Below are 207,157 nucleotides of genomic sequence, written 5' to 3' on the forward strand. Positions count from 1 at the left end.
CGCTGTGCTTGCCCTTGATGATTTTATCCAGCACAGGCGTCACTTCGGTATATAGAAATGTCGGCATGGTACTACCGGAACGGGCAAGATGGCTATGAGTGCGCCTCCAGGCGTCCTGAAGAACAGCCAAAGGCTGCAATTCGCTGCGGCCTTCCATGGCCAGCAACAAATGGGCCATATCACGGCGAGTGAGGGTAAAAGACTCCATCTGCTTTCCTCCCTTTATTGCATTTCAAGTTCATTCGAACTCATCATACGCCCTTAAACTAGGCTTGTAAAGTGAAGCAATGAGCCGTGCGGGTACTATTATGCCTTATTTTTCGTGTAAATTAGAGGTAGGTGACCTGCTACGATTCCATATGAACCTTGTATATTTTCTTTTAAGTTCTTAAAATAAGTTCAAGTGAACTCAAAATAGAGTTCCTTAAAAAATTGAACGAAAAAGGGATGAGTGAAAATTATATGGGTATAGGTGTCAGTCTATTTTTGTTTGCGGTGTTGATTTTATTTAGTGCTTTCTTCGTGGCTACCGAGTTTGCGATTATTAAAATCCGTTCCAGCCGGGTAGATCAGCTGGTGGTGGAGAACCGTAAAAACGCACTGGCGCTACAAAAAGTCGTCAATAATCTGGACGGCTACCTGTCTGCCTGTCAGCTTGGTATTACGATTACAGCGTTAGGACTCGGTTGGCTCGGTGAACCAACTGTAGTCAAACTGCTGGAGCCTCTCTTTCAACAGCTCAACATCAATGGGGAGTTTTCACATATCCTGGCCTTTATTATTTCATTTGTCATTGTAACTTACCTGCACGTGGTGATCGGCGAACTGGCTCCCAAAACATTGGCGATCCGCAAAGCGGAAGCTGTCAGCCTGTTAACCTCTCCAGTCATCGTGTGGTTTAATCGGATTATGTATCCGTTTATTTGGCTCCTTAACGGCTCGGCCAATCGCCTGGTTCGTCTGTTCGGTCTTCAACCGGCTACTGAGCATGAAGAAGCGCACTCTCAGGAAGAAATTCAGATCATTTTGTCCGAAAGCGTGGAAAGTGGTAAGATCAATAACACCGAATATGGCTACGTAAATCGTATCTTCGCTTTTGACGAGACCGTTGCCAAAGAAATTATGGTGCCACGTACAGATATGGTATGCTTGTTTACGAATCGCTCGCTCAAAGAAAACATGCAGACTATTCACGAAGAACAGTATACCCGTTTTCCGGTAGCGACAGACAGCAAGGATCAGATCATTGGTATGATTAATACCAAGCAGCTATTCCTTGAGTATGATCGCAATCCCGAGCTTGTTTTCGATAGCCTGATTCAACCGATCTTGACCGTTCCGGAAGTTATTCCCGTCAACACGCTGTTGAAACGTATGCAGAAGGAGCAGGTTCATATCGCTCTCCTGGTCGATGAATATGGTGGAACCTCTGGTCTGATTACCATTGAGGACATTCTGGAGGAGATTGTTGGCGAAATTCGGGATGAATTTGATAAGGATGAACGGAAGGAAATCGAGAAACTGACGGAGAACAGTTATTTGATGGATGGTAAAGTGATGCTTTCCGATCTGAGTGATCTGACGGGCTTGACATTGGACGATGAAGACGTGGATACTGTCGGAGGGTGGGTGTATAGCCGGGTTCCGGAACCGAGACAGGGCAAGGAATTCATAGAAGATGATGTGAAATTTATCATTCGTGAAATGGGTAAAAATCGTATTCGTCGGGTGGAAATTATTTTACACCACAAATCCCCGATCTCGGAAATGGAGTCGGACACTTCTTCCCAGGAGTGAACTTTGTGATCTGAGCGACCAGCATACTGCACTTGGCACTTGCGTTCACTCCTACTGAAATGACATATTTTTAGGGCAAACGACTCAGGTTGTTTGCCCTACATGCGTGTAAGGAGGAGCTAGTAAATTGGATATTTTATCATCTATTATTATGGGTATTATTGAAGGGCTGACAGAGTTTTTGCCAGTCTCTTCGACGGGTCACATGATCCTTACGGCTGATCTTCTAGGGTTGAACACCGAGAATGATACGGTCAAAACATTTGAGGTTATCGTACAATTAGGTGCTGTGATGGCGGTCGTTGTATTATACTGGCGCAGATTCCTCAGCCTGTTTGATTTCAGACGCAAAATCTCATCCCAGCCACGTCTAAACCTGTTACATATTATTTTAGCCATGATCCCTGCGGGAGTAATTGGTGTACTGTTCCGTGATGTGATCAAGCAATACTTGTTTGGTCCTGAAACGGTTTTGTACAGTTTGGTCATCGGGGGCTTGCTCATGATTGCGGCTGAAAAATTCCATCCGCCTATTAGATCACATACGTTGGATGAGATCACGTACAAACAAGCATTTACCATCGGTGTGTTCCAAGTCCTAGCTCTGTGGCCAGGCTTCTCTCGTTCAGGCTCAACTATGTCTGGGGGCCTATTCGCACGTGTAAGCCATACGGCAGCCGCAGAATTTACATTCCTCGTATCTGTTCCGGTCATGCTGGGTGCATCGGGGATTGATATGATTAAAAGTATGGATCATCTGTCTATGAGTGATTTCCCGGTGTTCGCAGCCGGCTTTATTACTGCCTTTATCGTCGGGATGCTGGCAATCAAAACGTTCCTCGGTCTGCTCAAACGCTTGAGCTTGACTACGTTTGCCATCTATCGTTTCGTGTTGGCGGCTGTGTTCTTTTTCATTATTTTGTAATCATTGTTTGGTATCCTATAACCAAAAAGGGATATCCAAGTGGCCTTAAGGTCAGCCTTGGATATCCCTTTTGCTATTTTGCGGGCTTGGGTAGATCGTCCTGATCTACCTACCATGCGTACTGATTACTGTTTGGATTCCAGCGTAGTCAGGTATTCCGAAACTTGAGCTGGCGTTTTGGCGTATTTGCTGTGCAAATGAGCAATTTTCTCGCCATTACGGAACACGAGCAGGCTCGGAATGCCGCGTACTTGATTTTCTTCAGCAATCGGCTGAAACTTCTCGGCATCAAGCGCAAAGAAACGCTTATCCGCGTTCTCCTTCATAATGCCGTCCATAAATTTATCCAGCGTCTTGCAATCTGGACACCAGCTGGTATCAAATTTCACGACGGTTAGACCGTCACCGTTAATTAAATCCTGATATTGTTGCTCAGATTCGATACGTTCCATTCGCTGTTCCCTCCTAGAGTGAATTGATAATATCTTCACATTCACATATGAATGATAAATCAGGCTTATTCCTATATTGTAATGATTCTTTTATATATTGCAACTGGAATGAGTACATGTTTGAGCATGTACTTATTCTATTTTTGCTCGGATCAGCGGTATTGCGCATCATAACGATTGGCTCGGCTGATATGCTGTAGCGTCTCTCGCTCGTACTCAGTTAGCGGCGCAATGTCGGCAGCGGAAATATTATGCTCCAATTGCCCCAAAGAGCTTGCACCCGGGATCACAGCAGCAACAGCCGGATGAGACAGGCTATAACGGATCGCTGTCTGCTCCATACTACGGTCCGCCCCTGCAAATGCTTTTAATTGCTTACGCACGTCCAGCAGCTCTGCTTCTTCGTAGTCTAGGTATCCCTTCGCTGCCTTTTCTTCCCCCTTGTCGGCCAATACGCCGCTCGCCACGGGTCCACGTGCAATCACACTAATTCCCCGCTTCTGAAGCAAAGACAGTACTTCTTCCTCTGCACGCCGGTCCAGCAAGCTATACTGATTCATAACACTAACGATATTCGAGCGTTCCACATATTCACGGATGACATGCGGGCGAATGGAGGAAATACCATAGTAACGGATGACACCTTCCTGCTGTAGTTGCTCGAAAGCCTCAATGGTTTCATCGATCGGATCGTCAATCGTCCCTCCGTGCAACTGATACAGATCGATATAGTCCGTTCCCAGGCGGCGCAGACTTTCTTTCACGGCTGACAGGATATATTTCTTCGACGGGTCCCATCCCCAGCCCTCCTGCCCCGGTATACGCCGATTGCCGACCTTGGTCGCCAGGATGACATCCTGGCGCCGTCCACGGATGGCTGCCCCCACAATTTCTTCATTGCGTCCATGCTGGTACAAATCGGCCGTATCCAACAGATTCACGCCCCTGTCTAACGCTTCATGGATCAAGTAAACAGCTTGCTGCTCCTCCGTACCGACCGACATACATCCCAAGCCAATCTCACCTACCAGCAAATCCGAAGCCCCCAAGCGGTTTTTTTTCATCGTTGTCTCCCCTCACTTCAATGACGTATAACTTTAAATTTTTAACATTTCTCTATTATACGAAAAATACATACAAAAAAAACAACCCCAAAGACATAGAGACTCCACGCTCTCCAATCCTTTGAAGTTGTTGTATGAAATTCGTATTCCCTTAAAAGCTATCCGAACAGCCATTGAATGGCCTTAGGAAACTGACGCTGAAAACAATCTACACGATGCACCGCATCTTGATCAAGCTCAAGCAGCACATCTTTTGTGTCAAGTCCCTGTGCCAGGAGCACCTCGTGTGCCTGAAGGGTCAGCGGAACCATGTCTTTTTGTACATTCGTCTTCCCTTCCCCTTCACGGGTCCCGACAGAGATATATATCCGGCGTGTCCCGGCCATTACAGTAGCAAATGATGCAGATTGCATATAATCGATCATACCGGGAAACCAATATGAGCCCGAGATCGAACCAATGCGTCCAAATATGTGCGTATACTGGAAGGCCGCATACATGGAAATCAGTCCACCCAACGAAGCACCGATCAGCCCCGTATGCTCCAGCCCAGTTTGCACTGGATATTTTGCCTCGACATAGGGCATTACTTTTGTAACCACAAACGCCAGATAGGCATCTCCGCCACCGCCAAAAGCAGGTCTTCCCTCTACTAAAGCAGCTGCCTTCCAAGGCGTATAATCGTCCAGCCGATTCACGGGCTGAATGCCCACCAGTATCACACGGGGCAGCTCTCCCGTAGAAAAACCTCTTTCCAGTTCATCCAACCCGCTTAGAAATAAAGAGCTGCCATCCTGCACATACAGCACAGGATACAGCTCATTAGGATTCACAGATACGGGAGGTGTATAGATGTGTAGAAGATACCCATCTAATGAAATTTCATCTACATGACCTTTCATCTTACGCAGTCCCCCATGATGTGAATGTATGCATTACAGTGCAGCATCTATTTCCTTGATCATTTCAGATACGGATTCCAGACCATTACCTGACAGGTACCAGTAGTTAGGATCAAGGTATACAATATGTCCATTTTTATATGCATTGGTTTTCTTCACCAGTTCATTCTCAATGGTTTGTTTACCTGTAACCTGTTCCTTGCCTTCCTCGACCACCACAGCCCCACGGTCAACGACAAAAATATAATCTGGATTTTTTTGCTGTACATATTCAAAGGAAACCTTTTGTCCATGCGTGGATACTTTAATGTCAGGATCTACAGGAGTTACGCCAAAAGCATCATGAATGATACCGAAGCGGGATTGTGAGCCATATGCGCTCAGGCTTCCTTCGTTCGTCAGTACGATCAAGCCTTTAGCCTTGCTCGCTACCGCCTTGTCATGTACAGCCTTAATGGAGCTATCAATCGCAGCCAGTTCCTGTTTGGCAGCATCCTCTTTATCGAAGATTTGACCCAAGGTTTCAACGTTTTTCTTAAAGGAATTGATATAATCCTTGGTGTCTACAGCCATCGAAATAGTCGGTGCAATCTTGCTCAACTCTTTATATGCATCAGCTTGTCTGCCGCCGATAATGATCAGTTCAGGAGAGAGATCACTGATTTTCTCATAATCCGGCTCAAACAGCGTACCCGCACTTGCATATTTGGAATCTTTATATTTGCTCAAATACGTAGGAAGATCCTGCTGCGCTACCGCCGCAACGTCTACTCCTAGCTTATCCAACGTATCTAATGAACCAAAATCAAAAACAACAACATTTTTCGGATTGACTTTAACTTGGACTGGATTCTCATCGAGTGCGTGTTTGACCGAGACGGTTTTGGATTCCGTTGTTGCAGTCGATGAGCCATCGCCAGTCGCTTCTTGTGTTGCCGGAGCCGCTTTGCCACAGGCCGATACGATCAGTACCAGTGCAAGCATTAGCGTTAAAAACATCAAATTTTTCTTCATTTTACATTCCCCCTAAGTGAAGTACACACAAATTTTATGATCACCGATCTGTTGAATCGGAATATCCATATCGTACAAATCTTTTAATACCTGACTATCTATCATCTCGTCAGCCGTTCCTTGCTTTAGCAATCTGCCATTCTTCATCCCGACAATATGGTCCGAATAACAGGAAGCAAAGTTAATATCGTGAAGCACCACCAGAATCGTTTTGCCCAGATCATCCACTAAATTGCGTAGCGTCTTCATAATCTGAACCGAATGCTTCATATCCAAATTGTTCAGCGGCTCATCCAGCAGGATGTATTCCGTGTCCTGTGCCAGAATCATAGCAATAAAAGCCCGTTGCCGCTGTCCTCCACTGAGCAAATCAATATGCTTGTCCTTCATATCCTCCAATCCCATGTAAGCCATAGACTCCTCCACCATTTTGCGATCCTCGCTGTTCAATCTGCCCTTGGAATACGGAAAACGGCCGAAGCTGACCAGCTCCTTCACGGTTAAGCGGATGTTGACATCATTAGTCTGTTTTAAAATGGATATCTTTCGGGCCAGCTCCTCACTTTTCGTCAGGTTCAAGGCCTGCCCGTCAATCAGGATTTCTCCCTCATCACTGTCAGTTAGGCGACTAATCATCGACAACAAGGTGCTTTTTCCAGCGCCGTTAGGTCCAATAAAGGAGGTAATGGTGCCTTTAGGTATAGTGACGGATACCTGCTCCACCACATTTTTATTCCCGTAGCGTTTGGTTACGTTTTTGACTTCTACCATGATTTATTTTCCCGCAGCAAAAGGTACAGGAAGTACACCCCCCCGATAAAGTTAATAATGACGCTGACTGTTGTCGACAAGTCGAATACTCTCTCTGCCAGCAGTTGGCATCCTGCCAATGCGATGACACTAACACAGATGGAGGCCGGGATGATATAACGGTGCTGATACGTCTTCATCACCTGATAAGCCACATTGGCCACAATTAATCCGAGAAATGTGATCGGTCCAACAAGTGCCGTAGATATGGAGATGAGAATCGCTACAATAATCAGCAATCTTTTGATGATATAACTGTAAGGAAGCCCTAAATTAATCGCATGCTCCCGTCCGAGCGACAGCACGTCCAGGTACTTAATGAATCTCCACGCATAAGCAAATACGAGCACGAGCACGAATACAGAAAGCCATAACAGTTCGGTGTTTACATTACTAAAGCTGGCAAAGCTCTTGTCCTGAATTTTCGCAAATTCGTTCGGATCAATCAGCACCTCCATAAAGGTAGACAGGCTGTTGAACAGTGTCCCAAACACCAGACCGATCAGTAAAAGCACATAAATTCCCCGTCCATCTTTGCGGAAAATTAACTTATATAGCAATCCCGCGAACAGCACCATCATCCCCACCGACAGCAAAAAGTTTAATTCTTTGCTGGTCGAAATCAGCGGGACGGAACCAAATGCAAAAATTATTGTCGTCTGAATCAGCATATACAGTGAATCCAGCCCGATAATACCCGGGGTCAAAATCTTGTTATTCGTGACCGTTTGGAAAATAACAGTCGCAAAAGCAATGGAGCCACCGGTCAGAATGAAGGCTGCGACCTTTTTCAATCGTCGTGGCAACGCGTAATGCCAGGTGTGCGGAAGATCTATAAACACAAAAGCAGCAATCAACACAAGCGCGGCAGCGGCTAATATTCCGATTTTTAATTTAGGATTCATAAGCCCTTCTCCTCAGCAGCAAATACAAGAACAACGCGCTTCCGATCACACCAACCGTTAGCCCTACCGAAATTTCATATGGGTAAATGATCACCCGTCCCAAAATATCGCAAAACAGCACAAAAATGGCACCCAAGATCGCTGTATGTGCTAGGCTTTTTTTCAGATTATCCCCCATGTACATACTGACCAGATTGGGTACAACCAGCCCCAAAAAGGGAATCGTCCCGACGGTTAAGATAACAACAGAGGACACCAAAGCCACGATCACCAAACCAACATTGACAGTGCGCTTGTAATGTACGCCCAAATTGGCTGCAAAATCCTCACCCATGCCTGCAATTGTAAAACGGTTCGCATATATGTACGCCAACGCGACCAAAGGAACACTGAGATACAGCATCTCGTAGCGACCACTCATAATGAGAGAAAAATCCCCCTGCATCCACGAAGAAATGCCCTGAATCAGATTGTATTTGTAAGCAAAAAAAGTCGTCACCGAATTTAAAATGCCTCCAAACATCAAACCGACAAGCGGGATAAATACCGGGTCCTTAAAACGGATTTTATCCAGTATCTTCATGAAAATCAGGGTTCCCCCTAGAGCAAATCCAAAAGCCGTCAGCATCTTCGTCCAAAATCCTGCCGCTCCAAACACCATAATAGCCATCAGCACACCTAATCGTGCCGCATCCATCGTGCCTGCGGTGGTCGGCGAAACAAACCGATTCCGAGTAAGCTGCTGCATGATGAGCCCGCAGATACTCATACTCGCCCCTGCGATAATGATGCTGACCAAACGTGGGAATCTGCTAATCAGGAGTACCTGCGCTTGATCGTTGGATAAGTGGAACAAATCAAGTGGAGTTACATCATGCACACCGATAAACACCGAGGCGAAGGCCAGTACGATAAAAGCCAGTATTAAATAGCGCAATTTCATTTCTAACTAAGGGAGCCTGTCCAATAACCTGTACCAAGCTTCGGCCCTGTCCTCCCCTCCAATAATGATAATCATTATCAAAACAACTAGGATAAATTATATCAGTGATATTGTATCTGTCAAATTTTTTGCAATGAATAAGCCATGTCAAAAAAGGTGTTAGCAAAACCTGAATAGTCTGAAGAGTGAATGAGCAAATAAGAGCAATATCCTGTAAAATAGGGATGGAAGATTTAGGATTACCCGTTTCTCATTTTTACTGTAAGCAATTCTTGGAATTCGAGATTCATTAACTTGATGAATTAAAAAAATAGGAGGAGAATGATGAATCACATATTAATTGTCGAGGATGATATCGCCTTGAGTAACGGTATTGTTCTTGCCCTCAAAGAACCTAACAACGTATTTGTGCAAACGTATGACATAGCTGCTGCAAAAGAGCAATTGAACGTCACTACCTTTGACCTAGTGATTCTTGATATAAACTTGCCGGATGGGAATGGACTCGATCTTTTAACCCATTTACGAAAAAAAACAATGATTCCCGTCATCGTTCTGACAGCAAATGATATGGAAACAGATATTGTCACTGGTCTTGAGCTGGGTGCTGACGACTACATCACCAAGCCTTTCAGTCTGATGGTACTGAGAGCAAGGGTTGGTGTTCAGCTAAAGAAATCCAGATACTCGCTTGCGGACTCCATTCAGCTAGACAATTTTTCTTTTTCATTCGAGAGAATGGAATTTATTAAGAATGGTACACCTATTGAACTAAGTAAAACGGAGCAAAAATTGTTGCGCATCCTAATCAACAATCGAGGAAATACCGTTTCGCGTGATCATTTGGTAGACAGCATCTGGACAGATGGCGCTGAGTATGTAGGCGAAAATGCGTTGTCAGTCACCATAAAAAGGCTACGTGACAAGCTGGAGGATCATCCTTCCTCTCCTCTGTACATTAAGACTGTGTACGGTATTGGCTACACTTGGGCGGTGAAATGAATGACGATGCTGGATTATGCGTGTTTTGGAATTGCTATTACTGCTTTTTTCATTGCCGGCCTTACCATCTTTCTCTATCGTAAGAACGTACATAAAACAATGAAAACTATGGATCTTATGATTGAAGCTGCAATTAGTGGAGAGTTTTCAGAGCATGTTTTTGACGAATCCGTCATATCAGCAGTAGAGGCCAAGCTTGCGCAATTTCTTTCCATTTGCTCCGTTTCCTCGAAAAATTTGTTAGCAGAAAAAAATAAAATAAACGAGCTTATTTCTGATATCTCGCATCAAACGAAAACACCTATTGCTAATATCCTCCTCTACTCACAACTGCTCAGTGAATATGATTTGCCACCGGAAGGTTCCACTTGTGTAAAAGCTTTATCCACACAAGCCGAAAAGCTTCATTTCCTGATCCATTCCTTAGTAAAAACATCACGGCTTGAAACAGGGATTATCAAATTGTCGGCAAGGCAGGAGTCAGTTCAAAGGCTACTAACTACTGCACTGGAGCAAATTATGCCGAAGGCAAACGCTAAAGGGATTTCGATTACTATGGAGAGTAAAGAAATTCAGGCTTCTTTTGATTTAAAATGGACGGTTGAGGCAATCTCTATAATATTTTGGATAACGCCGTCAAATATACAGAAATGAGCGGGAATATATTTATTAAAGTGAGTGCTTATGATTTATTCTGTCGGATTGATATTACTGATAATGGCATTGGGATTGCAGAAGAAGAACACAGCAAGATTTTCAAGCGTTTCTATCGGTCACAAACTGTAATCTCGCAAGAAGGTGTCGGGATTGGACTATTTTTAACAAGAGAAATTGTTTCAGCTGGGGGCGGATACATCAAACTATGGTCACGCCGCGGCAGTGGTTCCACCTTCTCGATTTTTCTCCCCATAGACAAGTAATTCTTACAACACTGTTAGATTTCAGAAAGATTGTAGAAAGATTCATATGGTAAAGTCTGTATTGCGAAGTATGGTGATACAGACTATTTTTCATGGAGGAGAAATGAATGACTCTGTTAAAAACTCAGGAATTGAAGAAGTATTATGGTAACGGGGATACTGCTGTTCATGCCCTAGATGGGGTGAACCTGGAGGTGGAAAGCGGAGAATTTGTGGCCATTGTCGGTACGTCCGGGAGCGGCAAATCTACCCTTCTCCATATGCTGGGTGGACTCGATCGTCCGACAAGTGGAAACGTTACGATTGACGGTAAAGATATTTTCACATTAAAAGATGAAGAATTGACTATATTTCGCAGACGAAAAATTGGCTTCGTGTTTCAAAATTACAACCTGGTACCTGTTTTAAATGTCTACGAAAATATTGTGCTTCCGATTGAACTGGATGGTAAAGAACCGGACAAAACCCACATAGATAAAATTGTACATACCTTGGGTCTGGACCAAAAGTTGAATAACCTGCCCAACAATCTATCGGGGGGCCAGCAGCAGCGCGTAGCTATCGCCAGAGCATTGGCAGCAAAACCTGCAATTGTTTTAGCAGACGAACCCACCGGGAACCTGGACAGTAAAACCAGTCTGGATGTGATGGGATTGATCAAAGTATCCAGCCAGCAGTTCCGCCAAACGATAGTGATGATCACGCACAACGAGGAAATTGCGCAAATGGCAGACCGGATCATTCGAATTGAGGACGGTAAAATGGTCGGCGGTGAAGGCAAATGATCAAGGTAAAGAACAAAAAAGCAATCCGCAAGCTGGCAGATAAGAGCTTCAAAGTAAACAAAGCCCGTAACCTCATTGCTATTGTTGCTATAGCACTAACCTCATTGCTATTTACAACACTGTTCACTATGGGGATTGGCGCTGGGGAAAGCTTACAACGGGCGACCATGCGTCAGGCAGGTGGAGATGGGCATGCCGTACTTAAATATATAACGGATGACGAATTTAATCATGTCAAGAATCATCCGTTGATCAAGGAAATAGCTTATAACCGTATATTAAGCGACGAAGTTAAAAACGATAAATTTCTAAAACGTCACACAGAGTTCTGGTATTACAATGATGTAGGGATGAAGCTCGGTTTTATTGAGCTTAAAGAGGGGCACAAGCCTGTCGCAGAAAATGAAGTGATCGCAGACTCCAAGACGTTACAGCTATTGGGTGTTCCTTTGGAGATTGGAGCACCTTTGAGGCTAAAGCTTGACATACGAGGTGAAGAAGTGCAGCGTGATTTTATCCTCTCCGGCTGGTGGAAAAGCGATCCTGTGTTTAACACAGGACAAATATTCGCCTCCAGATCCTATGTCGATGCTCATGCAAAGGAATTACAAAGCACCTATAAAAAAAATCATTTCTATACAGGAACCATTAGTGCATATATGATGTTCGACAATAGCTTTGATTCGCGAGGAAAGCTCAATAAAGTGATTACCGAAAGTGGATATTCGCTTGACGAAGATGCACCGAACTATATCGCGAGTAATGTAAATTGGGCATACATCTCAACCAATTTTAGTCTAGATACAGAGACCATCATAGCGTTAACTTCTGCCCTGTTACTGATCATGTTTACCGGTTATTTGATCATATATAATATATTCCAAATATCAGTGATGCGAGATATCCGTTTTTACGGTCTCTTAAAGACGATCGGTACAAGCCGCAAGCAAATACGCCGGATTATTCGTAGACAAGCACTGATTCTATCAGCGCTAGGAATCCCGATTGGATTAATAGCAGGTTTTTTTATCGGTAAATCACTCGTGCCTTTTATTATAAATATGAGTGTATATAACGGTACTGAGATATCGGTATCCCCTAACCCTTGGATTTTTGTCGGATCTGCTCTGTTCGCGCTCATTACTGTAATGATCAGCACTTTCAAGCCAGGCAGAATTGCGGCAGCTGTCTCGCCAGTTGAGGCAGTAAGATACACAGACGGAAATACCAAGGGCGGCCGTAAGCTGAAAAAATCCACTGAAGGCGCTAAAATGATCCACATGGCTCGCTCCAACTTGGGGCGCAATAAAAAACGCACCGTGTTGGTAGTCATCAGTCTTTCGTTAAGCCTTGTACTTCTTAACACGGCCTTCACCCTGTCTCAGAGCATTGATATGGATAAGTTTGTATCCAAATTCAATGACACTGACTTTCTCATTGCTCATGCTGAATATTTTCATCGCCCCTATTTTAGCGGCCCTAAAAATGGAACCTCCGAGAGTTTTATTCAGGCTGTACAGACACAGCCCGGCTTTGAAGAGGGCGGTCGCTTGTACGGCGGCAGATTAGTGCTTACTGTCGAGAATGGAAAATACACCAATGAGGACGATGAGACAGATTCTCGCGGCAACTTCATCGCGGCAGTATATGGGCTGGAAGATTTACCACTGCACCGGTTGCGATTACTAGACGGTGAGCTTGATTTTGAGAAGCTGGCTTCCGGTAAGTATATATTGGAAGGGGTAGATTTAGATGACCATGACATCCCCCAGATGGAAAAGGCTCTGTATAAGGTGGGTGAAAAGGTCACGCTTCACAGTTATATGGGAGCAGCAGAAGCTCCGCTGGATAAAGAGTATACTACGCATGCATTCACAGTACTTGGTCATGTTGCAATTAAATATAGTACCAATTCTGATCGCCGTTCAAGTAAGTATAACTTCTATCTTCCGGCGAATATTTACAAGCCGCTTGCGGAGCAGCCTGCTGTGATGAGCTACGCCTTTAATGTATCCCCTGATCAGGAAGATGCCATGGAGAGCTTTTTAAAAAGTTACACCGAAACTACAGAGCCAGTAATGAACTACGCATCCAAGTTTACTTCAATGAATGAGTTTTCAGGTATGCAAAACACCATCATGATGATCGGAGGCACACTCAGTCTGATTATCGGCCTGATTGGTATCCTCAACTTTGTAAACGCAATTCTGACGAGTATATTGACACGGCGTCAGGAGTTTGCCATGCTGCAAAGTATCGGCATGACCAAAAAGCAATTGCGGGGTATGCTGATTTATGAAGGGCTATATTATGTTCTCGGCACCGCCCTATCCTCCATTTTATTAGGGATCATATTCTCTATTTCAATTGTGAAACCCCTAAGCAGTATGATGTGGTTTTTGAGCTATCACTTTATAATCTGGCCACTTCTAGCCTTATTGCCTGTACTGTTATTGCTGGGGATATTTATTCCAGTAGCAGTCTATTCTATGAATAACAAACAAAGTATTGTGGAGCGACTTCGAGAATCAGAGTAGTTGCACCTAAAAATAAGCAAGCAAAATACCCATGAGCGTCAAAAAGATGACTCCTGATCACATTCAGAGGTCATCTTTTTATGCCTAGAAAGGTCTTTTTCACAGAACATGACGACTCCACTCTTCCCGTAAAAGCCCCATTCGGATCGAATCATAATACTTTCCATTATAATATCTGAATTTGCGTAGTCTGGCTTCCAGGGTCATGCCCAGCTTCTCTCCACCCTTCATCATCCGATGGTTTCCTGACCAGGTTGTAAAACCTACTCTTACTAAAGGCAATGTATTAAACAAATGGTCGATCCACAATCGAAGTGCTCTCGTACCATAGCCCCCGCTCCAATACCCCGAATCATAGATACCTATCCCCATTTCAAGCCATTGCGAAGGCTGATGCTCCCAATAGTAGCTCACAGATCCAATGACCTTGCCTTCCACTTCAATGAGCCAAAAGTCATCTTGCCCGATTCGCTTTTCCTTCTCTTTTAAATAATCATCAAAAGAAAGCGTCTTATGTTCATAGTAAGGTGCATCCCATCGCTTCCATTCCGGTGCTTCTTCCTTATAAGTTAACGTCCATAGCGCATGTAGGTCTTGTTCTGTAACAGGCCTAATCGTTAAATCCCTATCCGTATACATCGCGCACACCCCTTTAAATCATAAAATGCTCATTTCTATGTTAGGTTATATGATCCCTTATTGTATCTGCTTTTGCATTATTTCGAATTCAATTTTTGTCCATCAAGAAACTGTATTGTAGCAAGATCGCAATTCATGTTGACAAACAATCAAAAATAATATATCTTAATATCAAGATAATGAATATAAAGAAAAATTTACGACGACGGTTTATTTTGCTTTGAAAAACCTAATCATATAAAAACCAAGGAGGGTAAATAATATGAAACTGTTAGGATTGCATCACGTTTCGGCGATTACAGCGGCAGCGGCTAAAAATGTTGATTTTTATACTCAGGTATTGGGGCTTCGGTTGATCAAGAAAACGGTGAACCAGGACGATGTTAGTGTGTATCACCTCTTTTACGGAGATGAGCGTGGAACCGCGGGTACGGAAGTCACTTTCTTTGAAATTCCACATGCGGGACAAACGCGTACAGGCAATAACAGTATTTCAGCGCTCTCTCTGCGTGTACCGAACGACAAGGCGTTGAATTATTGGAAAAACCGCTTCGAGCAGCTGGATGTGAAGCATGGCGAAATTATAGATCAAGCAGGACGCTTGGCGCTTTCGTTCGAGGATTTTGAAGGACAACGCTTCTTCCTCGTTTCAGATGAGCATGACAACGGAGTGCGCGGCGGCACGCCTTGGGAGAAAAGCCCTGTCCCAGCAGAATACGGCATTGTTGGACTTGGACCGGTTCATCTGACTATTCCCAAAGCGGAAAATACCATTCTTATTCTTGAACAAGTGATGGGCTTCCGCAAAAAAGGCTCCTACCCTTCCCCTGTTGCCGGACAACCAGATGTAGTTATCTACGAAACAGGTGAAGGCGGTACAGGAACTGAAGTCCATCTGGAAGAGCGCAACGATCTGCCACAAGAGCGACCAGGACGCGGCAGTGTGCATCACGTCGCTTTCCGTGTTGAAACCGAGGAAGAGCTCAAACAGTGGGTAGACCGTATTGGGCAGCTGCAAATTTCCAACTCTGGTTTTGTAGATCGCTTTTATTTCCGTTCCTTGTACTTCCGTGAGCCAAATGGCATTCTGTTTGAATTGGCTACCGATGGACCCGGCTTTGACACCGACGAGGAATTGGAGTTTTTGGGCGAATCTCTGTCACTGCCTCCATTTTTGGAGTCGCGCCGTGCATCGATTGAAGCCAATCTCAAACCACTCAACACCAAACATGAATAAAGTTATATTGGCTCTAAAATGACACAAAGCCGGGACTTCTACATCATGTAGAGGTTCCCGGCTTTTTTCGTGTAATTGCTCTGTTTTCATTTAAAAAAGCATCTCATCTACAAGCTTTCCAGCTTTGAGAGGCAAGCGAAATGCCCTTTTTGGCTGTACTTACAGCTTTTTATCATCCACACTGTTCAGCCATGCTTCAATTTCTCCGATCACAGAGGCGATGCAGCCTTCTTGGAACGGCGAGATCAGTCCAGCCAGCTCAACTAATCCGGTAAAGGATCGGCTTCCTCCGGCACGACACAGCTTCAAATAATCTTCCCACGCTGCCGCTCGGTCTTCGCCCATACGCTTCCAGAACTGGAATGCACATAATTGTGCCAGCGTATAGTCAATATAATAGAACGGAGATTGAAAAATATGTCCCTGCTTGTGCCAGAATCCACCCTTTTCGAGGTATTCGTTGCCTTCATAATCCAGATGCGGTTTATACTTGCGTTCAATGGAACGCCATGCACTTTTACGTTCGGCCGGGGTCCAATCCGGGTGTTCATATACGGCATGCTGGAATTCGTCTACGGCTACGCCGTAAGGCACGAACAGCAACGATGAAGATAGATGTTCAAAGTGATATTTGTCCGTGTCTTCCTCAAAGAACAGCTTCATCCAAGGCCATGCGAAAAACTCCATACTCATCGAATGGATTTCAGCCGCCTCCATGGTTGGCCAATGGTACTCGGGAATTTCAAAATGTCGGCTTTCATAGACCTGGAAGGCATGACCTGCTTCATGTGTCAATACGTCGATATCACCGGATGTCCCATTGAAATTGGAGAAAATAAATGGCGTGCCATATTCGCTCAAAAATGTACAGTAGCCTCCGCTTTGCTTACCCTTTTTGCTGATTAAATCCATCAGTCCACGCTCAACCATAAAACTGAAAAATTCATGTGTTTCCGGTGAAAGCTCCTCATACATACGTGCTCCATTACGAAGAATCCAGTCCGGATCGCCTTTGGGCGTAGGATTTCCTGACAAGAAGTTGAAGCCCTCGTCGTAATAGCGAAGCTGATCTACTCCGATCCGCTCGCGTTGGCGCTCTTTCAGCTTGGTTGCCACAGGAACGATGTGCTTCAGCACCTGCTCGCGGAAATTGGCTACCATCTCTGCATTGTAATCTGTACGTCCCAAGCGGGCATAGCCCAATTCTACGAAATTGTTATAGCCCAGCTTGTGCGCCATGCGTGTGCGTACCTTCACCAATTCATCATAAATCCGGTCCAGCTCGTCCTCATGCTCACTCATAAATTGATATTTGGCCTCGGAGGCCTGTTTGCGGGTCTCGCGATTGGTTGCCATTTCAAAAGGCAGGAGCTGAGACAATGTGCGTTCTTCCCCCTCGAACGGGATCTTCGCTGAGGCAATCAATTGAGCATATTCCGAGGTCAGCTTATTTTCCTGCTGTAAATCCTCAATGATATCCGGGTGGAACGACTTGAGCGCTACCTCGGCAATACTGAAAAGCTGGCTGCCCCATTGGCTCTCCAACTCGGCTCTAAATGGAGAATCTACCAATGCACGGTAGTAATCGGTTACATACTCCTGAATAACCGGCATGAAATCATCAGCGTACTCTTGCTCTGCTTTGTAAAACGCATCTTCCGTATCAATGGAGTGCCGAACTTCCACCAATTGCAATTGCGTTTCCACATTACTGCGCAGCTTGTTAATCGCATGAATAACTTCATTTTGACGTTCTACACTGTCCGCTTCACGAAACTGCTGCAACAGCGTTTTAAACCGCTGTTCAATTTCAGGTTGCTCTGGCCGACTGTAAGCCATTTCGCTGAATAATGTCATTGCTTCATTTCCCCCTTTAATGTAATAAATCTGATGCCTATTATACAGTACGATTAGACCAAACTGGAAGCTGAAATACCAAAATAATACAACCTCAAAAGCCGCAATACCATGTATTGCGGCTTTTGAGCCTAGGCTAACTCCATATATCATAGATGTCGTTATCTAAAGTAACCTCAATATATATACAGTCTGGTGGAGATTTATAAGTCTCCTTCATATGGCAGCCCTTCATGCTTTATTGATTTTGCAAACGATGTGCCACATGCAGGGTCGGACCGACAAATTCATTTAACTTGAAACCACCTTCAATGGCCTGTGTAATGAATTTCTTGGCCTGATCCACAGCTTCACGCACAGTCAGCCCTTGTGCCAAACCAGCCGTTACCGCAGCCGAAGTGGTACAGCCTGCACCGTGGGTAAAGTTGGTTTGTACAACATCCGCTTCAAACCAGTCAAAAGTGATTCCGTCATACAGCAGATCCATCGCTTTACCAGCGCGAATTTTGCCACGGTCCTTGATCAGTACATGCTTAGCACCACGCTCGTGGATAATAGCAGCCGCTTCCTGCATCTGCTCCAGTGTCGTGATCGGTCCATTCTTCGCCAGCTGCGAAGCCTCGAACAAGTTCGGTGTTACCAGGTCAGCGCCAGGAATCAACAATTCCAGCATGGCCTCTGTATTTTCCGGTTGAAGCACTTCATCCGTGCCTTTGCAGACCATAACCGGGTCAATCACAATCCGTTTCAGATCATGCTTTTTCAAGTAGCTGGCCACCAGTTCGATGATATCTACGGAACCCAGCATACCGGTCTTCATTGCATCAAAACCGATACCTTCCAATACAGTACGCAGCTGCGCCTCAACCACGTCCAACGCAACAGGATATACAAGATGGTTCCAGGTTTTAGGTTCCATCGCAACTACGGTAGTCAATACAGTCATGCCATATACGCCAAGCTCCTGGAAGGTTTTCAGGTCCGCCTGAATACCTGCTCCGCCGCTTGTGTCGGAGCCGGCTATCGTTAGTGTTTTGGGAATCGTCATTAGTACATGCTCTCCTTCACTTTCTGTGCTGCATTTATCCTAATCCTGCATGCGAAACTTGTCAACGCGCAAAACGGTCCTTTCCATACGAAAAGTCACAAGAACCAGCAACAGCTAAAAAACGAGAATATCCCCCTTTGAAATGAGAACATCCTCGTAAGTACGTGTTATATGAAGAATTTGAATGAATTTTAGAATTATAAATACCCACCAGCACTGTGATCATAGGCATGGTTTTTTTCGTTTGCCCGTACGCCGAGGCAAAGACTCTGATACAACTGCTGCTGTTCCGGGGTAGCAAAATTTCGATGCTGCTCAAATAAAGCCATACAACCAATGATATGTTCGGTATAGCTGTTATCGACAGACAATTGCAGGCAATGCAGTGTTTGTCCCAAGCCCTTGGGGTAATCGCCTTTTCGAAAATAATATTCCGCATACACCTTGCAAAAAGAAGCAAAACGAAATGCATTAAAGTGCTTGCGATAATGTGTGTCCCATTGCTCCGGTGCAAGCTCCCAGAATCTCTTGAGTTGCTGGTTGAACAGCTCCAGCTCGGCATCTACGAAATAGCCAAACCGGTTCGCCGATTCGAGCAACGTATTCAGGCCTTCCAGTGTCTCATCCGGATGCTCGCGCAGGTAAGTAATATATTCATAGATTGCAGAAGTGTTGCCCATTTTGATTTCAATACAAAGTCGGTTGCCCTGTGCATATACACGATGCAGGTTGACCACTTTCCAACCTTCCTCGTCCAAACCCTCAAACCAGCTCAAATCTGCGTAACCTTCAATCCATTGCTTGGATTCCTCATATCTACCCTGAAACTCATAGCAGCTGGCCTTAAGCAGATGCCCTTGAGCATAGTAATAAACGAGCGGCTTAATCAGCTCCAGGTGCTCATCTCCAAAGCGGTTCCGATTGCGATACAATGCCTGCGCCAACTCTCTTAGCTCGTCCGCATACATTTCCATCTCGGACCATTGCATTTTTAAAGCAAACACTTGAGATAGCATATGTAAGCCTTCCAGTGCATAAATTTCCGGTAGACGACTACGGTACAAATGGAATTGTACAGCAGCCTTCAAGTTCCGTTGGTTATCCTTAATCTGAATCTGGAATATGCGAAAATAGCTAATCGCCAACCGTTCGGAGTGGGTATACTTCTCACTCTCAATGACACAATCATACAAAAGCATGGAGGCTTCATGTCGGCCATCCTCAAACATCGCTTCTGCAGTCTCAAAAATAGCCGGAACATTCGATAAATCGTCCATCAAATAACCAAGCACACTGCGTATACAGTCCAGCTTGTTCAACTCTGAGCAACGAAGAAGAAACGGACGCAGCCTTCTCCAGTGTGGCAAGGAATGAATAAAACACTCATCTACATACATCTCGAACAAAGATCCTTCTTCCAATCCCATCGCCTCAGTAATCAGATCAAGCTGATTAACTGAAATAGGTCGTGGTGGGTTTCGGTTAAGTATACCGCTAAGTGTACCCGGATTTACCTTAGAAGCATCTGCAAAACATTGCATTGAAATGCCTTCACTTTGAATATACTTTTCTATCTCTGCGCGGATCGTGGTGTTTTTTTCCAAAGGGACACCCCCTCAAACGAATGATGGTGACTTTTTCATTACCTTTTAAACCAAAATTTGTTTAATCAAAGTATATGTCTAATTATACGAGAGGTCAATAACTTTAAACACGACTCAGGACATATAAAATCACGAGTTTCGTACGATTTTAAATCTGTTTTATGAAAAAAGACCGTCCTCTGAGAGACAGTCTTTTTCTATTATTTTGATGCTGTGGACTTAGAGGACAATAACTTGCAAAATATTTTAAAATTGACGAAAATCAAGAGCAAACTTAGCGTATCCTTCTGCCGTCAGTCCTTCATAGAGCAATTCAGAATAAGCATGGGCAACATTCGTTGCTTGCGGCGAGGTTAGGAAGGTCACATGTGGACGACCCGACCATGGGGCGAGGGACCAATGACCGTCGGCCTTTGGCGTCAACGTCTTCATATGCCGCACATACTCAGTCAGCACATGTCGGTTCTCATCCGGGGAAGCCAGTATAATTCGCTCTCCACCCGGATTAACCAGCGCAGAGGAGAATGCGCGATAGTTATTCGTAACAACCAGATAACTCCGCTGCATATCCATTGGTTCCCCTTCAAAAGACATATGAACGATTCTGTGCGCTTCTAGGTCCTTTAATTCCCCGCCAGCATCATATCTGGCTGGCTGTGTTACATCAATCTGATACGTGATGCCATCGATGATATCGAAATTAAAGCTTGGAAAATCAGAATTAATCAGCTCTTGCTCCTCCTTTGCCGAAGGGTCAATTTGCCTGAATTGACCGGCCGACCACTCAAGCCATTCCCGAATTTCTGCCCCGCTCAGTCGAACGACATGCAGCGTATTCGGAAAATTGTACAGGTCAGCGATATGCTTGATCGCCAGCGTCCCTGCGGGAATATCGGTATAATACGCCGGACCATATCTGCCACCTGTTTTAAAAGGAGCTGCTGCCGACAGAACGGGCAACCCTTCATACTCGCCCCCTTGTAGCTGCTGTTTCACATACCAAATTTGCGCATCATTCACGAGCTGAACCGAAGCATCATCCATCACCTGGGCAAAAAAGCTGTTCACTGCTACTGTCGTTTGACCTACAGGTGCACGGATGTAATCTAGGGTTCCCGCATGTTCAGCTGCTACCGCCTGCTGGATAGCAGTATCGGGTTGGACGAGGGCTTCCTTGCGTATCGGGTCATACACCGGGCGTACCTCGGCAGCAGATGCAGTCACTTGCCACTTCCCTCCCATAAGGGCCAGATCCAGATCAATAATACCCAGATGATCTCCCCAGAAGCCCGGCTCTACTGCTGGAATGCCATGGATGGTGCCCTGCTCTGTATCCACACCTGTCATACCTAAGAACGAAGGGCCGGGAAATACTTTATGGGCATGACCAAACACAATGGCATCGATCCCTTCCACCCTGCTCAGATGCAGCACCGCATTTTCCATATTGGGAATTTCGGGAGTATCCTCAAAACCCGCATGGGGCATCGCAATGATGAGATCGGCTCCCGCCGCCTGCATTTCCGGAATAAACCGTCTGGCGGTTTCCAGCATATCTTTGACGATAAGTTTCCCTTCCAACCACGCCTTGTCCCATTGCATAATTTGCGGAGGCACAAAGCCGATGACCCCCACCTTCAGCAGATGCTTACGGCCTGCTTCATCCTCAACCGTCTTATCCAGCAATAGATAAGGCGTGAAGTAGTTTTGTTCTTCCTCTCCCGCTATATAAATGTTGGCATTCACATAAGGAAACTGTGCTCCTTGAAGGCAAGTCTGCAAATATTCCAACCCATAGTTAAATTCATGATTACCAATACTGCCTGCCTCATACCCCAGCAGATTCATGGCTTTATAGGCGGGATGCACCTCGCTTGGGTCCTGTTGGAGCCGCTGTACAGCATAATCTCCCATCGGATTTCCCTGAATCACATCTCCGTTATCCAGCAGCAGGTGATTGGGCACCTCTGCCCGAGCCGTGTGAATCAGACTAGCGGTTTGCGCCAGACCGTAATGCAGCGTTTCCTGATCTGTATAATAATCATAATTCCACAAGCTGACATGCAGATCGGTTGTAACCATAATGCGGAATTTCGCCCTCACAGCACCTGCATTTTCCTGCTCTGTCTTATCATTAATGTCCAAATTATCCAATCTTGTTCTCTCCCTCAGCTTCGGTCATAGAGCTTGAACAAGTCTAACAGAGCACTGTTAAGAGAATGTTAAAAGATGCAATTCGTATAAATACCGCTTATGGTCTCTAGCAAATGATAAATTTTACATCATTTTTACCAAAGTCAGGAGTGGTTTTTACCCTAGCTGCAGGACTAGCTGTTAAGATTTGGTTTGTCACTGAATTTACAGGTTTTTTAAATTTTCGTTATTACGATGTTTAGGGGGAAATTATTTTGTTCAAAAAAGCACTGACCTTGTGCATGACCTTCACACTGGCAGCGGGTTTAGCCGCTTGTGGCTCAAATGCAAGCAATAACAACAGCGCCTCCACTCCGGGTACAGATGGCTCTAAAAACGAAAGCACAGCCTATGTCCCTAAGGAGCTAAAGGTACAATTCGTTCCTTCTCAGAATGCAGATACCCTCGAAGCCAAGGCAAAACCGCTCGAAAAGCTGCTGGGGGACAAGCTCGGAATCCCGGTAAAAGTAACCGTATCTCCTGATTACAATACGATTGTGGAAGCCATGTCTTCCAAACAGGTCGATGTAGGATTCCTTCCGCCGAACGCTTATGTACTGGCACACGATAACCGTAAAGCGGCCGACTTGCTCCTGCAAGCTCAACGATATGGCATTGAAGATGCTACAGGCAAGGACACGACTGAAAAAGTAAACTTTTATAAAGCAATGATCGTGGTGAAAAAGGATTCTCCGATTCAAAGTCTGGCTGATCTGAAAGGCAAGAAGGTTGGCTGGCAAAATGTAACCTCCTCCGCAGGCTATGTGTACCCCGCAGCAGAGCTGAAAAAAGCTGGCGTGGACCCGGACACAGATGTGCAGGGTGTGACGATCAAAGGCCACGACGCTGCTATTCTGGCGCTGCTGAACGGTCAGGTTGATGCTGTCGCTGTTTTCCAGGATGCACGTAACACAGTGAAGAAGGAAATCCCGGACGTATTTGAAAAGACACGTGTCATTCATTACACAGCTAAAATTCCAAATGACACCGTCAGCGTACGTTCCGATATGGATCAAACGTGGAGAGACAAAATCGCCCAAGCCTTTATGGACATTGCCAACGATCCTGAAGGCGGCGAAATCATTAAAGAAATTTACACCCATGTAGGTTATGAGAAGGGCGACGATAAAAACTTCGATTCTGTGCGTGAATACGCCGAAGCCGTCGGCCAAGCGGTAAAGTAACAGCTACGAAACAGGCTTTACGAATGACAGGGCAGCACCGTCCATGTATTCATGGCGGTGTTGTTTTCATTCCACCCCATCGGGGAGAAAGTTGGGAGCATATGATTGAATTTCGAAACGTATCGAAAACATACCCGAACGGCACCAAAGGGTTGAATAATATTAATTTGACGATTCAAGAGGGAGAGATGGTTGTCATAGTCGGCTTATCTGGTGCAGGTAAGTCCACCCTGCTGCGTTCCATTAACCGACTGCATGACATTACGTCCGGCGACATCGTTGTAGGTGGCAGGTCTGTCACGTCTGCTGGAAGCAGCGAGCTGCGGCGCATTCGCCGTGATATCGGCATGATCTTTCAAAGCTTCAATCTGGTTAAGCGTTCGACGGTGCTTCGCAACGTACTTTCGGGCCGCGTCGGTTATCATTCGACGCTGCGGACCATTCTTGGTCTCTTCCCGAAGGAAGACATCGAACTGGCACTAACGGCGCTGGAACGCGTAAATATCCGCGAAAAAGCCTACAGCCGAGCCGATGAGCTGTCCGGTGGCCAACAGCAGCGTGTATCCATCGCACGTGCTCTGGCGCAGGAGGCTAAAATCATTCTGGCGGACGAGCCTGTCGCGTCGCTTGATCCGCTGACCACCCGCCAGGTGATGGACGATCTCCAGCGAATCAACCGGGAAATGCAGATTACGACCATTGTCAATCTGCATTTCATTGATCTGGCGCGCGAATATGCAACACGGATCATCGGCTTACGCGCGGGAGAGGTCGTCTTTGACGGCACACCGGAGGAGGCTACGGATGAAGCCTTTGCGGAGATCTACGGCCGGGCCATCAAGCATGATGAACTGCTGGGAGTGGGATCATGAAGCCCGACTCTACTGCCCAGCCGCTCTCTTCGACGCAACCGTCACCATCTGCCGGACCGCCCCAGCCAGGCAAGCCGTCCGCAGGGCCACCTTTGCCAGGACGCTATAAGCGTTACGCTACCTGGATGATTTTTATCGTAGTGCTGGTAGCCTGCTCCATTCATACGGATGCCACGCCTTACCAATTGATCGTTGGCTTACCGGAGATGGGCAAATTGCTGGAAGAAATGTTTCCTCCTGATTGGAGTTACCTGCCTATCATCTGGAAACCGATGCTGGAAACGATCCAGATCGCTATTGTCGGCACGACACTGGGAGCCATATTGGCAATCCCTGTCGCGTTGCTGTGCGCCTATAATGTGATGCCGCGCAAGCTGATCTCGCTGCCGATGCGCACGATCCTGAACCTGGTACGGACGATTCCCGATTTGCTGTTTGCCTCGATCTTTGTGGCCGTATTCGGCATCGGACCGTTTGCAGGGATGCTCGCCCTGCTGTTCTTCTCCTTCGGGATCATCGCCAAGCTGACCTTTGAGGCGATTGAAGCCATTGATCCAGGGCCACTGGAGGCCATGACCGCTGTTGGTGCGAGCCGCATTCAAGTCATCGCCTTTGGTGTGGTTCCGCAGGCACTGCCTTATTTTGTGTCGTATTTGCTATACACCTTTGAGGTTAATGTGCGCGCAGCTTCTGTTCTGGGGCTCGTCGGCGCTGGCGGCATCGGTCTGCTGCTTGACCGTTCCCTTGGGCTGTTCCGATATGACCGGGCAAGCATTATTATTCTACTGACCCTCGTCATCGTCCTTGCGATTGATTACGGCAGTAACCTGCTACGGAGGAAATTATTATGAATGATCCTACGCTTCGCAGACCTATTGGCTCCCGCCTGCGCTTTTGGGCGTTAGCTATTCTGCTAATTATCATTTACATTTGGGCTTTTCGCGGGATGCAGTTTGAAGGATTACAAGGGACGGCCAAAAGCGTCTCTGTCGCAATATTGGACGGCTTTCTTCATCCCGACTGGTCATTTGTCTACATCCCTGAGGGGGAGGACTTGCTGCGTGGGTTGCTGGATACACTGGTCATTTCAGTGCTCGGAACCTTCGTATCCGCATTTGTCTGTCTTCCGTTTGCCTTTTGGGCATCGAGCAATATGACCCGTCTACGCCCCTTATCAGGCAGCGGGAAGTTTGTACTTAGTGTCATTCGGGTATTTCCCGAAATGATCGTCGCCATTCTATTCATTAAAGCCGTAGGTCCCGGCTCGTTTGCAGGTGTGCTTGCCCTCGGCATTCACTCCATCGGCATGCTGGCCAAGCTTTTCTCAGAAACGATTGAAAGTGTCGATCACGGGCCGCAGGAAGCTTTGATCGCATGCGGTGCCAACCGTTGGCAGGTCATTTTCTTCGCTGTGCTGCCACAGGTGATTCCACAGTTTCTTTCCTATTCGCTCTATCGTTTTGAAATTAACATCCGGTCCGCAACCACGCTCGGCCTGGTTGGTGCAGGTGGTATTGGGACTCCGCTGCTGTTTGCACTCCAAATGCGCAACTGGAACCGTGTAGGCATCATTTTACTCGGCATTGTAGTCTTAATCATTTTGACGGATCTGGTATCTGGCTGGCTGCGCAAACGGGTTGTATAATTAAACATCTCTATCCCAACAAAAGCCTCTCCTGTGTAAAAGGGAAATGCTATGCTCCCATTGACTCGGAAGAGGCTTTTGCTGTTCAACAACCCCCACCTAGTTCATCTAGGACCCGCCGGACTTCCTCTGCCGTATTGTAAAAATGCGGAGCCACACGAATAACATCCTTTCGTGCTGACACAATCATATTTCGGCTCCGCAAGCGCCTCTCTACCGCCGACACATCGGCTACTTCAACAGCGAGCAGACTTGGTATAGTGCCTCCTCCATCAGGTATACGTATGTGTAACCCTTTGCTGCATCCATATTCAACAGAAAAGTCCAACAGCTCATTCATATAGGTCTGAATGTTCGTAACCCCAATTTCCAGCAGTAGCTTTAAGGCTGCATTGGCGGCAAAAATGCTAATGAAGGAAGGTAATCCTGTCTCAAAGCGCCGGGCTCCTGCCGCCGGAACCGGATGAGCAATATCAAACCGGGAGGCTGACTCCTGTCCAAGCCAGCCCGTAAGACGGGGCTTGAAGCGTTCTATTCGCTCCTTACTTATATAAAGAAAAGCCACTCCCGGTATCCCCAGCATATATTTGCGTGCTCCCGCGACCAGCATATCTATGCCCATCGCCTTTACGTCTATCGGAATCATTCCTGCAGACTGATAGGCATCGACGAATAGTAACGCCTGATTTCGATGAGCTATATGTGCAATGGATTTGAGATCCTGCTGAAATCCGTTGGTATAATTCACATGGGATACCATAATGAGCGCAGTATTCTCCGTAACATGCTCCTCATACTGCTCTAGGGTCACTTCTCCCTCCGTAGAAGGGATACAGCAAATATGATCACGGAACATCTCCTGTGCCTGCCAGATGTGGCCCACCGTCGGAAAGTCGGTGTCTGCATACACAATCCCTTCTTTTCCCGGTACATAAGGAAGGGCAGTGGCCACGCCAGCAATTGCCTCAGAAGCTGAAGACAGCACCGCAATTTCGTCAGGCTCCGCCCCGATGAGCTTGGCAAAATGTCCTCTTGCCTCCTCCAACCGTGCCATAGATAGGTCGCCGTTATGACCGTGTTGCAGCAAGCTTCGATGATATTCCTCAATGGCAGCGGAAACCGGTCTCGATATCGCCCCCTGGGAACAGCTTCCTACATGGATATGTGAGGACAGCACCGGAAACAACTGACGGTAGGACTGAAACGGATGTTTCATATTTCCCTTCGCTCCTCCTGGGCACACCAACGTGCCTTGATATGATCATTTTATTATCCATATAAGCCACCTTAGAACAAGGGCCTCTCTTCCCATCTTCTCGCCGTTAACAGACGATAGACACAAAGAGAGGCCCTGTTGGATCATATACACAATTATTAATTAATGCACGCGTTTGCGTCCAAACCAGCTTTTAAGCACCAAGGTTGCCAAAGCAAGTAGCAGCAACAACGAGGCCACCGCAAAAGATGCCGAGAACTGATACTCGTTATACAAAATCTCCACATGCAGCGGAAGTGTATTCGTCTCGCCCCGAATATGTCCCGAGACGACGGACACTGCACCAAACTCGCCCATGGCTCTCGCATTACACAGAATAATGCCGTACAGCAAACCCCATTTGATATTCGGCAGCGTCACTTTCCAGAAAATGCGCCAGCCGCGTGCGCCCAGTGTGACCGCCGCTTCCTCCTCCTGCTGCCCCTGATCTTCCATCAGCGGAATAAGCTCGCGCGCCACAAAAGGAAATGTAATGAACAGCGTTGCCAAAATAATGCCTGGCAAAGCAAATATAATTTTAATATCATGCTCGTCCAGCCACGGCCCAAGCCAGCCCTGTGCGCCAAACACTAATACATACATCAGTCCTCCGACGACAGGCGAGATCGCAAAGGGTAAATCAATCAAGGTGACCAGCACACCTTTACCGCGAAAATGAAATTTTGTGATCAGCCAGGCGGCCGCTACACCAAATACCGTATTCAGCGGAACCGTTATCGCTGCCACCAGCAGCGTCAAACGCAATGCGGACATGGCATCCGGGTCCCGTAGCGCTTCAACGTATACGCTCCATCCCTGCTTGAGTGCTTCGGTAAGCACGACGATTAGCGGCAATACCAACACCCAGAGCAAAGCTAAAAAAGCAGCACCAATGAGCGTCCACTTGACCCAAGGGGCTTCGGTTGTAACCCTATTGGGCGGTGCGGATGAAGGCACTGGTGCAGAAGCAAGCTCCTGCCCAGTTATCGCTTGTGACATGATGTATCCCTCCTTGAACACGGGGTTAATGCGCAGACCTCTGCTGTCTGCATGCTAACGTTAGACAGTTGCGTTAGACTGCACGGCGCCGTGACCAGCGCTGAAAACTGTTAATCACGAATAACAGTACGAACGAAATGACCAACAGCATCAATGCCACCGCCGTAGCCCCTGCGTAGTCATTTTGCTCCAGCTTGGACATAATGAGCAGCGGAGCAATCTCGGTCTTCATCGGCATATTGCCAGAAATGAAGACGACAGATCCGTACTCGCCAATGCCGCGGGCAAAGGCAAGCGCAAAACCCGTCAGCAGCGGGGGTACCAGCTCCGGCACAATAACGCTGCGGAAGGTACGCCATCTGCCCGCTCCCAGCGTAGCAGCCACCTCTTCCTCATCCTTGTCCAGCTCCTCCAGCACCGGCTGAACTGTCCGTACGACGAACGGAATGCCAATAAACATCAACGCGAGCGTAATCCCTGTCTGTGAGTATGCCATTTTCCACCCAAGCGGTTCGAACAGTGAGCCGATCCAGCCGTTCTGTGCATATAGAGCGGTCAACGCAACCCCTGCCACCGCCGTGGGCAATGCAAAGGGCAGATCGATGACCGCATCAAACATTCGTTTCCCTGGAAACTCATAACGCACCAGTACCCAGGCGATCAATAAACCGAGAAACAGATCGATCAGCGCCGCGGCTGCGGCACACAAAAAGCTCACCTTGTAGGAAGCCAGCACTCTGGCATCCGTCGCCACGTCCCAAAATTTCTCCCACGTCAGCCCGGTTGAATTCAGGAGCAGTGCTGATAATGGCACCAGCACCACCAGACTGAGATACAGCACACTATAACCCATCGTTAACCCGAAACCGGGAAGTACGCGTTTTCGGGTGGCTTGCATTTGACTCATGTTCTGTCCATCCCTCTCTGCATCCTTTGACTATGGCACTCGCGCCAACTGATCCTCTCGCCTTTACACTTCACTTATGTTATGAACTACCAGGTACATAAATCTGGTCAAAAATCCCCTTGTCGCTAAAATGCTTTTGCTGTGTCTCTTTCCATGTTCCGAATACATCCTTCAAGGTTACAAGCTCCAGATTAGGAAATTGATCCTTGAACTTTGCCGTCACACTTTCTAATGTTGGGCGATAATAATTTTCAGCAGCAATGGTCTGCCCTTCTTCACTGTACAAATATTTCAGGTATGCGTCCGCCACCTCGCGTGTACCTTTTTTATCTACCACTTTATCGACCACCGCTACCGGAGGTTCAGCCAAAATACTGATCGACGGATATACGATATCGAATTTATCCGCACCTAGCTCCTTCACAGACAGCAGTGCTTCATTTTCCCAAGCGATCAGCACATCGCCAATTCCACGCTCTACGAAAGTCGTCGTCGCTCCACGCGCTCCGCTATCCAATACCGGCACATGCTTATACAGCTCCTGTACAAACTGCTGGGCTTTGGCTTCATCGTTGTTGTTCTTTTTGAGCGCATAGGCCCAGGCTGCAAGATAGTTCCAGCGGGCTCCACCCGAGGTTTTAGGGTTCGGTGTAATGACCTGTACATCGCCGCGGACTAGATCATCCCAGTCCTTGATCCCCTTCGGGTTCCCTTTACGTACCAATAACACGATGGTTGAGGTGTATGGGGAACTGTTATGCTCATATTTACTTTGCCATCCTTCTTTAACAAGCCCTTTCTCCTGTAACGCATCAATATCATAGCCCAGGGCCAATGTAACCACGTCTGCATCCAGCCCGTCCTGCACAGAGCGGCTTTGCTTGCCAGATCCCCCGTGGGATTGCTTGATTGTAACCTTCTGTCCTTTCTCCTTCTCCCAATGGGCGGCAAACGCTTTATTATATGCCTCATACAACTCACGGGTCGGATCATAAGAAACATTGAGCAACTCCACGTCCTTGGAGCCGGAAGCAGAGCTACCATCCGCTTGCGTCCCTTCCTTGCTTGCCCCGCAAGCACTTAGCACCATCGTTAAAACCAAAGATAGTCCGAGAATAAGTCCAGTTTTATAATTCCTCTTCATCAAGACACCCCTCATTCTATGTAATTTGTAAATACCCATTCATTTACGCCTGTTATTTACAGACATAATCAAAAAAAAGGGCGGAGAATTCCCTGATGCAGCCCTGATAGGTCAAACCTGTCGCTTGGACAGTGTCTGCCTGCTGTTCCTAGAGGTTCTCCGCCAGAATGGCGAGGTTATACTTTAATACTTTAATTCCTACCTGTTTAATGAGTTATATGGATATAATACGAGAGTTTATGAGGGATGTCAAACCTTTTTTTGGAATGGGATGATCTATAAATTGCTTTCTTCAAGGGGGGACAGTCAGAAACATGGTATACGTTTCCGACCGCCTAGAGGGCATGGGCACACGTGGAATACGACTTAGTTGGCTACCGTTTCAAGATTAATTGAAAAGACTCCAAAATGCTTCGGATTGTCCGTAGCTCTTCTCAGCCACAGCTCACCCGATCCCACCATAACTCCCTGATAATTAACAAACAACTCATCTGTCTTTTGGTTCACTAGCGCTTCACGAATCGCGTCCGTAAAAATCTGATCATATTTAGCCAGAAAATCTTTTTTGTTCGGAATCGTTAGCGACTTTTCACTATCATTGACACGCAGAGGGTACAAAATAAAATTGGCTACCTTCTCCTTATCATTGTCGGCAACAGCCTTCTGCAACGCTTTGAATGTGTTCAAAAATGCTTTAGGATCTTGAATACCTGCTACCTCAAAAGGATTTTGAGATGTATTGGAGGCTGCCGGAGCAGAAGATGTATCCTTTGAAGGAGCTGGGACGGAAGGAGCTGACTTTTTCGCATCAGTACCGCTGTTTTCTGCACTCTCGCTCTCTTTAGCTGCTTTGTCATTTTGTGCTGAATCGCTCTGATTGCCTCCAGCACTGTTCTCGATCATGCTTGTACTGCTTCCAGTATCACTCGGTTCAGCATTATTATCCTGGCCGCAGCCAGTAAGAGCTACAAATGTAAGTGTAAGTAAAATGGCTGTAAGTGACAGCCTCCGTGACATTTTGTGATTATCGGATTCATGTTTTTTGGGCACAACGGGTCATCCTTTCTGCTTTCTACTCTGACCTATTCTGTTCATTAAGTCTTCAACCGTTCTATTGTAACATAAGTAGACTAATGACCGCATGTCGTGCCCATTCTGGAAGGAGCTTACAGTGTAATATATGCGAAGGTTTTGATGTCTCCTCGTGATCCGTCGTCCGTACTTACTTTCAAAATCAGCTCTTTCAAGGAGCCATTTGCAGCCTCATTCTGCCCCTCTGGCTTGATAAACAGCAGATCGTGGCGTTCTCCCGGCTGTAACGTTCGGCTAGAAAAGCCGCTCGTTGTGCCTTGCAAGTCTGATCCATTCGAACTGTTGAGCTTGTATCGTACGGGTTGCCTTCCTGTATTCTTGATACTGATATACAGTTTGCGCCCCTCTTCAAATCTAAATTCTGTTTGTCCTTGTCCTCCAAATTGCATTCTTTGGTCATGTACGATACGCTTCGCTGCTTCCCCTTGCTTATTCTGCATGCTAAGCGGAGCTGTCTGGTGCGTGGCACCCGTCGTTGATGTAGTATAGGTGTTCGTCGAAACGCTCATATTGGCCAAAGCGACATAGCCTACGATCACCCCCGCCACACCCATCCAAACCCATTTTTCCACCATTTCATGTCCCTCCTTCACAAAATATACTGAAGCTATGCTGTATGAAGTCAGTTGTCACCGTCAGGAAAACAGGCTGGACGCCGCATGCTTTAATACTCTTCCAGCCTCAGGCGTGCATTGGTACTGGTAAAAGGTTCCGGCTGTGTAGGCAATGGAATGCTTTCCCCTTATTTCCTCATAGGAGTGCGTGGACAGCAAAAAAGGATTCAATTGCTGTAACAATTTCTCGAACAAAACATCCTTGTCGGCGACTCCATTGTCATCCTCAGTTACCCAGTTATGTACGCCTAGCATAAATGTATCTGCCCGTTCCATAGCATAATCAATCAGTCTTTCATAAGCTGTCCCACGAACATCGCTGTATAATCGGAACATGTCTCTCCTCCTCTGTGCTGTCCTGCACCCTAACAATAAAAAAAGCCAAACTCATATCTATTATGAGTCTGGCTGTCATATTTTTCAAACTCGTTCATAGGAATCCATACGGTGGCTCTCTATCTAGATCATCCATATTAGTAGATTACACGTTCAACGTGTTACGGGACTTTTTCTTATCCAGCACACTATACACCACAAAGATAATTAAATAAGCCGCAATCAGCAAAGTGGAAAATAGATACATTGTTTTATAAGAGGTTAATCCGGCAATCATCCCTAGAATCAAAGAACCGCCACCAATCCCCAAATCGAAAAAATTATAAAAGGAGCCTACAGCGTCCTCTCGCTCATCTTCTCCGACTACACTGATAGCCCAAGCCTGTAAAGCTGGAAAAATAGCACCAAAACTCAAACCATACAGCACAGCAGCAACCAAAAATTGTAGCTCGGTCCGTGATGAAGCCACCATAACGATGGCGACGATAAGCACAATTCCTGCGGGGATCAAGATATAAGCTGGACCTTTAGTATCAAAAATCCTACCGGACACCAGCCGAACGAGGAAGCTTGCCATTGCCACCGTAAAGAAGAACCAGGCCGCATTTGTAAAACCCTGCTCCTTGGCAAATAAGGCCACGAAAGACATCACTCCCCCTGCCACCACGCCAATTAGCAGCACAAGACCAGATTGCAGCAGCACTCTTTTTTCAAATAATTTAAAGGGAACCTTCTTTTTGTCCTTTGCTGTATCTGCCGTCGTGGGGTTCGCAGAACGGCGACGAACCAATATGCTCATCACAAGCGACAGCAGCAAAATTATAGCTCCCGTGGAAAATAGCCCGCTAAAACCTGCCGCATGAAGCATCCATATGCCGAGCAGGGGGCCGACTGAAATCGCTATGGTTTCACCTACGCCAAAGTAGCCCATTCCTTCCCCCATACGATGAGGAGGCAAATCATCTGATGCTGAGGTAGCATACAATGTGCTCGCAATACCGAATCCAAAACCATGTACTAGCCGAAAGACTAACAGCAATACCAAACTGGTGGAAAGCATGTAGCTTCCTGTTGCCAGCATACAAATCACAACTCCAATAATCAGTACATATTTCTTGTCCAAAAGCTGGATCAGTGTGCCGGAGAATGGACGAATCAATATAGCTGAGCACATAAACACGCCTGTCACCAAGCCAATCTGTGACGGACTGCCGCCAAGACTTTCCACAAACAGTGGCAACGTGGGCATAAGCATTTCAAATGCCATAAATAATAGAGCGTTGGATATCATCAAAAATATAAAATTTCTGGACCAAAAGGTTTCTTTCATAGACACAACTCTCTTCCCCCAATACAATCATATTTACTTTAAAGGCTTAGATGATCAGACCTGAACCAAGCCGTGCCAGTAAATATCCCAGGAGCTTTCCAGACGCGGATCAAAACCAGCGGTGCCGTTGTACACCAGTTCTACCAGCATCCCTTCAATCAAATTCATATAGGCTATAGTGGCAGATTGAACTGGAACACGAAGCTTAACCGACGTTTCGGCTGCCAGCCGCTCATATACCAAGCTGGTTTTGTGCTGTACATAGCGTGTAACCAAAGCCTGAACCTGGTTTTCCAGCGCAGATGGAATCAGAAATCCGACATACAGAATCAAACGCAGATTCATGGCACTCTCATAGCGTTCTTTGAATTCAATAATCAATCCTCGTAGTACAGCTTCAAGTGATTGTTCAGCTTGAGCTTGAAAATAACGATCCAGCTCCAAAATCTCTTGGTCTACCGCATCCGCAAATATGTCTAAGAACAAATCGTCTTTGCTTTTAAAATGAGCATAAATAGACTGCTTTTTGATTCCTACCTCATCAGCAATCAATTGTAGGGAGGCGGCATCGTATCCCTTTCTCGCAAATTGCTTTAGGCTTGCTGTTTTAATTTTCTGTAGTGTCATGTGTTCCCTCCAATATCCTTACGAACGGTCGTCAGTTTATAAATTTAGTATAGTTCCCTCACTAGAAATTGACAACCGCTTTTTTAATTCCACCGCTCAGTTGCCTGAGCTAAGAACAAAAAAAGCCGGAAGCCCTCTAATGTAAGGGCTCCGACTCTATAACTGTTGATCTGCTAACGCCTTATACTATACAGCTACAGCTTACTCTGTCACCGTTCCATAGATCAGCACAGGTGCTTCCGCGTGATCCGCAATACGGATATTTGCGTAGATTTTCTCCAGCACTTGATCTACGTCTTCACGGTTGGCATGGATAGTAACCAGCGAATCGCCTTTTTGAACTGCATCGCCGACTTTTTTGTTCAGCATCAAGCCGACAGCCAAATCAATCTCGGATTCTTTGGTCGCACGACCTGCTCCCAGCAGCATCGCAGCGGTACCGATTTCGTCTGCCATAATTTCAGCTACCACACCGTCCTGCTTTGCAGGTACTTCAATAAGATACTGCGCCTGTGGCAAGCGTTCTGGATGATCCACTACAGAAGCGTCGCCGCCCTGATTTGCAATAAACTCTTTGAATTTCTCCAGTGCTTTGCCGTTACGAATGACCTCTTTGAGCTTCTCTTCGGCGTTTTCGAGGGAGTCTGCTTTCCCGGCCAAAAATACCATCTGACTGCCCAAAGCCATACACAGCTCTTCCAGATCTTTGGGTCCTTCGCCGCGCAGCGTATCGATCGCTTCTTTAACTTCCAGCGAGTTCCCGATGGCCAGCCCCAACGGTTGGCTCATGTCGGAAATAACCGCCATAGTCTTGCGACCCACATTGTTCCCGATGCTTACCATGGCATGTGCCAGTTCTTTGGCATCTTCTACTGTTTTCATGAATGCCCCCGCACCTGTCTTGACATCCAGTACGATGGCATCAGAGCCGGCAGCGATTTTCTTACTCATAATCGAGCTGGCAATCAGCGGAATCGAATTTACCGTTGCTGTAACATCACGCAAAGCATACAATTTTTTATCCGCAGGGGTCAGGTTGCCACTTTGTCCGACAACCGCAATTTTGCTGCGATTCACCAAATCTACGAATTCATCCTTAGTGATCTCTACGTGAAAGCCTGCAATGGCCTCCAGCTTGTCGATCGTTCCGCCCGTGTGCCCAAGGCCGCGACCTGACATTTTCGCTACTGGAATGTCTAAGGCTGCTACAAGCGGAGCCAGTACCAGTGTGGTCGTATCACCCACACCACCAGTGGAGTGCTTATCTACCTTTACACCTTCAATTGCGGACAAATCAATCGTATCTCCTGAATGAACCATTGCCATGGTCAAATCAGCACGTTCCCGTTCGTTCATATCTTTGAAGAAAATAGACATCGCCAATGCACTGACCTGATAATCAGGAATTTCACCCTGAGTATAGCCTTGGATAATAAAGTTAATTTCCTCAGTGCTCAGTTCTTTTCCGTCACGTTTTTTTTCAATCAAGTCTACCATTCTCATATGTCATTTCTCCTCACTGTGCGTATGATCGTTTACAGGGATACTGCTGTATCCAGTGCAACTTCCATCATTTCTTTAAACGTGGTTTGCCGTTCCTCTGCCGTCGTTTCTTCACCTGTCAGCAAATGATCACTTACCGTCAGAATGGTCAGTGCGTTTACCCCAAACTTGGCTGCCAGCGTGTATAAAGCCGAAGTCTCCATCTCCACACCCAGCACGCCGTATTCCATCAGCTTTTGTACCACTGATTTGTCATCACGGTAGAAGCTGTCTGAGCTGAATACGTTGCCGACATGCATGCTCAAGCCTTTGGCAACACCGCGATCATAAGCGCCCTTTAAGAGAGGGAAGCTGGCAATCGGTGAGAAATCATAGCCGCCAAAGATATGGCGGTTCATGCCGGAATCTGTACAGGATGCCTGTGCCAAAATGACGTCACGAACGTGCACATGCTCCTTCATTCCGCCGCAAGTACCCACACGGAACAAGTTTTTCACACCATACTCGCTAATCAGTTCGTTGACATAAATACTGATGGAAGGCAGCCCCATCCCGGTTCCCTGTACAGACAGACGTTTGCCTTGGTACGTTCCCGTGAATCCGAGCATTCCGCGTACCTCGTTGTAGCAGGTCACGTCCTCCAGATACGTTTCAGCGATAAATTTCGCCCGTAGCGGGTCTCCTGGTAGCAAAATCGTTTCTGCAATTTCTCCAGGTTTGGCTCCAATGTGTACACTCATGTTTTTATTCCTCCGTCCCATTTGTCCATGCTCATATTGTTACTCATATCGTTACTAATCATCCTACCTGCACTCTTGCTAGGGTCCTGGATTACTGAAGCTCTGCCAAAAAGCTAGTTCCGTGTTCAGGCAGTTTTACACCAAAGTTATCCGCTACGGTCGCCCCAATATCCGCAAACGTCTTGCGAACCGCCAGTTCTTTGCCTCCAGCTGCAAAACGAGGGGAATATACCAGCAAAGGCACATATTCGCGGGTATGATCCGTTCCGCGATAGGTTGGGTCATTCCCATGGTCTGCGGTGATGATCAGCAGATCGTCATCAGTCATTTTGGCAAATACCTCGGGCAGACGGGCATCGTAATCGTCCAAGGCTTGACCGTATCCCTGCGGATCACGGCGGTGCCCGTATACAGCATCAAAGTCCACCAAATTCAAAAAGCTTAATCCGGTGAATTCTTCATCCAGCGTAGCCACCAGCTTATCCATGCCGTCCATGTTGGACACTGTGCGCACTGCTTTCGTTACACCCTCGCCGTCATAAATGTCAGAGATTTTACCCAAGGCGATTACATCCAGACCTGCATCCTTCAGCTCGTTCATTGTGGTACGACCAAATGGCTTGAGCGCATAGTCATGTCGATTGGAGGTACGAGAGAAGTTCCCTGCTTCACCTACGAACGGACGGGCAATAATGCGACCCAGCATGTACGGATCTTCCAGCGTGATTTTACGACAGAACTCACAAATCTCATAGAGCTCCTTCAAAGGTACAACTTCCTCGTGTGCCGCAATTTGCAACACTGAATCTGCTGAGGTATAGATGATGAGTGCACCTGTTTTGACGTGTTCTTCGCCCAGTTCGTCAATGATTTCCGTGCCACTGGCTGGCTTGTTGCCAATAACTTTACGACCTGTATGCTCCTCAATGCGCTGGATCAGCTCATCTGGAAACCCATCCGGGAATACACGGAAAGGAACTGCAATATTCAACCCCATGATTTCCCAATGACCTGTCATTGTGTCCTTGCCGTTGGAGGCTTCCTGCATTTTGGTGTAATATGCGAGTGGCTTATCGGCCACCGGTACCCCTTCTATGGAACGAATGTTGGACAGACCGAGCTTACCCATATTCGGCATGTTCAGACCGCCGCGTTCGCGCGCAATATGACCGAGTGTATCTACATCATAATCATCAAACTGGGCAGCATCCGGTGCTTCGCCGATACCAACCGAGTCCATAACGACCAAGTGAATCCGTTTAAATTTAGACATCATAAAAATCCTTTCCTGATTCGCTGTTTTTTTTACAAAAACAACCCTGCAATCGTTGCCGACAGCACGCTAACCAGCGTCGCTCCGTACAACAGCTTCAGACCAAAACGGGCCACTACATTTCCCTGTTTTTCATGCAGACCCTTCACAGCCCCAGAAATGATACCAATGGATGAGAAGTTTGCAAAAGATACGAGGAATACCGATACGATTCCGACCGTACGCTCGGACAAGCCTGTTTGTTTGGTCAGATCCAGCATGGCCACAAATTCGTTGGATACGAGCTTAGTAGCCATAATGCTGCCCGCCTGCACTGCCTCATTCCACGGAATCCCCATAACAAAGGCGAACGGCGCAAACACATAGCCAAGCAGCGCCTGAAAGCTGATCCCAAACAACCAGGAGAAAATACCGTTAACCATGGCAATCAGCGCCACAAAACCGATCAGCATCGCAGCTACCGTAATAGCAACCTTGAAACCGTCCATAATATATTCCCCGAGCATTTCGAAGAAGGACTGCTTCTCTTCCTCTTGAACCTCCAGTAAATCGTCTTCCTTCTCAATCTTGTATGGATTAATAATGGAAGCGATAATAAAGCCGCCAAACAGGTTCAGCACCAATGCGGTAACCACATATTTGGGGTTCAACATTTGCATGTAGGCTCCCACAATCGACATGGACACCGTAGACATCGCAGATGCACACAATGTATACAGCCGATGTTTTGGCAGCAGACCAATTTGCTTCTTAACGGAAATAAATACCTCGGATTGACCCAAGATAGCCGAAGCTACAGCGTTGTAGGATTCCAGTTTACCCATTCCGTTTACTTTGCTCAAGACAAGCCCGATATATTTAATAATAAAAGGAAGCACTTTTACATATTGTAAAATCCCGATCAGTGCGGATATGAACACGATTGGCAGCAGTACACCAATAAAGAACGGTGCTGCTCCTTCATTCGCAATTCCGCCAAAAACGAAGTTAATCCCTTCCATAGCATAACCAATCAGACTATTAAAACCTTTTGCAAAACCTTTGACTAGAATTTCACCAATCTCTGTATTCAGCAATACGAAAGCAAGCGCTGCTTGCAGAACAACCATAACTATCAGCGGACGATACCTGATTTTACGCTTGTCACTGCTGGCAACGTAAGTAAGTGCAAATACAACGAGCAATCCCACCAAAGCGATTACATATTTCATTTCAATTCCCCCTCATTACATTAAGCGCTTACATTGCCCATAAAAAGAATGCGCCCCAAAGAGGCATTCTTTTTTTTATTTCCCCAGATCCGCAGGTCGAAAGGCACCCGGCAGTAATTGATCCACCGTCCACTCTTCCGTATTGCCATGAAGGTTTGTCAGATAAATTTTGGTATCTTGATGAGCAAATTCCGAAATGACCTGACGACAGGCCCCACATGGAGACACAGGTCCTTCCGTATCAGCTGCTACCGCAATCGAATCAATTTTTCGGCAGCCTTCGGATACCATTTTGAAAATCGCTGTCCGCTCTGCACAATTACATAAGCCGTAGGAGGCGTTTTCCACATTGCATCCGTGATAAATCGTGCCATCGCTCCCAAGAACCGCAGCACCCACTTGAAAATTCGAATACGGAACATATGCCTGATTACGCGCCTCAAGCGCTTTCTGAATCAATTGATCCTTCATCGCGAATCCCTCCATGACTTTAAAATAAACTTAGTAGGAAGATGTTGATTGCTCGCCCTCGATGATTTTCACACCGGAACTTGCACCGATCCGACTTGCGCCAGCTTCTACTAATTTTTGTACGTCCTCCAGGCTGCGTACGCCGCCAGAAGCTTTAACACCAATATCAGGTCCTACTGTTTTGCGCATCAACGCTACGTCTTCCACAGTAGCTCCACCTGTAGAGAAACCCGTCGAAGTTTTCACAAAATTTGCTCCGGCTTTGACGGACAGCTCACACGCCAGTACCTTCTCTTCGTCTGTCAGCAGGCAGGTTTCAATAATTACTTTTACCAGTGTACCCGCAGCCGCTTCCACAACCGCACGGATATCCTGCTCGACAAGCTGTACATCGCGCGCCTTCAAAGCGCCTATCTTAATTACCATATCAATTTCAGTTGCACCGTTAGCAATAGCATCTTTGGTTTCAAACGCTTTCGTTGCCGATGTATTGGCTCCCAGTGGAAATCCGATAACCGTACAGATAGCCACGCCTGTGCCTGCAAGCTGTTCGGCTGCATAAGCTACCCACGCCGGATTCACACATACGGAAGCAAACTGGTATTTTTTTGCCTCAGCAGTCAGTTTTGTAATTTCATCCTTCGTCGCATCTGCACGCAACAATGTATGGTCGATTAATGCTGCAATGTTCATATCTAAAGGCTCCTTCATTTAATAAATAGTGTGAAGAAAATGAATCGATTATTTCTCTGTGATGAGATCATCATAGCACGGCTCTGAACATATGTAAAACACATTTTGAAATTATGTTCACGCTTGTACACAGGCCGTTCACCTACAATTCATGTTACCCTGTAGGCACACTCCGTAACCATGTTTAATTGAATTGAGCTCCACAGGTTCTATTGCAAAAGTGCTTGTGCTGTAAACTGATCCGTCACCAAGATATTCGCATACTTGCCACGCAGTGATGCCCGAATGGCCTCTACTTTGCGCTGGCCTCCAGCTACAAGGATGGACTTCTCCTTCTTTCGCAGCTCAGGTAAATCAATTCCAACGGTGCGGCTGTTGATTTCCTGACTGCATATGTTGCCCTCATCGTCAAAAAAGCGCGAGCAAATATCGCCCTTGCCGATTTTTTGCAGCAGCTTCTGCTCTTCATGGTTAAAATAGCCTAATCGGAACAGCAGCGCATCCTCCTTGACCGTCCCCACCGTAAACACCGCAATGTTCGCCTGCTTGCCAAGTTCAATGATACGCTGGATATGCCGATCCTCCTCGACCATTTTCTTAACAGCTTGACTGTCGAAAATTACAGGCAGCGGCAAATACCGAGCTATGGTGTTAAAGGCTTCTGCGAACAAATTTACGGTTTCCACGGCATAAGTGTTGACATGTGAATGGCTTACGCCTCCTTTGAGCTGAACTACCTCAACTCCCTTGACCTGCTTTTGCTGGAGATGAAGCGCCACCGCATGCATGGTTGTTCCCCATGTCACTCCAATAATATCAGCATCCTGTACCGTTTCATGCAAATAATCGGCTGCTTTTTTGCTAATATGCTTCTTGATCTCCTGATATTCATTTAATGGCGAATAACAGACCAGCACGGTATCCAGCCCGTATTTCTTTTTCACCTGCTCTCCGAGCGCGTCCATATCCTCCATAGGGTCCACAATACTGATCCGCACGTATCCCTGTTCCTTGGCAGCCTGAAGTAACCGCGATACCGTAGGCCGCGAAACTCCGAGTCTGACCGCAATATCCTGCTGGCTATAGTCGTTCAGATAGTATAATCTGGCTGCCTCGATACTTAACCGCTGCTTTTCATGATCCATTCTACCTCAACCCGCTTATCTTAAAATGTAGTGCATCGGACACGACCTCAGCTCCAAACATTATATATGAAGGGAAATTCGAAGCCACGCCTTGTCCGGTTGGTTGTTATTTTGGAAGATTTAACTGCTCGTTTGTGATATTCTGTGATTAACTAAAACCATTTTACCGCATCCTCCACTTTATCGTTCCATCTGTCAAAACGCAATAGTTAACCCAATTTACCGCTAGTTCACAACTTGTGATGGACTTATCTGAATATGTAAGGAGAATTGCTATGTCTGAATATATTGTGTGCAGTCTGGCGGACAAGAAGTTCGCGTTAAACTTTCTGGAAGTCGAAGAAGTCATGAATGCCAAAAAAGGGACACCGCTCCCCTTTTCCGAGGCGTGGCATGAAGGAATGGTGACCATTCGTGGCGATGTATTTACAATCCTTAACCTACGCAAGAAACTGTTTCTCCCCGCATCAAGCGACTCCTCCGAGGACAAAATGATTTTGCTCAGTCGTGCGAAGATTGCCCTGCTTGTCGATCAGGTGGAGGATACGGCATCTGCTGAAGACAGTCAGCTACAAAGCAATGAGGAAGAATGGCAACGCGAATTGTTTCCTACTGTGATGGAGCATCGGGGTACTCTCATTCCGGTGATCGATATGAACGCTTTTCTCGCATCCACCAAGACGAACTAAAAAAATACTCCCGAACCTTGAGTCAGCTTGCACTCATCGTTCGGGAGTATTTTCCGTTATTGGAGTCCCTGCCCCTCTTTCATATGAACCAACGTGTTTAGCTGCTCCAGCAGCGTATTTCCGCCAGTTAGCGATATCGTACCAATCTTCTCGCAGATTTTTTCCATGAATTCCAGCTCTTTGAGACGATAGAGGGTGGAGTTTTCGTCCATCAGCTTGGCCGTATTGAGCAAACTACGAGTGGATGCCGTCTCTTCACGTCGTGTGATGAGGTTGGCTTGTGCCTTCTTCTCTGCCAATAGCACCGTATTCAGAATATCCTTGATATCCCCCGGCAAAATAATATCCTTCACCCCTGCGGATGTAAAAGTAACCCCATATTCACCGCTCTGCTCATTCAGTCGTGTCAAGACATATTCCGCGATCTCCTGCTTCATTTTCAGCAAATCATCCAGCTTCATTGTGCCCACGTATTCACGCAGCAGCAGTTGAAGCATAATGTATATTTGTTCCTCGTATGCTCTGAATTCCAACGCCCGTAGCGGCTCAATGATCCGGTACTGACAGACGAAGTTAAGACGCAGCGTGATTTTGTCTTCAGTCATGATTTCCTGCCCCATCAGGTCCATCTGCTGCTGTCGCATATCTAATGTTTTGATCTCTGTATTCACCGTGGACAACCAGAAATAATATTTGCCTGGTTTCAGTTCACCTTGCAGCACATTATCGTAATACAAAAAGCCCAATTCATGACTGGCCACCTGAAGGGCTTTCCAGAAGCCCGGTGTCTTGGACAAGAATGCTTGCCCCAAAGCCTTATCAATGGCAGGCTGCCGGGTATCTGCACGAACAAAACGATGCTCCTTGAGCATGTTCCAAAATGCATATTTCCCGGCTGTCAGCAGCTCTACAAACCGATTATCCTCATAATGCAGCACATATTCATGATCCTCTACATCGATGACAGTCAATTGCTCCAGCAATAGAGGATCTGTCAAAAACAAACGAATATCATGATCTGGTACAAAAAATGATTCGGCTACATTCAAAATTTCAACAGCTTCCTGCTGAAATGTCTTCAATAGGTAGGTACCTGGGAGCAACAACTTGTGGTAGCTTCCTTTTTTGAACAACAGTCCGCGCTCATCGGCTTTAATCGTTATCTTCTTAAACATCGTATCACTCCTAGTATTTAAAATCCTCAACTTAAAAATAGGCTTCTTCGTATGTATGGCGGCTTCGCTTCTTCGCACGTTGAGTCAAAACACATTTTTAAAATGAGGATTTTTTATTTTTATTTGTTGTAGCAGGGGTAGGACCCTTGCAGAGCATCCCTCCGTGTGAAAGGCGGGGCCAAGCTTAAGGAAAAAGAAAGGAGCCGCCTGTTCCCGTGTTTCGGGGATGGAATTCACCAGCCCAACATCGACTGTGAATCTGTATTCCCGTAGCCTCGGGTCCTGTCGGCGCTTGCTCTCTCCGGTATCCGCTGACCGCATAGCCATCGCTCCGGCATCTGTCATCAAGACCAGACATGGGATGCTCTTATCGGGGTCTTTTCATTGTTTTATTCGTCCATTCGAATACTCTACCAAAAGTCGCTTGGAAGGCGATTGGGAATCGAACCCTAATTGTTGGTGGATACATCAGATTTACAGGATACCTGATCCGATTAGGGCAGGCACTGCGGGACCTTTGGAAATCCTCGCCTCGGTAATATCTTCCTGCATCAGCCTTTATCATTATTGCGCACCCTTGCACTCACGAACATGGCGAAAGTATTACGACCCCATAAAAAACAAAAAAAGACACGGAGGAAGCATATGTGCTTCCCTCGTGTCGTTCTCTCACCATTCACCTTACAGCTCTTTGTGACATTTGACCATGATAAATTTGAATGGAGGTTTGCTTTCCATATTTTTATGTGGCTCAACAATTTCCGAAATTTCTGTTAATCCATATTTTCCGAATTCTTGTTCTATCGAGTCAGCATCATAAAAAAACATGTTTACCCCTTCCATGATCTCGAAATAGTCTTTACCTAGCTGCTTTCCCTTTCCAAACATCGGAGCTTTCTTTGAAATAGTAGTAAAAACCATATATCCATTTGGCTTTAGCTGATGATAGCAATCCTTAATAAATTTCTCTCTCTCACTTTTATTCAATAAGTGAATAAGCGCATAACAAAATATGCCGTCATAAAGCTTGTTATCAAAAGGCATATCCATTACGGAGCCATGAAAAATACTAATATTGAGCCCTTTCTGTCTTGCCAAATCAATCGCTGTTTTTGAAATCTCAATACCTGTAACATGTATTCCGTTGTCCATAAAAACCTTGGCATTTCTACCATATCCAATACCAGGTATCAATATATTCTTAACGTTCTTTTCAATGAAAAAGTCCTTGGTCAGAATTGCTGAGTCTGAAGGTTCAAAGCCCCACATCATTTGATTTTCTATAAAACTGGATTCCCAAAATTCTGTCATACCTTTATCTCCTCTATAATTATCATATCCATAATTTCGAATTTATTCAGGAGCAAGCCCGGGCTGGGACGTGTCCAACGCCTCGGTCGCGGAAATTTCGGAAACCCCTGTCGTTGTAGAGGCCGTCGGGTGGGTATAGCTGAATGAAGGGGTCTCGTATTGCAATCCCGCCTTTTCATAGGTGAACCAATAGCTGACGGCCTTTCCAATGGTGAGGTCTTTAACCCGCTGCTCCCAAACACCGGCGTTGTTGGTCATCCGGTAGTTGAGCTGTTGCCCACCTGCTAAAGTATAATGCACGTCAACATAGGCTGAGGCTGTTTTAGGGGTAAATTGAATCAGTGCTTCACGATCGCTGACAAAGCGGGCCCGTACGGTGTAATCTTCCGTTTCTCCGCCACCCTCATTGCCGCCAGATGCTGCCTCCGTAGTTACCGATACAGCACGACTTGCCGCAGACAGGTTACCGGCTGCATCACGAGCCTTGACGGTAAAGCTATAAGCGGTCGCTGCATTCAGTCCTGTAATTAAAGCGGAAGTGCCGTTTATCTCAGCCGCCTGAGTCCCGTCCTTATACACGATATACCCCGTTACGCCAACATTATCTGTAGCTGCCTCCCACTCCAGCGTAACCGCCGAAGCCGTTTTGGCCGTAGCTCGCACATTGGCCGGGCTGGTTGGGGCCTCTATATCAGGTTGTGGATTGCCGCCCCCGTTTCCATTTCCGATATTAAAGCTGTTCGGCTGCACGGTAATACTATGTCCATCTGAAAAGGTTACTATTTTCTCTTGGTTGGTAAAGTTGTAGGCCACATAGGTTTTTACACCGTTCTTATGAAATACGGCATAAATAGGTGAATTGGCAGTGACGCTACGGTCGATGTTGCCAACAGCATCCAAGTTATAAATCCAGTGGTAGGCATTCGCCTTGGAATTCCCAGCTTCCGGTGTCATCGCCGCTACGCGTGCACTGAATTTGGCCTTGGCATCGGACGGGTCCGAAATCGCTCTGTACATATACACGATATCTTCCCACGGGCTGAAATTCCCCCCGCTTTTTTGCAGCAGATTGCTAAAATTTTTAGCCGCATATTCCGGATATTGTGTCAGATACAAGGAAGCAGAAGTAATCGGCAGCCAGTTGATGCCATGCACCTCTGCGGGGTTATTGGTCCACCATGTAGCATTCCCGACCGTTTTACCACCCCAGATCATACTTGCCGTCGCACTTTGCATCCCTGAAGGGGTGTTTGTACCTTGTACATCAAACCAGTATTCGTTAATCGCATTCATTTCCGTTGTATATAGATAGATACCCAGATCACGAGTTTGCGTATTTCCCGTCGCCTCGCCCCATAAAATCAGACCGGCCCAAGCATTCATCGCTTCCGAGGAGGATTCATTGTTGTTGCCGTCGCCAAATTTGGCATGACCGGAAGCCCAGGTGTGACCGGCATAGGGATCAAAATTACGTAAATACGGAAATTTCGAATCAGACCTGTCGGCATTGGCAATGTCGCGAATGAGCAGCTGCACCATCTGCCCCCATTGTGAATTGGATGCCCAGCTCTTGTCCACCCGTGCAATTTCGGCCGCAGCCTTAATAAAGTATCCATAATGGAAATGATGGTCGTTTAATTCTACCGCACTGCCAAAGCTGTCGGGATAACCGATTAATGTCCCCCAATTGCTATTGTACACAAATAGGTTTGAGCTTTTCAGGTTTCCTGAGCTGTCGCTGGCCTTAAACCAGTCCTGTAGCCGACTTTTAATCTCATTGCGGAACTGGGTCGCTGCTGCAGTATTGCCCACCTGGTCAGCAATTGGCGCCAAGGCTGCTAGCTTGCCCAAACGTTTTCCAGTCCAGTATGTGTCACCATCGCCAGAATAGACTTCCGCTTTCGCTTCGTCTATATAACTATTCAGCTTATTTTTATCATAAGACCCCAAATCGGGCAAAGAAGGGAGCACGCCTGTAAACTTCATCTTCGTTTGAAAAGAAGCCCCTTCCGCTGTTTTCATCAGACCACGTACAGAATTGTACGTATAGCCCAGCAGGGACTGTGATGAGTTTTTCCACTGATGTGGATATAAGGCAAAAATAGTACCCGCTTGTGTACCTTGCTTCGCGGTTGTTGTAACGGTAAAGTTGGTTGTTACTTCGGAAGAAGCTTCGTTGTAGCTGTACTGTGCTTTGGAGTTTGTAACAAAAGAATAGGCATATTGCTGAAATTTGTCCAAGGTCGCCGTTGTATTGCCAGGCAAAGCCGCCACTGTAAAATAGTTTTTCCCGTTCAATTGATTGATCAGAGTACTCGTTCCGAGACCGGACCAGGTGCTGCCGGAAGGACCAAACAGACCATAGTGTGAGCCATTGATGGTAATGCCAAGCACAGGAGAACTAGCTGAGCCAGACCAGACCTTGGGTACCTCATTGAACGAGAGCTTGGGATTACCGCCGCCAAACTCGAAAAAAACATAGGGGGAGCCATGCCCATAGGTAGCACTCATTTTGTTGCTGCCGCTTTGAAGTAAGGATCTGACAAACCAGTCACTGAAGTCATCTACCTTGGCATTCGGAAATGAAGCGCTTTCAGAATGACCAATGGTAAAATCATTCACATCATCCATCCAGCCTGCAATGTATCCCGGATTCACCGTAATTTTTCCGCTTGGGTTAAAGATGCGCAGACCGTTTTGCTGATTTTTCAAGGCAAGTGGATGCGGATATTGAGCCTCGGAGTAGGGCACCCAGGCCAGACTGCTCCACCAGTCGTTGGTAGGCATTGGGCTAGTTACATTCGCTGTCTTATAAATTTCGTTTTGCGGTGTAGCTGCTCCGGCAGGTAGTGTGGTTGAATAGGAGCCTGTGCCTTGTGTGACCTCACCCGAAAAGGCTTTAGTAGAAACCGGTGCAGCTAAACATATCAGACTGGCACTTAACAAGCATAATATCATTTTTTTCACAACCAACATCCTCCTTTGAATTCTCTTATCCCTTTCCCTGCAAGGCTTTTCCCTTTTCTTCCAAGCTGAATTCAACTTCATTGTGCTTGATCTCTATTTCCAGGTCAATCCTTATATTTCTAAAATCTAACTAAACGAGGCGAAAGTCTCTAAAAATACACAAGAAACCAGGACGAAAAACCCAAAAATTATGTCATTTTGTATTAAGTAATTATGTCATTTTGATTTCACCCCATAAGACGTTCACCTTATGAGTTATTCACCCCATTAACCATTCACCCTAATAAACGTTTAGTATATAAAAAAAGAATCCTCCAGGCCTTTTTAGCCCTTCAGATCCTCTGTTCTTTTGAATTTATAAGTTTTTGAGTCTTTGAGTTTGAGTTTTTAAGTATTTAAGTTCTTTTGCCCTTCCCATGCCCCACACTATTTCGAAAAATGAGTGACTTTGCGGTGGGATTCTTACCTTTAAATCTCTTATACAATCGAAGAATCCCACTGCAACAGCGATCGGAAGATCAACCCCTTCGCGGAGCCTCCTTCTCCACCCGAAACAACTCACTCATTTTCCTCGCCCAAAATACCCTTCTATTTTCCAGTCCACGCCAACCTGTGTTACGCTCAAATCCTGCAAGGCCACTGCATCGCTCATCGCAGACACGCCCTCTCCCCCGAGAAAGCCCGGGGCTGCGCGCCCTCCAACCAGCTTCGGCGCCATATACAGCACCAGCTTGTCTGCCAGGCCTTGCTGCACGAACGAAGCGTTCACCTCGGCCCCACCTTCCACGAATACGGACGAGACCTCCTCCGCCCCCAGAATGTCCAGCATTTGCGGAAGGTTGACCCGCTCACTGTTTTCATCCTGTGTCGGATAAACCTTTATACCGAGCTGTTCCAGCTGGCTTCGCTTGCCTTCATCATAAGCCCGCCCTGTGAATATCCAGGTCGGCGCCTCTCCATCTGTAATGACACGAGCATCCAATGGAATTCGAAGCTTACTATCCAGAATGATACGAATCGGATTCCGTCCTTCTGGTAGACGAGTCGTAAGCTGAGGATTATCATGAATCACGGTCTGTACACCGACCAGGATGCCTACATGCTCGTGACGAAGACGATGCACATCCTCCCGTGCAGCCTCAGATGTGATCCACTTGCTTTCAGAGGTTCGAGTTGCAATTTTACCGTCCAGCGTTACTGCCGATTTGATTGTAATAAAAGGTCGCTTGCTCACGATATATTGATTGAACACTTCATTCATGCGGATCGATTCCTGCTCACATACGCCGACAATGACCTCAATGCCCGCATCTTTCAAAATCTGTACCCCTCTGCCTGAAACCAGCGGGTTCGGGTCCAGTGCTGCAATGACCACCCGACGAACGCCTGCCTTCACAATCGCTTCCGCGCATGGGCCTGTCCGGCCGTGATGAGAACACGGCTCCAGCGTTACGTAGATCGTCGCTCCCTGAGCGTGTTCCCCCGCCATACGCAAGGCATGAATCTCGGCATGTGGCTCACCAGGCTTCAAATGAGCGCCGATCCCAACGATACGGCCATTGTTGACAATGACTGATCCGACGAGCGGATTCGGTTCTGTTTGCCCTTTGGCACTTCTGGCATTTTCCAGTGCCAGGCGCATATATTTTTCGTGAGTGTTCATAGAACCTCCCTGAGATCGGAATCCCGCAAATGGCCGGATCGTTCTACTTTTGTATTCAAGTACCGTTCATTATATTGTGACACATCGCCCCAGAGCGGCATACGTCCCGCCACATTCATACCCGACTTTTTCAAGGCATCCAGCTTTTTAGGGTTATTTGTAATCAGAGTTACTGGTTTTTGTCTCAGGTGTTGAAGCACACTAATGGCATCTGCATAATTGCGTGTATCATCTTCAAAACCCAACTGATGGTTGGCTTCGACGGTATCCATGCCTTCTTCTTGCAGAATATATGCCATGGCTTTACTAAACAAACCGATTCCGCGACCTTCATGATTTGCCAGATAGAACAATGCACCTGTTCCATGTTCCACAATCATTTTCATCGACTGGTGGAGTTGAAATCCGCAATCACAACGCTTGCTACCAAAAATATCTCCAGTATGGCAAATACTATGCATGCGAACTAATGCATTTTCGGACTGTTGGAGATCCCCGTACACCAATACACTTGATTGTTGTCCCTCCGCCAAGTTCAGTGTGGACAATCGCTTCACAATCATCTCAGCATTGGCATTCAGTAAGTTCTGGCGATCTTCCTCGTCCCGTACAGGCAGCCAGCAATACCATTGAAAAACAACCGTCTCCCCTTCCAAATTAACTGGCAGCTTGATCGGTCCTACCAAAATCGTCGAAGATTGCTCTCCACGAACGGTTTGAATTTTATCGTTAAGTAGCGTAGCTACATCTTTAATGTTCATCTCTCTGCACCATCCTTTATATAAACTCTATATATGAAATGCCTCGCATTTCTCAGGCTAATCGTTGTTGTCGGGGTTGTATATCATTTAACTATGTGTAAGAAATGTTCATGAAACGAGGACTCCATGATCAGTTGACGCTCCTGAAGCTCGGTGACAGCCTGCCGTCGTCCATCTTCGAAAGCCTTCAGGTCTTCTGCGGTATATACCTGCTGGCGTAAACGAAGAAGCTCACTGGCCAGCACATCGGCATCCTTTAAAGCAGCGTTCAAACCAAAAGCTCCCGTAGGTGTCATGGTATGCGCCGCATCTCCAATCAGGACCAGTCCATTCTGTGCCCATGTGTCACTACGGCTGCTGAAAATATCCAACGTTACGAAGTCCTTCCATGAACGAATGTGATCATGCACACTATGCTCTAAATCTGGAAAAGCCTCCGTAAACAGCTGTATAAATGGTTCAAAAGATTGCTTAAACAGGGTGGAAAAGCTCCCCTCCTCCACATTCCAGCCAATTTGGATATAACCCTCAGCCTGCGAGAATAAAGCCAACTGACCTCCGTTGACCAGGGCTAGACGAGTGACGGGCTCCCACCCGGCAGGTGCCGTGATTTTGGCCCATAGCAGATCATAGCCGTGGCGAATGTTCGTCACAGGCATCTGCGCCAGCTTGCGCACAGTCGAATAGCGTCCGTCTGCCCCCACAATCAAAGAACTGTGAATTGTAATCTCATGACCGTTCTTATCGCGGGCGGTCAAGCCCGTGTACCCCTGCTCGCTGTCACCCTTCAACGCAGTCACAGTTGTACCTGCCAGGTAACGGAAAGACTCGTAGGTGGACGCCTGCTTGAGCAGAGCTTCCAAAAATCGAGGTTGTGGAATATGCACCCCTACATTACGATGGATTGAAGCTGGCTCAACCGTCTTGACCTGCTGCTGATGCTGCCAATATTCGATTCTTGTGGAGGCGAGAATATGATCCTCATGAATTTGTTCGAGCAGTTTATGTTTGCGGATCACTTCCTGACCCTCATCGTTTAAAATTTCGCCGCGGAAAGCCTTTCCGGGCACGCTCTGCCGCTCAACCAATATCGTTGAAACACCCTGCTCCGCCAGTAGACAGGATAACAAAGTCCCTGCGGGTCCCCCTCCAACTACGCACACTTCACATTCTAGCTTCATCCGACTTCCCCCTGCACCCAAACCATAACCTCAACGATTCGTCCGTATCTGTTCAGTTAATTACATCATTAATCATATCAAATTAAGTTTAAATTTTAAGTATTCACATATTAAGCTCCGTATCAAATCTAACAAGTTACTTTATGTAACAAAGTATATTTATATCATTCCATTTCGTCAAGTAATAAATTTATGTAAAGTAAAATCATTTACTTTTAACAGTGAATCGTTAATAATAGGAGCATGAGGTGATCACATGAATATTCCGCAGATGTGCCCACGGTTTGAAAAGGCTATGGAGCTACTGAGCAAGCGTTGGACGGTGTTGATCGTATTTCAACTAACGAATGGTCCGCAACGTTTCGTCGCTATTGAGAATTCAATTCCTAACTTAAGTGGAAAGGTCCTTTCGGACCGTTTGAAAGAGCTGGAGGAAGAAGGAATCATTCAACGTATGGTTTATCCTGAAAAGCCTGTGCGGATTGAATACTCCCTTACGGATAAGGGACGCGATTTAGCTCCTTTATTTGACCATATTGGTACTTGGGCTACACGCTGGATTGAGGTTTTACCAGCACTTGAACAGCAATGATCTATATGGGCTACAGCTATTTTTCCTAGACTAACATGATCCACACACACAGACTGCTAACATGCCAAAGAACGCCTTCGCTCTAGGTACAATTCGTACTCATCGTGCAAGGCGTTCTATTTTTTATATGACGGAGTGTTAAAGGTCCATCTAAGATCGCATCCAAGATTTAAACATTTCCCTCACTGCTGCGTTGCATTTCCTCACGGATGGATTGCACCCGTTTTTTCCCCCAGTCATACATCATCTCCACAATCGGTAAAATCGTCATCCCCAGCTCAGTCATCGAATACTCCACCTTTGGAGGCACTTCGGGATACACTTCCCGGTGTACAATACCGTCCTCCATCAACTCCCGTAGCTGGTTGGTCAGCACTTTATGCGACAGCTTCGGAAACAACCTTTGCAGGTCACTGAACCGGTGCGGCCCTTCCACACCCAGATGCCATAAAATAACGACCTTCCATTTCCCGCTCAGCACAGATAGCGTTAATTCCTTTTCGCAGTTGTAGTCTCCGTTTACAATTTTCTCCCGTATTTCTTCTCTCAGCGTATCAGACATATATCAATTAACTCCTTCTAAATCATCATGATCTTCCACATGAATAGTAACCTGCAGGTAACCTCCGTACTTGAAAGTGCATTCTTCACAGCCCGACGAAGCCACCCTACAATAGTAAATAACGTTACACATTCAAGGAGGAATAGAGTATGAGTAAAAAAGCTCTTTTTATTATACCCCCAGAGCGCTTTAATGAGGATGAATTGTTTAAACCAAAAGAAGCGCTGGAGCAAGCAGGTGTTACTGTAACATTAGCCAGTACAAAAACAGGCGAAATCATGGGTGACTACAACGGTAACGCGACGGCTGATCTTGTCTTTACAGACGCTGTGCCGGCTGAGTATGATGTAGTATCTGTAATCGGCGGATCAGGAACAAATGATCATCTGTGGAATAACGCGGATCTCCAAGCTCTGCTGAAACAAGCTCATGAGCAAAAGACTTTAGTGGCTGGCATCTGCGCAGGCTCTGTAGCTGTGGCTCAAACCGGCCTGCTCTCTGGCAGAACGGCTACATGCTACCCCGTGGATGTGCAAAAGGATCAGCTCCAATCGCATCAAGCCGACTATGTCGCTCAGCATGTCGTCGCTCATAGCGATATTATTACAGCCGACGGCCCAGATGGTGCACAGGAGTTTGGTAAAGCACTCGTTCAAGCTCTGCAATAAGCATATTCTCGAAGTTCCAGATGGCACTTTAAGCAGCACTCCAACAAGCCGCATCACGTCCTTTCTATTGTATGGGACCTGATGTGGCTTCTTTGTGTCATTTTCATGCTTAAGTGATTAATTTAATTGTATGGTCCTGGATTTTCGTGTTAGCTTTAAAGAATCGACGTTTAGTATAGGAGGCTTATATGCCGTGTTTATGAAAGGCAAAATCCATTTACATCAGGTAACGTCCGAATCGTTGCGACTGGGCGCCTTACTATCATTAGTAGGGGGCTTTTTGGACACATATACCTTTGTTGGAAGAGGCGGTGTTTTCGCCAACGCACAGACAGGCAATATCGTCCTGCTGGCTGTCAAAGTCATTCAGGGGCACTGGGTTCAGGCATTATCCTATATCCCGCCTCTGATCGCCTTTTCACTGGGGGTTTTTGTTGCTGAAGGGATTAAACGCAAATCAACCCACCGTTTAACTCCAGACTGGACCCGCGCAATTCTTTTACTGGAAATCGCGATTTTTTTCATCGTGGGATTGATTCCGCAAGGAGTTCCCAATACAGTAGTAGTGGTGATCGTCTCATTCGTCGCTTCCGTGCAAATGACTTCCTTCCGCAAGCTCATTGATGTGCCGTACACCTCCACGGTCAGCACCGGTAACCTTCGATCAGCTATCGAGGCTGTGTATGTCGCTGTAACGACCAAGGACACGAACGCTGCCATTCGAGCGATGCGTTATGGTGTCATCCTGGCTGCCTTCTTGGTAGGAGCCTTGCTGGGGGGATTTCTGACTTTGACGATTGGGGATAAAGCCGTTTGGGGCGCTGTTGTTGCACTTATTTTTTCTTTTATTTTATTTACAGAAGAGGAAAAGTGGAAGCTACCGCTGCGTCACTAATCCTCCATTATATTAGCCCTGAATGAACTGCCGCTGGGCCGTTTCAAAGAAATTCAAGAGGTTCTCGCGGGACGAAAATGCTGCCTGAGCAGATTGGTTGCTACCGCCCCCCTTGCCCTGAAACGCGCCCAGATTCTCTTTCAAAAACGCTCCGCAGCTAACGGATTGGCTACCATTATGTGCCAGAATGATTTTGTTTTCGGCTGTTGTGGCAAATAAAACAAGCAAATCATGCTCAGCTGTCAGCTTGGCAGCCAATTGCTGCATCTCCTGAATGGATTTTTGTTCAAATACATGAGCAAGAACATGCCCCTGTACAGCAGACAGCAGCTCTTTCGCCTGGTACGATGCATTTTCCTCTTGTAGAAACTCCACTTGCGCCTTGAGTTGCTTATGCTCCTGCTCCCACTTTTCGAATCGAGTCAAAATATCCTTTCGCCCAGTATTGAACTTCGTAGATAACACGTCCAAAATCCGAGCACTCTCATTAAAGTCTTGGAGTGCGCGAGCACCACATTTGAAATGGATTCTCGCCATCCCTTTTTGCTTTTCCCATTTCAAGCATTTAATCATTCCAATTTCCCCGGTTTGAGCCACATGTGTACCGCCGCAAGCATTATATTCAATGCCTTCGATCTCAACAATCCGAATATTTTCTGTTACTTTAGGCATTTTCACAAGCGGAATGTCCTTCAATTGCTCATGGGTTACAAAATAACTTTTTATGCTGCGGTTATTGTAGATTTGCCGATTTGCTTCCTGCTCGATTGCCAATAGCTGTGCGGATGTTATATCAGAACAGTTGACATCAATTGTGGCGTACTCTTGTCCCAAATGAAAGCTTTCTGTACGCGCACCCAACAGTTCCAGACAAATCGCTGACAGCAAATGCTGCCCGCTATGCTGCTGCATATGATCAAATCTGCGCTCCCAATCCAATTGGCAGGCCACTTTCTCCTCCTCCGGCAAACGTTCTACCTGATGCCAAATGTCCCTATCCTCAAGAACCACATCTAATACACGGATGCCCTGAATCGTTCCTGTATCACATGGCTGACCTCCGCCATGCGGATAAAAGGCCGTTTCCTTGAGCATAACAAAAAATGCTTGGTCTCTTTCCATGCTCTGTGTAATATGAGTGTCCCACTCCGTAAGATTTGGAGCGGTGTAATATAATTTTGTCGCCATGTCAGGTCCCTCACTTTTGGGTATCTTTGTCTCGTGCGATATTCACTTATTATCAAGCACTTCACTGTAAATATCAATGTAGTGAATAGCTTAAACTACTGCACGGACAACCTCCATATAGTGAAAAATCTGCATGACGATTAACAAAATTTAGCTTGAAATTCATTTTTGAATCGATTAAGATTAGTCGGCTAACTAATTTGTCGACTGGAACACAATGTAAGAAGAAAGGAGAACCTTATGGATTTTGATTTACGGGATTTGCCCACTCGTGAAGCGCTGCAAGAATTTTCTATGCGTATCCCAGAGATTGATGTAAGAGCGACAGAAGCGATGCTATTTTTTATGCGCGTATCCTCCAGTCTTTTTAAAGTGAGCTTTGAAGGCTTTGAGAAGTTTGGTATATCTCACGGAAAATTTTCAATATTAATTCTCCTGTATCGCAACATTCAAACAGGGTTGCTGGCTACAGAGCTTGCGGAGAAAGTAGGGGTTAGCAAGCCTACCGTTACCGGTCTGCTTGACCGTCTGGAACGCGATGGGCTTATTATGAGATCCGTTCACCCTTCCGACCGCCGTATGAGTATTGTTAAACTGACCGAACAAGGAACAGAAATGATGGAGAGACTGCTGCCTGTACATTTTACATGCACTTCCACACTGATGAGCCATCTATCCAACGATGAAAAAGAACTGCTCCTGACATTACTGAAAAAAATAGAAAGCGGCATCCCTCAAGCAAAAGAGATATATGAAGCAGCAAAGCCAGAGTAAGTTTTAATTTTTGCATTTTAGTTAGCCAGCTAACATCTAAATTATTAAATAATAGAATAAATAAAATGTACATAATCAGGATATTTATTCGAGTCTAGGTTGAATCCATTTTATGAACTTAGGAGCATATTACCCATGAATCGCACACAAGTCACCAGCCTTATCATCCCTGTCATTTCTATTGCCTGTCTGATCGGCGGGGGGTTCCTGCTTCAGACTAACGGACAAGATCAAGTCACTGCTTCGCGATCCATTAAAGGCACAACGCTCAATGCTGATAGCATTCATGTATCTTTTGAACAAGTAGGCGGCAAAGTCCTAAACATCCCGGTAACAGAAGAAACGAAAGTGAAAAAAGGAACTGTCCTTATGGCTTTGGATTCCAAAGATGTGGATTTGCAAATTGAGCAGCTGCGGACACAAATCGCGCAGTTCAATACACAGATCAGCCAACAGCAACAATCCATCCAATTAGGGTACACACGAGCAACAACTCAGGAAAAACAAGCACAGCTGGATATCGCGCAAGCTCAAGTCACTGAGAGCAAAAGCCAAGCGGCACTGCTGCGGGCACAGGCAGCTGAGCGTCAAGCCACTGCTGCGGAACAACAGGTCAATAATGGTGCTCGGGATGAAGATGTTCAGCAGCAACGAATTGCCGTAGCTTCTGCCACCAAAAACGTTCAGACGGCTCAGACTAACTATAAACGTAATAAAGCACTTTATGATGCAGGAAGTGCATCCAAAGCAGTGTTGGATGATGCTGAATCCTCATTGACTTTAGCGACAAATCAGTTGAGCCAGCAAAAGGAATCTCTTCAAAAGCTGCTCCATGGCGCTACTCCTGAAGAACGTATGCAGGCCAGTGAACAGACCACACAAGCAGCGGTTGCGGTAAAACAAGCCGAGGAGGAAATCCGTGGTGCCCAATTGTCCGTCGATCGTTCCAGAACCCAACTGGAAACCATTCAGCAAAGCCGTCAACAGTTGGCAGATCAGAAGTTGGCTATCGACCTTTTAAAGCAACAAAAAGACACACAGGAAGTTCAGCTTAAAACATTGCTGCTCAAAAAAGAGCGACTGGTATTAAAGGCACCACAGGATGGCAAGGTTACTTCGATTAGTACAAAAGTCGGGGAAAATGTCGCGCAAGGAGCGCCTGTGATTACCCTGGAAACCAACGATTTATATTACGATCTGTATGTCAATGAGGAACAAGCGGGTAAATTCAAGGCCAATCAAGAAGTTAAAACCCGAGTATCTGCTCTCAACAAGGACTTGAAAGGTACCGTACGTTATGTGACCGCTGCGCCGCAATTCGCTAATGTAAAGATGTCCCGTGAAAAAGGTGAGGCAGACACCGCCACATTCCAAGTACGTGTATATGTAACAAGAGAAGCCGCTTTGCTACCAGGCATGACAGTTGAGGTGAATACGAATGAAATCACTTCGTGATGAATGGACGTATCTGGTTCACTCCAAGTATCCGATCATAGCTATCATCTTCCCTCTGATTGCAGTGCTGGGGTACTCCCTGCTGCTCCCAAGCAGCCAAATTAACGATGCTAACGTGGTAGTAGTGGATCAGGACAACACAGCCTACAGCCGTGAGTTGATCCAGAAGATAGATGCTTCTCCATATATGAACGTAGCAGAGATTGTTTCGTTTACGGACAATCCTGAGCAGTATTTTTATCACGAAAAATATTTAGCCGTTATTTCCCTGCCGCACGGTTTAGAGGATAATCACCATCGTTCCCTTTCCAGTCGCGTGGGTCTCATTCTTGATAATACCAACGTTCAATCTATTACTTCCATTCGTACAGCTATGCAGGAAATTAGCGTTTCTGAGAATATGGAACTGTCTGTTCCAGCTATGTTGAAAACGGGGATGAACGCCGAACAGGCTCAGGGAGCTCTCAATGGTATTGCCTTGGAGGTGCGTTCCCTGTTTAACCCAACCAATGATTATCAGAATACGACGATACTTGCATTCACTTGTATGTTCTCTTTTATGATACTCAATATCAATAGCTTACCTATCGTCGCCAGACTAAGGGTTTCCAAGAGACTGGCTGCCGAACTGCAAAATCCGTTCAACATCCTACTGCGTATTCTTCCTTATACGCTGTTTTCGACGGCTGGCTTAATCTTCTCTCTCGGGATGCTTAAAATGTTTGGGGGAGGTCGTTTCGAAGCCAATCCGATCCTCTTCATGATTCCGGTTGTCCTGTATGTATTCGGTACCGTATGCTTCAATGTTCTGGTTGCATGGGGCGCTGCACATCCGGGGATTGCCATTGGCAGAATGGTGATGGTGCTCATGCCTGCTTTTGTACTATCGGGGGCCGTTCTTTCCAGATCACTGTTTCCACCTTTAGCGATTCAAATCGGTGATTTCTTTCCCTTCGTATGGATGTACAAATTCCTCCGCACCATGGGACTGCGCGGTGCATCTTTTCAGGAGATGCTTCCGGAACTCGGATCTATGTTACTATATGTCGGTGTACTCTCCATGCTGGTGATCGCCAGAGCACTGTGGGAAAAACAGAAGCTGACCAAGCAGACTGCAGGCGCTGCTCCTGAAAAGGGATCGCCACATCCAGTTATTCCAGCAAGCTCAACTGGCGGCGGGTTATCTATGCAAGGGGCACCATCAGCACCTATGCACGAGCCTATAAAAAGGATAGAGTCTCGTCTGTAAAATAAAAAGGGTTAAGTGTCGTCTAACGAGCCTTAACCCTTTTTCATTAACATGAAGATCTTCTATTTCAAAAATGCCAAACAAACACCGCCCTTTTAAGGAAGTATGCCTGAGTTCGCCCTTCCTAAGCCGTGTACTGGTTTATTCACCGGTCTCCGCAAATTTGCGAATACGAGCCCCGACTTCATCCCGTACACGCTGGAATACGCTCCATTTCTCTTCTTCTGTTCCTTGTGCTTTAGCCGGATCATCAAATCCCCAATGTTCGCGGCGCACGTACGGAGGTGTAGTAGGACATTTATCGGCAGCATCTCCGCATAAGGTCACAACTAAATCCGCACTATTCAGCAAAACAGAATCAATAATATCTGAAGTTTGACCGGAAATATCCATCCCAACTTCATTCATCGCTTGCACCGCTTTAGGGTTGAGGCCGTGTGCTTCAATGCCCGCACTGTATACATTCCAACGGTCTCCCAAGTATTGTTTAGCCCAGCCTTCTGCCATTTGACTGCGGCAAGAATTACCAGTGCACAAAAAATAAATTGTCTTCTTATCCATCATCAGCGTCTCCTTCAATTGTCCATTATGAAATGATTAACCACAGATATAAGCCCAGTAGGGTAATAAAAAGTGTAGGAATAGTTAAGACGATGCCTGTTTTAAAATAAGTCCCCCATGAAATTTTCACGTTTTTCGAACGAAGCACATGCAACCACAATAAGGTGGCTAACGAACCAATTGGGGTTATCTTCGGTCCGAGATCCGACCCTATAACGTTAGCATAAATCAGTGCCTCTTTGACTATACCAGTTGTATGGGTGGCATCAATGGCAAGCGCATTAATCATGACCGTAGGCAAGTTATTCATACCCGACGAGATAATCGCCGCAATAAATCCCATGACCATGGTGGCCACAAACATACCTTGATCAGCAGCCGCTTGAATCACATGGGACAGCAGATCCGTCAAACCGGCATTACGCACACCATACACCACCACATACATTCCGATAGAGAAAAACACGATGGCCCATGGAGCGCCCTTGATGACTTCTTTCATGGGTACCACAGGGCTTCTTCTAGCCATCAGCAAGAAAAAGATGGCAATGATACCGGCCACCACCGAGACGGGAATGTCTAAAAATTCGCTTGCAAAGTAGCCAACCAACAATATTGTGAGAACAACCCAGGACATACGGAACATCTTTGGATCTTTTATCGCATTTGCAGGCGTGATTAACTGTGTCGTATCAAACGTTTTAGGAATTCTTTTGCGAAAAAAGAGATACAGTACCACGATACTAGCCAATAAGGAAAACAGATTAGGTACAATCATACGACTCGCATATTCCATAAAACTGATTCCAAAAAAGTCGGCTGACACAATATTAACGAGGTTGCTGACTACAAGCGGAAGCGACGTCGTATCTGCAATAAATCCGCTCGCAATGATAAAAGGAAATACCATTTTCTCATCCAATTTCAGTGCCCGAACCATCGCCAGTACAATTGGTGTCAAAATTAAGGCCGCACCGTCATTGGCAAAAAAGGCAGCAACTACGGCACCCAGCAGACTCACATAGACAAACATCCGGGTTCCGCTTCCACGGGCTATCCGTGCCATGTGAAGTGCTGCCCATTCGAAGAAGCCGATTTTATCAAGGACTAACGAAATCAGAATAATGGCGACAAAAGCTAGTGTGGCATTCCAGACAATTTGAGTAACTTCCCAAACATCATGCAAATCCACTACACCTACCAGCAAGGCGAGTATGGCACCGCCGCAGGCAGACCATCCAATGGACAGATGTTTAGGCTGCCAGATCACCAATACTAAAGTAACTAAGAATATAATGCATGCCAACAAAATCAATGTTCTAAACCTCCATTACATTACCTTATAAACATATACTTATATTAAAAACACCACAAAGAGATAAACGGAACAGGCTTTAGGATGAACAAGCTGAGGAATCCGGTCCACAAGATGCGATCGGTTCCTCTTTATTTAGCGATTTCAAAATATGCTTGGAGCCTGGCATGCTCTCAAGAACAGCTTGTATATGCGGTTTGTCGTCTACGTTTAAGGAATAGTATACCCACTGACTTCGTCGTTCTTCTTTTACAATTCCTTGCGACTTTAATTTTCTCAAATGTTGGCTAATTGCTGGCTGCGACATATTAAAGATATCTACAAATTCGCAAACACACCATTCTCTTTCTCTTAGCAGGGATAACATGATCAATCGGGTTTTATCCCCCAATAGCTTTAAATGATCGGCTATACAACCTAGTTGATCCAATGTATGACCTCCTTCCAATTAAATATAATAATATGCTTATATACTAATAAATCTTAACTTTAATATCAAGAACGAAGATACTTATTCATTTCACCAATTGCATAATCCAGTCTTTTATGTCCACGATTCGCAGTGTTTTGGGCCGTGTATTCGTCCCAGAAATTATTAACGGGACAAGGGAATCTTTTTCATGCAGCGATCCATGAGCTCCCCCACCGATGTGGGTAGGAGAACTTTCGCTGACGAGTTCATATCCCGGTTGGACCGTGACAACAACGTATCTTCCTTCATGGGAATTCATTGCTCCATACAGCCTCGCCAAAACATCTGGATATTTTCCATATTTGATCCGGTTATTATTTACCGTAATATCCACAAGGTCCTCTTCGCCCGATAATGTCCATGATTGTCCATATTCATCCATGTATTTTCCACCGGGACGATAAGAAAACAGGCTACCATTTCTCCCCTTTGTAACCTGGATATTATTTTTACCATCTTTCATAGCGATAATGTCGAGCTTGCTCTCCTTTTTTAAAGACTTCACCACATCGGATAGCTCTACGTTATAGTTAATTGCATAAATATAAGCCATCCGTTCATTAGCGGCAATCACGATTTGGTCATCGTTTCTTACGGGTTGAGTTAATTTCGCAATCCGGTAATGGCTCAAAAGAGGCCTTATATCAATAGTGGCTGCCTGTCGATCATCATACACAGCGCTTTGCGCACTGTCACCCATGACAATCCATATCGCATTGTTTACAGCCTCTTCCCACGAACCGTAGGCGTTCAACACAGTTTGCAGCGCTTGATCTGCTTTTTCAATTCCCTTCAGTTGAGTCGGGCCTTTTCTATGCACTGCATTATCATTCTCAGGAAAATATGTGATGGTTACATCTGGGAGTTTTTTCTGGCTTATTAGAAAAGCGGTATCTTTTGCGGAAAACTCATCATTCATTCCGAACTTTTTCCACAAAGGAGTATTCCAGCTATTTTTCGGATTCAATTGTGCCAGAGCTGCATAGGATAGCCATTTAGGGCCTGTGACTATCATTTGTTCTGGCACCCTGTTGCTATTCGCTAGGAAATCAGGCACTTTTAAGGCATGTTTCGTTTTGCCTCTAAAAACAATGGCGTTGATTGATGCGGATTCTTTTCCTTTATCGGCTAACTCTTCATGGATCGTTTTCGTTTTTTTGTTCAGTTGAACTTGATTTAATTGATAAATAGCATCATTAAATACTTGCAGTTGATCTATCTTTAGAGCTTCTTTGGCACCATTGCCGTAGAGAATCATGCGTTTCTTTTGATCACTGTACCAAACGAGTCCAGGCACATGATGTTGGTCTGCATACGTTCCCGTTAATAATGTGCTGTCGATGGTCACAGACATTGTGGGAAATGAGCTGACTACCTGCGGGAAATATTGCCCTTGATGAAGGAGAAATCGCATTGCGGGGGCACGGCCTTCTTGAATCGCTTCTTGCAAAGGCTTATCCATTAAAGAATCAATCAAGATTACAATGACAGGTTTTTTGCCCATTTGATTTGCTGTGTGATGTGGGTTCACGCTCTGTTGCTTTAGCTTTTGACTGGAGTCCGCTCTACAGCCCAAGATCAACAACAATAAACTTAACATTAGTACAACGGTAACTTTATTTTTCATGCTCATGTGTGTGTCCCCTTCTTAGAAAAACAGTGCCCTTGATCCTCTTATTTTTTCATATACAAAAAAAATTATTCCTACATTGGATCTTCGGGAAAAGAGAGAACTCCTGCATTCAAAGTTACAACTCCATGAATTTTTTGAATCTAATAAGCCAAATTTAAGATCAAAATCATTCAGGGAGAGAGCATAGCAATGACCACAACAAACATACACGAATATTCCATGCACTATATAGATTCCGGAGAAGGAACGGCCATCCTATTCATTCACCCTCCGGTACTTACAAGCTCAAATTTCACATACCAAATCCAAGGGCTATCGCCCTATTTTCGTACTATAGCTTTTGATATCAGAGGACACGGTAACAGTCAGACTTCCGAACAAACGGTTACTTACCCTCTCATCGCCCAGGATATTAAGCATTTGATGGACCGATTGAGCTTGGATAAAGTATTTTTGTGTGGATATTCTACCGGAGGTTCAATAGTACTTGAATTTCTCCTGACTTATCCAGATCGGGCATGGGGGGGCATTGTTATCAGCGGAATGTCGGAGGTAAACGAATGGCGACTAAGAAACAAAATTTCTTTAGGCATTGCGCTATCCAAAATCGGCGCAGTCGGTACGATTGCGCTTTCTAATGCTTGGTCACAAACGAAACAATTATCTTTGTTCCGCAAGTTACTCAACGACGCGAAGCAGGGAAACCCTAGGAATGTCGAACAATATTATCGTTACAGCTTGAAGTATAACTGTACCTCACGGCTAGGGGAAATCCATCTTCCTGTTCTGCTCGTTTATGGTGAAGAGGATAAACACTTTCATCCATATGCCAACATATTGCATCAGCATTTACCGAAGAGTGAGCTTGTTTTCATTAAAAAAGCCGATCACCGCCTTCCTACGAAGGCCGCTGGAACATTGAATGAACTGATCAAGCAGTTCATAGATCGCTTCAGCCTTTAAGGCACATCCTACAGGAAAAGTCGCATACACATCTACATCCCACTCCTGATCTTATATCTTTGTCTGTATATGGCCTTGCATATGAGTTGCTCATCAAAGTAAAAAAAATTATATAATATTTTATACAATGTAAATATACAAATTATGCTAAAGTCATATATAGTTTAGGTTGGATAGGTATGTAAGTTCTGCTTCTAAATCTAAAGGGGTGTAAAAATGAAATGCTAAAGCGTATTCAAAATCTTTTCTTTATCCCTAACTACCCACTATTCATGATCTGTATGTTATTGCAAGGTATGGCTATTTCCATAAGCGCACCTTTTTTAGCTGTATATTTTACAAGTACACTAGGCGTATCGGTGGGAACCTTTGGTGTGTTTACAGCGGTGACTTTGATTTGTGGTATATGGATCAGCTCCCTTATTGCCAAACGCTCCGATACCGGATTGGATCGCAAACAAATTTTAGTGATTTGTACGTTATTTAATGCTGTCGCCTTTGCAGGATATCTTGTAATCCAAAACTTTTATGTACTTTTTATTTATATGACGGTCTTTACAGCGATTGGCGCCCCTGGGATGCCGCAGTTATTTGCCAGTGCACGTGAAGCGGTAGATCGCAGTAAATCTGCGGATCATGCCTTTGCGAATTCAACGCTTCGTTCTATGTTTTCTCTTGGCTTTATTACCGGGCCGCTCTTGGGTTCCTTCTTGATTGCACATACGGGCTTTAAAGGTATTTTTGTTGGTACGACCTCTATTTTTGTACTTATTGCCGTTCTTCTATTCTTTTTTATCAAGCAGCGTCCTGTTCAGGCTAAAAATAAGGATCAACTTTCACTTCATCACATTACATTACATAAAAATATGAAAATCCTGATCCCTTTTGTAGTTCTTACTCTGCTTTATACGTCTCACTGGATGAATAGTTTAAATATTTCCTTGTTCATCATTCACAATTTAAAAGGTGACACGAATGACGTTGCCCTCGTATCCAGTATTTGCGCAATCTTAGAAATACCCCTGATGCTCATGCTGGGCGTACTAGCAGCCAAATACTCCAACCGTTTGCTTATATTTTTAGGGGCTTTAACAGGCGTTGTCTATTACCTCCTCGTTCTTATGTCTACGGAGATGTGGCAACTATTTGCGGGACAGCTTCTCCTAGCCTTCTTTGTTGCAGTGATATCAGCCATTGGTATTAGCTATATGCAGGATTTGTTGCCATCTCTGCCCGGATACGCCTCGACACTGTATTCCAATGCGACAACGATCGGAAGATTGGCGGGGAGCTTGATGGGCGGATTGTTTGCTCAATGGATGGGTTATCGAAACTCCTATTGGATATGCTTATTCCTGATTCTCTGTTGCCTTGGTCTGCTGGCGATATCAAAAAAATTAGAGTTTGACCAATCGGCTGCTCTACAAGAAAGAAATCACAGCCTATAGAGCACCATCAATAAAAGAAACAGCACGTAATCTGGACGAGAACCTAAAGTCTGATTACGTGCTGCTTTATTATGCTACCCTGCCATGCGTAGCCCGAATTGGTTATAATCAGGAGCTGACGCACACACACCCTATTTTTTTATAGTAGAGAAACGGCTCATAATTGCATCGGCCGCATACGTATAACCGCCAGCCTGACGGAGTGATTCGCCAATTACATGCGCCTGTTGTTTATAGATGGCTTGATTTAAAACCTCTACCAAAGCAGCTTTTAAGATAGCAGGGGTAAGCTCATTTTTATTCACAGCAATCCCTGCTCCCAGCTCTTGGACCCGATTGGCCACAAGCGGCTGATCCGATGTCATGGGAACCAGAACCATTGGCACGTTGTAATACAAGGCTTCGCTTGCACTGTTCATTCCCCCATGTGTGATAAATGCATCTACACGCTGGAGCATTTCCAGTTGCGGAATATAGGGCTTGATCATAAAATTGTCCGGGATACCATCCGCCAATAACTCCATCTCCGCATATTGGCCTGATGAGAGTACAAATTGCACAGGCAAATCACGAAATGCTTCAAAGCAAAGCTTGTAAAACTCCAAATCTCTATTAAGAATAGTTCCCAATGATATATAAACAACCTGCGGATACAAAGCACGAAGCTGGTCGAACGGAAAAGAGGGCGCATCTTTACGAGGTACAATAGATGGACCTGCAAAAATATAGCTGTCATCCAGCTTTTCAGCTTGCGGTTGAAAATAACGGCTTGTATATACGACCTTTAGGCTGTGGGAATGTGAATCGAGTTCATCAATTGCAGGGACGGCAACCTGAAACTCCTCAGCTAATTGATGTACTACTTTCATCGTATCATCATAAAGCGCTCTCACTTTTATGTCATGATCATCCCCGCCTTGGTCAGAACCCAGAGGCTCTACGAAAGCAAACGAACAGACCGTACATACCGCAGGTATTCCCAGCCTCTCTGCTATAATTTTGCCTCCCCAACCCATCAAATAGTCATAAATCAAATAATCATACACCTTATTTTCAATTGCTTTCATAACCTTTGGAATAATCGGTTCAATCAAACCTTTAACGATCATATTCACGAATTGATAATGATGTTTATATTCAGCCGGCTTTAATACAGGATTGTGAATAAATGCATCCACACTAAATGGATAGGTGATCAGGTTTGCTCCCGTTTGTTGAATTCTCGTACCAAATTCCTCTGAACACACATAATCTACTTCCTCTCCCCTATCGACCAATTGCTTAATTAATCCTAATGACGGGTTAACATGGCCTTCAGCAGGCGTGATCACAACCAACACACGTGCCATCCTACACCTCCGACAACATAATGTATTTAAGAAAAAATGTTAGTTTTGTCCTTGATGATTTACACACTTCCCTCATTCAATATATAAAATATTTACCATAAAAACAAATGGTTTCAATTTTAGATTATGTATGCATCACATCCAAAATTGCTCACAAACACGCACATAAGCGGGGGAAAACGCTTGAAGCGCATCCCCCGCTTATCTATCGAACATACAATTATAGACGCCAATTCCAATGATCTGTCCCGCTCAGAACAGCTTCAACAGTGTACTGGTTTGCTTCGTCAGCCGTAAGCTGTTTGGCCCAAGGTACACGCCCGCTACTTTCTGCACCTGGTCCAAAGTTATCGTACTCTCCAAATCTTGCAGTCTGCTCATTGGATTCCTTACCCCAATTGTTCCAACCACCTGGCTTGATATGGTCATCCATATAGGTTTTCAAAAAAGTAACATGTGCGTAAGGACGCCATGGTCGCCCAAGATCCACCTTGCCTGTCAAGCCAGCTTCGGTTGTCAGACGACACTGAATAAATACAAAACCTGGCTGGTTCTCTTCCGTTGAAGCGGCTGTTACGTATCCGGCACGCAGGCTGTGTATGATCGAATTATCAAACACGGCAGGGGCATTGCCAAATATAAAATCTACACTGCCACTGATGTAACTGTCCTTAAAATATTGTCTGCCACGGTTCACGAGCAGTGTATCCTGTAGGCCAGTAATTTTGACATTGTGATACTTTCCACGATCACCTTCGGCATATAACGCTACAGCCTGCACCTGCCCGGTCCCTTCTGTGTTGGCGACCGTCACATTTTCCAACACAAAGTCAGGACTTTGCACACGCATGGTATAGCTATTGCTCGTTCCTAATTCTTTTCCGTCCACTACGGTCTTGGCCGTATCATCAAAAGCAATGATCGTTTTGTCCCGATCTTCCCCGATAATACTCAGATTTTTTTTGGAGGAATTCACCTTTATTTTTTCACGGTACGTGCCGTTTTTGAGATGGATAACAGTCCTTGTGTTGCTGTTGTCAGGGACTGCATCAATAGCTGCCTGGAGAGAGGTGTAGTCAGCAGGGCCATAGGTCGATACAACCACACTAGTGGGAGAAGTTCCTCCTGAGTCTGTTAGCTTGCGGACCTTAACATTGCTGAATTCCGACGTATTGTAATTCCACACTTCATTTTGTTGTTTGGATGCATCAGTAGCTAACCCGAACAATAGCGGTTGATGATCCGGCAAATCTATAACGGTTTCACCAACCTTCTCCCAGTTAGTCACACCGTCTGCGGATACCCATCCGGTAAGCTTTTGCCCCTGTCGCACAAGACGAACCGAATATGGCGTTGGAATAAACGTCTCCATTGACGCACGCGTGGTTTTACCATCTGTTTGATCACGACTGATAAGAATCCCCTGTTTACCATATTTAACAAATGCTAAAGACATAAAGGCCATTTTTGATCCAGGCTTCAGCGATTCACGAATCATTACCCCTGCCTCGGCATTATCATCCACAGGGGTAATCTTCTCCACACGAGCTGTAATTTCACCGTCTCCCTCCCATTTCTGATAAGCATAATGGAAAAGATCAGCTTTTCCGTCAATATCCCCCGCCGATTTCAGTCGGATACTGCTGCCGTTTGCATCTTCTTTTAATACCTGAGTATGCCCTTTGATATAGCCATCGTTACCATCAGAGCCAACCTCTTCGCTGAGCCAGTTCCCCGTTGGTGCAGTCGTGTTGACATGGATGGTAACAGGATTGGAAAATGTAGCAGTCCCCTTGCGGTCTGTCACCCGTGCAATAATGTAATGGGTGCCGTCCGTCACATGATTCCAACTGATTTGATAAGGCGCACTCTCTACTTTTCCAGCAAGTTTACCGTCAATGACAAATTCAACGTGAGCAATGCCATCTTGATCCTTGGCCGTTGCAGTTATGGTCGCATCACGTCCGGCTTCCAAAATATCGTTATGCTTCAGTGAACGTCCACCTTCATCCGATACCTGAACGAAGGCCTCCGGATTATCCACCTCACTGCCATTGGACAGCTTCTCAATGAGATCATTTAAATAAACCTCTAAATTCGTATAGCCCTTGGCAAAATGAGCATACTCGCCTGTACCGGCAAGCTCCTGACCGTTGCGGTCGTCAGCATTATTGGGGTCCAGCCCATGAGCGCGTTCCCATTCATCCGGTATACCATCATGATCACTGTCAGTAAGCTCCGTGGTGGTTACGCTATAATCATCGTAAATCCAGCCTGCTTCACGCGGGGAGTTGATAAACGCACCCGTTCCATTCTTCACATCATTCATAATTCGAGCGTCCACCGCATCTCTTCTTGGCAGCGTGGCTCCTGAGCCAGCGAGCACCTCAGTATATGCGGTCTGCGCATCTGTCGCCTGATATGGTCCATACGCATCTGGTGAAATTCCGTTGTCGTATTCCCCTCTGACTTCAATCGGCTCTGCCAAACGAGTGGAAGGGTCAATAATCGATCCAATGGATGTTCCAAGCTGCCAGTTGTCTTGAGTAACCGATTCGTTGCCGTCCATGTAGTTGCCACCAATATAAATGCGTGTTTTATATTTTTTACTCCCCACGTCTACAAAGATTTGACTCCGCACGTCCTTATATGTGTTGGGGCCATACTTATAATAGTTATTCAGCACATTATACGATCCTTCACCGCCACCGTAGGAAGAGAAAAATCCCCAGTTATATATGACATTATTGGTCATTTCCACAGCGTCGATTTGTTTTTTATCGGTTGGGAAACCGTGGATTGCGGCTTGCATTGTGAGCCAGCAAGTTATGATGATAGGTGGAATTCCGACCACCCCATATACCGCCATAGCCGTGGCGGCCTTTCTGGTGCGTAGTCATTAGCATACTTTCGGATGCAATAGACCATTGTACTGTCGTATTCACGTTATCGTACAGACTTAGTACCTCATCCACCGACCAGCTAAAGGAACAGTGATCAATCATAATGTTTTTATGGTACCTGGCTCCTAACGCGTCATCCTCACTGGGGTAACGATCAGTTAATCGAAAACGCAGGTAACGGAGAATGACGTTATCTGCATCAATCCCTGTTGTGTAATCGCTTACAGTTATGCCGTCGCCAGGAGCTGTCTGACCTGCAACCGTCAGGTTGTTGCCCAGGATTTTAAGTGGCTCCTTCAGATGAATGGTTCCACCCACCCGGAATACGACCGTCCGATTATCGGAGCTGACCGCTGCACGAAGAGATCCGGGGATCACCTGCTCACCTTTGCCGTAGTCTGCCAGCGTGGTAACTTCGTATACTTCACCTCCGCGTCCACCGGTAACATATTTACCCCCACCTTCAGCTCCCGGAAACGCCGGAATATTCGTCGCTATATTTTCTACTTTCTCCACTTTCCCCATCTCTGTCCCTACCGCAGTCTCTGCCTGGATCAATGGTGGGCACAAAGTCAACAACATTGAACCCACAACCACATTACATAGCACCTTTCTCCATGTACGCTGCTTGCTCATATTCTGTTTCCTCCCTAAGATTTTCTTTCACATCAGCGCATACTTTTATAAAAGAATGATCCGAGACGTTCAGAAGTGTCTTCACCTCCTTTCATCAATCTTTTCCGCTTTTACAGTGGGCAGGTGTCATATATACTATGGATATATGAATGCGCTTACTTATCTTAATTGGCAAAGGAAGAAGCACATGAATGAAATGAAGGAAGACAAATATGTCATCGGAGAACAACAATTCTCCATTCATCACATCTACCGTACCGGCTTCACCGTTATGCCCAGACCTCATGTTCATGACAATTATGAGCTGTATTTTTTGCTGCAGGGCGAACGCATCTACTTTATGAACGGCAAGGTATACACCGCTCGCAAGGGCGATCTGATATTCATCCTCCCTCATGACTTACACTCTACCGCCAGTACACAATTGGAGGAAACAGAACGCATTTTGATTCATTTTTCCCCTACGTTTCTCCCGCAGCAGGATCATGACATTCTGGATCTACCGCCGTACCAGCAATCTGCATTGCTTCGCTTACCGGCTAGAGAGCAAGTCGAAGTTGAACGGCTGTTCCTACAAATGAATACCGAATGTAGGAATAAGCAGCCTCTGCATGACCGCTGTGTACAGCATTTGCTGCTGGAAATGCTTATCCTGGTGCACCGATCGGAAGCGGCCGAGCGTAGTGAACTTGTTTCCTCTCATCCCATGCATCAGAAAATCACAGAAATCTCGTCTTTTATTCAGGACCATTTCAATGAGCCGTTAACTCTCGAACAAGTGGCCGCCTGCTTTTTTATTAGTCCGGCTTACCTAAGCCGCATCTTTCTAAAATTGACTGGCTTTCATTTCAGCGAGTACATCCGCGTAGTGAGGGTCAGGGCGGCTCAAACCAGACTGCGAACCACCAAAGACAAAATCCAGCACATTGCGGAGGATGTCGGCTTCGGTCATGCCTCCCATTTTAATAAAATCTTTAAAAAAATAACCGGACTCTCCCCTCTTCAATATCGTAAACAGGTTCGATAGGTATTCAGTGTAAATAATTAGGCGTTAATTTTATACATCCACTCTTGTCTTGTTTTTCCATTTTTATATCTGCTTGCTCTTTCATGGAACTAAAGACAAGCCATTTGAATTAAGCAAATTACACAACAAAAAAGCCATATTTCGCTGCAATGTATGCAACGAAGTATGGCCTATTACATCATCCATTCTATAATTTCAAGATGATATTCATCGTTTATCCATGACCTTTATTGTAATGCTTTAATATCCTGTAGCAGCATTTCAATATTTTCTTTCTTTGTGGCCCAACTGGTGCAGAATCGAACAGCAGTATGGGTATCATCAGTCTTTTCCCAAAAGGAGTAAGTATATTTTTCGCTCAATGCCTGTAATATACGATCTGCAATAATCGGAAACTGCTGATTGGTTGTTGAATGATATTGGAAAGAAAATCCTTGCTCGGATAATCCTTTTTGCAGCAGCATAGCCATATCTATGGCGTGTTTGGAAATCTCAAAGTATAAACCGTCTTCAAACAGCGTTTCAAACTGAATGCCCAACATTCTCCCCTTAGCCAGCAGCCCTCCTTTTTGCTTGATCATGTATCTGAAATCTTGTTTCAAAGCATCATTTAGGATAACTACGGCTTCTCCCATCATTGCTCCAATTTTAGTGCCGCCTATATAAAACACATCGCACAGCTTGGCTATATCTGCCAAAGATGCATCACTATCCTCTGCAACCAAACCATAGCCTAAACGGGCCCCGTCTATAAACAGTGGTAAACCACATTCATGACACACTCCACTTAGCACTTCCAGCTCGGATCGGCTATAAATCGTTCCATTCTCGGTAGGTTGAGAAATATAAACCATCCCGGGCTGTACACAATGCTCAGGAGCAGAATCACTCCAGTGAGCGTCGTACAGTTCCTTTACCTGTTCACCCCGGATTTTCCCATCCTCGCTTGGCAATGTCAGTACTTTATGTCCAGTAGCCTCAATTGCTCCGGTCTCATGCACAGCAATATGCCCAGAAGTTGCCGCAATGACGCCTTGATGCGGACGCAAAATCGAAGAAATGACCGTTGTATTGGTCTGTGTACCTCCAACCAAAAAGTGTACATCCGCATTTTCGGAGTCACATGCTTTTTTAATATAAGATTTGGCTTTTTCACAATGATCGTCCACACCATAGCCTGGGGTTTGTTCCTCATTCGTCTCCAGTAGTCGCTTTAAAATACGCTCATGAGCACCTTCGGTATAGTCGCATTCAAATCGTATCATTCTGTATCCTCTCCGAAATATCCAATTTCTTCTGAATTAACAACATAGATGCATGTAATTCTGTAATCTCTTCTTCTGAAAGTCCTTGAACTAATCTTAGAATTTGTTCATCAGATCTTTCATTCAATTGGTTGTAGAACGTTTTTCCTCTGGGTGTCAGACGAATTAGATTTGTTCTATTATCCAACGTTGAATTTTCCTTAACAAGAAAGCCCTCTTTGCAAAATTTAGCAATGATCCTGCTCATATAGCTGCGATCAATTTGAAGAGATCCGACCAGAGTATTCGCAATACACGGTTCGATCAACCCGATCTCTATAATGACACGTGCCTCGGTAAAGGAATATCCGCTATCCAGCACATGTCTATCTAAAACACCAAGTAAATTCGTATAGAACCGATTAAAACGCCTCATATCCGCTATGATATTAGCATCGATATTGACCATAACTCCCCCTATTTAGTGGACTTTTGCAACAATTATAGTAATGATATTTGTTGACTCTGTCAACAAATAAAAAGATCGTACATAAAGACATTCGCCTCATGTACGATCCGTATTTATAAGAAAAATTGCAGTATATTCTTATCTGTATTTACCTACATGGTCAATGAGCTATCGGTATTTATAGACTTTTCCTGCTTCTGCTTCCGCTTCAGCTTCAGATGAGCTACGACCATATACAGAGTCGGTACAACAAACAAGGTTAAAATGGTCGAAAAGATCAGTCCAAAAATAATGGTCGTTGCCAACGGTTTGAAGAGGATTTCCCCTATTGTGGCAATAGGGATCATACCCACAATCGCAGTTAGCGAAGTAAGCAAGATCGGACGGAAACGGGCAGAACATGCCATAAGAATTGCGTCTGTCAGTTCGGCTCCTTCACGCCGCGCATCTTCAATAAACTCTATCAACACAATACCGTTGCGCACGACGATACCGGCCAGTGAAATGATACCCATAATACTCATGAATCCAATTGGCATGCCTGAAATAAAGCTTCCAAGAATTCCGCCTGCCGCTGCCAGATACACAGTGGTCATAATAATGAGCGGTGTGGAGACGGAGTAAAACTGCATCGTGATCAAGAGCAGAATGAGAAACACAACAATAATAGCTAACTTGCCCAGATCTGTAAAAATATCAGATTGCGCGGATGTTTCTCCGCCCATCTCCCAGGTATAGCCTGGTTCAAACTGTGTATGGGTTAGTTTGTTACGTATGTCATTAGTGAGTTCTGTAGCCGTACGCCCATTTGCATTGGCTGAGATCGTTACTGTCCGCTCCAAATCATAGCGGTGGATTTGCTGAATGGAAAAGTCCGGTTTCATCGTGACTAACTGGGATAAGGGAATTTGCTCTTTTGCCGCATTGGTTACACTTAATTGCTGGAACAATACCTCAGGATCATCGTTTGGTTTATTCATGTATATATTGATATCCAGTAGTTCCTTACCTGTATCAAAATCCGTTACATTAACTCCGTCACCCATTAACAGCAGCGTACGTGTCAAATTGGAATAGCTAACCCGATATTTATCCAATGCTTGTGGATTGACTTGGAAATTCAGATTATAGCTTTGCATTCCCATATTATCGGTCACATCTACAGCTCCGGGGGTCGCCGCAACCATTTCTTTGACTTTAGCTGTCATGTTTTGCAGTTTATCAATGTCTTCTCCCTTCATACGGATAGACACCGCACTGCCGACCGGGATACCTAATTGAGGAACCCGAATGCTGATCAATGCAGATGGATATTTGGCTTGAAGCGTATGAGTCCAGCTATCCACTGTTTTTTGGAGATCGAATAGCCCCTCTTTTCCAACGATAGCAAGTTGACCGTTGACCGCTCCCCCGGAGCCGTGACCGCCTGCAACATCGCTATACATCTGAGGCGCTCCTCCACCTGCCGTTGCCGACAGCCGTTCTGTTTCTGGTTGTTTTTTGACCCACATGCCAATCTCGTTAATAACCCGATTGGTTGCCTGCAACGACGTTCCTTCTGGCATCGTTACGCTGATGGTGGCATCTGCTTGATCGGATTCTGGGAATAGTTGAATAGGAACAACCGCAAGTAGTCCATAAGCGGCTGTACCAATCATAAGACCAACCAGCGCTGTTAAAAGTGGACGCCGTAGTATTCTTGGCATCCAGTTTTTAGAGTACACATTGGATAGAGACTGGATTTGATGCCCCAGAAGCCCAGGTGGCTTAACGGTTTGGTTCCTCTCTTTTCCTTTACGACGTTGATCATACCATTGGCGGAAAATAGGAATAATCGTTAGCGACATAATCATGGAAGCCAGCATGGTTAACGAAATAACGGTAGGGATCGGTTTAATAAAGTCTCCGATATTACCCGGCAGAAATAGCAGCGGGGCAAATGCTGCAACCGTAGCTAGCGTAGCTGTAATGATCGATAAGGACACCTCTTTGGTTCCTTTAATGGCTGCCTCCGTAGCATTTTCCCCAAATTCAGAGCGTCGGCGTTCAATGTTGTCATTGACCACGACCGCATCATCAACCAATATCCCTAGCACGATGATGAGTCCGATGACTGATATTTGATTCAGCGTAGTTCCTGTCATGGGCAAGAAAATAAAGCCGATGGCGATGGAAACAGGAATGGCCAACGCTACAAATGCAGAAGTTAGCAAATTCAAACCTAAAGTACATATCACAATGACCGATAAAATAGCAATAATCATCTCTTTGGTCAGGTTTCCAAATATTTCACTCACTCGATCATTTTGTGCAAAAAGCAGTTCAAAATGTACATTCTTCGGCAAACTGCTCGCAAGTTCATTGATTTTAGCTGTTGTTGCCTTGGAAACTGTAGGCACGTCTGTGCCTATATCTCCACTCACACTGATCGAAATAGCAGGCTTGGTATTCACATACGTATAACTAGCTGCTTTTTTAAAAACAAGCGAGGCAGTACCTATATCCTTCAAAGATATCGGAAATCCATCGTCATTGCTTGAAATCTGGACATTATTCAGAATCGATGGGTCCGTTGAGGCATTTACCGTCAGCTGATAAGTACGCTCATTGAAATCCATACTTCCTGTAGGTACTCTATCATTCTCATCCTTGATCGCTTGGACAACCTGCTCCCAGGAGAGGTTATATTGTTGCATCTTTTGCGTGTCTAAACTAACTCGTACCTCTTGCTCGGGTATCCCTTGAATATTAACCTGCGAAATACCGGGAACCGTTTTTAATTGATCTTTCCATCTGTTCATTAATTCATTTAACGAGTATAAATCCTCCACCTTATCAGAAGTAATCGCATATGAACCAATGAAAGAGCTAGTCATGCTATCATTGATCATAGGCTGCATCGCGTCCTCTGGAAGCTCAGATTGTGCATCCTGCACCTTCGTACGAAGATCAGCCCATACTTTGGTCGGGTCCGCATCATTCAAAGCTTCTATGATGATACTGGATTGGCCTTTCGATGAAGTAGAGGAAATCGTTTTGACACCTTGCACAGCTTTAATTTTCTGTTCCATGATCTTAGTAATGGTTTGCTCGATTCTTTCAGGTGAGGCACCCGGATAGATCGTTGTAACACTGGCGGTCATGGGAATTACATCAGGCTGCTCCTGTTTTGGTAATGATGTAAAATTGAAGAGCCCTAGCAGTATGCACATGCCAAAGAAAATAAGCGTAATTTTCTGCTTTTTAACAATATATTTAATCATTCGGACGACTCCTCCGCTTTCCCGAGCACATCATTCCCAATTAAATCGCCATTAAATAAGGTTCCTGCTCCTTGTGTAACGATTTGATCGCCTGCCTGTAGTCCGGAGAGAACTTCGAATTGATTATTCGTCACTTTTCCCACTTTAATCGTGGTTTTAACAGCCTTACCATTCACAGCTTTAAATATATAAGGGTCACTTCCATTGCTAATCACGGCTTCCACAGGCACTAACAGTGCTTCCGCTTGATTCACACTTTTAGATGCGCTGATGACTTGACCAGGTTTCCAATTCAGTTCAGGATTAGGAATGCTAACTTCCACATTAATACTGCCCGTTTTGGTATTCGTGGATGGATAGATTTGAGTAACAGTCCCTGTTCTAATTTCATCATAGAGAGAAATATTTACTTTTTGGTTTTTCTTCCATGATAAGATTTCGCTGTCCGGTACGGGCAGAAGTACTTTTAAGGTCTTGATATTCCCGACAATGAATGCCTCACTTCCACTGGAGCCCAGTTGACCATCGGCTACTTTTTTTTCAATGACCACGCCAGTGATTGGGGAGGTTAAAGTCGCTTTTTTAAGTGACAAGGATGACTGTTCATAAGCAGCCAATGCATCCTCATAGGTAGCCTGCGCTTGAGCTTTACTGGCTAGCCCTTGCTGTTTCGTAGCAATAGCGGTCTCCAGCCCTGCTCTGGCCTGCTCTATACCAGCTGAAGCCTGGGTACGTTGTTCCTGCGAGGCGCCTGCAAGCAAGAGAGACAGCTGCTCTTGTGCGTCACTTAAACTTTTTTGTGCATTCGTTAATTCCAGCTGTGCATTCTCATTTTCCGACAATGATGCTGCGCCTGCCTGGAACAGGCTCTGTGTCCGTGCGGCATCCGCCTTTTTCTTATTGTAAGCATTGGTTGCCGCAGTAACCGCATTTTGTGACTGGCCAATTTCCTGTTTTTTGGCGCCATTGTTCAATTCCTGCAATTTCGATTGGGCCGCATCGACCTGGGATTGCGAACTATGAATACCCGCCTGTGCCGATTGAACGGAAGCCTCCGCTTGGCTAAGACCAGCCTTTGCCTTCTCCATGGTTGCCTTGGCCCGATCCAGCTGCAACTGGTAAGCAGATGTATCCAACTTCGCAAGGACGCTCCCTTTTTCTACGGAATCTCCTACTTCCACCATAGTGTTCAATATACGTCCATCCGCTTCAAAGGAAACACTAGCTTCATTACTTGCCTGCAATGTTCCTGCCAAATTAAAATCATTGGCCAAAGGTTTCATTACAAGCTTCTCTACTTTTACCGGGTGACTGGCTTGTGTTACAGAGTTCTCCGTTGCACTGGAGCAACCGGAAGCTACTATAGCTAATGCAATCCCTGTAATCATGATCCTGATTTCTTTTTTCTTCAACTTCATGTCATCCTCCTTGATTCTCTCTTCTAAAGGTGCTATCAGCAACCCGTGGGTCAAGTAATTTTTTTCATTTCTTTTTTCATGTTATAACAATGAACACACAAAAAAATCGTACAAAGGGGCAAGCACCTTATGTACGACTGGGCAATGAAATAACATATATTTAGTTAACATCTCTAAAGCTGTAAAATACCACGCTCCAACGAAACAGCAACGGCTTCGGATCTAGAATCAACACCAAGCTTGTTATAAATATTCGTTAAATGCGCTTTGACGGTACGCTCGGAAATTCCCATATCAAAGGCAATTTCTTTGCTTTTAAAACCGTGTGCAACCGACTTTAATATGTGCCTTTCCTTATCAGTAAGAACTAAGCTGCTTTCGTGCGGCTCTGGCTTGGCTTCTTTCTTATTCGTTGCAGCGAACACCCTAGCTGTTATTTCTGGCTGAAGCAACGTTTCGCCTCTAAGTGCTGACTCAATCGTGCGAAATAAGTTTTCCCGACTGGTATCTTTTAATAAATATCCCTTTGCCCCTAAAGAAAGTCCTTTAATCATGAGATCATCTTCGTTATAGGTAGTCAGGATAATGACTGGCGTTTCATTTTGTTTTTCTCTGAGGGCTTTCATAGTTTCCAAACCACTCATTTGTGGCATATATAAATCCAACAATATGACATCCGGTTGGAGTTCTTCGATCAGTTTAAGGGCTGTTGTACCTTCTCCGGCTTCGCCAATAACTTCATAGCTGTCATTGGTCTCCAACACCAGCTTTAACCCTTCTCTAACGACCCAATGATCATCGACAATTAAAATCTTGTATTTCATGATAGGTCTCCTTTAGTAAGAGGCGCCTCTATTTTTATAGCTGTACCTTCTTGAACTATACTGTTGATATTTATGTTCCCACCCAGCATCCGTACACGTTCATGCATACCTATAATTCCGTAATGTCCTGTCTGCTTGGCAATAATATCCTTATCAAATCCTTTGCCATCATCGCGAATCTCGATTTCAATCTTGCCTTCGTTATCTAAAATATGAATCCATACGGTATTCGCATGTGAATGCTTCGCTACATTGGTTAAACATTCGCTTATTATAAACAATCCATGTTCGAACAACAGTCTGGGGACGGAAGCTTTAATTTTGATGTTGCGTATTACTCGAATGCTCGTAGCCATAGTAAATCGCTGTATTTCTTCCTCCACGGCCTCTGCAAAATCAACTTCCGAGATGGTTTTCGAACGCAGATTGTCTATAGCTCGTCTCGAATCAGACAATGTTCTTCGCACTTGTGACATCGATTGTTGGACGATCTCCTGAGCCCTTTGCGTACTTCCTTTTGTCAGATGAGCATCAATGGCTTCAAGCTGCATGATTAGCCCAGCAAGCCCTTGAGCCAGCGTATCATGCAGATCACGAGCCATACGTTGTCGTTCATTGGCAATTGTAAGTTCTTCCACCTTTTGATGTGCGGCTTCAAGCTCTTTCAGAACATTTTGCGTGCGGATTCGTGCTTTGACTTGTTTGAGAAAAAGAACGGCATAAGCTACTATAACAACGACAATTAGAAAAAATAATGGGATGAACAACACAAATTGCCTGCCCTCATTGTGAGAGACCACAGCCACACAAAAAAGCACATAGGAGATCAAAAATACAAGAATAACCTTGAGCGGCTTATAATAAATACCTATACTCTGACCCACCAAAACGGGCATTAGCCCCACCAGTACTATGGAGAAACTGTCAGGTAGAAGAAATGCACTTGCAAAGATCAATCCCCCTTGTACAACAAAATAAGCCCATGAAAAATATTTTGCAACTCTATGAGCATGCAAGTACAAGAAGATGTGCAATATGATGATTACAGTAAATAAGGAACTTTGCAGCAGATATAAACCACCGAACAAATGTTGAAGAATGACAGACTCACTATAAATTATAAAAATCCATATAATAGTTAATATTTTCGAAATATCCTTGTTCTCAACTTCACCTTCACTTATTTCCGGATCTAGATTTTGAACCTGTACATTGAATTCATCGTTCATAATTCCCTCCTACAATTCTAAATTCATGCTTTTCAACTTATTAGAGACAATGCCGCTATGAGCAGCTGGTCCATTTCGTTTGAACAGAAATCATGTATAACTTATTTTACAAAAAAACGAAAAGAAAAAAACGTACACACGGGCAGCTTCACTTGTACGTTTGGGCATTGAATACTTTTTGTTCGATACGATCCAATTATACGTCATATAAAAAGCACGCAACAGGTTATCCTGTGCGCGCTTGTCCACTCCCTATTCTTCTTCCAACTCATCTGGTACATCATATTTATTGATATGCGAGGTCATTGCTGCAACAGCTTCGCTGGCATCTGTTGTGGCCGGTACTTCTCTGACCACATCGTCCGTCTGATCACGAAAATTCAAACCATCTGCCTCGATCTCTTTCTGTTGATTGGGTTTCACTTTTCATGTCGCTCCTTTCTATTCAAGGGTTTGATCTCGTTCTGTTAACGCGTACAAAGGCACTTCCCGTTCCTCTTCCGGATTGTTCAGCGCATAGATCCGTGCCGTCTCACGTTGTTCGTTCACATGCTGAATGTAGATGGGTAACCCATCGCACAACACATTTGCCATGATGGAAGAGGACGCTATTTCTTGTGCTCTTTGGACATTCATTTAGAAAAAACCTCCCTCGCTAAATAGGTTCGTCTTTACTATGCACGAGGTAAATATTTGTTATACACATTTCATGCCAACATGCCCCAGTCCTTATTCTTTTGAATTATATTGACTGTTTTAAAACGCAATCATGAAAGGATATCATTTGAAAAAATAAATATTATTGTTATTATGGATTGAGAGATTCAGTTAAAACTGCATCTTAAATGAAAGAGAAGGAAAGGAGTAAGGATGGATGTTAAATGTATTAATGGTTAATTTTCCGGCAGAAGGACATGTAAACCCCACGCTTGGGATCACGCAAGCCTTTGCAGCACGAGGGGACCAGGTTCATTACATTACAACTGAGAAATACAAGAATAGACTCGAAGCAGTTGGAGCGAAGGTTCACCTGCATCCTGATCTGGTCAGGACTGCTTCCATTGATACCAACACTCCGGCAGGACTGAACGCATTTTTGAATATTCATATCCAGACTTCGATGGACATCTTAGCCATCACTCAGGAGCTGTCCGAGCGTATTCAATTTGACTTGGTGTTCTATGATCGATTCGGAGCTGGTGAATTAGTAAGAGATTATTTGAATATCCCAGGCATCTCTTCATCCCCATCTTTTCTCATTTCAAATCATCTGATGGCTGCCAATCTCTTCCGCTCCGACGCTAAAGTACCGTTTCAGCCTGATGAACAAGTAACGTCTTCACTGCAACTCATGAAAGAAAGGTTCGGTGTTGCTCCCAAAGATCTGGTTCAATTTATGAACAATTCAGGAGCTTTGAATGTCGTATATACGAGCAGATATTTTCAACCGAATGGTGAACAATTTGGGGACGAGCATCTTTTTATTGGCCCCAGCTTCCCGGAGCGCAAAAGAGAAAATTCATTCCCGCTAGACAGACTACAGGGTAAAAAGGTTTTGTATATTTCGATGGGAACTGTTCTAGACCATACTGAGGACTTTTTTAACACCTGCATTGAGGCTTTTTCCGATTTTGAAGGCATCGTCGTGATTGCAGCTGGCGAAAAAGCTGACTTTACGAAAATTAATCCTGCCCCTGGGCACTTTATCATCTCACCCTATGTACCTCAATTGGAGGTATTACGTCATACAGATGTATTTATTACTCATGGTGGAATGAACAGTGTGAATGAAGGAATTCACTTTAATGTCCCCTTGGTAGTGCTGCCTCAGGACAAAGATCAGCCCATGGTCGCACAGCGGTTAACTGAACTTCAGGCTGGCTATCGAATAACTAAAGATCAAATCAATGCACAATCGTTAAGAGATGCCGTACGTGAGGTCGTGTCAAACGCAGCGTATAAAGAGGGCGTACAAAAAATAAATAATAGCTTCCAGCAATCCGGCGGTACAGAAGAAGCCCTCATCAAAATTGATGCTTATCTTGATGCTTATCTGCAAAATAAGCGCGCCTAAAATCCCACGAGCAAAATGGCCACAAAAAACAGGAGCCTGACCATCAACGGTCAGGCTCCTGTTTGTCATGCGATACTATGTGAGGATATCCCATTTCTGGAACGAGACCATCGTACATTTTCCGCTCGCAAACGCACGAATACCTGTTGATTCCATTCCGGGATACACTCTTCCTGTGAGGACGTATTCACCGTCACCGATGAATATTTCCACAGAGCTTTTATCGACGAAAATCCGAAGCTCCAGACGCCCCTCTTGTAAGCCCAAGGGCACTCTTCTCTCTCCGCCCGGTCCGATACCGGCACGCTCACGGTTAAAACGGAATAGACCGTCATCGGGACGATACGACAGTACCGTTTCCTCTTCGTCGCCCACCCGTAGCTTCAAGCCGAATTCCTCCGTATGACCAGCCTCGAACTCAAATACCGCCTTCAGTTCGTAGCTATCTCCGAACGTGTCCATGATCTGCTCGCCTGTCAGCAAGATATCCCGCTGCTCGAACAGATTGGATCGGTAATTTTCCACCTCATCAAGCGGACGGAACAGCAATCTGTCGTGGTCGATCACCGCTTCCCGCGGAAGACTCATCGCACCTGCCCAATGATGTCCCTGCTGGGTTGGCATCTCCGACTCCCACATATCCATCCATCCGATGATGATACGCCGCCCTTGATCATCCAAGGTTGACTGCGGGGCATAGAAATCGAATCCGTGATCTACCTGAGCATACCGCTCTGCCGTAAATGTTCCAGCCTCCGCATTGAAATCACCTATACCGTACATGGTGGAATGCAGATTACGGTATGCTTCTCCCTGAGCAGGCATGCGCTGTGGAGACAGCATGAATACGTGCCGATCGCCGAGCGGGAACAGATCTGGACATTCCCAATTATCACCGAAGCGTCCGTCACTCACAGCCAGCACATTGACATACGTCCAGCTTCTCAGGTCTTCAGATCGGTAAAGCAGTACAAGCCCGTTCCCTTGGGCATCATTAGACCCAAGCACGACGTAGTATTGGTCCTCATGCCTGAACACCTTAGGATCACGAAAATCTTTGCGGCTGACCGTGTCCGGTATGGCGTCATAACCGATGACTGGGTTGCCCTCCCACTTTTCGAATGTCACTCCGTCTTCTGATACTGCAATTCCCTGTGACTGCTTGTAATCCTGATCCTTGTCAGGCCCAGTTACAACATGTCCGGTATACATCAGGACAAGCTTCCCGTCCTGCTCAACCGCACTGCCGGAGAAGCAGCCATCCCGGTCGAACTCACCGTCCGGGGCCAAAGCAACCGGTAGATAGTCCCACTTCATAAGATCGCGGCTGACTGCGTGTCCCCAGTGCATCGGTCCCCACACCGATTTATACGGATAATGTTGATAGAACAAGTGATACTGCCCGTTATATTGAACGAAACCGTTCGGATCATTCATCCAGCCAAATTCAGCCATTAAATGATAGTTCAGCCGATAATCCGGCCGAAGCATATGCTTGGATTGGGAAATAAATTGATCAGCATTTTCTCTCGTATACACTCTAGTATGTTTGATAAGGCATCCTACTCCTACAGTTATTTAATCGAACCTTGCATAACACCCTGAATAATATATTTCTGGGCGAACAGATAGATGATAATGATCGGAAATATCGTGAGTACCAAACTTGCCATCAATGGCCCATAATCCACTGTATAGGTTCCATAAAAGTTGTACGTGGACAATGGAAGCGTCCTTTGCTCAGGATCGACCAGAATGAGCGATGGCAGCAGAAAATCATTCCAGATCCACAGTACATTGAGAATGGAAATAGTGGCCGTCGTAGGCATCAATACCGGAAACACGATGCGGAAGAAGGTCTGAATCCGCGTGCAGCCGTCAATCAGTGCCGCTTCCTCCAGTTCCTTCGGAATACTCTTTACGAATCCATGATAAATGAAAACAGCCAGCGAGCTACCAAAACCGATATACATGTAAATCAGCGACCATTTGCTGTTCAGCAGATCAAGTGAGCCGTAAATTTTCACTAATGGAATCATGATGGCCTGGAATGGAATAATCATGGAAGCTACCATCAGCATAAATGTATATTGGTTGAACTTGGTATTGTTTCTGACAAAATAATGAGCCGTCATCGCCGCGAACAGGGAGATAAACAAGACACTTAACACCGTTATGACCAATGAGTTAGTGAATGCAGTGATATAATTCATTTTATCAAATGCATTCATATAGTTGGTCATATTGAAGCTCTCTGGAAGCCATAACGGATTTGAGGTAATCGCTATATTTTCCTTGAACGAATTGATCAGCAGAAAGACGAACGGTACGATGAATAATATGAGTAGGACTGTTAGCACAATGAATTTGATCATGGAGGAAGCGATTTTTTTGTTTGCCATTACGCCTCCACCTCCAACTTCTTGCTAAAATAAACCTGAAGCAGAGTGATGAGAGCAACCATCAGGAACAGTACGAATGCTTCTGCCTGCCCCACACCATAGTCACGGGAAAGGAATGCCTTTTCATACACATGCATCGACACCATTTGAGTACTACTGAACGGTCCACCTTTCGTGAGCGCAAGGTTGACGTCATAGACCATAAATCCACGCTGCAGGGACAAAAATATACATACGATGAAAGAAGGAACCATCAAGGGCAGCACCATTTTCCGCAGTCTGGTCCAGCTGCTCGCCCCGTCAATGCTTGCAGCCTCCATAATATCATTCGGTACACCCGTCAATCCTGCAATATAAATGACCATCATGTAACCCGCGTTCTGCCACACGGTTACAATCACGAGTGTCCAGAACGCTTTGTCAGGATCAGCCAGCCAAGTCGTGCTGAGCGCCTGAATATCGGCATGTTGCCCCAAATAGACCAGCACGTTGTTGAAGATGAACTGCCAGATAAAACCGAGTACAATGCCGCCGACAAGGTTGGGCAGGAAAAATCCTGCCCGGAAAATACTCTGTCCTTTTAACCCTTTAGTCAGCACATAAGCCAGCATAAAAGCGATAACATTGATAAGAACAACGGTATAAAATACATATTTGAGCGTCAAGGCGAACGATTTCCAAAACTCAATATCCCGAAAAACGGCCAGATAGTTTTGGATGCCAACCAGCGTTAGTGTCGTGGAAATACCATCCCAATTTGTGAACGTCAGATAAATGCCGTACAAAAATGGAATGATCATTACCGTTATGAAGGCAAACAAGGTTGGTCCGGTGAACAGCAGCCGTGACCGTAGCCGGTTCCATACTCCTTTTTCCGCAATCATGGTGATCCCTCTCTTTGTTTCGGATTTCTCTCTCTATTTCCGGGTAATTTGAAATAAGCCTTATTTTACGCTTTTCCAGTAGTTTTCGATTTCCTTAGCCAGTGTTGCGCGATCGCCCTGCTTCGCCAGATATTTTTGCATGGAAGATCCTAGCTTAGACCAGTGATCGGCCGGCAGCAAGCTCATCGACTGCTCTGACTTGCCTTTTGCAATATAATCCTGAATGGATTTGCCAAGTGGATCGGCCGCAGGCAGTGTAATATTTTTGAACGCTGGGATAATGTTCGCTTTGTTTACGAGGAAATCCTGGCCTTTCGCATCATAGACAATCCAGCTCAGGAACTTCTTCGCTGCCTCTTGCTGCTCCGGCGTACTCTTCTCCTTGTCAATGACAATACGCTTGGAAACAGCGGATGAAATTTCCTGATTGCCGTAGTCATCAGCATTGTTGCTGATGGGTACAGGCAAGAAACCATATTCTTTGTTAGCCGTATCAAAACCGCTGATTTGCGGCCATGCCCAGTTGCCCATGAACCAAATACCAACTTCGCCTTTACCAAGCAGTTCTGGTCCACGCTCATAAGCGCCTGCCAGTGGGGAAGCCTGATCGATATTGTATTTCATCATGACGTCGAATGTATCCATAAGTCCGTTAAATACTGGATTGGTAGCCAAGTTAGCCTGGCCCGCTTTCAGTGATGCCATAAATTTGTCCACTTCAGCCATGTCTTTGTTCTGGCCTGCATAAGCAAGTGGCAAATAATGAGCGCCTAGGGACCAATCCATTGGTGAAATCACCAATGCTTTCTTCCCAGATGCCTCGATTTGCTGAAACAGCTTTTCAAGATCATTTCGGGTTTTAATTGTGGTGGGGTCAAAGCTTCCGCCTACCGCTTTATCAACAACCGCTTTGTTATAGATGAATCCGTAGCCTTCAACAGCCAGCGGAAACGCGTAATTTTTACCGTCAAACGTCGTCGTTGTGGTAGCGTTTTCAACAGTGTCCGCATTCCACTTTTCTCCGCTTAGATCGAGGATACGATCCTTGAATTTCTCCACATCACCTGTATCAAGCATGATCATGGTCGGCGGGTTTCCGGATGCATACAATGCAGAGGCACGCTCAAAAGGCGATCCACCGGCCGGAACCGGCTGGATTTCAACAGTAATGCCGGGATTGTCTTTCTGGAACGCCTTGGCGGCATCCTCAAGTTGTGAAAGGATTTCACCCTTAGAGTTCAAAAGTGTAATTTTCACATTTCCTGAATCCGCTGATCCCCCTCCAGAAGCTGAATTGCCTTCTCCTCCGGAGCCGCCGCATGCAGACACCACCATAACCAAAAGAAGCAGCATTACCATCCATTGAACTCTTTTGAATTTCCTCACTGTTGTCATCCCCCTATTTCTGTAATGGCTCTGAACGCTTAAATAAAACGCTTACAAACGGATTATATGTCAAAAAATCATTCTATGTCAATCGTTTGACATGTTAAACCTTTAACATTCTCTAAAAAAAAATCTGTTCCCCTTGTTAGAGGAACAGATTTCATTCAGGTCGTTGCACGCTCAATCAGTTCAACAGGCAGCCGATTAACAGGCTGTACCTGCTCTCCCTCTGCCTGTCTACGAATCAGCTCGACCGCCAACCTGCCGATCTCTGCAATTGGCTGTCTTACCGATGTAAGTTCAGGCGTCAGCCAGGAAGCAGCGCTCACGTCATCGAAGCCTACAATACGCACATTCTCCGGTACATGCCGTCCGGCGCGGATATATTCTTTCAGCGCAAAGGCTGCAATAATATCGCTTGTTGCAAACACCCCATCCACATCTGGATGTTCATGAACGAGTTTGGAAATCAATCGCTCGTACTCCTTTTGGTCGAACACATTCAGGTCTGTTTGAACGATTACATGCTCGACACTATTCCTGTTCACGACATCCCGGAAAGCTGTGGTCCGCTCATTGGACAGCATGTTCAGCTCCAGATTTCCACATATATGCGCAATTTTCCGGCACCCTTTGCGAATGAGCAGTTCCGTAGCCAGCTCACCTCCGCGATAATTGTCCGAAGATATGTACGGGATTTGTGGATCAATCTGTCTGTCAAATGTCACAATTGGTGAATTCAAATGTCGGTACTCTTCTACTTCCAAGGTATGGCTACCCATAATGATGCCGTCTACCCGGTTTCGTTTTAACATATCGATATATACTTTTTCCTTCACAGGGTCCATATGCGAATTGCAGAGTAGAACCTTGCACCCCTGCTGATAGGCATAATACTCCACCTGATTAGCAAGCTCACTAAAGAAAGGATGCGAGACATTGGGAATAATAAGACCGATGATATTGGACTGCTTGCGTAGCAGGGATCGTGCTATTTCATTTGGTTGATAATTAAGCTCTTCCATTGCATCGAACACTTTTTTGCGTGTAGCTTCGCTGATATAGCCCCGGTTATTCATTACACGAGATACTGTAGTGACCGACACGCCCGCTTTTAACGCCACATCATGAATTGTTGCCATATAAACCTCTTTCCGAGCAAAATACATACATATAAACTATACCCCCTCCTCATCTTTTCGACAACCTTAGGTATTATGTGCTTCTCAGACATGAAAACAGCGACAGTTGAGAACTCGTCCTCAACTGTCGCTGTTTCATTAACTACCGTATCCCTTTAGTCTCCGTAACAATCCCAACACCATTCCTTTACATTGCCAGACATATCGCAAATTCCTAATTCGTTGGGTTTTCGTGTACCGATCGATTTTGTTTTATTATTGTTGCTCTCTATGATAGCCCAGTTCCAGTTTCCAGATAAGTATTTGTCTCCGGCGTTATTACCTTGTTTATGTTGTAATACGGTTATGAGCCCTCATCCTGCTTTCCCAGTGACGAAATGCCAATCGCTCCCGTTCGTTGAACCGTTTGCAGTTGAGTGGTTACCACACCGTTACGTTAGAGCTTCCACTACTCTGATATCCTTCTGTTGCTAACACTTGGTAAGACCAGTTGTTCCCCAGATGCATTCCTTTGCTCGCCCATGCGTTCACGTGGTTGCTGAAAGTGATCGTGGAGTTGCCCCCGGTCGGTCTCTTCGTCTGTCGAACACTCCAGTATTGAATAAACGTCGTTTTTTGGCCTTCAATGGAAGGTGCGTCGTATCGCATTGTTGTGTAGATGTCATATGTGCCTCCATCACTGGTCACCGTACCTTTATACGTTCCGGTAGGTCGATAAGTTCCCCAGCTATCCACGACGTAGTATTCGATAAGTGAGTTTCTCGTCCACCCGTAGAGAGCCAAATATCCATTACCAGACGGCGCCCAGACACCGGCATTGTAGTTAATCGTTCTGTTTGGCGATCCAGTAGTCCAGCCTTTACCGACAACAAAATTCCCGGTATCCTTCCATGTTACGCTGTAATTACCGCCTGATCCATTAACAGCATTGACCGTCCCACCGCCATCGGTCCAATTTTGCCAATAGTCTGTCGCTGCACTTGAGGTTGTTGCAAACACCCCAAAACTCATGGAAGCTGCAAGAACTACCGTTAACATTTTCTTGCCAAATTTAATCATACTTTACCTCCTGAAATTTTTATATTTGCATTCTGCACCTGCTTTTGAGTCGATTCTCTGTTGCAGTACATCGCTTATGTGTACCATATTCCGTGTTTTCTTACTTTCACCTCCTTTCTAAGTAAAATTATATAATGATAGCGTTTACATAAAAACTCGACAAATTAAACATTAAACTCTATTATGTTTAGATTTCCTTAAGTTTTATAGAGCCCGTCGAGCGTATACCAGGGTTTCTTTCTTCAGATTTTCTTTAGATATATCCTCGTAAAATCCTTAGATTTTTTCGTTACTATTTTTATATCGAAACGAAAAAAATAGGGAGAAAATAAATCATGGAGAAGAAACAAATGAATTTCAATGAATATCTACTTTTTTTGCAAGGTTTCCTCACAAATCCACAACGAGTGGGAAGCCTTATACCTAGCTCTCGATTTTTGGCAGCTAAAGTGGTTGAGTCTGTACCCTGGGATGAGGTAAAGACAGTTGCAGAGCTTGGGTCAGGTACAGGTGCTATCACACGTTGCATGAAGACACAATTAACTGGATCAACAAAAGTGTTATTGTTCGAAAGAGATAAGAAAATGAGAGAGAATCTGAAGACAGAATACCCGGATTTCGTGTGCCATTCTAATGCTTGCCAATTAGTTAAAAAATTAAATCACGATGACATCGGCCAGCTGGACTGCATTATTAGCGGATTATCATTTTCTAATTTCACGAGTGAAATGCGAGAAACTTTACTTAATCAGATTATGAAGGCACTAAAACCTGGAGGAATTTTTGTTGCTTTTCAGTACTCGTTACAAATGAAAAAAAGATTTGCCGCAGACTTAACTATTGAAAAAATTGAGTTCGTGCCCTTCAATTTCCCTCCTGCTTTTGTATATATCTGTCGCAAAAAAGAGGTGCCATGTAATGGATACAATACTTGTTGTAACTGACGATTCAGAGATTCAAGACGTTTTTCATCCATATTTGCGCAATGAGGGATACTTTGTCATAAAAGTTGCAGATGGTCTGGAAGCGCTAAATCTAGTAAAATCAATCTCTTTCGAACTGGTCATCCTAGATATTAAGATGCTACGAACGGATAGTATCCAGGCTTGTATTAAAATATGGAAAATGTCTGACACCCCTATGGTCCTCATCAAAGACCTAAGTAAAAAAACTTAAGCCTGAACAAAATATGTTCCTGGCTTAAGTTTTATTTTAGAACCTTTCGATTCAATTTTTCTCGAACTCATGTACTTAGCCCGTTTAACGATCAGCATCTACTCTATGAAAGGAATACCCTGTATATAATGCTTCAGTGATAAATTCATTTAGTGCCTCCAACATATATGCAGGTGCCTCCCTGTCTGCTCCGAACGTCTGTCCACTATCATGAAGAACAATGACAGCTCCCCCCTTTAGCTTGGACAGCAGCCTTTGCTTAATTTTTTGCTTGCCAGCAGAGCTTTTCCAATCACCTACAATAACAGACCAAAGAATCATACGAAATTTCCTCATCAAAAAAAAGTCAAACAGGTTGATAACTCCCCATGGGGGCCGATAGTAAAAGGTTCTTTTCCCAATAATACGATCAATGACGTTGGCCGTTTTGTTTACCTGCTCTCGAACCTTCTTTGGACTCATCAAGGCATTGGACCAATGCACGTAATTGTGAATTCCAACAAGATGTCCTTCACTGTGCATTCGTTGAATTAGATCGGGGTATTGCTCTGCTTTTCGACCAAGGACAAAAAAGGTTACCTTTATATTGTGCTTCTTTAATAAATCAAGCAAAAGAGGCGTATATTCTGGGTCTGGACCGTCATCAAAGGTCAAAGCAATGGGCTGCTTGCTCGTTCCTCTTTTATAAACCCCGATTCCAAATAGTCGAACCATAAGGGTTGGAATAATCGTGTAGATGAGTAATCCACTGATGATAATTATGAATGTCTGCTCCATAATCCTGCTCCTTTTTAACAGTAATGAATCAATGCTTGTCTTTCTTTAGGAGCATATATTTATTCCATTGACTCTATTGTTCATTTTCACAATTCCAAAAATAACTTCTAATGACGCAAACGCGGACTCTTTAGGATGGAACCGTTTAGTATTTGTCTTCATTTCCTGAAGAAGTTTTGCATCATTTAGCAATTTCGATAGCTGCTTTGTTAAATCCCGAGATGTCTCTGTATGAATGGCTACACCGGAGCGAACCAAAAAATCGGCATTATCCTGTTCTTGACCAGGAATTGGCTTATAAAGTAGCATCGGCAGTTCCATAGCAATCGCCTCAAAAGTCGTAACTCCTCCTGGCTTAGTAATCATAATGTCAGATACGGCCATTAATTCATGAACATAATGAATATAACCTGTTAAATGGATACGATGTTTGGAACCTTTCAGCTTCTCACTCAATTTAATTCGAAGCTTTTCATTATGCCCACAAACAATGATGAATTGTACAGGTTGAGGCAATTGATCAAATTCCTGAATCGTAGAGCTTCCATCGCCAATCATGCCGCAACCTCCTCCCATCACAAGCACAGTAGGCATATAAGGATCTAAACCATGCTTCTTTGCCGTTTTCACTCTTTCCATGGACTTAGAAAATTGCGGCCGAATAGGAATTCCTGTATCCGAAATCTGCGTCTCTTCAACACCTAACTGAATCAAAGAATCACGAACAATTTTGGAGCCTACGATATATTGATCGGTATAGGGATAGATCCATGAGCTATGATCGGTGTGATCGGTAATCGTAGTAACAGTAGGAATATCGATTAATCCATATGATTTTAGCTTCGACATCACGCCTGCGGCCAAAGGAAATGTACTTATTACTATAGTGGGTTGTACTTTACCAATTAATTTCATCATTCGTCCGATTCCAGTAGAGAAGACGATTTTTACGATATGGGATAGAGCGTTTGGCTTCCGTGTTTTCTGATATAGATATCCATACACTTGTGGAAATGTTTTGACGGCTTGCAGATAAAGCAATCGACTCCAATGATTCACATAGGGATGAATCCATTCCATAAAATCAATAACGACAGGTTCCATATGAGGAAACCGAATCTGCACTGCATCTTGCAGTGCTTGGGCTACTTGATTATGACCATTTCCATAATTTCCGGTAAGAATCAATATTTTTTCTTTCTTTACTTTTTTCATTGATTACAGTTCTCCTTATATCGTTTCAAAAAATCAAACCGTGTTGTCTTATTTATTTCATTCATCGTCTCATGCAGTAAAGATCAACTTGAACCACTTCGTTATGATAAAAGTGCCAACGGCTATTATTAGGGCAGCCACGGCTAATTTAGGATCGATTGTATCTAGCAAATTTAATATATGATGTCCAAAGAATTTGCCAAAAGCAAAGAATGTAGTGGTCCAAGCAAACGCGCTCAAATACGAAATCAAAGCAAACTTCTTGTACGAGACACCGTTGAGACCAACAAACACAGGCAGAATATACCGAACGACTGGAATTAACATTCCAAGACACATTGCAATATCTCCGTGTTGTTCAAAAAGTTTCTCTGCTTTCAAGAAATGACGGTTGTTTTGAAACTTGGGTTTGAATTTCTCTCCAAAAATTCTGCCTGCAAAATAAGCAAATGTAATTGCTGTAAACAAGCCAGCGAGGATAACCATATATACAATCCACGGGTTTAAAACTCCGTTGTTACTCAAAATTCCACCTGTTAGTATGGTTAACTCATTAGGAACTGGGATCCCGAATGGGCCTAAGCAGAAGGCTAGGAAAAAAAACAAATATCCATACTGATTGACTAGCTGTATGACGATATCGCTAATCATGTTCTAACCCTCCTCGTTATGTCAATGAGAGTATATTAGTATAAAAATCTTAGGAGATTATAGGGATATTTCTAAAGAAATTCTAAAGTAATTAACTGTTTCTTCTTATAAAAAAGCCTTACCAACTTGATTGGTAAGGCTTTTTGGGTTGGATGACATAGACTTTAAGCCTTCCATAGATGAATTCTTTAGATTTTCTTTAGAAATATACTCATAAATTCCTTAGTTTTTTTCAATATGATTTGTGTATATAAACCGTAATGGAGGATAATCAGTTGAAACTCAATGAAAATCTTTTATTTTTGCGAAGCTTTATTCACAGCCCAAAAAATGTGGGAAGTGTTATACCAAGCTCCCGGTTTCTGGCGACCAAAATGGTTAAACAAGCGCCTTGGAACGAGGTTAAGGCAGTCGCAGAGCTCGGTTCGGGTACTGGTGCCATCACGCGTTGTATCAATACCCAGGTAAGTGAGGCAACAAAAATGTTATTATTTGAGATGGATGAGACGTTGAGGAATAATTTACAGACAGAATATCCAGACTTCTCCTGTCATCCGAACGCTGAACGTTTAGTAGACGCAATGAAGCAAGAGAACATTCAGCAGTTGGATTGTATTTTTAGCGGACTACCTTTTTTTAATTTTGAACGTGAATTGAGAGATACCTTGGTTGAACAGATTTATAAAGCTCTCAAACCTGGAGGCTTATTTATCGCCTTTCAATATTCACTTCAAATGAAAAAGCAGCTTTCCGAAAAATTTATCATCGAAAAAATTGATTGGGTGCCTCTCAATATCCCTCCTGCTTTCGTTTACGTTTGTCGTAAAAGGGAAACGATGTAAACGGTGGAATGAACGTGGGCTAATTATGGATAACAATTTAATATGGCACCTTAAATCTCTTAAATCTACCAATTTTTAAAAAAGGAGCAGTCAGTAATGAATACAATCCTTGTTGTGGATGATGACTCCGAAATTCGAGATGTCATTCATGTATATCTACGCAATGAAGGATACCAGGTGATTGAAGCGGCTGACGGGGAGGAAGCTCTGAATGCTATAAAGAAAACATCAATTCATCTGGTTATCCTAGATGTCATGATGCCACGAATGGACGGGATCAAAGCATGTCTTAAAATAAGGGAAATCTCGAATATTCCGATTATCATGCTATCAGCCAAAGAAGAAGATATTGATAAAATCAATGGGCTGACTACCGGGGCCGATGACTACATGATCAAACCGTTTAATCCGTTAGAATTGCTTGCTCGCGTAAAAGCGCAGCTACGGCGTCAGTCATTAATAGGAAAAGAAGAATTTAATTCGCTTATCCTTATTAAGGACCTGGTGATTGATAAGAGTAAACATTCGGTAAAGTTAAAGGGGAATGAAATTTCGCTGACTCCTCTAGAGTTTTCTATCCTGATCTTGCTTGCCAGCCACCCTGGACAGGTTTTTAGTTCAGAGCACATTTACGAAAATGTATGGAAAGCGCCATACGGATTCTCTGACAATACGGTGATGGTTCATATTCGTAATTTACGAGAAAAATTAGAGCAATTCCCAAGAGATCCACAATATATTAAAACGGTGTGGGGAGTTGGCTACAAAATTGAATGAACATATACAAAAGCCAAAACGAAAAAAACGCATCCAGGTCAACATTTTAATCAGGATGGTGCTGAGTCTCATTATCACTATTGCTATAAATGATATTCTCATTTTACTTTTCCTGAAAATTAGCAATGTCATGGAATGGCATTGGTTTCGCAACTTTTTTCCTTATCTTCTTACCCCCTTGTTTATGGTTACGTTTATCTTTACTTTTTTAGTTTTGACACGACGAATCGTTAGAGACTTAATTACATTGGAGCAAGGGCTTCAATTTATTTCTGAAGGCAATTTACATTATCGGGTACCTGTGGTTCGGCAAGATGAACTTGGACGGGTCGCGCACAACATCAATCGAATGACCGAACGTTTAGAGCAGCAGATTGTAAAAGAACGTGAAATAGAAAAATCCAAGATGGAGCTGATCACTGGTATTTCACATGACTTGCGTACGCCTCTGACCAGCATTATCGGCTATATCGAGCTTTTAAGAACAGACTCATATCAAGATAAAGATGAATATACGCGCTTTGTTCAGAACACCTATAACAAAGCGATTCATTTGAAGAAGTTGCTGGATGACTTGTTTGAATATACACGGCTCACTTCGGTCGATACCCATTTAAATCTGAGAAGAATCAATTTATTTCAACTTTTGGATCAATTGTTGTTCGAGTTCGAACCCATTGCTCAAGAAAACGGTGTATATATCGTAAAGGATATCGGTGACTCCTCGATCATTACCTCCGTTGACAGCGATAAAATGGCCAGAGCAATCGATAATCTTCTCATGAACGCCTTAAAATATTCCTTAAAGCCGGGACGCATTTGCATTCGACTACAAGCAACTCCTGAGCAAATTACGATTGAGGTCGAAAATGAAGGAATTCCTCTCACGCAAGATCAAAAAGAGAAGCTGTTTGACCGTTTTTATAAAGTTGACCACTCAAGAAGCAGCGAAGGTATCCAAACAGGAGCAGGGCTAGGGCTTTCCATAGCAAGGAATATTGTTGAGTTACATCAAGGCACCTTAACGCTCAATCACACCAATAACACATTTATATTTCAGTTGAACTTACCTACAGATAGAAGCTCCAGTTCATAATCACTAAAAAGCATGAAAAAGCGGATGGATATTCAAATGGGAACAAAGACACGAGCAATTAGCCTGTAATATAAAAGCAGCCTGTAGTGGCTGCTTTTTTTTGATGCATTGATTCAGCCATGCTCCGTCCGTAAAGAAAATCGCTGAAAGTCTATTCAAAGCTGGCGATCACCGATGCGTAGCTTGAATATAATTAGGTGTTAAATAAATCCCTAGTTTAACCCACACATTTGCGAGTGGTGTCAACGGCGCTGGTACTACCCAAAATGAAAATGACCACTTGAGTCAAGATAACTAACTCTTGATTTCCCACTGACTCGTGCCATTATTCATAAAAGAGTTGAGCGATTTTAGCGCAATTTCTACCATATCACTCACCGCTTGATCAGTATAAAATGCCATATGTGGCGTTACAATGACATTGGGAAATGATTTTAAAATGGCCAGTTGGTGATTGTTCAGAACATTCAAACGGTGATCCTCATGGAATATTCCCAATTCATCTTCTATGACATCCAGTCCTGCAGCCCCTACTTTGCCTGTCTCGATGCCATGAATCAGCGCTTCGGTATCGATTAGAGGTCCCCGGCCACAATTCACGATGCAGATGCCATCCTTCATCTTAGCGATGCTTTCCCGATTAATCATATGGTAGTTGCTATCGAATAATGGTGCATGCAGGCTGATCACATCACTAGTGGAGATTAGCTTTTCCAGCGAAACATACTCTATCAAATCCCTTAGATTATCATTTTCGTAAATATCGTAACCTATAATGTTACATCCAAATCCAGAAAGATTTCTGGCAACAGTAGCTCCGATCTGGCCAGTACCTATAATTCCCACAGTTAAGTTTCTGATTTCTCTACCTTGAATACCTGCCAAAGTGTAATCCTGTACGGCGCCTCGCGCTAAAATTTGTTGTGCTTTACGTTCACACATTAGAATTAACATCGTAGTAAAATCTGCGACACTATTGGGCGAGTAGGTAACATTAGAAAAGCGAATGCCATACTCTTTAGCTGCAGCTCTATCTACATAATTGTATCCGGCGCTTCTTAAAGCGAGATACTTGACCCCAACCTTACTTAAAGCTTGCAAAGTTGCTCGATCCGCTTTATTGCTCCCTTGTATCGTTACAGCCTCAGCGTCTTGCGCTTGAATTGCGGTCTCGGCATTTAACTCTTGAGTCACATATCTGATATCCAAATCAAACTCATTCCCAAATTTTTTGAAGTATGCCGCTTCGTCAGGACGAGCTTGATAAACTACGATTTTATTCAAGGTGAAAACTCCTTTCGGCGATTGGCCTTATAATGGAAATGCGTTATTATCGGGCAGTAAATTGTGAACATTTTCACATTAATACTGCCCATATATCGTCCAATGTCAGCCGAATAGCGGAAACATTTTTAATTGGTGCATTATAAAAAGTATGGCAACAGCAAACTGATAACAATAACCATTATGGCTCCGCCGATCCGGTTGGCGATCGTTGCAAATGGCATCATCCCCATCCGCTCTGAAGTTGATAATACCCCGATAGCGCCGGTTCCTCCCAGATTTCCTAAATTAAGACCTACGGCGATCATCGAATCAATGGGGTGGAATTTCATAAACTTGCCGACGATTAATGAACCTACCACAGAACCGATAACCCCAAAAATGATAATGATAAAATTCGAAACTGTAAAATAGGAGGACACTTGGCTCAAATCAAGCGATGCAATCCCAATCCCCGTGATCAGGAACGGTAAAAAGTTTCGAACCATAAATCCTTGCCAATAGTCACTAGATTGGCACAAGGTATCATCCAAAAAGCCTGTTGCTTTCACGATAATGACCAAAATTACAGCCCAGGCTATAAAGTTAAGCTGTGGTATAAGGCTCTGCAAAATGTTACCGGCGATTATAAAAACAACCGAAACAAACAAGCCTGTACCTAATTTTGTAATATCTTTTTTCAAATCACTCGAGACTTTAGCTTTTTCTTGTGCAGGTTGATCTGCACTTTTGCGCACATTCTTCAGCAATTCGCCATTACCTGTTAGCGAAGGATAGCGCTTACCAAGTTTATGCAACAAGCCAGCGAAAATGACGCAAATCAGGTTCGAAATGTTCATGTATACTAGGAACTGCCCCGAAAAAGTTCCTGCCGGCTTGTGAAAAAGCGGGCTGTAAATGGACGGAACAACGGCGATTGCACCAGAAGAGCCTCCAGAATAATTCGGCAAACCGATCATAAACAGACCTTCCAGCAACGTTGAGCCTGTTAAGAGCGATCCTAGAACTAAGAAGATGAATACAAAGGCCAGAGCACCAATAATGCACGGTAATAGCCGTAATGAGATGGAGACAAGCACCTTCCGATCCATACTAAGAATCGAACCGATGATGATTGCCGACAAAAATAAATTAACAAAGCCCGATCCGATTAAACCAGAAATATTCGTCTGTACGTAATTCGGGATCAGACCAAAATACACGAGTGCGGAGCCACCAAATAACGGCAGGAGGATCGCCCCTCCCATCCAACTGCCGAAAATAGGAATGACGCCTCCAATATATGAGAACAAACCACCAGCCATCAAGAGAAATGCAATCGAACCGATAATATCTTTATTCAAATTCCCGGTATAGACCGCAAGCAATATAATGATAGAAAAGGGAATATAATATTTTAGCGACAATCCTGAAATCTTTATTTTTTTAAATTGAGTTATGAAATTCGACTTCGGCTGAATGGCGGTAACCCCAATTTGCTTATCCATAGTAAACTCCCATCTGATTATTGTTGTAGCGCAAATTGTTTAGCTGGATGAGTGATGACCCCCGTTAAGGCGGATGCCGCGGCTACTGCCGGGGAAGATAAATAAATCAGCGACTTCTTGGTTCCCATTCTGCCGATAAAGTTGCGATTGTTAGTACCTAGTACCACCTCATCGTCGCTCATTAAACCATAAGGTTGCCCGCAACATAATCCGCAGCAAGGGTGCGATACACTGGCACCGGCATCGATGAAGGTTTGAATATAACCGCGTTCCATCGCTTCTTTGTAAACGTTGATGGTTGCCGGAATCACGATCATTTTCAGGAAAGGAGCAATTTTTTTACCTTCAAGAATTTTAGCTGCCGTCTCCATATCTTCAATGCTACCGTTGGTGCAAGAACCAATATAAACCTGATTCAGTTTCGTTCCTTCGATTTCGGAAATAGGATGAACATTATCAACGCCTTGCGGACATGACAATTGGGGCTCAAGCTTACTGACATCGTAATGAAGAACTTGTTCATACTTGGCGTCTTCGTCTACTTTCAGCCAGGAAATATCATTGTAGTCCATGTCGTAATACTCGGCTGTTTTTTCATCTGCTTCGAATAATCCTACCTTTGCACCGGCTTCCAAAGCCATGTTGGCTATGGTGAATCGTGACTGCATACTCATGCTGCGCACGGCAGCTCCTGTAAATTCCATCGACTTGTACTGACCGCCGTCCGATTTGATGTCACCAAGGATTCTTAAAATAATATCTTTTGCTCCGACACCTTTCGGAAACTCACCATCAAGCACAATCTTGATGGCCGAAGGAACTTTGAGCCAGATCTCGCCCGTTGCCACAACTGCTGCCATTTCGGTATGTCCAATGCCAGTACAGAAACAGCCCGCCCCGCCATAGGTCGTTGTATGGCTATCTGTGGCTACGACGATTTCACCTGGTCTTGCGTATCTTAGTTCATGCATCAGAGAGTGGCAGATTCCCTCGCCCTTATGAACATTTTTAATTTGAAATTTTTCAGCCAGCTCAAGTCCATCCACAAAATGGGCAGGATCGGTATCCGCCTGGTTGGTCGGCATTAGATGGTCAAAGATGATTACTCCGCGGTCCGGGTAGATCGCTTTGGTCACATGCATATCCTTTAAAGCGCGCTTTAGGAACGAAGTGTAAATATCATGGATCATATATCGATCGGGCCGAGCGATTACAATATCACCAGGGGCCAGACCTTGTTCTCCCGTATTTTTCATTAATAGTTTTTCAGCCAGTGTATGTCCCATTGTTTTGTTATCTCCCTTCTGCTTCAACTTTTTCCATTCGTTTAATGATATTGGGGATTAGTCCGCCATCTTGAATAATTTCAAACAAGTTATCGGGCACCTTGGGAATGCTGAAGCTCTTACCATTGACGGTAACTGACTGGTTTACTTCGACAGTCAGGATGTCCCCTTCTTCACAGTGCTCAGGTATTTCCGCATTTTCAATCAATAGCATGCCGTTATTGATTGCATTTCTAAAGAAAATGCGGGCAAAAGATTTAGCGATGATGCAGTAAACACCATGTACATTAATCGCTTCGGCGGCCATTTCCCGCGATGATCCGCAGCCGAAATTTTTACCAGCTACAATGATGTCTCCCGGTTGTACCTGGGATGCAAATTCGGGGCGAAGTGTTTCAAGACAGTGCGAACCCATTTCTATTTTATCGAGGATAACTCCATGCCGACCTGCAATAATAGTATCTGTATCAACATCGTCCGGTAGTTTCCATATCTTACCGCTAAATTTCTTTTCCATAAAAGTCTTCTCATCCCTTCGAATTTAATGTAATACAGCCCTTCAACGCGGAGTTAGCGACGGATTCTGCAGAAGCTAGGTAAACCAGCGAGTCCTTTGAGCCGTTACACCCCTTATAATTCCAGCAACTAGCCGATAGCATCGTTTCGCCTTTGGCAATAACACCTTTTGAAGTTGTCACACAGCTGGCACAGCCTGTGCTCAAAATTTGCGCACCACTATCGATAAAGGTCTGAATTAACCCTTCGGAAATAGCCTGCTTGTAAACTTCATTAGTTTGTGGTCCAATCGACAACCGCATATTTATGGGAATCCGTTTTCCTTTCAAAATCGCTGCGGCTGTTCTCAAATCCTCAATACTGCCTCCTGTGCATCCGCCGATGAAACAAGCCGATAATGGAGTGCCTGCCAATTCAGCCGCAGGTTGCGATTGATGGATCGATCCCGGCAGAGCAACCATGGGTTGCACATCCCCTAGATCATAGCTTTCTTGGCCCGGTCCTTGATAATCTGTATGGAGAAAAGCTGTCACAGCGCCGCTTCTCGAAGCCAATTGGCAAAGATCTGTTGTTTCTTTCGGAGATAAGGAATTTAAGGCCTTGCCATAAAACTCGATAGCTTTGCCAGCGTACTTAAGTTCTTCCGATGCTAAAAAAGAAATTGCGAAATCCTTGATGGACGCTTCGGGTTTTAGTTGACCCGTAAGTTCAATGTACACGGTTTCCGGAACCACTATATTCATCTTGCCGTTTGTGCACACATGAAGCAATTCGGATGGATTCACATGTATTCCGAGAGCCTGCTTTACACCGAAAATGCTGTTATGCTTACCTGAAGAAACAACGATGTCACCAGGTTTTACATATTGATCCAGCAGAATGTGATATCCGATGCCTTGGGATTGGACAAATTTCAGTTCGTGCTTGCGAGCAAACTGGATGAGTTTTTTCTGTATTTCAGCTGATATGAAATTCCCAGCGGGAGTGTCAAAATAGAGCATTACGATCACCCGCTCAGGCGCTTCAAGCCGCTTTATATTTTCTAATTCATTTACAAATTCTAATGGTAAACTGTCACTTAAAACGATATAGTTCGGTTCAATAACTGTGGTTACTCCGGACTTTTCGTTCAAATTGGATTCGATCATCGTCATATCAAACTAGCTCCTTCCCAATTTCTCTTATCTTTTCGGATATGATAGACCCCATTTCGCTTGTCCCGATCCGTTTACTTCCCGGAAAGCAAATGTCCTTTGTTGCGTATTTTTCATCTAGTACCCGTTTAACCGCTCCCTCGATGGCTTGGCTTTCTTCTTCCAAACCAAAAGCAAAACGTAGCATCATCGCACCGGATAAAATAGATCCGATTGGATTAGCGATATCCTTGCCTACAATGGAATAATCTTTATTGTGTATTTGGTTAGGTGTAAACAGACCTTTGCCCTGGCGATTGAGCTCCGCTGACGGAAGTACATTCGGTGTTCCTGCCAATGCGGATATTTCATCCGAAAGGATATCTCCGAACATGCCAGACGTTAGAATGACGTCATAGTTATGAGGATCGGTAATGACCTGCGCGGCTGCATCATCAATGTACTGATTCACCAGAGCTACATCCCGATAATCTGCACTAACCTCTTGGACAACCTCACGCCACAACTTCGAACTTTCCAGGATGACCGCCTTATCCAAACTTGTGACCTTCTTGCTGCGCCCACGAGCAATTTCAAACGCAGCGCAAGCATTCGCTTTGATCATTTCTTCGTTATAGTACTCTTTATCGAATGCTTCTTTGCCATAATCCCCGATTCCTCGGTATCTTTGGGACATGAGCATGCCGCCGGCCAGATCACGAAGCATAAGAATATTAAACCCCTCGCCAATAATACTGTTCTTCAGTGGACTCAATTCTGCCAATGATTTATAAACAGAAATCGGCCGAAGATTTATCTTAAGCTCTAGCTTTTTCCTAAGTAGAGAAAGAACATAGCTTGGACGCTTTTCTTGTGGCAATTCCGGATACTTGTCGAGCCACAGGCTTCCGAGTAATATCGCGTCGCTTTCTTGACATTGCCTTAGGCTCTTATCAGGAAGGGGTTCACCGTATTTTTGAACAGCCTCGGTTCCGGCTTCACATCTTTCAAAATGAAAGGTATGATGAAATACGTTGCCGACTTCATTCATTACTTTGATCGCTTGGTCAACGATTTCTTTGCCGATACCATCTCCATGAATAACCGAGATATTGTATGCCATCTACCTCATCTTCTCTTTTTAATATTACGGAATCATATTTTTAATCATCCAAAGAGATCACCGTTATATTCCTTGGATTTGCCGAAACATAACAATAATTACGATTACACAGTAAGTACAACGTTGTACTTAAAAATCAATATTCTTATCTATCCACTACACACAAGGCATTCACGCTTCTCCTTTCTAAGGTTTCGGACACATTTTGAAATTAAGTTGAGTACAACGTTTTAGTATAACGTTGTACTCGTTGACAAATTCATTTTATATCAATAGAATGAGCAAATCAAGGACATGTTCTATTTTTCACAATTGTTCACATTTACAGAAAATTAGATTATGATTATATTTAAGGAAAGTATGACCAATTAGTTATTAGATTGGAGACCTAAGATGGTTACACTGAAAGATGTTGCTAAGTTGGCTGAGGTATCTGTTTCGACAGTTTCCATTGTCATTAACGGCAAATCTAAGGAACGAAGTATTCCCTCGACAACCTACAATAAAGTCATGAAAGCCATAGATGAATTGGGATATCAGCCGAATGTTAGTGCAAGACGTCTGCGCAATTTAGATCGGGCCAAGCCGATCATTGCCTTATATTGGACATTAGATGCCCGGACGAACATGCTGGCGGCATTGTTGGCAGGGATTCAATCGGAAATAGAAAAAAAACAATTTGATTTCGAGCTTGTTATACGTATTTATACGAACGATCAAATCGCCAAAGACGCTAAAGAGATCATGAATAATACGTATAATGGAATTATTATTGGTGCTACTTCCGAGGCAGATCTGGCGTATTTGGAGTCATTGTCGCCCCGCATGCCAATCGTTTTGATTAATCGCCAGTCTAAAAAATTCTCCACAGTTTATGTTGACTCTGGCGAAGTTGCATTAGAGGCGGTTTCTTTGCTTACTAAGCAGTCGGTACAACATATCGGAGTAGTCGCAGTGGAAAGTCCTTATGTTGCTTCCAACCAGCGTATAAATGCTTTTCTTGAAGAATGCAGGAAGCAGCATATTGTGGTTGATCAATCACAAATTATAACAGCTCCGAATTCGCTTGCCGGAGGAGTTACAGCTGCAGAGAGATATCTTCAAATGACGGATAGACCTAAAACGATATTCTGTGAATCGGATACTATCGTTATGGGAATGATCCATGAATTTAACCGTTTGAAAATTAAAATCCCTGAGGAAGTTGCTATCATATCGATCGGGATGACCGGACCAGACGCTACCCAGTATTCTACACCACCCATTACGGCCATCGATATACCATCTGAGCAAATAGCCGCTGCAGCTATATCTATACTGTATAAATCGTTATCCCAGAAGAACCTACATGAACGGTTGTTACCTGTTCATCAAAAAATAGCTCCAACAACTTATATTCGAGCTTCATTCCCTTTACCGCCGGATGATAATCCTTAACTTTCCGAGCGCATGAAAGGCTGATCATATGACGAAGTGCTGTCTCTTTAAAATAAATAGAGCGAGACTGAAAAACACCTTCAAGAAAATGCACCATGTCGTAAGATATGGCACAACCTTGGAAGTGTTTTTTTGTGGTAAGCCTACCATATTCTATTGGACAGCATCAGAGCCATGGTTGTATTCGAATGCGGAACCACGATGTCATGGAATTATACAATCGGTCCCCCTAGGCACAAAATTAACAATATATGGCCATGTATTAGGAGAGTCTGATCAAATGTATAAAAGGAACTGGGGTTAGTGGAGTAATACTTAGAAAGAAATAACTGTAAGTGGGGTTACAGGTGATTTGTTGCTCTCCACTTGGGCGTTTCTTTTATGATGAAGAAATTCGAGTTGAGGAAAGGTGCTCTAAGTGACAGGTACAGTTTCCCGATTGAATGACACATTAATGGCTTTTTGCTCACAAGAGGGGCTACCGAGTACATAGCGGTAGCCCCTCTTAAAAACGCCATATTGTCGACTCTCTGTTGCTACTCGTTTTTTGTTGCGCTATTGAGAGACATCGCAGCAGCTGCGATGTCGCGCGCTGCCCAATAGCTATTCGGCACATCCTTCCAAGTTAATTGGAACTGCCCATTTAGCGGCTTGCGGTTTCGATTCCAAGCCTAGCATTCCTGTTGAAATTCCTTACTCAGAACGTCGTCGGCTATCTCTTTCAGCCCTTCCTGCGGCCTATTTCGGCCATTGTATTTCGGAACTTTTCCCCTATGAGGTAGTAGTAAACGAGTAGCCGCGGCGCACGTTTTAGATATCTGTATTTCTTCCTGTAGTCTTCGTGTGCCTTTTGTTGTTCTTCTGGTGTCATAGTCAAAAAATTAAACTCGTCTGCAACGATCGGCAATTACTTCTTTTCGTTTTTCGGGTATTCGGATTTTATGGTGGAATTATCTCTGTTTAAATGGTTTGATTCTTAGTATACCAAAGGTAAACTACGATTTCTGTTGTGTTTTGTCGATTTTCCAATAAACCGAAATAGTTACTCAGTGGCACTTGACGTCAGATTCCTGTGGTGGATTTTTCTTTTTCATTTTAAAAAAAACACCCGGCAGGATGCGTACCGAGAGAAATACGGCATACACCCAAGCCGGGTAAGGGATTAGAAAATAATATCAATGGCCTCTAGCACATCTTGCTCCTGTTCGGATTGCCCGTTCAGGGAAATATCCTTCAACAGCACCGAAGGCTGTTCGCAAATTTGGGTGATGATTACGAGCAGGTCCTGAGCGAAATTGTCGATCAGATTGCGCGTAAACAACTTGGTGGCATATTCAAACTGTCCGTTCATTCCCTCATCCAGCAACGAAATGACCAAGGTAAGATCAAATTGGGAAACCGTATGAGTTTCCGGATAAGATTCGATCTTGATATCCCCGAAGCTTTGAACGTTATCTTCCTTGGTTTCCAGAGCAAACATGACATCGAATACAGGATTGCGGCTTTGATCTCGCGGCACCTGCAGCTTTTTCACAAGCTCCTCGAACGGATAATCCTGGTGGTCGTAGGCCCCCAGCATCGTTTCTTTGACTTCGTTCAAATAAGCGAGGAACGCCTTCTCCCCGGACGGATAATGGCGAATCGCCAAAGTGTTGACAAACATTCCGATGAGCGGCTCCAGGTCGGCATGTGTGCGGCCCGAAACCGGCATGCCTACAATGAAGTCTTCTTGTCCCGAGTACTTGCTGAGCAGGATTGAATAGGCCGCCAATAACACCATATAAAGGGTGGCACCGTTCTCATCGGCGATGCGCTGCAAGCTGTCGGTCATCTGCTTGTCGATGCTGAAAGGCAGCACATCTCCCTCAAAGCTGCGAGCGGCAGGTCTGACAAAGTCCGTAGGCAGTTCAAGCGTCGGCAGTTCGCCTTCCAGCACGTCCAGCCAGTAGGCTTCCTGACGTTTCAGCCGCTCTTTTACAGGTTCTGACTGCTGCCAAGCGGCGAATTCCTTGTATTGAATCCGAAGCGGCTCCAGAGTCTCACCGTTATACAAGCGCAGCAGCTCTTCGACGAAGATGCCCATCGACATGCCATCCGTGACGATATGATGAATGTCCAGCATGAGCAGATGCCGTTCCGCTTCCCATTCGACTAAGCCCACACGCAGCAGCGGCGGCCGCTCCAAATCAAAGACGCGCACAAAGCCGTCTACGATGCTCTTCGTTTCACTTTCCGTCGCTTTCGTATATTCGACGGCAAACTTCAAGTCCGGATAAATCCGTTGTACCGGTTCGCCGTCGACCATTTCGAAGCCGGTTCGCAAAATTTCGTGACGAGCTATCAATCCTTTGAGCGCCGCCTCGAATTGATTCCGTTCCAATCGCCCGACGAGAACCGTCATGCCGGACATGTTGTAGCTAAGCTCGGCGCCTTCCATCTGCTGCTGGATGTACAGCCGTTTTTGCACGGAGGAAAGCGGATAGTAATCCCTCTTATCCAGAACCGGAATGGAGAGGTGTTCCTGCCGCTCCAATTGGCTGATCGCCTCGGCCATCGCTTCGATGGTCGAGTGCCGGAACACATCGCGCAGTGGCAGGTCCACACTCAGTTCCTTGTGCACCTTGCTGACTAGCGTCGTCGCCCGCAGGGAGTGCCCGCCGAGGTCGAAGAAGTTGTCCGTCACGCCAATCGTGACCGGCCCGAGCACGCCCTGCCAGATGACGACCAGTTTCGCCTCCAGTTCGGTGCGCGGCGCCACGTATTCGCGGCCTGCGCTTGCTCCCCCTTCCGGCGCCGGCAGCGCCTTCCGGTCGATTTTCCCGTTCGGCGTCAGAGGCAGGCGCTCCAGCTCGACGAAGTACGACGGGATCATGTAACCCGGCAGCTCGCTGGAGATCGCCCGTTTCAGGTCTGCCACCGTCAGTTCGCCATCCGTTGTGTAGTACGCGCACAGCGCTTTCTGCCCGTTCGCGTCACTTCGAACCAGCACCACCGCTTCGCGCACGCCTTCCACCCGCAGCAGCTGCGACTCGATCTCCCCCGTCTCAATCCGGTACCCCCGGATCTTCGCCTGGTTGTCGATCCGGCCGATGAAGTCCACGTTCCCGTCTTCCATCCACCGGGCCAAGTCTCCCGTGCGGTACAACCGCTCGCCCGCGGCGAACGGGCTGTCTACGAACTTCTCTTCCGTCAGCTCCGGACGGTTCAAGTACCCGCGCGCCACTCCGACTCCGCCGATGACCAGCTCGCCCAGCACCCCGACCGGCACCGGATTCAGGTGCGCGTCCACGATGTAGAACTTGGCGTTCAGCCACGCTTTGCCGATCGGCACATGGCCTGTCTGCGGCAGCTTCGCCAGCTCCTCGTCGTAGAAGCTGGAGTCGATCGCCGCTTCCGTCACGCCGTATGCGTTGATGATCCGGAACAACGAGCCGAAGCGTTCCTGCAAGGTCCGGTAATCCGCCACGCTGCAGCTGTCCGAGCTCGTGATCAACAGCTCCATCCAGCTCATATCGAGCCGCTGCTCGTGCACATACTCCAGGAACGGCACGATCAGCGCTGGCGTCGATTCGAAGATCGTCACTTGCTGCTGGCTGATCCAGTAGTGCAGACGAGACGGATCGATCCGGTCGTCCTTCGGCACAATCACCATCGTGCCTCCGTTGTACAGCGTCCGCGCGATATCTCCCACGAACACGTCAAACGAGAAGCTTGCGAGCTGCAGCAGCCGCACCGGGAACTGATTCAACTGGTATTCCCGCCGGTAGCCCGCCGCCGTGTTCACCAGGCTGCGGTGCTCGATCATCACGCCCTTCGGCTTGCCCGTCGTTCCCGACGTATAGATCACGTACGCCAGATCCTCCGGACGGGCTTCATGGAAGCTGTCGGCATTCATCCGCTCCTCGCTGTACGACGCTTCGTCGTCCAGGTACAGCACCGCCGCCAGCGCCAGCTCCTCTTCGCCGAGCCAGGCTTCGGCGCGCTCTCGCAGCAGTGTTTGCGTCAGCAGCACCTTCGCTCCGCTGTCTTCGAGCATGAACCGCACGCGCTCCGCCGGGTAATCCGGGTCGAGCGGCACATACGCCCCGCCCGCTTTCCAGACGGCCAGCACGGCCACCAGCAAGTCCACCGAACGCTCGGCGAGAATGCCGACGATTGTCTCCCGGCCGATGCCGCTTGCGCGCAGCGTGGCCGCCAAACTGTTCGCCCGCTCGTTCAGCTCCGCATACGTCAGCTGGTCATTCTCGTACACGACAGCTGCCGCTTCCGGCGTGCGCTTCGCCTGTTCCTCAAACAGCCGGTGGAACGCGGCCGCAGGAGCCGCTTCCGGCTGCCCCGGGTTAAACGCGCCAAGAATTTGCTCTTTTTCCGCCGGTGTCAAAATGCCCAGCTCGGCAATCGTCGCCGACGGGTTGCGGAGAATGGATTCAAGCAGCTGCAAGTAGTGAGCGGCCAATTTCTCCACTGTTTCGGTTTTATAAAGAGCTGTGGCGTATTCAAACAGATATTCCAAGCCTTCCTCGATCTCCGTGACGTCCAAGCTGAGATCGAATTTCGAAACAATTTCTTCGCTGGCATACGTCGACAAATGGAGTCCGGGGAGCTGGATTTCCAAATTCTCTGTATTCTGCAAAGCAAACATCGTATCGAACAGCGGATTGCGGCTTAAATCGCGAGCCACATTCACCTTATCCACCAGTTCCTCAAACGGATAATTCTGATGTTCAAAAGCGCCCAGCGTCGTCTCCTTGATTTCCTTCAAGTAGTCAAGGAACGTTTTACCGGCAGCCGGATAACTGCGGATGGCCAGGGTATTGACGAACATCCCGATCAGCGGCTGAACGTCGCTGTGATTTCTTCCTGCAATCGGCGTACCGACCACCACGTCTTCTTGCCCTGTATACTTATGCAGTAACATTGTATAACCAGCAAGCAGAACCATGTAAAGCGTTGCGCCGTTCTCGGCTGCAAGCCGTTTCAGACCCTCACTTTTCTCGCTATCCATAAACAATTGCAGCGTGCGGCCCTCGTAGCTCTGCATAGCCGGGCGCGGATAGTCCGTCGGCAATTCCAAAACCGGCAGTTCTCCGCGGAACATGTCGAGCCAGTAGGCTTCCTGCTTGGCAAGCTGAGCTTTCTGCTCGCCCGATTGCTGCCATACCGCATAATCTTTGTACTGAATGCGGAGCGGCTCCAACTGCTCCCCGCTGTACAAGCGGACGAACTCTTCGATCAGTACGTCAATCGAAACGCCGTCAGATACGATATGATGCGTATCGAACATTAGAATGTGCCGGTCCGGCGCCAGTTCAGCAAGGCCTACCCGCAGAAGTGGCGGCTTCGCTAGATCAAACGGACGAACGAATTGGCGCACCGTTTCTTCTGCCTGCTCCCCGCTAATCTGCACATATTCCACCTGGAAGGCGGCTTCTTCATAAATCCGCTGAACCGCTTCGCCTTTTACCATCTCAAAGCCGGTACGCAGCGTTTCATGACGAGCTACGAGCCCGCGGAACGCTTCTTCAAACCGCTGCCGGTCGAGCTCCCCTTCGAGCAGCATAGCTCCTGGTATGTTGTAGCTCAGCTCGGCTCCTTCCAGCTGGTTCAAGATATAGAGACGTTTCTGAGCGGAAGAGAGCGGATAATACTCGCTAGGTTCCGCAGCCGGAATAGCCGTGAACGAGCCGATCTCCAGCCGCTCCATAGCCGCGGCCATTTCCTCAACCGTTGAGTAGCGGAATACGTCGCGAAGCGGGAATTCAACGCCTAGCTCCTTATGCATTTTGCTGACAAGCGTCGTCGCCCGCAGGGAGTGCCCGCCGAGGTCGAAGAAGTTGTCCGTTACGCCTACCGCCTTCTCCCGAACAAGCACATCCTGCCAAATGGCGGCCAGCTTCGCCTCCAGTTCGGTGCGCGGCGCCACGTATTCGCGGCCTCCGCCTGCTCCCCCTTCCGGTGCCGGCAGCGCCTTCCGGTCGATCTTTCCGTTCGGCGTCAGAGGCAGGCGCTCCAGCTCCACGAAGTACGACGGGATCATGTACCCCGGCAGCTCGCTGGCAATCGCCCGCTTCAGATCCGCCGCTGTCAAGCCTTCTTCCGCTGTATAATAAGCGCACAAAGCTTTCTGACCTTCTTGATCTTCCCTGACGACGACGACCGCTTCCTTCACGCCACCTACACTCAGCAGCTTCGCTTCGACTTCACCCGTCTCAATCCGGTACCCCCGGATTTTCACCTGGTTGTCGATCCGGCCGATGAAGTCCACGTTCCCGTCTTCCATCCACCGCGCCAAGTCTCCCGTGCGGTACAGCCGCTCGCCCGCGGCGAACGGGCTGTCTACGAACTTCTCTTCCGTCAGCTCCGGACGGTTCAAGTACCCGCGCGCCACTCCGACTCCGCCGATGACCAGCTCGCCCAGCACCCCGACCGGCACCGGATTCAGATGCGCATCCACGATGTAGAATTTCGCATTCAGCCACGCTTTGCCGATCGGCACATTGCCTGTTTGCGGCAGCTTCGCTAGCTCCTCGTCGTAGAAACTGGAGTCGATCGCCGCTTCCGTCACGCCGTATGCGTTGATGATCCGGAACAACGAGCCGAAGCGTTCCTGCAAGGTCCGGTAATCCGCCACGCTGCAGCTGTCCGAACTCGTGATCAACAGCTCCATCCAGCTCATATCGAGCCGCTGCTCGTGCACATACTCCAGGAACGGCACGATCAGCGCTGGCGTCGATTCGAAGATGGTGACCCGCTCCCGCTCAATCCAGTGGTGCAGACGAGACGGATCGATCCGGTCGTCCTTCGGCACAATCACCATCGTGCCTCCGTTGTACAGCGTCCGCGCGATATCTCCCACGAACACGTCGAACGAGAAGCTTGCGAGCTGCAGCAGCCGCACTGGGAACTGATCCAACCGGTATTCCCGCCGGTAGCCCGCCGCCGTGTTCACCAGGCTACGGTGCTCGATCATCACGCCCTTCGGCTTGCCCGTCGTCCCCGACGTATAGATCACGTACGCCAGATCCTCCGGACGGGCTTCATGGAAGCTGTCGGCATTCATCCGCTCCTCGCTGTACGAAGTTTCGTCGTCCAGGTACAGCACCGCCGCCAGCGCCAGCTCCTCTTCGCCGAGCCAGGCTTCGGCGCGCTCTCGCAGCGCCGTTTGCGTCAGCAGCACCTTCGCTCCGCTGTCTTCGAGCATGAACCGCACGCGCTCCGCCGGGTAATCCGGGTCGAGCGGCACATACGCCCCGCCCGCTTTCCAGACGGCCAGCACGGCCACCAGCAAGTCCACCGAACGCTCGGCGAGAATGCCGACGATCGTCTCCCGGCCGATGCCGCTTGTGCGCAGCGTGGCCGCCAAGCGGTTCGCCCGCTCGTTCAGCTCCGCATACGTCAGCCGGTCGTTCTCGTACACGACGGCCGCCGCTTCCGGCGTGCGCTTCGCCTGTTCCTCAAACAGCTGGTGGAACGCAGCCGCAGAAGCCGCTTCCGGCTGCGCCGGGTTAAACGCGCCGAGAATTTGATCTTTTTCCGCCGGTGTCAAAATGCCCAGCTCGGCAATCGTCGCCGACGGGTTACGGAGAATGGATTCAAGCAACTGCAAGTAGTGAGCGGCCAATTTCTCCACTGTTTCGGTTTTATAAAGAGCAGTGGCGTATTCAAACAGATATTCCAAGCCTTCCTCGATCTCTGTGACGTCCAAGCTGAGATCGAATTTAGAAACAATTTCTTCGCTGGCATACGTCGACAAATGGAGTCCGGGAAGCTGGATTTCCAAATTCTCTGTATTCTGCAAAGCAAACATCGTATCGAACAGCGGATTGCGGCTTAAATCGCGAGCCACATTCACCTTATCCACCAGTTCCTCAAACGGATAATTCTGATGTTCAAAAGCGCCCAGCGTCGTCTCCTTGATTTCCTTCAAGTAGTCAAGGAACGTTTTACCAGCAGCCGGATAACTGCGGATGGCCAGGGTATTGACGAACATCCCGATCAGCGGCTGAACGTCGCTGTGATTTCTTCCTGCAATCGGCGTACCGACCACCACGTCTTCTTGCCCTGTATACTTATGCAATAATATTGTATAACCAGCAAGCAGAACCATGTAAAGCGTTGCGCCGTTCTCGGCTGCAAGCCGTTTCAGACCCTCGCTTTTCTCGCTATCCATAAACAATTGCAGCGTGCGGCCCTCGTAGCTCTGCATAGCCGGGCGCGGATAGTCCGTCGGCAATTCCAAAACCGGCAGTTCTCCGCGGAACATGTCGAGCCAGTAGGCTTCCTGCTTGGCAAGCTGAGCTTTCTGCTCGTCCGATTGCTGCCATACCGCATAATCTTTGTACTGAATGCGGAGCGGCTCCAACTGCTCCCCGCTATACAAGCGGACGAGCTCTTCGATCAGTACGTCAATCGAAACGCCGTCAGATACGATATGATGCGTATCGAACATTAGAATGTGCCGGTCCGGCGCCAGTTCAGCAAGGCCTACCCGCAGAAGGGGCGGCTTCGCTAGATCAAACGGACGAACGAATTGGCGCACCGTTTCTTCTGCCTGCTCCTCGCTGATCTGCACATACTCCACCTGGAAGGCGGCTTCTTCGTAAATCCGCTGAACCGCTTCGCCTTTTACCATCTCAAAGCCGGTACGCAGCGTTTCATGACGAGCTACGAGCCCGCGGAACGCTTCTTCAAACCGCTGCCGGTCGAGCTCCCCTTCGAGCAGCATAGCTCCTGGTATGTTGTAGCTCAGCTCGGCTCCTTCCAGCTGGTTCAAGATATAGAGACGTTTCTGAGCAGAAGAGAGCGGATAATACTCGCTAGATTCTGCAGCCGAAATAGCCGTGAACGAGCCGATCTCCAGCCGCTCCATAGCCGCGGCCATTTCTTCAACCGTCGAGTAGCGGAATACGTCGCGAAGCGGGAATTCAACGCCTAGCTCCTTATGCATTTTGCTGACAAGCGTCGTCGCCCGCAGGGAGTGCCCGCCGAGGTCGAAGAAGTTGTCCGTTACGCCTACCGCCTTCTCCCGAACAAGCACATCCTGCCAAATGGCGGCCAGCTTCGCCTCCAGTTCGGTGCGCGGCGCCACGTATTCGCGGCCTCCTGCCCCCCCTTCCGGTGCCGGCAGCGCCTTCCGGTCGATCTTTCCGTTCGGCGTCAGAGGCAGGCGCTCCAGCTCCACGAAGTACGACGGGATCATGTACCCCGGCAGCTCGCTGGCAATCGCCCGCTTCAGATCCGCCGCTGTCAAGCCTTCTTCCGCTGTATAATAAGCGCACAAAGCTTTCTGACCTTCTTGATCTTCCCTGACGACGACGACCGCTTCCTTCACGCCACCTACACTCAGCAGCTTCGCTTCGACTTCGCCTGTCTCAATCCGGTACCCCCGGATTTTCACCTGGTTGTCGATCCGGCCGATGAAGTCCACGTTGCCGTCCGACATCCAGCGCGCCAGGTCGCCTGTCCGGTACAGCCGCTCCCCAGTGGCGAACGGGCTGTCTACGAATTTCTCCGCCGTCAAATCCGGGCGGTTCAAGTACCCGCGCGCCACTCCGACTCCGCCGATGACCAGCTCGCCCAGCACCCCGACCGGCACCGGGTTCAGATGCGCGTCCACGATGTAGAATTTCGCATTCAGCCACGCTTTGCCGATCGGCACATTGCCTGTTTGCGGCAGCTTCGCTAGCTCCTCGTCGTAGAAACTGGAGTCGATCGCCGCTTCCGTCACGCCGTATGCGTTGATGATCCGGAACAACGAGCCGAAGCGTTCCTGCAAGGTCCGGTAATCCCCCACGCTGCAGCTGTCCGAACTCGTGATCAACAGCTCCATCCCGCTCATATCCAGCCGCTGCTCGTGCACATACTCTAGGAACGGCACGATCAGCGCTGGCGTCGATTCGAAGATGGTGACCCGCTCCCGCTCAATCCAGTGGTGCAAACGAGACGGATCGATCCGGTCGTCCTTCGGCACAATTACCATGGTGCCGCCGTTGTACAGCGTCCGCGCAATGTCGCCGACGAACACGTCGAACGAGAAGCTGGCGAGCTGCAGCAGCCGCACCGGGAACTGATCCAGGCGGTAGTCCCGACGGTAGCCCGCCGCCGTGTTCACCAGGCTGCGATGCTCGATCATCACGCCCTTCGGCTTGCCCGTCGTACCGGAGGTGTAGATGACGTAAGCCAAATCGCGCGGCTTGTTCACATTCGCCGGATTCGACGCGAGATCTGCCGCTAGTACGTTCTTCTCGGCTTCTGCCGTGGCGGACGTTTCGGCAGCAGCCGCTTGCGCCAAAGCCTCCACCTCTGCGCCTGCTTCGCCCAAAGCTTGTACACACACAGCCGCTTCCGCCGCTCCGAGGCTGTACGTCGCGGCGTCGTCAAGCGCAAGCACCGTTTGCAGCACTAGAGCTCCGTCGCTGCGCCAAGCTTCCGTCTGCTCCAGCAGGCGGGTCTGCGTAAGCAGCACCGACGCCCCGCTGTCCGCGAGCATATACTCGATCCGCTCCGCCGGATAGTCCGGGTCGAGCGGCACATAAGCGCCGCCCGCTTTCCATACGGCGAGCACCCCGATCAACAGCTCCGCCGAACGATCGGCCAGAATGCCGACCACCTGCTCCGGCTTCACCCCGCGCGCCCGCAGTGCATACGCCAGACGATTCGCTTTGGCGTTCAGCTCCGCATACGTCAGCTTGCTGTCTTCGTAGACAACCGCCAGCGCTTCCGGAGTGCGCTCCGCCTGCTCCTCGAACAGCTCGTGGAACGTTCTCTCTCTCCACGACTCATCCGCTTCTAAACCTGTACCCTCTGCGGCGGGTTGCTTCGCAAGAGCCGAAGACGACACGTCAAACCCGACCAGCAAATCATGTTTTTCGCTGTCCGTCAAGAAATCCAAATCCGAAATCCGCGCACCCGGCTGAGCCAAGATCGACGTCAAAAGCTGCTCGTAATGACCTGCCAGCCGTACCACCGTTTCCTGTCTAAACAACGAAGTAGCGTACTCGATCTTGCAAACCAGTTCGTTATCGACTTCCACGATATCAAAGCTAAGGTCAAACTTTGCCGTCTTTTCCTCGATGTCGAACAGCGACCATTGCAAGCCTTCCAGGGTTAAATCCAAGCTTTCGTGCTTTTGCAAAGAAAACATGGTGTCAAACAGAGGATTCCGGCTTAAATCCCGGCTCACCTGAAGAGCTTCCACCAGCTCCTCGAACGGATAGTCTTGGTGCTCGTAGGCTCCAAGCGTTGTTTCCTTCACTTCCTGCAAGTAATCCAGGAACGTCCGCTCCGCCGCCGGACCCAAGCGAAGGGCCAGCGTATTGACGAACATGCCGATAATCGGCTGCAGGTCGGCGTGAGAACGGGCGGCAATCGGAGTGCCAACCACTATATCTTCCTGTCCCGCGTATTTATGAAGCAATACGGAGTACGCAGCCAGCAGAAGCATGTACAGCGTCGCCCCTGAATCGCCGGCCAGCCGTTTGAGAGCTTCGCTTTTCTCCGCATCCAGCGTAAACGTGAGCGTTTGACCGTCAAACTGCTGCACGGCCGGGCGGGAGAAGTCGAGAGGCAGCTCAAGAACCGGAAGCTCGGAGCTGAATACCCCACGCCAGTATTCCTCCTGCCGTTTGATGCGCTGGCGCTGCTCCTCGGATTGCTGCCAAACGGCGTAATCCTTGTATTGAATCCGCAGCTCCGGCAATTCTTCCCCATTGTAAAGCCGCACGAATTCGCGCAGCAGCACGTCCATGGAAAGGCCGTCGGAACCAATATGATGAATATCCAGCGCGAGCAGGAATTTCTCTTTCTCCAGTTCGATCAGCAGGGCGCGCAGCAAAGGCGGCTGGGTCAAGTCAAAAGGCTGAATGAAGCCTTCAAGAATGGCCGCAACCTGATCTTCGCTTGCTTGAAGCTTTTCGACCTTGAAAGCTACGAGCGGATGAATACGCTGAACCGGCTCCCCATTCACGATTTCAAAACCGGTGCGCAGCATATCATGCCGGGCCACCAAAGTAGTCAGCGCCTTTTCCACTTTGGCCTCGTTCAAAGCCCCTTCCAACTGCAAGGCACTTGGGAGGTTGTAATTCAGCTCCGAGCCATCCAGCTGGTGCAGGACGTACAGCCTTTTTTGCGCGGAGGAAACCGGATAGTACGCTTTCTCTTCCGCTTTCGGAATTGAGCTGTGCCGCGTTTCTTCCAAGCTGGCAATAGCCCCGGCCATCGACTCTACCGTCGTATAGCGGAACACATCGCGCAGCGGAAGTTCGACGTTCATTTCCTTCTGAATCTTGCTGACAAGGTTCGTCGCCCGCAAGGAGTGGCCTCCGAGCTCGAAGAAATTGTCCAGGACTCCAATGCCGGAGTAGCCCAGCACTTCCTCCCAGATCTTCACAAGCTGGGACTCCATCCGGTTACGCGGTGCTACATATTCGACGCCCGTCTGCAAGCTGCCTTGCGGTTCCGGCAGCGCTTTGCGGTCTACTTTGCCGTTGGCCGTCAGCGGCATGCGCTCCAGCTGCACGAAGTACGACGGGATCATGTACCCCGGCATTCCCTGGGCCAGCGAGGTTCTCATTTCGCTGACCGTCAGTGTCCGATCCGCCACAAAGTAGGCGACAAGCGCCTTCTCGCCCCCGCCGTCCTGACGGGCAAGCACCACCGCTTCTTCCACGCCCTCGACGTTCAGCAGCTGCGTCTCGATTTCGTCCAGCTCGATTCGGTACCCGCGGATTTTGACCTGGTGATCGATCCGGCCCAGGTATTCGATGTTGCCGTCCGGCAGCCAAGCCGCCAAGTCGCCCGAGCGGTACAGTTTCTCCCCCTCCGCAAACGGGGAATCGACGAACTTCTCCGCCGTCAGATCCGGGCGGTTCAGGTATCCTCTCGCAAGGCCTTCCCCGGCCACGTACATTTCGCCCGCTACACCGATCGGCACAGGCCGGCGGTTTTCATCAAGGACGTACACCCTCAGCGTCGGGATCGGCTTGCCGATATTGCTCTTCGCCGCCTCCATTTCGACCCACGTGATTTCCTTATACGTCACGTGAACAGTCGTCTCGGTAATGCCGTACATATTGATCAGCTTCGTCTCCGGGTACTTCGTCTTGAAGCCCTTGAGCAGCAGCGGACTCAGCGCTTCGCCCCCGAAGATGACGTTGCGAATCCGCAAATCGTATGGATGGTCCGTCAAGACCTCGCGCAGCAGCTGGTAGAAGTACGTTGGCGTCTGGTTCAAAATGGTAACCTGTTCGCGGCCCAGCAGCGCCAGGAAATCGGCCGGATTTTTCGCCGTGAACGGCGGTACGATGACCAGCTTGCCTCCGTACAGCAGCGCTCCGTACATTTCCCAAACGGAGAAATCGAAGCAGAACGAGTGGAACAGCGTCCACGTGTCGGACGGCCCGAAGTCGAACAGGTTTTTGTCATTGAACAGGAGGCGCACGACGTTCTTATGCTCGATCAGCGTTCCTTTTGGTCTGCCGGTCGTTCCCGACGTGTAGATGACATAAGCCAGGTTGAGCGGCCCGGAAATCGGCTCCAGGTTCGAAGCGTCCAGCGCACCTTCGGAGTCCGCCCCTCTGTCGCCCCAAACGAAATCGTCCAATTCGAGGCGCGTTCCTACGAAGTCGGTCTTCTCGTGCAGATGCTTTTGAATCAGCAATAACGGCGCACCCGAATCCTCGATCATGAAGCGAATGCGCTCCTCCGGGTAGTCGGGATCGACAGGCACGTATGCTCCGCCCGCTTTGAGAATCGCCAGAATGCCGACGACCATATCGAGCGAGCGTTCGGCCAGAATCGCTACCAGCTGGTCCGCTTCTACTCCCGTCTCCCGCAGCTTCCGCGCAAGGCGGTTGGATCGCTCGTTCAGCTCGCGGTAGGTCAGCTGCCGCTCGTTCATGACGGCGGCCACGTTGTCCGGGTAAAGCTCCGCCTGCTCTTCGAACAAGCCGTGAATCGTCTGCTGCCGCGGGTAGTCCGCCTCTGAATCGTTGAAACCGCGCATCAGCTCGCGGATTTCCTCCTCCGTGAGCATTTCCAGCGAGGCAATATCCCCGTCCGGCGCTGCTGCGATGGTTTCGAGCAGCTTGTCATAATGTCTGGCGAACCGCTCCGCGGTCTCCTGTTTATACAAAGCCGTAGCGTACTCCAACCGACATTCGAGCTGACCGTCCATCTCCGAAATGTCCAAGAGCAGCTCGAACTTGGATGTTCGGTTTTCCAGCGGATAAAACGATTGCTCCAGCCCCTCGATGACAATTTGCTCGTTCTCCGTATTTTGTAGGGAGAAGAACGTGTCAAAGAGCGGATTCCGGCCGGTCGCGCGCGGAATGTGAAGACTTTCTACCAAGTCTTCGAACAAATAATTTTGGTGTTCGAAAGCCCCGAGCGTGATATCCTTGATTTCTTCCAGGTACGAAAGGTACGGCTTGGAACGCTCCGGACGGCTGCGAATGGCCAGCGTGTTGATAAACATCCCTACGATCGGCTGCACTTCTTCCTGCGTTCTTCCGGCAATCGGCGTTCCTACGATCAGATCCTCCTGACCCGAATATTTATGCATAAGGATGGTGTAAGCCGACAGCAGCACCATGTACAGGGTCGTCCCTGTCCGTGCCGCTAGTTCTTTCAGCTTCTCCGTCCGATCTTTCTCGATATAAAACTTCACGGTTCGGCCGTCAAAGCTTTGCACCGCAGGCCGCGGGAAGTCCGTCGGTAGCTCCAAAACCGGCAGCTCGCCCGACAGCTGTTCCAGCCAATACTCCTTCTGCGGCTGGAGCATCTGCCCGTAAGCTTCGGAATGCTGCCAAACGGCATAATCTTTGTATTGAATGCGCAGCGGGGCCAGCTCCTCGCCCCGATACAGGCGGCTGAACTCGTCGAAGAGCAGCGCTGTCGAAATGCCGTCCGAGACGATATGGTGCATATCGAACAGCAGAATGTGGCGATCCTCGGCGACTTCGATCAAGCCGATGCGGAGAAGTGGTGGCTTAGTCAGATCAAACGGGTGATAGTAAGCTTCCACCACTTGCTCCACTTCCCGCTCGCTCGCTTGGAAATAATCTACAGCAAAATCCAACTCGTCATAGATGCGCTGGACAAGCTCGCCTTGAACCTGCTCGATCCCGGTACGCAGCGTCTCATGGCGCTGAATCAGCGCCCGGAACGCGTGCTCGACGCGCGTGCGGTCCAGCTTGCCTTCGAGAAGAAGCGCCGCCGACATATTGTAGCTGCGCTCGGCCCCGTCAAGCTGGCGCAGGACGTACAGACGCTTTTGCTCGGATGAAACCGGATAGCACTCGGCCTCAGCCGCCTTTGTAATCTCATACGTCTCCTGCTGCCTTAAACCGCCGATTCTTTGGGCCAGCTGTTCGATCGTGGTGTAGCGGAAAACTTCCCGCAGCGGAACCTCGACTTGCAGCTCTTTCCTAATCTTGGAAACCAGCGTGGAGGCCCGCAAGGAATGACCACCCAAGTCAAAGAAATCGTCTTGGACTCCAACTCGCGCAATACCCAGTACCTGCTGCCAAATGAGAGCAAGTCTTGTTTCCAGCGTTGTGCGAGGAGCCACATACTCACGGCCTGCTTCTATCTCTCCGGTCGGTTCAGGCAGCGCTTTGCGGTCAATTTTGCCGTTCGGCGTGAGCGGAAGCTTATCAAGAGACACCAGCCGGGCCGGGACCATATGAGCCGGCAGCTCTTGCTTCAATTGGGACAGCAGATCGCTCAGCTGCAAAGAAGCATCCGCCGCCACGTAACCGCACAAATACTTTTGCCCCTGCTCATCCGTACGGTCGGTCACAACAGCCTGCTTGACGCCCGGGAAACGCAGCAGGGCCGTTTCAATTTCGCCGAGTTCGATCCGGAACCCGCGAATTTTCACCTGATAGTCGATCCGGCCGATGAAGTCGACGTTGCCGTCTTCTAGCCAGCGGGCCAAATCGCCTGTCCGGTACAGACGTTCGCCCGGCACAAACGGGCTGTCCGCAAACTTCTCGGCGGTTAGGTCCGGACGGTTCCAGTACCCGCGCGCCACCCCGGCGCCGCCGATGACAAGCTCGCCCGGAACCCCTACAGGAACCGGCTTTAACGCAGCATCGACAATGTAAAACCGGGCGTTCAGCCAAGCTTTGCCGATCGGCACATGACCCGACGGCGGCAGCTTATCCAGCGGCTCACCGTAAAAGCTGCTGTCAATGGCCGCTTCGGTAACGCCATAGCTGTTGATGATGCGGAATTGTCCGCCGAATCTTTCCTGTAGCAATCGGTAATCGGTGACACTGCAAGCATCCGAGCTGGTAATCAGCAACTGCATGGAGCTAACGTCCAGCCCTTCTTCATAAATATGCTGCATGAACGGCAGGATGAGCGCAGGCGTCGATTCGAATACCGTAATGTTTTGGTCCCGAATCCAGCCGTATAAGAGGTTCGGATCAATCCGGTCATCCTTCGGCACAATCACCATCGTGCCTCCGTTATACAGCGTCCGCGCGATGTCTCCGACAAACACGTCAAACGAGAAGCTGGCCAGCTGCAGCAGCCGCACCGGAAACTGATCCAACCGGTACTCGCGACGGTACGCATCCGCCGTATTCACGAGACTACCGTGCTCAATCATGACGCCTTTCGGGCGCCCCGTCGTACCCGAGGTGTAAATCACATAAGCCAAGTCTTGCGGGGCGCTGTCGGCAGATTCAAATTCCACGGCTAAGGCATCCCCGTTATAAATCTGTTCATCGTCCATGGCATAGACAGCTTGAAGCTTCAGCCGGTCATCGGCCAACCAACCTCCGGCCCGCTCCAACAGATGACGCTGCGTAAGCAGCACCGATGCATCGCTATCGCTGAGCATGTACTCAATCCGCTCCGCGGGATAATCGGGGTCCAGCGGTACATAGGCTCCGCCGGCTTTCCAAACGGCGAGCACCCCGACCAGCAGTTCCACCGAACGCTCCGCCCAGATCCCCGTAATCGTCTCCCTTCCCACGCCCTGTTCGCGAAGGAGAGAAGCCAGCCGCTCGGCGCGTTCGTTCAATTCGCTGTAGGTCAGCTGTTTGTCCATGTAGACGACTGCCGGATGATCCGGAATTTCCCGGGCAAACTTTTCAACATACCGATGAAACGCTTCTCCCTCGCTCAGCCCTGCCACCGGCGGGTTAAAAACATTGAGAACGCGGTGTCTCTCCTCATCGCTCAGCAGAGAAATCTCGCGTACCGGCAGTTCGGGACTCTGAAGAAACTGGTCCAGAACGGTTACATACTGTTCCATAATCCGATCAATCTCGGCCTTCTCGAACAGGCCGGTACGATAGGAAGCATGGAGAATTACATGGCCTTCATTCAGCATATGGTCGAAGCGCAGCAGCAAATCGTCCATCTCGTGCCTAGCGAAGTGAGCCTCTAAGCGTACCTTGATTTCCTCGTACTCCACGATTTTCAAAGGCAGATATTCCAGAGACGTGCGGAACAGCCCCGAAAGATCGTTGCGGCCGTGTTGTTCGCGTAAATCCTGGATCAATTGGTTATAAGGGTATTTCTGATACCGCAGATCCGCCGTATTTTCCTTGGAAACCGTTTGGATCAAGGAAAGTACGTGCCCGTCTGGATTCAGACAAATCCGCGTAGCCACGGTGCTGACAAACATGCCGATCGTTTCTTTTTCCTTCTTGCTGGTGCGATTGGCGAAAACCGTGCCGACCGGAACATCGGTGCTGTCGGTCAGTTTGTACAATAAGGCGTACATGGCGGACAAAAATAACGTATATAAGCTGACCTGATATTGTTCGCTGAAGGCCAGAATGCGTTCATACCGGGAACCGTCCAAAGTGATGGACAGTTTATTGGATTCGCTGCCGATCGAGAATGGCGGATACGATTTAATGCCGGTCGTTTCAGGCAAAGTGTTGTACTTTGTCAGCCAGTATTCCTTGCCTTTTTGATAACGCTGCGATTGCTCATATTCACGCTCCGAGGAAATATAATCTAGATAGGAAGGGGGCTGGTAACTGCTGGAGATGCCTTTGCGCAGTTCCAGGTATTTTTCCATCACCGCATGCAGCAAAGCATTGACGGACAAGCCGTCGGCGATAATATGATTTACCGTCAAATTGAGCCATACTTGGCCGTTCGCAAAATGAATAATCGTAAATTGGTAGAGGTGTTCGTCGAACACGCTGGCCGGTTTTTCGCTTACTTCTTTTACCCAAGCATAGAATTGTTCGGTTGTGCCTATTTCGAGGCGGCTTATCCTAGCTTGGACATTCTCCGGCTCTTCGAACCACTGCGTTGGATTTTGCAAATCCCCGCTAATGCGGATTCGGAAAACGTCATAGGTTTTGACGATCTCTGCCGCCGCTTGCTTCAGAAGCTGTGTGTTGATCTCGCCCGTAATCTGGTAGGTCGCGGAAAGCATCGTGATGGACGTTCCCGGATTCATAATTTCCATGAACCATATTCGGCGCTGGGCTTGCGTTAATCCATATTGCTCGTTGGTATCCTCTCTCACATCGACACACTCCCGGTTTAGAGATTCTTTATAGATAGGCTTTGTACCTAGATGTCACTTAGTCACTCTTAGAAGAACCGCGCAGGCCATTCCCGGAACGGCTCCTTCGGACTCTTCCTCCTTTTTCGTGTCTGCGTTTTCTGGTAACTACCGGTTATAAAGTCATACCTTGGATTGCTAAAAGACTCTGTCGCATTCGCGAGCAAGAAGCCGCCCGCCGTAAAGCGGGTCTAGCCGTACAGCCGGGCGTAATAACCTCCGAGCGCAATCAGGTCCTGATGGCAGCCCCGCTCGACGACCGTCCCTTGGTTCATGACGGTAATCAAATCCGCATGTTCCACGGTGCTGAGACGGTGGGCGATCAGGATGGTGGTGCGCCCTTTCATCAATACGTTCAGGGCCTGCTGTACCCAATGCTGGGATTCGTTATCCAGCGCGGAAGTCGCTTCGTCCAGCAGCAGAATCGGGGCATTTTTGAGAATCGCCCGTGCGATCGCAATTCGCTGCCTTTGTCCGCCCGACAACGACGCTCCTCTCTCTCCCACCGGCGTTTTATACTGTTCAGGAAGTTCCTGAATGAAATGGTGAGCGTACGCCGCTTTGGCCGCTTCGATCACTTCTTCATCCGTTGCATCCAGGTTGCCGTAGCGGATGTTTTCCTCAATTGTGCCGGTAAACAAGAACGGCTCCTGCGGAACGTATGCAATCTGCCTGCGGATTTCGTCCAGCGTGTAATGGCCGAACGGTTTGCCTTGGAGCAGGATTTCTCCGCTGTCCACAGGATAAAAGCCGAGCAGCAGCTTGATCAGCGTACTTTTGCCACTGCCGCTGGCCCCCACGATAGCGGCGACCTGTCCGGGAAACACCTGCATGGAGATGTCGACAAGCACCTTTTTATCCGCCTGATAGGAAAATTCCACATCGCGAAACTCCACCGCAGCCTCCGACACGAGCTCGCTGTGAGGAGATCCCAAACGCTCCGGTTCCTCTTCCTCTCTTAGTACTTCTTGAATCCGGTGAGCGCCCGCGAGCGAATTTTGGGTCATCGACAGAACCGTCCCCAAGTTCAACAAGGCGTGCGTCAGATTCACTTGCAAAACCGCCAGGGCGGCGACGCTTCCCATTCCCATCAGTCCGTAGGCATAAAGAAGACTGCCGATGACGATGATGCCGCAGAACGTGACGTAGCTGATAAAATGATTCACCGCAGCCTGCATGCCGTTCTTCTGCGCGGTTTGCCGAAGCGTCTGCGTCATTTGTTCGTTCAACGCCTCGTACTGGCCGTAAATCGTGCGGATGCGGAACAGCTTCACAATTTGAATGCCGCCCATAAAATCTTTGAATTTTTCGGTCATTTTACCGAGCGTTTGCAAGCCTTGTTCGGACAAGGCGCGAATATCCCGCGCAAATTTCAGGCTGACCACGGAGGACAGCAGCAGAATGACGAAGGATACGCCGGCAAACCGCCAATCGATCAACACCATGGAGACAATGGAGCCGATGCAAAAGACAACTTGAAGCAGCAAAACAAAGTAAACCTGCGAGAATGTAAACTCAACGGTCGTTACGTCATTGTTCACCCGCGACAGCAAGTCCCCATGGTGCGTCTGCTCCAGGAATCTCGGCCGCACCCGGCACAGCTTTTCATAAAGACGTTCGCGGATATTCAGCACAGTCAGCTCGACACTGCGCTGGTATAAGTAAATGAACCAGGGAGAAATCACATTTTCCAGGAACAAGGCCGCGCCCAAAATAATAAAGGCTTCCACTATCAGGGACGTATCTCGGGACACGGCGAAATCAACCAAGTTATGTACGACCAAGCTGAAGGCGATCAGGAACAATGTCTGGGTGAGCGCCGTCACTGCCAGGCCAATAGCGTACTGGGTTTTGCGCTTGCGGTTCATAAACATCAGCAAGTAGCTTAGTTCTTTCACTTGCGAGAGCCATCCGCCCTTTTTCATGTGTACGCCACCTCCCTGCGTTCGGCAGACTCGGTAAATTCCTGATAGTACGACTGGGCGTACAGTCCCTTCATCTTCAGCAATTGTTCATGAGTGCCCTTTTCAACAATACTCCCCTGTTCCATGACCCAAATTTCGTCGGCGTTTTGTACTGTAGAAAGCCGGTGGGCAATAATCATCGTCGTTCTCTGCTTCATCAATACGCCCAGCGCTTCCTGAACCGCGCTTTCCGACTCCGGATCAAGAGCCGACGTTGGCTCGTCCAGCAGCAGAACGGGAGCATCCTTCAGAAAAGCCCGGGCCATTGCAATGCGCTGGCGCTGCCCGCCGGACAAAAAGCCTCCGCGCTCTCCGACATACGTCTGGTAGCCGTCAGGAAGCTGCATAATGAAGGAATGCGCCTGAGCGGCTTTGGCGGCTTCGATAATCTCGTCCATCGACGCTACTTCCCGCCCGTAGCCGATATTTTCAGCGATCGTGCCGCTAAACAAATATGAATCCTGGGTTACCACGGAAAAATGCGACCGAAGCTGCTCCGGATCGGCGCCGTGGATCAGGCTGCCGAACACGCGGATCTCGCCCTGGTCCTCCGCAAGCGGATAAAAGCCGCATACAAGCTTAAATACCGTGCTCTTCCCTCCGCCGCTCGCTCCGACAAGCGCGATCGTCTTCCCTTCCGGCACCGAGAAGCTAACATTCCGCAGGATCGGGGAGCTCTCCTCATACCCGAAGGTTACGTTCTGAAACTCGATGGGGGCGGCGCTCGCTTTCGGAAGCGAACGACCATTTTCCATTTCGGTCGGCTGCTCGACGATTTCAGAGACCCTTCTCAGGGCACCGGTCATTTCGAACGTCCGCGTGATGAGCTCGGGAATATGCTCCAGCGGCTCCAGACACAGATTCAGCAAGTACAGGAAGGCGATCAGCTCTCCCGCGCCTAGCTGCCCTTTGTAGATCAAATAGCTTCCGTAACTGACGGCGAAAATGATCGGGCTGATCATCAACGTGGAAAGCAGCGGGTTGACCCAGGCTTCCCGCTTTTTCACGGCCAGCTTTTTTTGGGCCGTCAATTGCAGCAGCACTTGGTAGGAGCGAGATAACATGCCGGATAGCAGGTAGCTTTTTACAATAGGCATGCCCCCAAGCGTATCCTGGAGGTTGACGTTCATTCGGCCCATGTTCGCCTGGGCTTCCTCCGTCAACCGCTCCAACTGCTTGCCGATCCATTGGGAAACCAGCAGCGCTACGGGAAATAACAGCAGGCTGTACAGCATCAGCTCCCATTGGAGGTAGAGCAAATAAGCGAAACAGCCGATGAACAACAGCGGATGATAAAACCACTGGGCGAGGTCCCGAATCATAAACTGCTGGATGAGCTGCAGGTCGTTGTTGATCCGCGACAATACGTCGCCGGAGTGCTGCTTTTCTAAATAGGAGACCGGGAGTTTACCGATATGACGCATGACATGGTTGCGGATATCCTGCACCGCAGAGGCGCTGCTTCGCTCCACGCCGAAGCTCATGAAAAACTTCGCCGGCACACCGATCAAGATGACCACAAAGACCGCGTACACGATTTGCAGAACGATTAGCCCCGCCCCCTTCTCGGCCTGGGTGGTCAACTGCTCGATCAAACCTCCCGTCCATATCTCAATAACGGCGGCGGCAATCGCGGACAAGACACCGACGATCATCCAGCCTTTGTGACGGCTTACATAGGACATCAGCCAGCGGAACGCTTTCCAGGCGGCGTAAGCGGTTTGGCGCTTGAAAGGCGCCGCTGTGCCTTGTTCTTGAACAGACGGCTGTCGGTCAGCTTCCATGCAGTACCCCGGCCTCCGCTTCGATCTGCCGCTTGACTTGCTCTAAGATGTCCCGGATGACGACGGCCGTTTCGTCCACGCGCGCGAGTTCCAGCAATTCCTCGTGCGCGCCCTCCAGCCGGTAATCGGCGTAAGCTTGCGTCGTTGCCCCCCGCCAGGAAGGCAATTGGTGCTCCAGGCGGAACGCTTCGCTGTCCTTCGCAATCAGTTCGTAAATCCGGGCCGGGATCGTGCCGGAATTAATGAGCTGCGCTTCGTACGCCAAGGTCGCTTTGACCTTCCGATGAACCCGCTCCCGTACGAGCGGGTTGCTCATTAATTCCTTCTCTTCTTCGTCGAAATCGGCAAGCGTTTCTTCAAGCTCTTTCTCCGACGTTTCGGAAGGCGTCAGCGTGTGCTTAATCCACGAGTCCACCATAAGCACGTCTGTTACGGAATACCCTCTTTTCTCCATCGTTTTGGCTACCTCGAACGTCAGGTTTCCTCCGAAGCAGTAGCCGAGCAGTACGTAAGGTCCTTCCGGCTGGATGCGGACGATCTCGTCCACATAACGGTTCAGCATGGCCTCGTAATCGACGGCATCGTCGATAAAATCAATGCTGTAGAGCACGGACCGACCGTCGAGCCTGCTTGCGAGCTCTCGGTAACCGATGCCGAAGCCGCTGCCCGGAGGGAAGCAGAACACATTCAGATTTCCTACTTTATTCAGCTTAATGAAGGAGTCTCCCCCTTTATCCAGGCCCAGGTCCCCCTCTCCGAAAGCCATGGCTTCAACTGTTACATTATGGAATTGGCGGTTTAGCGGTATCTCAATGCCCGTTTCATCGTAAACGGCTTGAACGAGCCTCATCAGACTTAACGAATTGCCACCCAACTCAAAAAAGTTATCCTTTACGCCGACCCGCGGAACGCCAAGCGTATCCTGCCAGACGCGGGCGATCTTCATTTCGAGCAGCGTTCTCGGCGCGACATATTCCGCTCCTCGGGCCGCGGCTTCCTCCGGCGCGGGCAGCGCTTTGCGGTCGATTTTCCCGTTCGGGGTCAGCGGCATCCGCGCAAGCTGCACGAGGTGCGAAGGAATCATATACCCCGGAAGCTGCTTGGCGAGCTCCTCCTTGAGTTCATGCACCGCCAGCCTCGTTTCCGCGACGTAGTAAGCGACAAGCTGCTTTTGGCCGTTTGCGTCGTCGCGGTCGAGCACCTTGGCTTCTTGAACGGCGGCGATCTTCAGCAGCTGCGTCTCGATTTCGTCCAGCTCGATCCGGTACCCGCGGATTTTCACCTGATGATCGATCCGGCCCAGGTATTCGATGTTGCCGTCCGGCAGCCAAGCCGCCAAGTCGCCCGAGCGGTACAGTTTCTCCCCCTCCGCAAACGGGGAATCGACGAACTTCTCCGCCGTCAGATCCGGACGGTTCAGGTATCCTCTCGCAAGGCCTTCCCCGGCCACGTACATTTCGCCCGCTACGCCGATCGGCACAGGCCGGCGGTTTTCATCAAGGACGTACACCCTCAGCGTCGGGATCGGCTTGCCGATATTGCTCTTCGCCGCCTCCATTTCGACCCACGTGATTTCCTTATATGTCACGTGAACCGTCGTCTCGGTAATGCCGTACATATTGATCAGCTTCATCTCCGGATACTTCGTCTTGAAGCCCTTGAGCAGCAGCGGACTCAGCGCTTCGCCCCCGAAGATGACGTTGCGAATCCGCAAATCGTACGGATGGTCCGACAAGACCTTACGCAGCAGCTGGTAGAAGTACGTTGGCGTCTGGTTCAAAATGGTAACCTGTTCGCGGCCCAGCAGCGCCAGGAAATCGGCTGGATTTTTCGCTGTGAGCGGCGGTACGATGACCAGCTTGCCTCCGTTCAGCAGCGCTCCGTACATTTCCCAGACGGAGAAATCGAAGCAGAACGAGTGGAACAGCGTCCACGTGTCGGACGGCCCGAAGTCGAACAGATTCTTGTCGTTGAACAGGAGGCGCACGACGTTCTTATGCTCAATCAGCGTTCCTTTTGGTCTGCCGGTCGTTCCCGACGTGTAGATGACATAAGCCAGGTTGAGCGGCCCGGAAATCGGCTCCAGGTTCGAAGCGTCCAGCGCACCTTCGGAGTCCGCCCCTCTGTCGCCCCAAACGAAATCGTCCAATTCGAGGCGCGTTCCTGCGAAGTCGGTCTTCTCGTGCAGATGCTTTTGAATCAGCAATAACGGCGCACCCGAATCCTCGATCATGAAGCGGATGCGCTCCTCCGGGTAGTCGGGATCGACAGGCACGTATGCTCCGCCCGCTTTGAGAATCGCCAGAATGCCGACGACCATATCGAGCGAGCGTTCGGCCAGAATCGCTACCAGCTGGTCCGCTTCTACTCCCGTCTCCCGCAGCTTCCGCGCAAGGCGGTTGGATCGCTCGTTCAGCTCGCGGTAGGTCAGCTGCCGCTCGTTCATGACGGCGGCCACGTTGTCCGGGTAAAGCTCCGCCTGTTCTTCGAACAAGCCGTAAATCGTTTTCCCCCGCTCGAACCCGGTTTCGGTGTCATTAAATCGCTTCAGCAGCGTCTCCCTCTCGTCTGGGGACAGCACATCGGCTTGTCCAAGCTCCAGATCCGGCTGAAATAAAAGCACGGACAGCAGCCGAACAAGATGGTCGGCCGCCTGTTCTACAAATGTCCGCTCGTACCGCTGCCCGTCAAAGCTTATTTCCAGCTCGATGGAGTGGTTTTGGCGGTCGAAGCGAAAAACCGTATCGGCCGCCACCCGGTTGCCCAGCGGTTCCGGATGAATCGGGGCGAAGGATGCGACGGTGTTGACGACCGGGAGACCGTCCCCCGTATAGTCCAGATGGAGCGGCTCCACCATTTTCCGAAAAGGCAGGTGCTGATGCTCCAGCGCCTCGCCGATGGAGGCTTTGATGCCCCCGAGCAGCGTTCTCAGCGTAGTCTCGCGGCTTACGGACGTCTTGATCACCAAGATGTCATGCGGCGGCGGCGTCCCGTCGGGGTCTGCGCTATAAGAAGGCATCCCGACCAGCACTTGGTCCCGCCCGGTATATTTGAACAGCAGGCTTTTTACTCCTGCTAAAACAATCATGTACAAAGCCAAATCCGAACCGTTGGCAAGGCAAATGATTCTCTCCGAGATTTCGCTCGGCAGAGTACGGTGAAGCAAACCCGGCTCGGCCGCAGCTTCCCCGTCGGCCGATAATTTGGAGGATTGACTGTAGGGAAGGAAGCTCAGGCTGTCATCGGCGTCAAACTTGCCGCTCCAGTACCGTTCTTCCTTTTCAAACAAAGATTTCATTCGTACCTCCCCTAAAAATGAAGTGACCGCATGCCCCGGCGCAGGTCCGAAAAAGCTTGCTTTCGGCCTGCGCGTTTACGGGCTTGGACGTTGTTCGCCGTCTTCCTTGGGATGCGCGCCGCTTTCGTTTGACGGCGGAGGCGCGCTTGTAGGATTAGAACGCGAATTCGATCGTATCGACGGCACTCTTTGCGCCTGCCGCCGGTTTATGGCATTCAATCCGGCTTAGCTCGAGTTGTGGATTTTCCGCAATTTGAGACAGTACCCGCAGGTAATCCTCGATCAAGGTGCGGATCATCGCTTCTTTGAACAGCTTGGTGGCGTAGAAGAAGCCCCCACTCAGCGCCCCGTTGTTTTCATACATAAACAGTGTCAGATCGAACTTCGCTTCTTCTAAATGGTCAAGCTCGTAAGTCTTCAGGCTGACCCCTTCCAGCTCGGCGTCTCGTTCTTCGATATTTTGCAAGTCGAAAACGGCATCGAACAGCGGGAAGCGGCCCGGCTCCCGCTTCACATTCAAACGCTCCACGAGCTCCTCGAATGGATAATCCTGGTTCTCGAAAGCACCCAAAGCCGTTTCCTTCACTTCTTCCAGGTAGGACAAGAACGTCTTGTCGCCCGAAGGACGATTGCGGATCGCCAGCGTATTGACAAACATCCCGATGACCGGTTCCAAATCGGCGTTCGTTCTTCCCGCCACCGGGGTGCCCACGATCAAGTCCTCCTGCCCGCTGTACTTGGACAGCAGCACGGTATAAGCCGCAAGCAGCACCATGAACAGTGTGCTTTCACGCTCGGCCGCCAATTCGCGCAGCCGCGCAGAGAGAGAAGCTTCGACGTTGAACTCCAGATGCGCGCCTTCGTAGCTGCGAGCCGCGGACCGTTCGTAGTCGATCGGCAGGTCCGCCGTCGGCAGCTCGCCTTCGAAGGTTTGCAGCCAGTACGCTTCCTGCCGCCCGATCCGCTCTCGGTGGGCCTTCGACTGCTGCCAAACGGCATAATCCTTGTATTGAATGCGCAGTGGTGGCAGTTCTTCCCCGGCGTAGAAACTCGAGAACTCATCGATCACAATCGCCATCGATACGCCGTCGGACACCATATGGTGCATGTCGAAAAGAAGAATATGCAGGTTCGGCTCCAACTCGATGACTCCGGCGCGCAGCAGCGGCGGCTTGCCGAGATCAAACGGACGAATGAAGCTGCGGACGATCTGCTCGATTTGAGCCGCATCCTCTTTATCCGCTTGATGATGCTCGATAGCAAAATCGACCTGCGGGTAAACCCGCTGAACCGCTTCGCCCTTCACGATTTCAAAACCGGTGCGCAGCGATTCATGCCGTGTTATCAATTTCCGCAAGGCGGCTTCCAACCGGTCTAAATCAAACTCGCCTTCCACCTGCACCAACTCCGGCATGTTGTAAAGCTGATCCGCTCCATCCAGCGTATGCTGAATGAACAGCCGTTTCTGCGCGGAGGACAGAGGGTAGTACTCTCTCTCCTCCGCTTGAGGAATGGCCTCATGCTCCCGCCGTTCCATCCGGGCGATCGCCTCAGCCATCGCCGCAATCGTCGAGTGACGGAATACGTCGCGCAGCGGCAGGTTGACGTTTAATTCCTTAAATACCTTGCCCGCCAGCGTCGTCGCCCGCAGGGAGTGGCCGCCGATGTCGAAGAAGTTGTCGTGAACGCCAATCTCCTTCGCAAGCCCCAGCACCTCCTGCCAAATCGCCGCCAACTTCGTTTCCAGCTCATTGCGCGGTGCGACGTACTCCGTTCCGCTTCCCGCTTCCCCTTCCGGCGCCGGCAGCGCCTTCCGGTCAATCTTTCCGTTCGGCGTCAGAGGCAGGCGCCCCAGCTCCACGAAGTACGATGGGATCATGTACCCCGGCAGCTCCTGCGCCAGCGCGCTGCGCAAATCGTTCACCGCCAGCTCCGCTCCGGTATCCAGCGTGTAATACGCGCATAGCGCCTTCTGCCCGTTCGCGTCACTTCGAACCAGCACCACCGCTTCGCGCACGCCTTCCACCCGCAGCAGCTGCGACTCGATCTCCCCCGTCTCAATCCGGTACCCCCGGATTTTCGCCTGGTTGTCGATCCGGCCGATGAAGTCCACGTTGCCGTCTTCCATCCACCGCGCCAAGTCTCCCGTGCGGTACAGCCGCTCGCCCGCGGCGAACGGGCTGTCTACGAACTTCTCTTCCGTCAGCTCCGGACGGTTCAAGTACCCGCGCGCCACTCCGACTCCGCCGATGACCAGCTCGCCCAGCACCCCGACCGGCACCGGATTCAGATGCGCATCCACGATGTAGAATTTCGCATTCAGCCACGCTTTGCCGATCGGCACATGGCCTGTCTGCGGCAGCTTCGTCAGCTCCTCGTCGTAGAAACTGGAGTCGATCGCCGCTTCCGTCACGCCGTAAGCGTTGATGATCCGGAACAACGAGCCGAAGCGCTCCTGCAAGGTCCGGTAATCCCCCACGCTGCAGCTGTCCGAGCTCGTGATCAACAGCTCCATCCGGCTCATATCCAGTTGCTGCTCGTGCACGTACTCTAGGAACGGCACGATCAGCGCTGGCGTCGATTCGAAGATGGTGACCCGCTCCTGCTCAATCCAATGGTGCAGACGAGACGGATCAATCCGGTCGTCCTTCGGCACAATCACCATCGTGCCTCCGTTATACAGCGTCCGCGCGATATCTCCCACGAACACGTCGAACGAGAAGCTGGCGAGCTGCAGCAGCCGCACTGGAAACTGATCCAACCGATATTCCCGCCGGTAGCCCGCCGCCGTATTCACCAGGCTACGGTGCTCGATCATCACGCCCTTCGGCTTGCCCGTCGTTCCCGACGTATAGATCACGTACGCCAGATCCTCCGGACGGGCTTCATGGAAGCTGTCGGCATTCGCCCGCTCCTCGCTGTACGACGCTTCGTCGTCCAGGTACAGCACCGCCGCTAGCGCCAGCTCCTCTTCGCCGAGCCAGGCTTCGGCACGCTCTCGCAGCGCCGTTTGCGTCAGCAGCACCTTCGCTCCGCTGTCTTCAAGCATGAACCGCACGCGGTCCGCCGGGTAATCCGGGTCGAGCGGCACATACGCCCCGCCCGCTTTCCAGACGGCCAGCACGGCCACCAGCAAGTCCACCGAACGCTCGGCGAGAATGCCGACGATCGTATCCCGGCCGATGCCGCTTGCGCGCACCGTGGTCGCCAAGCGGTTTGCCCGCTCGTTCAGCTCCGCATACGTCATCCGGTCGTTCTCGTACACAACGGCCGCCGCTTCCGGCGTGCGCTCCGCTTGTTCTTCGAACAGCCGATGGAACGCGGCCGCAGGAGCCACTTCCGGCTGCGCCGGGTTAAACGCGCCGAGAATTTGTTCTTTTTCCTCTGCCGTCAGCAAGTTCAGCTCGGCGATCTTCGCATCTGGACGGCTTATAATCGTTACGAGCAGCTGTTCGTAATGTTTCGCCAGCCGTTCGATCGTCTCCCTTTTGTAGAGAGCCGTCGCATATTCGAAGCTGTAATCCAAGCCGCCGTTCTCCTCGCCCACATCCAAGCTGATATCAAACTTCGCGGTATCCAGTGCGCTCGGATAAGGAATCAGGCGAAGCCCTTCCAGCTCAAATTCCTCGTTCTCCGTATTCTGCATCGTAAACAGCGTGTCGAAGAGCGGATTGCGGCTTAAATCACGGGTGACTTGCACCTTGTCCACCAATTCTTCGAACGGATAGTTTTGATGCTCGAAGGCGTGGAGGGTCGTTTCTTTGACTTCGTTCAGGTATGACAGGAATGTCTTCTCCGAAGCCGGATAACTGCGGATAGCCAGCGTGTTTAAGAAAATCCCGATCAACGGCTGTACATCTCCATGATTCCTTCCAGCAATCGGTGTACCGACGATCACGTCTTCCTGACCTGAATATTTATGCAAAAGGACGTTATACGCCGCAAGCAGCACCATAAACAGCGTCGTGCCCGTTTCCGAGGCCAGCTGCTTCAGGCCGTCGGTTTTCGAAGCGTCGAAGAAAAACTCCAGCGTTTGGCCTTCGTAGCTCTGCACGGCCGGACGCGGATAGTCGGTCGGCATTTCCAGCACCGGAAGCTCGCCTTGGAACATGTCCAGCCAGTATGCCTCCTGGCGCTGAAGCCGTTCCTTCTGCTCCTGCGAATGCTGCCAAACGGTGTAGTCTTTGTACTGAATGCGCAGAGGCTCCAATTGCTCGCCGCCGTACAAGCGGACGAATTCTTCAACAAAGATTTCCATCGATACGCCGTCGGAAATAATATGATGCATGTCGTACATTAGAATATGGCGTTCCGGAGCCAGCTCGACAAGGCCTACCCTCAGCAGCGGAGGCTTCGCCAAGTCAAACGGACGGACGAAACGACGAACCGTCTCTTCGGCCTCTTGCTTATCCGCTCGATAGAACTCCACGGCAACATTCACGTCCTGATAAATCCGCTGCGATGCTTCGCCATCCACCATTTCGAACCCGGTGCGCAGCGTTTCATGCCGCGTCACGAGCTTACGGAACGCTTCTTCGAACCTTGCCCGGTCCAAAGCACCCTCCAGCAGCATCGCTTCCGGCATGTTGTAGCTAAGCTCCGCGCCTTCCAGTTGATTCAGGATAAAGAGACGTTTTTGAGCAAAAGATTGCGGGTACACCTCTCGGTCATCCGCCACCGGAATGGCAACGAATGTCTGCTCATCCAGCCGGGAAATGGCGGCCGCCATGCTCTCGATGGTGGAATGGCGGAACACGTCGCGCAGCGGCAGATCCACGTTCAACTCTTTATGAATCTTGCTGACCAGCGTCGTCGCCCGCAGGGAGTGGCCGCCGATGTCGAAGAAGTTGTCGTGAACGCCAATCTCCTTCGCAAGCCCCAGTACCTCCTGCCAAATCGCCGCCAACTTTGTTTCCAGCTCATTGCGCGGTGCGACGTACTCCGTTCCGCTTCCCGCTTCCCCTTCCGGCGCCGGCAGCGCCTTCCGGTCAATCTTTCCGTTCGGCGTCAGAGGCAGGTGCTCCAGCTCCACGAAGTACGACGGGATCATGTACCCCGGCAACTCCTGCGCCAGCGTGCTGCGCAGATCGTTCACTGCCAGCTCCGCTCCGGTATCCGGCGTGTAATACGCGCACAGCGCCTTCTGCCCGTTCGCGTCACTTCGAACCAGCACCAACGCTTCGCGTACGCCTTCCACCCGCAGCAGCTGCGACTCGATCTCGCCCGTCTCAATCCGGTACCCCCGGATTTTCGCCTGGTTGTCGATCCGGCCGATGAAGTCCACGTTGCCGTCTTCCATCCACCGCGCCAAGTCTCCCGTGCGGTACAACTGCTCGCCCGCGGCGAACGGACTGTCTACGAACTTCTCTTCCGTCAGCTCCGGACGGTTCAAGTACCCGCGCGCCACTCCGACTCCGCCGATGACCAGCTCGCCCAGCACCCCGACCGGCACCGGATTCAGATGCGCATCCACGATGTAGAATTTCGCATTCAGCCACGCTTTGCCGATCGGCACATGGCCTGTCTGCGGCAGCTTCGCCAGCTCCTCGTCGTAGAAGCTGGAGTCGATCGCCGCTTCCGTCACGCCGTATGCGTTGACGATCCGGAACAACGAGCCGAAGCGTTCCTGCAAGGTCCGGTAATCCGCCACGCTGCAGCTGTCTGAGCTCGTGATCAACAGCTCCATCCAGCTCATATCCAGCCGATGTTCGTGCACGTACTCCAGGAACGGCACGATCAGCGCCGGCGTCGATTCGAAGATGGTGACCCGCTCCTGCTCAATCCAATGGTGCAGACGAGACGGATCGATCCGGTCGTCCTTCGGCACAATCACCATCGTGCCTCCGTTATACAGCGTCCGCGCGATATCTCCCACGAACACGTCAAACGAGAAGCTTGCGAGCTGCAGCAGCCGCACCGGGAACTGATCCAACCGGTATTCCCGCCGGTAGCCCGCCGCCGTATTCACCAGGCTGCGGTGCTCGATCATCACGCCCTTCGGCTTGCCCGTCGTTCCCGACGTATAGATCACGTACGCCAGATCCTCCGAACGGGCTTCATGGAAGCTGTCGGTGCCAACATTCTGAGGGCTCTCATCACCGTCGTCCACAGCATCCGTCAGCTTGCTGGAAATGCCGAAGACAATCGGCGCATTCGCCCGCTCCTCGCTGTACGACGCTTCGTCGTCCAGGTACAGCACCGCCGCTAGCGCCAGCTCCTCTTCGCCGGGCCAGGCTTCGGCACGCTCTCGCAGCGCCGTTTGCGTCAGCAGCACCTTCGCTCCGCTGTCTTCAAGCATGAACCGCACGCGCTCCGCCGGGTAATCCGGGTCAAGCGGCACATACGCCCCGCCTGCTTTCCAGACGGCCAGCACGGCCACCAGCAAGTCCACCGAACGCTCGGCGAGAATGCCGACGATCGTATCCCGGCCGATGCCGCTTGTGCGCAGCGTAGCCGCCAAGCGGTTCGCCCGCTCGTTCAGCTCCGCATACGTCAGCCGGTCGTTCTCGTACACGACGGCCGCCGCTTCCGGCGTGCGCTCCGCCTTTTCCTCGAACAGCCGGTGGAACGCCGCCGCAGGAGCTGCTTCCGGCTGCGCCGGGTTAAACGCGCCGAGAATTTGTTCTTTTTCCTCTGCCGTCAGCAAGTTCAGCTCGGCAATCTTCGCATCCGGACAGCTTACGATCGCCGCAAGCAAATGTCCGAAATGAGTCGACAACCGCCGGATCGTGCTTTCTTTATAAAGAGCCGTTGCGAATTCAAAGCTGCACTCCAGGCCGCCGTTTTCTTCCGTAACATCCACACTCAGGTCGAACTTGGCCGTACCGTATTCGCTAGGGTACGGGGACAATTTCAGCCCTTCCAGCTCAAACTCTTTATCCTCCAAGTTTTGCAGGGAGAACATCGTGTCAAACAGCGGATTGCGGCTCAAATCCCGGCTGACCTGCACTTTATCGACGAGCTCTTCGAACGGATAATTCTGATGCTCGTAAGCACCTAAGGTCGTTTCTTTCACTTCTTCCAGATACGACAGGAAGGTCTTCTCCGAAGCCGGATAATTGCGGAGCGCCAGCGTATTGACGAACATTCCGATCAAAGGCTGCGTGTCTCCGTGCGTTCTGCCCGCAATCGACGTTCCGACGATCAAATCGTCCTGACCTGTGTATTTATGCAAAAGCACGGTATATGCCGCAAGCAGCACCATATACAGCGTCGTTCCTCTTTGAGCGGCCAGTTGCTTCAAGCCTTCGTTCGTTGCCTCGTCCACGAAGGACGTCAGCGTTTGTCCCTCAAAGCTCTGCACGGCAGGACGCGGATAGTCCGTCGGCATTTCCAGAACCGGCAGTTCACCCCGGTAACGGTCCAGCCAGTAAGCTTCCTCGCGTTTCAACTGCGCTTTTTGCTCGTCCGACTGCTGCCATACCGCATAGTCCTTGTATTGAATGCGCAAAGGCTCTAATGACTCGCCACCGTACAGACGAACGAGTTCCTCGACTAACACGTCCATCGAAACCCCGTCGGAGACGATATGGTGCATGTCGAACATCAGCAAATAACGTTCGGTTGCGAGCTCTACGAGCTCCACCCGCAGCAGCGGAGGCTTCGCCAAGTCGAAAGGCCGGATGAAGGCCTGCACGACTTCAGGCGCTTCTTCCTCGCTCGCATGACGGTACTCGACGGCAAAGTCGACGCTCTCGTAAATGCGCTGTACTGCTTCGCCTTGTACGATCTCAAAGCCGGTTCGTAGCGTTTCGTGCCGTACGATCAGTCCGCGGAAAGCCTTCTCCAGCAGGCTCCGGTCAATCGATCCTTCCAGCAGCAGCACGCCCGGCATGTTGTAGCTCTGATCGGACCCTTCTAGCTGATTCAGGATAAACAGCCGCTTCTGAGCTGAGGAAAGCGGATAATATTCTCTTACGCCTGCCAGCGGAATCGACGAGAATGACTGCTCTCCGATCCGGGTGATGGCGAGAGCCATCTCTTCGATCGTCGAGTAGCGGAATACGTCGCGCAGAGGCAGCTCGACGTTCAGCTCCTGATGCACCTTGCTCACCAGTGTCGTCGCCCGCAGGGAATGGCCGCCCAGGTCGAAGAAGTTGTCATGAACGCCGATGTGCTCCAATCCGAGTACGCTTTTCCAAATCCCGGCCAAGCTGGCTTCCAGCGGAGTACGAGGCGGAGTACGTCCTTCGCCCGGCTGCAAGCTCTCCTCCGGCGTCGGAAGGGATCGGCGGTCGACCTTGCCGTTCGCCGTCAGCGGGAGCTGCTCCAACTGGATCAGGTACGCCGGGATCATGTAGGCCGGCAGTTCCTGGGAAATCACGCTCTTCAGCTCGGCCGCTGGAAGCTCGCGGTCCGCTTCATAATAGGCGCAAAGCTGCTTCTCGCCGAAGGCGTTTTCCCTCGCGAATACCGTCGTTTTCCGAATTCCCTCCACTTTCTGAAGCTGAGCTTCGATCTCGCCCAGTTCAATACGGAAGCCGCGGATTTTCACTTGGTCGTCCGTCCGTCCCACGTATTCGATCGTGCCGTCCGGCAGCCATTTGGCCAAATCCCCCGTTCGGTACATGCGCTCTCCCGGCACAAACGGATTGTCGACAAATTTCTCCGCCGTCAGCTCCGGCCGGTTGTTGTAGCCCCGTACCAAGCCTTCTCCGCCGACGCAAAGCTCTCCAGCCACGCCGATCGGCAGAAGCTTATTCCGGCTGTCGACGATATACACCGTCGTATTGCTGATCGGCCGTCCGATGGGTACGGTAACCGCCGACTCATCGACAAAGTCGACCGGAAGGTGCGTGGTATAAACCGTGCTTTCCGACGGGCCATACAGGTGGTTAAGCCTGCCCGGTCCGATATGGGCGAGCGCTCGACGCACATGGCCGACCGACACGCGCTCTCCTCCGAACAAAATCGCCCGGACATCCCGCAGGCAGTCGACGTTCACATCTACAAGGACGTTGAAGTAAGCCGTCGTAATCAGCATGACCGAGATGCGCTCGTGCTGGATGAGATCCGCCAGCCGGCCGATTTCCAGCAAAGTCTCGCGGGGAACCAGCACCAGCCGCGCCCCATTGGTCAAAGCGCCGAAAATATCGAAAATCGCTCCGTCGAACGAATAGCTTGAAAGCTGGAGGACATGATCCCGCTCGGTGATGTCGATATAATTCGTATTTCGCACGATCCGCACGATGTTGCGGTGCGAAACAAGGTTGCCTTTCGGCTTGCCCGTCGTACCTGACGTATAGATGACGCAGGCCAGATCTGTCGCTTCGGTGCCCGGATTAAGATTTGTGCCGTCCTCGTGATAGAAGGACTCGTCATCCAGTAAGATCACGGAGTCCGAACCCGCCAGGCGCTCGCGCAAGCGGCTTTGCGTCAGCATGACCTGCGCTCCCGAATCCTCGATCAAGAAACGGATACGCTCCTCGGGATATTCCGGGTCAATCGGTACGTAAGCCGCTCCGGCTTTGTGTGCCGCCAGCATACCCACCACCATTTCGATGGAACGCTCAGCCATAATGGCGACCAGACGGCCTTTGGATATCCCGTGGCTACGCAAGGTACGGGCAAGGCGATTGACGCGTTCGTTCAGCTCGCGGTAGGTCAGCTCTTGCTCATTCAAGGAGATGGCAGCTGCATCCGGGATGCGCTCCGCCTGCTCTTCGAACAATTGAATGAGCGTCTTCCCGCGCGGAAATTCCGTGATGGTGTCGTTAAAACGTCCGAGAAGGTCGGCCTTTTCCGCCTCCGTCACAAGTTCCAGCTCGCCTACTGTAATTTCCGGGTTATCCGTCACCTGCTCCAGCAGATGGACGAGATGCCCCTTGAGCCGCTCGATGCTGTCTTTATCGAACACTTCGGCGTTAAAGTCGAACCGAATTTCGATCTCGTCTCCCGGCACCACGGTCACGTTGAAGTTATAGTTCGTCTGCTCCTCCATCTGAACGTCAGCGATCGTCAGGTCGCCGTGCTGCTGGTCGCCCGCCTGCTCCATCTGCTCGTCCACCGGATAGTTCTCGAAAGCGATGATATGGTTGATCAGGTTCTGCTTTTGCACGCTGTGGGCTTGAATTTCATACAGCGGATAGTAATCATAACGCCCAGACTCCAGCGCCCGCTCTTGGAGCTTCGCCATCAGGTCGGCGAACACGGTGTCCGCTTCGCTCGTGACGCGGACCGGCACCGTATTGATGAACAGCCCGATCATGGACTCGATGCCCGGGATTTCCGCCGGTCTTCCGGCTACGACGCTGCCGAATACGGCATCGTTTGTCCCGTTATATTTTTGTAGCATCACGCCCCATGCGGCTTGCAGCAGCGTATTGACCGTAACCAGGCGCTGTTTCGCCACCCGGTCCATTCGCTCGCTCAAATCCTTGCCGAGCTCGGCGGTGACGTGATCAGCCGTAAATCTGCCGTTTGGCGCCGGTTCCTTTTGTCCTGGGAGTACGGTTTGCCCTTCATAACCTGCCAGGAATGCCGTCCAATAGCCGGATGCCGCCTGATCGTCCTGTTTCTCCAACCATTCGATATAAGCGCCATAATCCGATCCCTTATCTCCCGCTGGCTGCTTGCCGGATGCCAAGGCCGAATACGTCTCAAACAGCTCCTGCGTCAGCTGCGGCAGACACCAGCCGTCCATCAAAATATGCTGGAAACTCCACAGCACATGATAGCTTTGCTCTTCGGTGCGCAGGATCGTAACCCGAACGAGCGCATCATGTTCCAGGTCGAAGCCGCGAAGCTTGTCATCCTCGGCCTTTTTATCCAAATACGTTTGTTTCTCGTCCGCCTGCAAATGGAGCAGCTCTTCATATTCAAAGCCGACCGGCTTGTCGCGGTATATGATTTGCAGCGGCTCGCCCGCCGGTCCTTTCACAAAATTTGCCCGCAGCACCAGATGACGTTTCGCAAGCTCCATCCAGCTCCTCTCGAAAAGCTGGACGTCGAGTGCTCCCCGCATCGTAAACCGCGTTTGCTCGAAGTAAGCGGCCGTCTGCCGGTCAAGCGCGCTGTGGAACCACATGCCCTTCTGCATCGGCGTAAGCGAGTAAATATTTTCGATTTCCCCGAGATGGCCCGAGCGCTGGGCGATTTGCTCCAATTCCGCGATGGTCAAGCCTTTAAATTGCACGTCGCTCGGCGTCAATTCGGTGTTTTCTTTGCCTGCGCAGTGGGTAATGAGCTCTCGGAGACTTTGCTCAAGCCGCTGAGCGAAGGATTCCATCGTTTCCTTGCGATACTGCTTCCGGCTGTAGCTGAGATCGAGCGATAAAGCGCCGTCCAGCACCATGCCGTTGATATCCAGCACAAAGCTGCGGGCCTGCCGGTCGCTGGCCGGGCTGCCGCTGGAATAAGAAGATATGCCGATCTCGTCCTGGTTGACATCATCGTCGAACTGACCGAGGTAGTTAAAATTAATTTCCGGCTCTGCACCCCAAACAAAGCCATCCTCCGATTTGGAGAGATAGCGGCATACGCCGTACCCAAGCCCTTTGTTCGGAATGCGGCGCAAGCTTTCCTTGACCTGTTTAATCTGATAGGCCAAATCCCGGTCGGTTTCCGGCTCCAGGACGACCGGAAACTTGGTCGTAAACCAGCCGACTGTGCGCGTGATGTCGATATCCGTTCCGATCGATTCGCGTCCGTGTCCTTCGAGATTGATCCGCACCCGTTCGTGTCCCGTCCACTTGCGAATGGCTATGCCGAGCGCCGTTACCAAAATATCGTTCATTTCGGTGTTGTAGGCCCGGTGAACCCGCTTCAGCAGCAGTTCCGTTTCTTCGGGAGTCAAACAGACGAACAGCGATTCGCTGTCCTGCTGCGTCGTAACGTCCGCCTCCAGATCCTTCGGCACGGCCGGAACCGCAATTTGTTCCACGGCCTGCCAATAGGCCCGTTCCTTCGCCATCTCCGGGCTTTGCACGTAAGCGGCCAACTGCTCGGACCAAGTGCGGTACGCATCCGTTTTCGCCGGGAAACGAATTTCCTCACTTTTGCCGGCCTGCTCGTAACCCAGGGCGAAATCCTCCATCAAAATACGCCAAGACACGCCGTCCACCACGGCATGATGAACCGCGAGCAGCAAATGATCGCCGTCCGCGCATCGGAACAGTCCTGCCTTCACGAGGGGCCCGTTCTCCAGATCGATGCCCGCTTGAATGTCCGTTGCCTTCGCTTCCACAGCCTGCGCGGTATTCTCTGCATCCTTGAAGTCGAACACGTCCAGCGTGAACAGCCCGCCTTCTTGAATCGCACGGTTCCGCGCGCTAAACCCTTGTTCCGTTTTGCGGAACACCATCCGCAAGGCGTCATGATGCTCGGCCAGCTTTTGCAGCACCTGACGCACCGTCTCTTCGTCGAAGCGTTCCTTCCGGTACAGTATCACCGACTGGTTGAAATGATGCGGGTCCGCAAAGGAGCTCTCGAAAAACCAATGCTGAATCGGCGTCAGCGCCGTTTCACCCGTTATTTCGCCTTGATCGATGGTACGTCCGATCGGTTTCACATGTAGGCTGAGCTGTGAAATAGTCGGATATTTGAACAAATCCCGGATTTCCAGCTTGTACCCGGCTTGATGAAGCCGCGAAGATACTTGAATGGACTTGATCGAGTCTCCGCCCAGCTCGAAGAAATGATCCGTTACCCCAACGCGATCGGCGTTCAATACCGCCTGCCACACATCGGCAAGCGTCCGCTCGGCTTCATTGCGGGGAGCTACGTACGCGCCGCCGGTCAGTGCGTTTCCTTCCGGGACGGGCAAAGCCTTGCGGTCGATTTTGTCGTTCGGCGTGAGCGGCATCCGCGGAAGCTGAACAAAATGCGCCGGAATCATGTAATTCGGCAATTTTTGCGCCAGCGCGCTTCTCAACTCGCCGAGCGTAAGCGGGTGGCCCGCGACCAGGTAAGCGCACAGTTCTTGTCCACTTTTGCCTTCCCGCGCGATTACGATCGTCTCCTGCACGGAGTCGATCTTCAGAAGTTGCTCTTCAATCTCGCCGATCTCGATCCGGAATCCACGGATTTTCACCTGATGATCGATCCGGCCCAAGTACTCAATATTTCCGTCCGGCAGCCAGCGGGCGAGATCTCCCGTCCGGTAAAGGCGTTCTCCAGGCGCAAACGGATGTTCCACGAACTTCTCTGCCGTCAGCTCCGGATGGTTCAGGTAACCTCTCGCAAGCCCCACGCCTGCCACACACAGCTCGCCGTCCACTCCCGGAGGCACGAGCTGCAGGTGGGTATCCAAAATAAAAATCCGGTGATTGGCCAGCGGGCGCCCGATCGGAATGACTCTGCGCTCCGACTGCTCCTCATCCGCATCCCAAAGCGTCGTAACAATCGAAGCTTCGGTAGGGCCGTAAGCATTGAAATAGTGGACCTTCGGTTTCCACTGCTGCACGAATTCGGCCGATACCGCAGAGCCTCCCGTTACGAGCTTCGTTAAGCTGGGAAGGCGGTCCGGGTTCAAATAAGCGCTGTACGTTGGAGGCAAAATCGCCGCCGTAATCGCATGCTCGTTCATATAACTCTCGAACAAGCGGGTGTCGAGAATCGTCTCGGCCGTCGGGATGTACAAAGCCGCGCCAAAATAGAGCGCTTTGAACATTTCCCAGCAGGACGCGTCGAACGACAGGCTGGCGAATTGAACGATCCGGTCATGCTCCGTGATGCCTAGCCTATCCGCGAACATCAGCTTCAAGCTGACCAAACCGCGATGCTCCAGCATGACCCCTTTGGGTTTGCCCGTCGTACCTGACGTATAGATGACATAAGCAAGATCATTCGGACCGCTGGCCGGCTCCAAGTTCGAGCCATCGTCGCTGTAGGTCTGCTCGTCATCCAGCGCCAACACGTTTCCTTCGAACGGCACCTGCTGCTGCAGCAGCTCCCTTTGAGTCAGCAGCAGCTGCGCGTTCGAGTTCTCCAGAATGTAGCGGATGCGTTCTTCCGGGTATTCCGGGTCGATCGGCACGTAGGCACCGCCAGCTTTCAGAACCGCCAGTATGCCAACGACCGTCTCCAGTGATCTCCTGGCCATCAAGCCTACCAGCTGATTGGGCAGCACACCGACCGATCGCAGCGTCCGCGCCAGCCGGTTCGCCCGTTCGTTCAGCTCCGCGTACGAAAGCCGCCGACCCTCAAAGACAACCGCCGTCGCTTCGGGCACCCGCTTCGCCTGCTCCTCCACGAGTTGATGAATCGTCCGATCACGGGGATAGTCCTTCTCGGTATCGTTAAAGCTTTGCAACAATTGAAATTTCTCGTCCTCCGACAGCATGTCCACACGCACGATGTCCAGCTCCAACTCGTGAAGCCCCACGGTCAGCAGGCGATTCAGATGGCCGAAGACCCGAGTCATGAACTCGGAGTCATATAAGTGCTCGTTATATGACAGCGCTAGCTGTATCGCCCCGCCTGTTAAGCTGAATTCAAAGGAACAATCCGTGACCACGTTTTGCCCAATTTCGTCCAGATGCAGCTCCTTAAGGGATACTAGCGTATGGACGGCGGGTATCCCGTCTGCATATTGCAGATCCAGCTTCTCCGTCATTTTCAAGAATGGAATATGTTGATGCTGAATCGCTTCCGGCAAGGAAGTCCTCAGCTCGCTCAAAAGCGTTTTAAAAGTCGCACCCGCCGAAAGCGAGTTTTTCAAAATGATCGTATGATTAACGGATCGGCGCGTCTCCTTCGGTTTCCGTACAACCGGCATGCCGACCAGAATGTCAGAAGCGCCTGTATATTTATGCAAGAGTGACTGAACACCTGCGAGCAAAATCATAAAAGTGGCCAGAGGAGCGCCCTTGCTCATTTGAAGGACGCGCTGCGCCACTTCCTCCGAAAGCGTCCCGCCGACGGTTGTCATAATGGGCGTCAGGGAGCTTGGAGCTTTGCTGTAAGGTAGCCGCGTCAAGGTATAATCGTCGCTACCGAATTTTTCGTTCCAAAACAACGTTTCTTTTTCAAAAGCCATCTGGATCGTTCCCCTCTCTTCATCGGTAAAAGCAATCCGGCGGAGCATATGCAGCAGCAACGCTCCAGCCTCGCTCTCCGCCTTTTCAAACATGTGCCAACAATGTCAATGGCTTTCGCCAGGTCACCGCTTCGCTTGCCCGGTTGATCGCATGCGGCAATCCTCTGTCTAGCAGCTGCTCGGCTCCCATGCGTGAAAGACAACAAAGAGCATCGTTCTACGCAAGAGAAGCGCTGCTTCCGGCTCCTCTGCTTCATTATGCTTGCTGTGGACGAGCCGCCCGAAGACGGTCTTTGGTTTAACAATGGGTTCGGAATTGGATTTGGGGGTTGGACAAGGGATGTTCCTCCCATCGATGTAAGGCTTGCTGTAGGGTTCCGGCTGGCCAGCAGGAAGTCGGCCGTATCTCCGGATTCGGCACCGGAGCTGCCTTTGTCGAAGCCTATGTTTAAGGGATATTGATACACTCTATGTACGATTTGTGTATTCCCCCGCCTGGTGTGGATAAGTAAAGATCGGCTGCGGGGTAGTGAGCTTTTCCTGACGATTAGATGTGACGATGGTGCTGCATGAGGCTCAAAGAATGCTCCGTATGGCATGAACCGGACAGCCCTTGGATTGGCGGAGAATTCCAGCTTTTCAAAAATGATCACGCGCTTCATCCTCCATCGGAATTGGGATAAGGTTGGATTTGTCCTTTCTGAACCTTCCGACGTCATGGAGCAACATATTCTCGGCTGTCATTTTCCACAATTGTCGGTCCCCGCATGCCGGCTTGCTGGGTAGCCAGTGGACTGGTCTCTCGCGCACAGCTTGGATAGGTATAAAAACCATCAAATTCTATTTTCTATCATAATTGGAAAGTTGACCTATGTAGAATTATATCAAAATTTCCAAGAATGTATAGTAAAACTTCAGTTAAATTTGGTCTGTCCAACATAAGATGTTAATATTTTGCCTAAAAAGAGCGAATGGAGAGGAAACGCTGGGAATGGTTTGCCATCAATGAGGAATTCGACGAATGTCGACATTCAGACGGGGTGCCGGCCGATTTGGGAGATCTTCCCTGTAGATATTCTCTGCCAGTGCTCCGAATCCTTGCACTTTGCGATAACTTAACATGATTACCTAACAAATTTCTGGAAGCCTAGCTGAAAACGTGACTGGATGTCAGCTAGATATTCTGCTGGAAAATCCGCGAAAAATCCCGCAAGGTATCTTCCGTCAGATAAAAGAGATACCTCCCGATGGGAAGCCATTTTCTAAAATAATCATGGATTGTAGAGTAGGCTGTATTAGATGAGTCATATCCACTACCCAATAGCGCTTCGCTATTAAATATTTCACGATTTGCATGCAGTACCCACTTGGTAAACCAAATAATTCATCTTCTTCTCTTGTAACTTTCGCAAAAAATATGCAATAAATTTTATACTTTCTTCTTGTTTTATTGTAAGTAACATATCTGTATTCATAATGATGGGAAGCTTATTCTTGGGGTCAGTTGGATGTTTAATGCCTAACTTTTGTGCAATATAGAGGGTTTTATCTAGGGGTAATAAAGGAATTGTTCGCGAATATCAATCACTTGCTCTGACCACTCCATTTGGTAATGATGTGTCAATTCAAAGTGTTTAGACAGATAATGGTGAAGTCGACCACTTTTCCAACCAAGAATTCGAGTAACTATCCCTATTGAAGGTACATCATGTACAGTCAACCAAGGTTTATATTCCGAAAAGTGGCCTTGACCTCTTCCTTCTTTGGTTTTCCGTTGAATAGATGCTATAGATCTACTCCTAAGATATATTTTAGGTTTACTTCAAAATACAAATGTAGAATATAACAACTTACAGCTTTATACAATAGCAAAGTAATATTTTTTAGCTATATTTTACTTCGTAGCCTATTCATAGGCTACTCATAGGGTATGAATAAGCTATAATATGGGCTATTAAGTAGGCATAATTAGTAAGCATATGGGTCGGGTTAAAACCTATTTGATATTCTCAATAGAGGTGAACTCATGAATATTTTGGGACAGCGATGTGGAAATTTAAGACTACTCCATAATTGGACACAAGAGGAACTTGCTAATAAATCGGGGTAACTAAACAGGTTGTTTCTAATGGAGAGCGAAATGTAGCACGGCCTGAAATTAATCATTTAATATCTTTAGCAGAGGTTTTTGATGTTACAACCGATTATTTACCCTGTATTGCTAATCAAATGCTCTTCCCCTACTGTGTGGACTCAATTGATACAATTCATTCGGACCTTAATAACGAGAAAATCAAAAAATTCTTTGATTTTTTAACATTTCTAAATTCTGGTTTTCGAATTGAATTAAATGGGCAGGTATTAGAACAAGAAGATTTGAATCTAATCGGTATGCGGATAATTCGTGACTTTTATATACCAAAATTTAAATGAGTATTTCTAAGACATATTATTAAGGAACTCCCCTGAAAGATTAGTATCGAACAATCTTCAGTTTTATAAAATCAATAATTTCATCTCTATCTTCTTTAGTAAGTCCCCGAAACAAAGAAATAAGTTCTAATTCCTGAGCTTCAATGGCTAAATTAAAAATAGTGTTCTTTGATATAGGCGTATCTCCAAAGATTAACCACTCTATATGGGAATTGAAGTTTTCTTTAATTGCTATAATTATATCAAGAGAGGGTCTGTATTTATCTTGCTCCAGCTCACTCAACGTTCCTTGAGAAATTCCAATTATATTTGCAAACTTTATTTGATTTAAGTTGTTTGTTTTTCTAATAGTTCGAATTCGTTGGCCTATTGTAGACATAATTGCCCTCCTAAGCTAATAAAGATCCCGATATATCATCGGGATCTTTATTGATGTTTGTAAAATGGCTAGTTCCAGGCTTTTTTCACTGGTTCCACACATTTTTATCATCAAACAAAAATGTCAGATGAAATAAAACTGTGGAATGGATTTTATTGATTTTATTGGGTTTAAAGCGGCAAGTGATAAACACAGAAACAAGAAAGTGTGGAACCATCAGAAAGTTACATATAGAAAATATTGGAAACCCCTTCTACAATTTCTTTGACAGTTATTGATCGCCCCATAATGTATATGCGGGAAATGGTCATCATGGTGGTCTATCCTGGACCGAATCTCAGCAAACGCGACCTGCAGCACCGCGTCTTTCCCAACCTACTGCCGAAGTTACCCATCACTACGCCCAATCAGGTCTGGAGTGTGGATATTACCTATATCCGTATGACTCAGGGCTGGAGTTTCTCTACACCGTCACGGACTGCTATTCTCCCTATATCGATGGACTGGCAGTTGGTCAAAGTTTGGAGATCGGCTTCGTTCTGGAGATGATGAAGCGAGCGTTTGAGTACAGTAGTCCTCGCGAGAAACAGCAGGGGGCAATACATCCACTTTGACAATCACTACTTTCCGCACAATCCCTGAAGGACTTTACACATGCAGCGGTGTATAATCGTCAGGTTCTGTTCTTATCCACAAGTGAGTAATTGAGGGAACTTCGTTCCCCTCCCACGCCTTCGCTTGGGCTTTGACCACCACCTGTTTCTCAGTGGGTGCTTGTTTTGTAATTATTTTCACACCTTGAAGAAATCAAATTCACTGTCTTGACATCGTGTAGCAACAGTCTGTTCCTAGGCGTGTCAAAATCATGGGCCCAATACTTTATAACAAACAGAAAAATCCATGTATATATAATTTGTGACATTGAACGCTACATTAAAAAATCATTAGGTAAGGGTGAAAAAGTGTCAGAGTGCGATTACTCATAATGCCCTGCTATTCTTCGAGAAACCAAAACGGATACTTTTATATTTGAATCAACACATAGTTCTCAAAAAAATTTTTACGAATTGATTAAACACACAAGTTATGAGGAATATCGAAAGAAGGTTGGTGAAGGACTCGGTATTGATGTTGTGATTCCGGTTGTGGATACCCCACTCGGACTTAATGGAAACACATCAAAAGAAACGTATGAGAAAATTCAGAAAGCAATTAAAAAAAGAACAATAAATAACATATATGAAGTATACGAAGTATGATATCTGCATACAACATTCCAAAACCTCCACCAACAGTTGCAGGCCTTCGAGTAAAGAATGTACAACGCAGGGGCAATGAAATATGGAGAGACTCTTTTTTCTCTTTGCTGATGAGGTCCGCGATCTAGACTTCCAGACCGCGTTTCAGCAACTCATGAGTTTATTTCTTGAAATGTCAGAGGCCATAACTAAGAAGAACAAAACAGATGTTTTTTGTCAACTACAGGAATGGATCTCTAGTTTACCAAGCTATACCAAAGGTTTGTTTGGTACGGCGGTTCCAAAAGGTTAACAAAGTTCCAGATAACGTGAGAGCAAGCTTTTCAGCCCTTTCGCTTCCCAGTAGGAAGGGGAAGGGCATTATTCGTGTTCCGGGACATTTCCCATGCGTCTCGCCGCGAGTTAGCCATTCTAAAACAAGCCCACTCTGGAACCCCAAGCGCCCGAAGTTCGCGGATTCGTGTGCGTACTCGTTTCCATTGTTTCCACAGACACATTCGCAGTCTTCTCCGAATCCACTGGTCTAGCGTTTGGACATACTTCTTCGCTAACGCCAGATGGAAATAGCCGATCCACCCCATCATATACTGGTTTAGTCGATTCATTCGTTCTTCCATGGAATTGGACCAGGTTCGATTCGTCAGTTCACGAATATTCTTTGACCCTCACATGAAATATTATCCAAGCGTTCACTGGAATCTGGAATAATAAAGGATATATTGTTATCAAGTAATTCGGAGTTTGGGATTTCTTGATCCAAAATAAAAAACTCGCCTAAACCAGTAGATTTGCATTTATTTCAACATCATTTTTTATATCCGTCTAACAAATGAAATCGAGGAACATTACAAAAACTGCTCCAAAATTGAATATAACAGTAAAACCGATGGCAACACGAAATCCGATTAATTAGCCACTTCTTTTCACAGAAGAAACCAGTAGTACTGACACCTGCATGGTTTGGTATCTAGTCGTCAAGTATCATATTCCTGCTTGTCGATAACTTTTCCGCAGTTGTCACATTGAACCGCACATGTTCTCTTGAAATTTAATTTTTCAATTGAAGAGAGATGCTCAGGATATTCCTCAATATCGAAACCTAAGCACAGCATTCCCCTGTAAAAGAAAGGGCTTCTTTGGGTTTTCTAGAATTGAGGTGAAATCTTCACAACCTGTGTTTGTGATATGCAATACCGGCTCAAGCTACTGATACACACCAAAATTTGGATGTAAATACCACTTATCCACAGGACTGTGTTATCCACATTCCGATTTCGTGTTTAATATTCATACTTTCTGTTATTGGAGCACACAACTTAGTAAAACTTGCTTCTGCTTTTTCTCCTAAAGTCCCATTGCACCTCTTGCAACAAATCCCATCCGACTCAAGTAGTCCTTCTAATGCATTGTGGATAATATGCCCTTTACATTTCGAATCTAATTGTTCTTTCGTTAAAGTTTCTTTTGTTGTCATATCCTAAAAAGGACACTTCTTCCGTTCGTCCGTTATATATATCCGTGCAATAAAATCCGATGATTATATAGTCTCTGCCCTCTGCTTCAGGTGAAGCTCCTGGAATAAATTTCTCATTCACATATAAATAAATGTACTGTTTATTAAACAAAGCTTGCTCAATCAGTGTCTGAATATCAATAGAGTTTTTTATCAGAAAATTTCTTGTCACAACATTATAATCGAACCATGGGGTCAAGATACTCCAATTATCCCCCTGATAGTCAGGTAAATAGAATGTTACCGGGTAATCATAATACCCTTTCTCGGAAACCAACTGTAATTAATTAGTAGAAAAACAGTTTCGTGTTTCCTTCTTGCACCCCAAAATCGATAATTGAAATGCACTATGAAGTTACCCCTTCGATAGCCGCGACTTATTTTATTGGCAATATAATATTATCCGTATAATACCTTTTTTACCATTTACAACTAATTTTATCATGAAGAGTTAGATCCTAACTTCCGGTTAAAAACAGTAATTGCCTCACTTTTGCATTCCAGAGGCAATTACTGTTACTTCCTATTTAAATAATTGATCAAGCTCCATTAGAGACACGTCAACAAGATCAAAGTCCGAAGGTGTAAATTCGCGGTCTTCTTTGTTCAAGCAATGATCGAGCAGAGAACGAATATGCGACATATAACCATCCATAAGCTGAGTTACAGTACTTTCTTTCAACCAGTCCGTACTATACTGAACAATAATAGATGCTTCTTTATTCTTAACAAAGGCTATAATATCAATCAGGAAATCGACATCATTGTTTCTGCTTATCTCATCGCCCGATGGTTCGTCCGAGAGCAAGAAATAGTGATGAGATTGTATATTGTCCAGTTCTCCGAGATAATTGAACCTTATTCTCTTCTTCTCCGCAATCGGAAGTTTTCGGAGAATATACTTATTGATTCCATAACCAATGCCTTTGTGAGGAACCTCATGCAATTGTTGTTTGAGCGATTTGATTTGATCGGATAGATTCTTTTGTTCCATAACTAACCGTATTGGATATAGGCTAGTAAACCATCCGACTGTTCTTGAGACATTTACAGCCTCATCAATGTGCTCTCTTCCGTGACTCTCAGCCTCTAGCAATATTTCGTTCTGGTTCGTATGTTGTTGTAATGCAAATGCCAATGCAATAATCAACAAGTCGCCAGGGTCGGTTCCGTAGATTTGATTAGCCTTACCCAGAAGGAATTCCGTTTCAGCTTCATCTAATTTAATGATATGTTTTGCAAGGTTCCCATACGTATTTACTCCACCATTATGATCCACCTGAAATTCAAATGAGCTGTTCTCAATTTTGTCCCAATATTTCATTTCCTTGAACGAGGTCATGCCATACTCATACAGCTTCTCTGACCAATTCTGCATTGAGCTTGTTTTGGAAGGTAATTTCAGCTGCTCTTGGGCAATCGTCTGGCCGATCAATGTATGAATATCCTCCAGAATGATTCTCCACGATATGCCATCCACCAGCAGATGATGGGCGGTTAAAAGCAGGACATCCTTTTGTTTGCCGCCCATTTGAATAATACCTGCTTTGAACAGCAGCCCAGACTGCAGGTTGAAGGAGGATTTCAGCTTATTGCCTATCGTCGCTATGCTGTTTTGCTGCTCTTCTATTGATAATTCCGTTAGATCAAAGCTTGAAATTGCAAATGCACGGTCCTCCAGATAAGCATCATTGTAGATCATACTTCCTTCATCATTCAGGTTGATTCTCAACGTATCGTGATGAACAATTAAGGTAAATAATAGTTTATTCCATTGTTCATTGCTTAGATCAACATTTAACGTTAACAGGACGGACTGATTCCAGTGCTCGCGATTCGTTAATTGTTTATTAAAGAACCACTGATAGATTGGAGTGGGCTTAATCACACCATGATGGGATGTTTGCTGTATGATGGCGCCCTCCGCCGCATCATCCATTCTATCGATCTGGTTTCTAATGACGGGCACATTAAGAATATCCTTGACTTTGATTTTCAGCCCGATCTGCTCAAGACGATTGGCGATTTGGATCGCTTTAATCGAATCTCCGCCAAACACTAAAAAATCATCGTCCAATTCAAGATTCGGCCTGCCTAAAATATCCCGATAAATATGCAAAATTTTATGTCCAGTTTCCGTCAATGACAGATCTTCTTCATATTGCGATTCCATTCGATTGGATAAGCTCATATACTCGATCAATGCCTTTTTATCAACTTTCCCATTAATACTTAATGGTATTTGATCGACAGCATAATAATATGAAGGTATCATATACGCTGGTAATAGTCGGGCCAATTCCTCGCGTAAGCGCCGTTCGCTGAAATTGCTGTCTGGAACAATAAACGCATACAATGCTTTGGAGCCCATGCTATCTTCCCAATCTATTACAACGGCATCATTAACGGAGCTATGTGATCTTATATTTGACTCGATGTCTCCTAGCTCAATGCGGAAGCCTTTTATCTTAACTTGCTGGTCGATCCGACCCAAGTATTCCATAATGCCCGATTCATTGAGTCTAGCTGCGTCTCCCGATCGATATAAACGCGTTCCCTTCGAGAAGGGATTATCAAGGAAGCTTCTCGAAGTCGTGTCCGGCCGATTCAGGTACCCCCTTGCAAGCCCTTCTCCCGCAATGAATAATTCCCCTTCAGTACCTACGGGCACGGGATTAAGATTCGCATCCAGAATATAGAGTTGCGAATTATCGATAGGCACGCCAATTGGAACTGAACCCACAGTATCATTTAGCTTGTCAAACTTGTAAATCATGCATCCTACCGTTGCTTCCGTAGGACCATATTCATTAAATATATCGACTTTATTATTGAATAATTCGGTAATATCTCTTGCTAGCTCAGCCTTTAAATCTTCGCCGCCTACTATAAGCTTTTTAATGGACGTGTTCTTTATGCCCGTGTCCTTCAGCAGCCTTAGGTGAGCTGGCGTCAGTTTTACGATATTAGCCCTGTTCTCACGCATTACCTTATAAAGTACGAATTCATCTCCATCGTCTTTATAGATAATGATAGAATTCCCTGTTATCAATGGGGTGAAAATAGAGGTTACCGTAAGATCGAAGCCTAACGACGAATATAGCGCGAACGTTTCATCAGAACTGCTGATATATTGTTCGCTGGCCCAGCTAATATAATTGACTAATCCTTTGTTCTCGATTTGAACGCCTTTAGGATTGCCCGTTGAGCCCGACGTATAAATGACATAGACCAAATCCTCTAAGGAAGATTGTACGGATTGAAATACCGTGCTGCTACGTGCGATCTCATCATTTTGCAGCAGACGAATATACGTACCTTTGAATTTGATATGTTCCTGCGGGGTTACATTAGTCAATATAAAACTCGTTTGCGAGTCCTCAAAAATGTAATTCATTCGTTCAATCGGATAATCTTCATTGAGGGGCAGATAGGCTGCCCCGATTTTCAATATACCTAATATAGCCGCAACAACTTCGACGGAATGATAGCACATGACGCCGATAATGCTATTGGGCTTGGCGCCCTTTGATACAAGAAGATTAGCTATTTGATTAGCCTTTTCATTTAAAACGTTGTAGCTGACATTCTCGTTTTCAAAGCTTAGTGCAATATGATCCGGAGTTTGATTGACTTGTTGCTCAAACAAGCCGATGATCGTATCTTTTATTGTATATTGCGCTACTCGCTCATTTACTTGCTGAATCAACTGTTGTTCGACGCGAGTCATGATGCTTAGCTTGCTTAAATATTCAGAAGGACGTTCTACGATCTGCTCGATCATGAGCAGCATTCTTCCGTATAGCTTGTCTATCTCACGCTCCTGATATTCCTTGCTCTTATAGTCGATATGAAACTCGATTTGTTCCGAGCCCGACCATTCTTTAATGATGAATTGTAACGAGTATATTTGCTCGCCATTATGAAATTCCTCGAGCTCTACTGAGCAACCTGCAATATTACGATTTGGTTTCGTGTTGTAGAAGTTGACGCAGATGTTAAATAAATCACTATATCCCCTTTTACTTAGTTCCAAATCCTTAACTAGCTGATTGAAGGGATACTTTTGATGCTGGAAGCAATGAAATAACTCTTTATGGACGTTCTGTATAAAGGCTCGACAAGTCGTATTCTCTTCGATTCCTATACGCAATGGCATCGTACTGGTAAACATGCCGAAGGTGGTTTTATATTTTCTGTGGACTCGGTTGGATACCGGATTCCCTATAATAATATCTTGTTGATTGTTCAATTTATACATGTATAGCGCATAGGCCCCGGAGAAAAAAGAGTTTAACGACACTTGATTCTCAGCACAGAAACGATTTACGGCAAAAGTTAGCTCTTCCGAAAGCTTGAACGATTTTCTTGCGCCGGCAAGATCATCGGAAGCAGCCGCCAAATGATCGGGAAGACTTGCAAACTTGCTTTTCCAGTAGCCTTTATCCTTTTCCATTCTTTTAGAAGCAAGGTAATCCTTCTCCCATCCGATGTAATCAAGATAGGAGAAGTCTGGATTAATCGCAATGGATTCGTTATTGGACAATTTCGCATAATTGTCTGATATCTGTTCAATAAGAATCCCCATTGACCAACCGTCAGATACGATATGATGGGCTATTATAAAGTATCCGTATTCGTTATCGCTGAACTTTAACATTGCAAAATAGTATAATGGGGTGTTGGTTAATACAAATGGCTGGCTTACTTTGTTTCGTAACCAGCGGTCATATTCATCGCAAGCGTTATCCAGGGAACTAAAATCGAAAAAATCGATTTTAGTTCCTGCATATCCGTTGAGCCTCTGATACACTTCCCCATCGCTTTCCGTAACCTGCATTCTTAAGCCTTCATGGCCTTGCACAAAACAATGTATCGCTTTTTCGAGAATACCTGGATCAATCTTCCCTTTTATGCGCACAGTCCCGCCAATATTGTGTACGGCTGTTCCTTGATATATTTTTTCGATATACCAAATTCGTTTTTGAGCATGCGTCAGCGGATATAAATGATCCAAATTCACACTCGACAAGTTCGCTCACTCCTCGCTGATTGTTTCACTTACGCTCTATTGCTGCCTATTAGCGGTTCAAGGTAAGCTCACTTTCTTGTAGTGCCGTCAAATGCACTTCCAGCTTCCTTATTGTCTTTAATTTATAAATGAGATAAGAGATTGAAATATCTTCCTGCTCCATCAGATCTCCTATATGATCTTCCAATTCCATCTCCACTTTAAATGCAAGCAGTGAATTGCCGCCTAGTTCAAAGAAGTCGTCATCTATTCCGATTCCTTGCGCATCCAAAATATTTTCCCAAATGTCCAATATAATCTGTTGCATCTCATTAACAGGCTCTGCTTTATCGGCGCTTTTGAATGGTACATAGGAATAGCCTGATAACGCCTTTTGGTCGAGCTTGCCGTTCGATGTCAACGGCAAGGCTTCCAGATGGGCATAGTGTGACGGGATCATATAATCAGGTAATTCTTTGCCGAGGAAGCTTCTGATTTCCGCTATATTGATTTCCTCGCATACCAAATAAGCGACCAAAGATTTATCCCCTGACGAATCTTCTTGTGCAAGGACTGCTGCTTCCTTTACTCCCGGGTACTTCTGCAGAGCAGCTTCGATCTCGCCAAACTCAATACGGTAACCTCTAATCTTGACCTGATCATCGATTCGGCCCAAATATTCGATGCTTCCATCCGAAAGCCATCTTCCCAGGTCGCCTGTTTTATACATAACCCCTTCTGATGCATAGCTGTTCGACACGAATTTCTCTGCTGTAAGCTCCGGCCGGTTCAAATAACCTCTTGCAACACCGGCTCCCGATATGCAGATCTCGCCGATCGCTCCCACCGGCATAAAGTGATTGTTAGAATCAACAATGTATATGCTGGTATTATCGATTGGTCTTCCTATCGGAACGGAAACACCGGTATCCTCCGACTGATTATATTTGTGAATCATGCATCCGACGACCGTTTCGGTTGGTCCGTACTCATTGAATATTTTCAGACGGTTATTAAACGCTTTGTTGGTACTTTTCGCCAAATCAACCTTTAGGTCTTCGCCGCCGACAATAAGCTTGCTAACCGAAGTATTGGCATGCTTCATATCCTTCAATAATTTCAAATGCGAAGGCGTCAATTTGATAATGTTAACTTTGTTGTCCCGCAGAATCGTATTCAGAATAAACTCTTCTCCGTCGTCTTCATAAATAACGATCTGGTTGCCACTTATTAACGGTGTAAAAATAGAAGTGACGGTAAGATCGAACCCTATCGATGAATATAGCGCAAACACTTCGGAGGAACTGCTGATATATTCTTTGTGCGCCCAGCTAATATAATTGACTAGCCCTCGGTTTTCGATCAGTACTCCTTTTGGATTCCCCGTCGAGCCTGAAGTATAGATGACATAGACTAAATCAGCAGCATCATTACTATTGCTCAAGTTAGAATTGTCGGAATGGAAAGAGGCCTCGTCATCTACATCTATCCACTCCTCGGTAAAATCGATGCTGCCTTGCTTGCTGGCTGCTGTCATTAATATCGATGTTCCGCAGTCCCGCAGCATGTATTGAATACGATCTGTCGGAAGGCTTGGATCGATAGGCAGGTATGCCCCGCCCGCCTTAAGAACGGCCAGAATGCTAATTACCATTTCCAACGATCTGTCCATCATGATCGCTACGATTTGATCTTGTTTTACACCTCTGGACCGCAGCGTTCTAGCCAATTGGTTGGCCCGCTCATTGAGCTCCTGATAAGTCAGCTGCTTCCCTTTATGTTCAAGCGCTATTCGATCCGGTGTGTTGCACACCTGGTCTTCGAATAGGGATTGAATCGTTTTATCCTTCGGAAACTCGGCCTTAGTAGCATTGAACGCTTCTCTGATTTGCCGTTTTTCTTCCTCTGTAATCATTTCGATTTCGCGCAGCGATTGCTCTGGTTTGAGCGTTATTGCCTCCAAAATGTGAATAAAATGATCGCTCATTCTGGTAATCGTTTGCGCTTTGAATAGATTCGTGTTGTATTCCAGTTGGAACTCGATTCCTTCTTCCAACTCTACTGCTTCCAGCGTCAAATCAAACTTGGCGATCTTCGATTCAAATGGATAAGCTTGAATATCCAGCTCGTCCAGTTGCAATTTCTCCATCTCCATATTCTGCAATACAAACATCGTATCGAATAATGGATTTCGGTTAATATCCCTTCTCACTTGCAGCTTCTCGACTAGCTCCTCGAACGGATATGCCTGATTCTCATAGGCCGCCAAGGCACCTTTCCTAACCTCTTGCAAAAAGGACAAGAACGTTTTAGTTCCTTCAGGCGCATTTCTCATGGCAAGCGTATTTACAAACAAGCCGGTCATATTTAGGACATCGGCATGAACTCTTCCCGCAATAGGCGACCCTACTACTATATCGTTTTGTCCGGAATATTTGGAGAGCATGATGTTGTACGCCGCCAGCAGAACCATATATAGCGTACTGTCTGTCCGCTCGGCAATTTCTTTCACTTTCCGTGCCATGCGGGCATCCGCCGTAAAGCTCAAGCGGCTTCCTTCGAACGTTTGTACTTCCGGTCGAGGGTAATCGGTCGCTAGTTTCAGTACCGGAATTTCTCCCTCGAACACTTGCAGCCAATACTGCTCCTGCTTATTTATCGAATCCGTGCCCATTTGTTCTTGCTGCCACACGGCATAATCTTTGTATTGCACATTCAGCGGGGACAGCTGGTTGCCCCGATAGAGCTCCATGAATTCACGAACCATGATTGTAACCGTTACGCCATCCGAAATAATATGATGCATATCTATCATCAGGATATATTGATCCTCGGCCAATTGAATCAGCTCTGCCCGGAATAGCGGAGCAAGACTTAAATCAAAAGGCTGAACAAATTGCTCGATTCGCTGCTCGATCTCCCCGGCGTGCGCAGTTGTACTTTTCAGTGTGAATTTAATATCGTTATTAATTTTTTGTACCGTTTCATTGTTGTGGACTTCAAATGTAGTGCGTAACAACTCGTGTCGGTCCACTAAGACCCCGATCACATTCTCCAAGCGCTGCTTGTCGACTTTTCCTTGCAGACTCAGCACAACCGGAATGTTATAAGACGTCGTGTTTCGTTGAAGCTGGTTCAACAGGAACATACGTCTCTGAGCGGATGATTGCGGGTAAAATTCCCGTTCTGCCGCAGGCTCAATATGGGTGCTGTCAGAGCTGCTATTGGCGCCTCTAATATAGTCGGCAAGCTCCGCCAATGTAATATTTTTAAAAATTTCGGCTAGCGGAAGCTCTACATTATATTCTTGATATACTTTGTATACTAACGAAATGACATTGAGAGAATGGCCTCCGCTTTCCAGAAACCTGTTCATTCTACCAACTTGCTTGAGCCCTAATATTTCGCACCATAACTCGGCCAATCTGCTTTCGATCTCGTCTGCCGGTGCAATATAGCGCTGCTGCTCCGGTTCCGGGAGTGCTTTATAGTCAAGCTTCCCGTTCAGACTCATCGGCAGTTGATCGATCGCAATAAAATATTGTGGCACCATATAGTCAGGCAATTTCAATGCAATGAACTGACGGAATTCATGATTTACCTGCTCTTGCGGTTCAATCACACCATTAAGAACATTCAGTACAACATAGGCACAAATATACGTAGTTCCTTGATCGTTTTGTTTGGCAATAATGGCTGCTTCTTTAACTTTAGGATGGAGCAATAGCGTATTCTCTACTTCATTCAGTTCGACCCGGAAGCCCCTGATTTTGATCTGGCGATCGACCCGGCCAAGAAATTCAATGTTTCCATCCTCCAATACCCGACCGAGATCACCCGTACGATAAATAATATCTGTCGGATCGTTATTGAACGGATTAGGAATAAACCTTTCCTTATTCAACTCATCATTATTGTAATAGCCCAAGCTTCTATACGGGGTACGAATATAGATTTCGCCAGTAACGCCTTGAGCACAAAGCTGCAAATCCTCATTCAATATAGCTACCCTTGCTCCAGAAATCGGCTTTCCGATTGGTATATTGGGTTTAACTACATCTTCAGGCTTAATGCGGTGAAATACTTTGGCTAATGTCGTTTCTGTTTGTCCGTACAAGCTCACCAGTTGGACTCGTTCATCCATGATTTCGTACCAGCTAACAATATCTTTCGGTACGCTCCTCTCCCCTGCAAGCAAGACGTACTGCAACTGTGGATAACGATCGCTCGTCAGCGACTTCCCGTTGATAAGCTTGAATAGACTCGGCGTACAATGGATCAAGGACACCCTGGAGCTTTCGATCCATTCCATAAGACTGTTGCTTTCCAGCATCATTTCTTTACTTTCAGGTATGCATATGGCTCCGCCCGACAACAGTGGGACAAAGATATCTCTAAGCAGCGGATTGTGGCATGGAGAAGTGAACTGGCTGACTCTCGCGTCTTGTGTAATACCGAATTCTTCGATTTCCCATTCAATAAAGTGCAGCAGACTCTCGTTCCGTCCTACTACTGCTTTAGGGTTACCCGTGGAGCCTGAAGTAAAGAATACATACGTTTTATCATTAGGTCCGTAAGACTGTTCTGGCCTTACCTTGCCATTGAATTCATTAGCCTGTGTATCGACATGAATAATGTCAAGCTCCTCGGTCCAGCCTTCATAAATATCGGAAAAGGACGCCAGCGGGTCATCTGTTAGAATGTATTTGGTCTCGGTGGTCGAAAGCATAACTTTAATTCTTTCTCTTGGATATGTAACATCTATAGGCATAAATACGCAGCCGGATTTGACTATCCCTACAACGGAGCAGATCAATTGAATTTTATCATGCATGAAAATACTGACAAACGTCCCTCTTTCCAAGCCTTTCGCCAGCAATGCATGTGCGATTACATTGGACCTCTCCTCCAGCTCGGCATAGCTTAATACTTGGCCTCGATACTCTAGGGCGTTCCGCTCACTATGCTCATCGAAAGATTTGAATAAGCGCGATTGAATCGTATTAGGTGTCATCTTAAATCATTCCTTTTCGATATGATAAAAACCCCTTGAAGGCTTCAAGGGACTCACACGTAAATATGAATTAATTTGGAAGGACTGCATACTCGGAATTTTTGTTCAAGGATAAGGAGTTCTCCTGCAGCTTAACCATATTGGCGTATCTGCCATTCAAGCTCATCAGTTCGTCATGGTTTCCTCTCTCTATAATCTCACCCTTATGCATAACCAGAATGCAGTCCGCTTGACGGATTGTGGAAAGCCGGTGCGCGATAATAAACATCGTTCTATTTTTAACTAAAACCTTTAGTGCCTTTTGAATAATCGCTTCGGTTTCACTATCGATATTTGCTGTCGCTTCATCCAATAACAATATAGCCGGATTAAAAGCCAGTGCCCTTGCAAAAGAGATTAGTTGACGCTGCCCGTTAGAAAGCGTGCTGCCTCGTTCAATAACCTCTTCGTCGTAACTGTTCGGCAGGCCATTCACAAAACCCTCAGCCCCCACCTCCCGAATCACTTGTTTTACTCTCTCAAGATCAATACCTTCATTGTAAAGACTTACGTTAAACTTAATATCGCCTGCGAATAAAAAAGGATCCTGAAGGACAATACCCATATGCTTCCGCAGCTCTTGCTTGGACATGCTTGCAATATCCCGGCCATCGATCGTAATCGAGCCTTTGTTCGGTTCATAGAAGCCTAGAAGCAAATTCATAATCGAGCTTTTGCCTGATCCTGTATGCCCTACAATTGCAATTGTTTGTCCTTTTTTCACTTCGAAAGAAATGTCCTTTAATACGTACTCTTCCTCTTTATAAGCAAAGGAAACATGATTGAAGGCGACATGCCCCTCCGGTCTGACGAACTCTTCAACAGCTCCCATGTCAATCCCGTCTTCATCGATAAACTTAAATACGCGTTCTGCGGATACTAACGAACGCTGAACACTTGTAAGCTGTTCAAAAATACCGTTGATAGGAGCAAATAGCCGTCCAAGATAATCAACAAACGCATATAAAACGCCAAATGAGATAGCCGTGTGCAATGAAGCGTTACCAAAGTACCACAGCAATGCAACTACAGCTAATGCCCCGATAAAGTTCGTTATATTTTGAGATAAAATGCTGGAAATCCGAAGCTGTTTCATTTGATGAACGTAGCTGTCCTGCGTCAATTTCTCGAATTCATCTACACGTTCTTTCTCTCGACGAAATGCTTTAATGATAGGCATGACTAAAATAGATTCGTTAATCATGGCATTCGTTTGGCTCAAACGTTCTCTGATGACTTGAAAATATCCCTTGGAAAACTTGAAATGAAGCCTCATTAAAACAAAGAACAGCGGAAGGAATATTAAGCAGAGTGCAGCCAACGTCTTGTCCAGCATGAACATAAGCGTATAGATACAAACAAGGTTTACGCCGTTAACAACGAAATTGTTCATAAAGCTCATAAACAAGTCTTTGATCGATTCGGTATCGTTCGTAATCCTTGTGACAACCTGTCCTACAGGCGTATTGTCGAAGTAGCGAACGGGTATCCGATGAACATGCTTCATTGCATCTATCCTTATTTTACGAACAACGCGCAAGGCTATAGATTGCATCATGTACCCGCTTACAAAACTGAGGTAGCCACCGACAATCAGTAAGCTAGCATAGAGTCCTATCAGTTGTATGACAGGATTCACATCATGTTTATAGAATGTAACCACATCATTAGACGATAGCTTTATTTCTTCAGCAGCATTCGCAGCTGTTATAACAAGTGTATTATCCTGTTGTTTAAGTTGCACCTTCGTCCACTCGGGATTCAGCTGATCCGTAGCGATCCAATCCGCTCTTATATAGGCTTTATCGTGAAAATCTACATATTGGGTCCCTTCCGGCACTTCTGCATTGCCAGCTTCGTACCAGTCCAATTCGACAATCGAGCTAATATGCCGGTCGATAACCATCTTAGTAATATAAGGCCCGCTAAGCTGAGCCGCCACAGCGATAAGCAAAATAATTAAAGCGAATATCATTTTTTTTCTGAACAATAAAATATAGCTAGTCAATCTTCGCAAGACGGAAGGTTTTTTTATCATCATAGCGCTTCCTTTCCTTCACTCAAAGCCTCCATTTGTTGGCGTTCATACTGCTCTTTATACCAACCATTGCGATACAACAACTGCTCATGCGTTCCTTCTTCAATGATCTGCCCTTGATCCAGCACAACAATCCAATGGGCGTGACTTACCGCAGACAGTCGATGCGCCGTAATAAATGTTGTTCTGCCGGCCGTTTGCTGCCGAATGTTTTTTAAGATTAGGCTTTCCGTTTTTGCATCTACTGCGGATAAGACATCGTCTAAAATCAAAATTTCAGGATTGATGAGCAACGCCCGCGCAATGGCCATTCGTTGTTTTTGACCGCCGGACAGCATAATGCCGCTTTCGCCTATAATCGTATCCCAGCCTTCGCTCATTTGTTCGATATCTTCCTTCAGGCAGGACAGCTCGATCGCGCGTAGAACCTCGTCATCAGTGGCTTCGGGATTGCCCATCGCAATATTATCCCGAATACTCTTGGACAATAATAAATGATCTTGCGGTACATAACCGATCCAACTGCGCACCCGGTCCAGAGCGACCTGCTCGATCGGTACATCAGAAATAAACAGTCGCTGCGGCTCGATAATATATTGTCTAAGCAATTGCTTTAACAGCGTACTTTTTCCACTTCCCGTCCGACCTACAATCCCGAGCGTCTGCCCCTGCTCAATGCGGAAGGAAACGTTTCTCAAGCTGTCGCTGGAAGCCCCCGGGTAACGAAACGTTAATTGCTTCATCTCGATACTTGTCGGCACGCTTACCGGTACCAGCTCATTAGCGTCCACTACATCCGGCTGCTGCTCCATAGACTGCTCCAACCTTTCTAATGAGGCGCTTCCTTGCTTGAGCATATTGACGAATTCCCCGAAATAAACCATAGGCCAAATGATTAACCCCAAAAACATGTTAAAAGTTATCAATTGACCTAACGTAATCTGATTATGAAATACGAGATAGGAGCCATAACCGTTGCCGATGACATAACTAAATCCAACCACAGTCATAATAACGGGTTGAATCAACGTGTTCGTAAAAGCTGCCTTCATGTTTTTCTTCATCACATCGTCTGTTACACGTTCAAAGGCCTCAATATCTTTTCGCTCTTGCACATAGGAACGAAGGACGCGCAGACCGGAAATCGACTCAATCACATGCTGATTCATATGACCAAAGGCTTCCTGGACATCCTTGAATCGTCTTCGAACGACAACGCCCAGCTTACTTACCGTATAAGCCAGTAGAGGCAGGGGCAGCAACGATGCTAGCATTAACTTATAATCAACATACACAATCATTGCGACAAAAACGATAACCGTCCCGATAAACGTGAACACCAGTGTCATTACACCACCACCGGCGATGTTTGCAATAAATGGTATATCATTATTGACAAGCGCCATTAATTCTCCCGTGCGGTTTCGCTGGAAAAAGGAAGGCGTCATTTGGGTCAGGTGTCTCATTAGGCGGCCTTTAAGCAACTTCTCTAATTGAATCGCATTTCCAAACAGCAAATAGTGATAAAAGAAAATAATAACATATAGACTGCAAGACAACGTTGCAAGTAAAATAACGGAATTGCTTAACTTATCGGCCGTAAAGGTTTCGCTGCGAATTTGATCTATTGTTTTGCCAATAAATCTGGGCGGGATCAGAAACGCTAGATTAGCGATGATTAATAGCGAGACGCCGATTAAATAATGGATCCATCGTTGTTTAATAAACCATTTCAGCTTGATGATTAGAGACATGGAATACCTGCTCCTCTACCGTTTTTACGATCTTAATTCGAGCTTCTTTCGCTCGATGCTTTCATATCAATGATGACCGGATAGGTGCCATATTGACCGAAGTTAATTTTCTTATCCAGCTTCTCAAAAACGATTTTATGCTTGAGCAGTAGAATTCGATAAATCTCGACATTCATAGCGCAAACAAAATAGTCGACTTTGTACTTTTTTGAAAATCTGAACATAAAATCGACGAACTTCGAAAGAAAGCCCTGATTTCGTTTATTTTCAGTGATCGCCATCTTGCCGAGCTCGAATACCGTAGAACGCTCTTGTATATTTTTCACTGAAGGATGGTCCGCGAACGGATAATAATATTCCAGGTTCGTTTCCTCTTTTGGAATGTACGGCAACACTTCAATGGTACCGATGCTGTCATTATTCTCATCCACCATTAGAAAGCGAATACAATTTTTCGATTCTTTCGGTTCGAAGGTAACTCCGCGTTCCAAGCATAAGTCAGAATAAATTTTTACGAACGTGTCTTCTTCCGCTTTGGTTTTAACTTGAACAAACAGCGGGTAATTGTTGTCCTGCTCCATATTGACCTCCTATTATGAACGAACTAGCTTCATTACTTGATCCACATGCTCGAACTCATCCGCCGATCTTAATTCGGTTAGAATGATGACATTCACACCAAGCTGAAGATACTTTTCAAAATAAGCAGCTACATCCTCATAGCTGCCGACCAGGAGCGGATTATTTTGCCCGCCGCTCGTAAATGCGCCCATCCAGAAAACATCATCATGCGTCTCCGAGCTCAATCCCAATTCAGCCATCTGTCTTAACCAGGTCGACTCGGAATTTAATTTCACCTTCGTATGCAACATCCCTAGGAAGCTTTGAGGATACAGTTGTCTTGCAACTTCCCATGCTTCGGCGCTTGTTTTTCTTGTAATAATTCCGATTTCAATTCCGACCTTAAGCGATGGATGGTTTATTTTACTCAAGAAATTTTGTTTGAAATGCTCTATAGGCCCCGGGTGAGTCATCGCAACCTGCGCTAATTTCCCGGCAAGCTGAATAGCTGCATCCGAAGAGCCCGCAACATATATATCCGGCATAAGATGCTTCGGAACTGGAGTTCCCAGGTGAAGCTTATTATAGTTATAATAAGTACCTTTGTAATCGATTGGCTCATCGGATTCAAGCAATAGCTTTACTACCTCAATATATTCTTGAAGTCTTTGATAACGCGAAGGGTGCTCCAGCAGATCCGATATTTGCTCCAATTCGTGCTTTGCTGCACCTGTAATCATGTTCAAATTAACTTTCTTCCCATAGATATAAGTAAGGCTCTGTACCTTTTTCACAGTAGCGACAGGGCTGTTGTAACTGGGGAGAGCGGCAATAATCGGAACAAAATTGTTGGTGTGCTGCAGAACATTCGATGCCAGAATAAACGGATCGACCATTAAATGATTGAAGTGAAAGAGCGATCCGTCGTAATTATATTTTTCTGCAGTCGTAATGATCTGTTGAACTTGATTAATATATTGTGACGATTGACTGTAATTGATATTTGAAACATTGCAAAAAACCTCAAATTGATATTTCAACAAGTCTCACCCGCTCAGTGGTTATTGGTATGGATATCCGTGTAAAGCTTACGCTTGAACCATATCGACAATCAAATTAACGAAGTCTTTGAATTTATTTATTTCTCTCATCGTCAATGCATCGTCATCAAATTCGATTTCGAATTCATCTTCTATTGCTACAATCAGCTTAATATAGTCCAAGGAATTTAGTCCGAACTCGTTAAAATCTCTCTCCATATCAATATCAGTAGTGTTAAACAGTCCCTCAACGATTTTCAGCAGTTTTTCTACAACATTATTTTCCACGGTAAAAACCCCCGTTATAGTTTATAGGTTCATTTCTTCTTGAAAACGCTTCGTTAACGAAAGCTCTTGCTCATATAAATCTAGGAGCAGCTTTTTTGATTCTTCCAATTTCGATTTAAAATATTTTTGCGAGTTCTTATACATGACGCGGCCAATCTTACTCGTTACAAGGACCCAATATTCATGATGATCGTTGTATAGCTGAGACAGCTTATTATAAGAATCGGTACTTATTAAATTTATATCCAATGCATATTTCAAAAGCATCAAGATCCTTTTTTGCATGGTAACGCCTCTTTTAATCTGCTGAAGGAACCACATGAATTGTTCTGGTTCCACCAGCAGGTGAACATTTTGCTCATTAAACATTTCAGCATATTTCTTGATGGCAATTAATCCTTTATAGGATTGTCCTAGGCTATCCATTGCTTCCGTGCCTAAGATGTCGGTTAATAATGAATCGATTAACGATTTGGAAACTTCCAGCTTGCCATTCGACCAATCATCTCTTAGACGTACGCAGTGAATAATAGCTTCATTAGAATCCCCGAGCGCGGATTGAAACGATTGGGAAAACTGTGTATTATCCAACTCGTAATAATCAATCGTTCCAATCTGTACGCAGTCCTCTAATAATTTAAAGCCTTCCGAGTCGTATCCATAAATGAATGATGGATGGACAAATGTCGTTTTGTTAAAGTCAGCGCTGCCAGGGAAGTAATAGCGGTTCATATTAAGGAATACATAATAATTGTCATCGATCAATGTACAAACCAGCTTATTAATGTCACATTCCTCGTTAACAATGATGCGCTTTTCCTCAAATATTGAGGTTAGATCCGGCCTCTCGAACATGACATCAATGTGTGAAGACAAGTCGTTATGATGTACAACTGCTCCTTCACGATGGACGTTAAGCGTGTAGGCCCATTTATAAAAACATGGCAGACCCTCAAACTGAGGGTCATGTGCAGTCAATATGCCGATTAGATTATTGTTGACACAATCCAACCATAAGTCATTGTATGGCTTCACTTTTAGCGTCTTCAAACCAAATTACCACCTTTTAATGACGTCAGGAAATCTTGAATTCATCCAGAAAAACACCGAGTGTAATGGCGACAATGAGCATATCATTTTCAAAAGGCAAGTTCAGCTTGAAACCTGGCTGTACATACTGCTTTTTCAGTTTCTCGATCGTATCAGGATTAAAGAAGCCTTGGCTTTTAATCTTGTCGTACGACAGTAGATCGTTTATATACTCGACATCCTGGCGCAGCAATTCAGGGCTTCCCGGGGCAACGAATGTGTATTTAGGCCGCTTGATGATGTCGACAGGGACATTTTTTTTCGCCAATTGCTTCAATATATATTTTTCCTCGAAAAGCTTCAGCTTCAAGTCCGGCGGAATGACTCTTACAAAATCAACAACGTCTTTGTCAAGGAACGGATATCTCGCTTCCACGGAGTTCGCAAAAGCCATGCGGTCGCCATGATCCGCCAACAGATGTTCTGGCAAGCGCAATTTGTAGTCAATATAGGAGCGCTTATGAAGTATATCAATGTTATCGATCCGTTCTTTGTTGATGACCGGATGATTCAAGCAATTGACATCACTATAAAAGCTGTTTATTTCATTCGAATACAGCTCTCGTTTCGTCGATTCGTATTCATAGTATTGTTTCTCGTAGAAGAAATTCTCGTCTCCCCATAGATTCCTTCTAATTTCAACCTCTCTCGGATCAGGTTTATTGCCTGCATTGCTTGGCGATTGCGCTCTCATTTTGTCAAACCGATACCCTACATATCCTGCAAACAGCTCATCGGCACCTTCACCGGTCAGCACCACTTTGATGTTGTTTCTTCTGACAGCTTGCGACAATACTAAGGAAGCCGTATTATAGGTTTCCTTCAGCGCACTCTCCGAATGCCGGATCGCTTGACGCAACCTGGTTGAAATATCCGCAGGCGAGAACATCTCCTCGCAGTGATTGGATTGAACATGTCTGGACATCAACCATTGATAATTCGATTCGGAAATCATCTTATCTGTAAACGCAACGGAGAACGAGTACTTGATGCTCGGATCGATGCCGTGAATTTTTGCAGCAATGATGGAAGAATCCAGTCCTCCACTTATATAGAAGGCCAAGGGAACATCCGACATCAGACGATACTTGACCGCTTTGGTGAGCAGGTCATCCAGCTTCTCGATGTAATAGCTCTCATCCATCGGCCGTTCCATTTCATGGACTTTAGGATATATGAGGTCCCAATATTCATCATCTTTTACCCGGCCGTCTTTGATTTCCAGTTGGTGTCCATTCTCAAGGCTATAAATATTATCAAAAAAAGTTCGAGGAGCGATTAATCCAGGGAAAGTCATCATCTGATCCAGAGCAACCAAATCTACTTTCCTTTGAACCGACGGATGCTCCAGAATCGCTTTAATTTCGGAAGCAAAAATAAATAAGCCATCTACTATCGTGTAGTAGAATGGCGCGATACCCATATGATCTCGGGCACAAAATAAGGATTGATTGGTCAGATCATAGATAGCAAAAGCAAATTGTCCGTTCAGTGAATTAACGAAGTCCGTCCCGTACTCTTCATATAAGTGTAGAATAACCTCGACGTCGGAATTCGTTCTAAACTTATGCCCTTTCGCCACCATCTGTTCTCTTAATTCGAGATAGTTGAATATCTCTCCATTGCAAATCAATACTTTCGTATTATCTTCATTAGCAATCGGCTGCATCCCCGTTGTTAAATCAATAATACTGAGTCTGGCAAAGCCTAGTGATACCTGTTCGTTCTGATAAAAGTCTATGCCATCGGGCCCCCGATGGCTCAGCTTTTCGATCATATTTAATATGATATGCTTCTCGATTCTATTCTCATTTCTAATATCATAAATTCCCGCAATTCCGCACATATGCTTATCACCTTTTAATTGATTTTTGAGTTTTATAGAATAGCGTTGAAATCCAAAATACTTGCATTTTGATCTTGCTCAGATAAGATTTGAATGTCGGACAGCTTGATATCCAAGTTATTCACAACAGCTTCAACAATGTTTTCAAAATGTTCGACCCACTTCTCGATCGTGGTCGCTTTGAACATTTGAGTATTATATTCAAAGTTGAATAAAATATGATCATAATTGTAAAAAGATTCCAATCTGAAATCAAATTTCGAAATATGGTTGTGAAGATCCATTGATGTAAATGTAATGTCTTTCGTCGTAAATTCAGGGAATTCAACGTTTTGCAAAATAAACATCGTATCGAACAAAGGATGTCTGCCATCATGGCGCTGAACAGGCACTACCTCAAGCAATCTTTCGAACGGATATTCTTGATAATCAAAGGCTTCTAAGGTTCTCTCCTTGACTTCATTCAAGAAATCGCTGAACCTATTATTTCCTTTTGGATAATTCCTTAAAGCTAAAATATTCACGAACATGCCAAGAACATTTCTTAAATCCGGATGCTGTCTTCCCGCAACGGCCGTGCCGACGGTAATGTCCTGCTCCCCTGTGTACTTGAATAGGAATACGTTATAGGCAGCCAATAAAAATACATAAAGGGTGGTGGAGGTTTCCGTCAGTCTCTCTTTTATTTTGTTCGTTGTTTCCTGGCTTAGAACAAATTGAATCTGTTTTCCTTTGCTTATTTGCTCTTTCACACGAGGATAGTCAGTCGGCATCTGTAATGCCTTCGTTTCTTCTTCAAACATATTCTTCCAGTAATTTTCCTGAGTTCTAAAACGCTCAGATTGAAAATAATGGTATTTCTGCCACTCGCTATAATCCTTGTATTGGATGCTCAATGGCGGCAATTCCATGCCATCATAAAGTGCAATGAACTCTTTCAGAAAGATGCTTAACGAAAATCCGTCCGAAATAATATGATGCATGTCAAAGATAAGCAAATGCTCCTCGTCGCTTATCTTCTGTACCCCTGCCCTTAATAAAGGTGGCGACTTCAGATCAAACGGCTGTATAAATGACTCCACCAATTCCTCAATGTCATCTGCTCCGTTTAATTCACTAATTTGAAGATTGGCGGCGGGCATAATCATTTGTACGGCATCGCCATTAACAACGTCAAAAGAGGTTCTTAACGATTCGTGCCTATCGATCAATTTGTTAAATGCAGCCGTACATCGTTCGATGTTGAACGGCCCTGAAACTTTAATAATCTTAGGTATGTTGTTGATAATATTACCGCCACCATATGCACTCGTTATATACTGGCTATACTGTGCAGATGACAAAGCATAATGCGGCTTATGCGGGGCCGGAGTAATTGGAACATATTGAGTCGCATTGGTATTAGCAATGCATGCCGCCAATTTTTTGATAGTCCCGTTCGTAAACACATCCCCGATTGATATCTGAATCTCAAAATGCTCATAGATTTTAGAGACGAGCTCCATCACATTCAATGAGTGACCGCCCATCTCAAAAAAGCTCGATTCGCTGCTTATTGGACTAACTTCGAATATTTCCTCCCATATTTGAGCCAGTTTCTTCTCCATTTCGCCTTTAGGCTCAACATATTCGCCTTTCGGAGGCGCCGGCAAAGCTTTATAATCAACCTTGCCATTTACATTCAACGGCACTTTTTCTATTGCCATAATGTGCTGTGGAACCATATAATCCGGCACGTTCATCTTCAGATGCTCTTTCAAGCTCTGGGCCTCTGCGCCGCCGACTACATAAGCGCACAAAAAGAGCTCGCCATTGGAGCTTTCCCTTGCCGTGACTACGACCTCTTCTACACCGCTTGTTTTCATTAGAATCGACTCAATCTCCGAAGGCTCGATTCTATAGCCCCTTATTTTAATCTGACGGTCAACTCTCCCGAGAAATTCAATATTTCCATCCGGAAGCTGTCTTCCCAGGTCGCCCGTACGGAACAATAAATCTGCCGGATCATTATTATAGGGATTAACCGTGAATTTCTGTTTTGTTAATTCTTCATTATTGTAGTAGCCCAGACTTCTGAATGGCGTCCGAATATAAATTTCGCCGGCAACACCTTCCGTACAGATTCTGCCATCGTTGTCCAAAAGGATAGCCCGTGCCCCCTTTATTGCTTTTCCGATGGGAATCGCGTCTCGATTTACATCCGAAGGCTCAATCATATAATATAGCTTCGCCAATGTCGTTTCCGTCGGGCCGTATAAGTTAATAAGCTGAACACGGCTTCCGACCGTCTCGTACCATTTTTCCAATAACTTCGGAATTACTTTCTCGCCTGCCAATAAAATATATGACAGGTTTTTAAACACCTCCCCATTTTGCACGCCGACAACAATATTTTTAAACAAGCTTGGGGTACAGTGAATTAAAGCAACGTCTGCGTCATGAATCCAGGCGTGCAATTGCTTCGAATCGAGCAGAACGACTTTATTATCCGGGATACATATCGTCCCTCCCGAACATAGCGGCACGAATATGTCCCGTAGAAAAGGGTCATGGCAAGGAGACGTGAATTGGCTAATTCGCGTCCCCGGTTGAATCGATAACGTTGCTATTTCCCAATCAATAAAGTGCAATAAGCTCGCATTTCTACCTATAATTCCTTTAGGCAAGCCGGTAGTTCCGGACGTGAAATAGAGATAGATCCTATCATTAGGCTGATATTCAATAGAAGCCTCGGGAGGCTGCACAGCGCTTCGATAGATGTCCCCGATCTGTGCAGCTGCCACTTGCTGATTCTGAGATGTAAGTACACCCGCAAAAGCATTGGCATTCTGTTCATCCGTAATAACAATAGTCGTATTAGTCGAAAAAACCATTGTTCTTAATCTTTCGACCGGATAGACCGAATCGAAAGGTACAATGGCGCATCTCGCCTTTAAAACCCCGACAATCGCAACGATCAAATCGACCTTATCGTCAATTAATAACCCGATAAAATCCCCGTTGCCCGCTCCTCTGCTTATAAGCCAATTGCGAATGAGATCGGATCGTTGATCCAGCTCTCCATAGCTTATAATCTGATCCAAATATTCGATTGCCACTTTATCCTTGTACATTATCAAATAATCGATCAGTTTACTTTGAATGGTGTTTTGCATCTTATCCTCCTATAAACGATATTCCTCGTCTTTATACGTATTCGCTTTCCAGATCCCCCATCAAGCTGTCCAAGTAAAGGTTCCGTTCCTGAGGATTACTGATATCGATTTGGCGGATAGGAATATGGGATTCATTAACAACAGATTTTATGATGTTCGATAAGTACTCCAGTATTTTCTCTACATGAGCATGTTCGAATACAGCCGAGTTATATCTGATTTTAAATACTAATCCTTCCTCAGCTTCTACAATGATGTTGAAATCGTAGTTGGTTTGCTCATACACTTCCACATTGGCAATGGTAAGCCCGCACTGCAGCCCAGCGCCTGAGTTTTTCAAGCCTTCCTGTATAGGATAATTCTCAAAGACAAGAATATGATCCAGCTGAACGGAATCTCGTTGGATTTCATATAACGGATAATAGCTATACTTCTCCGATTCCAAGGATTCAGTCTGTATACGCTTTACCAACTGATTGAACCGCATTTCCCCTTCACACTGCACCCTAATCGGAAGCGTGTTAATGATTAGGCCGATCGTCTGCTCAATTCCCTCCAGCCCCGTCGGTCTTCCGGAGACGACAGAGCCGAACACAACATCCTGCGTATTATTTAATTTCTGCAGCAGCACTCCCCACACCGCTGCAACAACAGTATGCAGTGTCGACCTGTTTTCAATCGCTAACTGTTTCAACTGATTCGTAATGTCCGGGCTCAATCTCAGGAATTGATCCGTCATCGCATCGCTTTGGTCAGCATGCAATTGGGCTCTTCCCAGCATGTTCTTTCTCTCATAGCCTTCAAGATAGTTGCTCCAATACGATGCGGCTGCCTCTTTATTCTGTCCGTATAGCCATGTGATATAATGGCTGTACTGATACACAGGCCCCAGCTCAATGCTTCTGCTATTAAGAAGACCATCGTAGATCTTGAATAGCTCCTCAGAAAGAGCGGCCATGCCCCAACCATCCAAAATAATATGATGGTAGCTGAAAATGAGCTTATAGCTCTGTTCAGACGTTTGAACAATTGAAATTCTTAATAGCACGTCATTTTCCAGATCAAAATTTCTCTTCCGGTCCTTTATTTGCAACGATTCAATCCAGTGGTTCTGTTCGTCCTCAGAGTAATGCGTAATATCCTGATAACTAATAGGCGATCTTCTTTGTCTCATTACAACCTGCAGCGGTCTTGTATGTTTACGGTACAAGAACTGCGTCCGCAACACTTCATGTCTTTCGATCAATAAATTCAAACTTTCTTCAAAAAGCCTTACCTCAATGCTGCCTGATACATCCAGCACAAACTGTTGGAAATAAGCGGCTGATTCCGAAGCATGTGAGGTATGGAACAAAATCCCTTTCTGCATTGGCGACAAATCATAAATATCCTGAATATTGCCGTCCGATAAAAACTGCTCTGCTTCTTCTTTCCGCAGGTCCTTTATCGTCAAATCGCTTAAGGTTAGCTCGATACCTTGCTTGGTTGTACAATGATTGATAATTTCCTTCAAATGCTTCATAAAATTAGACATGAATAATTGAATCGTATCCGCCTTATATGCCGCACGATTGAAATCAACGGAGAAGATAAGCTTTCCTTTGTTTATCATCCCGTTAATTTCAAGCTTATAGACTCGTTTCATGCTGGTGCTAATATTATTGCTTGTACCGATATCCGATACTTCGAATACTTCCGATTGAATGTCCTGATCGAACTGTCCTAAATAGTTGAACAGGATTTCGGAGGCAACGGTATCGCTCAAGCCGTCTTCGGCTGATAGATACTTGTTTACGCCATAGCCTATCCCCAGATTCGGTATGCTTCTTCCCATCTCTTTAATGGTCTTAATATTGCTTGAGAGATCCGGTTTTGAAACATCCAATATTACAGGGAATAAGGATGTGAACCAGCCGACCGTTCTTGATATTTCAAGCTGATCGGATAACCGTCCATGGCTTTCTAGGTCAATCTTGATTACCGATTGTTGGGTCCATTCTTTCAAGGCATTGCCAAGTGCCGTTAATAAAAGATCGTTTATTTCGGTGCCGTACGTCTTATTGGCGTGCTTGGTTAATAGCTCCGTCTCTTCGGCTTCTAGACTATCCGACATACGCTGACTGTCAGTCATTCTATCTTCTATAATCTTGAAATCCTCCGGCACCGGGTTGCCCCGATACTCGGCTATGTTTCTCCAATAATCCATCTCATTAGCAAAGGATGCCTTATTCAGGTATTGAGCCCAATCTTTAAAGGAATCCGTCTTAGATGAAAAATGCAGCGGCTCCCCATTTAACGCTTGCGTGTATCCACGGTCGAAATCTTCTAACAGGATCCGCCATGAAATACCGTCAACGACAAGATGATGTACGATAATGAGAAGGTGATCCCCACCCGTCATTTTGAACAAGCCTAATTGCACTAACGGACCTTGCCGCAGCGATAAGCGGCCTTGGAGCTTCTTCATTGCATGCAGCAACAGCTCCACAGCATTTTTTTCTGCCGTATAATCATAGGTCTGCAGATCATAAAGCTGACCTTGAAGGCCCCTATTATAAGGCTGAACGGCAATGTCCTCTTGTTTAAATAGCATCCGGAGCGCATCGTGATGCTCCGCTATTTTATTGAATGCGGCTTCAATAATACCTTCTTCGAAGCCAGCCTTTCTAAATAGCATGACCGAATGGTTATAGTGATGCTGGTCCGCTTCGAATTGATATTGATCGAAGAACCATTTTTGAATAGGAGTCAGCATTGCCTCGCCCTCAACGATATGCTGTGCGATCACTTTCTTGCTTTCTTTGATGTGAGGACTTAGCATAGCGATCGTCGGATGTTTGAACAAATCGCGTATATCTAGCTCCAAATGGTGATTCCGCAAACGGGACGATACTTGAATAGCCTTAATAGAGTCGCCGCCGAGCATAAAGAAATCATCATATATGCCAAGCTCCTGAACGCCAAGAACCATTTTCCACGTATCCGCCAATATTGTTTCCTGTTCGTTTCTCGGCATTTCAACGTTATGATTCATAGATACTGGCACTTCTATCGGGCGGTTTTTCAAAGTGACTCGATCTACTTTTCCGTTGGGCGTAAGCGGTATGCTCGATAGCGGTACAAACAATGACGGAACCATATAATGAGGCAGTCTGCTACTCAGATAGCCCCTAAGCTCAGTCGCATCCGTCAGGTGGTCCGATACATAAAATGCAACCAAGTGTTTTTCCCGCGATTCATCGTTATAGTCGACTACAACCGCTTCCCGAATTAAGGCATGCTTAAGCAAAACGCTCTCGATTTCCCCTAATTCGATTCGGTATCCCCGTATTTTGACCTGGTAATCGTTTCTTCCTGCGAACTGGATAGACCCGTCAGGCAGAAGCTTTCCTAAATCACCGGTTCTATATATTCTTCTTGGGCCCATATTGGCTATAGATGCTTCTACGAATCTCTCCGCCGTCAATTCATCTCTATGCAAATATCCGCGGACAACGCCCTCTCCGCCAATATAAATTTCCCCGATTGCCCCAACCGGCATCAGGTTAAGCTCCTGATTTAAAATGTACATTTGGGTGTTCGCAATTGGTCGGCCAATATTATTGTGATTGGACTTGCCTTGTACCTTGCGTATGGAAGACCAAATCGTTGTTTCGGTCGGACCATACATGTTATAGATTTCAGCGGATGTAGATTTCCTTACATGTTGGATAAGCTCGTCAGGCAACGGCTCTCCTCCGACTAGAATCGTCTGCAGTGATTTGACGAACCGCTGAGACTCATCGTCTTTCAATAAAATGTTCAGCCTGGAAGGAGTCGTCTGCATCATCGTAACCGGCTTTAATGCCGAAACTCCCGCTTCTGCCTGCGCTAACGATTGTTTGAATTGGACCAAATGCTGAAGACTATCCATTACTTCCGATTCTTGAATACCGAAATCGATCAAGCAAGCGACTTCATCGACTCCCGCAAGGCTTAGCTTCTTCACCATCTCCATACAGCTTTCAGGAGTACCCATCAACGAGGAACTTTGCCAATATCGCTCGAATGCAACCTCAATTAACGAATGAATAACCTCATCTTCCGAGTAATTGTAATCGTCAATATTTAATTGAAGCTCCTCTGCCAAATTTTTGACCAAGCTTATACTGGATCGCAAATAATCGCAGAAAGGCTTCTTCACCTTAGCTCTTACTTCATCTATGTCCTCGCCAATGAACGTATGAAGCATTAGCGAAACCTTCCCTGCATCGGCAGGGAAACCATTTTCTTTTAATGCATTTCGATAGGCGTTTATATTTTCTTCAAGCTTAGTTACATCTTGACCAAGCATATGCGTTAATACATTGGCTCCAATGCTGCCCGCCTGAACGAAAGAATCCTTATTGCCTGCGGTGGTGACCCAGATTGGGAGTTCCTGTTGCAGCGGCCTTGGATAGGTGCGTACTTCTATTTTCTTTCCATTGCCGTTTAATTGGTATAGGCTTTCGCCTCTCCACAGACTTTTTACTTCTTTTATTTGCTCATACATGGTTTTGGCTCGATTATGATAGGCATCCGGTTGAAGGACAAAATCATCGGCATGCCAGCCCGAGGCAAAGGATAACCCTACGCGGCCATTCGATAAGTTATCGACCACTGACCACTCTTCGGCAATTCGAGTAGACGGATGAAGCGGTGACACAATACTGCCTGAACGAAGCTGAACGTTCTCCGTAATCATCGCAAGCGCTGCCGAAATGACGGATGGATTAGGATATAAGCCTCCAAACTCATGGAAGTGGCGCTCCGGGGTCCATACCGCTGTAAAACCATGCTTATCCACATATTTAGAGGACTCGATAAGCAGCTTATATTTATCTTTCTCCGCTTGATAATTGTAGCTTGAGAAGAAGAATAAGCTGAAATCCAAATCCATTTTAGGCGGAGGCAGATACCGGTCATAATTCAGCTTGTATTCATCGCTGGCTCTTAATATAACCTGCATGCCGCGAGTCAATGTCCAGAACAATTCCAAGATGGATATGTCGAATGATATGGTTGTGACGGAAAGGAATACATCATCCTTCTTGCAAGGGATCTGCTGATCCATCCCGACAAAAAAGTTAATGACATTACGGTGATTGACCATAACGCCTTTAGGATTGCCTGTCGATCCGGAAGTGTAGATAATATAAGCCAGATCGGCAGAAGTGTTGATTCTGCTGCTATTATCCGTTGAATTTAAGTGTGCCTTGTCCTCCGCCTGTTCGAATACAATATGATCCAACTGCTCGCCGGAATGCTGTAAAATATGCATATAGTTCTCTTCCGTAATAAGCAGCTTCATCTGGCTATCGTGTAATATATATTGAATTCTCTCGGTAGGAAATGCAGGGTCGACTGGAACATAGGCCGCCCCAGCTTTCAGAATGCCCATCAGAACAACGAGCATACGCTCCGTCCGCTCCATCATAATACCTACCAAGTCGCCGGCTTGAATGTGGTAGTCCGACTGGAGATAAGAAGCCCACTGATTGGCACGCTCATTGAGCTCTCGGTAGGTCAATTGCTTCCCTTCATACAAAATGGCGATTTGATCCGGTATCTGCCGAACCTGCTCCTCGAACAATTCCTGGATCGTCTTATTATGCGGATATTCAGCCTGTGTATGGTTAAACGCTTCAATGACTTTAATCTCTTCTTGTGTAACCATTTCAATTGCGGATAACAGCTGTTCCGGATTGCCTACCATCGCTTCCAATATCTTGGCATAATGACCACCCATCCTGGCTATCGTTTCGCCTTTGAACAGATTGATATTATACTCGAATTGCAGTTCAATCCCTTGTTCCGTCTCCGTTGCTTCTATCGTCAGATCGAGCTTAGCAATCTTCAAAACATATGGATAAGACTGAATCTCTAATTCATCCAGCTCGAGCTTTACGGCATCCATGTTCTGCAAACTAAACATCGTGTCGAACAATGGATTGCGGCTTGCATTCCTTCTTACTTGCAGCTTTTCTATCAACTCTTCGAACGGGTACCCTTGATTTTCGAATGCAGCCAGTGCATTCTGCCGGACCTCTTTCAAAAACGCTAGTAAGCTTTTGCTTCCGACCGGAGCATTTCTCATAGCCAGCGTATTAACAAACAAACCCATCATATTCTGAACGTCGGCATGCGATCTTCCCGCTATCGGCGACCCTACGACTATATCATGTTGCCCCGTATACTTGGATAACATAATGTTATACGCCGCCAGCATGATCATATACAGCGTACTGTCTGTCCGTTCTGCAAGCTCGTTCATTTGTTGCGTCAGACGAGCATCCAGCATGAACCGCAATCTGCTGCCTTCAAAGCTTTGCATTTCCGGACGCGGATAATCGGTCTGCAGCTCTGCTACCGGGATTTCCCCTTCAAACAATTGAAGCCAGTATTGCTCCTGCTTCTTCATCATTTCTGAGCCCAATTGCTCCTGCTGCCATACGGCATAGTCCTTGTACTGCACAGCCAACGGAGTAATTTCGTCCCCGCGATAAAGATCCATAAACTCTTTCACGATAATGTTCATGGATACGCCATCCGAGATGATATGGTGCATATCCATCATTAATAGATGATGATCTTCAGTGAACTGAACCAGCCCCGCTCTGAATAAAGGAGCTTTACCCAAATCAAACGGTTGAATAAAGCGTTCGAGCAGCGCTTCGATTTCTTCCTCGTTTGCGTTATTGCTCTTAAGTTCAAAGTCTACTTGCTCATTAATGAATTGTACGGCTTCATCGTTTCGTATTTCAAATGAAGTACGCAGCAATTCGTGTCTATTTACTAAAGTTTGAAAGGTATGTTCCAACTGCTGCTTATTCACTTTACCCTTCAAGCTTAACATGCATGGCATATGATAGCTTTTACCGTCACGATCAATTTGACTTAAAATCAACAGCCTTTTTTGAGTTGAAGATACCGGATAGCAATCCGCCTTATCCGCTTGCTGAATGAAGCTGTAAGCAGAATGGCTTCCTTCCTCCACCCTCTGTGACAGCTCCTGAATCGTTGGATAATCGAATATATCTTTCAATGGAATTAGGACATTCCATTTTTTGTGTACCGCCGATATTAAGGTAATCGCCTTCAGGGAATGCCCGCCCAAATCGAAGAAACTGTCTTGAACGCCGATTCGCTTGGCCCCAAGAATTTCCTCCCATATCACCTCCATGCCCTTTTCGGTTTCAGTAGAGGGTGGAATATATTCATTGTGTGTCTGAACATCACCGTCCAACGCAGCTAATGCCTTACGGTCCAATTTCCCGTTCGGCGTTAAGGGCATTCTCTCCACGCGTACAAAGCGTGATGGAATCATATAATCAGGCAGCATTTTAGATAAATAGCTTTTAACTTGGGAAAAATCGTTTACTTTGTAATTCAAATAAGCTGCTAAATGCTTATCTCCCGTCCCATCATCTTTTGCAAGAACCGCTGCTTCTTTCACTTCAGGAATTTGCTGCAGCACCGATTCGATTTCTCCCAGTTCGATCCGGTACCCTCTTATCTTTACCTGGTCGTCCATACGACCTAAATATTCAATATTGCCATCTGGCAGCCATCTGCCCAGATCCCCTGTCCTATACATCTTTTCGCCTTTCGCAAAAGGATTAGCAACAAACTTCTCCGCCGTGAGCTCAGGCTTATTCAAGTACCCTCTAGCTACTCCGTTCCCTGATATGCATATCTCGCCTTTGATGCCCACTGGCATCAGGTGATTGTTGTGATCGATGATGTACATTTGTATATTATCAATCGGTTTGCCTATAGGAACAATTCCTCTTGTCTGATCCGTATCGCAGCAGTTGTAGTAGGTTACATCGACAGTTGCTTCCGTTGGCCCGTATAGATTGGCGACATTTATACCTATCAGCTGTTTCGTTTTTTCTGCATTATTTGCTTTTAGCGCTTCACCGCTAGTAAACAAATACTTCAAGCTTTTCAAAGCCGCTTTGTCCTTCGAATGCTCCAAATGCTCTAAGAAGCCGTTCAGCATCGACGGAACAAAGTGAATGATTGTCACTCCATGCTCGCTAATTGCATGTTTAATCATTTCAGGATCCTTTTCACCGAAAGGCGGCAACATAACTAATTTCGCACCAACCATTTGATACAAGAAAAGCTCCCACACCGATACGTCAAATGTATATGGTGTTTTTTGCAAAATAACATCTTGTTCCGTTATTGGATACATATTTTTCATCCAATTAATCCGGCTGACTACGCTTCGGTGCTCGATCATGACACCTTTCGGCTTCCCCGTTGAGCCCGAAGTATAAATGACATAGGCAAGATCCGTTACCTTACTGAAAGCCGGCAAATCCGATCTATCATATTCATCGAAGTACCGTTCGTCCAGACATATTATTTCGCCGGCAAATTCAATCGTCTGCTTATACTTTTTTACCGTAACAAGCAGCGCCGCGCCGCAATCTCCCAGCATGTATTGAATTCGGTCTGTTGGAAAGTTCGGATCGATAGGTAGATAGGCTCCTCCGGCTTTCAAGATCCCCATAATGCCTATCATCATTTCCAATGACCGATCCACTATAATGGGGACAAGAGCTTCCGCCCCCACTCCAGCGTCCCTTAACTTCCATGCGAATTGATTGGCATGAGCATTCAGCTCTTGGTACGTTAACTTGTAGCCTTCACATATAACGGCAACGTTATCTGGCGTCCTTTGTACTTGTTCTTCAAATATTTGATGAATCGTCTTTGTCTGCGGGAACTCGGTCTTCGTATCGTTAAAAACGTTCATTATTTCTTCGAACTCTTCGGGTGCAAGCAGTTGAAGCTCGGATATTTTCCGATTCATATCGTCTAGAACAGCTTTCAAGACGGTATCGAAATGTTTACATAGCCGTTCTGCGTACAGGCTGCCCAGTGCAAAATCTTGAAATACCAAGCTCATCTCCACAGTGTTTTCTTTTTTATTAAAAGAAATGATCAGCGGCTTATTTGAGCTGCGCATACCCAAAGGATGAATATTCTCAAGCAGCACCACTGTATCGAAAAGATCCTCCGCTCTGAGATTGCCTTTTGTCGCTTGCGATTCACTTAACAATGCATCCAAAGGCAATGCGTGGTATTTATAAGCGTCCGTTAAAATATCTTTTAGCTTCAACAAGTAATCTTTAAAGCTATCCGAGTCGGAACAATCCGAACATATAGGAATAAGCCGGTCGTTATCATGTTCATTCGGAATAGGCGAACCTGTAACCACGCTGGAGGAACCAGAATAATTGCTTAAACAGATCTTTGTTACGGCAAGCAAACTTGTATACAGCAGCCAATTGGAGCTTTTGCATATATCAATAAGCTTTGAGTATTCTTCCCCATCGATAGGATGGCTGTGTTTATATGCCTCTGTTCCATGGTCACCTACACCTATATTTGTAATCAAATGATCTGCGATTCGAAACTCGCTTATATTATTGAATTTTTCAAGCCAGAACGTTTTTCCTTTCACAAGTCCTTCGCTTGCCATGAGCATTCACTCCTATAGTCATGTTAGAAATTAAATTCATCGAACTCCAGTGCGGACGCTCCTGCAAATTGCAGTGTATCGGACAATTTGATTTCGCTAATGCTTTGGTTCGGATTTACGATTACATACCCCAAAATCTCAAGGAAGTGTTTCCCTAACTGGTTGATCGTGCTTTCTTTAAATAAATGTACGGCGTACTCAAGCTCCATGAACAGCTCGTTATTTTGTTCAATAATTAATAAACTGATATCATATTTTGATGTAGTCCGTTTTATCTCATATGGCTCAACGGAGACGCTTTCCATCTCAATTCGGGATGAACCCATATTCTGCATCACAAAAAGCAAATCAAAAATCGGCTGTCTGCTCATATCCCTATGCAAATTCAATTTGCTAACCAAGTCTTCGAAAGAATACTCCTGATGCGTAAATGCCTTCATTGAATTGTCTTTTACTTGCATTAAGAAGTCAGCAAATGACCTGTTCGGACTAATTGCATTCCTCATTGCCAGAAGATTGATGAACGCCCCAACAACATTCTCGGTATCAGGATTCGTTCTGCCCAATATAGGCACGCCCACTACGATATCCTCTTGCTGCGTATATTTATGGAGCAACAGATTAAAGGAAGACAAGAAAATCATAAACAGCGTACAGTTGAATTGCTTTGATAGATCATTTAATTTATTCGTCAAACTCTTAGGCAGTATGAATTTCACTACGTTTCCGTCGTAGCTTACGTTCGAAGGACGCGGGAAGTCCGTTTGCATCATTAATCTTTCTACTGGTTTATTAAAGACATTCAACCAATATTGCTCCTGCTCGCTGTTGAAGGAGGACGCATTCATTTTATTTTTCCATTCAACATAATCCTTATAATGGACCCTCAGCGGCGCGAGCTCCTCGCCATGATACAGCCTCAACAAATCTCTAATAATGATCGTCATCGATACGCCATCGGAGATAATATGATGGATATCAAACAACAAATAGTACTTATTCGGACGAATACTTATTAATTTAACTCTCATCAACGGTGCTGCCTCAAGATCGAACGGCCGAATAAATTCCTTAATCGCGCTATCAATATCTGCCTCGGCATCATTGACTACTTCCAGATTGACAGATGCATCATCGGCAACCCGTTGGACAGGCTCGCCGTTAACATAGTGAAATGATGTCCTTAACGATTCATGCCGTTTAATTAAAGATTCGAATGCATGATTGAATCGTTGAATATCAAGCTGTCCTTCTATCGTCGCTACATACGGAATATTGTAGAACGTATTCTCCTTCTGAAGCTGATTGAGAATAAACATTCCTCTCTGCGTCGATGATTGCGGGTAATATTCGCGTTTCTCTACTGCTTCTATCACATTAGAGAATTCATTTTGTTTCGAGTTGTTGATAAATAGTGCAAGGTCCGCTACCGAAATATTTTTGAACACCTCGGTTAATGGAAGCTCAACTTTGAATTGCTGCAGCACCTTAAATATTAGAGACATTACATTGAGAGAATGTCCTCCGATTTCAAGAAACCTATCGTTTCTTCCCACTTGATCGACTTCTAATATTTCGCACCATAGCTCGGCCACCATTCGTTCCACTTCATTCTCAGGAGCGACATATTCCAACTGTTTCGGCTCTGGCAGCAACTTATAATCAAGCTTTCCGTTTAGGTTCATAGGCATTCTGTCTATCGGAATCAAATATTGCGGAATCATATAGTCAGGCAACTTCTGGGCAATTAAATGACGGATGTCCTCAAGCACCCTTTTTTCGTTCATCTCATTGTCTTGAAACAGCACCAAATAGGCGCACAAATAAGTGTTCCCTTGACTATTTTCCTTCGCGATCACGGATGCCTCTTTAACTTTGCCATGTACTAAAATTGCATTTTCTACTTCATTTAATTCGATTCGGAAGCCCCTGATTTTAATCTGCCGATCGATTCTGCCCAGGAATTCAATGTTGCCATCCGGCAAGAACCGCCCCAAATCACCTGTTCGATAGATGATATCGGCAGGGTCATCCCGATACGGGTTGACAATGAATTTTTCTCTGTTGAGCGCTACGTTATTGTAATACCCTAGGCTTCTATATGGCGTACGAATGCATATCTCGCCTTTAAACCCTTGAGGGCATAATTGTGCATTGCTATCCATAATGGCAACTCGCACCCCATTCATTGGCTTGCCGATCGGTATGTTGTCTTTCATAGAGTCTGCAGGCTTGATTCTATAAAAAACTTTCGCTAGCGTAGTTTCCGTTTGCCCGTATAAGCTGACCAACTGGATACGTTCTCCGATGATGTCATACCAGCTGACGAGATCCTTAGGAACTGTTCTTTCGCCTGCGAGCAGCACATTCTTCAGACTTGGGTATTTATTTGCCGTTAGCGAACTTCCGTTAATGAGTTTAAATAAGCTCGGCGTACAGTGAATCAGTGAAACATACGTTTTCTCTATCCACTCCATCAAACGGTCGCTGTCCAGTATCATCTCTTTGCTGTCCGGAACGCAAATAGTCCCCCCTGCGCAAAGAGGAACAAACACATCCCTGAGCAGCGGATTATGGCATGGCGATGTGAATTGGCTGACCTTCACTTCTTTCGTAATATGAAACTCCCTAATCTCCCAGTCAACAAAATGCAATAGGCTTTCGTTTCTTCCTATAACCGCTTTAGGCGTACCCGTTGAGCCCGAAGTGAAGAAGACGTAGGTCCTATCATTGGAATCATAGGATTGCTGCGGCCTTTGCAAGTAATGCTGCGCCTCTCCCACTTGCGTATCCACATTTATAATGCGGATTTCGTTATCAAAGCCATGAAGCAAACCGATATTGCGATCGTCTGTAAAAATATACTTCGTATTCGTCGTTTCAAGCATCGTTCGTATTCTTTCCCTAGGGTAGGTAACATCGATTGGGACAAAGGCGCAGCCGGCTTTTAAAATTCCGATCATGCAGATGATCAGATCGACTTTGCTATCCAGTAGAATCCCTACGAACGCTTCCTTTTCAATTCCTCTGCTCATTAACTCGCTTGCAATCTTGTTCGACTTTATATCCAACTCCCGATAACTTACCTTATAGTCTAGGAACTCTATTGCGATTCTATCTTGATTAGCATCAAAAGATTGGAACAACACTTGCTGCAACGTTTGATTCTTAGGTACAAGTGTATGGACATTCTCATTCAAGTACGAAAGTATGCTTGTCTTTTCCGCCTCCGTGTAAATCATAAATTGATCGATTCTGCTGGAGGAGACCTCGATCGCTTGATGGATAATATGAATAAAATATCCGACTAACCGTTCCATCGTTCCCGAAGCGAACATAGAGTCTTCATAGTGAACCAACAACTCCAACCCGTCATGGAATAGCACCTGCAACGACAGATCAAAGTTTGTCATCTCCTGGATACTAAAGGAGTTCACCTTTAATTGATATTCTCCCGACATAATCTTGGCGTTCAGCGGATAGTTTTCTAGTACAAGAATAGAATTGAAAAAGCTGCCTTCCCCAGACTTTCTATATGAATTAATGTCACTTAACGGGGTGCTGGAATATTCATCATGGTCAATCAATGTCGTATTGTTGCGCTTCATGAGGTCTAATACCGTGACATCGGAATCCGAGTGAACCCTTACCGGTAGCGTATTAATAAAGAGACCTACCATGTCCTCTATGCCTTTAATTGCGGAAGGCCTCCCGGAGACCGCCATGCCAAAAAGCACGTCATTTAAGTTATTATATTTTTGGAGCAATATCCCCCAGGCACAAGAGAAGAGGGCAGCGGACGTAATTCTGTGTGTTTTCAAAAAACCGTTTATTTTATTTATTTCATTTTCTGAGAAGACGTAGCTTATTTTGTTAAGCTTTCTATACTTCGTTCTTACTTTATTGTCAACGGGAAGCGGCGTAACGGTATTAAATCCTGCTAAATAATTTTCCCAGTAGCTCTGTTGAGTTTGCTTTTCTCGAGCACCAATATACTTAACAAAATCCTTGAATTTGGTTTTCGTTTTCTTTTCCGGCTGTTTACCTGAATATAGGTCGTTATAATTTTCAAAGAATTCATTTAGTATAATCCCGTTGCTCCAGCCATCATAAATGATGTGATGATTAGAGATAATCATCTCATACTTATCATCGCTTAATTTGCACAGCGTTATCTTGAACGGTGCTGTGCTGATATCTATTTTTTGTTGCCTTTCGGCAAATTTTTGACCGTCAAGCTCCCGGCATTGATCATCCATATCCAACATACTGAGATCAATTATCTTTATAGGCAGCTCTACTTTTTTCAATACGATCTGAAGCGGTTTTTCAAGCTTAGTCCATCTAAATACAGTCCTCAGTATTTCATTGTTTTCCGCAACGATATTCCAAGCCCTCTGAAACACATCCGTCTTTATCGTACCCGAAATATTAAGACTCAGCTGTTCGAAATACTGCTCATGCTCTACATCGGTTAAATAGTGAAACAACATTCCTTCTTGTAACGGTGTAAGACGGTATATATCTTCCACATTTGACTTATCCAATTTTGTATCGCCCATAATCAGGTCTCCTTTATAAGATTTATTTAACAGGATTAATTTCCAAATATACCGCGTTATGTTTTTGAATGTATAAATTTCAATCAAAAAATCCCTTTAAAACCATCATTGGTTTAAAAGGGATTTTTTGATTGAAATTTATTGACAAATATTGATAATCAATTCTTAATAAGGCATAGCTTCGCCATTACGTTATTATAGTAACGTTAAAAATAAAGCGTATGTGATCTGAAATAATTCTCAACGTGCCGTAACATCGATTGAGTTTAATCAAATTTTTATCCATTTTTATTATATTCATTTTTATATTAAAATCAAGTTATTCTCAACAACTCTTCCAATGGATGTTTTTAAATTATACCCATCCCTGTATCTCTAGAATAGAATTAACAGCTTCCAATCACCTACTGGTAATGCGTAAAATAGTATCAATCATAATATTAATAATTCTCTCCTGATAGTTACTGGACAGTGAAAAGTTCTTAAAAGAAAAATAACCCAATCAAACGATTTTGAGGTATCCTTAAGGTCTCACTCTTAAAAGGATAAAATCGCTGAAAAGGTTATAGACAGTAGTCTACCCCATTTCCGAGCGATTGACCATACCTAGGCTCAAAACTTTGAATGAACTTTTACTACTCTTCCGTTCTTGTTTCTCTAGACAAGCTACGTTCGAATGGTTTGTCGTGATCGTCGTTGGCTTTATGCTGCGCTCCGACCATCTTGGTGTCACTTCGGTCATTCGGGATCTCTCCCTGAGTGGCCGCTGTTATGAACCGCTCCTTCACTTCTTCCGTTCTTCCGCCTGGTCTTTGCCCTCTTTACGTCAGATGTGGCTTCAGGTCGTTCGACGGTCTGCGCCTCTGCTGGTGATTCAGGAGCGTGTCGTCCTTGTCGGCGACGGGATGAAAGAGGCCAAGGAAGGTCGCCGGATGCCCGGCGTCAAGAAGCTTCACCAAGAATCCGAAAACGTCTCCAAGGGCGAGTATATTTTCCGCCATCTGTTTGGAGCCATCGGCATTCTGGTGGGGATTCCCGAAAATGGTTCTGTTGCCCTTGTTCATGAATCTGCAAGACGGCATCCAAACCATCCTCGGCTGGAAGCAAACAGGCGCTGAGCCAGAGAGGCCCTCCCATGTCGTTTAGATGATCGAACAAGGCTTTGAGGCCGCGAAGGGTTTCGGCCAAGCGTTGCTGCTTTTGGATCTGTATTTCTTATTGGTTCCAGCCTTACAGCGACTAGAAGCGTGCCATTCGAGTTCCGAAGCCCGAATGCATCTCGTGACAAAAACCAAGTCCAATGTCATGGCCTACGAACGCCCTCCTGCCAAGAAACCCGGGCGAGGCTGTCCTCCGAAAAAAGGAAAATCGGTCAAACTGAAGGAACTCTTCTCGACTCGTGTTGCCGATTTTCAAACCGCCATCGTTCCCCTGTACGGTAAGGAAGAGATGGTTGAATTTCTCTGCCTGGATCTGCTTTGGGGGCAGGGGTGGTATCAGGAATTGCGTTTTGTGTTGGTCATTCATCAGGGTCGCTACTCCATTCTGGTCAGTACGGATCTCACGCTTTCGACTACAGATATCATTCGCTTATATGGTTATCGCTTTAAAATCGAGTGTACGTTTCGGGAAATGAAACAGGTCATCGGAGCTTTCGGCTACCATTTCTGGAGCAAGTCCATGCCGAAGCTGAACCGCTTTCAGAAGAAAGAGGAAGCCCACCCACTCGAAGCCGTACAAGACAAACAGGATCGGTGCCGGATTGAACAAACGATTCAAGCGATCGAAGGGTTTGTGATGTGCCAGTGGATCGCCTTGCACTTTTCAAGCCGGACGCCAGCGTTATTTTTCCGCTATGATACACCGCATCCTTGCCGGGAAACGATTCGTCCTGACGACTCTCCAGCAAACGAAACCAGTTCTTCTGATAAAACAGAAGGACGAAAACCAGCTGGAACAGCCGAGCACAGCTAAAGCCAAATCGTTTACGAAATCCCGCTTGGTGCAGATTACCAAACAAAGCGGTGTTTTTCTAATTTGCAAGAAGGGTATTCGAATCCCTCAGAGCCCAGTTGCTACAAAGGTTCAAGTTGATTTGGGCTCTGGTCGAGTAGACGTGAGCCTCACGGTTCACGTCCCTCACAGATCCGTACGTGCCCAATTTAAGGCATACGGCTCCTCATATCATCGTTTACAGATTTGCAATGATTAGCCATAGATATCTACATAAATTTTGGGCTCGGGTAGAGGGTTACGTTTCAGAAAGAGATTAAATTTGTCATACGTGAAGCTTCTTCTCTGGCTTCTACGATTCATCCATTTAAATAACGCTTTGGTAATTTTGAAATTTGTATACGGACAGCGCTCGACTGTTGTCGGTTATCCCGTAATAGCGGTAATGTCCTGTTAGTTTCGCCCGTATTCTTTTCATTAATTCCTTCACGTCTTGATGGCGCTCTGCTTTCAACCATTCTTTGAAAGTCTTCACTTTTGACTTAAACTTCTTTCCGCTTGTTTCCCTCTTTACTCTGAATTTGCCCTTGTTGCTTTTGCTGCAGTAGTGAGTAAAACCTAAGAAGTCAAACGTTTTGGGCTTCCCTAACCCTTTTCGTTTCCGGTTTTCTTCAGCGAAGCGTCCAAATTCTTGAATTTTCGTTTTCTCTTCTGCAATTTGCAAATCGAATTTGGCCAGACGCTTGATTAGTGCCGCATAGAATCGCTCTGCATCGTCCTTGTATTGAAAACAGCACACGTAATCATCGGCGTATCTGATCATCCTTGCTTCGCCGCGACACGCTCTCTTTACTGTAATCTCGAACCATAAGTCCAAAGCATAATGCAGATAGAGATTCGCAAGTATCGGCGAAATCAGGGATCCCTGAGGAGTGGCGGTTTTTGTCGGTTCCCATGTGTCCTGTTCCATAACCCCGGCTTTCAGGAAACGCCAGATTAGCCTTTGAATATTAGGGCCTGCTATTCTCTCTCCAAGGAATTTCATGAGCCATTCGTGAAGAAGCTACGAATGTCAGCATCCACGATATAACTGGTTTTCCCATACTCGATGCTGCGATTCAGTGCTTTGATGGCGTCATGACAGCTTCTTCCCGGTCGGAAACCGTAAGATAGGTTTAGAAAATCCTGCTCGTAGATGGCCTGTAAAATCTTGTTCAATCCCAACTGCACGATTTTGTCCTCGTAGGAAGGGATGCCGAGCGGCCTTTTGCTCTTTTCATCCTTGGGTATATAGGTTCTTCTTACGGGCTGCGGTCGGTACCTTTTCCTTTTTAGCCGCTCTGCCAAGTCCTTGATGTTTGATTCCAGATTTTCCTCATACGCTGCTTTTGTGACTTGATCGACATCCGTTGCTTTGTTGCCGTCCAATTCCCGATGGCATTGCGTCAGCATTTCCCCGTTCAAGAGGTGATACAGCGATGTGAATAGCTCTTTTGGCTTTTCTTTTACAACTTTTGCTATTCTTGCTAGTTTTGTTTGCACTTTTGGCCTACTCCTGTGCGTAGAAAATGTGTCCTTAGCAAAAGCGGTGATACGTCACTGCCTTCCCTCTACCGACATTACTCGGTTTCATCGGTAATACGCCGTGATCCGACTCCTCGTCCATCATTTGACATTCTCCCTTGTGATCGGTTGTTTGTCATACTTCCTTTCCGAAGAATGGACAGGGTTTCCCAAGTTGCTGTGAAGTCATTGTATAGCATGTCTGGCTCTTCGACCCCGGGAGCGCTCGTTCATCCTTGCCTTTAACTTAACGCCTGAATGAGTATTGTCTTCCGTACTTTCGAAAACGTCGACCTCTCCGCTTTACTCTTTTCGGGGCTCAATCACTTTCAGGCCTACTACCTAACTGTCTACGCTTAACGTCTGGAATTACTTCCAACCGTCCAAGACTCGCTATTGGTGGCTTGGCTTGCCTTTCCAAGCAGAATTTCCACCTGCTAAACTTCACAACCTAGGCTTGGTCGCACCGAAAGTTGAGATTAAAACATAAATTTATTCCCTTAGAGAAGCTAGATGAATCGGCAATCGAAAGCGAACAAAAGGAAAGTTAATTGTTATTTTTGCAAAAAATAAACATATGTGCTAAGCTTGTATCTGAAGTGAATAGCATATATGTTTAAGACTTAATAAATTAATTAACCATTATGAAGATGGGTGTATTCCTAGTTATGCGATCAATCTATTATTGCTGTTCTTTAGAGTCTTTGAAGAGTGGGATAATTTTAAACCCAAAAGTTATGAAAAAGCTCATAAAAACAAGCATTTGGGCTGAGGGGAAGAGGGGATTACATCCAGTTATAGAAGAGCATTTTACGAAATGACCCGTAACATGGGCGGGATAAGCTTACAATCCCCCTCACCATACGAAGGGGCACGGCGTTTTCCAAGATTAATTTTGAGATTATTGATCATTCCGATAAAATACTGTTTCGTTCCATTTGAAGCCACGTCCACCGGAAACTTGTTAAAGATCACGGGGATCATCAAACGAAACGAAAAAACGTAAGCACCTATATTCGCAAGTATCAAGTGGGAAGGGTCTCGACGGGCTAAAGATGAACCATTCCCCAGAACGCCAACTCGATTAGCCAAGGAACAACAAGAACAGTTTAAACGAGTCATTGTTGACATTCATTAAGTTGGGTTAACAGCAAAGTTCATTTGGAACAGGCAATATTATTTGGAAAGAAGATGAGCAGTATACCGCTGAGATTTTCTTGGCTTTTCTTCAAACGGTGCTGAGCGTGTATCCGTCAGGAAAAATCGTCATGATTTTGGACAACGCGTCCTTCATCCTCCGATGCAGCATGACTACCTTAAACTATTATATGGCATCTTTAATGGGAATTCCTGCAAATGAAATGAACCCTCTAGTTTAATTTAGAGAGACTTAAGTAGTAACGATGAAACAGCATATGACGACACTATAGGAGTGAAAATAGTGAAAATAGCGAAAAAAAGTCTGTATTTAGGTAAACCTGATATTGGATGTTATCCAATTCATGCCAACATGACGTCTATTTTATCTAATCATCCTTCGTATAAAAATTGGCTATTTACAAATTACATGCAACTAAGGCTGGATTTATATCAAGCTTCTGATTCAAGTATTGCAGAAGAATATTATATGGAATTTTATCAGCCGCTTATGAGAGAATATCATCCATTATTAAATATTCATAGTTTGAGTAGAAAAATTATCCATATTACAGATATTAACATTCTTGATTTTTTGATTAAATCGGTACAATGTGGAAATTATATATATGCATTAATTGATAGACAATTTATATCTGAATACAATATGAAGGAAAGTTCGATGCATGATTTATTTATTTATGGTTACGATCTAGACAAGAAGGTGTTTTATATAGCTGATTATTTTTCAAGTCCATTTCCTACATACAAACACTGCAAAGCCACTTTTGATGAAATAGAAAAGGCATTTAAAGAAAAAATCAATTATTCAGATGATCTTTGGGATGATATATTTGGCATCCAAATAATCAGTTTGAATAAATGGAAAAAATATGAATTCAACTTGGAGTATTTCATGCAGTCTTTAAATGATTATATAAATTCAACTAATACTGCTAGGAAATTTGAATTAATTGAAGGCATACCTGCAAAAATGCCGGAATTGCAATTACACGGCAGTTTAGACCCAAAATTTGGGATGAGTATTTATGACAGATTATGTGATCTTGCAGATTTCAATCCTCAGTTTCTGAGAGCGATGCACATCTTGTATGAACATAAAGTATGTATGACTAAAAGAGTTGCTTTCTTTGGTGAAATTGGATTACTTGATGGTGATTTGTACATGAATTATTTTATAGAAATTGAAAAGAGAGCAGAAACTTTGAGAAACTATATTATTAAACAGATACTGAAAAATAACAATTCCAAACGAAAAAAAATGATATCGATGATAACTGAGCTGGCGTCACTTGAACTTGAGTGCCTTGGGAAATTATCTCTTGCTCTTAAATAATAGGATCTTCAAGCTGGGGAAGTGAAAACTAAATTAGGGGTAAATATCATGCACTGGTATGCATATTTTGTGGAAACTGGGAAGGAAGATTATATAAAGAACAATATCGATAGTACTTTTGATAGTGATTTCCTAAGATGTTTAGTTCCAAAAAGAAAAATACCAGAAAAAAAGAATGGTCATTCTTATGAGGTTGTAAAGCCGATATTCCCAGGATATATCTTGGTAAATACAAAAATGAATTTTAATACGTATTATAAACTTAAAGAGATACCCAGATTATATGAACTTTTAAACTATAGAGGCATTAACGGGAAAAAGAGCTTTGAATATGAACCGAAAGTTGATGAGCAAGATAAATACTTTAGAAAAATTAATGAGGACGAAATTACGGTTCTGCTAAAACTATTAAATAAGGAAGATGTATTGGAATTTTCAAAGATTATTCTTATGAACTCAAAGGTGACGGTGAAATCAGGCCCTCTTAAAAATATGGAGAGCATTATTAAGAAGATCGATAAGCATAAGAATCGGGCAAAAATTTCGCTTGGTTTCTTGAATTCGGAAAGGACGATAGACGTTGGGATCGATATCATATGAGGGTAGGGTGGAATTGTGAAAGTATACGATAGCATTTGTTGTACGCTTCAAAAACACAGTATACATTATAGGACCATAATGCACGAATCAGAAGGAAATACCAAGCTTGCCAGTATCATTAGAGGGCATGATTTAAATAAAGCAGCCAAATCACTAGAGCGTGTCTGAAAACTCATCACTGAGTTAATTTGAAAATGGCGGCTATGTATACAAACGACAAGAATGACCTGGCCAACTTGTCGTAACGAGTAGCCATACGTCGAAAGTGTTTGATTTTATTGAAAAAGCACTCCACTAGGTGGCGTTCTTTGTACCGGTACCAGTCGACTTTCCATGGATTTTGGCTATTCGCTTTAGGCGGAATAGTGTAGGAAGCCTGCTTAGCTGTAATCCAATTTCGAATCGCTTCTGAACCGCAGGCCTTGTTGCCAAGAATACACTCTATATGGGAATTGAAATTTCTTTAATTGCTATAATTATATCAAGAGAGGGTCTGTATTTATCTTGCTCCAGCTCACTCAACGTTCCTTGAGAAATTCAAAATCATATTTGCAAACTTTATTTGATTTAAGTTGTTTGTTTTTCTAATAGTTCGAATTCGTTGGCCTATTGTAGACATAATTGCCCTCCTAAACTAAAAAGATCCCGATATATCATCGGGATCTTTCTTGATGTTTGTAAAATGACTAGTTCCAGACTTTTTTTTACTGGTTCCACAGTTTTTTTATTGGTTCCATACATCTTTTACTGGTTCCACACTTTTTTATCACCAGACAATGAAATTAGAATTTTACTAAAGCTTATTCTACAGTAACACTTTTCGCCAGGTTACGTGGTTTATCAACATCATGACCTAGTGCAAGCGATGCGTAGTAAGCCAACAGTTGGAGAGCTATAACTGAAATGGCAGCCGACAGAATCGGAAGTGTTTTTGGAATTGCAAATACTTGATCTACGGATTTCAACAGCTCGACAGCATGCTCTTCATATGTGATTGCAAGCACGTCACCGCCACGAGCTTTGACTTCCTTAATGTTGCTCACGGTTTTTTCCAACACGGATTCCTGTGTTACCAAAGCGATAACTGGAATTCCCTCTTCGATCAATGCCAGTGTACCATGCTTCAGTTCACCCGCAGCATATGCCTCGGAATGAATGTAGGAGATTTCCTTGAGCTTCAGGGAACCTTCCTGTACTACAGCATAGTCTTGACCACGACCAATAAAGAATAAGTGCTTGTTGCTAGCAATTTGCTCAGCATAGGCTTTGATCGCATCTGCTTTACCCAACATCTCTTCTACTTGCTCTGGCAGTGATTCCATAGCAGCCAGCACATGAGCTACTTGCTCATCCGTTTGTGTGCCACGTACTTGAGCCAGATACAGACCCAACAGATAAAATGCAATCAACTGGGAAGAATACGCTTTGGTGGAGGCTACGGCAATTTCCGGTCCTGCCAGTGTAACCAACACATCATCTGCATCACGGGCGATAGAGCTGCCGACTACATTTGTAATCGCCAGTACATGAGCCCCGTTTGCTTGTGCTTCACGCAGTGCTGCCAATGTATCAGCAGTTTCACCGGATTGACTCACCACGATCACCAATGTCTCTGGTGTTACGATAGGAGAACGGTAGCGGTACTCGGAAGCTACATCGTTTTCTACCGGAATACGAGCCATACTTTCAATAACCGTACGGCCAATCAAACCAGCATTGTAAGCTGTACCACACGCTACAATTTGAATGTTGCGGATATTTTTAATTTGTTCTTCTGTTAGCTTCAGCTCTGGAAGAACAACTTTTTTAGTATCTTTATCGATACGACCCAACATCGTGTCACGGTAAGCCTTAGGCTGTTCGTGAATTTCTTTCAACATGAAATGCTCATAGCCGCCTTTTTCCGCTGTAACAGCATCCCATTCGACATGAATCATTTCCCGAGAAATAAATTGGCCTTCGATTGTCATTAATTCGACAGCATCACTAGTCAGAACAGCCATTTCGCCATCGTTCAAAATAAATACATTGCGTGTATATTTCAGAATAGCCGGAATGTCGGAACCGATAAAGTTCTCGCCTTCTCCCACACCAATAACCAACGGACTGGCTTGACGAACAGCTACCAGCTTATTAGGCTCGTGCTCGGTCAGCACCCCCAGTGCAAAAGCACCGCGCATAAAGGTAATTGCTTTTTGTACTGCTTTAACAATATCTCCTTCATACTCACGCGCAACCAGATGGGAAATGATTTCTGTATCCGTTTCGGAAATAAAGGTATGACCTTCGCTGATCAGCTGTTCCTTCAGTTCCAGATAGTTCTCAATAATTCCGTTGTGAACTACAGAGAACTTTTGGCTCTCATCCAAATGCGGATGGGAGTTTTCATCAGAAGGCTTACCGTGCGTTGCCCAACGTGTATGTCCGATGCCTGCATGACCTACCAACGGTGTACCATCCAGTTTAGCTTCTAGGTTCGCCAGACGACCTTTTGCCTTGGCTACTTGCAGTCCTGAATCTGTAAACACGGCAATACCCGCAGAGTCATACCCGCGGTACTCCAGCTTCTTCAGTCCGTCAATCAATACCTCTTGCGTATTCTGATTACCAATATATCCTACAATGCCACACATATTCGTTATCCTCCCGATCATCATTTCACAAAACGACTCATCACAGGACTAACGTGTGCGGTAGATTGTGGAATAAAGTTCATTCATCTATGAAGTTGTCAATGATAACTATAGAATTTACAGGCATCTCTTCACGAATGTAACGAAATTCCCAAACCGCGCACGCCAATGATGATGGCCGCACATTCATGAAATGAATCTTATAATTTAGGTTATAAAATAATTAGGGCATCTACCGGTGCGTTGTGTAAACAGTTGCCTGTTCATTTTCCGCTGCCGGTTTACGGGTTGATGCTTCACCGGAAGGTCCCCGCCGAATGTTTCGAACACCTTCACCTCGTCAGCTTGCTTTGTCGTGAACCGATTGCGAGCAACATCATCTCAACGGAATCTATTGCTTCTCCACCAAGTTCCCCCGCACAAAATCAAGCTCTGGCGCTTGTAATACGTTACCTCACAACCCTCGCTTTCTCTATCTGAGTCACAGCATCCCTATATTATATTCAGCAGAGCATCATTTGGCAATGACACTTTATTCATAATTACACCCTAAAGGCATTAAAGCATTAGTGAATAACCGCAAACGCGGTTGCCTGCTTGTGTTTAACAGGCAACCCACGTTTACAAAATTTTAAACTAATTCTTTTTTCACGACATCTACGATCTGTCCGACAAATTGCTCCAGCTCATCCTTATCCGGGCCTTCGGCCATCACACGAATAAGTGACTCTGTACCTGAAGCACGGACCAATACACGCCCATTATCGCCCAATTGTTGTTCCACCTGTTCAATCGCTTCTGCAATCGCAGGGTTCCCCTCGTAATTACGTTTGTCCTGCACACGTACATTTACAAGAACTTGTGGATATTGTTTCATAAGCGATTTTAGTTCGCTCATCTTCTTGCCAGAAGCTTTCAGGGTATCTACCAGTTGAATCCCCGTCAGCATGCCATCGCCTGTCGTATTGTGATCAAGGAAAATAACATGACCAGACTGCTCACCGCCCAGATTAAATCCACCCCGACGCATTTCTTCCATCACATAACGGTCTCCGACCGCAGTTTTTGCAGTCTTGAGAGCTAGCTTTTCAGTAGCTTTATAAAAACCGATATTACTCATTACTGTCGATACAATAGTGCTGTCCTTGAGTTTTCCAGCCCGGTTCATTGCATCTCCGCAAATACAGAGAATGTAGTCTCCATCAACCTCTTCCCCGTTCTCATCAATTGCGATTAGGCGATCGGCATCGCCGTCAAAGGCAAGACCAATGTCCGCTTTCAAGCGGCGCACTTCCTCTTTCAGCTTTTCAGGATGAGTCGAGCCGCAATGATCATTGATATTCAATCCGTTTGGCTCCGCGCCGATCGTATGCACTTCAGCTCCCAAATCCGCAAAAAGCTTCGGCGCCAGCTCATAAGCTGCTCCGTTTGCACAGTCCAATACTATTTTTAGGCCTTCAAAAGAATGACTGATTGTTGTTTTCAAAAACTCCAGATAATCGTAGCGGGAATGCTCGTCTACAACAACCGTGCCCAATCCGCTGCCAATCGGACGAGGCAATTGGTCTTCTTTCGCATCCATGAGCTCTTCAATTTTCAATTCCGTTTCATCGGTTAATTTAAACCCATCGCCGCCAAAAAACTTAATCCCGTTGTCCTCAACAGGATTGTGAGATGCTGAGATCATGACACCAGCGTCCGCTTTCAATTGCCGTGTGAGATATGCCACCCCAGGCGTCGAAACAATACCTAGGCGAACCACATTAGCCCCAATAGACAACAAGCCGGCTACCAGTGCCGATTCCAACATCAGTCCAGATATCCGTGTATCCATACCAATAACAACTGTCGGTTTCTCTACATTACCTGCTAAAACATATCCGCCGCAGCGGCCAATGCTATATGCCAGTTCGGCTGTTAGTTCCTGATTAGCAACGCCTCGTACACCATCTGTACCAAAATATTTCCCCATGTAAAATGACTCCCTTTTTTTGTCTAATAATCTTGATCATTTACTACAGATAAAACATGTTATGGCTGACCGTTCTCCGAGGTTCCATTCGCAGAAGATTCTGCGCCGTTATGAGGACTTGTTTTATCCTCCGCAGCTGCGTTGTCCCCGGTATTTGCGTCAGAGTTGCCACCTTGATTGCCTTGCCCCTCCTGTGGCCTCTCCTGCCCCTTATCACCACTACCAGAGGGGTTTGATTCATTCTCACTATTCGGATTCGTTACAGCAGGCGTAGAAGGGCTCTCAATGTTTACCGTTGCCTTTAGTTGGCCGGCATTCCCGGCTTGCGTAATGTATTTAGGCAAGCCTACTTTTAGGGTAACCTCGTGTTGACCAGCCGCGAGGCCACTTACATTTGCCACCAAACTAACGTCATCATTGGTTAAATTGTTTACCAAATCCTGCGGGCCCTTCACAGTAACATCCATCGTCTTGCCTGCGGGTGCTATAATAGTCGCGTTAGCTCCATCTCCTGCACCTTGTAAAACGATTGGGATGCCTGACAGCGTCCGTTCCGTATCTGTAACTTCATTGGAAGGAACGACGGTCACCTGAATTTGTATTAACCCTGGCTCGATTTTATCAGAACCTGAGGGAGCTGCCAAATTAGCTTGAACTGTACGGGTCCCCGCTTCCGTAAATTGACTCAGATCGAGTGTAACCGTGACATAAGAGCTCAGGCTGCTTAATACACCCTGTGATGCATATACCGCCGCTTCCTTCACGTTTGCGTTTACTTTAGAAAGCGCCAATCCGTCTGGTAGCTCTCCGGAATAGACTATCTTGACAGGCACAGACTTCGCCTGCTGAGTGACCGGGATTTCAACTGACACAGTGGATGGCTCAATTACCGCACCTGTGAGTTCCTGCCCCTTTTTGTTATAGGCCTTCAGCTTTACCCGTTTCTGTTCAAACTTTTCTGAGATGCCATCCGTGTTAACAGCCCCTTGCACCGCAGTAACGGTATTCAGCTGGCTTTTGGGTAAAGTAACCTTTACTGTTTGAGGAGCAATCACAGGCTTACCGAGCTGTAGCCCCGCATCTGGACTACCCTTAGGTACTATAGATACATTAAATGATTTCGTTTGTTTTTCCTCAATTGTTACTGTAACACGGTTAGGAGTCATGGATACCAATTCCACCCCATCCGGTAAATCCGGTTCAAGTGACAATGTTTTAGTGCCTGCTCCTAAGCCGCTTAAGTTTAATTTTGCCTGATAATTATCCGCGAAAAAAGTAGTCAGGACAGAGCGCTGTCCTCTGACCTCCATCTTTACATGATCAGTATCCATCGTAGACAGCACATATTTTGAATCATCCAGACCACTGGCCTGAATGGCCACATTATCAATTATTTTATTATTGTAGGAAACGGTCAATGTAGACGAAGGAGTACCTGTATCCAGATGAACCATTCCCCACAGCATTATAGCAACCGCAAGCGCCAATATCTTGGAAATCGTATTATTGTTAATCCATTTGTCCATCATGAATTTCCACGGCCTCCCCTCCGATTCCAGAATGAGCCGCGTTTTTCCTTCAAAGACGGTGTTGGCCGCAACTCCTCATACAGCTTGGAGATTAGGGATTCTTCCTTAATGTCACGCACGACCTGACCATTGATAGCCAACGAAATTTGCCCTGTTTCCTCCGATACCACGACAGTTACGGCATCCGTTACCTCACTCACCCCAATTGCAGCCCGATGACGGGTTCCCAACTCCTTGCTAATGAAGGGATTTTCCGATAATGGCAAATAGCAGGCCGCAGAGGCAATCTGTTTATTTTGTATAATCACCGCACCATCATGCAAAGGCGTATTGGGAATAAAGATGTTAATTAGCAGTTCAGAACTAACTACGGCCTGTGTCTTGATACCAGACTCCGTATATTCGTTCAGTCCTGTCTCGCGCTCGAATACGACCAATGCTCCTATTTTTCTACGTGATAAATAATTCAGCGCCTTAATCATTTCTCCAATTAACTTATTGATCTCTTCATCATCTACTGACGAACGCCCAAATAGTTTACCACGTCCCAACTGCTCTAGAGCACGACGTAACTCAGGCTGAAAAATAATAAAAATAGCCACTACACCAAAGGTGAACATCTGATTCATCAACCACTTGAGCGTGTACAAATCAAACCAGGTACTAACCGCCCAAATAACGACCAGGAACAGAATCCCTTTTAACAATTGAACTGCTCGCGTTCCGCGAACAAGTAAAATAAGCTGATACATAATATAGGTTACGATTAAAATGTCGATAATATCTTTAATGGACTCTTTCCAAGTCAGGTCCGCAAAATAATCCAACATGCGCATGCCCCCGCAATTTTCTGTAGTGAGTGGGTGTAATATGTACACAGTATGCTCTCTCTATCTAGGTTATAACGATCAGGCTCGCGTTGCAAGCTGTGCGACAAAAGAATCGCCAAAATCAGTAAAATACAGTACAATTCGCCAGACCTAGATACAAAAAAACGCCTTTTCCAGCGGAAAAAGGCGCTCGATATCGCTCTTGCCATTTCAAGCTTCTTTTATCGAGAAGACGGTCCCCCGAACAAATCGGTAACCTTGTACCAAATCCAGTCCAAGGTTTGATCGATACTTTTAACCTGTCCTGCAATATGGGCGGTTGAAGCTTGATAGTACGAGCCGTCAATCACAGTAAGATTTCCTTCTACATCACCGTATACACGTGCCTCACCATTCTGTACTGTTAAATCTCCGGCAATGGATTTCCCTTCAGGTACAATTACAGTATCGCCCTGAATAACAACTTGATCTAGATTGCTTCCTTTGACTACTAATTGATGGTCCGTGCTAGAAAAGCTGGCCATACTTGAGCATATCACAATAAGGAAGAAGGCGGCGGCTGTTACAGCGGGATGCCTCTTCACCCAAGCTAGCATAGGCACCGCAGGCTGTCGTTTATGCGGCGGCAAAGCATTCATAATGCGAAATGTCAGCTCATCCGATACACACGGCACTTGATGATAGCGTGTACCGTAAAGCATCGCATCCGTCCGCTCCAGCTCTTTAAAACGCATGCGGCATTCCGGGCAGACTAACAAGTGTTGTTCCAACTCATGTTTGTCCTGCTCAGACAGGTCGCCATCTAGATAGTCATGCATAAAAGAGACGGCTTGTTTGCAATCCATATGAGCCAATCCTTTCTAATATTCTTCCGTGTTTCTCAACATAACATGCTCCGGCTTAGAAACTTTGCTCATCTTACATACGTTACAACGAACATTATGTTTCATAAAAACATCTGCGCAGGCTCTTTTCCTAGAATGCATGCACAGCATTTATAGCTTGTGCTCCAGTTTTTTGCGTAAAAAATCCCGTCCCCTGTGTACTCTTGTCTTAATTGTGGTAACTGGGAGATTGAGCACATCGCTAATTTCCTGTAAGGAAAGCTCCTGCAAATATCGTAGAACCATAATCGTCTTGTATTTATCCGGAAGGCTGTCAATGGCGTCATGAATTAAAGCTTGCGTTTCCGACAACAGCGTACTCCCTTCAGGGGTAAGCTCTTCACTAGCAAGCATGGCGTACCCATCAACACCTTCTTGATCATTCATTTCAGCATCAAGTGAGTATGTAGGTTTTCTCCTTCGCAGACGATCAATGCACAGATTTGTAGCAATCCGATAAATCCAGGTTGAGAACTTCTGTCCATGGTCATACTTTTCCAGGTTACGATACACACGCAAAAAAGTTTCCTGCACCAAATCCTCCGCCTCATGACGATTACCTAGCATCCGGTAGGAAAGATGAAAAATCCGATCTTTATATAACTCGACTAACTCCGCAAAAGCTCGCTGATCACCTTTCTGCACCAGCCTAACCAAGCGGCTTTCCATATTATCCACTCTATACTCCCCCAGACTTGCTGATGGGTTACTTATTACATGTTTATGATTATTCATCGTAGTTTAATTTTATCCAGAAATCAACTGAAGTGTGGACACAAGTAACAAACTCGCGCTTCATTACTATAAACACAGCACAATCGGGCACTCCATGAGTACCCGATTGCCTGTATCATACGGCCAAACTATATCAGCCTGTGTTTCTCAAGCCTGCGGCAATTCCGTTAATCGTCAATAGTACCTCACGCAGCATTTCAGCGTCATCACCGTTCTGATTACGCAGCTCGCGTAGCTCACTCAGCAATTGAACCTGCAAATAACTTAACGGATCGACATAAGGATTACGCAACCGGATAGATTCCTGAATAACAGGTACATCGTCCAAAATCTCAGATTGTCCGGTTATTTTCAAAATCAATTCAGATGTCAGCTTGAACTCTGCAGAAATCTGCCCGAATATACGTTGCCGTGCTTCTTCGTTATCCGACATCCCAGCATACTCCTCTGCAATCAGCAAATCCGCTTTAGCGATTGCCATTTGGAGTGTATCAATAAGCGACCGGAAGAAGGCAGAGTCTCTAAACATCGTTTGCAGCACTTTAAGGTTATCTTCATTGTTTTGATAGTAGCTTTGCAAACCTGTTCCTGCCGCATACCAAGCAGGTAGCAAGTAACGACTTTGTGTCCACGCAAAGACCCATGGAATAGCGCGCAAATCCTCAAAACGTTCACTGTTCTTACGCTTGGAAGGACGAGATCCAATATTCAGCTCGCCTACCTCAGGCAACGGTGTAGATTCTTTGAAGAAAGTGAAGAAATCTGGATCTCGGAAAATCAAATCCTGATACTTCTCCAGTGATACTTCGGAAATACGGGCAATAATCTCCTCCCAGCTTTCCTCGAACACTTCTTTCTTTCCTGAGCGATGATACGCAGCAGCCGTAATTAACGCCGATGTCGCCTGTTCCAAGCTCCGATATGCAATCCCCTTGAGCGAGTAGCGGGATGATAGCACTTCGCCTTGCTCCGTAATCTTAATTCCTCCACCAATGGTATGAGGAGGCTGAGCCAGAATACTGCGGTTAAGTGGCATTCCTCCGCGCCCCAGCGCTCCTCCACGTCCGTGGAAAAACTTCACTTTTGCGCCATACTCGTTCACTACTTCCGTAATGCTATTCATAGCGACCCGAAGTTCCCAGTTCGCTGTAACCACACCGCCATCCTTATTACTATCCGAGTAGCCTAGCATGATCTCCTGAAGCTCATCCATCGCGGCTACAGATTGTCGATATACAGGCAGGTTCATCAATCTTCTCATAATATCAGGTGCAGCATGCAAATCATCTATCGTTTCAAACAAAGGAACGGATTGCAGCGTACTAATGACAGTGCCATCCTTCTCAATGCGGAACAGGCCTACCTCTTTGGCTAATACCATAACCTCAAGCAAATCACTGGCACCCTGAGTCATACTGATCAAGTAGCTTGTAATGGACTGCTTGCCAAATTCCTCCTGAGCCAAATAAATCGTACGATATACATCAAGACATTCCTGTGTGCTATCGCTATATTTCAAATATGGCGAAGTAATCGGACGGGGTTCATTTAGCAGCTGTTCCAGCAGATCTATTTTTTCTTCCTCTGACAGCTTACTGTAATCTGACACAATATTCATTTTAGAAAGAATTTCAGTCATCGCATTTTCATGCTCCTGACTGTGCTGACGTACATCCAGCGTAGCTGTATGAAAGCCGAATAGCTCTACCTGACGAATCATCTTTTGAATATACGTGTCTGCCACATAATCAGCAAAATGATGACGCAGGCTGCTGGCAATCACATTCAGATCTGCAATAAGCTCTTCTGCGGAGCTATAGCGTTCCTTAGTACCCTGTTTGCTCTCATCCAAAACGTTATTCACCTTAGCAATCATATATGCTAGTTTGATGCGATAAGGCTCTTTTTCGTTATGCCATACTTCCATTTTTTTAAGTGTGATGTGGGCGCGATCTTCTTCAATAGAAGCCAACAAATCATCAGAAACTCGCACAATGCTGGTACTAAAGCTCAAGTAACCCATGAGTTCCTTCAGCGTGTGCTGATACTCTCTCAAAGCCAGCTTGCGTTGCATACACAACGTTTCCCAAGTCACATGAGCTGTAACAGATGGATTCCCGTCCCGGTCTCCACCGATCCAAGAACCAAATCTCAAATAAGTTGGAATGTGCCATTTTTGCTCAGGATAATATTTATCCAAACATCGCTCCAATTCTTGGTATACATCTGGCAATACATGAAACAAGGTCTCATGAAAATAATACATTCCATTTCTTACTTCATCTAATACAGTTGGCTTTCGATCACGCAGTTCATCCGTCTGCCACAGTGTAATTACTTCATTAAGCAGATTTTCCCGTACCTGTTCTCGCTCACGCAAGGTAAGCATCGGATTATCCAGCAGCATGACGTCTTCAGAAATACGTTTGTGGATATCCAGAATTACTCGTCGTGTTGCTTCTGTAGGATGTGCAGTCATGACCAGCTCCAAGGAGAGTTCATTCAGCATGTTGCTAACGTCCTCAGCGGAGAAGCCTCCTTGTTTAAGCTCCTGAACGGAACTTTCGATAGAACCGGGTTGAACCTCTTCACCAGCGGAATGCTCATAATCCCGCTTACGACGAATACGATGGTTTTGCTCAGCGATATTCACCAACTGAAAGTAAATCGCAAACGCGCGAATAACCTGGTGACGAATATCCGTATCCAGTCCACTGACCATTTGTTTGAAATTCTCGTATAACTCCGGCTGATACCCGGCACGTAACGATTTACTTGCCTCACGTATTTTCTCCACGATATCCAAAAGTTCGTTGCCACCTTGATGAACCAAAACCTCACCAAGAATATTTCCTAGAAAACGAACGTCCCGCCGCAGCAGATTGTTGGATTGGTTTTTGTTAGCGGTTAACGTAAGCTCAGTCATGCTTTTCCCCCCATCTGATCTGTTCCACACCATATTCAGTTGTAGCAAAGGTACGTATACACACGAAATTTGACACTTTCTTAACATCATACAATAAAAACGTATGAAAAGCTGCAAAATTTACAGGAAAAAATCATGCTTTTGAAATACTTTTTTGGAGAATATATTGGTCACTTATACATAAAAATGAAATTAATAAATAAAACTGATTTTAGACGCTAAAAATGCGCGAAACATTATGCACAGTCTCTTTTAAAAAGCGTGTTTCCAAAGGTACAAATTCTTGTGTCATGATGTGTATATGTTTATTATTTGTTGACAAAGTGAAATTCATTGCGCTCTATCCACAAAGATATACACAAATAAGCCATAATCTCAGTATTCTAAATCTGTTTACTCATTAATCCCTACGTGTTACCCACATAAATAAAGAAGAGTGTGTAGAACAAAAGGAGCAGGTGTAAAGTTATCCCCATGAATTTCGTAACATAATAATTATAGGATTCCTATTTTCAATGGATTTGATCACGAATTTAGCCTTACTACAGGAAAAAGGGGGCCGTAAGAGGGGAAATCCGGGTCTAGGTGATAAATGCCTATGTAGGATATGCACAAGTCATCCCCAACCGTGCATGGCAAGAGACATCATTTAATGATCTATATACCTAGAAGTTAATATATTGTGGACAAAATAAAAAGAAGCCTTTCGGCTTCTAGGTAATCGGTAAGCGGGTGATGGGAATCGAACCCACGCTATCAGCTTGGAAGGCTGAAGTTCTACCATTGAACTACACCCGCAAATCAGTATCGGGATGACACGATTTGAACATGCGACCCCCTGGTCCCAAACCAGGTGCTCTACCAAGCTGAGCTACATCCCGATATTATATTTTTTTAAAAATATGGCGCGCCCTGAGAGATTCGAACTCCCGGCCTTTTGATTCGTAGTCAAACGCTCTATCCAGCTGAGCTAAGGGCGCAAATATGGAGCGGACGACGGGAATCGAACCCGCGACCCTCGCCTTGGCAAGGCGATGCTCTACCGCTGAGCCACGTCCGCAAAAACAGGATGCGCGTGGAGGGACTTGAACCCCCACGTCAAAGACGCTAGATCCTAAGTCTAGTGCGTCTGCCAATTCCGCCACACGCGCATGCAATGATAATGGTGAGCCATGAAGGACTCGAACCTTCGACACCCTGATTAAAAGTCAGGTGCTCTACCAACTGAGCTAATGGCTCTTAATGGCTGGGGATATAGGATTTGAACCTATGCATGACGGAGTCAAAGTCCGTTGCCTTACCGCTTGGCTAATCCCCAATATGCATATGATTCACAATTCCCCTATATTTCATCCATGTAAGAGAACAAAATATGGTGGAGGCTGAGGGGATCGAACCCCCGACCCTCTGCTTGTAAGGCAGATGCTCTCCCAGCTGAGCTAAGCCTCCATACTATCCTATGACCCGTAGGGGATTCGAACCCCTGTTACCTCCGTGAAAGGGAGGTGTCTTAACCCCTTGACCAACGGGCCATCCTGTAACAAGCTCTCAACCGGGATCGAACCGGTGACCTCATCCTTACCATGGATGCACTCTACCTACTGAGCTATGAGAGCAAATGGCTCCCCGAACAGGACTCGAACCTGTGACAACTCGATTAACAGTCGAGTGCTCTACCAACTGAGCTATCAGGGAATAATAATTATAAAACTCGCTTGGCGGCGTCCTACTCTCCCAGGACCCTGCGGTCCAAGTACCATCGGCGCTGGAGGGCTTAACGGTCGTGTTCGGGATGGGTACGTGTGGAACCCCTCCGCTATCGCCACCAAACATGAATTTGCCTCGCAAATTCCTTCGTAAGGTTATTCGGTTCATCACAGATTCTGTGAATGAATCGCCATACGCTTGTTGTATGTACTTCTACATACCTTCAAGGTTACACCCTGAAAACTGGATCCGAAACTTCATTGCGTCTTATCTTAGGATAAGCCCTCGACCGATTAGTATTGGTCAGCTCCATGCATTACTGCACTTCCACCCCCAACCTATCTACCTCGTCGTCTTCAAGGGGTCTTACTAATTGGGAAATCTCATCTTGAGGGGGGCTTCACGCTTAGATGCTTTCAGCGCTTATCCCTTCCGTACATAGCTACCCAGCGGTGCTCCTGGCGGAACAACTGGTACACCAGCGGTACGTCCATCCCGGTCCTCTCGTACTAAGGACAGCTCCTCTCAAATTTCCTACGCCCACGACAGATAGGGACCGAACTGTCTCACGACGTTCTGAACCCAGCTCGCGTACCGCTTTAATGGGCGAACAGCCCAACCCTTGGGACCTACTTCAGCCCCAGGATGCGATGAGCCGACATCGAGGTGCCAAACCTCCCCGTCGATGTGGACTCTTGGGGGAGATAAGCCTGTTATCCCCAGGGTAGCTTTTATCCGTTGAGCGATGGCCCTTCCATGCGGTACCACCGGATCACTAAGCCCGACTTTCGTCCCTGCTCGACTTGTAGGTCTCGCAGTCAAGCTCCCTTCTGCCTTTGCACTCTTCGAATGATTTCCAACCATTCTGAGGGAACCTTGGGGCGCCTCCGTTACTCTTTAGGAGGCGACCGCCCCAGTCAAACTGCCCACCTGACACTGTCCTCGTACCGGATTACGGTACCAAGTTAGAACCTAGATACGATCAGGGTGGTATCCCAAGGATGCCTCCCTTCAAGCTGGCGCTCAAAGTTCTACGGCTCCCACCTATCCTGTACAGATCGTACCCAAATTCAATATCAAGCTGCAGTAAAGCTCCATGGGGTCTTTCCGTCTTGTCGCGGGTAACCTGCATCTTCACAGGTATTAAAATTTCACCGGATCTCTCGTTGAGACAGCGCCCAAGTCGTTACGCCATTCGTGCGGGTCAGAATTTACCTGACAAGGAATTTCGCTACCTTAGGACCGTTATAGTTACGGCCGCCGTTTACTGGGGCTTCGGTTCATAGCTTCGCCCGAAGGCTTACCACTCCCCTTAACCTTCCAGCACCGGGCAGGCGTCAGCCCGTATACTTCGCCTTGCGGCTTCGCACAGACCTGTGTTTTTGCTAAACAGTCGCTTGGGCCTTTTCACTGCGGCCCCCTCGGGCTATTCACCCTACCGAGGCACCCCTTCTCCCGAAGTTACGGGGTCATTTTGCCGAGTTCCTTAACGAGAGTTCTTCCGCGCGCCTTAGAATTCTCTTCTCGCCTACCTGTGTCGGTTTGCGGTACGGGCACCTTCTCCTGGCTAGAGGCTTTTCTTGGCAGTCTGAGATCATGACCTTCGCTACTATAATTTTCGCTCCCCATCACAGCCCAGCCTTACGATGTGCGGATTTGCCTACACATCAGCCTCACTGCTTAGACGGACATCCATCAGTCCGCGTCACTACCCTACTGCGTCACCCCATCGCTCATAACGGATTACGGTGGTACAGGAATTTCGACCTGTTGTCCTTCGACTACGCCTATCGGCCTCGCCTTAGGTCCCGACTTACCCTGAGCGGACGAACCTTCCTCAGGAACCCTTAGGCTTTCGGCGGATCTGATTCTCACAGATCTTTTCGTTACTCATACCGGCATTCTCACTTGAATGCAGTCCAGCGCTCCTTCCGGTACACCTTCAACCCGCATTCAACGCTCC

At 46.5% G+C, this 207,157-nt stretch carries 122 protein-coding genes, 11 tRNA genes, 2 rRNA genes and 8 pseudogenes (2 of these 143 only partly in view); 33 read left to right on the forward strand and 110 right to left on the reverse strand.

What is annotated here, in order from left to right; translation table 11 throughout:
- Nucleotides 1–208, reverse strand: the beginning of a protein-coding gene (locus MKX36_RS21140) for a DUF1836 domain-containing protein (protein ID WP_340865581.1). Its footprint begins 593 nt before the window's first position; the window shows 208 of its 801 coding nt (coding positions 1–208); its start codon is at nt 206–208; its stop codon lies off the left edge, out of view.
- Between the two features lie 224 nt (nt 209–432).
- On the opposite strand from MKX36_RS21140, the gene MKX36_RS21145 reads away from it, so the two are divergent.
- Both MKX36_RS21145 and bacA read left to right on the forward strand, forming a co-directional pair.
- The gene (locus MKX36_RS21145; protein WP_017425547.1) at nt 433–1,797 is read left to right on the forward strand and encodes a hemolysin family protein; all 1,365 of its coding nucleotides are present in this window, start codon (nt 433–435) and stop codon (nt 1,795–1,797) included.
- Between the two features lie 127 nt (nt 1,798–1,924).
- A complete protein-coding gene (gene bacA / locus MKX36_RS21150) occupies nt 1,925–2,722 on the forward strand; it encodes an undecaprenyl-diphosphate phosphatase (RefSeq protein WP_017425548.1) in 798 nt (265 codons plus the stop codon).
- 125 nt (nt 2,723–2,847) lie between these two features.
- On the opposite strand, the gene MKX36_RS21155 is transcribed toward bacA, so the two are convergent.
- The 7 genes from MKX36_RS21155 to MKX36_RS21185 form a co-directional block, all read right to left on the reverse strand.
- Nucleotides 2,848–3,174 (reverse strand): thioredoxin family protein, encoded by a 327-nt coding sequence (locus MKX36_RS21155; protein ID WP_019688638.1) that lies wholly within the window; start codon nt 3,172–3,174, stop codon nt 2,848–2,850.
- Nucleotides 3,175–3,326: 152 nt separating this feature from the next.
- On the reverse strand, nt 3,327–4,238 hold the full coding sequence (locus MKX36_RS21160) for an aldo/keto reductase (protein WP_340865585.1): 912 nt from the start codon (nt 4,236–4,238) through the stop codon (nt 3,327–3,329).
- Nucleotides 4,239–4,396: 158 nt separating this feature from the next.
- Nucleotides 4,397–5,140 (reverse strand): alpha/beta hydrolase, encoded by a 744-nt coding sequence (locus tag MKX36_RS21165; RefSeq protein WP_340865587.1) that lies wholly within the window; start codon nt 5,138–5,140, stop codon nt 4,397–4,399.
- A 33-nt stretch (nt 5,141–5,173) separates the two neighbouring features.
- On the reverse strand, nt 5,174–6,154 hold the full coding sequence (locus MKX36_RS21170) for a siderophore ABC transporter substrate-binding protein (RefSeq protein ID WP_019688641.1): 981 nt from the start codon (nt 6,152–6,154) through the stop codon (nt 5,174–5,176).
- A gap of 12 nt (nt 6,155–6,166) precedes the next feature.
- Nucleotides 6,167–6,925 carry an iron ABC transporter ATP-binding protein gene (locus MKX36_RS21175; protein WP_340865589.1) on the reverse strand — a complete coding sequence of 253 codons (759 nt, stop codon included), beginning with the start codon at nt 6,923–6,925 and terminating at the stop codon, nt 6,167–6,169.
- Nucleotides 6,919–7,869: an iron chelate uptake ABC transporter family permease subunit gene (locus MKX36_RS21180; RefSeq protein WP_017425553.1), complete on the reverse strand. Its 951-nt coding sequence runs from the start codon at nt 7,867–7,869 to the stop codon at nt 6,919–6,921. Before MKX36_RS21180 ends, MKX36_RS21175 begins: the two co-directional genes overlap by 7 nt.
- Entirely contained in the window at nt 7,859–8,812 is a 954-nt protein-coding gene (locus MKX36_RS21185; protein WP_045245007.1) for an ABC transporter permease, read from the reverse strand. Before MKX36_RS21185 ends, MKX36_RS21180 begins: the two co-directional genes overlap by 11 nt.
- 324 nt (nt 8,813–9,136) lie before the next feature.
- Between MKX36_RS21185 and MKX36_RS21190 the strand changes: the two genes are divergently transcribed.
- The 4 genes and pseudogenes from MKX36_RS21190 (at nt 9,137) to MKX36_RS21205 (ending at nt 14,056) form a co-directional block, all read left to right on the forward strand.
- On the forward strand, nt 9,137–9,814 hold the full coding sequence (locus tag MKX36_RS21190) for a response regulator transcription factor (protein WP_340865592.1): 678 nt from the start codon (nt 9,137–9,139) through the stop codon (nt 9,812–9,814).
- A pseudogene (locus MKX36_RS21195) lies at nt 9,815–10,734 on the forward strand (sensor histidine kinase).
- A 107-nt stretch (nt 10,735–10,841) separates the two neighbouring features.
- Nucleotides 10,842–11,519 (forward strand): ABC transporter ATP-binding protein, encoded by a 678-nt coding sequence (locus MKX36_RS21200; RefSeq protein WP_117290008.1) that lies wholly within the window; start codon nt 10,842–10,844, stop codon nt 11,517–11,519.
- The gene (locus MKX36_RS21205) at nt 11,516–14,056 is read left to right on the forward strand and encodes an ABC transporter permease (RefSeq protein WP_340865597.1); all 2,541 of its coding nucleotides are present in this window, start codon (nt 11,516–11,518) and stop codon (nt 14,054–14,056) included. Before MKX36_RS21200 ends, MKX36_RS21205 begins: the two co-directional genes overlap by 4 nt.
- Nucleotides 14,057–14,155: 99 nt before the next feature.
- Here MKX36_RS21205 and MKX36_RS21210 read toward each other — a convergent pair whose 3' ends face one another.
- Nucleotides 14,156–14,695, reverse strand: a complete 540-nt coding sequence (locus MKX36_RS21210) for a GNAT family N-acetyltransferase (protein ID WP_340865598.1) — start codon at nt 14,693–14,695, stop codon at nt 14,156–14,158.
- A 262-nt stretch (nt 14,696–14,957) separates the two neighbouring features.
- Between MKX36_RS21210 and MKX36_RS21215 the strand changes: the two genes are divergently transcribed.
- Entirely contained in the window at nt 14,958–15,932 is a 975-nt protein-coding gene (locus MKX36_RS21215; RefSeq protein ID WP_340865600.1) for a ring-cleaving dioxygenase, read from the forward strand.
- Between the two features lie 159 nt (nt 15,933–16,091).
- On the opposite strand, the gene MKX36_RS21220 is transcribed toward MKX36_RS21215, so the two are convergent.
- The 4 genes from MKX36_RS21220 to MKX36_RS21235 form a co-directional block, all read right to left on the reverse strand.
- The gene (locus MKX36_RS21220; RefSeq protein WP_340865601.1) at nt 16,092–17,789 is read right to left on the reverse strand and encodes a M3 family oligoendopeptidase; all 1,698 of its coding nucleotides are present in this window, start codon (nt 17,787–17,789) and stop codon (nt 16,092–16,094) included.
- A gap of 238 nt (nt 17,790–18,027) precedes the next feature.
- Nucleotides 18,028–18,837 (reverse strand): bifunctional hydroxymethylpyrimidine kinase/phosphomethylpyrimidine kinase, encoded by an 810-nt coding sequence (thiD, locus tag MKX36_RS21225; RefSeq protein WP_025365872.1) that lies wholly within the window; start codon nt 18,835–18,837, stop codon nt 18,028–18,030.
- Nucleotides 18,838–19,034: 197 nt separating this feature from the next.
- Nucleotides 19,035–20,441 (reverse strand): hypothetical protein, encoded by a 1,407-nt coding sequence (locus tag MKX36_RS21230; RefSeq protein ID WP_025365873.1) that lies wholly within the window; start codon nt 20,439–20,441, stop codon nt 19,035–19,037.
- Between the two features lie 246 nt (nt 20,442–20,687).
- Complete coding sequence (locus MKX36_RS21235) at nt 20,688–22,595, reverse strand: bifunctional 2',3'-cyclic-nucleotide 2'-phosphodiesterase/3'-nucleotidase (RefSeq protein WP_340865604.1); 1,908 nt, start codon at nt 22,593–22,595, stop codon at nt 20,688–20,690.
- Nucleotides 22,596–22,849: 254 nt separating this feature from the next.
- On the opposite strand from MKX36_RS21235, the gene MKX36_RS21240 reads away from it, so the two are divergent.
- The 4 genes from MKX36_RS21240 to phnE (MKX36_RS21255) all read left to right on the forward strand — a co-directional run bounded on the left by MKX36_RS21240 (nt 22,850) and on the right by phnE (MKX36_RS21255) (nt 26,335).
- On the forward strand, nt 22,850–23,818 hold the full coding sequence (locus tag MKX36_RS21240; protein ID WP_019688653.1) for a phosphate/phosphite/phosphonate ABC transporter substrate-binding protein: 969 nt from the start codon (nt 22,850–22,852) through the stop codon (nt 23,816–23,818).
- A gap of 101 nt (nt 23,819–23,919) precedes the next feature.
- Entirely contained in the window at nt 23,920–24,690 is a 771-nt protein-coding gene (gene phnC / locus MKX36_RS21245) for a phosphonate ABC transporter ATP-binding protein (RefSeq protein WP_023990372.1), read from the forward strand.
- Entirely contained in the window at nt 24,687–25,541 is an 855-nt protein-coding gene (gene phnE, locus MKX36_RS21250; RefSeq protein ID WP_340865606.1) for a phosphonate ABC transporter, permease protein PhnE, read from the forward strand. Before phnC ends, phnE (MKX36_RS21250) begins: the two co-directional genes overlap by 4 nt.
- Entirely contained in the window at nt 25,538–26,335 is a 798-nt protein-coding gene (phnE, locus tag MKX36_RS21255) for a phosphonate ABC transporter, permease protein PhnE (RefSeq protein WP_340865608.1), read from the forward strand. Before phnE (MKX36_RS21250) ends, phnE (MKX36_RS21255) begins: the two co-directional genes overlap by 4 nt.
- 85 nt (nt 26,336–26,420) lie before the next feature.
- Here the strand turns inward: phnE (MKX36_RS21255) and MKX36_RS21260 are convergent, their stop codons facing one another.
- The 16 genes from MKX36_RS21260 to MKX36_RS21335 all read right to left on the reverse strand — a co-directional run bounded on the left by MKX36_RS21260 (nt 26,421) and on the right by MKX36_RS21335 (nt 41,675).
- On the reverse strand, nt 26,421–27,551 hold the full coding sequence (locus MKX36_RS21260; protein ID WP_340865610.1) for an aminotransferase class V-fold PLP-dependent enzyme: 1,131 nt from the start codon (nt 27,549–27,551) through the stop codon (nt 26,421–26,423).
- 162 nt (nt 27,552–27,713) lie between these two features.
- Nucleotides 27,714–28,589, reverse strand: coding sequence for a sulfate ABC transporter permease subunit CysW (gene cysW / locus MKX36_RS21265; RefSeq protein ID WP_013373166.1), 876 nt, complete (start codon nt 28,587–28,589; stop codon nt 27,714–27,716).
- A gap of 73 nt (nt 28,590–28,662) precedes the next feature.
- Nucleotides 28,663–29,496: a sulfate ABC transporter permease subunit CysT gene (cysT, locus tag MKX36_RS21270; RefSeq protein WP_016820376.1), complete on the reverse strand. Its 834-nt coding sequence runs from the start codon at nt 29,494–29,496 to the stop codon at nt 28,663–28,665.
- A gap of 79 nt (nt 29,497–29,575) precedes the next feature.
- Complete coding sequence (locus tag MKX36_RS21275) at nt 29,576–30,640, reverse strand: sulfate ABC transporter substrate-binding protein (RefSeq protein WP_017425569.1); 1,065 nt, start codon at nt 30,638–30,640, stop codon at nt 29,576–29,578.
- Nucleotides 30,641–31,006: 366 nt separating this feature from the next.
- Nucleotides 31,007–31,690 (reverse strand): hypothetical protein, encoded by a 684-nt coding sequence (locus MKX36_RS21280; protein WP_090890935.1) that lies wholly within the window; start codon nt 31,688–31,690, stop codon nt 31,007–31,009.
- Between the two features lie 116 nt (nt 31,691–31,806).
- Entirely contained in the window at nt 31,807–32,307 is a 501-nt protein-coding gene (locus tag MKX36_RS21285) for a hypothetical protein (protein WP_090890937.1), read from the reverse strand.
- A gap of 60 nt (nt 32,308–32,367) precedes the next feature.
- On the reverse strand, nt 32,368–32,682 hold the full coding sequence (locus tag MKX36_RS21290) for a hypothetical protein (protein WP_016820380.1): 315 nt from the start codon (nt 32,680–32,682) through the stop codon (nt 32,368–32,370).
- Nucleotides 32,683–32,827: 145 nt separating this feature from the next.
- On the reverse strand, nt 32,828–34,018 hold the full coding sequence (locus tag MKX36_RS21295; RefSeq protein WP_029514361.1) for an MFS transporter: 1,191 nt from the start codon (nt 34,016–34,018) through the stop codon (nt 32,828–32,830).
- 48 nt (nt 34,019–34,066) lie between these two features.
- Nucleotides 34,067–34,639, reverse strand: a complete 573-nt coding sequence (locus tag MKX36_RS21300) for a TetR/AcrR family transcriptional regulator (protein ID WP_017425574.1) — start codon at nt 34,637–34,639, stop codon at nt 34,067–34,069.
- Between the two features lie 201 nt (nt 34,640–34,840).
- On the reverse strand, nt 34,841–36,142 hold the full coding sequence (locus tag MKX36_RS21305; RefSeq protein ID WP_340865615.1) for a pyrimidine-nucleoside phosphorylase: 1,302 nt from the start codon (nt 36,140–36,142) through the stop codon (nt 34,841–34,843).
- 32 nt (nt 36,143–36,174) lie between these two features.
- Nucleotides 36,175–36,882 (reverse strand): purine-nucleoside phosphorylase, encoded by a 708-nt coding sequence (deoD, locus tag MKX36_RS21310; protein ID WP_340865617.1) that lies wholly within the window; start codon nt 36,880–36,882, stop codon nt 36,175–36,177.
- Between the two features lie 91 nt (nt 36,883–36,973).
- Complete coding sequence (gene deoB, locus MKX36_RS21315) at nt 36,974–38,158, reverse strand: phosphopentomutase (RefSeq protein ID WP_174821103.1); 1,185 nt, start codon at nt 38,156–38,158, stop codon at nt 36,974–36,976.
- 29 nt (nt 38,159–38,187) lie between these two features.
- A complete protein-coding gene (locus tag MKX36_RS21320; protein WP_016820385.1) occupies nt 38,188–39,366 on the reverse strand; it encodes a NupC/NupG family nucleoside CNT transporter in 1,179 nt (392 codons plus the stop codon).
- Between the two features lie 75 nt (nt 39,367–39,441).
- Nucleotides 39,442–39,837 (reverse strand): cytidine deaminase, encoded by a 396-nt coding sequence (locus tag MKX36_RS21325; RefSeq protein WP_016820386.1) that lies wholly within the window; start codon nt 39,835–39,837, stop codon nt 39,442–39,444.
- Between the two features lie 30 nt (nt 39,838–39,867).
- On the reverse strand, nt 39,868–40,530 hold the full coding sequence (deoC, locus tag MKX36_RS21330) for a deoxyribose-phosphate aldolase (protein ID WP_340865622.1): 663 nt from the start codon (nt 40,528–40,530) through the stop codon (nt 39,868–39,870).
- A gap of 209 nt (nt 40,531–40,739) precedes the next feature.
- Nucleotides 40,740–41,675: a sugar-binding transcriptional regulator gene (locus tag MKX36_RS21335; protein ID WP_017425578.1), complete on the reverse strand. Its 936-nt coding sequence runs from the start codon at nt 41,673–41,675 to the stop codon at nt 40,740–40,742.
- 275 nt (nt 41,676–41,950) lie between these two features.
- Here MKX36_RS21335 and MKX36_RS21340 point away from each other — a divergent pair, with 275 nt between their 5' ends.
- A complete protein-coding gene (locus tag MKX36_RS21340) occupies nt 41,951–42,364 on the forward strand; it encodes a chemotaxis protein CheW (RefSeq protein WP_340865624.1) in 414 nt (137 codons plus the stop codon).
- A 56-nt stretch (nt 42,365–42,420) separates the two neighbouring features.
- On the opposite strand, the gene MKX36_RS21345 is transcribed toward MKX36_RS21340, so the two are convergent.
- The 6 genes from MKX36_RS21345 to MKX36_RS21370 form a co-directional block, all read right to left on the reverse strand.
- A complete protein-coding gene (locus tag MKX36_RS21345; RefSeq protein WP_016820390.1) occupies nt 42,421–43,539 on the reverse strand; it encodes a slipin family protein in 1,119 nt (372 codons plus the stop codon).
- 681 nt (nt 43,540–44,220) lie between these two features.
- On the reverse strand, nt 44,221–44,850 hold the full coding sequence (locus tag MKX36_RS21350) for a class I SAM-dependent methyltransferase (protein ID WP_090890945.1): 630 nt from the start codon (nt 44,848–44,850) through the stop codon (nt 44,221–44,223).
- Nucleotides 44,851–44,892: 42 nt separating this feature from the next.
- Nucleotides 44,893–47,817, reverse strand: a complete 2,925-nt coding sequence (locus MKX36_RS21355) for a glycosyl hydrolase (RefSeq protein ID WP_340865627.1) — start codon at nt 47,815–47,817, stop codon at nt 44,893–44,895.
- Nucleotides 47,818–48,379: 562 nt separating this feature from the next.
- Entirely contained in the window at nt 48,380–49,480 is a 1,101-nt protein-coding gene (gene ribD, locus MKX36_RS21360) for a bifunctional diaminohydroxyphosphoribosylaminopyrimidine deaminase/5-amino-6-(5-phosphoribosylamino)uracil reductase RibD (protein WP_340865628.1), read from the reverse strand.
- Complete coding sequence (locus MKX36_RS21365) at nt 49,477–50,241, reverse strand: GTP cyclohydrolase II (protein ID WP_340865629.1); 765 nt, start codon at nt 50,239–50,241, stop codon at nt 49,477–49,479. Before MKX36_RS21365 ends, ribD begins: the two co-directional genes overlap by 4 nt.
- An 83-nt stretch (nt 50,242–50,324) precedes the next feature.
- The gene (locus MKX36_RS21370; RefSeq protein WP_340865630.1) at nt 50,325–51,422 is read right to left on the reverse strand and encodes an FAD-dependent monooxygenase; all 1,098 of its coding nucleotides are present in this window, start codon (nt 51,420–51,422) and stop codon (nt 50,325–50,327) included.
- A 256-nt stretch (nt 51,423–51,678) separates the two neighbouring features.
- Here MKX36_RS21370 and MKX36_RS21375 point away from each other — a divergent pair, with 256 nt between their 5' ends.
- Nucleotides 51,679–52,014, forward strand: coding sequence for a winged helix-turn-helix transcriptional regulator (locus tag MKX36_RS21375; RefSeq protein WP_013312049.1), 336 nt, complete (start codon nt 51,679–51,681; stop codon nt 52,012–52,014).
- A 169-nt stretch (nt 52,015–52,183) separates the two neighbouring features.
- Here MKX36_RS21375 and MKX36_RS21380 read toward each other — a convergent pair whose 3' ends face one another.
- Entirely contained in the window at nt 52,184–52,576 is a 393-nt protein-coding gene (locus MKX36_RS21380) for a winged helix-turn-helix transcriptional regulator (RefSeq protein WP_016820397.1), read from the reverse strand.
- 149 nt (nt 52,577–52,725) lie between these two features.
- On the opposite strand from MKX36_RS21380, the gene MKX36_RS21385 reads away from it, so the two are divergent.
- Together MKX36_RS21385 and MKX36_RS21390 are read left to right on the forward strand one after the other, a co-directional pair.
- The gene (locus MKX36_RS21385) at nt 52,726–53,244 is read left to right on the forward strand and encodes a DJ-1/PfpI family protein (RefSeq protein WP_340865631.1); all 519 of its coding nucleotides are present in this window, start codon (nt 52,726–52,728) and stop codon (nt 53,242–53,244) included.
- 193 nt (nt 53,245–53,437) lie between these two features.
- Nucleotides 53,438–54,139 (forward strand): YoaK family protein, encoded by a 702-nt coding sequence (locus tag MKX36_RS21390; protein ID WP_017425588.1) that lies wholly within the window; start codon nt 53,438–53,440, stop codon nt 54,137–54,139.
- Nucleotides 54,140–54,151: 12 nt separating this feature from the next.
- On the opposite strand, the gene MKX36_RS21395 is transcribed toward MKX36_RS21390, so the two are convergent.
- Nucleotides 54,152–55,327, reverse strand: a complete 1,176-nt coding sequence (locus MKX36_RS21395; RefSeq protein WP_340865632.1) for an alanyl-tRNA editing protein — start codon at nt 55,325–55,327, stop codon at nt 54,152–54,154.
- Nucleotides 55,328–55,567: 240 nt separating this feature from the next.
- Between MKX36_RS21395 and MKX36_RS21400 the strand changes: the two genes are divergently transcribed.
- From MKX36_RS21400 to MKX36_RS21410, 3 genes are all read left to right on the forward strand, one after another.
- Nucleotides 55,568–56,101 (forward strand): MarR family winged helix-turn-helix transcriptional regulator, encoded by a 534-nt coding sequence (locus MKX36_RS21400; protein WP_019688671.1) that lies wholly within the window; start codon nt 55,568–55,570, stop codon nt 56,099–56,101.
- A 135-nt stretch (nt 56,102–56,236) separates the two neighbouring features.
- Nucleotides 56,237–57,556, forward strand: a complete 1,320-nt coding sequence (locus MKX36_RS21405; protein ID WP_340865633.1) for an HlyD family secretion protein — start codon at nt 56,237–56,239, stop codon at nt 57,554–57,556.
- Nucleotides 57,540–58,805, forward strand: a complete 1,266-nt coding sequence (locus MKX36_RS21410; RefSeq protein ID WP_340865634.1) for an ABC transporter permease — start codon at nt 57,540–57,542, stop codon at nt 58,803–58,805. Before MKX36_RS21405 ends, MKX36_RS21410 begins: the two co-directional genes overlap by 17 nt.
- Nucleotides 58,806–58,946: 141 nt before the next feature.
- On the opposite strand, the gene arsC is transcribed toward MKX36_RS21410, so the two are convergent.
- The 4 genes from arsC to MKX36_RS21430 form a co-directional block, all read right to left on the reverse strand.
- Entirely contained in the window at nt 58,947–59,366 is a 420-nt protein-coding gene (gene arsC, locus MKX36_RS21415) for an arsenate reductase (thioredoxin) (protein WP_016820404.1), read from the reverse strand.
- Between the two features lie 25 nt (nt 59,367–59,391).
- On the reverse strand, nt 59,392–60,681 hold the full coding sequence (locus MKX36_RS21420) for an arsenical efflux pump membrane protein ArsB (protein WP_017425594.1): 1,290 nt from the start codon (nt 60,679–60,681) through the stop codon (nt 59,392–59,394).
- A gap of 79 nt (nt 60,682–60,760) precedes the next feature.
- Entirely contained in the window at nt 60,761–61,111 is a 351-nt protein-coding gene (locus MKX36_RS21425; RefSeq protein ID WP_330721201.1) for an ArsR/SmtB family transcription factor, read from the reverse strand.
- A gap of 85 nt (nt 61,112–61,196) precedes the next feature.
- Complete coding sequence (locus tag MKX36_RS21430) at nt 61,197–62,786, reverse strand: alkaline phosphatase family protein (protein WP_340865635.1); 1,590 nt, start codon at nt 62,784–62,786, stop codon at nt 61,197–61,199.
- 189 nt (nt 62,787–62,975) lie between these two features.
- Between MKX36_RS21430 and MKX36_RS21435 the strand changes: the two genes are divergently transcribed.
- Both MKX36_RS21435 and MKX36_RS21440 read left to right on the forward strand, forming a co-directional pair.
- Nucleotides 62,976–63,749, forward strand: a complete 774-nt coding sequence (locus MKX36_RS21435; RefSeq protein ID WP_340865636.1) for an alpha/beta fold hydrolase — start codon at nt 62,976–62,978, stop codon at nt 63,747–63,749.
- Between the two features lie 221 nt (nt 63,750–63,970).
- The gene (locus tag MKX36_RS21440; protein WP_031462276.1) at nt 63,971–65,197 is read left to right on the forward strand and encodes a sugar efflux transporter; all 1,227 of its coding nucleotides are present in this window, start codon (nt 63,971–63,973) and stop codon (nt 65,195–65,197) included.
- 131 nt (nt 65,198–65,328) lie between these two features.
- Here MKX36_RS21440 and MKX36_RS21445 read toward each other — a convergent pair whose 3' ends face one another.
- Together MKX36_RS21445 and MKX36_RS21450 are read right to left on the reverse strand one after the other, a co-directional pair.
- On the reverse strand, nt 65,329–66,546 hold the full coding sequence (locus tag MKX36_RS21445; protein ID WP_025365895.1) for a macrolide family glycosyltransferase: 1,218 nt from the start codon (nt 66,544–66,546) through the stop codon (nt 65,329–65,331).
- A 220-nt stretch (nt 66,547–66,766) separates the two neighbouring features.
- Nucleotides 66,767–70,085, reverse strand: a pseudogene (locus tag MKX36_RS21450) (pectinesterase family protein).
- Between the two features lie 187 nt (nt 70,086–70,272).
- On the opposite strand from MKX36_RS21450, the gene MKX36_RS21455 reads away from it, so the two are divergent.
- Nucleotides 70,273–71,112, forward strand: coding sequence for a helix-turn-helix transcriptional regulator (locus MKX36_RS21455; protein WP_016820412.1), 840 nt, complete (start codon nt 70,273–70,275; stop codon nt 71,110–71,112).
- A gap of 227 nt (nt 71,113–71,339) precedes the next feature.
- Here the strand turns inward: MKX36_RS21455 and MKX36_RS21460 are convergent, their stop codons facing one another.
- The 8 genes from MKX36_RS21460 to MKX36_RS21495 all read right to left on the reverse strand — a co-directional run bounded on the left by MKX36_RS21460 (nt 71,340) and on the right by MKX36_RS21495 (nt 80,195).
- Complete coding sequence (locus tag MKX36_RS21460) at nt 71,340–72,377, reverse strand: threonine aldolase family protein (RefSeq protein ID WP_017425602.1); 1,038 nt, start codon at nt 72,375–72,377, stop codon at nt 71,340–71,342.
- Nucleotides 72,364–72,825 carry a MarR family winged helix-turn-helix transcriptional regulator gene (locus tag MKX36_RS21465; protein WP_340865637.1) on the reverse strand — a complete coding sequence of 154 codons (462 nt, stop codon included), beginning with the start codon at nt 72,823–72,825 and terminating at the stop codon, nt 72,364–72,366. The genes MKX36_RS21460 and MKX36_RS21465 overlap by 14 nt, the downstream gene beginning before the upstream one ends.
- A gap of 152 nt (nt 72,826–72,977) precedes the next feature.
- Nucleotides 72,978–76,088 carry an efflux RND transporter permease subunit gene (locus MKX36_RS21470; RefSeq protein WP_340865638.1) on the reverse strand — a complete coding sequence of 1,037 codons (3,111 nt, stop codon included), beginning with the start codon at nt 76,086–76,088 and terminating at the stop codon, nt 72,978–72,980.
- Nucleotides 76,085–77,506, reverse strand: a complete 1,422-nt coding sequence (locus MKX36_RS21475) for an efflux RND transporter periplasmic adaptor subunit (RefSeq protein WP_340865639.1) — start codon at nt 77,504–77,506, stop codon at nt 76,085–76,087. Before MKX36_RS21475 ends, MKX36_RS21470 begins: the two co-directional genes overlap by 4 nt.
- Before the next feature lie 173 nt (nt 77,507–77,679).
- Complete coding sequence (locus MKX36_RS21480) at nt 77,680–78,330, reverse strand: response regulator (protein WP_016820417.1); 651 nt, start codon at nt 78,328–78,330, stop codon at nt 77,680–77,682.
- Nucleotides 78,327–79,559 carry a sensor histidine kinase gene (locus MKX36_RS21485; protein WP_340865640.1) on the reverse strand — a complete coding sequence of 411 codons (1,233 nt, stop codon included), beginning with the start codon at nt 79,557–79,559 and terminating at the stop codon, nt 78,327–78,329. Before MKX36_RS21485 ends, MKX36_RS21480 begins: the two co-directional genes overlap by 4 nt.
- 252 nt (nt 79,560–79,811) lie before the next feature.
- The gene (locus MKX36_RS21490; RefSeq protein ID WP_340865641.1) at nt 79,812–79,982 is read right to left on the reverse strand and encodes a hypothetical protein; all 171 of its coding nucleotides are present in this window, start codon (nt 79,980–79,982) and stop codon (nt 79,812–79,814) included.
- Between the two features lie 18 nt (nt 79,983–80,000).
- Complete coding sequence (locus MKX36_RS21495) at nt 80,001–80,195, reverse strand: H-type small acid-soluble spore protein (RefSeq protein ID WP_016820419.1); 195 nt, start codon at nt 80,193–80,195, stop codon at nt 80,001–80,003.
- Nucleotides 80,196–80,433: 238 nt separating this feature from the next.
- Here MKX36_RS21495 and MKX36_RS21500 point away from each other — a divergent pair, with 238 nt between their 5' ends.
- On the forward strand, nt 80,434–81,633 hold the full coding sequence (locus tag MKX36_RS21500) for a macrolide family glycosyltransferase (RefSeq protein WP_340865642.1): 1,200 nt from the start codon (nt 80,434–80,436) through the stop codon (nt 81,631–81,633).
- 75 nt (nt 81,634–81,708) lie between these two features.
- Here MKX36_RS21500 and MKX36_RS21505 read toward each other — a convergent pair whose 3' ends face one another.
- The 7 genes and pseudogenes from MKX36_RS21505 to MKX36_RS21535 all read right to left on the reverse strand — a co-directional run bounded on the left by MKX36_RS21505 (nt 81,709) and on the right by MKX36_RS21535 (nt 88,506).
- A complete protein-coding gene (locus tag MKX36_RS21505) occupies nt 81,709–83,172 on the reverse strand; it encodes a glycoside hydrolase family 32 protein (protein ID WP_340865643.1) in 1,464 nt (487 codons plus the stop codon).
- 35 nt (nt 83,173–83,207) lie between these two features.
- Nucleotides 83,208–84,035, reverse strand: coding sequence for a carbohydrate ABC transporter permease (locus MKX36_RS21510; protein WP_340865644.1), 828 nt, complete (start codon nt 84,033–84,035; stop codon nt 83,208–83,210).
- A complete protein-coding gene (locus MKX36_RS21515) occupies nt 84,035–84,919 on the reverse strand; it encodes a carbohydrate ABC transporter permease (protein WP_045244978.1) in 885 nt (294 codons plus the stop codon). The genes MKX36_RS21510 and MKX36_RS21515 overlap by 1 nt, the downstream gene beginning before the upstream one ends.
- Before the next feature lie 60 nt (nt 84,920–84,979).
- Nucleotides 84,980–86,305, reverse strand: a complete 1,326-nt coding sequence (locus MKX36_RS21520; protein WP_167438562.1) for an ABC transporter substrate-binding protein — start codon at nt 86,303–86,305, stop codon at nt 84,980–84,982.
- A 164-nt stretch (nt 86,306–86,469) separates the two neighbouring features.
- Nucleotides 86,470–87,474 (reverse strand): LacI family DNA-binding transcriptional regulator, encoded by a 1,005-nt coding sequence (locus tag MKX36_RS21525; RefSeq protein ID WP_045244976.1) that lies wholly within the window; start codon nt 87,472–87,474, stop codon nt 86,470–86,472.
- A gap of 131 nt (nt 87,475–87,605) precedes the next feature.
- Nucleotides 87,606–87,764: pseudogene (locus MKX36_RS21530) on the reverse strand (SUMF1/EgtB/PvdO family nonheme iron enzyme); the annotation flags it as partial.
- Nucleotides 87,765–87,867: 103 nt separating this feature from the next.
- On the reverse strand, nt 87,868–88,506 hold the full coding sequence (locus MKX36_RS21535) for a glycoside hydrolase family 11 protein (protein WP_031462284.1): 639 nt from the start codon (nt 88,504–88,506) through the stop codon (nt 87,868–87,870).
- A 335-nt stretch (nt 88,507–88,841) separates the two neighbouring features.
- On the opposite strand from MKX36_RS21535, the gene MKX36_RS21540 reads away from it, so the two are divergent.
- Both MKX36_RS21540 and MKX36_RS21545 read left to right on the forward strand, forming a co-directional pair.
- Nucleotides 88,842–89,450: a class I SAM-dependent methyltransferase gene (locus MKX36_RS21540; RefSeq protein WP_340865649.1), complete on the forward strand. Its 609-nt coding sequence runs from the start codon at nt 88,842–88,844 to the stop codon at nt 89,448–89,450.
- Nucleotides 89,425–89,682: a response regulator transcription factor gene (locus MKX36_RS21545; RefSeq protein ID WP_340865651.1), complete on the forward strand. Its 258-nt coding sequence runs from the start codon at nt 89,425–89,427 to the stop codon at nt 89,680–89,682. The genes MKX36_RS21540 and MKX36_RS21545 overlap by 26 nt, the downstream gene beginning before the upstream one ends.
- 84 nt (nt 89,683–89,766) lie before the next feature.
- Here the strand turns inward: MKX36_RS21545 and MKX36_RS21550 are convergent, their stop codons facing one another.
- The 3 genes from MKX36_RS21550 to MKX36_RS21560 form a co-directional block, all read right to left on the reverse strand.
- Nucleotides 89,767–90,459 carry a polysaccharide deacetylase family protein gene (locus MKX36_RS21550; RefSeq protein ID WP_340865653.1) on the reverse strand — a complete coding sequence of 231 codons (693 nt, stop codon included), beginning with the start codon at nt 90,457–90,459 and terminating at the stop codon, nt 89,767–89,769.
- Between the two features lie 45 nt (nt 90,460–90,504).
- On the reverse strand, nt 90,505–91,674 hold the full coding sequence (locus tag MKX36_RS21555) for an MGDG synthase family glycosyltransferase (RefSeq protein ID WP_340865656.1): 1,170 nt from the start codon (nt 91,672–91,674) through the stop codon (nt 90,505–90,507).
- A 69-nt stretch (nt 91,675–91,743) separates the two neighbouring features.
- Nucleotides 91,744–92,325, reverse strand: coding sequence for a DedA family protein (locus MKX36_RS21560; protein ID WP_090890989.1), 582 nt, complete (start codon nt 92,323–92,325; stop codon nt 91,744–91,746).
- Between the two features lie 275 nt (nt 92,326–92,600).
- On the opposite strand from MKX36_RS21560, the gene MKX36_RS21565 reads away from it, so the two are divergent.
- The 3 genes from MKX36_RS21565 to MKX36_RS21575 all read left to right on the forward strand — a co-directional run bounded on the left by MKX36_RS21565 (nt 92,601) and on the right by MKX36_RS21575 (nt 95,040).
- Nucleotides 92,601–93,167, forward strand: coding sequence for a class I SAM-dependent methyltransferase (locus tag MKX36_RS21565; protein ID WP_340865658.1), 567 nt, complete (start codon nt 92,601–92,603; stop codon nt 93,165–93,167).
- Between the two features lie 96 nt (nt 93,168–93,263).
- Complete coding sequence (locus MKX36_RS21570; RefSeq protein ID WP_107734499.1) at nt 93,264–93,944, forward strand: response regulator transcription factor; 681 nt, start codon at nt 93,264–93,266, stop codon at nt 93,942–93,944.
- The gene (locus MKX36_RS21575; protein ID WP_340865663.1) at nt 93,937–95,040 is read left to right on the forward strand and encodes a sensor histidine kinase; all 1,104 of its coding nucleotides are present in this window, start codon (nt 93,937–93,939) and stop codon (nt 95,038–95,040) included. The genes MKX36_RS21570 and MKX36_RS21575 overlap by 8 nt, the downstream gene beginning before the upstream one ends.
- A gap of 294 nt (nt 95,041–95,334) precedes the next feature.
- Here MKX36_RS21575 and MKX36_RS21580 read toward each other — a convergent pair whose 3' ends face one another.
- The 6 genes from MKX36_RS21580 to leuB all read right to left on the reverse strand — a co-directional run bounded on the left by MKX36_RS21580 (nt 95,335) and on the right by leuB (nt 101,869).
- Nucleotides 95,335–96,324 (reverse strand): D-isomer specific 2-hydroxyacid dehydrogenase family protein, encoded by a 990-nt coding sequence (locus tag MKX36_RS21580; RefSeq protein ID WP_340865665.1) that lies wholly within the window; start codon nt 96,322–96,324, stop codon nt 95,335–95,337.
- A gap of 140 nt (nt 96,325–96,464) precedes the next feature.
- A complete protein-coding gene (locus MKX36_RS21585) occupies nt 96,465–97,811 on the reverse strand; it encodes a 2-hydroxycarboxylate transporter family protein (RefSeq protein ID WP_107734497.1) in 1,347 nt (448 codons plus the stop codon).
- 17 nt (nt 97,812–97,828) lie between these two features.
- On the reverse strand, nt 97,829–99,097 hold the full coding sequence (locus tag MKX36_RS21590) for an aconitase/3-isopropylmalate dehydratase large subunit family protein (protein ID WP_107734496.1): 1,269 nt from the start codon (nt 99,095–99,097) through the stop codon (nt 97,829–97,831).
- A gap of 7 nt (nt 99,098–99,104) precedes the next feature.
- Nucleotides 99,105–99,614 carry a LeuD/DmdB family oxidoreductase small subunit gene (locus tag MKX36_RS21595; RefSeq protein WP_107734495.1) on the reverse strand — a complete coding sequence of 170 codons (510 nt, stop codon included), beginning with the start codon at nt 99,612–99,614 and terminating at the stop codon, nt 99,105–99,107.
- Between the two features lie 10 nt (nt 99,615–99,624).
- Complete coding sequence (locus MKX36_RS21600; protein ID WP_340865667.1) at nt 99,625–100,767, reverse strand: aconitase family protein; 1,143 nt, start codon at nt 100,765–100,767, stop codon at nt 99,625–99,627.
- A gap of 1 nt (nt 100,768) precedes the next feature.
- Nucleotides 100,769–101,869 carry a 3-isopropylmalate dehydrogenase gene (leuB, locus tag MKX36_RS21605; RefSeq protein WP_290410308.1) on the reverse strand — a complete coding sequence of 367 codons (1,101 nt, stop codon included), beginning with the start codon at nt 101,867–101,869 and terminating at the stop codon, nt 100,769–100,771.
- A gap of 393 nt (nt 101,870–102,262) precedes the next feature.
- On the opposite strand from leuB, the gene MKX36_RS21610 reads away from it, so the two are divergent.
- Together MKX36_RS21610 and MKX36_RS21615 are read left to right on the forward strand one after the other, a co-directional pair.
- Nucleotides 102,263–103,306, forward strand: a complete 1,044-nt coding sequence (locus tag MKX36_RS21610; RefSeq protein WP_290410309.1) for a LacI family DNA-binding transcriptional regulator — start codon at nt 102,263–102,265, stop codon at nt 103,304–103,306.
- A gap of 143 nt (nt 103,307–103,449) precedes the next feature.
- Nucleotides 103,450–103,577, forward strand: a pseudogene (locus MKX36_RS21615) (L,D-transpeptidase); the annotation flags it as partial.
- An 891-nt stretch (nt 103,578–104,468) separates the two neighbouring features.
- On the opposite strand, the gene MKX36_RS21620 reads toward MKX36_RS21615, so the two are convergent.
- From MKX36_RS21620 to MKX36_RS21650, 7 genes are all read right to left on the reverse strand, one after another.
- A complete protein-coding gene (locus MKX36_RS21620; RefSeq protein ID WP_340865669.1) occupies nt 104,469–121,808 on the reverse strand; it encodes a non-ribosomal peptide synthetase in 17,340 nt (5,779 codons plus the stop codon).
- A gap of 230 nt (nt 121,809–122,038) precedes the next feature.
- Nucleotides 122,039–123,772 carry an ABC transporter ATP-binding protein gene (locus MKX36_RS21625; protein WP_029514286.1) on the reverse strand — a complete coding sequence of 578 codons (1,734 nt, stop codon included), beginning with the start codon at nt 123,770–123,772 and terminating at the stop codon, nt 122,039–122,041.
- Complete coding sequence (locus MKX36_RS21630) at nt 123,769–125,595, reverse strand: ABC transporter ATP-binding protein (protein WP_340865671.1); 1,827 nt, start codon at nt 125,593–125,595, stop codon at nt 123,769–123,771. The genes MKX36_RS21625 and MKX36_RS21630 overlap by 4 nt, the downstream gene beginning before the upstream one ends.
- Nucleotides 125,585–128,893 carry a non-ribosomal peptide synthetase gene (locus MKX36_RS21635; RefSeq protein WP_340865673.1) on the reverse strand — a complete coding sequence of 1,103 codons (3,309 nt, stop codon included), beginning with the start codon at nt 128,891–128,893 and terminating at the stop codon, nt 125,585–125,587. Before MKX36_RS21635 ends, MKX36_RS21630 begins: the two co-directional genes overlap by 11 nt.
- A gap of 154 nt (nt 128,894–129,047) precedes the next feature.
- Nucleotides 129,048–143,870: an amino acid adenylation domain-containing protein gene (locus MKX36_RS21640; protein ID WP_340865674.1), complete on the reverse strand. Its 14,823-nt coding sequence runs from the start codon at nt 143,868–143,870 to the stop codon at nt 129,048–129,050.
- Complete coding sequence (locus tag MKX36_RS21645; RefSeq protein ID WP_340865675.1) at nt 143,807–144,523, reverse strand: hypothetical protein; 717 nt, start codon at nt 144,521–144,523, stop codon at nt 143,807–143,809. The genes MKX36_RS21640 and MKX36_RS21645 overlap by 64 nt, the downstream gene beginning before the upstream one ends.
- Nucleotides 144,524–146,343: 1,820 nt before the next feature.
- On the reverse strand, nt 146,344–146,682 hold the full coding sequence (locus tag MKX36_RS21650; RefSeq protein WP_094153704.1) for a helix-turn-helix domain-containing protein: 339 nt from the start codon (nt 146,680–146,682) through the stop codon (nt 146,344–146,346).
- Nucleotides 146,683–148,032: 1,350 nt separating this feature from the next.
- Between MKX36_RS21650 and MKX36_RS21655 the strand changes: the two are divergent.
- Nucleotides 148,033–148,233: pseudogene (locus MKX36_RS21655) on the forward strand (IS4 family transposase); the annotation flags it as partial.
- Here the strand turns inward: MKX36_RS21655 and MKX36_RS21660 are convergent.
- The 13 genes and pseudogenes from MKX36_RS21660 to MKX36_RS21720 form a co-directional block, all read right to left on the reverse strand.
- Nucleotides 148,230–148,600: pseudogene (locus MKX36_RS21660) on the reverse strand (group II intron maturase-specific domain-containing protein); the annotation flags it as partial. The pseudogenes MKX36_RS21655 and MKX36_RS21660 sit on opposite strands and share 4 nt — an antisense overlap.
- 1,377 nt (nt 148,601–149,977) lie before the next feature.
- On the reverse strand, nt 149,978–154,477 hold the full coding sequence (locus MKX36_RS21665) for an amino acid adenylation domain-containing protein (RefSeq protein ID WP_340866135.1): 4,500 nt from the start codon (nt 154,475–154,477) through the stop codon (nt 149,978–149,980).
- A 58-nt stretch (nt 154,478–154,535) separates the two neighbouring features.
- Complete coding sequence (locus tag MKX36_RS21670; protein ID WP_290410571.1) at nt 154,536–159,479, reverse strand: non-ribosomal peptide synthetase; 4,944 nt, start codon at nt 159,477–159,479, stop codon at nt 154,536–154,538.
- Nucleotides 159,480–159,549: 70 nt separating this feature from the next.
- The gene (locus tag MKX36_RS21675; protein ID WP_340865678.1) at nt 159,550–161,556 is read right to left on the reverse strand and encodes an ABC transporter ATP-binding protein; all 2,007 of its coding nucleotides are present in this window, start codon (nt 161,554–161,556) and stop codon (nt 159,550–159,552) included.
- Nucleotides 161,556–163,310 (reverse strand): ABC transporter ATP-binding protein, encoded by a 1,755-nt coding sequence (locus MKX36_RS21680; protein ID WP_107735212.1) that lies wholly within the window; start codon nt 163,308–163,310, stop codon nt 161,556–161,558. Before MKX36_RS21680 ends, MKX36_RS21675 begins: the two co-directional genes overlap by 1 nt.
- 32 nt (nt 163,311–163,342) lie before the next feature.
- On the reverse strand, nt 163,343–163,891 hold the full coding sequence (locus tag MKX36_RS21685; RefSeq protein WP_107735211.1) for a hypothetical protein: 549 nt from the start codon (nt 163,889–163,891) through the stop codon (nt 163,343–163,345).
- Between the two features lie 12 nt (nt 163,892–163,903).
- Nucleotides 163,904–164,911 (reverse strand): LLM class flavin-dependent oxidoreductase, encoded by a 1,008-nt coding sequence (locus MKX36_RS21690; RefSeq protein ID WP_167438758.1) that lies wholly within the window; start codon nt 164,909–164,911, stop codon nt 163,904–163,906.
- 48 nt (nt 164,912–164,959) lie between these two features.
- The gene (locus MKX36_RS21695; RefSeq protein ID WP_167438757.1) at nt 164,960–165,199 is read right to left on the reverse strand and encodes a phosphopantetheine-binding protein; all 240 of its coding nucleotides are present in this window, start codon (nt 165,197–165,199) and stop codon (nt 164,960–164,962) included.
- A gap of 21 nt (nt 165,200–165,220) precedes the next feature.
- Nucleotides 165,221–166,249, reverse strand: coding sequence for a hypothetical protein (locus MKX36_RS21700; protein ID WP_290410569.1), 1,029 nt, complete (start codon nt 166,247–166,249; stop codon nt 165,221–165,223).
- Nucleotides 166,250–166,274: 25 nt separating this feature from the next.
- Nucleotides 166,275–168,134 carry an asparagine synthase (glutamine-hydrolyzing) gene (gene asnB / locus MKX36_RS21705; RefSeq protein WP_107735207.1) on the reverse strand — a complete coding sequence of 620 codons (1,860 nt, stop codon included), beginning with the start codon at nt 168,132–168,134 and terminating at the stop codon, nt 166,275–166,277.
- A gap of 32 nt (nt 168,135–168,166) precedes the next feature.
- Entirely contained in the window at nt 168,167–171,289 is a 3,123-nt protein-coding gene (locus MKX36_RS21710) for a non-ribosomal peptide synthetase (RefSeq protein WP_107735206.1), read from the reverse strand.
- 31 nt (nt 171,290–171,320) lie between these two features.
- Nucleotides 171,321–180,806 (reverse strand): amino acid adenylation domain-containing protein, encoded by a 9,486-nt coding sequence (locus MKX36_RS21715; protein ID WP_340865679.1) that lies wholly within the window; start codon nt 180,804–180,806, stop codon nt 171,321–171,323.
- A gap of 23 nt (nt 180,807–180,829) precedes the next feature.
- Complete coding sequence (locus tag MKX36_RS21720) at nt 180,830–185,368, reverse strand: amino acid adenylation domain-containing protein (protein WP_340865680.1); 4,539 nt, start codon at nt 185,366–185,368, stop codon at nt 180,830–180,832.
- Between the two features lie 596 nt (nt 185,369–185,964).
- Here MKX36_RS21720 and MKX36_RS21725 point away from each other — a divergent pair.
- Nucleotides 185,965–186,486, forward strand: coding sequence for a transposase (locus MKX36_RS21725; protein WP_167438755.1), 522 nt, complete (start codon nt 185,965–185,967; stop codon nt 186,484–186,486).
- A gap of 740 nt (nt 186,487–187,226) precedes the next feature.
- Here the strand turns inward: MKX36_RS21725 and MKX36_RS21730 are convergent.
- A pseudogene (locus tag MKX36_RS21730) lies at nt 187,227–187,379 on the reverse strand (IS4 family transposase); the annotation flags it as partial.
- Nucleotides 187,380–187,688: 309 nt separating this feature from the next.
- Nucleotides 187,689–188,773: pseudogene (ltrA, locus tag MKX36_RS21735) on the reverse strand (group II intron reverse transcriptase/maturase).
- A 1,552-nt stretch (nt 188,774–190,325) separates the two neighbouring features.
- On the opposite strand from ltrA, the gene MKX36_RS21745 reads away from it, so the two are divergent.
- Together MKX36_RS21745 and loaP are read left to right on the forward strand one after the other, a co-directional pair.
- Nucleotides 190,326–191,378, forward strand: a complete 1,053-nt coding sequence (locus MKX36_RS21745) for a hypothetical protein (protein WP_107735202.1) — start codon at nt 190,326–190,328, stop codon at nt 191,376–191,378.
- A gap of 48 nt (nt 191,379–191,426) precedes the next feature.
- A complete protein-coding gene (gene loaP, locus MKX36_RS21750; protein WP_217484960.1) occupies nt 191,427–191,978 on the forward strand; it encodes an antiterminator LoaP in 552 nt (183 codons plus the stop codon).
- A gap of 175 nt (nt 191,979–192,153) precedes the next feature.
- Here loaP and MKX36_RS21755 read toward each other — a convergent pair whose 3' ends face one another.
- From MKX36_RS21755 to MKX36_RS21855, 21 genes are all read right to left on the reverse strand, one after another.
- Nucleotides 192,154–192,423 carry a transposase gene (locus MKX36_RS21755; protein WP_312027564.1) on the reverse strand — a complete coding sequence of 90 codons (270 nt, stop codon included), beginning with the start codon at nt 192,421–192,423 and terminating at the stop codon, nt 192,154–192,156.
- A gap of 355 nt (nt 192,424–192,778) precedes the next feature.
- Nucleotides 192,779–194,611, reverse strand: coding sequence for a glutamine--fructose-6-phosphate transaminase (isomerizing) (glmS, locus tag MKX36_RS21760; RefSeq protein ID WP_016818743.1), 1,833 nt, complete (start codon nt 194,609–194,611; stop codon nt 192,779–192,781).
- A gap of 631 nt (nt 194,612–195,242) precedes the next feature.
- The gene (gene glmM / locus MKX36_RS21765; protein ID WP_017427765.1) at nt 195,243–196,583 is read right to left on the reverse strand and encodes a phosphoglucosamine mutase; all 1,341 of its coding nucleotides are present in this window, start codon (nt 196,581–196,583) and stop codon (nt 195,243–195,245) included.
- A gap of 59 nt (nt 196,584–196,642) precedes the next feature.
- Entirely contained in the window at nt 196,643–198,112 is a 1,470-nt protein-coding gene (locus tag MKX36_RS21770) for a CdaR family protein (protein WP_017427766.1), read from the reverse strand.
- Nucleotides 198,109–198,942 (reverse strand): diadenylate cyclase CdaA, encoded by an 834-nt coding sequence (gene cdaA / locus MKX36_RS21775; RefSeq protein ID WP_013373237.1) that lies wholly within the window; start codon nt 198,940–198,942, stop codon nt 198,109–198,111. The genes MKX36_RS21770 and cdaA overlap by 4 nt, the downstream gene beginning before the upstream one ends.
- Nucleotides 198,943–199,163: 221 nt before the next feature.
- Complete coding sequence (locus MKX36_RS21780) at nt 199,164–199,787, reverse strand: anti-sigma factor (protein WP_045245420.1); 624 nt, start codon at nt 199,785–199,787, stop codon at nt 199,164–199,166.
- Between the two features lie 150 nt (nt 199,788–199,937).
- Nucleotides 199,938–200,504 carry an RNA polymerase sigma factor SigW gene (sigW, locus tag MKX36_RS21785; protein ID WP_013373239.1) on the reverse strand — a complete coding sequence of 189 codons (567 nt, stop codon included), beginning with the start codon at nt 200,502–200,504 and terminating at the stop codon, nt 199,938–199,940.
- A gap of 190 nt (nt 200,505–200,694) precedes the next feature.
- Nucleotides 200,695–203,487 carry a phosphoenolpyruvate carboxylase gene (ppc, locus tag MKX36_RS21790; RefSeq protein ID WP_045245419.1) on the reverse strand — a complete coding sequence of 931 codons (2,793 nt, stop codon included), beginning with the start codon at nt 203,485–203,487 and terminating at the stop codon, nt 200,695–200,697.
- A 727-nt stretch (nt 203,488–204,214) separates the two neighbouring features.
- A tRNA-Gly gene (locus MKX36_RS21795) sits at nt 204,215–204,285 on the reverse strand.
- A 9-nt stretch (nt 204,286–204,294) separates the two neighbouring features.
- Nucleotides 204,295–204,368 (reverse strand) — tRNA-Pro (locus MKX36_RS21800).
- A 22-nt stretch (nt 204,369–204,390) separates the two neighbouring features.
- Nucleotides 204,391–204,467 (reverse strand) — tRNA-Arg (locus MKX36_RS21805).
- A 5-nt stretch (nt 204,468–204,472) separates the two neighbouring features.
- Nucleotides 204,473–204,547: transfer RNA gene (locus MKX36_RS21810), tRNA-Gly, on the reverse strand.
- 10 nt (nt 204,548–204,557) lie between these two features.
- Nucleotides 204,558–204,638: transfer RNA gene (locus tag MKX36_RS21815), tRNA-Leu, on the reverse strand.
- A gap of 12 nt (nt 204,639–204,650) precedes the next feature.
- A tRNA-Lys gene (locus tag MKX36_RS21820) sits at nt 204,651–204,726 on the reverse strand.
- Nucleotides 204,727–204,730: 4 nt separating this feature from the next.
- Nucleotides 204,731–204,805, reverse strand: a tRNA-Gln gene (locus MKX36_RS21825).
- Nucleotides 204,806–204,860: 55 nt separating this feature from the next.
- Nucleotides 204,861–204,936: transfer RNA gene (locus tag MKX36_RS21830), tRNA-Val, on the reverse strand.
- A gap of 11 nt (nt 204,937–204,947) precedes the next feature.
- Nucleotides 204,948–205,019: transfer RNA gene (locus MKX36_RS21835), tRNA-Glu, on the reverse strand.
- Nucleotides 205,020–205,030: 11 nt separating this feature from the next.
- A tRNA-Thr gene (locus MKX36_RS21840) sits at nt 205,031–205,103 on the reverse strand.
- A 3-nt stretch (nt 205,104–205,106) separates the two neighbouring features.
- Nucleotides 205,107–205,182, reverse strand: a tRNA-Asn gene (locus MKX36_RS21845).
- An 18-nt stretch (nt 205,183–205,200) separates the two neighbouring features.
- Nucleotides 205,201–205,317: ribosomal RNA gene (gene rrf / locus MKX36_RS21850) — 5S ribosomal RNA — on the reverse strand.
- 150 nt (nt 205,318–205,467) lie between these two features.
- A 23S ribosomal RNA gene (locus tag MKX36_RS21855) occupies nt 205,468–207,157 on the reverse strand (it continues 1,235 nt past the right edge of the window).

The sequence above is a fragment of the Paenibacillus sp. FSL W8-0439 genome (assembly GCF_038008995.1).
Taxonomy (GTDB): Bacteria; Bacillota; Bacilli; order Paenibacillales; family Paenibacillaceae; genus Paenibacillus; species Paenibacillus polymyxa.

What these genes read in the sequence shown, in the direction of transcription:
- MKX36_RS21340 (WP_340865624.1), top strand. Translation starts at nt 41,951, where the DNA reads ATGTCTGAATATATTGTGTGCAGTCTGGCGGACAAGAAGTTCGCGTTA.
- MKX36_RS21650 (WP_094153704.1), bottom strand. Translation starts at nt 146,682, where the DNA reads ATGTCTACAATAGGCCAACGAATTCGAACTATTAGAAAAACAAACAAC.
- MKX36_RS21635 (WP_340865673.1), bottom strand. Translation starts at nt 128,893, where the DNA reads ATGAAATCTTTGTTTGAAAAGGAAGAACGGTACTGGAGCGGCAAGTTT.
- MKX36_RS21395 (WP_340865632.1), bottom strand. Translation starts at nt 55,327, where the DNA reads ATGGCGACAAAATTATATTACACCGCTCCAAATCTTACGGAGTGGGAC.
- MKX36_RS21600 (WP_340865667.1), bottom strand. Translation starts at nt 100,767, where the DNA reads ATGACGATGATCGAATCCAATTTGAACGAAAAGTCCGGAGTAACCACA.
- MKX36_RS21350 (WP_090890945.1), bottom strand. Translation starts at nt 44,850, where the DNA reads ATGACAGAATTTTGGGAATCCAGTTTTATAGAAAATCAAATGATGTGG.
- MKX36_RS21300 (WP_017425574.1), bottom strand. Translation starts at nt 34,639, where the DNA reads ATGACACTACAGAAAATTAAAACAGCAAGCCTAAAGCAATTTGCGAGA.
- MKX36_RS21640 (WP_340865674.1), bottom strand. Translation starts at nt 143,870, where the DNA reads ATGGCTTTTGAAAAAGAAACGTTGTTTTGGAACGAAAAATTCGGTAGC.
- ppc (WP_045245419.1), bottom strand. Translation starts at nt 203,487, where the DNA reads ATGACTGAGCTTACGTTAACCGCTAACAAAAACCAATCCAACAATCTG.
- cysT (WP_016820376.1), bottom strand. Translation starts at nt 29,496, where the DNA reads ATGAGTCAAATGCAAGCCACCCGAAAACGCGTACTTCCCGGTTTCGGG.
- MKX36_RS21365 (WP_340865629.1), bottom strand. Translation starts at nt 50,241, where the DNA reads ATGAACATTAAAGATGTAGCTACGCTACTTAACGATAAAATTCAAACC.
- MKX36_RS21385 (WP_340865631.1), top strand. Translation starts at nt 52,726, where the DNA reads ATGAGTAAAAAAGCTCTTTTTATTATACCCCCAGAGCGCTTTAATGAG.
- MKX36_RS21335 (WP_017425578.1), bottom strand. Translation starts at nt 41,675, where the DNA reads ATGGATCATGAAAAGCAGCGGTTAAGTATCGAGGCAGCCAGATTATAC.
- MKX36_RS21590 (WP_107734496.1), bottom strand. Translation starts at nt 99,097, where the DNA reads ATGGGACATACACTGGCTGAAAAACTATTAATGAAAAATACGGGAGAA.
- MKX36_RS21155 (WP_019688638.1), bottom strand. Translation starts at nt 3,174, where the DNA reads ATGGAACGTATCGAATCTGAGCAACAATATCAGGATTTAATTAACGGT.
- MKX36_RS21710 (WP_107735206.1), bottom strand. Translation starts at nt 171,289, where the DNA reads ATGCAAAACACCATTCAAAGTAAACTGATCGATTATTTGATAATGTAC.
- MKX36_RS21495 (WP_016820419.1), bottom strand. Translation starts at nt 80,195, where the DNA reads ATGAATGTCCAAAGAGCACAAGAAATAGCGTCCTCTTCCATCATGGCA.
- glmS (WP_016818743.1), bottom strand. Translation starts at nt 194,611, where the DNA reads ATGTGTGGCATTGTAGGATATATTGGTAATCAGAATACGCAAGAGGTA.
- MKX36_RS21560 (WP_090890989.1), bottom strand. Translation starts at nt 92,325, where the DNA reads ATGATTAGCGATATCGTCATACAGCTAGTCAATCAGTATGGATATTTG.
- MKX36_RS21285 (WP_090890937.1), bottom strand. Translation starts at nt 32,307, where the DNA reads ATGGTGGAAAAATGGGTTTGGATGGGTGTGGCGGGGGTGATCGTAGGC.
- MKX36_RS21430 (WP_340865635.1), bottom strand. Translation starts at nt 62,786, where the DNA reads ATGAGCATGAAAAATAAAGTTACCGTTGTACTAATGTTAAGTTTATTG.
- cysW (WP_013373166.1), bottom strand. Translation starts at nt 28,589, where the DNA reads ATGTCACAAGCGATAACTGGGCAGGAGCTTGCTTCTGCACCAGTGCCT.
- MKX36_RS21370 (WP_340865630.1), bottom strand. Translation starts at nt 51,422, where the DNA reads ATGAAGCTAGAATGTGAAGTGTGCGTAGTTGGAGGGGGACCCGCAGGG.
- MKX36_RS21445 (WP_025365895.1), bottom strand. Translation starts at nt 66,546, where the DNA reads ATGGCACGTGTGTTGGTTGTGATCACGCCTGCTGAAGGCCATGTTAAC.
- MKX36_RS21190 (WP_340865592.1), top strand. Translation starts at nt 9,137, where the DNA reads ATGAATCACATATTAATTGTCGAGGATGATATCGCCTTGAGTAACGGT.
- MKX36_RS21510 (WP_340865644.1), bottom strand. Translation starts at nt 84,035, where the DNA reads ATGGCAAACAAAAAAATCGCTTCCTCCATGATCAAATTCATTGTGCTA.
- MKX36_RS21480 (WP_016820417.1), bottom strand. Translation starts at nt 78,330, where the DNA reads ATGAAATACAAGATTTTAATTGTCGATGATCATTGGGTCGTTAGAGAA.
- MKX36_RS21290 (WP_016820380.1), bottom strand. Translation starts at nt 32,682, where the DNA reads ATGTTCCGATTATACAGCGATGTTCGTGGGACAGCTTATGAAAGACTG.
- MKX36_RS21205 (WP_340865597.1), top strand. Translation starts at nt 11,516, where the DNA reads ATGATCAAGGTAAAGAACAAAAAAGCAATCCGCAAGCTGGCAGATAAG.
- MKX36_RS21680 (WP_107735212.1), bottom strand. Translation starts at nt 163,310, where the DNA reads ATGTCTCTAATCATCAAGCTGAAATGGTTTATTAAACAACGATGGATC.
- MKX36_RS21535 (WP_031462284.1), bottom strand. Translation starts at nt 88,506, where the DNA reads ATGATTAAATTTGGCAAGAAAATGTTAACGGTAGTTCTTGCAGCTTCC.
- phnE (WP_340865606.1), top strand. Translation starts at nt 24,687, where the DNA reads ATGAAGCCCGACTCTACTGCCCAGCCGCTCTCTTCGACGCAACCGTCA.
- MKX36_RS21215 (WP_340865600.1), top strand. Translation starts at nt 14,958, where the DNA reads ATGAAACTGTTAGGATTGCATCACGTTTCGGCGATTACAGCGGCAGCG.
- MKX36_RS21435 (WP_340865636.1), top strand. Translation starts at nt 62,976, where the DNA reads ATGACCACAACAAACATACACGAATATTCCATGCACTATATAGATTCC.
- MKX36_RS21175 (WP_340865589.1), bottom strand. Translation starts at nt 6,925, where the DNA reads ATGGTAGAAGTCAAAAACGTAACCAAACGCTACGGGAATAAAAATGTG.
- MKX36_RS21165 (WP_340865587.1), bottom strand. Translation starts at nt 5,140, where the DNA reads ATGAAAGGTCATGTAGATGAAATTTCATTAGATGGGTATCTTCTACAC.
- MKX36_RS21485 (WP_340865640.1), bottom strand. Translation starts at nt 79,559, where the DNA reads ATGAACGATGAATTCAATGTACAGGTTCAAAATCTAGATCCGGAAATA.
- leuB (WP_290410308.1), bottom strand. Translation starts at nt 101,869, where the DNA reads ATGGCATACAATATCTCGGTTATTCATGGAGATGGTATCGGCAAAGAA.
- MKX36_RS21585 (WP_107734497.1), bottom strand. Translation starts at nt 97,811, where the DNA reads ATGGATAAGCAAATTGGGGTTACCGCCATTCAGCCGAAGTCGAATTTC.
- MKX36_RS21180 (WP_017425553.1), bottom strand. Translation starts at nt 7,869, where the DNA reads ATGAATCCTAAATTAAAAATCGGAATATTAGCCGCTGCCGCGCTTGTG.
- cdaA (WP_013373237.1), bottom strand. Translation starts at nt 198,942, where the DNA reads ATGTTGGATTATTTTGCGGACCTGACTTGGAAAGAGTCCATTAAAGAT.
- MKX36_RS21500 (WP_340865642.1), top strand. Translation starts at nt 80,434, where the DNA reads ATGTTAAATGTATTAATGGTTAATTTTCCGGCAGAAGGACATGTAAAC.
- MKX36_RS21540 (WP_340865649.1), top strand. Translation starts at nt 88,842, where the DNA reads ATGGAGAAGAAACAAATGAATTTCAATGAATATCTACTTTTTTTGCAA.
- MKX36_RS21440 (WP_031462276.1), top strand. Translation starts at nt 63,971, where the DNA reads ATGCTAAAGCGTATTCAAAATCTTTTCTTTATCCCTAACTACCCACTA.
- deoD (WP_340865617.1), bottom strand. Translation starts at nt 36,882, where the DNA reads ATGAGTGTACACATTGGAGCCAAACCTGGAGAAATTGCAGAAACGATT.
- MKX36_RS21550 (WP_340865653.1), bottom strand. Translation starts at nt 90,459, where the DNA reads ATGGAGCAGACATTCATAATTATCATCAGTGGATTACTCATCTACACG.
- phnE (WP_340865608.1), top strand. Translation starts at nt 25,538, where the DNA reads ATGAATGATCCTACGCTTCGCAGACCTATTGGCTCCCGCCTGCGCTTT.
- MKX36_RS21455 (WP_016820412.1), top strand. Translation starts at nt 70,273, where the DNA reads ATGAATGAAATGAAGGAAGACAAATATGTCATCGGAGAACAACAATTC.
- MKX36_RS21305 (WP_340865615.1), bottom strand. Translation starts at nt 36,142, where the DNA reads ATGAGAATGGTAGACTTGATTGAAAAAAAACGTGACGGAAAAGAACTG.
- loaP (WP_217484960.1), top strand. Translation starts at nt 191,427, where the DNA reads ATGCACTGGTATGCATATTTTGTGGAAACTGGGAAGGAAGATTATATA.
- MKX36_RS21320 (WP_016820385.1), bottom strand. Translation starts at nt 39,366, where the DNA reads ATGAAATATGTAATCGCTTTGGTGGGATTGCTCGTTGTATTTGCACTT.
- deoB (WP_174821103.1), bottom strand. Translation starts at nt 38,158, where the DNA reads ATGATGTCTAAATTTAAACGGATTCACTTGGTCGTTATGGACTCGGTT.
- MKX36_RS21715 (WP_340865679.1), bottom strand. Translation starts at nt 180,806, where the DNA reads ATGGCAAGCGAAGGACTTGTGAAAGGAAAAACGTTCTGGCTTGAAAAA.
- MKX36_RS21460 (WP_017425602.1), bottom strand. Translation starts at nt 72,377, where the DNA reads ATGATACGATTTGAATGCGACTATACCGAAGGTGCTCATGAGCGTATT.
- MKX36_RS21345 (WP_016820390.1), bottom strand. Translation starts at nt 43,539, where the DNA reads ATGTTTAAGAAGATAACGATTAAAGCCGATGAGCGCGGACTGTTGTTC.
- MKX36_RS21470 (WP_340865638.1), bottom strand. Translation starts at nt 76,088, where the DNA reads ATGATTAAATATATTGTTAAAAAGCAGAAAATTACGCTTATTTTCTTT.
- glmM (WP_017427765.1), bottom strand. Translation starts at nt 196,583, where the DNA reads ATGGGGAAATATTTTGGTACAGATGGTGTACGAGGCGTTGCTAATCAG.
- MKX36_RS21260 (WP_340865610.1), bottom strand. Translation starts at nt 27,551, where the DNA reads ATGAAACATCCGTTTCAGTCCTACCGTCAGTTGTTTCCGGTGCTGTCC.
- MKX36_RS21325 (WP_016820386.1), bottom strand. Translation starts at nt 39,837, where the DNA reads ATGAAGGATCAATTGATTCAGAAAGCGCTTGAGGCGCGTAATCAGGCA.
- MKX36_RS21410 (WP_340865634.1), top strand. Translation starts at nt 57,540, where the DNA reads ATGAAATCACTTCGTGATGAATGGACGTATCTGGTTCACTCCAAGTAT.
- arsC (WP_016820404.1), bottom strand. Translation starts at nt 59,366, where the DNA reads ATGGATAAGAAGACAATTTATTTTTTGTGCACTGGTAATTCTTGCCGC.
- MKX36_RS21610 (WP_290410309.1), top strand. Translation starts at nt 102,263, where the DNA reads ATGGTTACACTGAAAGATGTTGCTAAGTTGGCTGAGGTATCTGTTTCG.
- MKX36_RS21630 (WP_340865671.1), bottom strand. Translation starts at nt 125,595, where the DNA reads ATGGAAGCTGACCGACAGCCGTCTGTTCAAGAACAAGGCACAGCGGCG.
- MKX36_RS21185 (WP_045245007.1), bottom strand. Translation starts at nt 8,812, where the DNA reads ATGAAATTGCGCTATTTAATACTGGCTTTTATCGTACTGGCCTTCGCC.
- MKX36_RS21625 (WP_029514286.1), bottom strand. Translation starts at nt 123,772, where the DNA reads ATGAAAAAGGGCGGATGGCTCTCGCAAGTGAAAGAACTAAGCTACTTG.
- MKX36_RS21595 (WP_107734495.1), bottom strand. Translation starts at nt 99,614, where the DNA reads ATGGAAAAGAAATTTAGCGGTAAGATATGGAAACTACCGGACGATGTT.
- MKX36_RS21780 (WP_045245420.1), bottom strand. Translation starts at nt 199,787, where the DNA reads ATGGATTGCAAACAAGCCGTCTCTTTTATGCATGACTATCTAGATGGC.
- MKX36_RS21210 (WP_340865598.1), bottom strand. Translation starts at nt 14,695, where the DNA reads ATGTATACGGATAGGGATTTAACGATTAGGCCTGTTACAGAACAAGAC.
- MKX36_RS21160 (WP_340865585.1), bottom strand. Translation starts at nt 4,238, where the DNA reads ATGAAAAAAAACCGCTTGGGGGCTTCGGATTTGCTGGTAGGTGAGATT.
- MKX36_RS21465 (WP_340865637.1), bottom strand. Translation starts at nt 72,825, where the DNA reads ATGGTCAATATCGATGCTAATATCATAGCGGATATGAGGCGTTTTAAT.
- MKX36_RS21525 (WP_045244976.1), bottom strand. Translation starts at nt 87,474, where the DNA reads ATGTATTTTGCTCGGAAAGAGGTTTATATGGCAACAATTCATGATGTG.
- MKX36_RS21515 (WP_045244978.1), bottom strand. Translation starts at nt 84,919, where the DNA reads ATGATTGCGGAAAAAGGAGTATGGAACCGGCTACGGTCACGGCTGCTG.
- MKX36_RS21670 (WP_290410571.1), bottom strand. Translation starts at nt 159,479, where the DNA reads ATGACACCTAATACGATTCAATCGCGCTTATTCAAATCTTTCGATGAG.
- MKX36_RS21770 (WP_017427766.1), bottom strand. Translation starts at nt 198,112, where the DNA reads ATGATGGACAAATGGATTAACAATAATACGATTTCCAAGATATTGGCG.
- asnB (WP_107735207.1), bottom strand. Translation starts at nt 168,134, where the DNA reads ATGTGCGGAATTGCGGGAATTTATGATATTAGAAATGAGAATAGAATC.
- thiD (WP_025365872.1), bottom strand. Translation starts at nt 18,837, where the DNA reads ATGACGATTCCCAAAACACTAACGATAGCCGGCTCCGACACAAGCGGC.
- MKX36_RS21400 (WP_019688671.1), top strand. Translation starts at nt 55,568, where the DNA reads ATGGATTTTGATTTACGGGATTTGCCCACTCGTGAAGCGCTGCAAGAA.
- ribD (WP_340865628.1), bottom strand. Translation starts at nt 49,480, where the DNA reads ATGAACACTCACGAAAAATATATGCGCCTGGCACTGGAAAATGCCAGA.
- MKX36_RS21675 (WP_340865678.1), bottom strand. Translation starts at nt 161,556, where the DNA reads ATGATAAAAAAACCTTCCGTCTTGCGAAGATTGACTAGCTATATTTTA.
- MKX36_RS21720 (WP_340865680.1), bottom strand. Translation starts at nt 185,368, where the DNA reads ATGGGCGATACAAAATTGGATAAGTCAAATGTGGAAGATATATACCGT.
- MKX36_RS21220 (WP_340865601.1), bottom strand. Translation starts at nt 17,789, where the DNA reads ATGACATTATTCAGCGAAATGGCTTACAGTCGGCCAGAGCAACCTGAA.
- MKX36_RS21570 (WP_107734499.1), top strand. Translation starts at nt 93,264, where the DNA reads ATGAATACAATCCTTGTTGTGGATGATGACTCCGAAATTCGAGATGTC.
- MKX36_RS21685 (WP_107735211.1), bottom strand. Translation starts at nt 163,891, where the DNA reads ATGGAGCAGGACAACAATTACCCGCTGTTTGTTCAAGTTAAAACCAAA.
- MKX36_RS21275 (WP_017425569.1), bottom strand. Translation starts at nt 30,640, where the DNA reads ATGAAGAGGAATTATAAAACTGGACTTATTCTCGGACTATCTTTGGTT.
- MKX36_RS21375 (WP_013312049.1), top strand. Translation starts at nt 51,679, where the DNA reads ATGAATATTCCGCAGATGTGCCCACGGTTTGAAAAGGCTATGGAGCTA.
- MKX36_RS21380 (WP_016820397.1), bottom strand. Translation starts at nt 52,576, where the DNA reads ATGTCTGATACGCTGAGAGAAGAAATACGGGAGAAAATTGTAAACGGA.
- MKX36_RS21170 (WP_019688641.1), bottom strand. Translation starts at nt 6,154, where the DNA reads ATGAAGAAAAATTTGATGTTTTTAACGCTAATGCTTGCACTGGTACTG.
- MKX36_RS21405 (WP_340865633.1), top strand. Translation starts at nt 56,237, where the DNA reads ATGAATCGCACACAAGTCACCAGCCTTATCATCCCTGTCATTTCTATT.
- phnC (WP_023990372.1), top strand. Translation starts at nt 23,920, where the DNA reads ATGATTGAATTTCGAAACGTATCGAAAACATACCCGAACGGCACCAAA.
- deoC (WP_340865622.1), bottom strand. Translation starts at nt 40,530, where the DNA reads ATGAACATTGCAGCATTAATCGACCATACATTGTTGCGTGCAGATGCG.
- MKX36_RS21545 (WP_340865651.1), top strand. Translation starts at nt 89,425, where the DNA reads ATGGATACAATACTTGTTGTAACTGACGATTCAGAGATTCAAGACGTT.
- MKX36_RS21555 (WP_340865656.1), bottom strand. Translation starts at nt 91,674, where the DNA reads ATGAAAAAAGTAAAGAAAGAAAAAATATTGATTCTTACCGGAAATTAT.
- MKX36_RS21475 (WP_340865639.1), bottom strand. Translation starts at nt 77,506, where the DNA reads ATGAAGTTGAAGAAAAAAGAAATCAGGATCATGATTACAGGGATTGCA.
- MKX36_RS21200 (WP_117290008.1), top strand. Translation starts at nt 10,842, where the DNA reads ATGACTCTGTTAAAAACTCAGGAATTGAAGAAGTATTATGGTAACGGG.